This window comes from Jeotgalibacillus malaysiensis, assembly GCF_044789845.1.
Lineage (GTDB): Bacteria > Bacillota > Bacilli > Bacillales > Jeotgalibacillaceae > Jeotgalibacillus > Jeotgalibacillus malaysiensis_A.
Map to the genome: position 1 here is coordinate 1444257 of NZ_CP085252.1, position 230686 is coordinate 1674942.

The window sequence follows — 230686 nt, forward strand, 5'->3', positions numbered from 1 at the left end:
GAAAGAAATGAAATCTTATAAAAATACATTTACTTTTATGCTCTCATATTTTTTTTTAAACGATGCAATTGCTACAACGATTGCAATCATGGCAATCTATGCAACAGCTGTCGTCGGTTTTTCAAGTGGACAATTCATCATTTTATATTTGGGTTCAACCATTTTTGCAGTCATAGGATCATTTATTTTTGGGTACATTACAAAAAAAACCGGTGCAAAAATCGGTGTTATGCTGGTATCCATTATTTTAATCACAGCGCTGACGATTGCAGCACTGGCGACAGCACAGTGGATGTTCTGGATTGCAGGCGCACTGATTGGAATTGCGCTCGGCTCAATGTGGGTAACGTCAAGAACGCTCATTATTGATCTGACACCATATGAAAAAAGAGGACAGTTTTTCGGATTATTTGCTTTTTCAGGAAAAGTTTCATCTATTATAGGACCTGCTGTTTACGGAACCATAACGCTTAACCTGAGAGAATATGGAGAGCTTGCGAGCAGAATTGCCATTTCCTCACTGATCGTGATGGCAGTCATCGGTATGATCCTGCTAATTAAAGTGAAACAGCCGGAACCTCATGCCAATACTTGACTCTGAGGACAGTCATTCCTATAATGAAAATTGTGTTTTTTAATAATGATTTTAAATTAGGGTCCCTATTTATGAATAGGTTCAAGAAAGTTGCCAGGAGGAATTAGACATGAAACTAAGAGCACCAATGCCTGAAATGGACGGCGCGGTAAAATGGTTAAACAATGAAGTAACGAGAGAAGAACTGGTTGGAGAAAAACCAACGCTCATTCATTTCTGGTCAGTCAGCTGTCACCTTTGTAAAGAAGCAATGCCTGACATTAATGAACTGCGTGATGAATATGAAGAAGACCTGAACGTAGTAGCTGTTCATATGCCCCGTTCCGAAGATGACCTTGATATGGAGGTCATTGAGCAGGTTGCAAAGGACCATGATATCTCACAGCCAGTCTATGTGGACAGTGAGCACAAGCTGACTGAAGCATTCGAAAATCAGTACGTACCAGCTTATTACGTATTTGACAAAGAAGGGCAGCTTCGTCATTTCCAGGCTGGCGGCAGCGGAATGAAAATGCTCCGTAAGCGTCTGAACAGAGTGCTTGGCACTGAAGAAAAATAATATGATCACTTAATTAAAAACTTCCTTTACCCGATATACAGGGTGAAGGAAGTTTTTTGTTATGGACGTAAAAGGAGAGATACATATGACAGAACAGAATGGCATCCTGCTTGAAAGCGGGACGAATGAGCTTGAAATCGTTGAATTTGAAGTAAATGGGAGTAAGTACGGGATTAACGTAATTAAGGTAAAAGAAATTATACAGCCAGTGCCGGTTATTCCAATTCCTCATTCTCATCATTATATAAAAGGTATTATCCAGCTGAGAGGAGAAGTGTTACCTGTAATAGATATGAGACAGGTACTTGGCAGCGGAACTGGTGAAACAAATTCACAGGAAAAATATATCGTGTCAGAATTCAATCAGCAAAAAGTAGTTTTTCATGTAGATAATGTTTCGATGATTCACAGAGTTTCGTGGGATCAGATTGAAAAGCCATCTGACATGTATCAGAGTAATCATACGAAAGTGATTGGTGTAATTAAGCGGAATGATGACATGCTGCTTTTGCTCGACTTCGAGAGTATTATCCTTGAGATCAATCCGGAAACGGGCATTAATGTAGGGATGGTAAGGAAGCTGGGAGCGAGAGATAGATCAGAGAAAAAGCTGGTTGTCGCTGAAGACTCACCACTGCTCAGACAACTGCTTTCAGACACCTTGAGAGAAGCAGGATATGACCATGCTGAGTTTTTTGAGAATGGTCAGGATGCGCTGCATTATCTTGAATCACTGACATCTAATCAGACAAAAATTGAAGATCACGTACAACTAGTGATTACTGATATTGAAATGCCGCAGATGGATGGGCATCATTTAACAAAAAGGATTAAAGAACATCAGGATCTGAAAAAGTTACCGGTTGTGATCTTTTCATCATTAATCACGGATGATTTAAAACACAAAGGAAATAGAGTGGGTGCAGATGATCAGATTAGTAAGCCTGAGATCAATCAGCTGATTCATTCAATCGACCGGTTAATCCTGTAAAAAAAAACCGGAGCAGACAAATATTTGAGCTGCTCCGGTTTTTTGTCTATACAGTTAAGGGAAGAGAGTAATATCAACTATTCCCCAAGGCGTTTGAATACAGGGCGCTGATAAGCCGGTTTCTGATGATGTTGATCCTGTACTGGTTTAAGTCCTGTGTATGACTGCAGAATGCTTTTAGCTTCCCTGAGATTCATTCTGGTTTTGGGGTTTCTGACATTGTCTGAAAGCTTTCCGAGATGCGGGAGTTCTTTGAAGTCTGTCTTTTGGGGAGGGATGTGAAACATGTAGTCTGCACATTCTACTAATAAGTCTGAGCGCTGCTGACTTAACCCTGGATTTCTGGAGTATTGGAGCCCGACTTTCTTGGCTTTTCCTTCTTTCAGCATCTGATCAATTGCAGCTTTTTTCATCTGATACAGAAATTTTGAATCCGGCGCTGTTTTTGCATGTTTATTTACAGTAAAAATGGCCTGCGCAATTCTCTCTGAAGAAAGTTCTGAGGGTTCACTCATTTTTTCACTACCTTTTCATTTGATTTGGACAAGTATACCTCAAATAACTGAAATTTTAAAGCTGGAGCGTGATGAAGGTTGAAGAATACCACAGCAGTTATCGATATTGGATCAAATACAATCAGACTCGTGCTTTATGAATATGATCCTGAAAAAGGGATGAAAGAAATTGAGAATATTAAAACAGTAGCGCGGTTAAAATCGTATCTTGATGACGACCAGAACCTGACTGACGAGGGTATAGAAATTCTTGAGGAAGCACTGCTCGCGTTTAACGAGATTATTGATTTTCATAAAATTAGAGATATCCGTGCAGCTGCAACAGCCGCAGTTCGGCAGGCTAAAAACAGTGATGAGATCGTTAAGAAAATGAAAGAGAAAACAGGGATCAGTATAAAGATTCTGACCGAAGAAGAAGAAGCGTTTTTTGGCTTTCTTGCTGTAATCCATTCCACGCCTGTTATGTCTGCTGTAACGATTGATATTGGTGGTGGGAGTACAGAAGTAACTTATTATGAGCATAAACAGCTTCAGCACTCGCACAGCTTTCCTTTTGGAGCGGTTTCCCTGAAAAAAGATTTTATGTCCGGTGAGCAGATGACAAAGAGTGAAAGAAAGAAGCTGATTAAATTTATCAGAGATTCTTTTTTAAGTCTGGACTGGCTGTCAGATAAGAAGGTTCCAATTGTCGCGATTGGCGGAAGTGCACGGAATATTGCGCAGATTCATCAGCAATCCGTTAACTATCCAATTGCCAGTGTTCATCAGTACTGGATGAATGAAAATGATCTGAAAGAGGTGAATGACGAACTGGTTAATATGACAAAGGATGATCTTGAAAAACTTGACGGATTATCAAGTGACCGGACAGATATTATTGCGCCGGCTTCTCAAGTGTTTTGTGAACTGTATGACATTGTTGATGCAAAAGGGTTTATGTTCAGCAGAAAGGGCCTCCGCGATGGCATTGTGTTCAGAGAGCTGATGAAAAAATATGCTGCACCGCTCGATAAGGAAAAGGTCTTTCTATCGAGTATGAACGAGCTCGCTTTTGATTACGCGATTGAAAAGTCTGAAGCGGATCATATGATTTCGCTCGCAACTGAATTGTACTCCCACCTTGGCGCACTCGGAGAGCTGAACGAGTCAGAAAAAGGACTTCAGCTGCTTAAAAGGGCGGCATTCCTTTATTATCTTGGTGAATATATTGATTCAGATTCAAGCAGTCAGCATACTTTTTATATTATTGCTAACCGGTCAATTGATGGTGTATTACATAAAGACCGGATTGCACTTGCTTTGGCAGCTTCTTTTAAAAGTAAATCAATGTTCCAGCAGTTTTTAGAGCCATTTGATGGCTGGTTCAGCGATGAGGAGCTCCATGAAATCAGATTGATCGGTTCTTTAATTAAATTGGCATACAGTTTGAATGGGTCAAAGAGAAACCTGATTAATCAGATCGAAATGAGAAAAAAAGGAGAGAAAATATATTTAAGTCTCTTTGCTGAAGGGCGAACATTAGCAGAAGAATACCAGGCTAATAAGCAAAAAAAGCACTTGGAAAAAACTTTGAAAACCTCACTTGTACTCGACTTTATTCCAATTAAGCAGGAAGCTTAGGAGAGATCATTATGGGACAAACCAATAAAAAATTCAGCAAACCTGAGAATTATAATAATCGTGAACTCAGCTGGCTGGCATTTAATCAGAGAGTGCTTGAAGAGTCATTTGATATGACAAACCCGTTGCTTGAACGTCTTAGATTTCTCGCGATCTTCAGTTCAAATCTTGATGAATTTTATATGGTTCGTGTGGCTGGTCTAAAGGATCAGGTGAAAGCAAACTTTACTAAGCCTGAAAATAAAGCGGGACTTACTCCAAAGCAGCAGCTGAGTGCGATTTCAGAGAAAACACATCACCTTGTTAAACTCCAGTACCAAACGTTTTCCACACTTGAAAAGGAATTAAAAAAAGAAGATATTTTAATTAAGTCAGTCAATGACCTGTCTTCCAAACAGCAGTCGTTCACCGAGCATTTCTTCAAAGAGCAGGTGTTTCCTGTACTCACGCCACTCGCAGTGGATGCTTACCGGCCATTTCCGATTTTATTAAATAAAACTCTGAATATCATTGTTGAATTATCGTGTAAACAACAGGATAAAAAGGTAGCGATTGTTCAGGTACCCTCTGTCCTTCCGCGCTTTATCAGGCTGCCTTCAATCACCGGCTATGAATTTATCATGCTTGAAGATATGATCAAACACTTTATAGACAGATTATTTGTCGGCTATAGCGTGACTTCCAGTCTGCTTTTCAGAATTACACGAAATGCTGATTTAACCATCCATGAAGAAGGGGCCCGTGACCTTCTGCTTGAAATTGAGAAAGAACTGAAAAAGAGAAAATGGGGGGCAGCTATCAGACTTGAAATTGACCATGAGCATGCTCCGCAAAAACTTCTTTCAATATTGACTGAAGAACTCGAAATCGAAGAAATAGATGTCTACTCAATCCGGGGACCACTCGATTTAACGTGTTTATTTGATTTTATCAAAACGTGTTCAAAAGATAAGGATGATCTGATTTTTGAATCGTTCATTCCCCAGCCCCCGGGCGACCTTCAGCCTGCTGAGAATATTTTTGACAAAGCACTGAAAAGAGATCTGTTTTTTCATCATCCATATGAATCCTTTAATCCGATTGTCGATTTTATAGATGAAGCTGCTGAGGATCCTGACGTACTTGCTATTAAACAGACGCTCTATCGTGTAAGTGGCGGTTCACCTATTATCAATGCATTAAAAAAGGCTGCTGAAAATGGTAAACAGGTGACGGTCCTTGTTGAATTAAAAGCGAGATTCGATGAAGAAAACAATGTTCAATGGGCAAAGGAGCTTGAAAAAGCAGGCTGTCACGTCATTTATGGCATGACTTTTTTGAAAACCCACAGCAAGATTACATTGATTGTCCGCAAAAAAGATCAGAAAATTGAACGGTTTGTACACCTTGGAACCGGTAATTATAATGATCAGACAGCGAAAATCTATACAGACATGAGTATTATCACGACGAAAAGAAAATTTGGTACAGATGCGACGAATTTCTTCAATTATTTGAGCGGGTATACAGAAAAACCATCCTATCATCATTTAATTGTAGCGCCATTTTCAATACGTGATGCATTTATTGAAATGATTGATAAGGAAATAGCATTTCATAAAAAACATAAAAATGGGCATATTATTGCAAAGATGAATTCGCTTACTGATAAGCCACTTATAATGAAATTTTACGAAGCATCTGCTGCCGGTGTAAAAGTTGAATTGATTATCCGGGGGATCTGCTGTCTAAAGCCCGGTATTCAAGGAGTAAGCGAGCATATTTCAGTCAGAAGTATTGTTGGCAGATTCCTTGAGCATAGCAGAATTTATTATTTTCATCATAATGGTGAGGAAAAATGTCTTCTATCTTCAGCGGACATGATGACCAGAAATATGGATAAGCGGGTTGAACTGCTGTTTCCGATTACAGAGCAGATCCATAAAACCAGAATTAAGAAAATATTGGACCTTCAGCTCTCAGATAATATGAAAGCCAGGGTTCAGGATCAAAACGGTGTTTATTCATATGTTGATAAAGGCGACAGCTGTGAGATTCATGCACAGAAAATATGTCTGGAGGAGGCATATAGAATCAGTGAAGGGGAAGAATGATGAGCAAATATAACCACTCAACTGATTCTAAAGTTTCATAAACTGATTGACTTTGAAAATGAAATTTGGAATGATTAGAGCAGTACGTCTATCGGAAGGATGGAATCATGGAAACCCCACACACACAGTCAATTGATGATCAAAAAGATTTTCAAACTCAAATGTTTGATATGCTCTCAGTTATTATTACAAAACACATTGCAGATGCAGTTTTCATTATGGAAGAGGTCGGAGAAGAATTTATTTATAAATATGCGAACCTGTCTGCCCTTCGTATCGTTGATAAAAAAAATGATCAGATTATTGGAAAAAGTCTTCAGGAGGTAATGGGAAGAATCAGCTCAAAGCTGATCGAGTTATACAGACATGCAAAAAAGAGCAATAAAGATTTTCGTTATCGTGACCTGATCCATATAGAAGGTCAAACAGTTTATTATGAGACCAATCTGACTACCTTGTCAGATGATCAGAGTCATCGCCATTATATTGTAGCGGTTGTCCGTGATGTAACGGATGAAGAAAACGAGAAGATGAAGCTTAGGAATCTGCATGAGCACTATCAATCAATCGTTCAGCATAACCTGGATGCTGTTTTGACGTTGTCAGAAAATGGTATCATCACTTCCGTCAACCAGGCTGCAGTCAGAACATTTGCTACAGAGGCTGACCGTCTGGTAAATCAGCCCGTTTCAGCTTTGTTCTCAGTTGGAACAGCATTTAATGCAGTGAATTGTATTCAAAAAGCAGTAACAAACGGACCGCATGAACTTCATTTTATTCCTGCTTCAACTGCAGAAGGCACTGCAATCGTCGTACACGCAAAGTTTGTTCCTATTATCGTTCAGGGACATGCCAGAGGCGTATTTATGATCATCCGAGATGCAACCTGTGAGCAGGAAACAAAAGAAAAAATGGATTTTCTCTATCTTCACGACAGGCTGACCGGATTATATAACCGGCAGGCATTCAGCACGCATATCGATGAACTATCAGAGCTGACTGGAGATACTCATTCTATCTTATGTCTGGATCTGGATAACTTTAAGAAACTGAATAATACGCTCGGATTTAACGCCGGAGATGAACTGCTGAAAAAAGTAGCGGGCAGATTAAGGACGTTACTTGCTGAAAAGGATTCATTATACAGGCTTAACGCGGATGAATTTGTTTTTCTTCTGCATCACACAACGCAGGTTCAATCCAAACACTTTGCTGACCAAGTGCTGAGCTTATTCCAGGAGCCGTTTAATATTAACAGCCAGGAGTACTTTGTCACAGCAAGCATCGGGATCAGTGTATTCCCTGCAGATGGCATACATAGCGAAGTACTGATCAATCGGGCGGCACAGGCTTTACAGGCGGTGAAGAAAGCGGGCGGACCAGCTGTAGGCTTTTACCATAATGAAATGACACCGGCTTTTCCTGACCGGATGATCATGGAAACACATCTCAGAAGAGCGATCGAACTGAATGAACTGTCTCTTCATTATCAGCCACAGGTAGATCTGCAAAATGGAGAAATATCAAGTGTTGAAGCACTTCTTAGATGGAATAACAGAAAGTTTGGAGCAGTCCCTCCTTCAGAATTTATTCCTATGGCAGAAGAAAACGGTTTAATTCATACAATCGGAGCCTGGGTAATTGAGCAGGCGTGCCTTCAGCTTCAGTCATGGGGCTTACAGGGAATCAACCATATACGTATTGCTGTTAATATATCTCCAAAGCAATTTGCACAGACTGATTTTGATCAGATCATTATGAATGCACTGAATAAATATCATATTGATGCAAGCCTGCTTGAAATTGAAATTACTGAAAGTGCAATGAGTAATATGAATACAACTTTAGTGATGCTGAAAAAACTGAAGAAAGTTGGTGTCAAAATATCGGTCGACGATTTTGGTACCGGTTATTCATCTTTAAATTATCTCAGGCTTTTTCCGATAGACATTTTAAAAATTGATCAGTCATTCGTTCGGGAAATCCAATCTGAATGTAAGGATGCAGCAATTACAAAAACCATCATTCATCTTGCACACAGCCTGGGTCTTGAAGTTGTCGCAGAGGGAGTGGAGGAAATGGCACAAGTATCATTCTTAAGAAAAGAACACTGTCAGAAGGGACAGGGATACTTTTTCAGTAAGCCGCTGCCTTCAGCGGAAATGGAAAAGAAGCTGCTTGATATCGGATAAAAGATAGATTGACATTTTTCTTTTAGTAGTTTACTGTAAAGCTGTTGTGCAGAATTTAAGTATTTTACTAAAGGAGCTTTTTCAATTGAAAAAAGGGCTGACACTTAATATCCTTCGTATTCCGGTAAACCCAGGTGTGATTACAGTATATATTGAAGGTTTTAATGAAGAAAAATCAAAGGGCACGGTTTATGCGGAACTGAACAAAGAACATGTATCTGCAACTGGCTTTAATAAGAAAAAAACAATTGTACGTGCGATTGCAAAGCTGCACCATAAGAATACAATTCATCAGGATCATCATCAGTAAACTGATTTAGCCTCACGGGCTGGATCAGTTTTTTATTTTCTCCGCTTTCTGAAGAATAAATTGAATATAGGAGGAACAGATAGTATAATGAATGAATAATCATTCATTATATTCAGGAGGGGTTCAGATGGGAAAAGTTTATATTGTAACCGGTGGTTCAAACGGAATGGGGAAGTATATGGCCAAGAGGCTTGCGGGTGATGGACACTCTGTATTAATTACGGGAAGAGATGAAGAAAAGCTGAAAGCAGTAAAAGAAGAGATCGGATCTGACGTACAGTATTTCCAAATGGACGTACGTGAACCTGAAATGGCAGAGAAAATGGTGGAAGCTGCAGTTCATCATTTCGGTACTGTGGATGGTCTCATTAATAATGCTGCCGGAAACTTCATTTGTCCGGTTGAGAAGATGTCTGCCAATGCATGGAGATCAGTGATTGATATCGTGTTAAACGGTACATTCAATTGTACAAAAGCAGTAGGGGATTATTGGATCAAGCATCAGATTAAAGGAGTAATCATTAACATGGTAGCTACCTATGCATGGAATGCAGGTGCAGGTGTTGCGCATTCAGCGGCTGCAAAGGCAGGGGTATTGTCGCTGACAAGAACGATTGCTGTTGAATGGGGGCATAAATACGGCATCAGAGCTAATGCTATTGCCCCGGGTCCGATTGAAAGAACAGGCGGAGCAGAAAAACTGTTTCAGTCTGAAGAAGCCGCACAGAGAACTTTGCAAAGCGTTCCTCTGAAAAGACTCGGAAAGCCGGAGGAAATTGCAGGACTTGCCGCATTTATGCTGTCAGATGACGCTGCCTATATGAACGGTGAATGTGTCACGCTAGATGGTGGACAGTGGCTGAACGCTTTTCCTTTTTAGTTTTTAATTATGTGAGATCATTGTTGTTCCTGCACAGCTGTTGATTCTCGCTGCAGGGGGCGGCACGCAAGAAGGGACGTGTGAGACCATGGCAAAGCCTGCGGGCTCACCCCCCGGCACGGAAAGCGTCCTAATGAAGCGGAAATTGACAGCCAGCTTTAACAAAGTCAAATTTTGAACTTAATACATATAGTGAAGGTATAATTTTATGCGAATCGACCACCTTATAACTAAAGACTAAAGGTGGCGATCGCTTGGTTACAATAATCATCGTTTCAGTGATTGTTTTAATTTGTATGATCGGACTTGCAGGTACACTGCAGGCAGGAGGTAAAAAAAGTGAACGTGATGAGGTTTCTGACGAGGTGCAGAAGCATCCTGTTCTCTTTAACCCGGTTATTATTATTTACAGCCTTGCAGGGATCGCTGGAGTCGGGATTATTTTATATTATATGATGTAAAAAAACCGGCACCATCGCCGGTTTAATCACATGAAATATTCAACTTTTCAGCCAGTGCTTCCAGGTTGTAGCCTCTGACAACATCCTGGTCATTTATTAAAACCGTTGGGGTCGAATAGGACTCCAGCGTTTTAATCATGTACTCCTGAGAAGACGGGTCTTCTTTAATATTTATCTCATTAAATTGAATATCGTTTGCTTTAAAAAAACGTTTTACAATTTCACATGGAGGGCACTGAGGCTGAGTGTACAAAGTTACCTTTTGCACGACGCTCACATCCTTTTAACGTATCTCTACATATAGTTTCCCGTAAATACCATGCTGTGTCAAAGAATTTGCAGTTTGAATGAACTGATCCTGAATTTGCGCTGTTATGAGTTGGAGATGTGTGTTATAGTATTCCTTGTTTTGTTAGAGCCGAATAAGGGAATGATGATGGAGATTTCATCAAAATTAATTCTTTATCATCTGTTACTCCTAATCAAATGTTATAATGAAATGATCAACAAACAGAAGGGAGAATACCACATGTCTCAACTAATGGGTATTATTCAAAGACTTAAAACATTGCAGGAACAGGATCAGTCAGGTGAAGTTCCTTCCCGCTTTTTCGAATTGAACGGCAAAAGAGTGTGTCAGGTTAAGTATTTTGGCACAAATGATACGTTCGAGCTTGAAGTGTATGATAAAGATCAAAAGCCGCAAAAATATCCTTTCGACAACATTGATATGACTGCAATTGAAATTTATGAATTACTTCAGGAAGAAAACAATAACCAGGCATAATGAAGAAACCGGGCTAACCGGTTTTTTTAATGGATTTTTTTAGATAATCCTCGACCTGAATAGTGGGGTCAGAAAGAGATTATGTTATGATATGTAAAGAGAGATTTTGTAAAAGGGGTTTAACTGATGTTAACTACAGAACATAAAGAATTCTTAGAGACGCCAATCAGTCAATATATTATACCATCTGAAAAAATAGCACACGTGCAGGAAATGAATACAGCTGAGCATGCTTTGCTGGTGCTGACTAAAAGTGGTTATTCATCCATTCCAGTACTGGATGCAACGTATCACCTGAAAGGTCTCATCAGCGTTCAGATGATCACAGACTCTATGCTCGGTCTTGAAGAAATTGAGTTTAGCAGATTAAATGAAAAGAAAGTAAAAGATGTGATGCTTTCAGACATCCCATCACTAAAAAAACAGGATCAATTCCAGTTTGCACTCAACCTCCTCGTAGACCATCCGTTTGTGTGTGTTATGAGTCCTGAAGGATATTTTGAAGGGCTGCTGACAAGAAGAGTGATGTTAAAACAGCTGCAACGTCATATCCATAAACAAATTCAGCGTTCGTAACGTCAAGGGAGTTTATCGATGTCGAATTCAGAACATGAGCACCGCGGATTAAAATACCGTCCATTTATATTGGCAGCTGTTATGCTGGCTATGTTTGTTGGGGCAATTGAAGCAACAATTGTTTCTACAGCAATGCCTGCCATTACAGCTGATTTGGGAGGATTCCAGCTATATAGCTGGGTTTTTTCATCTTATCTGTTAATGAGTACAGTGACTGTCCTTTTATATGGAAAACTCTCAGATATCTTCGGCAGAAAGCCAGTACTTACATTGGGCATGTCATTGTTTTTGATCGGTTCAATCCTGTGCGGTTTTGCTGAATCAATGGAATGGCTGATTGTATTCCGTTTTATTCAGGGACTTGGGGCAGGGGCGGTTATGCCGATTGCATCCACAATTGTAGGCGATATCTATTCAAAAGAAGAGCGTGCAAAGATCCAGGGGTATCTCTCGAGTGTATGGGGGATTTCAGCTGTTATGGGTCCTGCGATTGGGGGTCTTCTTGTTGAGACAATCGGCTGGCAGTATGTATTCTGGATCAATGTGCCGCTTGGAATCCTGTCTTTAACAGTGTTATGGTTGTTTTTAAAAGAGAATGTTGAAAAGAATACGTCACCAATTGATTACAAAGGTGCTGTCCTTTTATCAGCTGGACTGACAATTCTTTTATATTTATTAGTGGAAGGCGGTATATCCATCCCGTGGCTTTCACCAACTGCCCTTATCATGGTAGCTGTATCTGCAGTGGTTATTGTGCTGTTTGTCAGACATGAATTAGCAGCTCCTGATCCGATGATGCCATTTTCTATCTGGAGGAACCGCGCAATTTTTATTGCAAATATTGTATCACTGACGACCGGCGTGCTGCTGATCGGTATCTCCAGTTATCTGCCTGCATTTGTGACAGGCGTAATGGGAGAAAGTGCAACAATTGCCGGCTTTACACTGACCGCGATGTCAGTCGGATGGCCGATTGCAGCAACAGTAGCAGGAAGGCTGCTGATTAAAATAGGTTATTACCGGACAAGTCTGATTGGCGGGGTTTCCTTAATTATCGGTTCACTCCTGTTTGTATTGATGGAGCCCGAATATGGACCGCTCTGGCCAACCGTTTCATCATTTTTTGTAGGGGTGGGAATGGGACTGACAACCACTTCATTTATCGTATCCATTCAGAGTTCTGTTCCGTGGAAGCTTCGCGGTGCAGCAACTGCAGCGAATATGTTTATGAGAAACCTCGGAAGCACTGTTGGAGTCGCACTGCTTGGCGGGATTTTAAATTCCTCAATCAGGTCTTCATTTGAAAACAATGAGAATCCGGAAGTTCAGTCTCTCGGAGTAGATGCGGTGAACCGGCTGCTTGAAGCCGAGCAGAGAAGTCAGATTGAACCAGGTGTATTAGAGCAGCTTCAAATCGCAATGACTGACGGATTAAATATCGTTTATTTTATAGTGTTTGCCTTTGCTGTGATCAGCCTGTTACTTATACTGTTTTTACCTCGAAATGAATAGGATGTATGTGTGATGAATCATTCTGATTACCGTATGCTCGATGTACTTGCCGAAGAAATGAATATGAGAAAAGCTGCTGAAAGACTATTCGTATCACAGCCTGCATTGTCTCAGCGGCTGCAGACACTTGAAAAAGAATGGCAGAAACCATTATTTATCCGGTCTAAAAAAGGTTTAACGCTTACTCCTGCAGGAGAAATGATTGTTGGAATGGCAAGAGAGATCATGAAAAAAGAAGAAGCAGTAAAAGAACAGATCCTTGCCATGGACTCAAAAGTGTATGGAACCCTTAAGATTGCGTGTGCATCAATAGTAGGGCAAAACTGGCTGCCTAAAGTATTGAAGGATTTTGTTGAAACAAACCCCCATGCTAGAATCTCACTGATGACCGGCTGGAGCAGTGAAATTCTTCAGGCTGTTTATAACGGGGAAGTTCACGTTGGCATTATCCGCGGAACACCTGACTGGAAAGGTCCGAAAATGCACCTGTTTCAGGATCAGTTATATCTTGTGGATAAAGAAATTAAAAGGGTGGAAGACCTGCACTTAACAGATAGACCATTTATCCAATTTAAAAGTGATTCTACGTATTATCAGGAAATTCAGGAGTGGTGGAGCAGACAATTTCAAATCTCCCCACGTCAGAATATCCTTGTTGATCAGATCGAAACATGTAAGCAGATGGCACTTAACGGGATAGGTTATGCAATTCTCCCATCAATTACACTGACCGGTCAGGAAAGCGTCTATTGCACACCGCTTCATACTGAGGAGCAGACACTAAAAAGAGATACCTGGCTGATCGGTTACCAGTCAGCCTTTGAACTTCCACAGGTAGAGGCCTTTATAGAATCTGTCCAAAAGCATTTGGATTAAGCTTCATGAATTAAATAAAATTTTCTAATATTGATCACTTGTGTTGTGGTACGGTGATCTGATAAAGTAAAAGGCAGTTGTATATTGATACAAAAGATTGAGAGGAGAATTCAGATGAATACAATGGATGCAAATGAAATTATTTCCTATATACAGAACGCGAAAAAATCGACGCCTGTAAAAGTTTATGTAAAAGGTGCTGATCTGCACAAAATCAACTTCGGAGACGGTTCTCAAACATTTCTATCTGAAGGGTCAGGTGTAGTATTCGGTGAGTGGGCTGACATCCAGCCGGCACTTGAAAAGCACACGGATCAGATTTGGGATTATGTCGTTGAAAACGACCGCAGAAACTCTGCTATTCCAATGCTTGATATGAAGAATATTAAAGCACGGATTGAGCCTGGTGCCATTATCCGAGACCAAGTTGAAATCGGTGATAATGCTGTCATCATGATGGGTGCCTCAATCAATATCGGTTCAGTTGTCGGATCAGGTACAATGATTGATATGAACGTAGTTTTAGGCGGACGCGCAACAGTCGGTAAGAACTGTCACATCGGTGCAGGAGCAGTACTTGCAGGCGTAATTGAGCCACCTTCAGCAAAACCTGTCATTGTAGAAGATGATGTAGTAATCGGTGCAAACGCAGTCGTACTAGAAGGCGTAACAGTCGGTAAAGGAGCAGTTGTTGCTGCAGGCGCAATTGTCATTGAAGACGTAGAACCTTACACAGTGGTTGCAGGAACACCTGCAAAAGTACTGAAGAAAATCGACGAAAAAACAAAATCAAAAACAGAAATCAAGCAGGAACTTCGTCAGCTGTAATAGCTGTTTTAAAAAAACGCAGATGACATTCTGCGTTTTTTTTATGAATAAACTTTGTTGAAGATCATCTCGTTTCTGCACAGCTGGTGATTGGAGCATAATGGAGCGGCTCGCATGAAGGTGCGTGTGAGGTCTGGGCGAAGCCTGCGGACTCACCGCCCGGCCGAGGAAAGCGTCCCTCTCTCGCTCCAATTAACAGCCAACATTAATAAAGCTATAAATATAAACTATTGTTTGGAAGGTGTAATGAAATGGTTTCATTTATTCAGGTTCGCAGAGATCTACATAAAATACCGGAAGTCGGCTATCAGGAATTTAAAACCCAGCAGTATTTGCTTAGTTTTATTCACACCCTCCCGCAGGATGCTTTAACAATTAAAACCTGGGAGACAGGCATCTTTGTCTTAGTAAGAGGGAATGGTAAACACCCGAGAACGCTGGCATACAGAACAGATATTGATGGTTTACCAATTACTGAACAAACAGAACTTCCATTTGCATCGGAACACCCGGGGTTTATGCACGCCTGTGGTCATGATATTCATATGAGTGTAGCGCTAGGGGTTCTTTCAGCCTTGGCACATGAGCCTCTAAAAGACAACATGCTTTTCATATTCCAGCCTGCTGAAGAAGGTCCCGGCGGTGCAGAACGTATGCTTCATTCTGAAGAGATGAAAGCGTGGATGCCTGATGAGATTATTGGGCTTCATATCGCGCCTGAATATCAGGCAGGAGAAATCGCTGTTAAAAAAGGTCTCCTTTTTGCCAATACCTCTGAGCTGAAAATTATGTTGAAGGGTAAAGGTGGTCATGCAGCCTATCCGCATAAAACAAAAGATATGATCGTTGCAGGGGCGCACCTGATTACACAGCTGCAGTCTATCGTTGCAAGATCAATTGATCCGCTGAACAGTGCAGTACTAACAGTTGGTAAACTTGAGGCCGGGACTATCGGAAATATCATCGCTGAAACAGCCGAACTGAATGGCACAATGAGAAGCCTGGATCCTGAGGTTATGGAAACGCTCAAAACGAGAGTAAAAGCAGTTTGTGATGGGATTGCTTTAGCGTTTGATTGTGAGGTCAAGGCAGAGTTTAATCAGCCATATTATATGGTTTATAATGACCATCAGTTAACTGATGACTTCATGAAATTCGCCGGAAATTATCAGGGCATAGAGTGTATTGAATGTGAAAAGGCCATGACAGGAGAAGACTTCGGGTATTTTCTAAAAGAAATTCCAGGGTTTATGTTCTGGCTAGGGGTGGGGTCTGAATACGGACTTCATCATTCAAAGCTGAATCCGGATGAAAAAGCGATTGATCCTGCCATTGAATTTATTACTGATTATTTGAGAAGTAAGTGATACATTTATTGATAAATTATAGAAATGAATGTTAACTTTTTAAATGAATCAAACATAGTGAAGCTTCGATCCAAATGGAAACTCCGGGACAAATAAAAGAAAGCTGAGACCCGCGCAACGCGAAGCTTGAGGAGGCTCAGCAACCTCCGTCCGAAAAGTGTCCGCCTGAAGCGCAGCGAAACGATAAAGAGCCTGGAAAACCCAGGCTCTTTAAATTATGCCTCTTTCTGCACGTACACCTGATGAGGAAACGGAATCTCAATACCGTTACGATCAAGTGCTTCCTTCATTTCTTTTCTAAGTTCTCTTTCAACAGCCCACTGTTCCATATTAGCAGTCTGGCCGATTACGCGGATCACTACATCTGAAGACCCGAGCTCCTGTACGCCGACTACATTAGGACCATCAGTAATTGCACTATTAGAAGCAGCTACTTTATCACATACATCCTGCAGCACTTTGATAGCCTTGTCAATATCATCATCATATGAAATACCGATATCAATCATCGCACGCATATTTCCGCGTGAGTGGTTACTCATACTTGTAATTTCACGGTTAGGAACAAAGTGTAGTGTTCCGTCAAAGCCTCTGATCTTTGTTTGCCTTAAGCCAACCTCTTCACAAATACCTGAGAATTCACCGGTTGTAATATAATCCCCTACATCAATCTGCTTCTCAAGCAATATAAAGAACCCTGTAACTACGTCGCTCACAAGGCCCTGTGCCCCAAAACCGATTGCAAGCCCAATTATACCGGCACCGGCGATCAATGCGGTTACATCAATATTTACAAGCTGCAGAATTGTAACGATTAAAATAAAGAGTAGTGCATAGCCAAAAACGTTTTTGGTTAAGCTTTCTAATGTGCGGGCTCTGCCAACGGAGATATTTTCCCTGTTTTCATATTTTGCGAAAACACCTGAAAGCACTCTATTGCCGATCGCTCTAACAATTAAATATACAATCAGTATTCCGATAATTTTCAGAGCTACAATGCCAATGTCAATCAATAGGGCGCCCCATGCATAATCAGCAAGCCTAGCGCCAAGTGCGTTTAAATTCAACAACTGATTCAATGACTTTCATCCTTTCTACTGTGCAATCTATCGTCCTACTATACCCTTATAACAAACAGGAAAACGTATATCAAGGAATCGATAGGGATTTTTAAGTTTATTTGTATTTATTCTTGATAAAATTGACTATTTAAATTCAGTATATTATGATGGGAATCGTGAGTTTAACCGGAAAGAGAATTTTCATTTTCCGGTGTACATTTTTATCTGGAGGGATTTTTGATGGCAGAACGTATGGTAGGCAGGCAGGCGCCACGCTTTGAAATGGACGCAGTCCTTGCTAATAAAGAATTTGGAAAAGTAAGCCTTGAACAAAACATGAAAGAAGATAAATGGACCGTATTATTCTTCTATCCAATGGACTTCACTTTTGTATGTCCAACTGAAATCACTGCAATGTCAGATCGATACGATGAATTCGAAGACCTTGATGCTGAAGTAATTGGGGTTTCTACTGATACAATTCACACTCATCTTGCATGGATTAATACAGAGCGCAAAGACAATGGTCTTGGCGATCTGAACTATCCCCTTGCAGCTGATACAAATCATCAGGTATCACGCGAATACGGCGTACTGATTGAAGATGAAGGTGTTGCACTTCGCGGACTTTACATCATCAGCCCTGAAGGCGAGCTAATGTATCAGACAGTGTTCCACAACAATATTGGCCGTGATGTAGACGAAACACTTCGTGTACTTCAGGCACTTCAGACTGGTGGACTTTGCCCTGCTAATTGGAAGCCAGGTCAAAAAACACTCTAATACAATTGAATGATGAAAGATCAGCCTGCGGGCTGATCTTTTTTTGATGGCAAACCTATAAGCTGGTGAATAGTGAGAAATGAGAAAAAATTCAAATAAAGGTGGAAAAATATTTCGAAAACCGATATATTTAAGAGGTGTCTATTTATATAGAAGGAATTTGAAAAGGAGGGATAAGCGATGGATGTATTTAAAAAATTGAAAGAATTTTACTGGCCTCATAAACGTCACTTTATACTATCGATTATTTTCTTATTTGTGATGACGCTGATTACAATTGTTTATCCGATCATTTTGCAGATTACTATTGATGATGTAGTGGGAGAAGGCAGGTATAACCTGATACCTTATCTGGCATTTGGCTTTATCGGCATCATGGCTGTGAAAGGGATCGCTACGTTTATATCCCAGTATAACGGTGACTTGTTCGGTATTATTGCAGTCTATGACCTGCGCGAAAGGCTGTATGATAAGCTGCAAAGCCTGCCGTTTCAGTATTATGATAATGCAAAAACCGGTGATATCATGTCCAGATTGACTGCGGATGTGGAAGGGTTTCGTTTCTTCTTATCATTTGGGTTCGCAGAATTAATCAGACTGATCCTGCTACTTATTGTTACGACAGGGGTTATGCTTTATTATTCTGTTCCGCTTACTATCGTAACGATGCTGTCTATACCATTTCTGGCAATCGCAGTATATAAGTTTGATAAAAAGGTACACCCTGCTTTTCGTGGTGTAAGAAAGTCTTTTGGTAAGCTGAATACGAATGTGCAGGAAAATATCAGTGGGATTAACACAGTAAAGTCTTTATCAAGAGAAGAGCATCAGATTGATAAATTCAACAGCTCAAATCAGGATTATAAAGAAAAATACTTATTTACATCAGATGTATGGGCGAAGTACTTCCCGCTGATGGAATTTCTGGGGAACATTAGTGTTGTCATGCTACTCGGCTACGGGGGCTACCTTGTTGTTAACGGAAATTTGACTGCCGGGGAACTGACGGCCTTTTACAGTCTGGTGGGCTTTATTATCTGGCCGATTATGAACCTTGGATTTACCATTAATCAATTCTCACAGTCAAAAGCTTCAGGTGAACGATTACTTGAAATTCTTGAAGCAGAAGAAACGATTCATGAAAAGCCAGATGCAATCGAACTTACTCGTTCTTCAGGAGAAGTGGAGTTTAAAAATGTTTCATTAAACTACACTGCTGATGATGAGAAAGCCATTAACAATGTATCTTTTAAAGTGAACAGTGGAAAAACAGTCGGTCTGATCGGTGCAACAGGGTCAGGAAAAACGAGTGTTACCCAGCTGATGACCAGATTTTATGAACCAACAGAGGGTTCTGTCTTAATTGATGGCAAAGAGGTAAGTGACTACACAATCAGATCTCTTCGTAAGAATGTGGGATTTGTTCTTCAGGAGTCTTTCCTGTTTTCATCAACGATTAAAGCCAATATTGCTTTCGGAAGACCTGAAGCAACAATGGATGAGATTATTGATGCAGCGAAGAAAGCTGAAGCACATGATTTTATTATGGAGATGCCCGATGGCTACGATACGATGCTTGGAGAAAGAGGGCTTGGATTATCAGGAGGTCAGAAGCAGCGTATTGCCATTGCGCGCGCGATCTGTCTGGACCCAAGTATTTTAATTCTTGATGATGCGACAAGTGCTGTAGATATGCAGACAGAGTTCAAAATTCAAAAAGCATTGAAGGAAGTCATGAAGGGGCGAACAACATTTATTATTGCCCACCGGATTTCTTCTTTAAAACATGCAGATGAAATCTTTGTGTTTGATAACGGCGAAATCACTCACCGGGGCACACATGACGAACTCATTCATCTCGAAGGGCAATACAAGAGAATTTACGATATTCAATACAAGGATCAAAAATCACTTTCTGCAACGGGAACGAGGTGAAAAAATGAGTAGTGAGCAACGAATACAAAACAGATATAAATATTCTACAGATCAGGTGATTGAAAAACCGTTTAACTGGCTGCAGCTCTGGAGGCTGTTCAGGTACTTAAAGCCTTATTCAAAAAAACTCCTTCCATTATCTATTATCATGGTACTGGTTACAACAGCAGTCAGATTGGTTATCCCAATCCTGATCGGTATGTATGTCATTGATGAAGCAATTGCCGGAAGGGATGGCAACCTGCTGATGCAGCTTGTGGGGGTAATCGCAGGATTATATATCATCAATTACATTGCTAACATCTTCAGAATTAAATGGATGAATATTCTGGGTCAAAGTGTAATTTATGATTTGCGTAAACATTTATTTACGCACGTACAGTGGCTCAGTAACCGCTTTTTCGATCAAAGATCAGCCGGTTCAATCCTTGTACGGATCATGAATGATATCAATTCACTGCAGGAATTGTTTACAAATGGTGTTATTAATCTGCTGATGGATATTCTCATGCTAATTGGTATTTTTATTGTATTATTTACGATAAGCCCTGAGCTAGCGATGGCGGTTATGATTGTGCTGCCTGCAATGTTCTTTATCTCAACGAAGCTTCGTAAAAAAATCAGAAGATCATGGCAGACGGTGCGATTAAAACAGTCGAAGCTGAACTCTCATTTAAATGAAAGTCTTCAGGGGATGAGAATTACACAGTCATTTACACAGGAAAGAGAGAATGCACAGTATTTTGAAGGGGTAAATAATGAAACCTTCGAAAGCTGGAGAGATGCAACAAAGAAAAATGCGACATTCAGACCGCTCGTTGAAATGACGAATGCAGTCGGTTCAGCCATTCTGATCTGGTACGGTGCATCACTCATACAGAGTGGAAGCCTTCAGATTGGTGAGTTCGTTACATTCGCATTTTTAATCGGTATGTTCTGGGAGCCGATTTCAAGACTTGGTATGGTGTATAACCAGCTGCTGATGGGGATGGCTTCATCTGAAAGAATTTTTGAATTCCTGGATGAACAGCCGAATGTAGCGGAAAAGAAAAATCCGGTTGAGCTGGACGAAATTAAAGGTGATGTTCAGTTTAATCAGGTTGATTTTGCCTATTCAGGAGACAGAAAAGCGCTTAATGGCATTAACCTTGATATTAAAGCTGGTGAAACCATTGCGCTTGTTGGGCACACAGGGTCAGGAAAAACGACAATTGCCAATATGGTTACACGTTTTTATGATCCAACTGCTGGTTCAATTAAAATGGATGGACATGACCTGCGGGATGTCTCCCTAAGAAGTCTTCGTTCACAGATCTCAATTGTTCTTCAGGATACATTTATTTTTTCTGGGACAATAAAGGATAATATCCGCTTTGGATTCCCGCATGCAACAGATGAGCAGCTGATTGATGCAGCAAAGGCGGTTGGTGCACATAATTTTATTCAAAAGCTGCCAAAAGGTTATGACACTGAAGTAGAAGAAAGAGGCAATATTCTCTCTGTCGGCGAACGACAGTTAATTTCCTTTGCAAGAGCATTACTTGCAGATCCGCGAATTATTATCTTAGATGAAGCAACAGCTTCGATTGATACGGAAACAGAGGTTGTCATTCAAAAAGCACTTGCAACATTATTAAAAGGAAGAACAGCAATTATTATTGCACACAGACTATCTACAATTCGTGATGCAGACAGAATTTACGTTCTCGACCATGGAAATCTGATGGAGAGCGGAAATCATGATGAGCTGATGAAGCATAAGGGTATTTATCAGGGACTTGTTCATTCTCAGTTTACAATGCAGCAGAATACAGGATGATGGAAAGCTGATCAGGCAAATGTCTGATCAGCTTTTTTGACTATAATTTGAACAACTTATTACGGTGATGTGAATCTTAAGCATTGAGAATTGAAATTAGTTAAGAAGGCAGATATACTAAATTTAAGTCTTTGTGAAGGATGTCACAAATTGTTCATGTTCAACATATCACATATACAGTTAATGTTGTAATAGGTTTGAGAAACAGTGGTATAGTAAATTTACTAGTATGAAGTTTTTTAGGAGGGGAATCATGTTGGAATTAGATGGCGTCACGCTCAGCAGGCTCTTAACAGCTACTACCCTTATATTCCATGTAATTTTTGCTACAATCGGTGTTGGAATTCCAGTAATGATTGCAATAGCAGAATTTATGGGATTAAAGAAAAAAGACCCTCATTATTTAATTCTTGCCAGACGGTGGGCAAGAGGGTTCACGATTACGGTGGCTGTTGGGGTTGTGACCGGTACGGCAATTGGTCTTCAGCTTTCATTATTGTGGCCAAGCTTTATGCAGGTTGCCGGTCAGATTATTGCGCTTCCTCTATTTATGGAAACATTCGCATTCTTCTTTGAAGCCATTTTCCTTGGTATTTATTTGTATACGTGGGACAGATTTAAAAACCGCTGGTTACACTGGCTGCTGAATATCCCGATTGTGATCGGGGCAACATTATCAGCATTCTTTATTACTACCGTAAACGCATTTATGAACACGCCTCAGGGATTTGATATCATTGATGGTGAAACGGTTAATATCAGCCCGCTGGCTGCAATGTTTAACCCGGCAACTCCTACAAAGGTATTTCACGTTGTTACATCAGCATATATGACATCAGCATTGATTCTGGCTGCTATAACTGCTTTTATCATCCTGATGAAAAAAGGAACAGATTATCATAAAAAAGCACTTAGACTTACGATGACTGCAGGACTGATCTTTGCAGTAGGAACTGCGCTTGCAGGAGACCTTTCTGCAAAGTTTCTTGCAAAAGAGCAGCCTGAAAAACTTGCTGCAGCAGAATGGCATTTTGAAACAGAGTCTAATGCAGACCTCATATTATTCGGGACCATAGATGAAAATAATGAAATCAGTAATGAAATCCGGATACCTGGTATGCTAAGCTTTCTGGCTGGTAATTCATTCGATACAGAGGTTGTCGGTCTGAATGAATTCCCCGAAGAAGAAAGACCACCGCTTTGGGTTCACTATATGTTCGATATGATGGTTGTTATCGGTATGTATTCGTTATTTATTGCGGGATTGTTTGTGATGTTTATGTTGATCAAACGGTTTAATGAATGGAATAAGCTGCTGCTGATGGGAATCGTGGCGAGTGGCCCACTTGCAATGATGGCAATTGAATTCGGCTGGATTTACGCTGAAGTCGGCAGACAGCCATGGATTTTACGGGGGATTATGACAGTGGATGAAGCTGCTACGACATCCGGAGCTGTAGGTATTGCATTTGGTATGTTCCTCGCTCTGTATGCAGTCCTCGGGTTCTTCTGTGTTAAAGTCTTACTGAGAATGTTTAAGAACAGACCGCCTGAGGCAGAGCTTGAAAAACGCTTCCCTGGAGGCACACTGGACAGTTAATGTGAAGAGCATAAGCAGTGGGCGGGGAATTTTCCCCGTCTGCTGATCCATTTCTTATACTTAACTTAGAAATAAGCCAAAGGGAAGGAGTTACTTAAATGAGTTTAGAAGTATTGGGTATCACTGTACTGTGGTTATTCCTTTATGGGTATTTAATTGTTGCGTCTATTGATTTCGGCGCAGGATTCTTTGCTTACTATGCAAGGGTATCAAAAAGAGAACATATTATGAGTAAGCTGATCAGCAGATATCTTTCACCTGTCTGGGAAGTGACAAATGTATTCTTTGTCTTTTTCTTTGTTGGACTGGTAGGTTTTTTCCCGGATACTGCTTATTATTATGGTACGGCACTTCTGCTGCCGGGCTCAGTCGCAATTATACTGATCGCGATCAGAGGATCATTTTATGCATTCGGTAATTACGGATCAAAAGACAGTACGCTCTATTTATTCCTTTACGGAGCCACAGGACTTCTGATTCCGGCTGCATTATCAACTGCGTTGACGATTTCTGAAGGCGGTTATTTAACAGAGGATGAAAATGGTGTTACATTTCTTGCCGGAGAGTTATTTACGAGTCCTTATTCATGGAGTGTAGTATTACTGGCGATTGTTTCAGTTCTGTTTATCAGCGCGAGCTTTTTGACTTATTACGCTGATAGGGCAGAAGATACGGAATCACGCGAGATTATGAGGAAATTTGCGCTGTGGTGGAGTGCTCCAACAATTGGAGCGAGTCTTTTAGTATTTGCAGGCCTCAGGTCTCACAACAGTGAACACTTTGGTAGAGCAATCGATCTCTGGTGGATGTTTGGCCTATCACTCGTATTTTTCCTGATTGCTGTCTTTTTAATTCAGCAGAAAAAGAAATATGGAACAGCATTCTTAATGGTCATGCTCCAATTTTTCTTTGCGTTTTTCGGTTACGGAGCTTCACATCTGCCTTATATTCTTTACCCGTATATCACGATTGAAGGAAGCGTGGTAAATGAAACGATGGGAACAGCACTTATTGTTGTCTTCGTTCTTGGGTTGTGTTTACTGATTCCATCACTCTATTTGCTGATGAGACTATTCCTGTTTGATGCAGATTACGTAAAAGGTAAAAAATAAGCTCATTTTCCGGAAATTCCTGTGCTAAAATGAAAGTAAGGACATGATAATAGTGGGGGAAAAACCGTGAAAAAAGAATTTGTAGTAATCGGGCTTGGCCGTTTTGGCGGCAGTATTGTTCGCGAACTGGTTGAGCAGGGAATGGAAGTTATGGCGATTGATAAGTTTGAAGACAAAGTAGATGAGTTTTCAACAATTGCTACACATGCGGTGATGGCAGATTCCACAGATGAGGCTGCACTTCGCAGTCTGGGAATCAGAAACTTCGATCACGTGATTGTTGCAATCGGTGATGATATACAGGCGAGTATACTGACAACCCTTATGCTGAAAGAAATTGGTGTGAAGAAAATTACCGTGAAGGCACAGAATGATTATCATGAGAAAGTATTAGAGCGGATTGGTGCGGATAAAGTCGTTCACCCTGAGCGGGATATGGGGAAGCGAATTGCACATAATATCGTTTCAAATAATGTACTTGATTATCTGGAATTATCAGATGAACATTCAATTGTGGAGATCGCAGCAAACAATGTGCTGATTGGTAATTCAATTATTGAGCTTGATATCCGTGCCAAATATGGCATTAATATTGTCGCGATTAAAAGAGGAGACGACATTATTGTATCTCCACAGGCCAATGACGTAATCCGTAAAGGTGATATACTCATTGTTATTGGAGCGGATAACGATATTAACCGTTTTGAAAAGCGTGTCATGCAATAAAGAAAAGTCCGGTCAAAAAGAACCGGACTTTTTTCAATTAGAGGAGAACCGGTCAATACGTGTGTGTGATAAATAAAAAGAGCCTGAGGTTTTTCTCAGGCTCTTATACCATCACGAAACTTCCATAATAATTGGAAGGATCATCGGACGGCGCTTCGTTTTTTCATATAAGAATGGTTCAAGTGTATCTGTAATTTCATTTTTGATTTCTGACCACTGGCTTGTCTTATTCGCAAGCACTTTATTCAAGTGCTTATAAAGAAGATGCTGTGCCTGATTGATTAGCTCCCCGGATTCTCTCATGTAGACAAATCCACGCGAGATTAGATCAGGGCCCGATGCAATCTTATGATCATTCAGGTTCAGACTGACTACGACAACGACAAGGCCTTCTTCAGATAAAATACGGCGGTCTCTTAATACGATGTTGCCGATATCACCGATTCCGCTCCCATCAATATAAACATTACCAGAAGGGATTTTACCCGCGATAGACGCTTCGTTGCTGCCAAGAGCTAGCACATCACCATTATCCATCAGGAAGCAGTTTTCTTCAGGAACGCCGCAATCGACTGCAAGACTTGCGTGCATTTTCTGCATTCTGTACTCACCGTGAATTGGCATAAAGAATTTTGGTTTGATCAGGCGGAGCATCAATTTCTGCTCTTCCTGTGAACCGTGCCCTGACGTATGAATATTGTTAAGTGATCCGTGAATGACGTTAGCGCCCGCACGGTATAGCAGGTTAATCGTGCGGTTTACACTGATTGTATTACCTGGAATTGGTGAAGATGAGAATACAACCGTGTCACCAGGAATGATCTGAATCTGACGGTGTGTACCATTTGCGATTCTTGAAAGGGCAGCCATCGGTTCACCCTGACTTCCTGTACATAAAATGACTACTTTATCTGCAGGCATTCTGTTAAGTGTGTGTGCATCAATAAACGTATCTTTTGGTGCATTAATATAACCAAGCTCATGACCAATATTGATTGCGTTATCCATGCTACGTCCAAACACAGCAACTTTACGGCCGTATTTAACAGCTGATTCAACAACCTGCTGTAAGCGGTAAATGTTTGATGCGAAAGTTGCAAAAATAATTCGTCCATTTACTGTCTGGAAGATATCATCAATACTTTCACCCACTTTACGCTCAGAAAGTGTAAAGTTCGGCACTTCACTGTTTGTGCTGTCTGATAAAAGAGCAAGTACGCCCTCTTTACCGATCTCAGCCATTTTCGTCAGGTTTGCAGGATCTCCAACCGGTGTAAAATCAAATTTAAAATCTCCTGTATGCACGATGTTGCCTGGAGGTGTCTTAACGACAACCCCGAATGAATCAGGGATACTGTGCGTTGTGCGGAAGAAGCTGACTGCAGTCTTACGGAATTTAATCACATCATCCTCATCGATTGGGTGAAGGCGGGTAGATCTTAAAAGACCATGTTCTTCAAGTTTGTTCTTTAGAAGGCCTAATGCAAGCTTCCCGCCATATACAGGAACATTCACCTGTCTAAGTAGATAAGGTATACCGCCAATGTGATCTTCATGGCCGTGTGTAATGAAAAGGCCTTTGATCTTATCAAGATTTTTTTCTAAGTAAGTGTAGTCCGGAATCACATAATCAATTCCAAGAAGTTCGTCTTCAGGAAACTTGATGCCGGCATCAATCAGGATAATTTCATCCTGGAACTGAACGCCATAAGTGTTTTTTCCGATTTCGCCCAGACCGCCGAGGGCAAACACAGCAGTCTGGTCATTCTTAACAAATTTCATCTATTACAACTGTTCCAGTTTATAATTTTGATGATTTTGTTCGTACTCTAAGTATTTGCCCTCTAGCTTTTGTACAAACTCGATATTGTATCCATGACCGCTGAGCTTTTTACGGACTTCCTCTTCAGTCTCAGATTCGATATACATTGCTTTTGTTTTTTCTCTTACTGGTACCTCTGAAGCAACTTCCTGATAATAAACCTTAAAAATCATGTGTATCTCTCCTTCATATAATTACTAAAAAAGCGCAATCTTTGCGCTTTAATTATCATGTTCAACAATTTTTAAATTTATCTAATTGTGTATCAATCATTGTACACAATTATGATAAAAATACTCATTACTTTCCCGGACATAAAGAACAGCCCTCCTGATGATGAAGGGCTTACAGGGGCTCAGGCAATCATCTTTTTACGCAACATGTCTCTCCACTGTCGTGCAAGCTTTTTCTTAAGCTTCTTCAACATCGCGGATCACTCCTTATCATTATCATAACGCGGAATGAGCGATCTGTAAAGATAAGGTTCTTGACATAGCAATTAAAAAACGTTATTAAATTATCTCTCTAATGGCTCAGCATCGGATGGTTCTTTGAACGGATCTTCATGATTAATATGGTCATAAAACATAATTCCGTTCAGATGATCAATCTCATGCTGGGCAGCAATAGCAGCCAATCCTTTTAACCGGTATTTCACTTCAGCTCCGTCAATATCAAGACCACGGATTGTCACCCTCGCATAACGAACGACGTACCCGGGAATATTTTCATCAACTGACAGACATCCCTCACCTGATGTAAGGTAGGCTTTATCAACGGAATGACTGATAATCTTAGGATTGGCAATACAAAAGCTGTACTCCCTGCCATTCTGGTCTTCTAAATGTAGGGCGAATATCTGTTTTGAAATATTAATCTGAGGGGCAGCAAGACCAATCCCCGGACGGAGATCATATGTTTCAGCAGTTTCCGGATCCTGGCTGTTTTTTATATATTCAAGAAGTGAAGTCATCGTTTCTTTATCCGCATCAGATAAAGGGAATTGAACTTTTTCGGCTTTTTGTCTCAGTATAGGGTGGCCATCCCGAACAATGTCTTTCATTGTAATCATCTTTCTTTCCTCCCGATCAAATCATTATAAGCAATATCATATCAGATTATACGGTTGAAAAAAATGTATGAAGCTAAAAGATGCATAGAAATGATATTTTATGACAAAAATAACTCGATTTAGAGGATTTACAGCCTCATCCCGGCTAAAAAAGATTGAAGTTTGTCCTAATCATAGATATGATATTAAGTGTTATTATTCAAGGGGGTTACATTAAGTGAAAACATACATAGCAGGCGCTTTTTGTTTTTCAGCGATTTTACTTTCAGGTTGTGTGTTCGGAACACCTGCAGAAGAAGAAATCAGTGAAAAGCTTGAAGCTGCTGTAGCAGCAGAAGAAGGATACGTAAGCGCTCAAAATGATCTGCGTGAACTCGAAACAGAAGAACAGCAATTATACGATGAAATTATGTCACTGAGTATGGAAGAGTTTGAACAAATTAATTCATTAGCAGATGACGCCCTCAGCAATCTCGATGAGCGTGAAGAAAAGCTTGCAGAAGAAAGATCTGCAATTGAAAGTTCCCAGGAAGAATTCAGCGGTGTAGAAGATCTGACAGGTGATCTTGAATCAGATGAATTAAGAGAGCACGTGGATGTAATGATCGAAACAATGAATAACCGATATGCTTCTCATGAAGAATTAACAGGGGCATACGAAACCGGCATTTCATTAAATAGAGAACTGTATGAGCTGTTAAAGAATGAAGGACTACAATTAGAAGAGCTTGAACAGCAGATTACTTCAGTAAATGACCAGAATGCAGTGATTATTGAAGCGAATACAGCATTTAATGATTTAACAAATGAATATAATGAGCTGAAGGCTGAGTATTATAACTTAGCCGAGCTTGATACAGAAGAGTAGACAATAGTCTGCTCTTTTTTTGTATACAGACATATAACAGTTCAGAATTGAATGAATTAATATAGTACAGAATCACAGATTAGTAATACAGATATAGAAACCTGTGTAAATTTACTCCTTTAAAAAACACGTTAAAACTTTATGATTGACGTTATATGAGCAGTCATGTAAAATTTATTTCGTAAACTGTATTAATATTTTTTTAGCTTAAATTAATACAGACAAAAAGAATTTAACACTTTAGGTTTTTTACCACTGGATTTGTGGAAAAATATAAAGTAATTGTGTTCTGAAGATGAACACGTATGAATTTGACAAAACCGAAAGGATAGGTGGATTACATGGCTTCTAAAAAGAAGACACCATTCGATGCTGTAAAAGTATTAGAACAGATCGAAGACAAGTTTGAAATGTTCCAGATTCTTAACGAAGAAGGAAAAGTAGTAAACGAAGATGCAATGCCGGACCTTAGTGATGAGCAGCTTCAGGAATTAATGAGCCGTATGGTTTATACACGTATTCTTGATCAGCGTTCAATTTCACTGAACCGTCAGGGACGTCTTGGTTTCTATGCACCGACTGCAGGTCAGGAAGCGTCTCAGATCGCTTCACATTACGCTCTTGAAAAAGAGGATTGGGTTGTTCCTGGTTACCGTGATGTACCTCAGATTATCTGGCACGGATTACCTCTTGCTCAGGCATTCCTATTCTCAAGAGGTCACTTCCAGGGGAATCATTCTCCGGAGGGTGTTAATGTACTTCCACCTCAAATCATTATCGGTGCTCAATATGTACAAACTGCCGGAATCGCACTTGGACTTAAAAAGCGCGGTAAAGATACAGTAGCAATTACTTACACAGGTGATGGCGGATCTTCTCAAGGTGACTTCTATGAAGGAATTAACTTTGCAGGCTCATATAATGCACCGGCAATTTTTGTTGTGCAGAACAACCAGTTCGCGATCTCAACACCTCGTGATAAGCAGACTAAGGGTAAAACAATTGCACAGAAAGCTGTATCAGCAGGTATCCCTGGTATCCTTGTAGATGGTATGGACCCTCTTGCAGTATACGCTGTGACAAAAGAAGCGCGTGACCGTGCTGTTGCTGGAGAAGGTCCAACGCTAATCGAAACACTATGCTACCGTTATGGCCCTCATACAATGGCTGGTGACGATCCAACACGCTACCGTACAGATGATATGGATACTGAGTGGGAAAAGAAAGATCCACTAGTACGTTTCCGTAAGTTCCTTGAAGAGAAGGATCTTTGGAATGAAGAGAAAGAAAACGAAGTAATCGAAAAAGCGAAAGAGGAAATCAAAGCTGCTATCAAAGAAGCAGATGATACACCTAAGCAGAAGGTTACTGATCTGATGGAAATCATGTATGAAGAAATGCCATACAACTTAAAAGAACAATATGAAATTTATAAAGAGAAGGAGTCGAAGTAAGCCATGGCACAAATGACGATGATTCAGGCAATTACAGATGCACTCCGGACAGAACTTAAAAACGATGAAAATGTTCTTGTGTTCGGGGAAGACGTTGGTAATAACGGAGGCGTATTCCGTGCAACTGAAGGTCTGCAAAAAGAATTCGGTGAAGAACGCGTATTTGATACTCCGCTTGGGGAATCAGGTATCGGCGGTCTTGCAATCGGCCTTGCACTTGAAGGCTACCGTCCAGTGCCGGAAATTCAGTTCTTCGGCTTCGTTTTTGAAGTAATGGACTCAGTAAGCGGACAGATGGCTCGTATGAGATACCGCAGCGGCGGCAAGTACAGCTCGCCAATTACAATCCGTTCACCATTTGGCGGAGGTGTTCATACACCTGAACTTCACGCCGATTCACTGGAAGGTCTGATGGCACAGCAGCCTGGACTGAAGGTTGTTATTCCTTCAACACCGACGGATGCAAAAGGTCTTCTAATCTCAGCTATCCGTGATAATGATCCGGTTATTTTCCTTGAGCATATGAAACTTTACCGTTCATTCCGTGAAGATGTACCTGAAGAAGAGTACACAATCGAAATCGGTAAAGCTGATGTGAAACGTGAAGGATCTGACCTTACAATTGTTACTTACGGTGCAATGGTTCATGAATCACTTAAAGCTGCTGACCAGCTTGAAAAAGATGGTCATTCTGTTGAAGTGATTGACCTTCGTACAATTCAGCCACTTGATATCGAAACAATTATCAAGTCAGTTGAAAAGACAAACCGTGCCATCGTTGTACAGGAAGCTCAAAAGCAGGCTGGAATCGCAGCAAGCGTTGTAGCTGAAATCAACGACCGTGCGATCCTAAGCCTTGAAGCGCCAGTACTGCGTGTAGCAGCTGCTGATACTGTATTCCCGTTCTCTCAGGCGGAATCAGTATGGCTTCCAAATGCTAAGGATGTAGTGGCAACAGCTAAAAAAGTACTTGAATTTTAATGAGTAAAACGGAGAAAAATTCTCCGTTTTCCCTTTTATAAAAATAAATGCAAGAATAGAAAATTCCTAACCAGGAGGGTGAAAACATTGTCATTCGAATTTAAATTACCTGATATCGGTGAAGGTATTCACGAAGGTGAAATTGTAAAATGGTTTATCAGTGTTGGAGATAAAGTAGAAGAAGATGACGTGCTTTGTGAAGTTCAAAACGATAAAGCAGTCGTTGAAATTCCATCTCCGGTAGCTGGTACTGTAGAAGAAATTCTTGTAGAAGAAGGTACAGTAGCGGTAGTAGGCGACACGCTGATCAAGCTCGATGCACCTGGCTATGAAAATCTTCAGTTCAAGGGTTCTGACAGCAGCGATGAGAAAGAAGAGCCTAAAGAAGCTAAAGAAGAACCAAAAGAAGAAAAGAAAGAAGAAGCGCCGGCAGAAGACACTTCTTCTGAAGAATCAACAGAAGCGAAGCCTCAGGAAGATGTAGACCCTGACCGCCGTGTGATCGCAATGCCATCAGTGCGTAAATACGCGCGTGATAACGATGTCGATATCCGGTATGTATCAGGATCAGGTAAAAACGGACGCGTATCAAAAGAAGATATCGATGCATATCTGAAAGGTGATACTGCTGAAGCTAAAACAGAAACGTCTGAACAGCCTGCTGAACAAAAAGAAGAGAAGTCAGCACCAAAATCAACTCCAGCTCCAGAGGGTGAATTCCCTGAAACACGTGAGAAGATGAGCGGTATGAGAAAAGCGATTGCTAAAGCAATGGTTAACTCTAAGCACACTGCTCCACACGTAACGCTGATGGATGAAGTAGATGTTGAGAAGCTTGTTGCTCACCGTAAGAAGTTCAAGGAAATTGCACTTGAAAAAGATGTCAAGCTGACATTCCTTCCATACGTTGTAAAAGCACTTGTATCAGCACTGCGTGAGTACCCTGTACTGAACACAATGCTTGATGATGAAACGCAGGAAATTGTACAGAAGCACTACTACAATATCGGTATTGCTGCTGACACTGAAAAAGGACTTGTAGTACCAGTCGTGAAACATGCTGACCGCAAATCTGTCTTTGGTATTTCTGATGAAATCAATCAGCTTGCAGGGAAAGCGCGTGACGGTAAACTTTCAGGTGATGAAATGAAGGGTGCTTCATGCACAATCACGAATATCGGTTCAGCTGGTGGACAATGGTTCACACCAGTTATTAACCACCCTGAAGTAGCAATTCTAGGTATTGGCCGTATTGCAGAGAAGCCGGTAGTAAAAAATGGTGAAATTGTAGCGGCTCCTGTGTTAGCATTATCATTGAGCTTCGATCACCGTATGATTGATGGTGCAACTGCACAAAATGCACTAAATCACATCAAACGTTTATTGAACGATCCAGAACTTTTACTAATGGAGGCGTAAAACAATGGTAGTTGGAGATTTCCCAATCGAAACAGATACTCTCGTCATCGGATCAGGTCCTGGAGGCTATGTTGCAGCAATCCGTGCAGCACAGCTTGGACAAAAAGTAACAATCGTTGAGAAAGAAAATCTTGGTGGTGTATGTCTAAACGTCGGCTGTATCCCATCAAAAGCAATGATCTCTATCGGTCACCGCTATGAGCATGCTAAAGGCTCAGATGACATGGGAATCGTAGCTGAAAATGTAAAGATTAACTTTGATAAAGCTCAGGAATGGAAAGCCGGTGTAGTTAAAAAACTTACTGGTGGCGTTGAAGGGCTTCTAAAAGGTAATAAAGTAGAAATTGTTCGCGGAGAAGCATACTTTGTGGACAGCGAAACAGTGAAAGTAATGGATGAAAAGAATTCTCAAACTTATAAGTTTAAGAATGCAATTGTGGCAACCGGTTCACGTCCAATTGAAATTCCATCTTTCAAATTCTCTAAGCGTGTACTTGATTCAACCGGTGCACTTGCACTTAAAGAAATCCCTAATAAACTGGTTGTAATCGGTGGAGGATATATCGGAACTGAGCTTGGAACTGCATATGCGAATATGGGTTCTGAAGTAACAATTCTTGAAGGTGCTGACGATATCCTTGGCGGGTTCGAAAAGCAGATGACTTCTGTTGTTAAAAAAGGTCTGAAGAAAAAAGGCGTTGATGTCATTACAAAAGCAATGGCTAAAGGCGTTGAAGAATCTGAAGACGGCGTAAAAGTATCATACGAAGCTAAAGGTGAAGAAGTAACGATTGATGCTGATTACGTACTAGTAACAGTTGGACGTCGTCCAAACACTGATGAGCTTGGTCTTGATCAGGTTGGAATAGATGTAACTGATAAAGGTATTATCAAGACGGACAAGCAGTGCCGCACAAGTGTTGATAACATCTTTGCAATCGGTGATATCGTTGATGGACCACCACTTGCGCACAAAGCTTCCTATGAAGGTAAAATTGCTGCTGAGGTAATCGCCGGCGAGAAGTCTGAAGTAGACTATCTTGCAATTCCTGCTGTGTGCTTTACAGATCCTGAACTTGCAACTGTTGGATATAACGAAACACAGGCAAAAGAAGAAGGGATTGAAGTGAATGCTTCCAAGTTCCCATTTGGCGCTAACGGACGTGCACTTGCACTTAACCAGACTGAAGGTTTTGTAAAGCTTGTTACACGTAAAGAAGATGGACTGATCATTGGTGCACAGATCGCTGGAGACGGCGCTTCTGACATGATCGCTGAGCTTGGTCTTGCAATCGAAGCTGGAATGACAGCTGAAGATGTAGCAATGACAATTCACGCTCACCCTACATTAGGTGAAATTTCTATGGAAGCTGCAGAAGTAGCACTTGGAACACCTATTCATATCGTGAAGTAATACTTTTTATGAGCTGTGCTTTTAGCACAGCTCTTTTAAATTTGTCATATTTCAGTTAAATCTGGAAAAAAGTTTGTGCTATACTGATCATATACATATGTTGAAAGGTGAGGTTATCCGTTGAAAATTTATGCACCAGTGGCTGTCTCTGCAGCGCTATTACTTGCTGCCTGCAGCTCAGAAGAAGCAGAGCAGCCAAAAGAACACGAGCAGGCAGTATCATCTGAAGAAATTACTGAGGAAACAGTTGAAGAAAATACTGATGTAACAGTAGAAGATGAAGAAGCGGCAACAGATGAAGAGTCAGAGGAAACTGCCGCAGAACCAATAGAGCCGTTATATGAGATCAATGAAGCAAATTGGTCAGTAACGCCAATCAGCGATGCCCCTTCCAATGTAGTTTTACTGACAATAGATGATGCACCTGATCAGCACGCAGTTGAAATGGCTGAAAAATTACATCAAATGGATGCGCCGGCTATCTTTTTTGTGAACGGTCATTTCCTGGACACACCCGAAGAAGAAGAAATGCTAAAAGAAATTCACGCATTAGGCTTTTCAATCGGGAATCATACTTTCTCACATCCAAATTTAAGAGAAATTTCAGAAGAAGAGCAGCGTGAAGAAATCATTTCTCTGAGTGATCGCGTGGAAGAGATCATTGGTGAACGTCCAAAATTCTTCAGAGCGCCATTTGGTGCTAATACTGACTTTACAGAGTCACTTGTAAAAGAAGAAGGAATGATACTGATGAATTGGACTTACGGTTATGATTGGGAGGCAGATTACCAGGATGCTGCAGCTTTGGCTGACATCATGGTAAACACTGAATACCTTTCACCGGGCGCAAACCTGCTAATGCATGACCGTGCATGGACAAATGACGCAATAACAGAAATCGTTGAAGGTCTTAGAGCAAAAGACTACTCAATTGTTGACCCAAAAACAATCAAAGGATACGAATAGAATTAATCCAGGAGCGGGGCATCATTGCCTTGCTCCTTTTCTATATAATCCATAAGTTTTCAGAACATCCAAATATTAATAAGTGATCAATTTGATATTGTATTTTTTATTCTTAAGCGTTAAAATAAGAAACGGAAGCGCTTACAAGCATATGGGGATGGGAGTAAGCCGAACGGGTGAGCAATCAATATATACTCGTCATGAATATTAAGGAATAGAAAAAAGCTGATGCCCGTTGCATCAGCTTTTTTGATTCTAACGATTCACTTATAATTGTTATCCACTACAAACCAGTGCCATCCATTCTGATTTCTACATCGTTCATCTTCTCAGAGAGAATCTCGATCACATGGTTTTTATGAGCATGTAGATCGCACCACCTGAATTCATTTTGTTCAAAGTTACCCAGAGGAACGATCTCATAATTAGTATAATCCTCAGAGAAGGAAGTAAAGGTTGGTACCGCATAAACAGAGTCAAAATAGACCTCTTTGCCTTCTTTTATAAGATCAAAACCGATCATAGAGCCCGTAAGTCTTTCGCAATCAAGATGAGGCACCCGGTCATCATATGGACCTGATATAAAGTTTCCGAGAGAATAAGCAACGAGGGCACGTTTATCATCCGGACCTTCAATCCATTCTATCGGTTGAAGGACGTGGGGGTGGTGCCCGAGGATAATATCTGCTCCATTTTGCACCAGTTCGTGAGCGAGATCCTCCTGTTTTTGAACAGGCTGCTGATATTCATTTCCCCAATGGATGCCAACTGCTACTACATCGGCAATCTCCTCAGCGCGGGCAACATCATTGATAAGCTGATCCTCATTCTCAGTAAAAATATTCACTGATTCAGGGTATTCAACCGGTAGATTAGAGCTGTATGTACTCGAAATCAAAGCAATGGAAATTCCCTGTTTTTCGATTACCGGAATTGCCCGGCGTTCATCAAAAGATTCATACACTCCGCTCAATACGACATCAGGGTAGTGATTCTGCCAAAAGGCAAGATTTCTCTTAAGCCCTTCATAGCCCATATCAAGCGTGTGGTTATTGGCTAGCTGCAGCATATTAAAACCGGCTTCATAGTAATAGTGTCCAAGCGCATAGGGATTATTGAAGACAAAATCTCCATCTCCAAGCCCATATTCTGAACCGGTAATCGGTGTTTCCTGATTAGCATATACAAAGTCACCTTTTTGAATTAAGTGCTCAACCTTTGCGAGCAGGGGATCAAATTTAAAAGTTCCATCTTTTTGCATGGCGTCGAATAAAATTGGCTGTTCAACTAATAAATCGCCTACAGCAGTAAAGTGAGCTTTAATTATGGGGTCGGGCTGACCGGTATTGATCTCTGTTTCAGTTTGGCTGAATTTGTAATCCGGTGCGGTCACATAAATAAGGTCAGCAGAACATGCACTGATCACCAATGAAAGAAGGATAACAGTTAAGAGTTTATAAAACAAAAAGCATGTCTCCCTGTAAGATAATTTTTATCAACGCAATTATTCTATCATGTACTCATACTAAAAACATAGATAATTAGAAAAAATTACTACTTTTATTTATATTAAAAAACGCTGATGCCAATGACACCAGCGTTTCTGTTATTTAATGGCTCTATGTTCTTTGATGACACGAAGCATCGTTAAGGTTTCATCCTGAGGTCCCTGCACCGGTAATCCTGCTTCGATATTCTCATGGATATATCTCAAGTTATCTTCTGTAATAACTTCACCCGGGATAAAAATCGGGATACCGGGAGGATAAACCATAATAAATTCTGCACATACTCTTCCTACTGTTTCATCAAGTGGTAAAAGTTCTGTGTCCGCATAAAATGCTTCACGAGGTGTGACTGCAAGAAGTGGAATGTCAGGCAAAATGACTTCAGGAACTGAATGACTGCTGTCATGTCTGAATTCTTTCGCAAGAGCCTCCATCGCTTTTACAAGTATATCTCCTTCATGCTGAGTATCACCTGGTGTCACAATACACAGGATATTATATAAGTCTGAAAGTTCAACTTCGAGGTTAAATTGCTCTCTCAGCCATACTTCAGCCTGATACCCTGTAATACCTAATTCCTTAATAGAAACAATAATTTTTGTCGGATCATAATCATATGTTGCCGGCGTGCCAAGAATTTCGCTGCCGATACAAGTAATCTGATCAATCTGACTTAATCGTGACCGGATATTTTCAGCCAGATCGATTGATTGACTGATTAATTCTTTCCCATCAATCGCCAGACGTCTTCTTGCGGTGTCTAATGAAGCAAGAAGAGGGTAGGACGTTGAAGTTGTTGTCAGCATACTGAGAATTGACTGAACGCGTTTAGGTGACACAAGTCCTTCTTTTACATTTAACACGGAGCTTTGCGTCAAAGAACCACCCAGTTTGTGAACACTTGTAGCTGCCATATCTGCGCCAGCCTGCATTGCTGAAGCAGGCAGTCTGTCATGGAAATGAATATGAACACCATGCGCTTCATCTACTAATACCGGAACATTGTGATTATGAGCAATTTTTACAATTTCCTTCAGATCCGCAGCGATACCAAAATAGGTCGGGTTGATCACCAGGACTCCTTTTGCATCAGGATGCTGCTCAATTGCATGTGCAACAGAAATCGGTGTAATTCCGTGAGAAATACCAAGTTTTTTATCCACTTCAGGGTGAATGAAAATTGGAATTGCACCACAGAATACAATTGCTGACATAACAGATTTATGAACGTTTCTCGGGACGATGATCTTTTCGCCCGGCCCGCAAACGCTCATGACCATTGTCATAATTGCTCCACTTGTGCCCTGAACCGAGAAAAATGTGTGGTCAGCACCAAAAGCTTTGGCAGCCAGGTCCTGAGCATCCTTAATCAATGATTTCGGCTGATGAAGATCATCAAGCGGTGCAATATTAATCAGGTCAATAGATAATATATTATCACCCGCAAATGCTCTGAACTCTGGATCCATTCCTGCACCTTTTTTGTGCCCGGGAATATGAAACTGAACAGGGTTGCGGTCTGCATGTTTTTTTAAACCTGTAAATAACGGTGTATCATTTTGAGTTAAAGTATGGTCTTTTCTCTCTACATTCAGCAGAGATGAAGGTGTATTGGACAATTGAAAATTCACCTCATTAACGGTATTGTTATCTAAAGAAGGATAACAGAAGAATTATAGCATTTTGTGATAGAAAAAGAAATGTTTTAGATGGAAAGGAAGTTATATGATGGAGTATCAATACCCGCTGTCGATGGACTGGTCAACGGAAGAAATCATTGATGCAGTTAAGTTTTATGAAGCTGTTGAAAAAGCATATGAAAAGTCGATTGAAAGAGAAGAATTTATGAGCCAATATAAGCGTTTTAAAGAGATTGTACCCGGAAAAGCTGAAGAAAAAACAATAGACAAAGAATTTCAGGATATGAGTGGTTATTCAATTTATAGAACGCAGAAAAGAGCCAGAGAAGCAGCACCAGGTGATAAAATTTCAATGAAAAAATAAAATAGCGGGTGTATGCAGTCTTCTGCATACACCCGCTATTTAAATTAAACTGCCTGCTGGACGCGTGTTCCAAGTTTATAAAGAGGAAGCAGCTCTGTCCATGTCTGGATAATCAGCTGCGTAAGCTCATCTTTACTCAGTTTAACAGCTTCAGAAGCTTCAATTTTTCTCCCTGCCAGAAACTCAGCTTTTTTTACATTTTGAAACCTTTCCAGGACATGTAAAATATCCCCTTCATTCATTTCGCTGATTTTCTTAGCTTCTTTTTTTGTATGGTCAGCGCTGATCCACCCATCTTTCGGTAAAACCTTTACAATGTCATCAAGGTTTTCAATCATTGTCTTCGCAATGTTCTCTTTTTCAGGCAGCTCGTAAATAAATGCTGTCCAGATAAAGAGATGATCACCCCATAAACCAAACTGGAAATGCGGCAGTTTCTTGTATCCGCGTTTACTTGGTGCAGCAGCCATCCAGGTATCATTTGGTGGATTAACTGAACGCCTTGCGTGTCTTGCAATGTGGAGGTGCATTTCTTCATCTGTCTGTTCTGACAGTGAAGGAACAGTCAGGTCACCAAGCTCCTGAAACTTCGGCTGAATCCTTGAGCGGATACCTTCCATACGCTCATCTAAGCCTTCAATATTGAACACTTCAAAATCATCTTTACTGAAATACCCGGTCATGAACAACCCTCCGTTGTGTTTTAAACAGTTTAAGGCCTGCTGAATTTGGCTATAATACATGTAACAGGCCGCCTGAAACTGAATTTATTCTAGCATATTTGATCTTTGTGAATAAACTGATTTGAATTGAATACACTGCTTTAAATACATTAATTCAAGAGGAGTGGAAGGGTATGAAGCAAGTAATCCAGGTAACCAGAAAAAGAGATTATATTCAGGAGAGACTCGCTGTACTTAGAATGGAACTTGATTATGAACTGGCAGTATTGTTTGAAGCGATGGAACTTGGCAACAAATCAGATATTGAGAGCACAAAAGAAAGATTGTCACTGATTAGACATGAGCTGAATGAGCTGGATGGATTTGCGAGATGAGACAATTTTTTCTGAATGACAGGAAGCAATGCTAAGACGAACGCTTATCATGTGAGCGTTCGTCTTAGCATTGCTTATGTAGCGGTTTTCTTGATAATAAGAGAAAAATCCACTAAAGTCTTATGTAGGATTGTAAGGTACTGGAGGTAATAGATATGGACAAGCAGTGGCAGGAAATTGATCTTTTTGCTAAACAGGCAATTAAAGAAGCAGGCAGAAAAATTATAGATTCATTCGATGAAGTATTGAAGATACAGACGAAAAGCAATGTGAATGATTTGGTTACGAATATGGACAAGCAGATTGAAAAGTTCTTTGTTGAAAAAATTGCGCTGGAATATCCCGACCATAGAGTGCTTGGTGAAGAAGGCTACGGTGACAATGTGAACGATATGAAAGGCACTGTATGGATTATCGATCCGATTGACGGAACAATGAACTTTGTACACCAGCAGAGAAATTTTGCGGTCTCAATTGGCATTTTTCATGAAGGTGAAGGGATGCTTGGCTATATATATGATGTTGTAGCTGATGAACTATATCATGCAGGAAAAGGCAATGGCGCTTATCTGAATGATAAGAAGCTTCCAGCGCTCAATGATGTACCGCTTGAAGAAGCAATTATGTCATTAAATGCAACCTGGCTTGTGCCAAACAGAAAAGTGGATCATGAAATTTTTGTTTCACTGGTCCACAGAGTCCGCGGAACGAGGTCATATGGTTCAGCAGCCATCGAGCTTGCTTACATTGCTGCAGGCAGACTTGATGGGTATATAACAATGAGACTGTCACCTTGGGACTTTGCCGGTGGAAAAGTACTGATCGAAGAAGTCGGTGGTTTGGTTACAGACTTAAACGGTAATGAGCTTTCAATGGTCAATAACTCACCGGTATTTGCAGGAAACCGGGCTGTTCATGAGAGAGTACTGAATGAATATCTTAAAAAATGATATTAAAAAACGTGCAGAGAATGATTCTGCACGTTTTTTAATGTTCAGCCTGCTCACGGAATTTCTTTTTTGTTTTAAATCCCATTCCAAAAATGGCAACGACGGCTAATATAGATACGATGGCACCGATTGCACTGCGTTCAGCAATGGCGACGCCAATTCCTGACATGGCAATAACTGCGGCGAAAGCAAATAGTAAAAATACTGCATTATTTTTCATCGTCATCCTCCTCTATATAGACATTCTACATAATTCATTTCTATATTTCCACCAATTGTGATACAATAGTACAGTTAGAAAAGATTAGTACGTAAAAACAGGAGTGAAATAATGACGAATCTTAGGCAAGACTTACGAAACATTGCAATTATTGCTCACGTTGACCATGGTAAAACGACTTTAGTAGACCAGCTATTGAAACAATCAGGTATCTTTCGATCAAATGAGCATGTAGACGAACGTGCAATGGATTCGAACGACATTGAAAGAGAACGCGGTATCACGATTCTTGCGAAAAACACTGCGATTCAATATAAAGATACACGTATCAATATTCTCGATACACCGGGACACGCAGACTTCGGTGGAGAAGTAGAACGAATCATGAAAATGGTTGATGGTGTTCTTCTTGTTGTTGATGCATATGAAGGCTGTATGCCTCAGACACGCTTTGTACTGAAAAAAGCGCTTGAACAGAATCTGACACCGATCGTAGTAGTAAATAAAATTGACCGCGATGCTGCACGCCCTGCAGAAGTGATTGATGAAGTACTTGAGCTGTTCATTGAGCTTGATGCAAACGAAGACCAGCTGGAATTCCCGGTTGTCTATGCGTCAGCAATCAACGGAACTGCAAGTATTGATCCTGAGCAGCAGGACGAGACAATGGAATGTCTTTACGACTCAATCGTTGAAAACATCCCTGCACCAGTTGATAACAGCACAGATCCGCTTCAGTTCCAGATCGCCCTTTTAGATTATAACGATTATGTTGGACGTATCGGAATTGGCCGTGTGTTCAGAGGAACAATTGAAGTAGGTCAGCAGGTTTCTCTAATGAAGCTTGATGGTAGTGTGAAGAATTTCCGTGTTACAAAAATATTTGGTTTCTTTGGCCTGAAGCGTGAAGAGATTCAGTCAGCTAAAGCCGGAGATCTGATTGCAGTATCCGGAATGGAAGACATCAACGTAGGGGAAACAGTAACGCCTGTATCCCACCAGGAAGCACTTCCTGTTCTGCGTATCGATGAGCCTACACTACAGATGACTTTCTCTGTAAATAACAGTCCATTTGCAGGACGTGAAGGTAAGTTTGTTACAGCCCGTAAGATTGAAGAGCGACTTGAAGCTCAGCTTGAGACTGATGTAAGTCTTCGTGTTGACCAGACTGACTCTCCGGATGCATGGGTAGTATCAGGACGTGGTGAGCTTCACCTGTCAATCCTGATTGAGAACATGAGACGTGAAGGGTTCGAGCTGCAGGTTTCCAAGCCACAGGTTATTGTACGTGAAATTGATGGTGTTCGCAGTGAGCCTGTTGAGCGCGTCCAAATTGATGTACCTGAAGAAAATACCGGTTCTATTATTGAATCAATGGGTGCCAGAAAAGGCGAAATGCTTGATATGATCAATAACGGGAACGGACAGGTCCGTCTTGTATTCATGGTTCCTGCACGTGGGTTAATTGGATACACGACTGAGTTTATGACAATTACACGTGGATTCGGGATCATCAACCATTCATTTGACAGCTATCAGCCAATGCAGCAGGGCCGCGTAGGCGGACGCCGTGCAGGTGTTCTTGTATCAATGGATAAAGGGCAGGCGTCACAGTATGCGATCCTTGGTGTTGAAGACCGTGGTACGATCTTTATCGAGCCGGGTACAGAAGTGTACGAAGGTATGGTCGTTGGTGAGCATACGCGTGAAAATGACCTGACAGTTAATGTAACGAAAATTAAAGCTGCAAACAACATCCGTTCTGCAAACAAAGAGCAGACGACAACGCTTAAAAAAGCAAGATTAATGACCCTTGAGGAATCTCTTGAGTATCTGAATGATGATGAGCTGTGTGAAATCACACCTGAATCAATCAGAATCCGTAAGAAGATCCTTGATAAGAACGAACGTGAGCGTGCACAAAAGAAACAGAAGTACGCAGAAGCAGGTAAATAATTAAGAGGAGCTGACTGCCTCCATGGTAAATGTAGAAGACCGCTTATCGTTTTTTCCTGCGCTTTACAGAGTAGATGCAAATCCGGATGCAGGAATGTGGTACCTTTACCTCACGATTATTTTTTTATCAATTCTTGTATATAAACTGGGCTTTGCTAAAAAGCTTCCACCATTAAAATCTGCGCTCATTTACCTGTTTCTTATTCTGGGGTGCACAGTTTTGACGTTCCTTGCCGTATTTCTGCCGGTTACTGAAGGACTGATTATCGCCGCGCTCATTCTGATCATTTACAAGATCAGACTGAGAAGAGAACAGGCAAAAGGCACAGTATAACTTCCATACGCTTATAATAAGCGCAGGAAATATAAAGGACATCTGCTTATGCAGGTGTCTTTTTTCTTGTTATCAAACACCTGGAAATGAATGAAGGTACATACCGTTTTAAGTTAAAATTACATTCTCTATAGCGATTCAGTTAAATATGAGTGTATATTCATGAATAATAATTCTGTTTAATGCATATATTGAAATCACATTTAATTTAGCTTCACGAATCTAATTTTCGAACTGTTTAAGGCTGTCAAGACACCTGTGTAAAGCGATTTGCAAAATTTTTTCTCACATCAGTATGTAAAAAATAAAAAAATTTTATTCTGCAAAAAAGTGCATAGTATCAGCAATGTAAACGCATTCATAAAATCATAAAATTCTAATTTGTCTAAAAATTTAATTTTCAGCTGTTGACGGACTTGTATATCCGCGTTATGATTGTCAACAATTCAAGCCTACGGGCAACGATAAAGCGATGGAAGGAGTGAATAAGGTGAGTGAACAATTAATCTTTTTAGATGGAGAATTTGTTTCTAAAGAAAATGCAAAGATCTCTGTTTATGATCATGGTTTCTTGTATGGTGATGGGGTGTTCGAAGGAATTCGTTCTTATAACGGGAATGTATTCCGTCTTGAAGAACATCTGGTCAGACTATACGATTCCGCAAAATCAATTTTGCTGGAAATCCCTTATACTAAAGAGGAGATGCAGCAGATTATTATTGAAACACTTCAAAAAAATGAGCTGAAAGACGGCTATATCCGATTAGTTGTTTCACGGGGTGTTGGCAATCTCGGACTTGATCCATTTACTTGTAAGAGGCCGAGTGTCATTGTCATAGCTGAATCCTTAGCACTGTTTCCAAAAAAGCTTTATGAAACTGGTATAGAAATTGTTACAGTGGCCAGCAGAAGAAACCGCTCCGATGTACTGAGTCCGAAAGTTAAATCACTGAACTATTTAAATAACATCTTAGTAAAAATTGAAGCAGGTCTTGCAGGTGTACCAGAAGCATTGATGTTAAACGATCAGGGCTATGTAGCAGAAGGTTCTGCTGACAATATCTTCATTGTCAGAGGAAATAGAATTTTAACGCCTCCAGGTTACGTTGGCGCACTTGAAGGTATTACAAGAAATGCAATTATTGAATTGGCAAAAGATAAAGGTTATGAAATGGAAGAAGCAGTATTTACAAGACATGATGTATATGTAGCAGATGAGGTGTTCCTGACTGGAACTGCAGCAGAAGTGATCGCAGTTGTAAAAGTAGATGGCCGTACAGTAGGAAACGGTACTCCGGGGCAGGTCACAAATGATTTACTTGAATCTTTTAGAGAATTAGTCATTAAAGACGGTGTAAAGGTATATAATTCAGCATTAAACGCAGGTTAAACATTTATCGCTTGACTTTCGTGAGTTAAAGCACTTATACGTTAAATCATTGATGAGGTTAAAGTACGCAGCAAGCGGCATTTCCAGAGAGCCGGGATTGGTGGAACCCGGTATTGCCAGCTGTGTATGACATCCCCTCGGAGTGGAACACTGAAATCTCTCAGTAGGTGTTCACGGACATTTGTTCGTTAACAAAGAACAGTTTAACTGTTCATGAGGCAGCATTTGCTGCGAAGTAGGGTGGTACCATGAAAAGTCTTTCATCCCTATACAAAGGATCACGTATCTATTTGTATGGGATTGAAAGACTTTTTTATATGTCAATAAAAGGAATTAAAGGAGGCATGTTTCAATGAGTGTGCAAGTTAATACGAAACAGGCAGAAGCACTTGGCGGTGATGTAGAGAAGCAGGCGGTTCAGGGAGCAGATATATTTATCCAGTCACTTCAAAATGAAGGTGTGGAAATGATTTTTGGTTATCCGGGTGGAGCAGTATTGCCGATCTATGATGCACTATATAAAAATCCAATTCCGCATATCCTGGCAAGACATGAGCAGGGAGCGATCCATGCTGCTGAAGGATATGCAAGGGTTTCAGGAAGAACGGGCGTTGTCATTGCAACGTCAGGCCCCGGGGCTACTAACTTAGTAACAGGAATTGCTGATGCCATGATGGATTCACTGCCGCTCGTTGTATTTACAGGACAGGTCGCCAGTGCAGTAATCGGTACAGACGCATTCCAGGAAGCTGACATCGTTGGAATTACACAGCCGATCACAAAACACAATTATCAAGTAAAGGATGTAAATGATCTGCCGAGAATTATCCATGAGGCATTTCATATCGCATCAACTGGGAGACCGGGCCCGGTTTTAGTAGATATTCCAAAAAACGTATCTAATGAGATCTTTACGATGGCTGAAGTGAAACAGACGGAAATAAATCTACCGGGTTATCAGCCGACGACTAAACCAAATTTTCTGCAGATTCAGAAAGTAGTTCAGGCAATTCAAAAAGCAAAAAAGCCACTTGTTCTTGCAGGAGCGGGTGTATTACACGCAAAAGCTGCTCAAGATCTGACGGCTTTTATAGAACAAACAGGTATCCCGGTAACAAATACACTTCTTGGACTGGGAACAATTCATGGGGAACACAAACAGTTCCTTGGAATGGCAGGAATGCACGGAACGTATGCAGCGAACATGGCAATCTGTGAATGCGACTGTCTCATTAATATCGGTGCAAGATTTGATGACAGACTAACAGGTAACCTTGAACACTTTGCACCGAATGCACAGATTATCCATATCGATATCGATCCTGCAGAAATCGGTAAGAATGTTCCGACAGATATCCCGATTGTTGCAGATGCCAAGGAAGCATTGCAGGCGCTTTTAAAGCTTGGTGTAAGCGCAGAGGGAATTGAAGAATGGACAGCCCATTTAGATGGGATGAAGCAGGAGTATCCATTGCAATACAAAAAGCAGGAAGAAGGCATCTTACCACAGGAAGCAATTGAAATGATTCATAAGCACACTGGCGGTGACGCGATCGTAACGACTGATGTCGGACAGCACCAAATGTGGGCGGCACAGTATTATAAATTCAATCATCCTGATCACTGGGTAACTTCCGGAGGCCTTGGCACAATGGGATTCGGATTCCCGGCAGCAATTGGTGCTCAGCTTGCCAAGCCTAAAGAAACAGTGGTTGCCATTACAGGTGACGGCGGATTCCAGATGACACTGCAGGAGCTTTCACTGCTTCAGGAAAGTCAAATTCCCGTAAAAGTAGTGATTCTCAATAATCAGTGTCTCGGAATGGTAAGACAGTGGCAGCAGACGTTCTATCAGGAAAGATACTCAGAATCACTGATGCCATCACAGCCGGACTTTGTTAAGCTGGCTGAAGCATATGATCTTGAAGGCTATAAAGTAACTAGTCTTGAAGAAGCTGATGAAGTATTTGAAAAAGCGCTGAATTCAAACAAACCGGTGCTGATCGATTGCCGGGTAAAACAGCTTGAAAATGTATATCCAATGGTTGCGCCAGGTAAAGGGTTGCATGAAATGATAGGGGTGACACCATGAAGCGAATCATCACAACAACCGTAATCAATCAAAGCGGCGTACTCAACCGGGTCACCGGGCTGCTAATGAAAAGACAGTTCAACATTGAAAGCATCACAGTCGGACACACTGAACAGCCGGGTATTTCAAAAATGACTTTCGTGGTTCATGTAGAAGACCAAAGAAAACTAGAGCAGCTCTTAAAACAGCTGCAAAAACAGATTGACGTTCTGAAGGTGAACGATATTTCAGACAAAGCGATCGTAACCAGAGAGCTGGCACTGATCAAAGTGCTCTCACCACCAGCAGTCAGAAGTGAGATCACAAGCATCATAGAACCATTCAGGGCGACTGTGATTGACATGAGTAAAAATGTCATTACGGTTCAAGTAACAGGCGATCCTGAAAAAGTTGAAGCATTTATCGACCTGGTCAGACCATACGGCATCAAAGAAATGACCAGAACTGGTGCTACAGCTTTCGTCAGAGAAAACCAGAAAACACCATCCCAGCAATTATCGATTTTATAAACAATTGATTAACAATGTATTGATGGAAATTTTTAATCTTTAAATGACCAATCCGGCTGAAGCTCGTAGTGGAGGACGAAGACTCCCGCCCCGGGAAAGGACAGGTGAGATCCCGCAAGGCGAAGCCTGAGGAAGCTCACCGTCCGGGGGCAGGAAAGCGAAGTCCTCCACGGAGAGATTCAGCGTTAATGAAAACCAAAACTCAAACAAACACTGGAGGAATTTATCATGGTAAAAGTTTATTACAATCAGGACATCAACAGTTCACTAGAAGGCAAAAAAGTAGCAGTAATCGGATACGGATCACAAGGTCACGCACACGCACAAAACCTGAAAGATACAGGACATGACGTAGTTGTCGGAGTGAGAAAAGGGAAGTCATGGGAGCAGGCTGAACAGGATGGACTTGAAGTGAAAACAGTTAAAGAAGCTGCAGAAGAAGCAGACATCGTGATGGTACTTCTTCCGGATGAAAGACAAACGCAAGTATATGAAGAAGAAATCAAGCCTGGCCTTCGCGCAGGAAAATCTCTGGTATTTGCACACGGCTTTAACGTTCATTTCAACCAGATCGTACCGCCGTCTGATGTAGATGTTTTTCTTGTAGCACCTAAAGGTCCGGGGCACCTTGTCCGCAGAACATTCGAGTCAGGCGCTGGTGTACCTGCACTATTCGCAGTTTATCAGGATCAATCAGGTCGCGCTTCAGAAACGGCACTTGCTTACGCAAAAGGAATCGGAAGCGCCCGCGCAGGAGTACTTGAAACAACATTTAAAGAAGAAACTGAAACAGATCTTTTCGGAGAACAGGCAGTACTTTGCGGAGGACTTACTTCATTAGTAAAAGCAGGATTTGAAACGCTTGTAGAAGCGGGTTATCAGCCGGAACTGGCATACTTTGAATGTTTACACGAGCTGAAGCTGATCGTTGACTTAATGTATGAAGACGGTATGAGCGGAATGAGATATTCAATCTCTGATACAGCTCAGTGGGGAGATTTCGTATCAGGCCCGCGTGTTGTTGATGCAGATACAAAGAAACGTATGAAAGAGATCCTGACAGATATCCAGGACGGGAAATTTGCTAAAGGATGGCTGCTTGAGAACCAGCTGAACCGCCCTGAATTCACAGCAATTGCAAATCGCGAGAACGAACATCAGATCGAAAAGGTGGGTCGAGAGCTGCGCAGCATGATGCCATTTGTTAAAGCAGGAAAAGAAAAACAGAAGGAAGTGGTTGCGAGTGCGAAAAATTGATGTATTCGATACAACGCTTAGAGATGGTGAACAGTCAGCCGGAATCAATCTGAATACAGCTGAAAAACTTGAGATTGCAAGACAGCTTGAACGATTTAATGCCGATGTGATTGAAGCAGGATTTCCTGCTTCCTCACAGGGTGATTTTGAAGCAGTAAAAAAAATCGCCCAGACGGTTAAAGGTTCTATTGTTACAGGTCTTGCCAGATCAATAAAAAGCGATATTGATACTTCCTGGGAAGCACTTAAATACGGTGAGCAGCCACACATTCATATTTTTCTGGCAACATCACCAATTCACATGACCCACAAATTAAAAAAGACGCCTGATCAGGTCGTTGATATCGCAGTTGAATCTGTGAAATACGCTAAAAAGAATTTCCCGCTCGTACAATGGTCAGCTGAAGATGCATTTAGATCAGACCCTGATTTCCTTGTCAGAGTTGTAAGAGAAGTCATTAAAGCTGGAGCAACTACAATTAACCTTCCGGATACAGTCGGTTATGCAACACCTTCTGAGTACGGAGCGATGTTCAGACATTTAAAAGAAAATGTGCCTGGTATAGACCGTGTAAAACTTTCAGCACATTGTCATAATGACCTTGGAATGGCAGTTGCAAACACGATCGCAGCGATTGAGAACGGCGCAGATCAGGTTGAAGGAACAATTAATGGCCTTGGTGAACGCGCTGGGAATGCAGCACTGGAAGAGCTTGCTGTTGCACTTCATATCAGAAAAGACAAATTTACGTTTGGAACTGATGTGAAGCTCGATGAAATCAAGCGTACGAGCCAGCTTGTCAGTCAACTGACAGGAATGGCGATCCAGGCGAATAAAGCAGTCGTTGGTAAAAACGCCTTCGCACATGAATCAGGTATTCATCAGGACGGTATGCTGAAGGAGCGTACGACCTATGAGATCATCACGCCTGAACTGATCGGTGAAAATTCAACGCAGATCGTACTTGGTAAACACTCAGGGCGTCATGCATTCAAAGACAAAGCCATTGCGCTTGGATTTGAACTGAGTGATGAAAAAATCACTGAAGCATTCAAAGCATTTAAAGCGCTGGCTGATAAGAAAAAAGAGATTTCAGAAGACGATCTGTATGTGCTATTGACAGATCAGCAGATTCAGGAAGAAGAAGTACCTGTTTACGAATTGAAATCAGTTCAGGTTCAATACGGTAATGGAAGTATCCCGACAGCTTCAGTATCAGTCATCTCACCGGATGGCGATCTGCTGCAGGAAGCATCTACCGGCTCAGGAAGTGTTGAAGCAATTTGTAATACGCTTGAACGATTAGTACAGGGGAAAGTTCATCTGCTCGATTACCGTGTTACTTCAATAGGTAAAGGACGCGATGCACTTGGAGAAGCGGTTGTGAATATGACGTATAACGGAAAGTCTACGACAGGCCGTGATGTAGCGCAGGATGTGCTTGAAGCTTCAGCTAAAGCATACCTGAATGCAATTAACCGTCAGCTGGTCAATGAACGTAAAAGATCTTACGCAAAAACTGTATAGCAAAGGGGAGGAATTATCATGAAAAAAACAGTAGCAGTTCTACATGGAGACGGAGTTGGACAGGAAGTAACAGAGGCAGCAGTGAAGGTTCTCCAGTCAGTTGGACGGAGATTTGACCATACATTTGAGGTTAAAAAAGGACTGATAGGTGGAATTGCTATTGATGAAACTGGTGATCCTCTGCCAAAAGAAACACTCGATACTTGTGAAAAAAGCGATGCAGTTCTGCTTGGTGCAGTCGGCGGACCGAAGTGGGATCAGAACCCTTCAACTCTACGTCCGGAAAAGGGTCTTCTTGGCATCAGAAAACACTTTGGATTGTTCGCGAATCTGAGACCTGTAAAAGCAATCAAAGGGATGAGCGAAGCTTCTCCTTTGAAGGATCATCTTTCAAAAGATGTTGATATGATGATTGTCAGAGAATTAACAGGTGGACTATACTTCGGTGAGCCAAAAAGAAAAACCCATAACGGAGCAGTTGATTCCCTTACTTATTCACGCGCGGAAATCGAGCGCATTGTTGAACAGGGATTCGAGCTTGCTCGCCTGAGAAAAGGAAAAGTTACATCTGTTGATAAAGCAAATGTACTTGAAACAAGTAAGCTGTGGAGAGAAGTTGTGGAAGAAAAGAAAGCACACTATCCGGACGTTGAGGTCGAGCATCTGCTGGTAGACGCGGCAGCAATGAAGCTGATCACCCAGCCTGGATCATTTGATGTTGTGGTAACGGAGAATCTGTTCGGAGATATTCTGAGTGACGAAGCCTCCGTACTGACCGGATCACTTGGTATGCTGCCTTCAGCGAGTATCCGTTCTGACGGCTTCGGTTTATACGAACCCGTACACGGTTCAGCGCCGGATATCGCCGGCATGAACATCGCCAACCCGTCAGCAGCAATTCTATCAGTCGCAATGATGCTTAAGTATTCATTTGGAATGGAAACAGAAGCATCAGCAGTCGAAACGGCTGTTTACAGCGTATTCGATGATGGATATTGTACAACTGATGTTCAAAAAGCAGGACACCGTGTTCTTAGCACATCCGCTTTTGCAGATAAAGTAATTGAAGAGCTTGAAAGAGAACTGGTATCAGATCATATCTTGTCTGCTTATGTATAAGTGAGGAGGGAACAGTCTTATGGCGAAGACAATTATTGAAAAAGTTTGGAACGACCACATCGTATATGAAGAAGAAAATAAACCTGACCTTCTCTATATTGACCTGCACCTGATTCATGAAGTTACTTCACCGCAGGCATTTGAAGGATTAAGGCTTAAAGGCAGGAAAGTCAGAAGACCGGATCTGAGCTTCGCCACGATGGACCATAACGTACCGACTAAAAATCGTGAAGTGATTAAAGATCCAGTATCCAAGCAGCAAATGAACACACTTGCCGATAACTGTAAAGAATTCGGCATACCTCTTGCTCACATGCATCATCCTGATCAGGGTATTGTGCACGTGATCGGTCCTGAACTTGGATTGACACAGCCGGGTAAAACCATTGTTTGTGGGGACAGTCATACTTCAACGCACGGCGCATTCGGAGCCTTGGCGTTTGGTATCGGGACAAGTGAGGTTGAGCATGTTCTATCCACCCAGACGCTTTGGCAATCAAAACCAAAGACAATGGAAATCAGGGTCGAAGGTGAACTTGGTTTCGGTGTAACTGCTAAAGACGTGATCCTGGCTATTATTTCAAAATTCGGTGTTGATGCAGGAACTGGCTACGTTGTAGAGTACACTGGTGATGCGATCAGGAAAATGTCTATGGAAGAACGCATGACAGTATGTAATATGTCGATTGAAGCAGGTGCCCGTGCAGGATTAATCAGCCCTGATGAAACAACAGCTGAATTTTTAAAGAACCGTGCTCATGTACCAGCTGAACAATATGAAGCGTTAAAACAGAAATGGCTTAGCTACGCTTCTGATGAAGGTGCAGTATATGATAAAACGCTCACGATTCATACAGATGAGATCGAGCCGTTTGTTACATGGGGTACGAATCCTTCAATGGGGTCAGGTATCTCAGCCACTGTTCCGAGATCTGAAGATTTCACGACCCAATCGAAAAAAGAAGAGCTTAAGCAGGCACTCACTTATATGGATCTTTCAGAGGGAATGCCGATTACTGATATTGAAATCCAGCATGTTTTCATTGGGTCCTGCACAAATTCACGTATTGGGGATCTCAGAGCAGCTGCCAAAGTAATTGAAGGTAAAAAAGTGCATGAAAGTGTAACTGCCATCGTTGTGCCGGGTTCATTTACAGTAAAAATGAAAGCTGAAGAAGAAGGGCTGGATCAGATATTTAAAGATGCAGGCTTTGAGTGGCGTGAATCAGGCTGCAGTATGTGCCTTGCAATGAATGATGACATTGTACCGGCAGGCGAGCGCTGCGCATCTACATCCAACCGGAATTTTGAAGGCAGACAGGGAGCGGGTTCAAGAACACACCTCGTCAGTCCGGCAATGGCAGCTGCAGCAGCAGTTGAGGGTAAATTTACAGATGTAAGAAATCTCGTTCACGCATAAGGAGGGAAGTTGATGGAACCGGTAAAAAAGTTAACTAGCAATATTACACCTCTTGATCGAATCAATGTAGATACCGATCAGATTATACCGAAGCAGTTTTTAAAAAGAATTGAGCGTACCGGATTTGGTCAGTTTCTCTTTTATGGCTGGCGCTTTAATGACGATGGTACACCTAACCAGGATTTTGTACTAAATAATCCTGAATATAAAGGGGCTGAAATTCTGGCAGCCGGAGATAACTTCGGATGTGGCTCTTCACGAGAGCATGCTCCGTGGGCACTTCAGGACTATGGCTTTAAGGTCATCATCGCACCGTCCTACGCAGATATTTTCTATAATAACTGTGTGAAAAACGGGATACTGGCCATTAGGCTTGAGGAAGCAGATCAAGTCATCCAAGCAGGAAAAGATGGAAAGTCGGCTACTGTTGATCTTGAATCACAAACTGTAAACTGTGATGGCAAGACGTGGCACTTTGACATTGATCCCTATTGGAAACAAATGCTTCTGAACGGCTGGGATGAAATTTCGATTACATTCCAGTATGAGGATGCTATCAGTAAATACGAAGAATCGCATGTCTAATTACAATGAGAGGATGATCAACTTGGGAATTTCTATAACACGAGCGCATTATTCGACGCAGCAGAAGAACTAAGCAGTTATGTACACAGAACGCCATGCAAACAGTCTGAAACACTGAATAAAATGACTGGACAGCAGGTATGGATGAAGCTTGAAAACCTTCAGAAAACTGGATCATTCAAAGTCCGCGGGGCCATGAATAAAGTGTCCTCACTGACAGAGCTTGAATGTAAAAGAGGTATTATTGCAGCATCAGCGGGCAACCATGCTCAGGGCGTTGCACTTGCCGGTCAGAAAAAAGGGGTGGAAGTGACAATCTTTATGCCACTTACGACGCCTGAGACAAAGGTAAATGCTACGCGCGAATATGGTGCTGAAGTTGTACTGACTGGCGAATCTTTTGATGAGGCCTATACGGCTGCCTGCAAAAAGCAGGAAGAAACAGGTGCAGTATTCATTCATCCATTTGATGATCTGAAAATCATTGAAGGGCAGGCAACCGCTGCAATTGAAATGATGCAGCAGTGCCCGCACCTTGAAAGAGTGTTTGTACCGGCAGGCGGAGGCGGGTTGCTTGCAGGGACTGCGCTTGCAGTGAAAGCGCTGAAGCCATCTGTAAAAGTGATTGGCGTTCAATCAGCATCAGCCCCTGCCATTGCAGCTTCATTCTTTGGACAGTCCAACAGTGAAGTGCCGTTTTTACCTACAATTGCTGAAGGGATCAAAGTGAAATCACCTGGTAAGCTGACAACTTCTATCATTAACAAGTATGTTGATGATATGGTGACAGTAACTGAAGGTGAGATTGCAAAAGCCATCCTGTTCATGCTTGAAAGAGAAAAGATGATGGTAGAAGGAGCAGGCGCAGCAGGTATTGCAGCGCTTCTCAGCAATACGTTATCTTATTCAGGTCAGACAGGCGTTATTGTAAGCGGCGGAAATTTTGATGCAGCTAAACTCGGTAAGTGTATTGAATTAGCCGGGGAAGTGAAGGAACCTAAGCGCAAGTTGATTATTTAACGGAGGAACCCCCAAAGCTTTCAGAGCTTTGGGGGTTTTGTTTTAAAATTCTTGTTCAATTTTTCTTGAGCTCTTATATTGCTTGAAATTGCCGGTAGCGATACGTTTTTTTGTTTTACTTTCTATACGCGTATTGCATTCTTCGCATAAATAAGTATGGATCGGCCGGTTTCGGAGCTTTTTGGCAAGTGGGCTGAAATCTTCGATTGATTCAATTTTGTCGCATAAAAAACATTTAACTCTCATGTCAAAGCTCCTTTTTTTCTATACTGGTAAAGTCATTATAACATGTAGCAGCCAGGAACTGTTAAGGGAAGAAAATCTGCTGTATAATAAATCAAAAAAGGAGTGATTTCGTGGCAAATAGAGTTGAAGACCACTTAACACCTGGATTATACGAGGAGTTTTTACATGAACGGTTTGTACAGCTTGCAACAGTGGATGCGCAAACCGGTGGCACGAACGTTGCCTCTTTGTCATGGGTTCATGCTAAGGATGAATCAGCACTTATATTCGCTGTGGATCATCGTTCAAGAATCATACAAAATATCGATAAACAGCCACTGTGTTCACTTTCGATTATTGCAGGAGGAAGCACGTATTCTATCAGCGGCAGGGCTCATGTAGTCGGACAATCCTCAGCTGATGTGCCGATTGGCCTTTCAATCATCCGTCTGGATATCGATGAGGTAAGGGATGTTATGTTTTACGGCGCGAAGATTGTAACTGAACCTGCATTTGCAAAAACGTATGATGAACAGGCCGCGAGAAGTCTTGACGACCAGGTAATGGAAGAATTAAAAAAGCACTGATACGATCAGTGCTTGTGTCATCAGGATAATGTAATTTTGCGTACATGTGTAATCGGATTGTCTCTGTTAGATCCATCTTCAAAAAGAATATGAACCGGACCGTCTTCACGAAGCGGCTTACCGTCTTTTGAAAAAGCCATAATCAGTTCTCCAGCCTCTTCTATTGTAAATGAATGAACGCCTTCAGAAGTAGAAATCATTACTTTTTCTGCGTCTTCTTCAGGTTCAGCGTTCTGGAGAAACGGCTTCATTTTGATACCGAAAGTTCCGTTTAAAAGCTTTTCTTTTTCAAAGCGTTTTTTTGATTTTGATGCAGGTTTAGGAATTTCAGCGCCTTCTTTGATTTCTTTGGAAAAATGTTCAGCTACAGCTTTAGAGTATTCCTCAATCTCATCAATTTCCACACGTTCTTCATCAAAATAAGTTGTTAAATCTATTTTTCTTTCATCAAATATCCACACACTCGGGTCTATAGTAAGCTGAAATTTAACCCGGCCGGTGATTGGTATAATGTCGCTCATGATTTTATCCCCCCTTTTTATCTGTCTATTGAGTATACATTGGTTTGCTGAAAGTGTCACATTTGGGAAACGTGCTAATTGGACAAGTCACTGCTTGCAATTTCGTCGATAAAACGCTACACTTTAGGTTAAGCAGATGTGATGTATTGCACGAATAATGAATGGATTGGGGGGATCAGTGTGACATCAGAAATGAAGATTGACCATCGTGAAAAAGCCTATGAGCTTTTACGTAAAGATGCCGAGAAAATAGCGCAGCTAATCAAAGTTCAAATGGATAACTTAACGATGCCCCAGTGTCCATTGTATGAAGAGGTATTAGATACGCAAATGTTTGGGTTATCCCGTGAAATAGAATTTGCCGTCAGGCTCGGGCTTGTGGATGAAGTGGATGGAAAGACATTAATAGACTCACTTGAAAAAGAAATGTCTGTGCTCCATGACGCTTTCACCAATAAATAACTTAACCACTCAAACAAACTTTTCAGATTGTTTGAGTTTTTTTATATCAAAAAAAGAGGATTTTACACATTTCCTGTTGAATAAATATACAGATGGGACTGATAAGGATGTCGATCATTCTGAAAAGAATGTTCAGGTCTTACGATTATTCATTGATGGCTGTATACATACTCTTAGGAATTTTCGGGGTAGTCATGGTCTACAGTGCAGGAATGGTGTACGCAGTAGAAATCCTTGACCAGAGCCCGGATTACTTTTACACCAGACAGCTTAGAAATTTAATCATCGGAGTCGTTCTCTTTACAGTGATGGCGCTGGTACCATATAAGCTCTATCAGGAAGGGTTTATATTAAAATTAATTTTCGGTCTGATGTTTGGTCTCCTAATCGCAGTACATATAATCGGATCTGAAGTCAATAATGCACAAAGCTGGATTATGCTACCCGGATTCCAGCTCCAGCCTGCTGAATTTGCAAAACTCGGAATGATCGTGTATCTTTCAGCAGTTTATGCAAAAAAACAATCGTACATTAACGAGTTCAATAAAGGGGTAATGCCGCCGATCATCATACTTGTATTTGCATGTTTCCTTATTGCAGCTGAACCGGATTTTGGTACAGCAGCAATAGTATTTGCAATCGGTATGAGTGTGATCGTTGCTTCAGGCATGAAAGTGAAAAGTATGCTGAAGCTTGCCGGGCTGGCTGGTGGTGTGATCACATTGTTTTCCGGTATTTTATACTTATTTAACCGCAACACTTTCACAAGTATTTTTTCAGAAGAAAGGCTTGGGAGAATTGCCGCTTATCAGGACCCTTTCGCACACATCAGTGATAATGGCTGGCAGCTTGTCGGTTCATATTATGCGATTGGAAATGGTGGTCTGTGGGGCAGCGGGCTTGGTCAGAGTATCCAGAAGCTTGGATTCCTGCCGGAGCCGCACACTGACTTTATTATGGCGATTATCGCAGAAGAACTGGGGATATTCGGCGTAAGCTTTGTACTGCTTGGGCTTGCATACATCGTATTAAAAGGAATCATGATTGGTCTCAGGTGCAAAAATCAATTCGGAAAAATGCTCGCAATTGGTATTTCAAGCATGATTGGGATTCAGACGTTTATTAATCTTGGCGGAATGTCAGGGTTGATTCCAATAACGGGTGTACCGCTGCCATTTATAAGCTACGGCGGGTCATCACTCATCCTTCTCTCATTATCCATGGGTCTTCTTGTGAATGTATCCATGTTTGTAAAATATGAAGAGAAGTACTTTGCGAAAGAAAAACAAAGTGTGCCACAAAAGAAAAGTAAAACATCTTCAATGAATGAGAAAAACACAGCAAGATTGTATCGCTAGAAGTTTGACATCATGGAGGAGGATCATTATGAAAAAGATTAACAAAGTGTTGGTAGCAAACAGAGGAGAAATTGCAATCAGGGTGTTTCGAGCCTGTACGGAATTAAATATCCGTACAGTCGCTGTTTACTCTAAAGAAGACAGTGGTTCATTCCACCGTTTTAAAGCGGATGAGGCTTACATAGTTGGGGAAGGGAAAAAGCCGATTGATGCATACCTTGATATTGAAGGCATTATCGAGATCGCCAAGCGTGCAAACGTTGATGCGATTCACCCAGGATACGGCTTTCTTTCAGAGAACATTCACTTTGCAAGACGCTGTGAAGAAGAAGGGATTACTTTTGTAGGACCGACTTCTGAGCATCTTGATATGTTCGGGGATAAAGTTAAAGCAAGACAGCAGGCAATTAATGCAGGAATTCCGGTTATTCCGGGTAGTGAAGGGCCGGTTGAAAGCCTTGAAGAAGTAGAACAGTTTGGAGAGCAGTATGGCTTTCCTTTCATTATAAAAGCTTCACTTGGCGGAGGCGGACGCGGAATGAGAATTGTCCGTTCGGCGAGCGATGTAAAAGAATCGTATAACCGTGCAAAATCTGAAGCAAAAGCAGCTTTTGGTAACGATGAAGTTTACGTTGAAAAGTTCATTGAGAACCCTAAACATATTGAAGTTCAAATCCTCGGTGATCATGAAGGTGAAATTATTCACTTATATGAGCGTGACTGCTCGATTCAGAGAAGACACCAGAAAGTTGTAGAGGTTGCACCGTCAGTTTCACTTCCTGAAGGTCTGCGTGATGAAATTTGTGATGCTGCAGTAAAGCTTGCAAATAACGTATCTTATGTGAATGCCGGAACGGTCGAATTCCTTGTAGCAAATAATGAATTTTTCTTTATTGAAGTTAACCCGCGTGTCCAGGTTGAACATACGATCACTGAAATGATTACAGGTGTGGATATTGTACAGTCACAGTTAAAAATTGCTGAAGGGCATACACTGCACAGCCGTGAAGTCGGTATTCCTAAGCAGGATGAGATTCAGTTAAACGGTTTTGCGATTCAGTCACGTGTAACAACAGAAGATCCGTTAAATGGCTTTATGCCTGATTCAGGACGCATTATGGCTTACCGTTCCGGTGGAGGATTCGGGGTTCGTCTTGATGCGGGTAATGGCTATCAGGGTGCAGAAATTTCAGCTCACTATGATTCACTATTAGTGAAGGTTTCCACGTGGGCACTTACATTTGAACAAGCTGCAGCTAAAATGGTCAGAAATTTACAAGAATTCCGTATTCGCGGAATCAAAACAAATATTCCTTTCCTTGAAAACGTAGTAAAGCATGAGAAGTTCTTGAGCGGGGAGTATGATACATCATTTATTGATCATACGCCTGAACTGTTTCTTTTCCCGAAACGAAAAGACAGAGGAACGAAAATGCTCGCTTATATCGGTAATGTAACTGTCAATGGATTCCCTGGTATTGATAAAGGTGAAAAGCCTGACTTTGGCAAGCCGAGAATTCCAAAGGTGAATCTGCTTGAAGAACCGCCTTCAGGAACGAAGCAGATTTTAGATGAAAGAGGCGCAGATGGACTGAAGGACTGGGTGAAAGAACAGAATGACGTACTCGTTACAGATACGACTTTCCGTGATGCGCACCAGTCACTGCTCGCCACACGCGTCAGAACAGTTGATCTTAAAAACATTGCTGATGCATCAGCACGTATGCAAAGTGACCTGTTCTCATTTGAAATGTGGGGAGGTGCTACATTTGATGTGGCCTACCGCTTCCTGAAGGAAGACCCTTGGATGAGACTGCTGACACTGAGAGAGAAAATTCCAAATGTCATGTTCCAGATGCTGCTTCGTGCATCAAATGCAGTTGGCTATAAAAACTATCCGGACAACGTCATTCAGGAATTTGTTAAGCGCTCTGCATATGCAGGGATCGACGTCTTCAGAATTTTCGACAGCCTGAACTGGGTTGAAGGAATGGAAACAGCAATCACAGCTGTCCGTGATTCCGGAAAAGTGGCTGAAGCAGCGATCTGCTATACAGGTGACATTCTGGATCCGACACGTACAAAATATGATACTGACTACTATAAAGCCCTAGCAAAAGAGCTTGAAAATCAGGGTGCTCATATTCTGGCGATTAAGGATATGGCAGGCTTACTTAAGCCGGAAGCTGCCTACCGTCTGATTTCAGAGCTGAAGGACACTGTAGACCTTCCGATTCACCTGCATACGCACGATACGAGCGGAAACGGAATCTTCCAATATGCACGTGCGATTGAAGCGGGTGTGGATATTATCGATACGGCGCTTGGTTCAATGAGCGGGCTGACATCACAGCCAAGTGCAAGCTCACTCGCTTATGCAATGAAAGGGAACACACGACAGCTGAAGCTGGATGTTGATCATTCAGAAACGCTTTCACATTATTGGGAAGATGTACGTAAATATTACGCACCATTTGAGAGCGGCATGAACTCACCGCACTCTGAAATTTATAAGCATGAAATGCCTGGCGGACAATACTCCAACCTCCAGCAGCAGGCAAAAGCTGTAGGGCTGGGCGCACGCTGGGAAGAAGTAAAAGAAATGTACGCACGAGTGAACCAGATGTTCGGTGATATTGTAAAAGTAACGCCTTCATCAAAAGTAGTCGGTGATATGGCACTATTCATGGTTCAAAATGACCTTGATGAGCAGTCAGTCATTGAAAAAGGTTATTCAATCGATTTCCCTGATTCTGTGATCGAACTATTCTCAGGCTATCTTGGACAACCACACGGCGGCTTCCCTGAAGATCTGCAGAAAGTGATTCTGAAAGGAAAAGAGCCAATTACAGTCCGTCCCGGAGAGTTAATGGAGCCGGTAGACTTTGATAAGCTGAAAGAAGAGCTGTTCCATGAGCTTGGAAGACCGGTAACGAGCTTTGATGCACTTGCCCATGCACTATATCCAAAAGTGTTTAAGGAATTTACAGATACAGCTGCTCAATTTGGAGATGTATCAGTGATTGATACACCAACCTTCTTCTACGGTATGAAACTGAACCAGGAAATTGAAGTTGAAATCGAAACAGGTAAAACACTGATCCTGAAGCTTGTATCTATTGGAGAAGCAAGAGCTGATGGAACGCGTGTACTTTACTTCGACTTAAATGGTCAGCAGCGTGAGATTGTGATAAAAGATGAAAGTATCAAATCCACAGTTGCTGTGAAGCAAAAAGTAGATCCGTCAAATCCAGAAGAACTTGGTGCTACAATGCCGGGTACAGTCATTCAAGTAGTCGTTTCAGTCGGAGATCAGGTTGAAAAAGGTGAACACCTGATTATCACTGAAGCCATGAAGATGGAAACAACTGTACAGGCACCATTTGATGGAACAGTTGAAGAAGTCTGCGTGGAAAGCGGAGAATCATTATCTCCTGGAGACCTGATGATTAAGCTGAAAAGAGATAATTAAAAAACAAAAAAAGAAAGTTGAGCTGCGGCTCAACTTTCTTTTTTACTGTTTATTTTGCTTCTTGAAATCAGGAGTATAAAGTAACTGAGTAAACCGAACAGCAGTGAAATAATCAATGCATGTGATAATGCAATCATCAGGTTCAGTCTGGTCACAACGACAAGCGCTCCAGTGATAACCTGACCTGTTACAAGTGCCAGTGCGATGATCCAGCCGTAATACACAATTTTCTGATGTTTATAGTTTTTGATCGCTATGATTGCTACATAGATGATCCAGATAAAGATAAAGGCTGCAGCCATACGATGTCCCATTTGAATCCACTGTATTGAATTCAATGATAAGTTACCGGGGGAGGAATTAACACAAAACGGCCAGTCAGGACAGGCAAGACTTGCTTCAGTATGTCTGACAAATGCCCCGGAATAAACGACTGCAAAAATATAAATCATTAATCCATATGTGTGAAATTTAATTCTTCGGTCAATTACCAGTTTGTAGGCATCGAATTTCTTATCCGCTTCAAAAATAAGCAGTGTTAAAAGCAGTACAGCCGCGAATGATATAAGAGAAATCCCAAAGTGTGCAGCCAGTATGATATCTGAGTGACCCCAGACAACGGCACCTGCACCAAGCAGTGCCTGCAGCATTAAAAAGAAGAAAGCAAGAATCGCAAGGAAGTTTGTCTCTCTGATGTGACCCATCGCACGCCATGACCAGATTGAAAGCGCGAGTACTAAAAATCCTGCTCCTGCTGAGACTACTCTGTGGGAGAGCTCAATAATCGTTTCTATCTCCAATTGATCCGGGATGATCTGACCGTGACAGAGCGGAAAAGACTGGCCGCAACCCTGCCCTGAATCAGTTTTTGTTACGAGTGCTCCGCCTAACAGAACAAGCAGCATGACAAGTGTCGTAACAACCCCTAAAATTTTTAATCCCTTAGATTGCAAAAGTTTCACCTTCTTATTTATTTCTCTTCAAAGTACCTGATGTTGAAAGAAATACTCGTAATGTCTATTATGGTACAGATTAAACGTCAGGTGTACCTTTTTTGTGCAAAAATCTAATATTGTTTACTGTTATAGACAAATAATTTTCACATGACAAAACTATATAAAAATAATTCACATCAGGTGTGAACGTGAAAGATGTGAAGGAATTGTTACATTTATTTAAATGCATCGTTTCAGAAGTTGTCTGAATTTCATTTTAAATATAGAAATCATGTTCGCTATCCTTTATAGTAGATGTAGTATAATGTATTAGCAAGTTTGGAGAGGAGGGGAAAGTGTGTCAAATAGTCGAGTTGTGTCGGCTGTAAAAGAGGCAGATTTTTCTGGAACAACTGCTTGGAAAGATTTCCTCGCTCTGATTAAAATCGGTATTGTGAATTCAAATTTAATAACAGCGTTTACCGGATTATGGCTGGCGCTTTATTTTACCGATACTTATTTTCTTGGTTCTATCGATGTTATGCTTCTTACATTAGTCGGATCGTCACTCGTTGTTGCGGGCTCATGTAGTATTAATAATTACATAGACCGTGATATTGATCCATTAATGGAAAGAACAAAAAATCGTCCGACTGTAACTGGGCGTGTTGCACCTTCAAGAGCACTCGGGCTTGGAATCGGTTTCGTCATTTTTGGTGAAATCATGCTGTTCATGACAACGCCAATGGCCGGTCTGATCGGATTGTTTGGTGTTTTCAGTTATGTCGTCCTGTATTCAATGTGGACGAAAAGAAAATATGCCAGTAATACCATTGTCGGAAGTATTTCAGGAGCCGTTCCTCCACTGATTGGGTGGGCTGCAATCGACCCTGGTCTTGGCGCAATGCCATTTGCTTTATTTCTTATTATGTTTGTCTGGCAGCCACCTCATTTTTATGCAATTGCCATGAGAAGGGTGGAAGAATACCGGGCTGCAGGAGTTCCGATGCTACCTGTAGTAAAAGGGTTTGCGAGAACGAAGCTGTCAATGCTTCTATGGGTTATTGCCTTGTTCCCGCTGCCATTTTTATTGCCTTCACTTGGTACCGCTTTTATCGTACTCGCAACCGTGCTGAATATTGGCTGGCTTGTGCTTGCGCTTAAAGGCTACAAAACTAAAAATGACCACAAATGGGCTACGATGATGTTCGTATATTCATTGAATTACCTGACAATCATGTTTACAGGTATGGTTATTCTTACATTTATTTAGGGAATTCTTTCTTTAGAGAAATCCATATAAACAGTCTCCATCAACAAGAATATTCGAATGAAAGAGGGGTTTAAAAAAGCTATGAAAAATGGGCTTAAGAAATGGCGTTTTCTGCCGCTCGTAGCGGCAATGGCGTTTATTCTTTCCGGCTGTGGAGAGCCGTTTCTGTCAACGCTTCAGCCTGCGGGTGAAGTAGCACAGAAGCAATTCAACCTGATGATGCTGAGTGTGGCGATCATGGTTCTTGTAATCATCGTTGTAGCAATCGTATATGTTATCGCTATTACTAAGTTCCGCCGCTCGAAGCTGGGTGAAGATTTTATTCCGAAACAGGTGGAAGGAAGTCACAGACTGGAAGTAATCTGGACTGTTATTCCAATTATCCTTCTTTTTATCCTTGCAATACCTACTGTTGCACTTACATTTGAACTGGGCGACACATCTGGGATGGAAGTTGAAGATGAAGATGGAAACAGAGAAGCACTTGTAGTAGACGTGCGAGCTAACCTTTACTGGTGGGAGTTCTCTTATCCTGATCAGGGAGTTGTAACAGCACAGGATCTTGTTGTACCAACAGATCAAAATGTTTACTTTAATGTAATCGCTTCTGACGTTAAGCACTCATTCTGGATTCCTGCAGTTGGAGGAAAGATTGATACAAACGTTGACAATATGAACACATTCTACCTGAACTTTGATGGTGAAAAAGCACAGGATGCTAATAACCTGTTCTATGGTAAATGTGCTGAGCTTTGCGGTCCTTCACATGCTTTAATGGACTTCAAGGTACAAACAATGTCTCAGGAAGACTTTGACGGCTGGATCGCAGCGATGCAGGAAGCTGGAGAAGCTGAGCAGGAGTTTGAAAATGATACTGTAGCTGATGGTTTTGAAGTATTTGATGAGCAGGGATGTATTGGGTGTCACGCTATTAATCCAACACAGCAGATCGGAACTTCACAGGGGCCAAACCTGACAACCTTCGGTGAACGTTCATACACAGCAGGTATTCTTGATAACCATGCTGAAGATGTAACAATGGAAGAAAATATCAAAAACTGGATCCGTAATGCAGATGCATTAAAGCCTGGTAATACAATGGGTGCTTATAATGAAGATGATCTGTCAGATGAAGATCTAGATGCACTAACTGAATACTTAATGAGCTTAAAGGTTTACTCTGAATAATTTGATTTTTAAGGGAGGTATACTTAGTGAGTACCGTTGCTGAAAAAAGAGGTTTCTTAGCAGTCCTATGGGACTACCTCACAACGGTCGACCACAAGAAAATCGCTATTCTCTATCTGATTTCCGGCGGATTTTTCTTCCTGGTTGGCGGTATAGAAGCAATGCTGATCCGTATTCAGCTTGCGGTTCCTGATAATGATTTTGTGTCAGCAGGACTATACAATGAATTACTTACCATGCATGGAACGACAATGATTTTCTTAGCAGCCATGCCGCTATTATTTGCTTTTATGAATGCCGTTGTACCTTTACAAATCGGTGCACGTGACGTAGCATTCCCATTCTTGAACTCACTCGGGTTCTGGTTATTCTTCTTCGGTGGAGTCTTCCTTAATCTTTCATGGTTCCTTGGGGGAGCACCGGATGCAGGGTGGACTTCTTATGCTTCGCTGTCACTCGCATCACCTGGTCATGGTATTGACTTTTATGTACTAGGTCTTCAGATATCAGGGGCCGGTACATTGATTGCGGGGATTAACTTCCTTGTAACAATTATTAACATGCGTGCGCCTGGTATGACATACATGCGTATGCCACTATTTACATGGTCTACTTTCGTAGCATCGGCACTAATTCTGTTTGCATTTCCTCCACTGACTGTGGGACTTTTCCTGATGCTGTTTGACAGAATGTTTGGTGCGAACTTCTTTGATGTAACGATGGGAGGAAACACGATTATCTGGGAGCACTTATTCTGGATCTTCGGTCACCCGGAAGTATACATTCTGGTTCTTCCGGCGTTTGGTATATTCTCTGATATTATCTCTACATTCTCTAAAAAGCGTCTGTTCGGTTATGCTGCGATGGTATTTGCAACAGTACTGATCGGTTTCCTTGGATTCATGGTATGGGCGCACCACATGTTCACAACTGGTCTTGGACCAACTGCGAACGCAATCTTTGCGGTAGCGACAATGGCGATCGCCGTTCCTACTGGGGTTAAAATCTTTAACTGGCTTCTTACAATGTGGGGCGGAAGCATTCGTTTTACAACACCGATGCTATACGCTGTAGCTTTCATTCCATCGTTTACAGCCGGTGGTGTTACAGGGGTTATGCTTGCATCAGCTGCAGCTGACTACCAGTATCACGATTCATACTTCGTAGTTGCTCACTTCCACTATGTAATTATTGGTGGGGTTGTATTGGGACTACTTGCAGGTACACATTTCTACTGGCCGAAGATGTTCGGTACGATGCTTAATGAATTCCTTGGAAAAATCACTTTCTGGTTATTCCTGATTGGTTTCCACGGTACATTCTTTATCCAGCATTTCCTTGGATTAATGGGTATGCCAAGACGTATCTGGAAGTTTCTTCCTGGACAGGGTCTTGATCTATTCAACATGATCAGTACAGTAGGTGCATTCTTTATGGCGCTTGGTGTAATTGTACTACTTTACAATATTGTTATTACACAGATTAAAAATGTGCGTGTAGGAAATGACCCTTGGGGAGATGGACGTACGCTTGAATGGGCACTACCATCACCACCGCCATACTATAACTTTAAGCAGCTTCCACTTGTACGTGGTCTTGATCCACTTTGGATTGAAAAGATGGAAGGCCGTAATGAAATGACACCTGCAGAGCCAATAGGTGACATTCATATGCCTAACAACTCATTCATTCCGTTTGTTATGTCTCTTGGTTTATTCATTGCATCATTCGGTGCGATGTATCAGGTAGACTGGAGAGCTTCTGATGGTACAGATTATGTATGGTCAATTCCTGTACTGATCATTGGTATGTTAATCACAATCGGTGCTATGGCAGTCCGCTCATTGAAAGATGACCACGGCTACCATATTCATAAAGAAGAACTGATGGATGATCACGATGATAAAGGGGGTAGGGAGTAATGGATATGAATCAAAAATTCACGGCTCGTACGTGGCCTGAATCTCCTGAAAAAACTACCCTTGAAGGTAAAAATAAATTTTTAGGCTTCTGGCTCTTCCTTGGTGGAGAAACAGTTCTATTTGCTTCATTATTTGCAACATATCTTGCGTTAAAAGATAAAGTGCCGGGTAGTGATCATTATCTGGCAGCAGATATGTTTGCGCTGCCGCTTGTCTTTATCATGACGATGCTTTTATTGACATCATCATTGACAAGTGTGTATGCAATGTATCATATGAAAAACCATAATTACCAGAAGATGCAGACCTGGTTACTGCTTACAGTCCTTCTTGGTCTCGCATTCCTTGGTTTTGAGATCTATGAGTTTTATCATTATATTCATGATTACGGTCATACATTTACAAGTAGTGCATTCGGTTCAGCCTTCTACACACTGGTTGGATTCCACGGAGCGCACGTTGTAGTGGGACTTGGATGGTTTATTCTTCTGCTTGTTCGTAACGCCAAGCGTGGACTGAACCTGTATAACGCACCGAAGTTCTTTACGGCTTCTTTATATTGGCACTTCATTGACGTTGTATGGGTATTCATCTTCACGGTTGTATACTTAATGGGAATGGTGGGATAAACTGATGGCACATGAATCTACTTCAGCGAACCCTAAAGTCAATTATGAATACCGCCGCAGAAAAGCACGTGATGAAATGCGCGGACAGGTAACATCTTTTGCAATGATGATCTTTATGACATTTATTGCATTTATCATTGTCATTGCAGACTTTGATAAGTTTTATGCATTTCCTATCCTTCTTGTATTAGCAGGAGCTCAGGTAGTGCTTCAGCTTTATTACTTCATGCACATGAGTCACAAGGGACATGGAACAGCAGCGCTTTTCCTGTACTCCGGAGCACTCGTTGCATTTATTACCGTACTGACTTTTCTGACGATCGTCTGGTGGTAAGTACATCTGGACCGGCATATGCCGGTCCTTTTTCTATTTCGGGTTTAAGAGGGGGTTCGCGAGCCATAAGCATCTTATGAAATTACGATTTTGTCTTTAGATTGCCGCTTTTAACACTCGACACTACTTTTCTGATGGTATCGTTCATGAACTTGTCATCTGGGTGCATTGAAGTAAATGTAACTGAGGCTTATAATATAAGAGATGAGACAGGAATATTCGGAAAGGAAGGTGCCTGATGTCGATTAGTATATTTGGATTCCAGGCTCTGTGGAGTCCTTACTTTTTTATCAGCCTGACAGTCTTAACCGTCCTCTTCTTTTTAGCAGCAACAAAGTGGAGACATAAAATACAGGATTCAAGGCCAATGACTAGAAAAGAAACGGTTTTGGTACTTAGTGCAGTTATAATCATTTATATAATTAAAGGATCACCTGTAGATCTTTGGGGACATATACTGTTTTCAGTTCATATGATTCAAATGGGTATTTTCTATTTATTAATTCCGCCATTATTAATTGCAGGTGTGCCGAATTATATGTGGAAAGCACTTTTAAATCTTCCGGTAATCAAGCCGGTATTCAGTTTCTTTACTAAGCCTCTAATTGCACTGATCTTATTCAATGGAGCATTTTCTTTTTATCATATTCCTTTAATATTCGATACAATTAAAGTTGATATGATGTTACATTCAATTGTTACGGGTGCAATCTTTGTATTCTCATTCTTTATGTGGTGGCCGCTTGTGAACACACTTGAAGGTGAATATAAGCTGAGCGGAGTAAAGAAAATTGGGTATATTTTTGCTGATGGGATTTTATTAACACCTGCCTGCGCGCTGATCATTTTTGCCAATAATCCGATGTATGAAACATTTTTTAACGGTGGGGCATGGCTTGAGGCGATGGCGCTCTGTGTACCGGCCGGAACACTTCAAAGCTTAGCAGGACTTGGTATAACCGGTCCGGAACTGTTTACAGATATGCAGCCTCTTGAAGATCAGCAGGTAGGCGGCGTAATTATGAAAGTCATTCAGGAGATTATCTACGGCGTGATTTTGGCTCAAGTATTCTTTGAATGGTACAGAAAAGAAAGATCAGAAGAGGATGCACTGAATGCATCATTATATGCAGCGAGAGAACCAAAGACATTATCATGATGATATAGAAAGAGGATCAAGACCATGACATTACCGATCTTACCAACTTTAAGTACGATTTTTATTGTAATTAGCGCAGTACTTGTAGCAATTGGATGGGCGCTTGTTAGAAAAAGAAAAATTGAAGCGCACAAAAAGACGATGTTTGCTGCAGCTATTGCTGCTCTGACATTTTTCATTATTTATATGAGCAGAACGATCTTTGTTGGAAATACTGCTTTTGGTGGTCCGGATGATATGAAGATTTATTATACTGTATTTTTAGTCTTTCATATTATCCTTGCAACAACCGGTGCAGTATTCGGACTTGTAACGATCTGGCTGGGATACAAAAACAGAATTAAAAAACATCGCAAAATCGGACCGGTTACTTCGATTATCTGGTTCGCTACTGCAACAACAGGTGTGATGGTTTATCTGCTGCTGTATGTTTTATACGATGGTGGAGAAACTACTTCAGTCATTAAAGCTATACTTGGAACATAATAAAAACATACAAAAAGCGCGCCGATTCCGGTGCGCTTTTTGTATCCATCTTAAAACTTGAAGTCCATTTTAACTATACCGGCTTCTCTTGCTGAGTTGAAAATGATCAGAATCAGCGGTCCGATGATAAATCCAAGAATTCCAAATAACTTGAGGCCGATAAACATGGCGATCAGTGTAGCAAGAGGGGAGAGGCCAATATGTGTCCCCATCACTTTTGGTTCCACAGTTCTTCTGATAATCAGCAGAATGACAGCTAAAATCGCAAGCTGTGTACCCTGTTCAATATCACCCGTGATCAGCTGGAAGATAGCCCATGGAGCAAGGATGACAATCGAACCGATAATCGGGATCAGATCGATCAGCCAGATAATAATCGCCATAACAAGCGCAACTTCCGGAGCAATCATGTAAAGTCCGATTAAAGAACCTCCAAGTATTAATAAACTCACTAAAAACTGAGCCTTTGCAAATCCCCAGATGACTTTTGACAATCTTGCAGTCATAAAGCGTACCTTTTCAGCCGTCTGGTCTTTGAAATACTTATAAATATTCTTTCTGATTGCCGGCAGATCCAGCATGATTAAAAATAAAGCAATGAGATAGACAAGAAAGCTGACAAGGTAATCAGGTATGTTTGTAATCATGCCAGTGACACTTTCAGCATTAATTGAATTTGTGATGCTTGTTCTGAAGTCATTAATAAAGTTGTTGATTTCCGCACTTGTCTGTTCCATTACCTGCGCGGGAACCTGAGCAAAAGTAATGGCCATATCATTTTCAACTGTTTTCCACCAGACTGCAAGCTCATTGATATAATCCGGTGTGTTTTCAACAAATTGAATCGCCTGACCGATTAATTTCGTTACAGCTATGTACAGAAGAAAGCCGATCGTACCAAGGAACAGAATAAATACTGTACCAACAGACAATTTTCTGTTAAATTTAGTTTTACTTTCAATCAGCTTTACCAGCGGATCCAAAATAAGTGCTGTAATGAGAGCGGCAATCAAAGGAACTGAAACGGGTAAAATAAAGTAGATCAACAGTAATACAGCAATCAAAACGATTGTTGTAATCACATTCTTTTTGGAAAATAACTTGTTCAACGCCGGTCCCCTTTCAAATATCTAGTGGTTATTCAGAGGATGTTCAACTGCTCTGAGGTTTCAAAATAAAGCTATATATAAAAATAAAGAGCCATTATACCATGGCTCCTGCCCATTAGATAGCGATCTTTGCAAGATCCTCATAAATGGCAATTAAGATTTTTTCACACGTTTGTACAAGGTGTTCAGGAAATTCTTCACCTTCACCATATTCAACACCATGCGGGTAATAATGTTTACCAAGCAGTGGTGTAAGTAGCTTTACATCAGCATCACTTGCGCCGATATCTCCATTTTCAGTGTATCCGAAAATACGAAGGTAGAAAGTGCCTTCTCTGATCTCGAACTTTCTGTCATATGTAACACGTTCCCAGTCCCATTGACCTGCACGGACCATGCCATGTTCATTCATTACATCTTCTAATGGATCAAATTCGATTAATAAAGATTCTAATCCAGTATTTTCAAAGCGCATTTGAAAATCTCCTCCTGTAAACCAGTTTTAATAATAAGTCGTCTCATGCTTAATAATAGTCGAAACAGTAAGAAGTTGCAATTATGTCATTCATTAATTTCGCGTTATTTGTGGCAAAAACATGACAGTTGATATACGGTCTCTTGCTATTATTATCAGCTGATCCTATGTATAATATAAATAAGAGATAAAAAGGGGGGACACAGATGAAGGCAATGATCAGAATAGGCGTAGTCATATTAGTCATATTCCTCATTGGCTTTTACAATGGTCCTTCTTTTCAGGAGAACGAAGAGCTTGAGAACGAACCGTTTAATGTAGATTCCAATGAAAATGCTGAAATACCCGCTTCCGAGGGCCTGACAAGACCTAAAACAGGTGTTTCAGTTTATATAGGTGGAAGTGTGGAGAGCCTGACCTCGGAATATGGTGAGCCTGAGAGAATGGATCCGGGCAGGAACGGCCTGACCTGGTTTATTTATATGGTTGAAAATGGCTATATGCAGGCAGCAGTAAAAAATGATGAAGTTAAAGCGTTGTTTGTCATGGGAAATGCCTATGACAGCACGCCTTATTTCTCAGGACAGTCAGTTCAGGAAATTTACCAGTTCACAATGATCAATAGTGAAATTATTGTAGAGGACAATGGCAGGGTATATCAGCTTGAATTAAGTGAGCAGGACCTTCACACACGGCTACTCGTTCAATTTGAAGATATTTATGCACAGTTGATGATTGATTCAGTTTCTAACAGTCTGATGGGTGTATATTATCTGGATAAAGAGACCCTGCTCGATCAGCAACCTTATGAAGGCTCAGTTGAAGGTGGACCGCTTGCTGATCAGGACCAGCTGATTCTTGATGAAGTGAATAAAGCAAATGAGCGTCAAATGTTTGATATTGTGAATTTTATCAGGGAGAAAAACGGGCTGAATGAACTGATCTGGGATGATCAATTAGCAGAAGCAGCAAGAGATTTAAGTCAGACACGCGAACAATTGTCAGCAGAGTCTCCCGATGAAACATCAGGATTATCAGACCGTCTGGATATACTGGACAGGAATTATAAGTCAGCAGCTGAAAATACAGCATCACAGTATTATCTTACACCGGCAGTGGTACATGGCTGGCTGAATTCAGAAAGTCACCGCAATACGATGCTGGATGATACTTTCACTCATACCGGTTCCGGTGTATATGGCAGCTATTATACCCAGGACTTCGTTCAATTTGATGAACCGGATTTGCAAGAAGAAGAGGATCTATCAATACAAAGTGAATAAGATGAAGGGTGAGACTCAGTTGTCTCACCCTTTCATCTATTTTCGGTCAATTATAAAAAATGAACCGGATGCATGCGCGGCCCTTTTACCTTCTGCAGTTTCAACCCACCCTTCAATCACCATGCTCTTGCTCCCGTGATGAATGACTTTGGCGAATGCCTGGATCGTACCTTCCTGAATAGGAGCAGTATAATGCAGATTAAGCTGGCTTGTGACGGCAGCTTTAGTGGGCGGGGTGATTTTATTGGCAAGTGTGCCCATTGCAGTATCAATTGCAGTAGCTGTAATACCGCCATGCATGATGCCAAGTGAGTTGTGTACAATCGGTGAAACTGGCATCGTAATCGTTAATACTTCACCGTTGAATTGATGTTCCATTGCATACATTGCACTTACATAAGAAGTGCTAATCCCCTGTCTTTTTGCTTCAAAACCTTTTAAAACCTGTTCAATGATTCTCTTTTCATCTTCATTTAACTGATCAATATGCAGTTCATTAAGTGTATTCATCGTGTGCCTCCTTTAACCATTCAATTCATTTTACCATAAAATATAAGATGAATATGAAGAGGGGGAGTCACATGAGTAATAACGAGCGCTTAGATGCATTTAAGCTTTATTTAAAAAAACATCCTGATCTTGTCAGGAAAGTCAGGAGGCAGGAAAGCTCGTGGCAGGAATTATATGAGGAGTGGCTGTTACTGGGAGATGACAAGGCTTCCGGTATTGAATTTGACCAGCTTTTTTCAAGTGTGAAAGAAAAGATACAGCATTTTGATCCATCACAAATCGAAGAATATTCAAAGAAACTTCAGTCAGGACTGGATTTTTTTCAGGAAATGCTGAATCATTTTAATCGTGAAAAAGATCAGGAAGATGATATATTAATGAAACAGTGGAAACAATAAGGGATTCATTTTCGGTATTTCATGTTATGATAAAAGTGGAGGTGCGAATATGTTAGCGACAATGGAAAGAATCCAGCTGCTTGATGCATCAGATGAGCTGTCTGAAGTCATCCTGCACTCAGAAACATTAGATAATTATTATGAGAAGTACCGCACTTTAAAATCGTCCACCACGTCGATGGATAAAATATATAAGTTTAATTCACTTAAGGAATTATATGAAGAGGTTCAGCGCTTCGGCAGATATCATCCGGATTACAACAGAGTCATGAAGGAGATCCGTGAAACAAAAAGGGATATGGATATGGACCCGAACGTTGCACAATTCAGAGTGGCTGAAAACGAATTACAGCAATTACTTGACGAGGTAAGTGCTCTGATTGGCCATGCAGTATCTGAAAACGTGAAAATTCCTACCGGGAACCCATTCTTTGATTCTCAATCCGGCTGCAGCGGTGGCTGTGGTTCAGGCGGGGGCTGCTCATGCTCAGCATAAAAAAATGACGGAATGCGATTAAGCATTCCGTCATTTTTTTAATCATTTTTCAGTAGTTGCATTGCAATGTCAGGACGGTCAGTAATGATGCCATCTGCACCAAGACCAATCAAACGGTCCATTGTTTCAACATCATTTACTGTCCAGTACTCGACTTTGATGTTCAGAGAAGTCAAAAATTCAATAAACCCTTTTGAATCGAGTGGAATTGATTTATGTTTAGTCGGGATCTGGATCGCATCAGTATTTGGGTGATATAAATGTCCAAAGCCGCTGCGATATAAGGAGAATGCTTTTCTTGCTTCATTTTCACCGGCACCGATCGCAACGCGGTCCTGGGAATAAAGTGAGAAGCGGTCAATCTGCTCGTCATAAAAGCTTGTAACAAGCACTCTGTCTTCTACGCCAAGCTTCTCAATCAGTCGCCAAAGTTTTGAGGGCATCAGACTGCCTTCATAAGTATCTGGATCTTCTTTCATATCAATATTAAAAAGCATGTCAGGGAACTCTTCAAGCGCTTCTTTCAGACTGAGTACAACTTCGCCTTTGCCTCTGTATGTCTGTTCACCCTGAAGGTCTCTGAAATGATAGCCAAGGTCAAAATCTTTCAGTTCTGCAAGCGTGTAATCAGCTACCCTGCCGGCACCATTTGTTGTTCGGTCGATAAACTGATCGTGGAAAATGACCAATTCTTCATCTTTAGTCATACGGATATCAATTTCAAATCCGTTTACACCGAGTTCAGCAGCCTGTTTGAATGCTGCAAGTGAGCTTTCCGGTGCTAATGCCGCTCCGCCTCTATGCGCAAATACTCTTGGTTTTTCACCTTCAAAAAACGTTTTTGTTTGTCTTTTAGCCGGTTTTGATGTCATTTTGGTTCCTGCCCAGATCGCTGCACCGGAAGCAGCAAGAGCAAGTCCGATATTTGTTTTCTTTCCCATTACGAATCCTCCCTTATACTAATATTTCACATTTTAATGTTAGCACGCAGCCGTTTGGTTCACAAACATTAGCTTACCTGAAACGGATACAATCACTACAAAGGTTTCCGCAGCAGAACATTTTTTCCTGAGGAACATAAAAGCGGTGCCGGTAAACCCATTCACCGTCCGTCGCTCTCACAAAAATTGTCTCAGCATTGAGTCTTTTGCCTCTCATGGCACGGACTGCACATCTCTTAATTTTTTGTTCCACTTCCTGCCGGTCAGCTTTTACCGTGTAAATATATAAAAATGGGATGCCGGCTGATTTTTTCCATCTAGCATCCACAATTCCGGGTTCTTCACTTAAAAGAGAGATAAACCGCTGCCAAATTTCATTCACATCCATATAAGCGCTTCCTTTCGTTGCCGGAAAGGCATACTATATGCTACAATTTTGTGTAAGAAAAACGAGTGAGGTAATGACTATGCTGACAGAGCGTCAAGGATTAATCGTATGGCTGCACAGCTTAAAGCACGCGAAAACGCTAAGGCGCTTTGGGAACGTGCATTACGTATCGAGAAAAATGAAGTATGTATTATTATACTGTAATCAGAGTGAAATTGAAAAATTAACAGAAAAACTTTCAAATTACTCCTACGTTAAAAAAGTTGATGTATCTCTAAGACCATATATCAAAACAGAATATGAGAATGCAAGACCGGATAAAGCAAAAGAGTACGATTACAAAATGGGTCTTTGACAATTAAAAAAGGCGGGCATATGCTCCGCCTTTTCGTGTATTAATAGGATGATGAAAGTGGTGCGATGTAATGGTTCATTCTTAAAATACCAACAAGGTGCTGAAAATACAGCTCTTTTTCGCCGAATGCGACAGATGGTTGTACCTCCAGATGAACGATTGGAATACCAGCCTGATCAGCAGCTGATTCAATCAGCCTCAAACGTTCAGAGGGCTTTTCAAGATCCGGTATACCTTCAGTGGAAATATAGATCGCTTGAAAATTGCCCATTTCAGTTTTCTTCATAATTAGCGCCGGAGAAACAACTTTTTTATCATTCAGCTTTGTATGAAATACAGCAAGCCTCATCGCCCGCTCTTTATTATATTTAATTAAATCAAGTAATTCATATACATCAGCATAACCTTCACCAAGTTCAATAAAACGTTGAATCATCAATTTCACCTGCTTCATTCAATTTAATCACTAGCCCTTAATGTATCATATGTTTCACAAATATGCTTTCAGTAAAAGAATATAAAACCGGGGTGATCGCCATGCATATTGCAGCAATCGTCATTGTACTATTACTGGTCATCATTTATTTTCTTCCTGGCAGTAAAAATGAAACAAAAATAAATGAAGAAGGCTGTCTTGTGGCAGCAATAGTCACAGCATTAGTGACCTATGGATTCATCGAGCTTGCCAGGGAAGAAGAAATGAAAGAGATGTCACTGCAAGAGCTTAAAGACATGTTAGCAGAAAACGGGGACTTACCTGACCTTGATCAGATGATTCATGAATTGGGAACAGGAGACTTTGCAGCGGATCTGCCTGACTCAGGATAAGTATCTTATTTAAGTTTTGATTTAGATGATTTAAAGCTTTCCTTCGTAAGCGTTAATAAGCATTTATAGAGCCTGAGGCAAATGTGTCTCAGGCTCTTTTTTGAATACTTTTTTAAAAGGTTATTATTTTTATTGCACAGCTGGTGATTGGAGCGTAAGGGGGCGACTCCTGCGGCAGGAAGGGACGTGTGAGACCGAGCATGGCGAAGCCTGCGGGCTCACCGCCCGGCCGCGGAAAGCGTCCCCCTGAAGCGGAAATCACCAGCCAACTTTAACAATGACTTTCAAAAAATAACGGTTCGCATGGCGGTTCAAAGTTAATTATGGTAGCATAGGTACGAAAAGCGTCACACCTTATCAGAAATTGACAAATCGACATGAAAGATTGTGGTGAGTATATGAGAATCATTTCAGGGGATAAAAGAGGGATTCACCTTCAGGCAGTCCCTGGCACAAATACTAGACCAACGACTGACAAAGTAAAAGAGGCGATTTTTAATATGATCGGTCCATACTTTAATGGCGGTAACGGGCTTGATTTATTTGCTGGCAGCGGAAACCTTGGTCTTGAAGCGTTAAGCAGGGGTCTTGATTATATGATATTTGTGGATAAAGACCGCAAAGCATTTCAGACGATCAAAGAAAATATACAGAAATGTTCGTATGAAGATCACTCGGAGCTATACCGGAATGATGCAGAGAGAGCTTTGAAAGCGGTTGCGAAGAGAGAGCTGAAGTTTGAATGCATCTTTTTAGATCCTCCTTATAAAAACAAACAGCTGGAATTATACCTGGCATTTATAGATGAACACCAGATGCTGACTGCTACAGGGGTTGTCATGTGCGAGCATGATGCAAACACTAAAGTACCTGAAACAAGAGGAGCGCTAGTACTCGTTAAACACGAACTATACGGCACTACAGGTATTTCTATTTATAAAAGAGAGGAAGAAGCTCATGAAGCGTAAAGCAGTATGTCCGGGCAGCTTTGACCCGATTACACTTGGACATTTAGATATTATTTCACGCGGTGCGAAAAATTTTGATGAATTACATATAGTTGTACTGAATAATTCTTCAAAAAAGCCGGCGTTCTCAGTTGAAGAGAGAATGGATCTGATCAGATCAGTCACAAAAGATATTCCAAATATTAAAGTGGACTCTTATCAGGGGTTACTGGTAGATTATGCGAGAGAAGTCGGGGCAAATGTTATCATCCGCGGCTTACGTGCAGTATCCGATTTTGAATATGAAATGCAGATCACATCCATGAACAGAGTATTACATAACGATCTTGAGACCTTTTTTATTATGACTAATAATCAGTACTCATTCTTAAGCTCAAGCATTGTAAAAGAAGTGGCACGCTACGGTGGAAATATTTCAGAACTTGTCCCGCCGGAAGTAGAAGAAGCACTGAAACAAAAATATCTGGTGAAATAAAGCCCCGGCTAATAACGGGGCTTTTCTTTGTATCGAAGTTGTATTAATATCACTACGCATATGAACAACACAATTACTGTTAAACATTGCGACAGATTAACCCCTATATGAACTGGTGACATGACATCCACTGCAGGAAGTTTGTCTGTTTTGAACGGAAAGAAAAATTGATGAATCATAAAAATAACCGGTGAGAGAATCATATGAAAGAGCCTGGAAATTAAATAGGATTGATAAGAAATCGGCAGCTGATCTATAAAAGTGATGACCTGCATATGTATACATAAACCGCTGAAAGACATCATCGCAAGAACAATGACAGAGGCTGTGTAAGGATCTGAAAAACGGACCGCTGCCTCAACCCCGTTAGAGAGCTCCAGGACCCCCGCGATCAAAATCTGCATCTTCTCGGTTTTAAGGCCGTCTGAAAAAGAGCTTAGAAGCTGTTCAAACAGTTCTATACATACAGAAAAAAAAGTAATTAATCCACCAATGATGATCAGCTGTTTAACTGAAACGGTGACGGATTCTCTGAAAAGAGTCAGATAATCACCCTTTGAATGGTCAATCGGATTTCTTTCTAATGAAGGTCCTTTAATCAGTCTTCCGGCTGCAATTCCAATGATCACATTTCCGCAGAGATGACACAAAAACAGAATGATTCCGAGTGAAGGCTGATTCATCAGTCCGCCTGCAACTGCACCAATAACAAACATGGGACTTGCGCCATTTGTATAGCAAATCAGACGCCTGGCATCTGGTATACTGATTTTATGGTTTTTAAGTAAATCAGCGGTCATTTTTGCTCCAATTGGAAACCCTGATAAGGATCCGGCAATAAAAACAAGTGCACCCTGACCGGATACATTAAATAACGGTTTCATCACTGGTCCGAATAAGCGGGCTAACAGACTTACCCATGATATAGCGGGCAGCATAGCGGTTAATACAAAGAATGGAAAAAGTGATGGGAAGATAATATCAGCAAATAATGTCATACCATTTAAGGCAGCGTCAATTGTCGATGATGGTGAGGAGAGCATAAATATAAAAAATAGTAAAAACATAAATGACACAATATGCTCTTTAAATTTCATTGAATCGGCTCCATTGCAGTGTGATTAGTTCTTTTCAAAGTTCAGCAGTGCTAAAATTAACTGTAAGAGAATTGTATGAGGTTGCAGACTGATTAGAACTGCTGGTTAGGGGTGGTTTAGATGGATCCGAAAATAGGTCTTGCGCTTGGATCGGGTGGTTCAAGGGGATTTGCTCATCTTGGCGTTTTAAAAGTACTGGAGCGTGAAAATATCTCAATTGATTATATCTCCGGCAGCAGTATGGGTTCTCTAGTCGGAGCATTATATAGTGCAGGACAATCCGTTGCTGATATGGAAAGAGTGGCAGAAACATTTAGAAGTAAATACTTTATGGATCTGACGGTTCCTAAAATGGGATTTATCTCAGGGGAAAAATTCCGGCAGTTTATCAGACTATTTACTCATCATAAAAATATAGAAGAGTTAAATATACCGCTCTCAATTATAGCGACTGATCTGATTAAAGCTGAAAAAGTGATTTTCACAAGTGGTCCGGTTGACCGTGCAGTGAGAGCAAGTACAGCGATACCGGGTATTTTTGTTCCTGAAAAGATTGACGGAAAACTGCTCGTTGATGGCGGGGTCATTGACAGAGTGCCTGCTTCTGTTGCAAAAGAGATGGGAGCAGACATTGTGATTGGCGTGGACGTTTCCCAGGTGAAGAAAAATGCTGAAATCACGACGATTTATGATGTGATTATTCAGAGTATTGATATTCTGCAAACCGAAATTGTTCACCTGAAAATGACGGGAGCAGATGTGTTAATTTCTCCACGTGTTGAAAAATTCAGCAGTAAATCCTTTCAACATGCCAAAGAAATCATACAGCTGGGTGAAGGGGCAGCTGAAGCGGCTCTACCAAAAATATTTGAGGAAATTGAACGCTGGAAGGAGCTTCACAAACATGAATAAAAAAACGATGCTGACACTGACTATTATTATGCTCGTTTCAGTGTTTCTCAGTTTTTATTCGCTGCCTTATTATATACAAAAGCCGGGCAGCGCCTTTGCACTTGATGATATCGTTGAGGTGACAGATGGGACTGACAGTGAAGGAGATTTCTCTTTAATGACTGTTTCACAGGTGCAGGCAAACGTATTTGCCTATGCATGGGCATATTTTAGCGAATATCAGGAAATTTACCGAGTTGAAGAGGTCAGAAACCCGCATGAAAGCGAGGAAGAGTATTCAGTCAGACAGCTTTATTTGATGGATAACTCAGCTGCTCAGGCGATTGAAGTGGCGTTCCGTGAAGCCGGTGCAGAATTTGAATACCTTTATAACGGCATTTATATTCTTAATGTATTCCCGGGTATGCCAGCAGAAGATATTTTACAGGCCGGTGACAGGATCACACAGGTGGATGAAACAGCATTGGAATCATCAGAGCAATTTATTGATTATGTATCTGAAATGGAAGCTGGAGATACTGTGACGATTGTCTATGAAAGAGATGGAGAAGAAAGGTCAGATGACATTACACTCGAGACATTTCCTGAGAATGACAACCAGGTAGGAATGGGGATTTCCCTTGTAGATGATATCGAGCTCAAAACAGATCCGGCAGTTAAAATTGACTCAGGAGGCATCGGGGGTCCTTCAGCCGGACTGATGTACGCACTTGAAATTTACGATCAGCTGTTAGAAGAAGATCTGACATCAGGTAAGATGGTTGCCGGAACAGGCACGATCTCTTCAGAAGGCACTGTAGGAAGAATCGGTGGCATTGAACAGAAGGTAGTGGCAGCGGACAGACAAGGAATTGAAATATTCTTTGCACCTGACGATGAGCTGCCTGAGGATGTGCTGAATGATAACCCTGATCTTCAGACAAACTATGAAGCGGCTTTACAGACTGCTGAAAGTATAGGAACTGATATGGAAATCATTCCTGTAAGAGAGTTTGAAGATGCACTTGAATACTTAAATTCGTTATAGAATAAAGAGCCGGGGAGAAATCTCCGGCTCTTTATTCTAGTAATTTTTATTGTATGATCACCGGAGGAGCAGTGAAATCCTTTGCCAGCATTTCTTTGCGTTTAGCAGAGTCAGAAAAGCCCATAGCATAGGCTTTTGAAGCTCTGATATCAATCGCACACAGGTCCTTGTGCTGCTGATTCAGGTTGCTGATAATCGGGAGAGGAAAATCTTTTTTATATTTATTAAGATATTCTCTTCCTTTTGCTGTCATACCAAGCATTCTTAAATACGTGGGGTGAGTGTTTTGCTGAATGTCTTCCTTCGTTGTTTTAGTGATCAGATGAGTAAGCATTCGCTGGATTCTGGTCCAAGTATATCTTTTCGTTTTTACCTGCTGCATAAAGGATTCAAAGCATGTACTTGTCATAGCAGCATCGATTAACCTGTATTCAATGCCTTCCTCTACCTCATAATAGGCTCTTAGTGCTAATGGGGATGATGTAGTCAGCATATGCTGCAGGTAAGGCCAGAAGTGATTCCAGTTTAGAAACTGCCCGTCTTTAGTGAAATCTTCCATCACGGCATACGATGATTCCGGAACGTGGTGGACAATTTCCTGCAGTCCGTCTTCAAAAATCTTTTTTCTGATAGAAGTAGCGCTTGAAATGAAAGACTTATGCAGTGATTCATCATGATAATCTGAAGCAGTTCTTTGAATCGTATAAGGTATCATGTTTGAAAACCGGTCTACTGCTGTTATGTATTGATAACCAAGCATGTTATTTGGCTTGGACAGATCAAGATCGGATGAATGACTAAATAATAATCTGTAACTTTCAGCAGCAGCTGCCGGATAGCTTTTACCAAGCTTCGTCTGTTCACGAATCGTATGCTGTAAATCTTCCTGATGTTCAGTTTCAAGCTTTAATTGATGAGTAAAGGGTTCGATTTTCCCATTTTCGCTTCCAAAACAAATTGAATCGCACCCTGCACCATCAAGTAATTTCACCGCACCTTCTGCAAAAATAGAAGCATGTTGAACAGCAAAATGGTATGGCAGTTCAAAAACGATATCAACGCCTGAACGCAGTGCCATTTCAGCCCGCTCCTGTTTCGGGCAGAGTGCAGGCTCACCTCTTTGAAGAAAATTCCCGCTCATCACAGCAATGATTACGTCACAATCAGTCACTTTCCGTGATTGCGTGACATGGAGATGATGCCCGTTGTGAAAAGGGTTATATTCCACTACCACTCCACAAGCCTTCATTTATCTCACTCCTTCAATAAAGTCGTTTCATAAAATGAACAATCCCTTTATATTTTAACTCATTTAGGTTATAATAGGGTGTAGTTTCGACCGGACTTAGTAACCGGTCTTTTATTGTGCAGCCTAAAGCGTAAATACTTTCAGGTCAGTACTTTTAGTTGTAAAGAAAAAATCTTGACATTCCTTTATACAGGGAATATAATCTACTTTGTGCCTTGAGGTGATGACAGATGAAATGGTCAATCATTCAGCTGCAGAAATATCGCAATGAAGACTTCAAGATCGATGAAACGGCAGAAATGAATGAACTGACAGAACGGCACCGTGATATCAGACAGGTAGAACCTGTAAGAGTCACTGGACGCGGTGATATCAGCTCTTCAAAGATTACGTTTCACCTTCATATTGAAACAACACTGACTTTACCATGTGCAAGAACACTTGCAGATGTTCAGTACCCGGTTTCTCTTGATACTGTGGAAACTTTTATTTTGAATTCATCTTATATAGATGAGGAATTAAATGAAGAAGTCCATGAGCCGGAAGGTGAGGTTGTAAACCTTCGACCGGTAATCGAAGAGATCCTGCTGCTTCAGGTACCACTTCAGGTCTTTAGTGATAAAGCGCTTGAAGAAGAAGGTATGGACAGCGGAAACGGCTGGGAAGTGTTATCAGAAGAGGAACTTGAAGAAACAAGAATAGAGGAGCAGCAGGAAGAACCTGCCGCAGATCCAAGGCTTGCTGATCTTGCGAAATTTTTCGACGAAAAAAAATAAACGTAAAAACTGGACCTCTGGTTCATTTTACAATCACTCTCTTTAAGGAGGTGGGAAACATGGCAGTACCATTTAGAAGAACATCGAAGACCGCTAAAAGAAAGCGTCGTACGCATTTCAAGCTATCTGTACCAGGTATGGTAGAGTGCTCTAACTGTGGAGAAATGAAGCTTTCTCACCGCGTGTGTAAAGCGTGCGGAACTTATAAAGGCAAAGAAGTAGTAGGGAAATAATACCTTCTGCTGAAAACCTGCAACAGGGACCATGGCCCTTTGCAGGTTTTTTTGTGTAGAAATGTAAGTAAACCATTCAGCTCCTGAAAATCTCATGTTACAATTATTTGCAGACTTAAGGGGAAAGGGGACTGTCATGTATGGGGTATCAAATACATCAAAAGAATAACGTACTGGTTTTTACAATCACCAGACCCGATCGCAGAAACGCAGTTAACTATGAAGTGATGGATGGACTGGATAAAGCAGTCACAAAAGCTGAACATGATGACAGCGTTAAGATCTTAATGATTACAGGAGAAGGATCACAGGCCTTTTGTGCCGGAGGAGACCTTCAGGAATTCCATAGCTTAAAAACTCAGGCAGAATCCTACGTCATGCTGTCGAGGATGGGCGGCATTTTATACAGGCTGGCAACACTTGACAAAGTCACTGTTGCTTTTATCAATGGCACGGCTGTTGGAGGAGGCTGCGAAATAGCTTCAGCCTGTGATTACAGATTTGCAAGGCCGGGAGTTAAAATGGGATTTGTGCAGGGCAATCTTGCCATTACAACAGGCTGGGGAGGCGGGACACTGCTTTATGAACGACTTCCTGCAAACCAGGCATTCCGTTTATTAACGGAAGCGAATATTCTCACAGCTGATACATTATGTGAATTAGGATTTATCGATCAGCTGCTAAACGCAGAGTCTGCTGACGAATTAATTGATATGTTTGAACCTGTAATTAAAAAGACAGGACCAGTGTTATCAGCATATAAAAAAATGCTCACAAGAAAATGGGTGGCAAGTGATCTTAAAGAGCGGATGGAAAGTGAAATGTATGAGTGTTCTGTTTTATGGGAATCAGAAGACCATCATGAAGCAGTAGGCAGGTTTTTGAATAAATAAATTGACTAAAATAAAAAAATAGACATAAAAAATACGATTATCGTATTTTTTATGTCTATTTTTTTATATTCAAGCATAAGATATCAATAGATTCAGAAACTGCAGGTTAAAAGTTTACTATGAGGACTGGGGGAGTCAGTATGAAATTAAGACAGGATGGCTGGACATCGCGTGAGGATCAGTTATTAAAAGAAAAAGTGTTAAGCCACATTGAGCAGGGAAGTACGCAGCTGAATGCATTCGAAGAAGTAGCGATTGAGCTGAACAGAACACCGGCAGCATGCGGATTTCGCTGGAATTCATCTTTAAGGAAAGAGTGCCAGAAGCAGATTTCTGAAGCGAAACGGTTAAGGTATGCGAAAAGAAGAGAAGAAGAAAAAAAATCTGTTGAAAAAGTGAGTGACTGGAATGCTGACCAGCTGATTCAGAAGATGAATCAATGGATTTCAAGACTTGAACAAAACCAGCCGGCAGTTGATATGATACAAAAAGCAGAGGAAGCAGAAAAAGAACGGGAACGTCTGGAAAAAGATAACCAGTTTTTAAAAGAGCAGATTACAGAGTTAAAAGAAGACTACCATGCACTGTTATATTTAATTGAAAAAGCGAGAAAGCTTGGAACAGATGATCATGACCGTTCTTCGAGCGTCTTTAAAATGGAACCAAATGGAAACCTTTTCAGAATGGATAAAAAAGCCGTTAATGAATCGACGGATCAGTTTTAATCAATAAAGAGGCTGGATTATATCCAGCCTCTTTAACTGTTTCGCTGCGCGATCAGTATGATATTAAATGATAGATATTAATAATTAAATCTCAACTGCGAGCGATTCACTTACTCATGAATCTGTTCAGTTACACCCTCCGGATACCATACCATCGGATTTTCACCTAAATCTCTTTCTAAATCGTACGTTACGCGTTCAAAGCCCTTCTTCTCCCAGAACTCAGTTGAATTCACTCTTGGATTCGTTTTGATTGGCAGGCCGAAGCTTTTTGCGAACTCTACCATTGCCGAGCCGTAGCCCTTTTTCTGATAGCCTGGAAGGACTTCAACTTTCCAGAGCTCAAGATAGTTCTGAGGCGGCTCAAAATACTGATCAAATCTTGCATCTCTTTTATACAGGTTCATTCGTGCGACAAGCTTGTTTCCTAGATAGATCCCATAAAAAGGTGAATCACTGTCGTTTTCAACCATATTCGTTTCGAGCTCTTCTTTCATTGACAGCTCCTGCACGCCAACTTCCCGAAATTTATTAAACTCTTCAAGAGTTTTGTAATTAATTTTTAAATTCTCCACTTTAAAAGACATTCCGGACACTCCCTGTTTATATGATGGATTTCTCTTGTAACCGCTTTAAACGGTATTTACATATATTATAGCGCAACAGGTCAAAAAATTCTGCACATTTACTTAGAAAGCGTTTACAATAGAAGGTGGGGATGGAAAGTATATTATGAAGAAGGGGGATTTTTGTGAGAAAAATACTCATAGCAAATCGCGGGGAAATTGCCCTCCGTATTATCAAAACGTGTAAAAAAATGAATATACACACAGTCGCAGTTTATTCTGAAGCTGATCAGGACCTGCCTTATGTGAAAGAAGCGGACATTGCCAAGCTGATTGGTCCGCCACCTGTAGCGCAGTCCTACTTACATATTGACCGGCTCCTTGAGATTGCTTCTGAAGAAAACGTAGATGCGATTCATCCGGGATACGGTCTCCTGTCAGAGAACGCTGACTTTGCAGAGCGTGTAGAGAAAGAAGGCTTCATCTTTATTGGACCAACGTCTTTGGTGATGCGCAAAATGGGAGACAAAATAGAAGCCAGAAAAACAATGGTTGATGCAGGTGTTCCTGTTGTGCCGGGTTATGAGAGTGAAAATATGACACTTGAGGAAGCTCACAAAGAAGCTGCAAAAATCGGCTATCCCGTTATGCTGAAGGCGAGCAGCGGTGGTGGCGGCGTCGGAATGGTACTTTGTGAAGATGAACAAGCGCTCACTCAGCATTTCGAACCAACCATCAAACGCTCTCAGACTTATTTTGGGTCAGGGAAATTGTTTATTGAGAAATATATTTCTAAAGCCCGGCATATTGAGGTACAGATTTTCGGAAACTCATCAGGTGAGGTGTTCCATCTGTTTGAACGGAACTGCTCGATCCAGAGAAGAAATCAAAAAGTCATTGAAGAGTCTCCATCTCCATCGCTTTCTGAACCGGCTAAAAATAAGCTGTATCATTTAGCTGTTCAGGCAGCAAAAGCAGTAGGCTATCAAAATGCAGGGACAATTGAATGTATTCTCGACATCGATGAAAATCCATATTTTCTTGAAATGAATACAAGACTCCAGGTGGAGCATCCCGTTACTGAACAGATAACCGGTTTTGACCTGGTTGAGTGGCAGATTAAAACAGCATTTAATGAAGAACTGCCTGTAAAAACGCAGGAAGAGATCCGGTCATCCGGACACTCAATTGAGTTCAGGATCTACGCAGAAGATCCGAAAACATTTTATCCTTCACCGGGAACACTGAAAGAAGTTCAATTTCCTGAAGGAGAAGGGATCAGGGTTGATATCGGGTATGAGGCAGAGAACAAAGTAACCCCTTATTATGATCCAATGATCGCTAAATTTATTGTGACGGCTGATTCGAGACAGTCCTGTATTCAGGCAGCAAGACAGGCATTTGATTCAGTACATGTAGAAGGTGTAAAGACAAATATACCGCTTCATAAAATCGTCCTGGATTCAGCTGAATTTATGGACGGGAAATACCACACTCAAACTTTAATGAACATAAAAGGAGAATGATGAATATGACACAAATCACTTCAACAATGGCAGGAACAGTGCTGCAGGTACTCGTAAATACTGGTGACGAAATTGAAAATGGCCAGGCAGTCATGATGCTTGAATCAATGAAAATGGAGATCCCGGTTGAAGCGGAAACATCAGGTAAAGTAAGTGAGGTAAAAGTAAACGCAGGAGATTTTGTAAACGAAGGAGATACACTTCTGATTCTTGAATAATTTTTTTAGAAAGGAGATCTGAACATGCAATCTGAAACAATCCAGAGCAGGCTGAGAGAAGCCCGTGAAGAGATAAAAAAAGGCGGTAAGCCGAAATATCATGAAAAGCTGAAAGAGCAGGGTAAAATGTTTGCCCGCACTAGAATTAATCTGCTGGTTGATGAGGGTTCATTTAAAGAAGATGCGATGTTTGCGAATTTCAATGCAGGTGACCTGCCGGCTGACGGTGTTGTCACAGGCACCGGTCTTGTGGATGGCAGACCGGTATGCATTATGGCGAATGATTCTACGATCAAAGCAGGGTCCTGGGGTGCGAGAACGGTTGAAAAAATTATCAGAATTCAGGAAACAGCTGAAAAGCTTCGGGTTCCGCTTTTATATTTAGTCGATTCTGCAGGCGCACGTATTACAGATCAGCTTGATATGTTTCCAAATCGCCGCGGAGCGGGAAGGATCTTTCATAATCAGGTCAGAATGTCAGGATTTATCCCGCAGATCTGTTTATTATTTGGTCCTTCTGCTGCAGGTGGTGCCTATATTCCTGCATTTTGCGATATTGTGATCATGGTTGAAGGAAATGCTTCCATGTATCTTGGTTCACCAAGAATGGCAGAGAAGGTAATCGGTGAAAAGGTAACACTCGAGGAAATGGGTGGTGCGAGAATGCACTGTTCAGTGAGCGGATGCGGCGATGTACTCGCTCAAAATGAAGAGGAAGCAATTCAGCACGCAATTAAATACTTAAGTTATTTTCCTCTGAACTTTGAGGGAGAGGTGCCTGTCAAAGAACCAGCACCTGTACAGAGCAGCGAAGCATTATCCGGACTTATTCCGCAAAACCAGAATGCGCCGTTCAATATGTATGATGCAATCAATACATTAATCGACCAGGACAGCTTTTTTGAAATGAAAAAATTGTTTGCTCCTGAATTGATTACAGGATTTGCACGGATGAACGGAAAGCCGGTTGGAATCATTGCGAATCAGCCCAAGGCGAAGGGTGGCGTCTTATTTGTAGATTCAGCTGACAAAGGTGCAAAGTTTATTCAGCTTTGTGACGCTTTTAATATTCCGTTATTGTTCCTTGCTGACGTTCCGGGCTTTATGATTGGTACAAAGGTGGAGCGCGCAGGTATTATCCGCCACGGTGCCAAACTGATTTCTGCCATGAGCTCAGCAACGGTCCCTAAAATTTCAGTTGTTGTCAGAAAAGCTTATGGAGCAGGCCTTTATGCTATGGCTGGCCCTGCATTTGAGCCGGATTGCTGCATTGCACTTCCCTCTGCTCAAATTGCAGTTATGGGACCTGAAGCAGCCGTCAATGCAGTTTACTCCAATAAAATTCAGGAGATTGAAGATCCAAAAGAAAAACTTGCATTTGTTCAGGCAAAGCATAAGGAATATCAGGAAGAAATCGATCTGTACAGACTGGCATCTGAATTAATTATTGATGACATCGTGGAGCCTGATGAACTGAGAGAAGTGTTAATCAGCCGCTTTGACTACTATTCAACAAAGCATATTCCGATGCCGCCTAAAAAGCACCCGGTATATCCGGTATAAACATTTACCGCCAGAATAAACGCTGGCGGTATTTTTTTGAGAAAACATACGTTTTTCAACCCTTAATTTTGATAAACTAGTTAAAAAGGGGTGATCATGATACACATTCATATTATTGGAGCGGGATCGATAGGCCTTCTTTTTGCTCACCGCCTCAGCATGTGCGGTCATTCAATACATATTATCACGCGAACAGCAGAACAGGCAGAGGCACTGGGTCAGCATGGAATCGTTAATCAGTCAGTTCAAAAAGTAACTGCAAGCCCACTTGAATATACACAATTTAACCAGGCAGATGCGGTATTAATCGCAGTAAAACAATATCATCTTGAAACGATCTTACCTGTTATCACACAAATTCCTGCCTCCACACCACTTATATTTTTGCAAAACGGCATGTCACACCTCGAACATTTATCACGATTACCTCATGAGCATATTTTCGTGAGCACAGTTGAACATGGAGCTAAAAAGGTGAATGCGTATACAGTTGAGCATAACGGCGTAGGCTGGTGGCGTATAGCGTCTTATAAAGGGCAGCAGGAATATATAAAGTCAATTCTGGCATGTCATCATCATGATTTTCCAATATCATATGAAGAAAATTATCAAAGACTGTTAAGAGTTAAATTGATTAAAAACCTGATGATCAACCCTTTAACAGCACTATTCCAGGTGAAAAATGGTGTGCTGGCTGAAAACCTGTACTTAAAGGAAATGATGGCGGCATTGTATGAAGAACTTGCGATTGTATTCCCTGATGAAATTACTTATTGCAGCTTTAATGACATATTGGATCTATGCAAAAAAACTTCTGAAAATGAGTCTTCTATGCTGTCAGATATTAAGGCCGGCCGTAAAACAGAGATTGAATCATTAACTGGTTATGCAATAAAGGTTGCCATACAGAAAAAAGTGAAGCCGGTGATTCTCCCATTTTTAGAGCGTGGCATACTTGCGATTCAGATTGAAAGGGGATCAAATTAGTGGAGGCTGCAGCGATACTGTTCAGCATACTATTGTATGCGCCGTACCTGATATACCTGATTGTATTTATGACAGTAAAAAAAATAACTTTAAGGCACAGGACAGCGGTTTCGACCGGTATACATGCGACAAACCCATTCCTGATCGGTTCAGTCTACTTTTTGATTCTGTTTATCTGGGATTTCTCTGTATTTTGGTTACTATGTCTGATCATTGCAATCATCGGCATTTTATCAGCATTTTACATAAGAAGTAAGAAAGATGATTTCACCTTTGCACATATCCTTAAAAGTACGTGGAGACTGTCATTTTTAGTGTTTATATTGTTGCACATCACATTAGTTGTAGTGGGGACAGTACTTGCCATTTACAAATCAGTCGTTTGACGAGCAATTTCCTTTCGGCTTTCGAAAGTCAGATGGTATACTGACAATGGACTAATGCGGATCAAAGGAGATTTTAACAATGCTCGTAAAACAAATGGACCTTCCGGCTATTCAGCCTTTTGCGTCAGCATATATAAATGAATTAAATCAGGCGATGAAACACTTTCATTATTCTTATCGCGGGGACTTTGAAAAAAGGCTGCATGACATTGATCAAAGAGCGTTTATGAGAAATGAACTCACTGCCTGTATTGAACAATATATGGATGGGTTACCCTCCTCGGGTCAGACACGTGCTTCACTTTCTGCGCTGAAGGAAGATGCGGTTGCAGTTGTTGGAGGACAGCAGGCGGGACTTCTGACAGGACCACTTTATTCAATACATAAGGTTATCTCTATTATTAAACTTGCCGAACAGCAGTCATCTGTATTAGACAGAAAGGTGATCCCGATTTTCTGGATTGCAGGAGAAGATCATGATTTCCTTGAGATTAATCATATCTATACTGAATATGATGGGAAGTTAAAAAAGAAGGGTTATCCTGAAAGAGTACTTACTAAAAAAATGGCTTCTGATATTCAGTATGACCCTTCTCAGATGAAGCGCTGGATTGATGAGATTCTGGCTGAATTTGGTGAAACTCATTATACTGCCGGCTTAAGAGAAAAGCTGTTTCAGGCTGCTGAAAAAAACACAAATATTTCAAAAATGTTTGCATGGCTTGTCATGGACCTGTTCAAGGAATCAGGTTTACTGGTACTTGATGCGGCAGATCCCAATTTAAGAAAGCTTGAATCTGCATTTTTCAAGCAGCTGATTGAACAGCATGACGTTATTAATCAGTCAGTGTTGGCTGAGCAGGAAGTACTTAAAAGTGACGGCTTCAAACCAATGATTGAGCTTGAGCGGGACGCAGCAAATCTATTTATCAGAGTAGATGAAGAAAGGCAGCTCCTTTTTTATAAAGGTGACGCCTTTTATGACAAAGCCGGCCGGACTTATTCATTGAATGACTTATTGAAAGAAGCTGAAACTCATCCTGAAAACCTCAGTAATAATGTGGTGACGCGCCCATTAATGCAGGAATGGCTGATTCCAACGCTTGCCTTCATTGGTGGGCCAGGGGAAATCGCTTACTGGGCTGAACTGAAAACCGGTTTTGAAAAAGCAGGTTTCAGCATGCCGCCGGTTGTGCCAAGACTGACCTGCACAATTGTTGAAAGAAACATTGAGCAGGATGCGAAAGAACTTGATCTTAGTATTAACAAGGTCATTGCTGAAGGGGTAGAAAACGAAAGGACTACTTTTTGGGAAGCGGTAAAGGACCAGTCTCTTAAATCAGTCATTGAAGAAACAGAAAAACAAATTACAAGACAATATGATGAAATTAAGCATCTCACTGACAAATATGACCCGAACTTTAATCAGATCGTTGAAAAAAACCTGAGCTTTCATCTAAAGCAGCTTTCGTACCTGCAGATGAAGTCAGATGATGCACTTCAACTGAAGCATCAAAATGTTTTGAGAAAATACGACCGGGTGGAGAATGCACTCAGACCCGGAGGACCCCAGGAAAGAATCTGGAACATCTATTATTATATGAACCGCTATGGGGAGTCTTTTATCAAGGACTTACTTGATGCAGAAATAGAATTTAATCACCAGCATAATATCGTTTATGTCTAACCAAAAAAAGTCCGTTCAGATGCAAATCTGATCGGACTTTTTTATTTTGAAATAAGTAAAACACAAAGTTAATCGATTGTTTTTAGAAAATTCCTTCACTTTGAACTTATTATTATTACAGTTGTGTTAGAATGTGAAAAACGAGTGGTACAAAGTGGGGGACTGTGGTACATTTATTTTGAGAGGTGGGAAACCGGATGTTCATGGGGGAGTATCAGCATTCGATCGATACAAAAGGGAGAATTATTGTCCCTGCAAAATACCGTGAACATGTGAAAGATCTTTTTGTCATTACAAGAGGTCTTGATCAGTGTTTATTTGGTTATCCTTTGGATGAATGGCGACGCCTTGAAGAAAAAGTACGTTCACTTCCTGTCACGAAAAAAGATGCCAGAGCATTTGCGAGATTCTTCTTCTCAGGTGCAGTTGAATGTGAAATTGACAAGCAGGGAAGAATCAATCTTCCGAAAAACCTGATTGACTATGCGAAAATTGAAAAAGAGTGCATGATTATTGGTGTATCGTCAAGAATTGAAATCTGGGATAAAGCAGTGTGGAGCGACTATCTTAATGAGTCAGAAGAGTCATTCGCAGAAATAGCTGAAAACCTGATAGATTTCGACTTATAGAATTTAAAGTGTTGAGGTGGCAAGGATGTTTGATCATACTACTGTCCTTCTTAAAGAAACAGTTGATGGACTAAATATAAAAAAGGACGGTATTTATGTAGACTGTACCCTTGGCGGTGCAGGACACAGTGAGTACTTATTATCCCAGTTATCTCATGCTGGTCATCTTTATTGCTTTGACCAGGATGAAACGGCAATTGAACATGCAAGAAAAAAATTGAAGCCTTATGATGGACAGGTTACCTTTATCCAGTCAAATTTCAGGCATTTGAAAAGTGAATTAAACGACCTTGGTGTGGAAAAAGTTGATGGCATTTTATATGACCTTGGCGTTTCATCACCACAGCTTGATACACCTGAAAGAGGGTTTAGTTATCACCACGACGCACCGCTTGATATGAGAATGGATCAATCGGCTGAATTGTCGGCAAGAGAAGTTGTAAATGAATGGGCATATGAAGATCTGGTCAGAATCTTTTTCAGATATGGGGAAGAAAAATTTTCAAAGCAGATTGCCCGGAAAATTGAAGCAGCAAGAGAAAAAAATCCGATTGAAACGACTGCTGAACTTGTGGAGCTGATCAAAGACGGAATTCCGGCGCCCGCAAGAAGAAAAGGTGGTCATCCTGCAAAGCGTATTTTTCAGGCAATCCGGATTGCTGTAAACGATGAACTTGGTGTAATTGAGGAATCTATAGAGCAGGCAATTGACATGCTGAAGCCTGGGGGAAGGATCAGCGTCATTACATTTCATTCTTTAGAAGACAGAATTTGCAAGACGATGTTTAAAGAAGCTTCTAAAGGCCCGGAATTGCCACCGGGGATGCCGGTTATTCCTGAAGGATATGAACCAGTATTAAAGCTCGTTACGAGAAAGCCGATTACAGCAAGTGAAGAAGAATTAGAACATAATAACAGATCACGCTCTGCTAAGCTTAGAATTGCGGAGAAAAACAAATAAAAATAGATAAATGTGAAATGGGGGAAATAGAATGATGAACACTGCAAGGAAGGTCGAGCATAAGCCGTCCATTCAAGCCGCGCCTAAAAAAGTACTGAGAAAGAGATCTTCTGCATTTACGCTAGGTGAAAAAGTTATCGCTGCTGTATTTGCTGCATTTGTTTGCTTTGCGAGTCTTCATATTATTACAGCACAGGCTGAGATCTACAGTACGAACAAAGAAATTCAACAGTTGGAATCGACTGTACTGGCCCAGGAAAATGTTAATAACGATCTGACGATTCAGGTAAGCCAGATGAGTACATACGAGCGTGTATGGGAAAAGGCAAAAGAACTTGGACTCACGCTAAATGATTCAAATGTTAAGGTTGTGCAGCAGCCATGAGGAAATTGAAAAAGAATTGGGGAGCCTACCTGCTGTTTACAGTATTTAGCGCTCTCTTTTTTTTATTAATCACAAGGTTTTTGACGTTGCAGATCACAGGCGAAGCAGAAGGAAGAGACTTAGCTGCCCAGGCGCAGGCACAGTATGCAAGAAGTCAGATCCTCGAAGCTGAAAGAGGCAAGATTCTTGATCGGAACGGAGAAGTCATTGCTGAAGACACACAGACCTATAAAATAGTTGCCGTTTTGGATGAGAATCTGACAACGAATGAAGAAAGCCCGAGACACGTGCTTGATCCTGAGGATACGGCTTCAACGCTTGCACAGTATCTTGACCTAAGCGAAGCTGAAATTCTGGATATTTTAACGCAGGAACGGAAACAGGTTGAATTCGGATCAGAAGGTAAGGATATTCCGCTTGAAATTAAACAGCAGATTGAAGATGCTGAACTGCCGGGCATCTTTTTCCTCCAGGATTTGAAGCGGTTTTATCCAAATGGCATTTTTTCTTCACACCTGATCGGTTACGCACAGCCTGAAGAAAATGAAGATGGCATTGTAAAAACAGTTGGTCAGATGGGTGTGGAAAGAAACCTGAATCAGTATCTTGAAGGTCAGAATGGCAAGCTTTCATTTGAAACGGATGCAAGAGGTTTTCTGCTTCCGGGTGGAGAAGAAGCGATTCAAAAAGCTCAGGATGGTCACAATGTATATCTGACGATCGATAAAAAAATCCAGACATTTCTTGAAGATGCACTGAGCCAGGTGTCAGATGAGTATAACCCGGAGAAAATGTTTGGTGTGGTGGCAGATGCCAAAACAGGTGAAATTCTCGCAATGAGCCAACGCCCTACATTCGATCCTGATACAAGGGTCGGGTTAAGTGATAACTGGTATAACCAGATTGTTGAGAGTACTTTCGAGCCAGGCTCTACATTTAAAACATTTTCACTTGCAGCTGCTGTGGAAGAAGGAGTTTTTAATCCGAATGCGACTTACCAGTCAGGGTCATATGACGTGCTTGGACAAAAAATTAACGATCATAACGTCAGCGGCTGGGGAACCATCAGTTACTTAGAAGGTGTACAGCGTTCATCAAATACTGCATTTGCAAAGCTGCTTGAGCAGATGGGTGACGATGTATATAAAAATTACCTGAATGAGTTCGGCTTTGGGCAGCCTACTGAGATCGATTTACCAAATGAGGCTCCGGGTAATATTCTATATAATTATCCGATCGAAAAAGTAACGACGATCTTCGGACAGGGAACTACGGTTACACCTCTGCAGATGATTCAGGCTGAAACTGCAATTGCAGGTGATGGGAAGATGAAAAGGCCTTATGTCCTGTCTAAAGTTGTAAATCCTGAAACAGGGGAAGCTGTATATGAAGGTGAAGCAGAAGTCAGCGGACAGCCGATTTCAGCTGATACTGCGGCTAAAGTAAGAGAGTATCTTGCGTCAACTGTCACGAGTGAAGTCGGAACGGGACAGCCGTTTAGTATACCGGGTTATGAAGTGTCTGGGAAATCGGGTACTGCACAGATTCCTGATCCGGAAACTGGCCGATATATGACAGGAAGATCTAATTATCTCTTCTCATTTATCGGTATGGCGCCTGCTGATGACCCGGAACTCATCGTTTATATCGGAATCCAGCAGCCTGATCTGCCGGAAGATGAAATCAGTTCAATTCCGGTTTCCAAGGTATTTAATCCTGTTATGTTAAACAGTCTGAAGTACCGGAATATCCAGCCTGTTGAAGCACCTATGAAAGAAAGTGTAGTGGTTGAAGATTATACCGGACAATCTGTTGCTGCTGTAAAAGAACAGCTCGAAGATAAAGGGCTGAAGATTGAAGTGCTTGGTAAAGGTGAGACGATCCGGGATCAGTCTACAAAAAACAATGAATTAATTGCAGGTGAAAGAATGATTCTGGTTGCTGATGGAGAGCTGACGATTCCTGATTTCACCGGCTGGTCCTACCGGGATGTCGTTCGTGCGGCTGCTGCCGCAGACCTAGAGTTGAACGCGACAGGAACTGGTTTCGCTGTTTCTCAGAATCTGACCGCTGACACAGTCATCAACGCAGATCAGCCATTAACTGTTAAATTTGAAACACCTGAAGAAACCAGAAACAGATTAAGTCAGCCGGAAGAAGATAGCGAGCTTCCGCAGGACTAAAACAAAAAGCCTTTTCTGATGATTGATCAGAAAAGGCTTTTTGCATACGTTTATACTTACTGCATACGATGAATTATATAGGCTAAAGACAGGAGGAGCAGTGTGCAGCATTTTTCTGAGAGGCTGTTGAAAAAAAGGCTAGTCATTGTATTTTTTTTATTTCTGCTGATCTTGTTCATCGTAGTGATCAGACTTTTTTATGTTCAGGTAGTTGCCCATGAGCAGCTTTATGAAAAAGCGATTGAAAGCTGGACAAGGGAATTGCCGCTTGAACCTAAAAGGGGAACGATCTATGACCGTAACGGTAAGCCGATTGTTTCAAATGAATCAGCGCCAAGTCTTTTTATTATTCCAAAACAAATTGAAGACAGGGATCATACCGCCACTCAGTTAAGTGACATTTTAAAAGTGTCTCAGGAAAAAGCTAAAGAGTTTGTGTCCAGGAAAGGGTCTATTGAAAAACTTCATCCTGAAGGAAGAAAGCTTAATTTTGAACAGGTTCGTGCCCTTGAGGAAGCAGCACTGCCGGGTGTGTATATAGCTGACGATTATAAGCGATCTTATCCTCAGGGCAGGATGCTATCTCATGTGCTTGGATTCATCGGGGTGGATAATAGAGGATTATCCGGTCTAGAATTGCTGTATGATGAGCAGCTATATGGTGTTAAGGGAGCAGAGGGATTATTTACGGATGCCAAAGGTAAAGAGATGGATCAGGGGTCGTACCATAAAGAACCAACTCATGGAATGGATCTGCATTTAACCATTGACCTGGATGTGCAGAATGTACTTGAACGGGAGCTGACGAATGCACAGGAAAAATATGATGCAGATCAGATTCTGGCGATCGCAATGAGCCCTAAAACCGGTGAAATTCTCGGTATGGCCTCAAGACCTGACTTTGACCCGTCTCATTATCAGAAGTTTTCTCCGGATATTTATAATCGGGTACTGCCGATCTGGAGAACGTATGAACCTGGCTCAACATTTAAAATTATCACGCTGGCTGCTGCTCTTGAAGAAGGTCTGGTTGATCTGGAGAAAGAAAGCTTTTACGACAGCGGGCATGTTGAAGTAGGTGGTGTTCACCTTCACTGCTGGCAGCGGGAAGGACACGGCAGTCAGACATTTCTTGAGGTTGTCCAGAACTCATGTAACCCGGGGTTCATTGAACTTGGCAACAGACTCGGTAAAGACAGGCTTTTATCTTATATACATGATTTTGGATTTGGACAAAAAACAGGAATTGATTTAACCGGTGAAGCGAGCGGGATCTTATTCAAGCCTGAAAATATGGGGCCCGTGGAACAGGCAACAACTGCTTTTGGTCAAGGTGTTTCAGTAACACCAATCCAGCAGGCTGCAGCGGTTTCTGCGGTCATCAATGGAGGTACACTGCCAACACCTGTCATCACTAAAAAGTGGACTGATCCAATATCAGGGGAGACTTTACAGGAAATACCCGTAAAAATGAAGAAAAAAGTAATCTCAGAAGATGTGTCAGCAGAAATGAGGGAAGCGCTTGAATCCGTTGTGGCACAGGGAACCGGACGCGGGGCTTTTGTAGAAGGCTACAGAGTAGGAGGAAAAACAGGGACCGCGCAAAAAGTGGAAAATGGCCAATACATGAAAGACAGCTATATTGTTTCCTTTATCGGCTTTGCACCAAGTGATGATCCGGAAATCCTTGTTTATCTTGCAGTTGATCATCCCAAAAATACTATACAATTTGGTGGAGTAGTCGCCGCGCCAATAGTCGGGAACATCATTGAAGAATCTTTAAATGTATTGGGCGTGGAAAAAAGGAAAGATCAGATTGAAAAAGAAGTCAGGTGGACAGATCCTCCGGAAATAAAAGTACCGGATTTAATAGGAAAGACGAAAAGCGAATTATTAGATATGCATCTACACGTAAACCTTGAAATTAAAGGAGAAGGAAAAAAAGTGATCAGGCAGTCACCAGAAGCCGGTACTGTAATTCCAGAAGGGGAGACACTTCGAATATTTATTGGTCAATAGCATTCTTTCGACCTATCAGGTAAGATAACAATATAAGAAATGTTCGAGGAGTTGGGTTTATGAGACTTTCAGATCTGACAGGCTGCCTACCTTTTTATGAGATAAAAGGCCCTGAATCAGACCCTGAGATCCTGAAGGTATGCCATCATCATCAGGATGTGGAGCCTGGATCACTTTTTGCTGCTATTAAAGGTGAAAAAGCTGATGGCAGGTTTTATATTGAAAAAGCAATTGAAAAAGGTGCGGCAGCTATTTTATCTGACACTGAACATCACCTGAATGTTCCGGTGGTCATCGTAAAGCATCCAAGGCACGCGCTGGCCTACATTGCGAATCAGTTTTATGATTATCCCAGTTTTGATCTGAATGTGATCGGTGTAACTGGTACGAACGGCAAAACAACAGTAACACATATGGTTCAGGCGATTTTAGAGGCAAGTGAAACAAAAACCGGGATTATCGGCACGCTGTATGTAAAACAGGGGAATGTGGTGAAAAAAGCGGAAAATACAACACCTGACAGTCTGCTGCTTCAACAGACATTAGCGGAATTCAGGTCTGAAGGAGTGGAGGTAGCTATCCTTGAAGCGTCTTCACATGGGCTATCTCAGGGGAGGATGTTTGGCTGTGATGTTGATATTGCCATTTTTACAAATCTGACGCAGGATCATCTTGACTATCATGAAACAATGGAACATTATAAGTGGTCAAAAACGCTTTTGTTTTCACAGCTTGGACATTCCCATGTGAATAATGCACCAAAATTTGCTGTATTAAACCATGATGATCCGTTTACAGAAGAAATTACAGCCGCAACCTCTGCGCATATTATCACATATGGCTTAACGGCAGAATCGGATATTTACGCTGAAAATCTGATTCAATCTAAAGAAACGACATCTTTTACACTTTGTACACCATCTGGAAAAGCGGATATTCAACTGAATTTTGCAGGTTTATTTAATGTATATAATGCACTGGCATCAGCAGCCGCTGCTTTTGTGAAGAGGATACCAATAGAAATCATTGTTAAAGGGCTTGAGAGCATCATAGGCGTTCCGGGACGCTTTGAGATCGTCAAACATGACAGCCCATTTACTGTTATTGTCGATTATGCACATACACCTGATAGTTTAAAGAACATACTGAGTGCTGCACGGAAAATGAACCCCCGTAAGCTGATTACTGTTATTGGGTGTGGGGGTGACAGGGATAGAGCAAAAAGACCTGTTATGGCGAGAATCGCCTGCGAACAAGCTGATCACGCAATCTTTACATCAGACAATCCGAGAACTGAGGATCCAAAGAAGATCCTGAGAGATATGGAAAAAGGCGTTCACGGAAGAGCCTACAAAACAATTGAAGACAGACGTGAAGCAATTAAATATGCAATTGCCAAAGCGTCAGAAGGAGATATCATTATTATAGCGGGTAAGGGTCATGAAAAATTCCAGCTGATTAAAAACGATAAAATTCCATTTGATGATAAATCGGTGGCAGAGGATTTTTTAAATAAATTTCAGCTCGAAGATGTGTAACTGTAGTGTGCAACAAATATTAAAGAGTCTGTGACATAATATGTCACAGACTCTTTTTCATTTATGCACAGATCATCCTGCGCTGAAATTAAATTGTAAAAAACTTTAGCGCTATAATCATTGCAATTATGGTAAAATGAGAGATTGTCAGCATACAACATTAAAAGTACAATAAACTGGAATGATTTGTTAGGAGGAAGCAGGATGTCAGTATTAGCTGTAGTGTTAGCAGCGATATTTGGATTTGGAATCTCAGCAGCGGCAGCACCGCTATTTATTCCTTATTTAAGAAGATTAAAGTTTGGACAAAGTATCAGGGAAGAAGGTCCTCAGTCCCACCAGAAAAAATCAGGGACACCAACGATGGGCGGTCTGATCATTTTAAGTGCGATCACATTTGCGACTGTTATCGTCAGTGCGATTTATGGCGTGCTCTCTGTCACCACACTATTATTACTAATGGTCACAATTACTTTTGGGGTTCTCGGATTTTTAGATGATTTCATCAAAGTGGTTAAAAAGAGAAACCTCGGATTGACTTCAAAGCAAAAGCTGCTAGGTCAGATTGTGATTGCAATTATATTTTATATTATTTTCAGTGCAAATGATTTTTCATCCATTATTTCTATTCCTTTTACTTCAATTGAATTGAACCTCGGAATTGTTTATGTGGCGTTTGTTATTTTCTGGCTGGTTGGATTCTCTAATGCTGTTAACTTAACGGACGGACTTGATGGTCTTGTATCAGGTACAGCAGTCATTGCTTTTGGTGCATTCGCACTGATCGCCTGGCAGCAGGACCAGCTGGCGCTTGCAATATTCTGTATGGCAGCTGTAGGCGCATTGCTTGGATTCCTGTTATTTAATGCGCACCCTGCAAAAGTCTTTATGGGTGATACCGGTTCTCTTGCACTTGGTGGCGCAATCGGTACAGTATCATTATTGGCTAAACAGGAAGTATTGCTATTGTTAATTGGAATTGTCTTTGTACTTGAAACATTATCTGTCATGATACAGGTAACTTCTTTTAAAACTACTGGAAAACGAGTGTTCAAAATGAGCCCGCTTCATCACCACTTTGAATTGACTGGCTGGTCAGAATGGAAAGTAGTTACTGTCTTCTGGACAGTTGGTCTTGCTGCGGGGATATTGGGCGTTCTGATAGGAGTGTACGGCTGATGATTGATTATAAAGGATATCAAAATAAAAAAGTGTTAGTAGTCGGACTTGCCAAAAGTGGGGTCGCTGCATCATTGCTACTTCACAGACTTGGCGCTTTTGTTACTGTGAATGACTGGAAGCCTCTATCTGAGAACAAGGATGCTCAGCAGCTGCTGGATCAGGGGATTAAAGTGATCTGCGGGAGTCACCCGGTTGAACTGCTTGATGAAGGGTTTGAACTGATCGTAAAAAACCCTGGTATTCCATATTCCAACCCTCTTATTAAAGGGGCGATTGCCAAGGGGCTTCCTGTTCTGACTGAAGTAGAGCTTGCTTACAATATCAGTGAAGCGGCTATCATTGGTGTAACCGGAACAAACGGTAAAACAACAACAACTACTTTGATCCATGAAATGATTTCAAAAGACAATAAGAAATCTTATGCGGCAGGTAACATTGGTACTGTGGCAAGTGAAGTCGCTCAGATTGCAAAACCTGATGAAGCAATGGTTGTTGAATTATCATCATTCCAGCTGATGGGCATCAGACAATTTGCACCTTCCATTTCAATCATCACAAACATATATGATGCGCACCTTGATTATCATTCTTCTAAAGAGGAGTATGTTGAGGCTAAAGCAGCTATTACAAGAAATCAGACAGCTGATGATTATTTAATCGTGAATGCTGATCAGGAAGAGCTGATGGCTGCAGTCGATCATACAAAAGCTCAAGTTGTTCCATTCTCTACTAAGAGATTTTTGCAAGATGGCATTTCAAGTGATGGTGAAAAGATTTATATGAATGGGGAAGCAGTCGTTTCATTAAAAGATATTGTTCTTCCCGGCAGACATAACCTGGAGAATATTATGGCAGCAATTGGTGCAGCCAGGCTGTATGGTGTCGCTGATGAAAGTATAAGAAAAGTGCTGGCAGAATTCTCCGGGGTGAAGCACCGTACTCAGTTTGTAAGGGAATGGAAAGATATTAAGTTCTATAATGATTCAAAAGCAACTAACATCCTTGCTACTCAAAGTGCACTCGATGCATTTGATTCGCCCACAATTCTTTTATGTGGAGGTCTGGACAGAGGAAACAGCTTTGATGAATTAGCCGGATCCATGTCACATGTGAAAACGGCCGTCGTTTTTGGTGAAACTGCAAATAAAATGGCAGAGACAGCTAAAAGCGCAGGTGTTAGCAACGTCATTCATGTATTAGATATTAATGAAGCAGTTATTGCAGCAGCAGAGGTTGCAGAACGTGGAGATGTTGTGCTGCTGTCACCTGCATGTGCAAGCTGGGATCAGTATCCAACATTTGAAGTTCGCGGAGACATATTTATTGAAGCGGTGAATAAGCTGAAGTAAATACGTTGAAGGGACGAGTTGCATGGATCGTCTACTCTTTATTTTCGTACTGATCTGTTCAGTATTTGGTGTTTTGTTAATCGATAGCGCAAGCAGTGTATGGGCATTAGACCGTTTCGGTAATGCCCATTTTTTTTCGGCAAGACAGGCTGTTTATTTAGCTGCAGGACTCGTTGTCATGCTGATTGTATCAAAGGTTGATTATCTTTTTTGGTATAGACATGCCAAATCTATTTATTTTGTTACGGTCATTTTGCTTGTGATTGTTTTAATTCCGGGTATCGGTCTTGAAAGAAACGGATCGCAAAGCTGGATCGGTGTCGGGCCTTTGTCAATCCAGCCTGCTGAACTGGCAAAGGCTGGTGTCCTGATGCTGACCGCAGGATTGATCAGCAGGCAAAGCAAAAAACTTTCAATTAAACAGACTGTATTTCTGATGCTTGTCGTTTTATTCCCCTTTGGCATTATTATGCTTCAGCCTGATTTGGGAACAGGGACGGTGTTAGCTGGAAGTGGTTTATCTTTGTTATTCTTAGCTGGTGTAAGTATCCGGTTTTTTTTATGTTTGTTCGGGGCCGGAATGGCAGGGTTTGCGGGTCTGGTTATTGCTGCACCATATAGAATGCAGAGGATCTATTCTTTTATAGACCCTTGGCAGGATCCGCTCGGGGCAGGGTTTCAGATTATCCAGTCACTGTATGCGGCAGGTCCTGGCGGGCTTTTTGGTGCAGGTTTCTTTGAGAGCAGGCAAAAGCATTTTTATCTGCCTGAACCTCAAAATGATTTTATATTTGCCATTGCTGCTGAGGAGCTGGGGCTTGCAGGGAGCATTCTGATCGTTTGTTTATTTTCAGCTGTCATCTGGCGCGGGATACTGATTGCCATCCATGCACCGGACAGCTTCAGTAAACTGCTCGCAGGAGGGATTACCATCTCGCTTGGCCTGCAGGCTGTCATGAATATTTCAGTTGTGATCGGACTGATTCCTGTAACCGGTATTACACTGCCATTTTTCAGCTATGGCGGGTCTTCCCTGATGGTTGTACTGAGTATGAGCGGAATATTACTGAATATTAGCAGGCATACAGGAAAGTAGGTATTTTACATTTTCATGACGATCAACAAGTTTCTGTATGTTCTAAGCGTACAATAGTGTAGTATTAAGGTAGATTTATAAAGAGTAATGTGATTGCGGGTAACCGCATGACAGGAGTGAAATGAATGAATCGCAAGCCGGTTGTCTCACTTGAAGACAGAGTGCCGCAATTAAGACAGCGCCGGCGTAAAAGAGCAAACAGGCGCTTAGTTGGAGTGGTATTGCTATTCGTCTTCATGATTATTATTGTCCTGTACTTTCAATCACCTTACAGTAAAGTGCAGAACATTCAAATAACAGGTAATAGCGGGATCTCTAAAGATCAGGCAGTACAATTGAGTGGTATTTCAACCGGAGATCCGTATTGGACATTAAATACTGAAGAAGCTGAAAACAGACTGAAAGATAATAAGATGATTAAAGATGCGGAAATTAAAAGGGATTTGCCTTTAAATGTAGAAGTGATCATTGAAGAATTTGACAAAGTAGCACTCAGCAGGGAAGGGCAGCTTTATAGAGCTGTATATGAAAATGGCTTTATTGGTGAACCGCTGCCTGTGCAGGATATTGATTTCAGTGCGCCGGTACTGAATGGCTTTCAGCAGGGACAAATCGTAAATGATCTTGCATCCGCTCTGTCAGACCTTCCGGGAAATGTATTAAACTCCATTTCTGAAGTGCATTATTCTCCATCTGAAGTTGACTCCAATAGAATCATAATATATATGAACGACGGTTTTGAAGTTCATGCAGTCATTCCCACACTTGTTGAAAAAATGACTCATTATCCTTCAATTGTGAGTCAGCTGGATCCTGAAGTCAGAGGGATCATTGATCTGGAAGTTGGTTCTTATTTCCGTGCTTATAATGCGGGTGAAGCTGCGGAAGGGAATACAGATGATGCGCTTGAAGAGCAGATTGAAGAAGCTGCTGAAGGATTACCTGATAACGATGTCCCAACCATTGAGGAAAACTCAGAGGGGTAAATCCTGTTAAAGTATGAATTTGTCAGTCATATCGGTCATTTATTACTTTTCTGAGTATCTCAATTGGTGTAGACTATACCTATTGAGGTTTCAAAGGTGAAACTTGTAAAAAAGCTTTTATAAATAGCAGATAAAATGAACATTTAAATGATTAAAATGAATGGGAACAAGGTTCGAAGGAGGTGCCACACGTGAGCAATAACGAATATTATGTCAGTCTTGACATAGGATCATCTTCTGTGAAAGTAGTCATTGCAGAATTGGTCCATGATTCAGTTAATATTATTGGGGTCGGAAACGTAAAATCCGAGGGAATCCGTAAAGGATCAATTGTAGATATTGATGAAACCGTACAGTCAATCCAAAAAGCAGTCGATCAGGCTGAACGGATGACGGGTCTTTCAATACATAACGTAATTGTCGGAATACCAGCAAACCATGTAGCCCTGCAGCCATGCCATGGAGTAGTGGCAGTTTCTACAGATGATAAAGAAATCCGTGACGAGGACATCGCGCGTGTACTGGATGCAGCGCAGGTTATGCCAATGTCACCGGACAGAGAATTAATTAACGTCGTACCACGTCAGTTTATCGTGGATGGACTTGATGAAATTAAAGACCCACGCGGGATGATCGGCGTGAGACTTGAACTTGAAGGTACTGTTGTAACAGGCTCAAAAACGATGCTTCATAACATTTTACGCTGTGTGGAAAAGGCAGGTCTTGAAGTCGCAGACATTTTCCTGCAGCCATTAGCTGCAGGTACAATTGCACTGTCAAAAGATGAACAGGATCTCGGCACTGCTATCATTGATATCGGTGGAGGATCTACCAGTATTGCAGTATTTGAACATGGTCACCTGATCGCAGCATCTACAGTGCCTGCGGGTGGTGAACATATCACAAAAGATCTTTCAATCGGGCTAAGAACGACAACGGATGATGCTGAAAAGATCAAGCGCAAACATGGCCATGCGTTTTATGACTATGCATCAGAAGATGAAGTATTCAGTGTACCGATTATTGGAAGTGACCAGCATCAGCAATTTAATCAGCTGGAAATCTCTGATATTATAGAAGTTCGAATGGAAGAAATGTTTGAACTGGTATTGAATGAACTAAAGAGGCTTAACATCCATGATTTGCCTGGCGGATTTGTTCTGACTGGCGGATCAGCTGCGATGCCTGGTGTGCTGGAACTTGGACAGGCAGTATTGCAAAACCAGGTTCGTGTAGCTGTACCGGATTATATCGGGGTAAGAGAACCTCAATATACAACAGCAGTAGGATTAATTAAATATGCATATAAACATGCCAAACTTCAGGGGCAGGCTGATAAGCAGCCTTCAGCTTCAGAGTATGATCAGCATGAATATGCTCAGAAAAAACCTAGAAACACTGAATCAGGTACAAAGCAGCAAAAGCCAAAGCAGAAAAATGAAGAGGGAAGATTTAAAAAACTGTTTGGATACTTCTTTGAATAAGGGGATCCGGAAAGTAATTTGAATTAGGAGGATTTGCGATGTTAGATTTCGATACGAATGTTGATTCCCTGGCAACGATTAAAGTCATCGGTGTAGGCGGCGGCGGAAACAATGCTGTTAACCGTATGATCGAGCACGGTGTGCAGGGAGTAGAATTTATAGCAGTAAATACAGACGCACAGGCACTGAATCTTTCAAAAGCTGAAATTAAAATGCAGATCGGTGGTAAACTTACGCGCGGTCTTGGTGCAGGTGCAAATCCTGAAGTCGGTAAAAAAGCAGCTGAAGAAAGCCGCGAACAGATTGAAGAAGCAATCAAAGGCGCAGACATGGTATTCGTTACAGCAGGTATGGGTGGCGGAACCGGAACAGGTGCTGCACCTGTCATTGCCCAGATTGCCAGAGAACTTGGAAGTCTGACAGTCGGAGTTGTAACACGTCCATTTACATTTGAAGGACGTAAGCGTGCAACGCAGGCAGCAGGCGGAATCAGTTCGATGAAAGAAGCGGTAGATACACTGATCGTTATTCCAAATGACAGACTTCTTGAAATTGTAGATAAGAGCACTCCAATGCTTGAAGCATTCCGTGAAGCGGATAATGTACTGCGTCAGGGTGTTCAGGGTATCTCTGACTTAATCGCCGTACCTGGACTGATCAACCTCGACTTCGCAGATGTGAAGACAATTATGTCTAACAAAGGTTCTGCATTAATGGGTATTGGTATTGCTTCAGGCGAGAACCGTGCTTCAGAGGCTGCTAAAAAAGCAATCTCAAGTCCATTACTTGAGACGTCAATTGACGGGGCACAAGGTGTGCTGATGAACATTACCGGCGGAACGAACTTAAGCCTGTATGAAGTTCAGGAAGCTGCTGATATTGTTGCGAGTGCTTCTGACCAGGAAGTAAATATGATTTTCGGGTCAGTGATTGATGAAGATCTGAAAGATGAAATTCTGGTTACAGTGATTGCAACAGGGTTTAACGAACAGCTGAACCAGGCGAAGCCTGCACGTCCGCAAATGGGGGGTCAGGTAAGACAGCAGCCTCAGCCACCTAAGCGTGAAAGAGAAAGAGAGCCTGTGCGTGAGCAGCATCACCGTGAGCGCGAAGAAGCGCCTCAGACAGAACAGCGCAACCAGCAGCCTGTCGAAGATACACTTGATATACCGACCTTCCTGCGCAACCGTAACAGACGCAGAGGATAATTGATTTTAAAGAACCTGAGACAATTTGTCCCAGGTTCTTTTTTTTGTGGCTTGATGGCGTAATTTATCCAACGATTTATTAAAACTGCTATAGAAATTGACAAGTTTCGTTCTTGGTTGTTTGTAGAATGTGGTTATTGGGAGGACGGGATGAATGACATTGTATTTCGAGTATTTACTGCTTGTAAATATTTGTGGGGGACTGCTTGTATTGTTCGCTGTCAGCAGATGTCTGAAGACCGGAATTAATATCCGTCTGGCGAGTGGCATATTAATGCTCTATACGTTGACGGAAAGTCTTGTAGTAACTTATCATCCTCAATTGTCAGGTTTTTTAGCCGCAATGTCTGTTCTTGTGATCAGTAAATATACTGTTAAAAGACAAATGGTATTACATGCAGCACTTATTTTATTATTTATTTTTTCTTCAGGCTCCATGACGCTTTATACAGTTAGTTTACTGAATTTTCAGGTATTTTATCTATGTGTGATTTTATTATTTATTTTTTTGATTGGTCATCTGATCTTTTCAATTAAGGCTGTTGACTGGATCAGTTTTTCATCTGTACAAGCTTCTTTTATCTGTGAGGTTAAGCTTAAGCAGGGGCAAGCAATTTGGGTTGGAAAAGGGTACCTTGATTCAGGCAATGCACTTTCTGCCCCTTTTAGCGGTAAGCCTGTGATGTTTGCTGATGCCAATGTCTCCTCAGAATTGTTACCTGAGGAAGTAGTTGCCTATCTGAATGGCATTTCAGAATGTCCCGATCAGTGGAAAGAGAGAATTTCGTTTATCCCTTCAAAATCAGTACATTCAGCATGTGAAATTCTGCTTGGAGTTGAATGTGAAAAAGTAGAAGTTACGTCAAACGGAAAGACATTTGTATTTGAAAACATCCCGGTGGTGTTCAGCAAAGAACAATATTATGTAGAGCAGTCGTGTCATTGTCTGTTGAGTCCTATGCAAATGCTGCAATGCTATCAAAAATAAGGAGTGCTGTGAATTGAATTTACTGGATGCGAAAAAGAAAGTTCAATTATGGCTTGTACAGGTTGCCGGCAAAATAAAAGCGAAAGAAATTCATTATATTGGAGGTAGTGAAGCACTCCCATCTCCGCTTGAAAGGCCTGAAGAAGCCAAAGTGTTGGCAAGGCTGGCGCAAGGAGACGAGCAGGCGAGATCTTTATTGATCGAAAGAAACCTCAGACTTGTTGTCTATATATCGAGAAAATTTGAGAATACCGGTATTAATTTAGAAGATCTGATCAGTATAGGTACGATCGGACTGATTAAGGCAATTAATACATTTAACATTGAGAAGAATATTAAACTTGCCACTTATGCATCCAGATGTATCGAAAATGAAATTCTTATGTACCTGAGAAGAACAAGTAAATTAAGATCTGAAGTATCATTTGATGAGCCGCTTAACACGGATTGGGATGGAAATGAGCTTTTGTTGTCTGATGTGATGGGGACAGAAAACGATCTAATCGTCAAAGGAATCGAAGAGAAGATGGATCGGGTTCTTCTTTATCAGGCATTAAATATTTTAGATGAAAAAGAATCATTTATTATAGAATCAAGGTTCGGATTGAATGGCAGAAAAGAGCATACCCAAAAAGATGTAGCAGATATGATGGGAATCTCCCAGTCCTACATATCAAGACTGGAAAAACGGATTATAAAAAGGCTGCAAAGAGAAGTAGCAAAACTGGTTTAAAAGCCATTCTTTTCCTGCAGTGTTTGCCCGCATATTTTTTACCAGCAGGGACATACTGAACGAGAACAATTACTCCCGACTGGAGGAAAATCTCATGTCCCGGAAAGTTGAAATTTGCGGTGTCGATACGTCTTCACTTCCAATTTATAAAAACGAAGAAATGAGAGCTTATTTCTCTGCTTTTCAAAGCGGTGATCGTGATGCGAGAGAAAAACTTGTTTACGGCAACCTGAGACTTGTACTGAGTGTGATTCAGCGCTTTAGTCACAGGAGCGAGAATCCTGATGATCTGTTTCAGGTGGGCTGTATCGGCCTGTTAAAATCAATTGATAATTTTGACCTGAGCCAGAATGTGCGCTTTTCAACTTATGCTGTTCCGATGATTATCGGAGAGATCAGAAGGCATCTGAGAGATAACAACCCGATTAGAGTATCAAGATCGCTTCGAGACATTGCTTATAAATCTTTAAAAGCGAAAGAAGAACTCATATCTGAAACTTCAAAGGAACCTACAATTAGTGAAATTGCTAAGCGCGCTGATATCCCTGAAGAAGATATTGTTTTTGCACTTGATGCGATTCAGGAACCGGTATCGTTATTTGAACCGGTTTATCAGGATGGAGGAGACCCGGTCTATGTTATGGACCAGGTAAAGGATAACCGCGTCAGCGATGATCGCTGGATTGAGGAGCTGTCAATCAGAGAAGGGATGCTTGATCTTGAAGAAAGAGAACGTCTGATTGTTAAAAATCGCTTTTTTAATGGTAAGACGCAAATGGAGGTCGCTGAAGAGATCGGAATCTCCCAGGCACAAGTCTCCCGTCTTGAAAAGGGAGCAATTAAGCAGATGAATAAATACTTTTCTTAAAGTGAAAGTATATCAATTTTCAAATACTGCTTTAGTAAAACTAAGCGGAGAGATTGAAGAACCTGAGACTATATTGTCACAGGTTCTTTTTCATTGCATCGTAAAACATGCCTCCTTGCATAGAATAGTGTAAGGGGGAGATAATGATGAGAATTTCAGATCTTCAATCTAAAGATGTGGTCTCGATTACAGATGGAAAGAAGCTTGGCCTGATTGCAGATATCGATTTAAACGTGTATACAGGGATGATTGATTCGTTTGTGCTGCAGTCCTCCGGAGGCTGGTTCAACCGTGGTGAAGAAGTCAGAATCAAATGGAAGGATGTTGCAAAGATCGGTAATGATGTAATTCTGGTGAAAAATATTGATAAAGCTGACGGGCTAATCAATTAAAGAGATTTTCGCAGTTTTATGATACACTTTTAGAGAATCTCTGTGTGCACAGAAAGGTTTTGATCTTAATGAACATCGACCAGACAAATACATTTCTGGAATCATCTAATTGGAAAAAACAATTTCCGGATTTGACTGCGATCTTTACTACAAAGAACGGCGGAGTCAGCAAAGGGGAATTTTCAACATTAAATACCGGTTTGCATGTAAATGATATAGGTCAAGATGTAATCAATAATCGTAATATTGTAGCCAAAAACAGCGGTTGGGAATTAAAAAAATGGATTTATGCAGACCAGGTGCATGGCACCCGTGTGGTTCAGGTAACATCACGTCATGCAGGAATGGGTATAGAATCATATGATGGAGCCGTTAAAGCTGCAGACGGCCTCTGGACATTTGACCGGGGGATCGGTTTATCTCTCGGATTTGCAGATTGTGTTCCAATCTATTTTGCTGAGCCGGAAACCGGATATGCCGGTGTGGCTCATGCAGGATGGAAAGGTTCAGTCGGCAATATTGCAGGCGAAATGATCAGACAGGCTGCTGACGCGGGAGTCTGTGCAGATAAAGTACATGTAATGATTGGACCATCAATAGGCGACTGCTGCTATCAGGTTGACCAGCGGGTGATTGATCAGATCCCTTTACATGTCTCAAAGGATCTTGTCTGTGAAGTGCTTGGACAAGGGCAATTCAGATTGAATTTGCAGGAACTTAACAGGCAGCTGCTGATCGCAGCCGGTGTAAAAGAGCAGAACATTGAAGTAAGTGGAATGTGTACAGCCTGTTTTGATGATTTATTCTTTTCACATAGAAGAGACCAGGGGAAAACAGGCCGGATGTCTGCAGTCATTGGATGGAGGGAATTGTAAGTGAAGGTATCTGAGAAGCTAGATTTAATTAATAAAGAAATCTATTCAGCCTGTGAACGGGCAGGAAGACAGGCTGATTCAGTGAAAATTGTAGCTGTAACGAAATACGTCAGTAATGAGCGTACACAGGAAGCTGTTGATGCAGGGCTCATTCATCTTGGTGAAAACCGCCCTGAAGGCTTCAGTGAGAAAAGTGAGGCTGTATCCGGAAATGTGAAATGGCACTATATCGGTTCTCTCCAGTCAAGAAAAGTGAAAAACGTCATTAATGAAATTGACTTTCTGCATTCGCTGGACAGACTGTCACTGGCAAAAGAAATTCAAAAGCGTGCTGAACATAAAATCGATTGTTTTCTGCAGGTAAATGTGTCAGGAGAAGAACAAAAACATGGACTTTCTCCAGAAAATGCAGGACAATTTGTCGAAGAACTCGCAAACTATGATAAAATAAATGTAATTGGATTAATGACAATGGCGCCGCTGACTGAAGATGAAGAGGTGATCCGCAGCTGTTTCAAACAGCTGGCAGTGCTGAGAGACTCAATTGCTGCAAAAAACCTGCAGCATGCACCCTGCACTGAGCTGTCAATGGGAATGTCAAATGACTTCACCATTGCCATTGAAGAAGGAGCTACCTACATAAGAATCGGATCTTCGCTCGTCGGAGAATAAAGGAGGAAATCCGTTTTATGGGGATGAAAACGAAATTCAAAGATTTTTTCTTTGGTGAAGAAGAGGAATACATGGAAGAAGTATCTGAAGAAACACCTGAGGAAGTAAGAAGCGTCAGAAAGCCTGCGCAAAAGCATAATGTAGTCAGTCTCCAAAGCGTTCAGCAGTCGTCTAAAATGGTATTAATGGAACCAAGAATGTATGCTGAGGCGCAGGAAATTGCAGATCATCTGAAAAGCCACCGTGCAGTTGTAGTGAATCTGCAGAGAATCAGCAAGGATCAGGCAAAACGGATCGTGGATTTCCTTAGCGGAACTGTATATGCAATTGGCGGAGATATTCAGCGTGTGGGTACAGATATCTTTTTATGTACACCTGATAATATAGAGGTCAGCGGAAATATTACTGACCTGATTCAAGAAGATTAAAATGATGGGTGGTTAAAAGCAGCATGCAAAGTGTTTTAGGTTTAGTCTTTTCAGTGTTGGATACATTATTAACTTTTTTCAGTTTTGCACTGATTATTTATATCCTTCTTTCCTGGTTTCCTAATGCCAGAGAAAGCAGCTTCGGACAGATTCTTGCAAAAATTTGTGAGCCTTATCTGGAGCCCTTCAGAAAAATCATACCGCCTCTTGGGATGATCGATATCTCACCACTTGTTGCAATTATTGCACTTAACCTTGCGAGGTCAGGGCTGCAGCAATTATACTTTATGATTACTTAAAGCACTAACCCGGTGGCAATCACCGGGTTTTCTTTTATAAAAGGATGTGAAATCATGTCAGTGTATCAGCATTTTCGTGAAGAAGAAAGAGGATTTATAGATCAGGTAATGGACTGGAAGCAGGATGTTGAAATCAAATATGCCCCGAGGCTCACGGCTTTTCTCGATCCGCGCCAGCAGCATATTATGCAGGCAATTATCGGATCAGCAGGTGACATAAAAGTGGCTTTTGAAGGTGGATCAGAAGAGGGCGAAAGGAAAAGAGGGCTCATCTACCCCGATTATCTGTCTCCCGAAAGAAATGACTTTGAGCTAGTACTGCTCGATATCGGATTTCCATCCAAGTTTGTTCAGCTTTCACACGGTGATATTTTAGGATCACTCATGGGACTTGGAATCAAGCGGGAAGCACTTGGAGATATTCTGACTTCAAGGGATCGTATTCAGCTTGTAACTACGAAAGACATGAAGGATTTTCTCCTCATGAACCTGGTTCAGGCAGGGAAAGCGAAAGTCAATGTAACAGAAGAGAAATGGGAAAACAGGATCCTGCCGGAGAACAAATGGACAGAGAAAAATGTACTTGTCTCTTCAATGAGGCTTGATACAGTGCTTGCCGGAGCGGTGAATATCTCAAGACAAAAGGCACAGCTGCTGATTCAGGGAGGTAAGGTGAAAGTAAACTTCAGACAGGAAGAAAAAATATCTTTTGAGCTTGATCAGGGTGATATGATCTCTGTCAGAGGCTATGGCAGAATGCGTGTTGGTGAGCGCAGCGGAGTGACAAAGAAAGATAAAATCAGACTGAATTTTTATTTTCTGCAATCTTAGTGAAGGAATTAGAAGGATTTTTACACAAAACGTCGAATCATCAGTATAATGGAGTATAGATTAAAAAGACACGGAGGTGCACATTATGCCACTATCGCCACTCGATATACATAATAAAGATTTCAGCCGCGGATTCAGAGGCTACGATGAAGATGAAGTGAATGAATTTCTTGATCACGTGATGAGAGATTATGAACTTGTCCTGCGTGAAAAGAAAGAGCTTGAAGAAAAGCTGAATAATCATACTGAACGACTCGGTCATTTTACAACAATTGAAGAAACGCTAAATAAATCAATTGTCGTCGCCCAGGAAGCAGCAGAAGAAGTAAAGCGCAGTGCATCAAAAGAAGCAAAGCTTATTGTAAAAGAAGCGGAAAAGAATGCAGACCGTATTGTGAATGAATCATTAACGAAAGCACGTAAAATTGCGCTTGAAATTGAAGACCTGAAAAAACAGTCCAAGGTTTTCCGTACACGATTCAAAATGCTGATTGAAGCTCAGCTGGACCTGATCAGTCATGATGACTGGGATGAACTGATGGAATATGACCTTGATACAGAAGAGCTAAAAAGCCTGACACCTGAGCACGAATAAGAAATATTGACGTATCATACTTATGTTACTATAATTAAACTGTTAAATTGTAATTCAATCTGCACTTATATATTGAACCAACTTTGAAGGGAACAGTACACTGACTTAAATACCGGCGATAGCGATTCGGGGATGGTGAAAGCCCGAAACGGAATGTCAGAGGAAAATCATCCCTGAGTTTTCAGACTGAACGAAGTAAGTCTGAACGTGTGACAGCGTTAACCGTTACTTAAGTGGAAAAAGTCTGATCTTTTTCTATAAGGGTGGTACCGCGTGAAGCACAAGCTCTCTCGTCCCTTTACCAGGGATGGGGGAGCTTTTTTGATTTTTAGTTATGTTAAAGGCTATTGAGGTACCTGCACAGCTGTTGATTGAAGGGGAAGGGGGCGACTCCTGCTTAAAAAACGATCATGAAAGACCCCGGAAGGCAGTGGTTTTCTGCCTGAAGAGGCTAGAGCGTTCGTCCGCGGAAAGCGTCCCCCCTGAAACGGAAATCAACTGCCAGCTTTAACAAGGCCTTATTTTTTATGAACACAGGAGGAGAAAAAGATGGAATACAAAAATACTTTATTAATGCCAAAGACGGCATTTCCAATGCGTGGCAACTTGCCAAACCGCGAACCTGAAATGCAGGAAAAGTGGGCAGAAATGGATATCTATAAAAAAGTACAGGAAAGAACAGCCGGAAGACCTTTATTTGTTCTTCACGACGGTCCTCCATATGCAAACGGAGACCTTCACATGGGTCATGCGCTGAACAAAGTACTGAAAGACTTCATTGTCCGCTACAAATCAATGAGTGGATTCCAGGCGCCATACGTTCCGGGCTGGGATACTCATGGTCTTCCGATTGAACAGGCGCTTACAAATAAAGGTGTAAAGCGTAAAGAGATGACCGTCGCTGAATTCCGTGAAAAGTGTGCTGAGTATGCGCTGCAGCAGATCGATAATCAGCGCACGCAATTCAAGCGTATCGGGGTACGCGGTGACTGGGATAATCCTTACATCACACTAAATCCTGAATATGAAGCGGAACAAATCCGTGTATTCGGTGAAATGGCGAAAAAAGGTTATATTTATAAAGGCAAAAAGCCTGTTTACTGGTCTCCTTCAAGTGAATCTGCACTTGCTGAGGCAGAAATCGAGTATCAGGATAAGCGTTCACCATCTATTTATGTATCTTTTGATGTAAAAGATGGCAAAGGTAAGCTGGATCAGGATGCTGCATTTGTGATCTGGACAACAACACCATGGACAATTCCTGCAAACCTTGCAATTGCTCTGCATCCGGAACTTGAATACGTTGTTGCTGACACTGGCAGCAAAAAATTCGTTGTTGCTAAAGAGCTGCTTGAAAGCGTTCAGGAAACAATGGGCTGGGACAAAGCTGATATCACTGCGACTTATAAAGGGTCAGAGCTTGAGCATGTAACAGCTGTACATCCTTTATATGACCGTGAATCACTTGTTGTACTCGGAGAACATGTAACAACTGATGCGGGAACCGGTTGTGTTCATACAGCACCAGGACACGGTGAAGATGACTTTATCGTCGGAAAACAATATGGACTTGATGTGCTTTGCCCGGTTGATGACCGCGGTGTGTTCACTGATGAAGCACCTGGATTTGAAGGGTTGTTCTATGATAAAGCCAATAAGCCGATCACTGAAAAACTTGAAGAAGCAGGTGCTTTATTAAAGCTTGAGTTCTTCACGCACAGCTATCCACATGACTGGAGAACGAAAAAGCCGATTATCTTCCGTGCAACGGCACAGTGGTTTGCTTCAATCGACAAATTCAGAGAAGAGCTTATGCAGGCAGTACAGGATACAAAGTGGGTCCCGGCATGGGGTGAAACTAGACTATTCAATATGGTACGTGACCGCGGCGACTGGTGTATTTCAAGACAGCGTGCATGGGGTGTGCCAATCCCTGTATTCTACGCTGAAAATGGGGATGCGATCATCACGGAAGAAACGATTGATCATGTTTCAAATCTTTTCGCGGAACACGGGTCAAATATCTGGTTTGAGCGGGAGGCAAAAGATCTTCTTCCGGACGGCTATGCGCATGAAGGCAGTCCGAATGGCCGTTTCACGAAGGAACAGGATATTATGGACGTCTGGTTCGACAGCGGCTCATCCCATCAATCTGTGCTGAAAGTTCGCGATGAGCTGCAGCGTCCAGCTGACCTGTATCTTGAAGGAAGTGACCAGTATCGAGGCTGGTTTAACTCATCACTGACAACAGGTGTTGCCGTAACAGGTAAAGCACCATACAAAGGCGTATTGAGCCACGGATTTGCACTTGATGGAAATGGCCGTAAGATGAGTAAATCTCTTGGTAACGTTGTTTTGCCTTCTAAGGTGATGAATCAGCTTGGAGCAGATATTCTCCGCCTGTGGGTTGCTTCAGTGGATTACCAGGCAGATGTCCGTGTATCTGATCCGATTTTAAAACAGGTTGCTGAAGTTTACCGTAAGATGCGTAATACACTTCGTTTCCTATTAGCGAATCTGGCTGATTTTGACCCGTCAAAAGATGCTGTATCGTTTGATGACTTAAGAGAAGTTGACCAGTTTATGATGGTGAGATTGAATCAGGTAGTAAAATCAGTGACAAATGCATATGAAAATTATGAATTTGCATCGATCTACCATACAATTAATAATTTCTGTACGACAGATTTGAGTTCGTTCTACCTCGATTTTGCAAAAGACATTTTGTATATCGAAGCTGAAGGCCATCAGGATCGCCGTGCTATGCAGACAGTTATGTATGAGTCACTTGTGTCATTGGTTAAGCTGTTATCTCCAATTCTTTCTCACACTGCTGATGAAGTATGGACGTTCATCCCTGGTGTCGAAGAAGAAAGTGTACAGCTGACTGATATGCCTGAGACAAAAACGTATGACAAGGAAAAAGCACTGCTTGAAAAGTGGAATGCGTTCCTTGATATAAGAGATGATGTATTAAAAGCGCTTGAGGAAGCAAGAAGCAGTAAGCTGATTGGTAAGTCTCTTGCAGCGAAAGTAACACTTTATGCGGATGAAAAGACGTATGAATTACTTTCTTCTGTCAATGAGGACCTGAAGCAGCTGTTTATCGTTTCTGATTTTGAACTTGCAACTTCAACTGATAATGTACCGGAACAGGCAATTAAGTTTGAAGGCCACACGGTATCTGTTGAAAAAGCTGAAGGTGAAACGTGTGAAAGATGCTGGACTGTGACAACTGACGTTGGAAAAGACAGCGACCACCCGACACTTTGCACTAGATGTGCGACAGTTGTAAAAGAAAACTACGCAGACGTTGCTGCAGAATAAATTACTAAGAGCTGCCGGTTATTGTGATATGCTCCCTTCAAAGTAGACAGAGAAATAATAAAAATTCTCTACTACTATGAAGGGGGCATTTTTATGTCTAAACGAGTAACTAATCATATGTTAGATGAAAGATTGAAAGTGGTGTTATGTGTCTTAGATGAGAAGAAGCCGACGAATGTGGTCTCTAAGGAATTCAGTGTTGCCCAGACGACCATCCGAGAGTGGGTCCGTAGATATCAATCTGATGGAATCGACGGATTAAAGGAATCGAAGACCTGGAAAGAGTACTCCCAAGAATTGAAACGACAGGCAGTGGACTATTATCTGGCGGGTCACGGTAGCCTCAGTGAGACCTGTGCTCGTTTCAACATCTCAACCTCCTCTGTTTTACGAAGGTGGATAAAGCGTTACACTAGTGGAAAAGATATAAAATCCACTAGTAAAGGAAGTAGAGAGATGAACAGAGGACGAAAGACGACATTTGAGGAACGGATAGAGATCGTCCAATTCGCAATCGCCCACGACCTTGACTATCACGGGGCTGCGGAGAGATATCAGGTTTCGTATCAACAGGTCTATGGATGGGTACGGAAATATCAGGCTGACGGAGAGACGGCACTTCACGATCGCCGCGGGAAATCCCTGGAGTCTAAGCCGGACCTGACAGAAGTAGAGAAACTGAAGCTCCGCATCAAAGAACTGGACCATCGCAATCAATACCTTGAGGCGGAGAACGGCCTCTTAAAAAAGCTGAAGGAGATCGAAAGGAGGGACAGAATGCGCGAATAGGCAGTCATCTACATCGGTTCCAGGCGATCCATGATTACCATGAGGAGACGAAGACACCGATTCAACTGCTTTGCCAGCTGGTCGGCGTGTCGCGATCCGGTTACTACAAATGGCTGAACCATACACCGACTGACCAAGAGGAAGAAAATGAATGGCTACTCGGGGAGATCAAGAAGATGTTCAACAAACATCAAGGGATCCTAGGCTACCGACGGATCACCTTGTTCATCAACCGTCAGTTCAAGAAGCAGTACAATCGCAAACGGATCCGTCGTCTGATGATCAAGCTCGACCTGAAATCCTTTATCCGCCGGTCGAACGGCTACTGTACGAAGACCAGCTACGTCAACATCGAGGACAACATCTTGAATCGCGCGTTCACAGCGAGCCAGCCCAATCAGAAATGGGTGACGGACATCACACACCTCCATTACGGTCTTGGGCACAAGGCTTATTTAAGTGTGATCAAGGACTTGTACGACGGGTCTGTCGTAGCCTATAAGATCGGTCACTTCAACAACAACCCTTTGGTGATGGATACGCTGAAGGCGGCCATCGAAGCGAACCCAGACGCAATGCCTCTACTCCATAGTGACCGAGGGTCGCAGTATACATCGAAAGAATATCGCTACATCACGACAGAGGCAGGGATCACGCGGAGTATGTCCCGTGTCGGGAAGTGTATCGACAACGCGCCGATAGAGAGCTTCTTCGGTCACTTCAAATGCGAGAAATATGCATTGAAACCGTACAAGAGCTATGAAGAATTAGTCAACGACATCGATCAATATATGCGATTTTACAACGAGGGACGTTATCAAGAAAAATTAAACAACCTGGCACCGATGGAGTATCGATACCAGGCCGTAGCGTAGTTCTAACCTTTTTTCTTTTTTACTGTCTACTTGACAGGGCGCAGTTCAATTGATACCGGCAGCTTTTTATTTTGTGAGTGCAGAGATTTTAGCTCATTCCATGCCTGCTTGCAGGCATGGCTTTTCAAGCAGAGCTTGAAAAGTACAGAATAAGAAAAGAAAGCTAAAATTCAAGCTAGCTTGATTTCAGCTTTCTTTTCTTATTCTGTAAATGAGCCAAAATCGAACGAGGTTATAAACAAATCATTGTCATTGTTCATATTCGGCCAAACTATTTGCAAAACATCTGCTGTAATCATGTCTGCGGTGCTGAATTATGCTACAATACTTTAAGGGTTTGCAACGAGATAACGGAGGTAGACAAGTGATCTATTATTTGCTGGCTTTATTTATTATTGCAGTGGATCAGCTGACAAAGTGGCTGGTGGTCCGGAATATGGAAGTGGGGGAATCAATCAATGTGATTGATGGTTTCTTCTACCTGACCTCGCATCGTAATACAGGTGCAGCATGGGGGATGCTTGAAGGACAGATGTGGCTGTTTTATATTGTCACACTGGTAGTCATTGCAGGAATTCTTTATTATTATCACAAACATGCTAAAGGGAATAAATTATTCAGTGCAAGTCTGATGGTGTTACTCGGTGGAGCAGTCGGGAACTTTATTGACCGTATTTTCAGGCAGGAAGTTGTAGACTTTCTACAGTTTACGTTCTTCAACTTTATTTTTAATATTGCTGATGCGGCACTGACAATTGGAGTAATCATGTTATTTCTTCAAATGATTTTAGAAGAAGTGCAAGAAAAGAGGAAGAAAAATGGAAAACATTCAACACTCAATACAGGAAAATGAAAAAGGAAAACGCCTTGATGCAGTACTCGCAGGGCTTGAGTATAACTGGTCAAGATCGCAGGTACAGCAGTGGATTAAAGAAGGAAACGTAACAGTAAACGGTTCAACAACAAAACCGAATTACAAATGCGTACCTGGTGTTGAAGTACAGGTTGAGATTCCTGATCCGGAACCACTTGACGTGGAAGCTGAAGAAATGAACCTGGATGTTTACTATGAGGATTCAGATGTACTCGTAGTAAATAAGCCAAAAGGGATGGTCGTTCACCCTGCTCCCGGTCATTTGACAGGTACGCTCGTCAATGGACTCATGGCACATTGTAAAGACCTTTCAGGCATCAACGGCGTCCTGCGTCCAGGCATTGTTCACCGGATTGATAAGGACACCTCAGGCCTTTTGATGGTAGCAAAAAACGATTCAGCTCACGAAAAGCTCGTACAGCAGCTAGTGGATAAAAGTGTAACAAGAAAATATACAGCGGTTGTTCACGGTGTCATTACACATGATGCGGGTACAATTGATGCGCCGATCGGTCGCGATAAAAAAGACCGTCAGAGCATGACGGTAGTAGATGGCGGTAAACAGGCAATTACACACTTTAATGTACTTGAACGTTTTAAAGATTTTACGCTTGTTGAGTGCATTCTTGAAACAGGACGTACCCATCAGATCCGTGTTCATATGAAACATATCGGCTTTCCGTTAGCTGGTGATCCAAAATACGGCCCGCGTAAAACACCTGATCTGAATGGTCAGGCACTACATGCAGGTGTACTTGGGTTTGTTCATCCATCAACGGAAGAATATATGGAATTTCAAGCACCGGCACCTGAGAGCTTTAAAGAATTTGTTGAAAAACTTAAGAACGAACATTGACATTGTTCGCATGAAAGTTTAAACTGAGAACAACTCAATAACTGAAACCTTTAATCCGGTCCAGAGAGACAGGGAAGGCTTAGCGAATGTACCAGGTATATTACTGCTCTTCCGTCTGTCTTCAGCCGGGAGGGTTTTTTATATATCGAAAGGAATGATCAGATGTCTGCAACTGTCGTGATGGATGAGCAGATGATGAAACGGGCGCTAACCAGAATTGCCCACGAAATCATTGAGCGTAACAAAGGCGTTGAAGATTGCGTGCTGGTAGGTATTAAAACCAGAGGCATTTATTTAGCAGAACGCCTGAAAGAAAGAATTGAGGCGATCGAACAGGTTAGTGTACCAGTCGGTGAGCTGGACATTACGATGTATCGTGATGACCTTGAAAAAAAACATATTTCCGGCGAGCCGGTTGTGCACAGTAAAAACATTTCACTTGAAATTAATAATAAAAAAGTAATTGTAGTTGACGATGTGCTCTACACCGGAAGAACGGTCAGAGCAGCAATGGATGCCATTATGGACACTGGCAGGCCGACTCAGATCCAGCTTGCAGTACTGATCGACCGCGGGCACAGAGAGCTTCCGATCAGAGCTGATTTTGTCGGAAAAAATATCCCGACATCCAGTACTGAAAAAATCAGTGTGGAATTAAACGAAACAGATCAAAATGAACAGGTAACCATACACAAATAAATCCTTTAATGCAGTCCCGAGAGGCTGGCAAAGGAGACGACGGGGGATATGTATATCCTCATGAACCTCTTTGCCATGCTTTTCGGCAAAGAGGTTTTTTATTAGGAGGAAACGTCGATGACAAACACACAAACAGCAAAACCGCTTCTTGATGTTGAAGAAAAACCAAAGTTAAATCAGTGGCTGACGCTCAGCCTTCAGCACCTTTTCGCTATGTTCGGAGCAACAGTTCTTGTGCCGATGCTGGTGGGCTTAAGCCCGGGTACAGCTCTTCTTTCAAGCGGACTTGGAACAATCGCCTACCTGATCATTACAAAAGGTCAGATTCCTGCATATCTGGGATCATCATTCGCTTTCATCGCCCCGATTATCGCCGCTACTGAACTAGGAGGACCACAGGCAGCCATGCTCGGCGCATTTTTTGCGGGACTTGCTTACGGTGCAGTCGCGATGCTGATCTATAAATTCGGAGTGAACTGGTTAATGAGAATACTCCCACCTGTTGTGGTAGGACCGGTCATTATCGTGATCGGGCTAAGCCTGGCAGGTACGGCTGTCAATATGGCAATGTATGAAAATCCATTGGCAGACCCAACTGAGTTTGTATACAGCGGAACTCATATCACAGTTGCACTGATTACACTCGCTATTACGATTATTGCTTCTATTTACTTCAAAGGTTTTTTCGGACTGATCCCGGTTCTTGTAGGAATTACAGGGGGTTACATTGCAGCAATGTTTGCAGGGCTCGTTAATTTCCAGCAAGTGATTGATGCACCATGGTTTGCAGTACCGGATCTTTACATGCCGTTTGTGGATTATACGCCAAGCTTCTCATGGACAGCCATTGCAATTATGGTTCCGGTGGCAATTGTTACACTGTCAGAGCATACAGGTCATCAGATGGTGGTCAGTAAAGTAGTAGGAAGAAACTTCCTGGAAAAGCCGGGATTACACAGATCACTGCTAGGTGACGGGGTTGCCACAATGATCGCATCAATGATCGGTGGACCGCCAAACACAACTTACGGTGAAAACATCGGAGTACTTGCAATCACAAGAATCTTCAGTGTGTTTGTTATTGGAGGCGCAGCAGTCCTTGCAATCTTCTTCGGATTTGTCGGTAAAGTATCTGCGCTGATCAGCTCAATCCCGACACCTGTGATGGGCGGGGTATCAATTCTGCTGTTTGGCATCATTGCTTCAAGCGGGCTCAGAATGCTGATTGAAGCGAAAGTGGACTTTTCTTATAAACGTAACCTGATCATCGCTTCAGTCATCATGATCATTGGAGTTGGCGGTGCATATGTACAATTTACAGAGTCTTTCGTACTGCCGGGTATGGCACTTGCAGCGATTATCGGCATTGCACTGAACCTGATTTTACCTGGACGAAAGCCGGAAGAAGAAACACTGTTTAATGAAAATAAAGCCGCATAACAATCCTTTTAAATGAAGTCCAGAGAGGCTTTCAAAAGGGTTTATGACAGCATCAGTCTGTCTAAAACCGCTTTTTGAGACTCCTCTCAAAAAGCGGTTTTTTTATAGAGAAGCAGAATATTAAAGTGACATTTACAAGGAGGTTCAACCATGCATTTTCTTACACTTGATGAACTGACAGTTGATGATATTTATGAGGTACTTCACCAGGCAGAAGCACTGAAAAATCATAAGCCGCTCCCAAGACCGGATCTATATGCAGTTAATCTGTTTTTTGAAAACAGCACAAGAACGAAGTGCAGCTTTGAAATGGCACAGAGAAAGCTTGGCATGAACGTCCTTTCATTTGATGCCGGCACGGCTTCAATCAGTAAGGGTGAGTCACTGTATGACACAGTTAAAACGCTTGAAGCAATTGGTGTGGATGTTGCAGTGATCCGTCACAGTGAGGAGAGATACTTTGATGCGCTGAAAGACAAAGTGTCAATTTCACTTATCAATGGGGGCGATGGGATGGGACATCATCCATCGCAGTGTATGCTTGACCTGCTTACAATCTATCAAGAATTTGGAAGCTTCAAAGACCTGAATGTGACAATTGCAGGTGATATCAGACATAGCAGGGTGGCGCGCTCAAACACATACGCACTGAAGAGGCTCGGAGCAAACGTGAGTTTTTCAGGTCCGGCAGCCTGGCGTGATCCTGAAATGGAAGATGTCTCATTTATTGAAATGGATCAGGCTGTAAAAGAAAGTGATGTCCTGATGCTTTTGCGTGTGCAGCATGAAAGGCATGCATTCGGAGAAAACTTCACAAAGCAGGAATATCATAATCAGTATGGACTGACCTTAGAAAGAGAAAAAAAGATGAAAAAAAACAGCATTATCATGCATCCTGCTCCGGTCAACAGAGGAGTGGAAATTGCAGATGATCTGGTTGAATGCGGAAGATCACGCATTTTTAAACAAATGAAAAATGGTGTGTTCACCAGAATGGCCATGCTTCAATTCGTGCTTGCAAAAAGAGAGGAGACAAAACATGAACTTATTAATTAAAGGTGCAAATGTATTTGGATATGGGACGGCGGATGTCAGAATCTCTGAAGACAGTATTCAGTCAATTGGTGATTTAAACCCTTTACATAACGAGGAGGTCATTGAGGCTTCAGGAAAGACACTCGCCCCTGGATTTGTTGATGTACACATTCATTTAAGAGAGCCGGGCGGGGAACATAAAGAAACAATTAAAACGGGCACAGAGGCTGCAGCACGTGGAGGATATACGCTTGTTTGTGCAATGCCTAACACCAGACCGGTTCCGGATGACGTTGAAACCCTTAAATACATCCAGAACAAAATAACTGATGATGCACTGATTCCTGTTTTGCCTTATGCCTCCATTACGAAAAACCTTATAGGTAAAGAGATCAATGACTTAGAAGCACTTGCAGCACAGGGTGCTTTTGCTTTCACAGATGACGGAGTCGGTATTCAAAGTGCTGATCAGATGCTTCAGGTCATGAAAAGAGCTGCAATATTAGGTAAAGCAGTCGTAGCCCACTGTGAAGATAACAGTCTGATCCATGGCGGATGTATGCATGATGGACAACGCTCAAGAGAACTCGGACTGCCGGGTATTCCGTCAGTATGTGAATCTGTTCAGATCGCACGTGATGTCCTGCTCGCTGAAGCAGCTGACTGCCACTACCACGTTTGCCACGTGTCTACAAAAGAATCTGTCAGAGTAATTCGTGATGCAAAAAAAGCAGGTATTAAAGTAACAGCTGAAGTTACACCACACCATCTGTTACTAAATGAAGAAGCGATTTCAGCTGACGATGCGAACTTTAAAATGAATCCTCCGCTCCGGTCAAAGGAAGATCAGCAGGCACTGATCGATGGACTCGAAGATGGAACCATCGATTTTATTGCTACAGATCATGCGCCTCATGCGAAAGAGGAAAAAGATGAAGGGATGCTGAGAGCGCCTTTTGGTATAACAGGACTTGAAACAGCATTTCAGCTGTTGAATACAGCATTTGTAGAAACCGGACGCTGGGATATTGACCAGCTGATTGAATGGCTGGCAGTAAAACCGGCAGCTGTTTTCGGACTGGATGCAGGAAAACTGGAAGAACAGGCAAGTGCGGATCTGGTATTACTTGATCTGACTGAAGAGAGTGAGATAACGGCTGAAAGCTTCCGTTCAAAAGGAAAAAACACACCATTTAACAATCAGCAGGTAAGCGGAAAAGTTGTGCTGACAATCAGTAAAGGGAAAATTGTATTTCAGGAGGAGCTCGTATGACAAACAAACTGCTAATTTTAGAAGATGGTTCAGTATTTAAAGGGGAAGGATTCGGCTGGATGGGAGATGCTGAGGGAGAAGTTGTATTCAATACAGGTATGACAGGCTATCAGGAAATTCTCTCGGATCCATCCTATTGTGCGCAGATGGTTGTCCTGACTTATCCACTGATCGGGAATTATGGTATTAACAGAGATGATTTCGAATCAATTCATCCATATATTAAAGCACTGATCGTTCGTGAAGCATGTGATCTGCCATCGAACTTCAGAAGCGAAGCAAGCATTGACGACCTGCTGAAGGAGAAGAAAATCCCGGGACTTTCAGGCATTGATACGAGAAGGTTGACGAAGCTGATCAGAAGCTACGGGACGATGAAAGGAAGAATCTGTGCTGATACGGCTGATATCGCTCAGGTGGTATCTGAGCTGAAATCATCAGAGCTTGCTACAGACCAGGTGAGCCGCGTATCGACAAAATCATCTTATCCAAGTCCGGGCCGGGGAAAACGCGTTGTAGTAGTTGATTACGGTATGAAACACGGCATTTTAAGGGAATTAAATCGCAGACAGTGTGATGTGATAGTTGTTCCATATCATACGTCAGCTAAAGAAATTCTGAGACTTCATCCGGATGGAGTTGTTCTCTCAAATGGCCCTGGTGATCCTAAGTCAGTACCTGAATCAGTAGAGGCAGTTAAAGAACTTGTCGGAGCTGTACCGGTCTTTGGTATTTGCCTGGGTCATCAGCTGCTCGCACTTGCCGGAGGTGCAGATACATTCAAGTTGAAATTCGGACACCGGGGATCGAATCACCCTGTAAAAGAACTTGAGTCAGGTAAAGTTGCTATTACAGCGCAGAACCACGGATATGCAGTTGATGAAAACTCACTGCTCACAACAGATTTTATTGTGACACATAAAGCATTAAACGATGGGACAGTTGAAGGGATTGCACACAGAGAACATCCAGCATTTTCTGTGCAGTATCACCCTGAAGCTTCACCGGGTCCTGAGGATGCAAATGAATTATTTGATCGTTTTATTCAACTGATGGAAGAGGAGGAAATTCAATATGCCTAAGCGTACAGATATTAAAACCATTTTAGTGATCGGGTCAGGTCCAATTATCATCGGACAGGCAGCTGAATTTGATTATGCAGGCACACAGGCCTGTCTTGCCTTAAAAGAAGAAGGCTATCGCGTCGTGCTGGTTAATTCAAATCCTGCAACGATTATGACTGATACTGAAATTGCAGATAAAGTATATATGGAACCTCTTACAGTTGAATTTATCAGCAGAATTATCAGAATGGAAAGACCTGATGCGCTGCTGCCGACACTTGGCGGTCAGACTGCGCTGAACCTGGCAGTTGAACTGTCAGAAAGTGGTATCCTTGATGAGTGTAACGTTGAAATTCTTGGAACCAAGTTAGATGCCATTCAGCAGGCAGAAGACAGAGACCTTTTTAGAAAGCTGATGAATGAACTGAATGAGCCGGTACCGGATAGTGAAATTATTCATAATCTTGATGAAGCATTTACTTTCGTCCAGGAAATCGGCTACCCGGTTATCGTCCGCCCTGCTTTTACGCTTGGCGGAACGGGCGGAGGAATCTGTCATAACGAAGAAGAACTGATTGAAGTTGTCACATCAGGACTTAAATACAGTCCTGTTACACAATGTCTGCTTGAGAAGAGCATCGCCGGATTCAAGGAAATTGAATATGAAGTGATGCGTGATAAAGATGATCATGCCATCGTCGTATGTAATATGGAAAATATCGATCCGGTCGGCATTCATACAGGAGATTCAATTGTAGTTGCGCCTTCGCAGACATTGAGTGACAGAGAATATCAGATGCTTAGAAACTGTTCTCTTAAAATTATTCGCGCACTTGGCATCGAAGGAGGCTGTAACGTTCAGCTGGCTCTGGACCCTGACAGCTTTCAATACTACATCATAGAAGTAAATCCACGTGTCAGCAGATCGTCAGCGCTTGCTTCAAAAGCAACAGGTTATCCGATTGCAAAGCTCGCAGCTAAAATTGCAACAGGCCTGACGCTTGATGAAATGATTAACCCGGTGACAGGTACATCTTATGCCTGCTTTGAGCCTGCACTTGACTACGTTGTGACAAAGATTCCGAGATGGCCATTTGATAAGTTTGAATCAGCGAAACGTAATCTTGGCACACAGATGAAAGCAACAGGAGAAGTCATGGCGATCGGGCGTACACTTGAAGAATCGCTGCTAAAAGCAGTGCGCTCACTTGAGAACAATGTATATCATTTAGAGATTGAACAAAATGATGCCGAATGGGTAGAGCGCCGTATTAGAAAAGCAGGTGATGAGCGTTTGTTTTATATCGGTGAAGCACTGAGAATGGGTGTATCAATAGAAGAGATCCATGAATGGAGTAAAATTGATTACTTCTTCTTAAATAAAATGAATAACATCGTCCAGTATGAAAAAACACTGCTTGAAGATCAATCATATGAGAGTTTATATAAAGCTAAAAGAATGGGATTCAGTGATAAAACAATCGCAAAGCTCTGGAACGTGACAGAAGAGGACGTTTATAACAGAAGAAAATCGGAAGGCCTAATGCCTGTATATAAAATGGTTGATACATGTGCTGCAGAGTTCGAATCTGAAACGCCTTACTTTTACGGAACATATGAAGATGAAAATGAGTCGATCGTAAGCAGCCGTAAAAAAGTTGTTGTGCTCGGATCAGGTCCTATCAGAATCGGTCAAGGTGTTGAGTTTGATTATGCGACTGTTCATTCAGTGTGGGCTATTAAAGAAGCGGGTTACGAGGCGATTGTGATTAACAGTAATCCAGAGACGGTTTCTACAGACTTCTCAATTTCAGACAAGCTCTACTTTGAACCCTTAACACTCGAAGATGTGATGCATGTCATTGATCTCGAAAAGCCAGAGGGAGTAGTCGTTCAGTTCGGGGGACAGACGGCGATCAACTTAGCTGACGGCCTTTCAAAGAGAGGGGTAAAAATACTTGGTACATCACTTGAGGATGTTGACCGTGCAGAAAACAGAGATGAGTTTGAAAAAGCTTTGAAAAACCTTGGTATTCCGCAGCCTGAAGGGAAAACGGCAGTATCGGAAGAGCAGGCAGTTGCGATCGCGGGAGAAATCGGATATCCGGTGCTCGTACGACCATCATACGTGCTTGGCGGACGCGCGATGGAAATTGTCTATCATGAAGCGGAGCTTCGTCAGTATATGAATACAGCAGTGAAAGCAAGTCCTGAGCACCCTGTGTTAATCGACCGTTATCTGACTGGTAAAGAAATTGAGGTTGATGCAATCAGTGATGGTGAAACTGTATGTATCCCGGGAATTATGGAGCATATTGAACGTGCAGGTGTTCACTCAGGGGATTCAATCGCAGTTTATCCACCTCAGACGCTGACACCAGAGCATATTGCAACGCTTGAAGATTATACGATCCGTCTTGCGAAAGGGTTAAATATTAGAGGCTTGATCAATATTCAATACGTAATCTCAAAAGGCGAAATCTTTGTGCTTGAGGTCAATCCAAGATCAAGCAGGACTGTGCCTTTTATGAGTAAAATTACAGGCATCCCAATGGCAAATATGGCGATGAAAGCAATTCTAGGAGAAAAAACCAGCTCATTCGGATTCGATACCGGGCTTGTCCCGCAAAAAGACGGTGTGTTCGTTAAAGTTCCGGTCTTCTCTTTTGCAAAACTGAAGCGTGTAGATATCACACTTGGACCTGAGATGAAGTCTACAGGAGAAGTCATCGGTAAAGATGAAACGTTAGAGAAGGCGCTATATAAAGGGCTCACTGCAGCCGGTATGAATATTAAGCATCACGGTTCTGTGCTGTTAACTGTAGCGGATAAGGATAAAGAAGCCGGTACGATGCTTGCTGAGAGATTCCACCGTCTTGGCTATCATATTCTTGCAACTGAAGGGACTGCACAGACATTTAAAGAAGCGGGCATTCCTGCAGAACCGATCAACAAAATCGGTGAACAGGGCAAAACACTGATTGATGGCATTCAGTCAGGAGAAATCCAGCTAGTAGTCAACACGCTGACAAAAGGCAAGCAGCCTGCAAGAGACGGTTTCAGAATCCGCCGAGAATCAGTAGAAAATGGCGTGCCGTGTCTGACATCGCTTGATACAGCAGAAGCTATGCTGCGCGTGCTAGAGTCAATGAACTTTACGATGGCACCTATGAGCCCGATTAAAAAGGCGGCATTAGTATGATCAAAGTCGAAAAAATGAAGATTGAAAATCAGACTGAGATTGCTAAAAACATCTTTGAGCTGAAGCTCAAAGGTGAACTGGTTAATGAAATATCGATGCCGGGTCAATTTGTCCATATTAAAGTCAATACAGCGAATGATCCTTTATTAAGAAGACCGATCAGTATCTCGTCTTATGACAAACGCGAACAGACTATGACACTGATCTACAGAGCGTCAGGACTTGGTACTAGGGAACTGGCAAATCAGACAGATGAAATTGATGTGATGGGACCGCTCGGGAGCGGATTTCCGGTTGAAAGCGCAGAAGGCAAAACAGCCCTATTGATTGGAGGCGGGATTGGTGTCCCGCCTCTCTATGAATGTTCAAAGCAATTAAAGGCTAAAGGATTTAATGTGATTCACGTACTTGGGTTTGAAACTAAAGAAACTGTATTCTATGAGTCTGCGTTTAAAGAACTCGGTCCGGTATATATCACAACAGCTGACGGCACATATGAAACCAAAGGGTTTGTAACTGATGCCATTACTTCATTTAACCTGCAGGCGGATCTATTTTTCGCATGCGGACCTGTACCTATGCTTTGGGCAGTTGAAGAGCAGCTTGAACACACGCCCGGCTTTATTTCCATGGAGCAGCGAATGGGCTGCGGCATCGGTGCCTGCCTTGCATGTGTATGTCAGGTGAATGGTCCTGAGCCTTACAAAAAAGTATGTACAGATGGACCAGTCTTCAGAAAGGGGGAGTTAGTGTATGGATAAGCTGAGCGTCAGCCTGCCGGGTCTTGAATTAAAAAATCCGATTATGCCAGCATCCGGCTGCTTCGGTTTCGGCAGGGAATATAGCCAATTTTATGATTTAAGCCTGCTCGGATCAATTATGGTAAAAGCAACAACACTTGAACAACGATCCGGTAACCCGGTACCTCGAGTGGCAGAAACATCATCAGGTATGTTAAATGCAATCGGTCTGCAAAATCCCGGTCTGGAAAAAGTGATCAGTACTGAACTCCCCTGGCTGGAACAGTTTGACCTGCCGGTGATTGCAAACGTTGCAGGATCAATGACTGAAGATTATGTTGCTGTAGCTGAAAAGATATCACAGTCGAAAAACGTAAAAGCACTAGAGCTCAATATCTCGTGCCCGAATGTAAAAGAAGGCGGAATTGCGTTTGGTACAGACCCTCAAACGGCAAGGGAGCTGACTGAAAAAGTGAAAGCTGTCTCTTCAGTTCCTGTGTATGTAAAACTATCACCGAATGTTGCAAATATCACAGAGATGGCACTTGCTGTTGAAGAGGGAGGGGCAGATGGACTGACGATGATTAATACGCTTGTTGGTATGCGCCTTGATCACAAAACCGGGAAGCCGGTCATTGCGAATAAAACCGGCGGACTCTCAGGCCCTGCGATCAAACCGGTTGCGCTCCGGATGGTTTATGAAGTGAGTCAGGTTTCATCGCTGCCTATTATTGCGATGGGCGGCATCAGTTCAGCGTGGGATGTGATTGATTTTATTTCTGCTGGCGCAAGCGCTGCTGCAGTTGGTACGGCAAACTTCGTTAACCCATTTGTCTGTAAGGAAATTATTGATGAGCTGCCGGAGATTTTAAACGAACTTGGAGCATCACATATACATGATCTGAAAGGGAGGTCCTGGAAAGTTGGAGAAACTGCCAATTATCGCGCTTGATTTCACCGGAGAAGAAGCTATTCATTTTCTGAAACAGTTTGACGAACAGCTTTTTGTCAAAGTGGGAATGGAACTCTTTTATGAAAGCGGGCCTTCAATTATTAATGAAATAAAAGGTATGGGACATAAGATATTTCTCGATCTGAAACTGCACGATATTCCAACGACTGTTCAAAAAGCGATGAAACAGCTTGCGGCACTTGAAGTAGATCTTGTAAATGTTCACGCAGCAGGCGGCCTTCAAATGATGAAGGCTGCAGTAAGCGGACTCAATGAAGGTGCAAAAGGGAAAAGGCCGGCGATCATCGCGGTTACCCAGCTGACTTCTACTTCAGAAGTGCAGATGCAAAAAGAACAGCAAATCCATGGCGATCTCATCCAGTCAGTTCAGCATTATGCAGCACTTGCGAAAGAGGCGGGGCTTGACGGGGTTGTGTGTGCAGCAACGGATTGTGAGCACCTGGTCAATAAACTCGGGACAGATTTTAAATATATAACACCCGGTATCCGTCCAACAGGAACTGCAGCAAACGATCAGGTCAGAACAGCAACACCAGCAGAAGCTGCAAAGCTCGGCGCTTATTCAATTGTTGTAGGCAGAGCCATCACAGGAAGTAGTGATCCGGTAGCAAGTTATCATCAAATTAAAAAGGAATGGAGCGGTAATGATGAATAAAAAAATGGCAGCGTATCTGCTTGAAATTAAAGCTGTGGAATTAAATCCGGAAAATCCATTCACGTGGGCATCCGGAATCAAATCACCAATCTATTGTGATAACCGGTTAATCATGTCATATCCGGAAATCAGATCATTCGCTGCAGACCAGCTGACAGAACTGATCAAAACAAATTTTGCTGAAGCAGACATTATTGCAGGAACTGCTACAGCTGGCATTCCTCATGCTGCATGGGTAAGTGAAAGATTGAATCTGCCGATGAATTACGTGCGCTCTTCAGCCAAAAAGCACGGTAAAACGAACCAGATCGAAGGTGAAGTTACTCCGGGTAAAAAAGCAGTTGTAATAGAAGATTTAATCTCAACAGGCGGAAGCAGTATCGAAGCAGTCAAAGCGCTTGAAGAGCAGGGAATCGAAGTATTAGGCGTCGCTGCATTATTTACATACGGCTTCAAAAAAGCAGAGCAGCAATTCAAAGAAGCGGGTGTCCCGTATCACACCGTCACAAACTTCGACACACTGATCGAAAAAGCTGAGGAGATGAACGTCATCAGCAAAGATCAGTTAACAGAACTTGCAAAATGGAAGAGTGAGTTTTAAAGGAATAAAAAATTACTTAAAATCCGCTGCATCTCTCCGTGTGGGACTACGCTTTCCTGCCCCCGGACGGTGAGCTTCCTCGAGCTAAAGCTCTGCGGGATCTCACCTGTCCTTTCCTGGGGCGGGAGTCTCCGTCCCACACTCCGAGATGCAGCTGGTATTGGCTAGGAATTTTTAATGGTTCGATTCTTAAAGACATATAAATTTGTTGCACAGCTGATGATTGAAGCGTAAGTCGGCGACTCCGGGACGATTAGAGGGAAGCTGAGACCCCACAGCCGAAGGCGAGGAGGCTCAGCAACCTCCGTCCGGAAAGCGTCCGACTGAAGCGGAAATCAACAGCCAAATTACTAAATGCAAATAAATTTATTAAATTATTTTTTCAAACGTCTGATCAATTCATCATCAGGCGTCACATACACAGTCTCCTGCTGTTCATAAATCACATAACCAGGCTTAGACCCGCTCGGCTTTTTCACATGCCGGATCTTTGTGAAATCAACAGGAACTGAACTTGAAGCCCTCGCCTTACTGAAATACGCAGCAATTTTAGCTGCTTCTAAAATCGTCTCCTCATCAGGTTCCTTATCGCGGATTACAACATGTGAACCCGGAATATCCTTCGTATGAAGCCAGATCTCATCTTTACCGGCAGCCTTATTTGTCAGATAGTCATTCTGCTTATTATTTTTCCCGACAAGAATGAGTGTGCCGTTACTTGCAACGTACTCCTCTAAAACCGGCTTTTGTGATTTTGATTTTTTCTTCTTCTGCTTTTTCGCTTTCATATAACCTTCTTCAGCAAGTTCTTCCCTGATCTCCTCAAGGTCAGAAGGTGACGCGGAATCAAGCTGCTGCATCAGCTGATCAAAGTACTGGATTTCTTTTTCCGCAATTTTGATCTGCTCTTTGACAACATCAACTGCATTTTTTGCTTTCTGGTATTTAGTAAAATACCATTGTGCATTCTCAGACGGCGTTTTGCGTGGATCGAGCATAATTGTAACTGATGGAGAATCCTCTTCATAATAGTTCAGGACCTCCACTTCAGACATACCGCGTTCAACTGCGTAGATATTAGCAGTTAGCAGCTCACCACTCAGCTGATATTTTCCTGCTTCAGCTGCCTGATCAAGTGTTTTATTGAGTTTCTTTATTTTTAATACATTTTTATCTTTTTCATTTTTTATAAATCGTTCAAGATCATGACCCTGCTGCCTGACGCGGTCACGTTCAGCTTTTCCGAAGTAATAGCGGTCTAAAAGCTGGCTGATCGACGGATACGATTCGATTTGCGCATTTTTAAGCTGCTGCAAGGGATAAAGGTAAAAGTAATCTTTATTGTCCGACTGCATAAATGAAGCTTCATAATCATGGGACTTCATCCGCTCCAGTAGCTCACTGAAAGCTTCATACACGCGTTTTTTCTCAGGTAAGCCGGCCCGTTCGATCACTTCTTTGGCAAATAAAGGAGAGAACCCGGCAAAATGCTCCACAAGCTGTTTATCAAGCTTCCCGCTGTTCCAGTCCATCGTTCTCAAAAAGACATCTTCGTTCACTTCAAATGGGTTCAGCTTATTCTGTTCAGGCGGCCATTCAAAGTCAGCACCCGGGAGAATTGTTCTGGCACGGTTCACAGAAGGATTCAAATGTTTGATACTATCTAAAATCATACTGCGTTCTTTATCAACTAATATAATATTCGAGTGTCTGCCCATGATTTCTATGATTAACTGCTTATATGAAACGTCACCGATTTCATTTCGGCCTTTCACTTCAAACACGATGATCCGTTCCATATCTTTTTGAGTGATGGATTCAATGATCGCACCTTCTAAATGCTTACGGAGAAGCATACAGAACATCGGCGGTTCTGAAGGGTTGTCGTACTGCTCTTCAGTTAACTGAATTCTCGAGTAGGAAGGGTGGGCTGAGAGAAGCAGTTTATGATTTTTACCCTGTGCCCGGATGACCATGATCAACTCATTCTGATAGGGCTGATGGATCCTGCTGATCCGGCCGCCATCTAATTGATCAGTTAATTCTTTTGTGATGGCTCTGGTGAATAATCCATCGAATGACATACAAATCCCTCTTTCTGTCTTTCTTTTTCTTCTGTCCCATCTTACCATCTTTTTGACTGGTCTGTATGCTATAATGAAGTACATTGAAAGAGATAAGCAGGTGATTTGCGAGATGACAAAAAGCATGACCGGATTTGGAAGAGGAACAGCAAGGCAGGAACTTCTGGCTGTAACGGTAGAGATCAAATCAGTTAATCACCGTTTTCATGAGTGTTCAGTCAAGATGCCAAGAATGTATGCCGAAACTGAAGACAAAGTAAAAAAAATCATCTCTTCATACATAAAGCGTGGTAAAGTAGACGTTTATATATCAGTAGAAAGTGAAAAGCCGAACAGTCATAAGCTGCTTGTTGACTGGGAGCTGCTTGATGCCTACGCACAATTTGTAAAAGATGCTTCTGACAGATACGGCTTAGACGAGGATCTGCGCGTCAGAGATCTGCTGAAGCAGACAGATGCATTCACAGCTATTGAAATAAAAGAAGAACATTCTGCAGATGATGTCATTTTGTCCGCATTAAATGAAGCATGCAGAAAGCTTTCAGATATGCGGGCAAATGAAGGAAAAGAGCTTGAAAACGAGCTGCTTTATCAAGTACAATCATTAAAGCAAAATGTCGAGTATGCAATGGAGATATCTCCGGAAGTTTCAAAGAAATACAGAGATCGTCTGGAAAAAACGATCAGGGAACATACAAGCGGCATTGATGAAAGCAGACTGTTAACAGAGGTTGCGATATTTGCTGAAAAGGCAGACGTAACTGAAGAGTTCACACGTCTGCTCAGTCATATCAAGCAATTTGTAAATGCACTCAAAAAAAATGAGCCGATCGGCAGAAGACTTGATTTTCTCACGCAGGAGATGCACCGTGAAGTAAACACGGTTGGATCAAAAGCAGGAGATGAGCGGGTAGCAGCAGCGGTCATTGATATGAAATCTATTCTCGAGAAAATCCGGGAGCAGGTTCAAAATATTGAGTGAAATCGATTAAGGGGTGTCGGGGATGTCAATAAAGTTAATAAACATCGGATTTGGGAATATTGTGTCTGCTAACCGCATTATCACAATCATCAGTCCTGAATCTGCACCTGTAAAAAGGCTGGTACAGGATGCGCGCGAAAGAGGAACGCTGATCGATGCAACATACGGACGCAGAACCAGAGCGGTCATGATCATGGATAGTGATCACGTGATACTTGTTGCGGTGCAGCCGGAAACTGTGGCATCCCGATTTACAGATAAAGATGATAGTCAGGAAGAAGGGTAAAAATGATAGAAAAAGGCGTACTGATTGTTCTTTCCGGACCATCAGGAGTAGGTAAAGGTACAGTTAGAAAAGAGTTATTTTCAGCAGAAAATACAGCATATGAATATTCTGTTTCGATGACCACACGACTTCCACGTGAAGGGGAAGTTAATGGGAAAGACTATTTCTTTAAAACAAGAGAAGAGTTTGAAGCGTTAATCGAACGTGACAAACTCCTTGAGTACGCAGAATATGTCGGTAATTATTACGGTACACCGGTTGATTATGTGAGAGAAACACTTGATAATGGTAAGGATGTATTTCTTGAAATAGAAGTAGAAGGTGCCAAACAGGTAAGAGAGAAGTTCCCTGAAGGACTTTTTATTTTCCTTGCACCCCCTAGTCTATCAGAGCTTGAAACGCGACTGGTTACACGCGGAACTGAAAGCGATGATGTGATCAGAACCCGTGTGGAAGCTGCAAGAAGAGAATTATCCATGATGAACCTGTATGATTACGTTGTTGAAAATGACCACGTTGCACATGCATGTGAGCGGATCAATGCGATCGTCATGGCAGAACATCTTAAAAGAGAGCGGGTAGAAGCCCGCTATAAAAAAATGCTGGAGGTAGAATAATATGTTATATCCATCATCTGATTCGTTAAGAAAGAATATCGATTCAAAATATTCACTTGTGAGTGTGGCTGCAAAGCGTGCCCGCAATATGCAGGAGAAAGGTGATAAAGGTTCACTTGAGTCTTATCACTCAGTAAAATTCGTCGGTCAGGCACTTGAAGAAATCGCAGCAGGGCAGCTTGTCATGAAGAAGCCTCAGGAAGGCATCCTTTACGAAGACGAAAAATAATAGGAACAGAAAAAAACAGCCGCTGCCGGTTGTTTTTTCTTTTTTAACAGATTCATGCCTGTTGAGTGAAAAATGTTGTTTTTTCGTTCATAATGGAAGTATCTATTTAATGGGGAGATGGCTGCATTGGTGAATAAAAATATACTCCTTTGTGTATCAGGGGGAATCGCAGTATATAAAGCTGTCGCACTGACGAGTAAATTAAGTCAGGCGGGCTTCAATGTGAAAGTAATCATGACAGAAAGCGCGATGGAATTTGTTACACCACTTACATTCCAGGCGATGTCGAGAAACGACGTGTACTACGATACATTTGATGAAAAGGATTCATCTAAAATTGCACATATTGATCTTGCAGACTGGGCAGATCTGGTCGTCATCGCACCGGCAACAGCAAACGTACTCGGTAAACTTGCAAATGGGATTGCAGATGACATGATCACAACAACATTACTTGCAACCACTGCACCAGTATGGGCAGCGCCTGCAATGAATGTTCATATGTACAGTCATCCTGCAGTATTAAAAAATATCGATACGCTCCATGAACGTGGTGTGCGTTTCATTGAACCTTCTGAAGGGTTTTTGGCATGTGGATATGTCGGAAAGGGCCGCCTTGAGGAGCCTGAAAAAATTACTGAAATCATTGCGCGACATTTTAATAAAAAACAGTCTCAGCCGCTGAAAGGTAAAAAGCTGTTAATTACAGCTGGACCGACAAGAGAAAAAATTGATCCTGTCCGCTTTTTTACAAATCATTCAAGCGGGAAGATGGGCTATGCAATCGCGAAAGTGGCTGCTGAAGCAGGAGCGGAAGTGACCCTTGTCTCAGGACCGGTTTCAATTGCCCCGCCATCAGGTGTGACAATCATTAACGTGGAAACAGCTGAAGAAATGTTTGACCAGGTAATCAGACATTTTGATCAGGCTGATATTGTGATCAAAAGTGCAGCAGTTGCAGACTATCGCCCTGCTGAGATCAGTGATCAGAAGATGAAAAAGAAAGACGGCACGCTGACAGTGGAATTTGAACGAACAAAAGACATATTAAAAACTTTAGGTGAGCAGAAAAAGCACCAGATTCTGATCGGCTTTGCAGCTGAAACAGAGCTGCTTGAAACGTATGCGAAGCGAAAGCTTGAAACGAAAAATGCAGATATCATTGTCGGGAATAACATTCTCACTGCAGGTGCAGGGTTCGGTACAGATACAAATGCAGTGACATTTTTCAGAAAAGACGGCTCAGTTACTGAACTGCCACTGCAGACAAAAAATCAGGTGGCAGAAGCGCTGTTGAATGAAATTGAAGAGTTGATGAAGGAAAGATCAGTATGATCGCTTCAGTCATTGTGGATGTGCCTGCAAAACAAATCGACAGGACATTTGATTATACAGTTCCTGATCATTTGCAGGCAGTCGTTCAAAGAGGAATCAGAGTCATAGTGCCTTTTGGACCAAGAAAAATTCAGGGGTTTATTTTGGCAATTAAAGATGAATCACCGGTTAAAAAACTGAAACCGATTGAAGAGGTCGTAGATATAGAGCCTGTCCTGAATGAAGAATTAATGTCTTTATCTGAGTGGTTGACTGACCAGACGCTCTGCTACAGAATCTCAGCATTGCAGGTCATGCTTCCCGCTGCAATGAAGGCAAAGTACACTAAATTTTTTCATTTGCTTAAAAGTGATATTCCGGATCATATCAGCAGTCTGTTTGAAAAAGAATCACCACTGTCCTGGAAAACAGCTGATGAGCACCACGCGCTGAAAGATCTGCAGGAGCTGATCAAGCAGCGAAAGGTCGAAATGAAATACGTGGTGAAGCAATCTGGCAATGTCAAGAAAAAAAGGTTTGTTGAATTGAACGGGCAGTATAAAAAGGATGACATTCCTACAAACGCCATAAAGCAGAAAATGATTATGGAACACCTTGAACAGAATGAAGGTAAAATGTCTGTTGCTGAACTCAAAGTGGCTGCTAATACGACAAGTGCAGTGATCAAAACGATGATCGACAAGGGATACTTAAAAGAAACTTTCAGCGAGCAATACAGAGATCCTTTTGCTGAGAGAACATTTGAAAAAACAGAACACTTTACGCTGACAGACGATCAAAAAACAGCCATTACACCAATCCTTGAAAAAGTAAATCAGTATGAGCATCAGACCTTTCTTTTACACGGTGTTACAGGGAGCGGAAAAACGGAGATTTATCTTCAGACAATTGATCAGGTCCTCAAGCAAAATAGGCAGGCGATCATGCTTGTACCGGAGATCTCGCTTACACCGCAAATGGTCCAGCGCTTTAAAGGCCGCTTTGGTGATCAGGTGGCTGTGATGCACAGTGGATTATCTGCAGGGGAAAAATATGATGAGTGGAGAAGAATTCACAGGGGGGAAGTGAACGTCGTTGTAGGCGCGCGTTCAGCTATTTTTGCCCCGTTTAAAACACTCGGTGTGATCATTATAGATGAGGAGCATGAGACGAGTTATAAGCAGGAGGATTCTCCAAGGTATCACGCCAGAGATGTTGCCATTGAAAGAAGTAAAAGACACGGCTGTCCGGTTATCCTGGGGAGTGCAACGCCGTCACTTGAAAGCTTTGCACGGGCAAAGAAAGGTAACTATCAGCTGCTTGAGCTTGAGTACAGAATGAATCAGCAGGATTTGCCTGAAGTGAAAGTGATCGATATGCGTGAAGAACTACGTGATGGGAACAGATCCATGTTTTCACGAGATTTATTAGCAGAGATTGAAAAGCGTATTGAGAGAAAAGAACAAATCGTTCTCTTTTTGAACAGAAGAGGTTACTCATCTTTTATCATGTGCAGAGATTGTGGAACTGTGATGCAATGCCCGCATTGTGAAGTTTCGCTAACATACCACAGATCTAAAGAGAGTATGAAATGTCATTATTGCGGTCATGAAGAATATGTGCCTAATACATGCCCTGAATGCGAAAGTGAGCATATCAGATATTTCGGAACCGGTACGCAAAAAGTAGAGGAAGAGCTGTTCAAACTGATGCCTCAAGTCAGAACGATCCGAATGGATGTGGATACGACATCTAAAAAAGGTTCGCATGAAAGACTGTTGAATGCGTTTGGTCGGGGAGAAGCAGATATTTTACTTGGAACACAGATGATTGCAAAAGGTCTTGATTTCCCGAATATCACGCTTGTCGGTGTACTCAGTGCTGATACCATGCTTCATCTGCCTGACTTCAGAGCCTCAGAAAAAACGTTTCAGCTTTTAACACAGGTAAGCGGCAGAGCCGGTAGACATGAAAAACCCGGTGAAGTGATTATTCAGACTTATACACCTGAGCACTTTTCGATTGAACTTGCAAAAAGCCAGAATTATGAATGGTTTTATCAAAAAGAAATGATGATGCGTAAAACTGCTCAGTACCCGCCTTTTTACTATATTTCACTGATCACACTCAGTCATGAAAATGTCAATAAAGCGGCCGGGGTATGCAATGAAATTGCTAATATACTAAAAGCCAGACTGTCTGAGAAGTCCATTATCCTCGGTCCGGTTGCATCACCAATTGCAAGGATACAGGATAAATACAGATATCAGTGTATCATTAAGTATAAGTATGAGCCTGACCTTAAGAAACTGCTCAAAAAAATACTCGATCAGTACAGCGATACAGGTAAAGACGCTGTATCCATTAATATTGACGTTCAACCATATATTATGATGTAAAATGGAGGATAACATGAAGAAACTTGAAATTTTGACTCATCCCGATGAAAGACTCGAACAAACATGCGCTGAAGTAAAAACATTCGACAAGCAATTACACGATACATTAGACGAGCTTTTTGATCTGATGATGGATCAGGACGGTATTGGAATCGCTGCACCGCAGGCAGGGATACTCAAAAGAGTTGCGATTGTCTATCTCGACGATGAAACAGGTGTCATTGAGATGATCAATCCTGAAATCAAATATATATCCGGTGAAGACACAGATGTGGAAGGATGTCTGAGCTTTCCCGGAATTTTTGGTGAAGTCACAAGAACGGATCAGATTGTTTTATCAGCACAGGACCGTAACGGAAAGACTTTTGTCATGGAAGCTGACGGGTATCTTTCAAGAGCGATACAGCATGAAGCTGACCATTTAGACGGGGTGTTGTTCACTTCAAAAGTATCCCGCTATGTAACAGAAGAAGAACTTAAAGCAATGGAGGAGGAAGCAGAATGACTTCAGTAATTTTTATGGGTACACCGGACTTTTCAGTTCCCGTCCTGCAAAGAGTCATTGCTGACGGTTATGAAGTAAAAGCGGTTGTTACTCAGCCGGACAGACCCGTTGGCAGAAAAAAAGTGCTGACACCTCCTCCTGTTAAAAGAGAAGCATTAAATCATAATCTGAGAGTCATTCAGCCGGAAAAACTTTCAGGATCTCCTGAGCTTGAAGAAATCATTGCCCTTGAAGCTGATTTAATTATTACTGCGGCTTTTGGACAGCTGCTTCCAAAGAAATTGCTTGATGCACCGAAGCTTGGCTGTATCAATGTACATGCATCACTGCTTCCGGAACTGCGGGGTGGTGCACCGATTCACCATGCCATTATCAGAGGCTATGACAAGTCAGGCATTACCATTATGTATATGGCTGAAAAACTTGATGCAGGTGATATTATCAGTCAGCGGGAAGTAGCGATCACAGATGAAGATCATGTAGGTACACTGCACGATAAATTAAGTGAAGCTGGAGCAGACCTGCTTTCAGAGACGCTACCCCTGTTAATTGACGGTAAAGCAAAGCGCACTGAACAGGATCACAAAAAGGCTACTTATGCATGGAATATAAAAAGAGAAGAAGAAAAAATCCACTGGAACCGTCCCGGCAGAGAAGTATTCAACCAGATCAGAGGACTCTATCCGTGGCCAACAGCTTATACGATTTTCAGAGATAAGCCGCTAAAAATCCAGCAGGTTAAGCTTACAGAAGGCAGCGGAACGCCAGGAGAAGTTATTCAGGTTTCTGATGAAGGGATCGTATTTGCAACGGCTGATGATGACGCTGTGCTTGTAACTGAGCTCCAGCCTTCCGGTAAAAAGAAAATGTCTGCATCTGATTTTCTGAGAGGATCTGCTATACAGATTGGAGAGAAGGCGCAATATGAGTAAATTTTCATTAAGGGAAGCTGCACTTCATATTCTGGATCAGATTGATAAGAATCAGTCATACAGTAACCTTCTCCTGAATCACGCCATTAAAAAATTTGATATCAGTAAAAAAGATACAGGACTGCTGACTGAGATCACGTATGGCACAATCCAGCGTAAAATGACGCTGGATTATTACCTTGAACCTTTTTTGAAAAAAAAGGTCGAAGGCTGGGTGCGGAATCTATTAAGGCTCAGCCTTTATCAGATGCTGTATCTCGACCGCGTACCTGAGCGTGCGGCAATCCATGAAGCGGTAGAAATTGCTAAGAAAAAAGGTCATAAAGGTATCTCGGGTATGGTGAACGGCGTACTGCGTTCAATCCAGCGTGAAGGTGTCAGATCAACTGAAGACATAAAGGACCCAATTCAGAAAATCTCAATTGAAACAAGTCACCCGGAGTGGCTGGTGAAAAGATGGGCAGCGCACTTTGGACTTGAGAAAACAAAGGCAATGTGCGAAAGAAATCTGATTGCACCTGTTCAGACAGCAAGAGTAAATACAAGCAGAATCAGCCGTGAAGAAGCGCTGAAACTGCTTGAAGAAGAGGGGGTAGAAGCATCCGAAAGCCCGATTGTACCATCAGGTATACGTGTCAAAAAAGGCAATATTGCACATACTTCAGCATATAAAGAAGGTTTTATTACTGTTCAGGATGAAAGCTCCATGCTTGTGGCATATGCGCTGGCCCCTGTACCTGGTGAAACAATTCTCGATATGTGTGCGGCACCGGGAGGAAAAACCACACATATTGCCGAATGTTTAAACAATGAAGGTGAAGTCTATGCGCTTGATCTTCATGAACACAAAATTAAACTGATTAAAGAAAATGCAGATCGTCTGAAGCTGAAGAACATTAAAGGCGAAGCACTTGATGGACGAAAGCTGAAAGAACGCTTCCCTGAAACGTCATTTGACAGAATCCTTGTTGACGCCCCTTGCAGCGGCTTTGGTGTACTGCGAAGAAAGCCTGATATCAAATATGCAAAAAGAGAGCAGGACCTTGAGTCGCTTTCAAGAATTCAACAGGAGCTGCTGGACTCAGCTGTTCAAAACCTTAAAAGAGATGGCGTGCTTGTATACAGTACATGCACTGTGGATAAGGAAGAAAATGAAGGAACTGTGAAACAATTTTTAGCGGACCATGCTGAAATGACATTGGTTGCTCCTGATCACCTTCCTGAGAAGATTGCAGTTCTGGCAGAAAATAACCTGCTGCAGATTTTTCCGCAGGATTTTGATGGAGATGGATTCTTTATTGCAGTTTTCAAGAAAAACGCGTAATTCAGATTATGAACGAGGTGGATAGATGGAAGCCGTTTTTAAAAGCGATCGTGGGAAAATACGAAAGCTGAATGAAGATGCTGGTGGCATTTTTAGAAACCATTATGCCGTTCTGGCTGTTGTAGCAGATGGCATGGGGGGCCACCGTGCAGGCGATGTAGCAAGTGAAATGACAGTAAAGCTTGTTGAAAAGAAATGGCAGGAACTAAACAATGAACTTAGAGCCGGAGCTGCTGAAGATTGGCTACGGCAAACAGTTGAAGAAGTGAATGCTGAGCTTTACCAGTATGCTGAACGAAATCCTGAGTGCACTGGGATGGGAACGACACTTGTAGCGGCAATATGCACACATGACTTCATTTCAATTGCACATATTGGTGACAGCAGAGGATACTTAATTGATCAGTCACGCGTGATTCAGATGACTGAAGATGATTCTTTTGTAAATGCACTTGTTCAGTCAGGCGAAATCTCAAAAGAAGATGCAGAGCAGCATCCGAAAAAGAACCTTCTGTTAAAAGCTCTGGGTACAAAGGGTAAGGCAGACCCATCGATTAAAACGATTATTCCGGAGCATGGGACACTCCTCCTTTTATGCTCAGACGGTCTTTCCAATAAAGTATCAGAAGATGAGATTGCTGCAGCTGCAGCGCAAAAACTGCCACTTGATGAAATGGCCGAAAGCCTGATCCGGCTAGCAAATCATCATGGTGGTGAAGATAATATTACCCTTGCAGCCGTGAAGGTTTTATTGCCTGATGAGGGTGGTGAAGCCTTATGATCGGTAAAAGGTTAAGCGGCCGGTACAAGGTTCTGAAATCAATCGGAAGCGGTGGTATGGCGAACGTTTATCTTGCGAGGGATATGATCCTTGATAGAGACGTTGCTGTAAAGGTGCTCCGTATGGATTATGTCAGCGAAGCCAATATGCTGAAGCGGTTTCAGCGGGAAGCTCAATCTGCAACCAGTTTGACACATCCGAACATTGTCAGCATGTATGATGTCGGAGATGAAGGTGACTATTATTTTCTGGTGATGGAATTCGTAGAAGGTATGACATTAAAGCAGTACATTCAGGAGCACTCACCACTGGATCTGGGTGATGCAATCAATATTATGCTTCAGCTGACATCAGCGATCGCCCATGCGCATCATAATGGAATCATTCACAGAGATATTAAGCCGCAAAACATTCTGATTGATCAGGAAGGCAATATTAAAATAACAGACTTTGGAATTGCGATGGCATTAAGTGCGACTGCCATTACGCAGACTAATTCTGTGATGGGGACCGTTCATTACCTTTCGCCCGAGCAGGCAAGAGGAGGAACCGCCTCAAAGAAATCGGATATTTATTCTCTTGGAATCGTCATGTATGAACTGATCACAGGCACGCTCCCATATGAAGGTGAATCACCAATTTCGATCGCTTTAAAGCATCTACAGAGTGATTTACCAAGACCGTCAGAAGTCGTTAAAGATCTGCCGCAGAGTCTTGAAAATGTTATTTTAAAAGCTGCTGCAAAGGATCCTCATTACCGTTACGCAAGTGCCGATGAGATGACAGAAGATTTGAAAACAGTGTTAAACCCTGAGCGCGCTTCAGAACCATTGTTTGCCCCTGCTCCTGATCTTGAGGCAACAAAAGCAATTCCAATCATCAGGGACCGGATGAATGTCGTTCAGGCAGAAGATACAAAAGTGCATGAGCCTGAAAAGAAAGAAGAGAAGCCGGTCAAGAAGAAGAAAAAGAAGTGGCCATGGATCCTCGCGCTCGTATTGGTACTGCTTTTAAGCGGGGGCGTTATGGCTGCGATGGGCATGTTTGGGCCTACCCAGATTCAGGTCCCGGATGTAGTTGGAGAGAACATAGAAGATGCTGAAGAGATCATTACAGAAGCAGGGCTGACTGTTGGAGATATTGTCTATGAACCGAATGAACAGGTTGATGAGGATATTGTACTTAGAAGTTCACCGAAAGCGACCAGATCAATTGATGAGGGTGAACCTGTCAATCTTGTGGTCAGCAGTGGAAAAGAAACGATTGAAGTGGATGGGTATGTCGGAAGAAACTTTAATAACACAGAAGAATTGATCCGTGAAGCCGGTTTCAGTGACATTGACATTACTGAACAGTTTGATGATTCAGCGGAAGGAACCATACTTGAACAGGACCCTCGTGAAGGCGAAGAAGTTGTGCCGGGCGATACAGTTATGGGACTTGTTATCAGCCAGGGACCAGAACAGTCTGAAGTACCTGACCTGACAGGCTACACTGCTGAAGAAATTGCTGCTTATGAACAGGAAACAGGGATCACCGTATCCATTACAAGAGAAGAATACTCAAATGATTACGCTGCAGGTGCCGTTATTTCACAAAACCCTGAAGCAGGCACAATGGTGGAAGTAGGTGGAAATATTAATGTCGTAACTTCCCTTGGTGCACCGCCTGTGCCGGTTAATAACGTAGTCATTCCTGTAACGATTGAATACCTTCAGGAGGAAGAACAGCCTGAAGAAGGAGAAGATCCTCCTGAATTGCCGGAGCAGGTGATTACGATCTATATTGATGATAAGAATAATTCGATGGATGAGCCGGTTGAAGAATTTACGATTACAGAAGATACAGAACGAAATATCAGGCTGACCATTGAAGAGGGTAGCAGCGGTTCATACAGAATCGAAAGAGATGGGGAAGTTTATCTCGAAGATACAATTTCTTATCAGGAAAATGAATAGAGGAGCGTGTGTATGCCCGAAGGAAAAATCATGAAAGCCCTGAGTGGTTTTTATTATGTAAAAGATCAGGATGAAGTTATCCAGTGCAGAGGACGCGGTATATTCCGTAAGAATAAAATTACACCTCTGGTAGGGGATTACGTAGAGTACCAGGCTGAAAACGCCAAGGAAGGGTATATTCTTGATATCCAATCCAGAAAAAATGAGCTGGTGCGTCCTCCGATTGCAAATGTCGATCAGGCTGTACTTGTCTTTTCAGCGGTTGAGCCGGATTTCAGTACATCTTTACTGGACAGGTTTCTCGTGCTCGTTGAAAGTCACCATATCAGACCTGTCATCTGTATCTCAAAAATTGATCTTTTGAATGAAGAGCAGGAGCAAACCATTCAGCATTATACTGATGATTACAGAAAGATCGGCTATGAGGTTATTTTGACTTCAGCCAAATGGGAAGAAAGCATGGCCCTTTTAAAGCCGGTTTTAGACGACACGGTCACTGTATTTGCCGGTCAGTCAGGTGTTGGTAAATCTTCGATACTAAATGCACTCAGACCTGACCTTGAACTGAAAACTGATGCAATATCAAGCTCTCTTGGCAGAGGGAAGCACACAACCCGTCACGTTGAGCTGATTGAAATCGGAGAAGGTTTTGTAGCCGATACACCGGGTTTCAGTGCACTGGAATTCACAGAGCTCGAACTCGAAGAACTGTCAGACTGTTTTCCTGAAATGGCAGCAGCTTCAGAGCAATGTAAGTTCAGGGGATGTCTCCATATGAATGAACCTAAATGTGCGGTCAAATCAGCAGTTGAAACCGGTGATATAAAACGCTATCGATATGAGCATTATCAGCAGTTTTATGAAGAAATCAAATCCAGAAAGCCGAGGTATTAAATCTATGGTTAAAATTGCACCATCTATTTTATCAGCAGACTTTTCGAAGCTTGGCGATGAAGTACGTGAAGTTGAAAAAGGAGGCGCTGATTATATTCACATTGATGTAATGGATGGCATGTTCGTACCTAACATTACAATGGGGGCGTTGGTTGTAGAAGCAATTCGTCCTGTCACGTCTCTTACACTCGACGTCCATTTAATGATCGAACAGCCGGAGCGGTACGTAGAATCATTTGCAAAAGCAGGTGCTGATATTATTTCCGTTCATGTCGAGGCTACAAAACACCTTCATAGAACAATTCAGTTAATCAAAGCATCAGGTGTTAAAGCAGGTATCGTACTTAATCCCCATACGCCTGTTGAAGCAGTCAGGCATTGCCTGAGTGAAGCTGATCTTGTTCTTGTGATGACAGTCAACCCGGGATTTGGCGGGCAGACTTTCATTAAAGAAACAGTCACGAAAATCAAAGAGCTTAATGATCTGAGAACAAATGAACGCTACAGCTTTGAAATAGAAGTTGATGGCGGAGTGACAGATGAAACGATCGCTCTTTGTACGAATGCCGGAGCGGATGTAGCAGTTGCAGGTTCATTTGTTTATGGCAAACAGGATCGTGAAGCTGCGATTGAATCATTAAAAAAGGCAGCGAATTAGTCATAGAGACGTACAGGGAGGCGCGGAATTCCCTGTACGTTTATTATTTATCTTTTGGTTTATTATATTTTTATTATGTCAACTAAAGAGGTGATACAATGATTCATTTAGTGGGTGGAGGTCCAATTGATGAGGAATGGTTTAATCAGCTTGATAAGAGTGGTCAATGGGTTGGAGTAGATCGCGGCGCTGCTTTCTTACTTCACAAGGGAATGGATGTTTCACATGCTTTTGGTGATTTTGATTCTGTTTCAGCAGCTGAATTAGATCTGATTAAAAAGCAGATCGGTCACTTACATAAAGAACCTCCTGAAAAAGATATGACGGACATGGAAATGGCGTTAAACTGGGCACTGCAACAGAATCAGCCAATAAGAATGATCGGTGTTACCGGCGGAAGGCAGGATCATTTTTTTGGAAATATACAGCTGCTTTTATCAGAATCAGCTTTAAACCACAGCTTCTCAATTGCGATTGAAGATGGAAATAACCTGATCACATGTCACTTGCCAGGCAGTTTTTCTGTACCGGTAAATGAAAAATATCCTTACCTTTCGTTTATCCCTTTCACAAAACATGTAAAGGGGCTGACGCTTTCAGGGGTTAAATATCCTCTTATGGAGCACCTTATTACATATGGAATGACACTAACTCTCAGCAATGAAATTATTGATGACTTTGCTTCTATTTCATTTGAAGACGGCATATTAATGATGATAAGAAGCAGAGATTAGCAGGGAGGGAGTCATATGCGCTTCTATTCAATCAAACTGCCGAGAATGCTCGGGGGCATGGTAAGAGGTGTCTTAAGCCTTTTTAGAAGAAGAACAGCATAGTATATAGATCAAAAAGACCTTAAGATCAAAATTGATCTTAAGGTCTTTTTACTTTAATCATTTATTACACGCGTTCTACTTTGCCTGATTTCAGAGCACGAGCAGAAACCCAAACACGCTTTGGCTTACCATCAACAAGAATACGAACTTTTTGAAGGTTAGCGCCCCATGTACGCTTGTTAGCGTTCATTGCGTGGGAACGAGCGTTACCAGAACGTGTTTTACGACCTGTTACAACACATTGTTTTGCCATTCTATTCCCCTCCTAACAAATGAAGCTGAAAACATCGTTTCAATCTTTCACTTAGTCAATCACACTTTATCTAATTTATCACAAGGGTTTATATTATGCAATAAAAATAATTAGTTCTATCAAGTTTTTTTGCTTTACACTGCCATGATTGCGATAAATACTGTTTATCTTTCATTCGCAGCTGTAGTATAGTAAAATATCTGTAGCCAAAACAGTATTCAAAGGGGGAGCACTACATGTCGATTGAGTTAACTACCAAATATGGTCAGATCGATATTTCAAATGACGTCATTGCAATGGTTGCCGGTGGAGCAGCGATCGAATGTTACGGGATCGTCGGGATGGCATCTAAGCATCAGGTCCGCGATGGGCTCACCGATATTTTAAGACGTGAAAATTTTACCCGCGGCGTCATTGTACGTCAGGATGGCGATAAAGTAACGATAGATATGTATATAATCGTGGGATATGGTACGAAAATTTCAGAAGTAGCTCACAACGTTCAGTCATCAGTAAAATATACACTTGATAAAACTGTTGGGCTTTCAGTAGAAGCAGTCAATATTTTTGTTCAGGGAGTCAGGGTGACGAACCTGTGATAGGAGGAAAGTTTTGTGATTAGAAAAGAGATAGACGGCAATGTGTTTGCCGGAATGGTACTTCAGGGGGCAGCGTGCCTCTCAAATAATGCAGATACAGTAGATGCACTAAACGTGTTTCCTGTGCCGGATGGAGATACGGGCACGAATATGAACCTGTCAATGACTTCAGGTTCAAAGGAAGTAAAAAACAATACAGTTGATCATGTCGGAAAAGTTTCAACCGCATTATCCAAGGGTCTGCTGATGGGGGCCCGCGGGAACTCGGGTGTGATTCTATCCCAGCTTTTCAGAGGGTTTGGAAAGTCTATTGAGACAAAAGCAGTTTTAACTGCAAAAGATTTTGCAGAAGCACTTGATGCAGGAGTTACTTCAGCTTATAAAGCTGTTATGAAACCTGTTGAAGGTACAATTTTAACGGTGGCAAAGGATGCTGCTAAAAAAGCAGTTGAAGCAGCTGAGACAGAAGAAGACATCACAAAGCTGATGGAGTTAACGCTTAAAGAAGCAAAGGCTTCGCTTAAAAGAACGCCGGATCTGCTACCTGTCTTAAAAGAGGTTGGCGTTGTTGACAGCGGCGGTCAGGGACTTGTTCATGTATACGAAGGTTTCCTTGCAGAACTCAAAGGTGAGAAGATTTCAGATTCTCCTGTAGCTCCTTCAATGGACGAGCTTGTAAATGCAGAGCACCATGTGGGTGTTCAGGGCTTCATGAATACAGAAGATATCGAATTCGGATACTGTACGGAATTTATGGTGAAGTTTGAGGAGAAGAAATTAGCCGATCATCCTTACGATGAAATGAAGTTCCGTGAAGATTTAAGTGAACTTGGTGACTCACTGCTTGTAATCTCTGATGATGAGGTCGCTAAGGTACATATACACACTGAGGAGCCTGGGAAAGCACTTTCGCAGGGACAGTTGTATGGCAGCCTGATCAAGATGAAAATTGAAAACATGCGTGAACAGCACACTGAAATCGTAGGAAAAGACCATCGTGCTGCTGAAAAGCAAGCCAGGCCAGCAGAAAAGCAGCCTTTTGCAATCATTACAGTAGCAATGGGTGAAGGAGTGTCAGAGCTCTTCAGAAGTATCGGTGCAACAGGTGTGATCGAAGGCGGGCAGACAATGAACCCGAGTACAGAAGACATCGTAAAAGCGATTGAAGAATCACATGCTGAACGCGTGATTATCCTGCCCAACAACAAAAATATCATTATGGCTGCTGAGCAGGCAGCTGAGGTTGTTGAAATGGAAGCGGTAGTTATACCGACGAAAACCGTACCTCAGGGCATGGCGTCCATTTTAGCTTTCAATCCTTCAGCAGACCTTACTGAAAACGCTGAAACAATGACTGAAGCGCTGCAGCACGTTAAAACTGGTCAGGTAACATTCGCTGTTCGTGATACATCTATTGACGGAATTGCAATCAAAAAAGATGACCATATGGGAATCGCTGAGAGCAAAATCGTTACTTCCGGCAGCAGCCGATTTGAAACAGTTAAAAAACTTCTTGAGCACATGATTGATGATGAGTCTGAAATCGTAACTGTACTTTATGGAGAAGATCCACCTGAAGAGGAAGTTTCAGAAATTGAAGCATTGATCGAAGAGAACTATCCTGACGTAGAGGTAGAAATTCACAACGGTAAACAGCCGCTGTATTCATATATTTTGTCAGTCGAATAAGAACATTGAAAAATATGGTGAAACAAGAGAAAATAGAGGGGCGCGGCCCTTCTATTTTTTTGAAGTGCCAAAATAGTCTGTATGAAAGAGGGAACTTCAATGAAATACAAAAGTGTATTTGATATTATCGGTCCGGTTATGATTGGACCTTCATCTTCTCATACTGCGGGAGCAGCAAGAATCGGGAAAATGGCAAGAGAGCTCTTTGGCAGGGAGCCTGAATGGGCAAACGTTTCATTTTACGGATCTTTTGCTAAAACATATAAAGGTCACGGTACAGATGTAGCGATCATCGGAGGCATTATGGATTTTGAAACAGATGATGAGCGCATTATTGAAGCAAAAAAAATAGCAAGAGAAAAAGGTATGCGTATTAAAATCCGTGAAGAAGAAGCGCTGACAGACCATCCGAATACAGCGAGAATTAAGCTTGGTGACCAAGATGGCGAGATAGAACTTGTAGGCATTTCAATCGGGGGCGGAAAGATTGAGATCATCGAATTAAACGGATTTGAACTTAGTCTGACAGGCCACCACCCGGCAATCCTGGTCGTTCACGAAGACAAATTTGGTGCCGTAGCAGCAGTTTCTACTGTCTTAGCCAAGCATAAAATGAACATAGGAAAGATGGATGTATCAAGACAGGAAGTCGGTAAAATGGCTTTAATGACGATCGAAGTGGATCAGCATATAGAAGATGCATTACTTGATGAATTAAAAGCACTGCCTGAAGTGTCACAAGTCACAAAAATAACTGATTAATAAAGTGATAGCGCTTACAAAATAGGAGGGTTAACATGTTTAGAAATGTTGCAGAGCTGGTTGAACTGGCTGAAACACATAACAAAAAAATCTCAGATATTATGATTGAACAGGAAATGGAAGTACGCAACAAGACACGTGAAGAAGTGTTCGATACAATGGATCGAAACCTGACTGTCATGGAAGAGGCTGTGGAACGCGGACTGAAAGGGGTCAAATCACACTCTGGTTTAACCGGCGGTGATGCGGTACTGATTCAGAATTATATCGCATCCGGTAAATCTCTTTCAGGAGAACTGCTGCTTGATGCTGTCAGTAAAGCGGTTGCGACAAATGAAGTAAATGCGGCGATGGGTACGATCTGTGCGACACCGACTGCCGGTTCTGCCGGTGTAGTTCCGGGAACACTTTTTGCAGTGCAGAATAAATTGAATCCAACACGTGAAGAAAAGCTCAGATTTCTTTTCACTTCAGGTGCGTTCGGGTTTGTCGTTGCGAACAATGCTTCGATTTCCGGTGCAGCAGGCGGCTGTCAGGCAGAAGTAGGGTCTGCAGCGGGTATGGCTGCAGCAGCGATTACTGAAATGGCTGGCGGAACCCCGGCACAAAGTGCTGAGGCAATGGCGATTACGCTTAAAAATATGCTGGGGCTTGTATGTGATCCTGTTGCAGGACTTGTTGAAGTGCCATGCGTAAAAAGAAATGCGATGGGCGCTGCAAACGCAATGGTAGCAGCTGATATGGCGCTTGCAGGCGTTACAAGCAGAATTCCGTGCGATGAAGTGATTGATGCAATGTATAAAATCGGCCAGACAATGCCGGTAGCCTTACGTGAAACAGCTCAGGGCGGATTGGCAGCAACACCTACCGGCCGGGAGCTGGAGGCGAAAATTTTTGGATTCTCTCTTGATAAAAAATCCTGATCATCCATTGTTAAAACCCGTTTCTGTCCTTCAGGGAGTCGGGGAAGAAACAGCTTTACAGCTTGGGGATATGGGTATTCATACAGTCTCAGATCTGATTAATTATTTGCCGTACAGATACGATGATTTCAGATTAAAAGACTTATCAGAAGCCGCTCACGAGGAGCGTGTAACCGTTGAAGGCAGTGTTCACAGTGAACCTGCCCTTCAATTTTATGGGCGTAAAAAATCCCGGCTGACGTTCAGGCTTTTAACAGGTCCCCATAGTGTAAAGGTGACTTTTTTTAATCAGCCTTATCTGAAAAAGAAAATCAATCTGCATGACAAAGTAACGATTACTGGTAAATGGGATAGACAGCGCCAGCTGATTACAGCTCAGACCTATAAGCTCGGAGAAGGGACCGGGGAGGAATTGTTCGCCCCTGTTTATCCTTTAAAAGGCAGCGTGACAAACAAAACACTGCGAAAGTTTATTAAACAGGCGCTTGAATTATACAGTAACGATCTTACAGAAACGCTGCCACAGGCGTTAATGGTGAAGTACAAATTGGTTGATCGCAAAGAAGCACTTCAGGCGATGCACTTTCCATCATCACCTGAAAGTATGAAACAGGCCAGAAGAAGGTTCGTCTATGAAGAATTCTTTTATTTCCAGCTTAAAATGCAGGGCTTAAGAAAAATTGAAAGAGAACAGTCAGAAGGCGTCCATTTTAAATATGATCCTGAAAAACTGAGGGAATTCACAGATCAGCTCCCTTTCCCATTAACGAACGCTCAAAAGAGAGTGCTGAAGGAAATTTTTGCAGATTTGTCGACACCATTCAGAATGAATCGCCTTCTGCAGGGAGATGTCGGGTCCGGAAAAACTGTGGTTGCTGCAATAGCGTTATATGCTGTTATAACAGCAGGTTATCAGGGTGCGCTAATGGTACCTACAGAAATTCTTGCTGAACAGCATGCTGAGTCACTTTCAGTATTATTTGCGCATACTGACGTGAATGTAGCTTTGCTGACAAGTTCAGTTAAAGGGAAAAGAAGAAAGCTTTTACTGGAGCAGCTGAAGCAGGGGGAGATTGATCTGCTCGTAGGAACACATGCGCTGATTCAGAATGAAGTTGATTTTCAAAATCTTGGACTTGTCATTACAGATGAGCAGCACCGCTTCGGCGTACAGCAAAGACGGGTACTGCGAGAAAAAGGTGAAAGTCCTGACGTGTTGTTTATGACAGCAACCCCCATTCCGAGAACGCTGGCCATTACAGTGTTCGGTGAGATGGACGTCTCGATCATTGATGAAATGCCGGCCGGAAGGAAGCCGATTGAAACGTACTGGGTCAAAGATAACATGATGAACCGGATCTTAAGCTTTATCGAAAAAGAGCTTGATCAGGGCAGGCAGGCTTATGTGATCTGTCCGCTGATTGAGGAATCTGACAAGCTTGATGTTCAAAATGCAATCGATGTACACGCGCAGCTTACCCAATATTACGCTGGCAGGTATGAAGCCGGGTTGATGCACGGCAGGCTTCATCCTGAAGAAAAAGAAGCAATTATGAAACAATTTGCTGAAAATAAAACGCATATCCTTGTTTCTACTACCGTTGTGGAAGTAGGGGTAAACGTGCCGAACGCTTCAGTCATGCTGATCTATGATGCTGAGCGTTTTGGCCTATCACAATTGCATCAGCTCAGAGGTCGAGTAGGACGGGGCAGTGATCAGTCGTACTGTATCCTCATGGCTGACCCTAAAAATGAAGTCGGCAAAGAGCGCATGAAAATCATGACAGAAACAAACGACGGTTTTGTGCTCAGTGAAAAAGATCTTGAACTCAGAGGTCCAGGGGATTTCTTCGGCCGAAAACAAAGCGGGATGCCTGAGTTCAGGGTAGCTGATATGGTACATGATTACAGAGCGCTCGAAACAGCAAGAGACGATGCCCACCAGCTCATCGAAAGCGATGCATTCTGGCACAACAGAGAATACGAATCTTTAAGAATCTACCTCCAGACAGAAGGTGTTATCAGCGGTGGGAAACTGGATTGACTTAAAGCGTTCTGAAAACGGCCGTCTGAAACGGTTAAAGAACCCCAGGCTGATCAGCCCGGGGTTCTTTTTAATGATTTTCCCACTCAAAAATCCCGTCTCTCCAATATCCTTTGCAAAAAGGACTATTTATTTATATACTACTATTAGTACCAAGTGTTAGTATCGGACGGTGAGGAAATGAAAAGGACGAAAAAAGAACGTCAGTCAGAGTTGACGGACAAAATTGATGAGAATCCATTTGTAACTGATGATGAGCTTGCCAGATTTTTTGATGTCAGCGTTCAGACAATCCGGCTTGACCGGATGGAGCTATCCATACCGGAGCTGAGAGAGCGTATTAAGCATGTAGCTGAACAGACATTTGAGGATGAAGTAAGATCTCTTCCGATCGATGAAGTGATTGGGGAAATTATAGATGTGGAGCTTGATGACCACGCTATTTCTATTCTGGATGTTCAAAAAGAGCATGTCTTCCAGCGGAACAATATCGCCAGAGGCCACCACTTATTTGCCCAGGCGAACTCGCTGGCTGTTGCCCTGATCAATGACGATCTTGCGCTGACTGCTAAAGCGACCATTGAGTTTACAAAACCTGTACGATCAGGAGAACGTGTTGTGTCAAAAGCAAGAGCTGTTAAAAACGATGGGCGCAGAACGATCGTAGAAGTAAAATCCTCAGTAGGAAAAGAAGTTGTATTTAAAGGTGAATTTGAGATGTACCGTTCATCTGCTGAAAAGGAGGAAGATTAAATTGATTATTGCGGTAGATGCAATGGGTGGCGATCATGCACCTGGAGAAATTGTAAAAGGTGCAGTAAAAGCTGCTGCTGAAAACCCTTCTCTGACAATTAAACTTTACGGAGATGAAAAACAGATACAGCCATTACTTAATCAGGAAAAAAATATTGAAGTGATACATACCGACGAGGTCATTCTTTCGACTGATGAACCTGTCAGAGCAGTCAGAAGAAAGAAGAACGCTTCGATGGTGCTCATGGCGCAGGCAGTAAAGGATCAGGAGGCTGATGCATGCGTGTCTGCAGGGAACACAGGTGCTCTGATGGCAGCGGGTCTTTTTGTAGTGGGGCGTATAAAGGGAATTGACAGACCTGCACTTTCTCCGACCCTTCCGACGATCGACGGACAGGGCTTTGTTATGCTTGACCTTGGTGCGAACGCAGATGCGAAGCCTGAACATATTCTTCAGTACGCGCTGATGGGCAGTATATACGCCGAGCAGGTGAGAGGGATCAAAAATCCGACAGTAGGACTGCTGAATATCGGTACAGAAGAAGGGAAAGGAAATGACTTGACAAAGCAGGCATACACGTTACTGGAACAATCAGGCCTGAACTTTGTCGGCAACGTTGAATCGCGTGATTTACTGAACGGTGTCAGTGATGTTGTTGTAACGGATGGCTTTACTGGAAATATGGTTTTAAAAACGATTGAAGGAACAGCACAGGCACTTTTTGGCATGCTAAAAGAAACGTTCACTTCTTCAGTCAAAACAAAACTTGCAGCGGGTCTTGTGAAAAGTGATTTGAGAGCGCTTAAGGATAAGCTTGATTACACTGAATACGGCGGTGCAGGGCTATTCGGTCTGAATGCGCCTGTTATTAAGGCGCACGGGTCATCAAATGAGACTGCAGTATACAATGCGATCAAACAGGCACATACAATGGCTGAAAATGATGTCAGTGGTAAGATATCGGCTTCACTAAATCAATAAAGAGAGGTTTTTTAGATGGCTAAAATAGCGGTTTTATTTCCAGGGCAGGGTGCTCAGTCAGTTGGAATGGGACAGGAAATTGCACAAAATTACGACTCGGCAAAAGAAATTTTTACTGAAGCCTCAAATATACTTGGGGAAGATTTCGTCACGCTGATGCAGGAAGGACCGCAGGAAGAGCTGACAAAAACAACAAATGCGCAGCCTGCACTTCTTACTGCAAGTATTGCGATTTTAAGTGTGTTAAAAGAAAAAGGTATTCATATGGATTACGTTGCAGGTCACAGCCTGGGTGAATATTCAGCCCTCGTAGCAGCAGAATCACTATCTTTTACAGATGCACTGAAGACTGTAAGAAAACGTGGGGAACTGATGGAAGAGGCAGTGCCTAATGGTGAAGGTGCGATGGCGGCTGTCCTTGGACTGGACCGCGACGTACTTAAGAGTGTCACTGATGAAATAACTGAAGCCGGTCACTCAGTCCAGCTTGCTAACCTGAACTGTCCCGGTCAGATTGTCATTTCAGGTACAGCGAAGGGGGTTGAAGAAGCTTCAGCACTTGCAAAAGAGCGCGGTGCAAAAAGATGTCTTCCGCTAAACGTAAGTGGTCCTTTCCACTCATCACTGATGAAACCTGCCGCAGATAAATTTCAAAGTGAACTGCAAAACATTTCAATCTCAGACGCTTCAATACCGGTTATCGCAAATGTAACGGCTGATGCGGTATTTGAAGCAGGGAAGATCGAAAAGCTGCTGGTGACGCAGCTATACTCTCCGGTTTTGTGGGAGGATACAGTTGAAAAGCTGATTGACCTTGGTGTTGATACATTCATTGAAGCTGGTCCAGGAAAAGTATTGTCCGGTCTTGTAAAGAAAATTAATCGCAGAGCTGCAGTGTATCCGGTATATGATCAGGAAACACTTGAAAAAGCAATGCTTGAGCTTGGAGGAAAATAACATGAAATTAGAAGGAAAAAATGCTATCGTTACTGGTGCATCGCGCGGTATTGGCCGCTCGATCGCGATTGAGCTGGCTAAGAACGGCGCAAATGTAGTGGTTAATTACAGTGGTAATGAAGAAAAAGCGAAAGAAACAGCTAAAGAAGTAGAAGCAGCCGGTACAAAGGCACTTGTATTCAAAGCGGATGTGTCAAACGCTGATGATGTTCAGGCAATGCTGAAGGAAACAATCAGTACATTCGGCAGCATTGACATTCTAGTAAACAACGCAGGTATTACTAAAGACAATCTGCTGATGAGAATGAAAGAGGCGGACTGGGACCAGGTAATGGACATCAACCTGAAAAGTGTCTTCCTGACAACTAAAGCAGCCGCGCGTCCAATGATGAAACAGCGCAGGGGCAAAATTATTAATGTGTCTTCGATCGTTGGCGTAATGGGTAACGCAGGGCAGGCCAATTATGTTGCTTCTAAAGCAGGTGTAATCGGGTTGACGAAAACATCTGCTAAAGAGCTTGCGCCGAGAGGGATCACTGTAAACGCAGTTGCGCCTGGTTTTATCGAAACAGATATGACAGGGGAGCTGTCTGAAGATGTGCAGGCAGCTATGAAGCAGATGATTCCGCTTGAACGTTTTGGACAGCCTGAAGATATCGCAAAAGCCGTTGTCTTTTTAGCGTCAGATGACGCTGATTACATTACAGGTCAGACGATTCATATAGATGGTGGAATGGTGATGTAAAAAGCCTGTTTTAATCAGCGCTGTTTTCCACTATAATACTTGAAGGGAGGTGAACGAACATGGCAGAAGTATTAGACCGCGTAACGAAAATCATCGTTGACCGTTTAGGTGTGGATGAATCTGAAGTTAAGCTTGAAGCTTCTTTCAAGGATGACCTTGGTGCTGATTCACTTGATGTAGTAGAATTAGTAATGGAGCTTGAAGATGAATTTGATATGGAAATTTCTGATGAAGATGCAGAAAAGATTGGTACAGTTGGAGATGCAGTGAGTTACATAGAAAGCAAAATGTAATCAGCCGGCACGAACCATTCTACACGCTTGGCATGATCCCTTCATGCCAAGCTTTTGTATTTAAAAACACAAGAGGAATGTTTCGCAGAACGACTGTCTTATTAAAAGTTGAATCGAAAATGAATATGAATGGCAAGGTGAAGTCGGAGTGGGTAAATATAAAAGAGAGCAATACTCAAAAGGATTAGAACAAAAGTTTAAAGAGTTTCAGGAAAAGCATCAAATCCAGTTTCAAAATCAAAAGTTAATCATGACGGCATTTACTCATTCATCGTATGTGAATGAACACCGTAAAAAGCCTTATGAAGATAATGAAAGACTTGAATTCCTTGGTGATGCTGTTCTTGAATTATCAGTATCTCATTACCTGTTTAACAAATTTCCTTCTATGAGTGAAGGTGAGATGACAAAATTACGGGCAGCCATCGTATGCGAACCTTCATTGGTCATTTTTGCGAACGAAATGGACTTTGGTAATTTAATTCTGCTTGGTAAAGGTGAAGAACAAACCGGAGGCAGAATGCGACCCGCATTGCTGGCAGACGTGTTTGAAGCATTTATTGGTGCGTTATATCTTGATCAGGGAATGGAGCCTGTAAGGCAGATCCTTGAAAAAGTTGTCTTCCCGAAAGTAGATACCGGTGCTTTTTCGCATGTGATGGATTATAAGAGTCAGCTCCAGGAGTTTATTCAAAGGAACCACTCAGGTACACTCCAGTATGAGATTTTAAAAGAAAAAGGCCCTGCTCATAACCGTGAGTTTGTCTCAAGAGTAATGCTTGGTGATGAAGAGCTTGGAACGGGTACGGGACGTTCTAAAAAAGAAGCAGAGCAGCATGCTGCCGAGCAGGCGCTTGTCTATTTAAAAAAGTCAGGAAGCCGGGAGAATAAATAATGTATGTAAAACAGCTTGAAGTACTCGGTTTTAAATCATTTGCCGAGAAAGTGCAAATTGACTTTGTGCCAGGTGTAACAGCTGTCGTTGGACCAAACGGCAGCGGGAAAAGTAATATTACTGAAGCAATCAGGTGGGTGCTGGGTGAGCAGTCTGCAAAATCCCTGCGGGGCGGAAAAATGGAAGATGTCATTTTCTCCGGCAGTGACTCAAGAAAACAGCTCAATTTTGCTGAAGTATCACTGGTGCTTGATAACACAGATGGTGCGCTGCCACTTGATTATGCTGAAGTCAGCGTAACGCGCCGCGTGTTCCGTTCAGGTGACAGTGAATATCTTTTAAATGGTGTTGCATGCCGTTTAAAAGACATAACAGAGTTGTTTATTGATTCGGGACTTGGGAAAGAAGCCTTTTCGATTATCGGACAGGGAAGGGTTGACCAGATCCTGAACAGTAAACCCGAAGAAAGAAGAGTAATATTAGAAGAGGCTGCAGGTGTTTTAAAATATAAAGGCCGCAGAAAAAAAGCAGATCAGCGCTTGGATGAAACCCAGGACAATTTATACCGCGTACAGGACATACTTCATGAATTAAGCGCGCAGGTTGAGCCGCTGAAACAGCAGGCTTCTTTGGCGCGCGAATATCTGGAGTACAAAGACGACCTGAAAAAGACAGAATCAGGGCTTCTAGCTTATGAAGCAGAAGAAATGACAGCTGATTGGGAATCAAAAAAGTCTGAACTGGTACGTGTAAAGGACCACGAAGAAAAACTCAGGTTCCAGCTTGATCAGGATGATGAGGCACTGAATGTAAAGCAGAAAGAGCGCTCTGTCTGCGAAAAAAATATTGAAGTACTTCAATCTGACCTGCTGACAGTGACCAAAGAGGCTGAGCAACTTGAGGGGCGCCGCCAGGTATTAATTGAGAGACAGAAGAATGCGGATCAGAACGAAGATCAGCTAAAGCAAAAGGTCAGTGATTTAGACAGTCAGCTTGAGAAGCTGACTGAAAAAATCAGTGAAAAAAGTAAAATCGCTGAAGCTGTAAAAAAAGATATCTTACTCATTAAAAATCAGATTGCTGAGACTGAACAGGTTCTTGGCACCTCTGTAGATCAGATTGAACAGCAACTAGAAAAAGCAAAGAATGATTATTTTGAAACGCTGAATCAAAAAACAACCGTACAAAATGAGTTGAACTATCTGAACCAGCAGCGTGACCAGGAGCATAAAAGAGCTGAAAAGCTGACCGGTACAAATGCCAGATACATTGAAGAACGTGAGAAATGGAATGTTAGGCACAAGGAACTTCATGCATCAGCAGCTAAAATTTCTGATGAGCTTCATGTGACTGCTGAGGCATATAAAACGGCTGTGAAAGAAAGAGACGGGATCCGGACAGAACTGTCTGATCTGGAGAATAAACTGTATAAAGCCTACCAGTTTGTCAGTGAGGCAAAGTCCAGAAAATCAATGCTTGAGTCTATGGAAGAAGAATTTTCAGGGTTTTATCAGGGTGTAAAAGAAGTGCTGAAAAACCGTGGAGGTAAGCTTGGCGGAATTGAAGGTGCAGTAGCTGAGCTGATTGATGTGCGTAAAGAGTATGAAACGGCAGTCGAAACAGCATTAGGCGCTTCTATGCAAAGCATTGTAACCGGCAATGAAGCTGACGCCAGACAGGCGATTCAGTTTTTAAAGCAAAGCCGGGCAGGACGTGCTACCTTCCTGCCAATGTCAGTTATCAAGTCAAGAACTTTACCGGACTCACTTCTCTCAAGAGCGGGAGAACATGAAGATTTTATCAGTGCTGCATCTGAACTCGTTCAATTTGACAGTCAGTACAGACAGGTGATTGAAAATCTCCTCGGTTCGGTTGTAGTTGTGAAGTCGTTAAAGGGAGCAAATGAGCTCGCAAAAATTTTACAATACAGATACCGAATTGTGACGCTTGATGGGGATATCGTAAATCCTGGAGGGTCCATGAGCGGTGGATCACAGGCGAAAAAGACTTCTTCAATCTTTTCCAGAAAAAATGAACTTGATCAGCTCAGCAGCCAGATCCCGACCTATGAAGAAACAGCGGTTAAGCTTGAGCAAAAGGTTCAAAGTCTGAAAAATCAGGCTGCTGAATTTGAGCGGGAGATGGATACGCATAGAGCAAAAGGTGAGCAGCTCAGGGTGAAAGAAGCTGAACTGAAAGCTGACCTTCGTGAAGTGGAAACGGCGATCAGACAGGCTGACGAGCAATTGAAGCTGTATGATCTGGAAATGGCTGAGTTTACTCATTCAAAAGGGTCATTTGAAGATAAAGCAGTCAGCCTTCAGCAACAGGCATTAAAAGCTGAAAAACAGCTTTCTGAACTGGACCTGATGATAAAAAATCTTGCGCAGCAAAAAGAAACTCAGCAATCTTCAAGAGATGAAATGGTAGAGATCAAATCAGGTCTTCAGGCGAAGCTTGCTGTTGCGGAAGAAAAAGCATCTCAAATCAGGCGTGAGCTGAAGGAATCTGAACAATTAAAAGGTGAGCTCAGGGAAAAACATGATCTGGCTGTTGAAGACCTTAGCTGGCTGACAGAAGAGATGTCATCAGGAGAAGGGCAGGCAGATCAGCTGGATAGTCAGATTCAGCTGAAACAGGATGAAAGCATCCGTCTGTCTAAAAATCTCAGTGAAATCAAACTGCAGCGGGAGGCTCTTGAGGATGAACTGCAGCGATTAACAGCATCGTATAAAGAATCAAGCAGGATTCATCACGGTCTTCTTGAGCAGATCAATGAATTGAAGCTTGCAGCAGGTAAGTTATCATCTGATATAGACTACAGACTGAACAAGCTGCAGGAAGAATATGAATTGTCATTCCAGGCTGCAAAAGCAGAGTACCCGCTTCAGATGAATCCGGATGACGCAAGGTCAAAAGTTAAATTAATCAAACTGTCAATTTCAGAGCTGGGTCATGTTAATATTGGCGCCATCGAAGAATATGATCGTGTTTCTGAAAGGTATGAGTTCCTGCTTGATCAGCAAAATGACCTGCAGGAAGCCAAGGATAATCTGCTTTCAGTGATCAAGGAGATGGATGCTGAAATGTCCCGAAGGTTCAGTGAAACCTTCTATCAGGTAAAAGAGCATTTCTCGAGTGTGTTTCAGAAGCTGTTTGGCGGTGGTCATGCAGAGCTCAAGCTGACAAATCCTGATCAAATGCTCACGACAGGGATTGATATCGTCGCACAGCCGCCCGGTAAAAAGCTTCAGAATCTGAGTCTTCTGTCAGGTGGAGAGCGTGCGTTAACGGCAATTGCTTTGCTGTTTTCAATCCTTCATGTCAGACCTGTTCCGTTTTGTATTCTTGATGAAGTTGAAGCGGCACTCGATGAAGCGAATGTGCAGCGTTTCAGTGATTACCTTCATCAATTCAGTGAGCAGTCACAGTTTATTGTGATTACTCACCGCAAGGGAACGATGGAGGGCGCTGATGTGCTTTATGGCGTTACGATGCAGGAGTCAGGTGTATCAAAGCTTGTTTCTGTTAAGCTTGAAGAACAAATAAAACTGAATTAAAGGGGATTTGGCATGAGCTTTTTCAAAAAGTTAAAAGAAAAATTTACAGCGCAGGATACTGCTACAGATAAATATAAAGACGGGCTTTCAAAGACACGTAACACCTTTACATCCCGATTGAATGACCTTGTAGCCAGCTACAGAACGGTTGATGAGGATTTTTTCGAAGAGCTTGAGGAAATCATGATCCAGGCTGATGTCGGCTTCGATACAGTGATGGAACTTGTAGAAGAGCTGAAAATGGAAGTGAAACGTCAGAACATTAAAGACACTGAAGGGATCCGCAGTGTCATTTCACAGAAGCTCGTTGAAATTTACTATAACGGTGAAGAACCGGATGAACTGCTGAATATACAAGAGGACGAGCTGACTGTCATTTTATTTGTCGGCGTAAATGGTGTTGGAAAAACGACCACGATCGGAAAGCTTGCGCACCAGTTCAAGTCAGAAGACAAAAAAGTCGTTCTTGCTGCCGGAGATACGTTCCGTGCTGGTGCGATTGAACAGCTTGAAGTCTGGGGCGAACGGGTTGGCGTTGATGTCATCAAACACAGCGAAGGGTCTGATCCCGCTGCTGTTATGTATGACGCTGTTCATTCAGCGCGTGCAAAGAAGGCTGACGTATTAATCTGTGATACAGCAGGCCGTCTGCAAAACAAAGTCAACCTGATGAAAGAGCTTGAGAAGGTAAAGCGTGTCATTGAACGTGAGATCCCCGGTGCACCTCATGAAGTTTTATTAGCGCTTGATGCAACAACGGGTCAGAATGCCATGACACAGGCAAAGATCTTTAAAGAAGCGACAAATGTATCCGGAATCGTTTTAACCAAGCTTGACGGTACAGCGAAAGGCGGAATTGTTCTTGCGATTAAAAAAGAACTTGGCATTCCGGTTAAGTTTGTAGGTCTTGGTGAAAAAATGGATGATCTTCAGCCGTTTAATGCAGAGAAGTATGTGTATGGACTTTTTTCTGATCTGGTAGATAAAGAAGAATTGATAGACGAAGATGAAGAGTAAGAGCCTTTCGGGTTGACACCAATCAGCTAAATCTGTATGATTTCTGTGTAAAGGCTTTTCACTTAACAAAGGGGGATATGTGATGCTCGAAAAAACAACGAGAGTGAACTTTCTCTATGATTTTTATCAGATGTTGTTGACGCCTAAACAGCGGAGCTACATGTCTCTATATTATCTCGATGATTACTCACTTGGTGAAATTGCTGAAGAGTATGATGTCAGCCGCCAGGCGGTATATGACAATATCAGAAGAACTGAAGCAATGCTTGAGGAGTATGAATCTAAACTATTGTTATTTCAAAAGTTCCAGGAGCGCACAAAAGTAATAGGAGAACTTAAGACGGCAGCGGGTCATCAGCCGGAACTTCTTTCTATTATCAAATCGCTCGAGGAATTGGAATAGGAGGCTTTGCATTTATGGCATTTGAAGGATTAGCCGAACGTCTGCAGGGTTCCATCCAGAAAATCCGCGGAAAAGGCAAAGTTAGCGAAGCTGATGTCAAGGAAATGATGCGTGAGGTACGTCTTGCGCTATTAGAAGCCGACGTTAACTTTAAAGTAGTTAAAAGCTTTGTAAAGCAGGTTAGCGAGCGTGCTGTCGGTCAGGAAGTCATGCGGAGTCTGACACCCGGCCAGCAGGTTATAAAAGTTGTTAAAGAAGAGCTTACAGAACTGATGGGCGGGGAACAAAGTCAGATCGCTGTTGCTAAAAAGGCGCCAACCGTTATTATGATGGTTGGTTTGCAGGGTGCCGGTAAAACGACAACTGCAGGTAAGCTCGCAAGTCTGCTGCGTAAAAAGCATAACCGCAAGCCGCTTTTAGTAGCAGCGGATATTTATCGTCCGGCTGCAATCAAACAGCTTGAAACAATCGGAAAGCAGCTGAGTCTGCCTGTCTTCTCAATGGGAGATCAGGTAAGTCCTGTTGAGATTGCAAAAGCAGGTATTGAAAAAGCGAAAGAAGAACACCATGATTATGTGCTGATTGATACAGCCGGACGTCTGCATGTGGACGAAGATCTGATGGATGAACTGAAGCAGATCAAAGAGCTTTCGACGCCCGATGAGATCTTCCTGGTTGTCGACTCAATGACTGGTCAGGATGCTGTAACAGTCGCACAGAACTTTGATGACGCATTAGGTGTCACTGGAGTTGTTCTGACAAAGCTTGATGGCGATACACGAGGCGGGGCGGCACTATCGATCCGTTCAGTCACAGGAAAGCCGATTAAATTTGCCGGTATGGGTGAAAAGATGGACGCACTTGAACCATTTCATCCTGAAAGAATGGCATCAAGAATTCTCGGCATGGGAGATATGTTATCCCTGATCGAAAAAGCTCAGACAAATGTAGATGAAGATAAAGCAAAAGAAATGGAGCAAAAGCTTCGTACAGCTTCATTTACACTCGATGACTTCCTTGAACAGCTCGGGCAAGTGAAACAGATGGGCCCGCTCGATGAATTACTCAAAATGATTCCGGGTGCCAATAAGATGAAGGGGCTTGATAACATCGATGTAGATGGTAAACAGCTCAGTCATGTTGAGGCAATTATTCAGTCGATGACGGCTAAAGAAAAAGAACAGCCCGAAATCATTAATGCAAGCAGAAGAAAAAGAATTGCCCGGGGAAGCGGCAGACCGATCCAGGAAATAAACCGTCTGCTGAAGCAATTTGAAGAAATGAAAAAAATGATGAAGCAGATGACAAATGCCCAGGGTAAGGGTAAAAAACGCGGCGGATTCAACTTCCCGTTTATGCAATAACAGATTTTTTTAAGAAAAAATTAGTGTGTTAAGAAAAAAGACTTTACAAAGGCAAAATCACTTGGTATTATACTATCTTGTGTGAAACTATTCGGAGGTGCAATAACATGGCAGTAAAAATTCGTTTAAAGCGTATGGGAGCTAACAAGTCTCCTTTCTATCGTATTGTAGTAGCAGATTCTCGTTCACCACGTGATGGACGTTTCATCGAAACAGTAGGAACTTACAACCCGGTTGCAAACCCTGCTGTTGTAGATATCAATGAAGAAGCAGTCCTTAAGTGGATGGGCAATGGCGCTAAGCCATCTGACACAGTACGTAACCTTCTTTCAAACGAAGGTATTATGGAGAAATTCCATAACTCAAAGAGCGGTAAATAAGAGTCGTGAAAGAGCTTATCGAAACGATTGTCAAGCCTCTCGTTGATCACCCTGAAGCTGTAAGGATCGAAACGCAGGAAACTGACAGAACGATCACTTTTAAGCTTTCCGTCCATCCGGACGATATGGGTAAAGTCATTGGCAAACAAGGCAGAGTTGCGAAAGCTATACGAACTGTTTCTTTTGCAGGTGAAAGCCAGCAGAAGAAAAAGACCGTCATTGAAATAGTTGATAAGTAAAAGGGAGGCCAATGTCCTCCCTTTTGCTGTATCATGAAATTAAAAAGGGGTGCAGATCATGCAAGTAACTCAAAAGGTCGTTGTGAAAGAAATTATGACGAATTCTTCTAAAAAACGTCTGAAGGATTCTCTTACACAAAAATCTGAGCGTGCGCAAAAAGAAATTGAACAGCTGATCTTTCAGCAGAAGAAGCTCGAAAAACAGTTTGAACAATCTTCAGATGCTGTAAAAAACCGGATTAATCAGGAAATCAACAAAAGAAAACAATTAATGGCCCAGACAGAAGCTCAACAAAAAACAATTGAAGAGATGCCAATGGGTACTGAATATACATTAAGAGAAACTGACATGCTTGTTGAGCTGGACCAGGGAAGCATCTGGCACCCGGATCAGAAGCCAGTTATCGTGCTTGAAGACGGTATGGTCAAAGAGATCCGTCAGGGGTGGTAGAAATGGAATGGTTTGACGTGGGAAAGATCGTAAACACCCATGGTATTAAAGGGGAAGTCAGAGTCATCTCAAGCACTGATTTTCCTGAAGAGAGATATCAAAAAAGCAGCACGCTTTATCTTTTTCAATCAGGTAGAGAACCGCTTGAATTAACCGTTTCCGGCTACAGAAGGCATAAGAACTTTGACCTGCTGACGTTTGAAGGCTATGACAATGTAAACCTTGTAGAAGCTTTCAGAGACGCTCAGCTTAAGATATCAGCTGATCAGCAGAATGAGCTGCATGAGGATGAGTACTACTACCATGAAATCATCGGCTGTGAGGTCTTTTCGGAAGAAGGAGAACAGATCGGACGTATTACTGAAATACTTTCACCCGGTGCGAATGATGTGTGGGTCATCAAGCCTGAAAGCGGAAAAGACGTCCTCATACCGTATATTGATTCCGTTGTAAAAGAAGTGAATGTAACAGATAAAAAAGTCATTATTCATGTGATGGAAGGCCTGCTGTAATGAAGATTGATATTCTGTCATTATTCCCGGCAATGTTTGAAGGGGTTTTTGGAGAGTCAATCTTAAAAAAAGCAGCTGAAAAAGGAGCGGTAACCTATACTGTTACAGACTTTCGTCAGTTCTCAAATAACAAGCATAACTCAGTTGATGATTATCCATACGGTGGCGGAGCCGGAATGGTTCTTAAACCTGAACCGATTTTCCGTGCTGTTCAGCATCTGACTGAACAAACAGTCTCATCACCCCGTGTCATATTAATGTGTCCTCAGGGTGAGAGGTTTACTCAGAAGAAAGCTGAAGAGCTCTCAAAGGAAGATCATTTAATTTTCATCTGTGGACATTATGAGGGCTATGATGAACGCATCAGAGAAAACCTGATTACAGATGAAATCTCTATTGGGGACTTTGTTTTAACTGGTGGAGAGCTTGGCGCAATGGTTGTAACAGACAGCGTGGTCAGGCTGCTTCCTGAAGTGCTGGGAAATGATGAGTCTGCAGTGAAGGATTCTTTTTCAAGCGGTCTGCTTGAACATCCCCATTATACAAGGCCTGCAGATTATGAAGGAATGAAAGTTCCTGAGGTTCTACTATCTGGTAATCATGCTAAGATTGATGACTGGAGAATGAAGGAGTCTCTCCGAAGAACTTATATGAGGCGGCCTGACCTGCTGGATGAAATAGAACTCAGCGATCAGCAGCTTAAATGGCTGAAAGAATTTAAAAATAACATTGAATAGCTTGTTTCTATGTGGTATTATAGTTTTTGTGCTTAGTTCACAAAAGTGGATAAGCCTTGAACACAATGTTCCGCTGCAATAGAAGCAAGAGCATTTGTTGGAAGGAGTTGAAAATGATGCATAACCTGATTCAGGAAATTACTAAAGAACAGCTTCGTTCTGATCTTCCTACATTCAAGCCTGGTGATACTGTAAAAGTACACGTTAAGGTTGTTGAGGGAACTCGCGAACGTATTCAGGTGTTTGAAGGTGTTGTAATTAAGCGCCGCGGTGGTGGTGTAAGTGAAACTTTCACAGTACGTAAGATTTCTTACGGCGTTGGAGTTGAGCGTACATTCCCTGTAAACACACCTAAAATTGCGAAACTTGAAGTTGTGCGTCGCGGTAAAGTTCGTCGTGCGAAACTTTACTACCTGCGTAACCTACGCGGTAAAGCGGCTAGAATTAAAGAAATTCGCTAATTGTAAAAAAAGAGCCTGCGGGCTCTTTTTTTATGTTCAGATGTCTGAATAGGTGTGGCTGTTCTATGTTACAATATGTTCATCTGAGCCGGATTGGGGGCATTGGGATGGAGATTAAAAACGAATGGTGGGAATGGGCAAAAACACTTTTTGCAGCTGTCATTATTGCAGGTGTAATACGTTTGTTTTTCTTTTCACCGGTTGTCGTGGATGGCAGTTCAATGGTGCCGACACTGCAGGATGGTGACCGCATGATCGTCAATAAATTTCATTATAAAGTAACCACCCCCGAACGTTTTGATATTGTTGTTTTTCATGTTTCCGATAAAGAGGATTATATAAAAAGAGTCATTGGCCTTCCAGGTGAGTCGGTCTCATTTACAAATGACCAGCTATACATAGACGGGGAACCAATTGACGAAGGTTTCCGCGGAACTGATACATTTACTGAGGATTTTAACCTGTACGATCTGACAGGCTATGAAGAGGTTCCTGAAGGGCATCTCTTTGTGATGGGTGATAACCGTCAGTTCAGTAAAGACAGCCGCCATATAGGCCCTGTGCCGATTGAAGAGGTAGTTGGCGAAACGCCTCTGATCTATTGGCCTTTTGAAGATATACAACTGTTTAATAAGGAGTGATAATATGAGTATCCAGTGGTTTCCAGGACATATGGCGAAAGCTAGGAGACAGGTGACAGAAAAGCTGAAGCTTGTAGACATTGTATTTGAACTTGTAGATGCAAGAATTCCGCTTTCATCAAGAAACCCGATGATTGAAGAAATTATCGGACAAAAGCCTAGACTGATTTTAATTAATAAATCAGATATGGCAGATCCGAATAAAACAAAAGAGTGGATCCGGTACTTTGAAAATAAAGGGGTACGAGCTGTAGCAATCAATTCAGACAAAGGTTCAGGTCTTCAGCAGATTCAAAAAGAGACGATGAACATTTTAAGTGAAAAATGGGATCGGATGAGATCGCGTGGAATCAGACCGCGGGCTGTAAGAGCCATGATTGTAGGGATTCCGAACGTTGGTAAATCCACACTCATTAACCGTCTGGCGAAAAAAAACATTGCTCAGACCGGTAACCGCCCAGGTGTGACGAAAGCCCAGCAGTGGATCAAAGCAGGTAAAGAAATGGAACTGCTTGATACACCTGGTATTCTATGGCCGAAGTTTGAGGATCCGGAAGTTGGTTTCAGGCTGGCGCTTACAGGAGCGATCAAGGATAATATCTTAAATCTCCAGGATATCGCATTATATGCGTTGCGTTTCCTTGAAACGTATTACCCTGAGCGCTTAAAAGAAAGATACAGTATGGGTGAAATTCCGCAGGATCCCGCAGCCCTTTTTGATCATATTGGACGCAAGCGCGGCTGTCTGATGGCAGGCGGGGAAATTGACTATGATAAAACAGCTGACCTGATCGTAAGAGATGTCAGAAACGTACAGTTTGGACCTCTTACATTTGACCTTGAACATTTAGACGAATAACAATTAGACTTCCGCTTATGTGGAAGTCTTTAATTTTCTTAAATATTACCGATATAAGGGACAGGTGAACGTATGCTGACGATTAATCAGATCAAAGAAATCCTTTCAGGTTCACCGGATGAAAATCTTGTGAACCAATTAAAAGCGGATGAACGAAAAGGCGTGCAAAAGCTTCTTCAGAACTATTATAAAAAAGCAGAAAGAGACTTAGAATTGTCTGATCAGTATGCTAATATGCAGTCTTTCGAAAGAGCTGCAGTGACAAGAGGATACCGGTTTATTGCAGGTACTGATGAAGCCGGCAGAGGACCGCTTGCAGGGCCTGTAGTAGCAGCTGCGGTTGTTCTGCCTGAAGGATTTTATCTGCCGGGACTGAATGATTCAAAAAAACTAAGTGAAAAGAAAAGAGAAAGTTTCTATGAAAAAATAATGAATACTGCGGATGTAGGTGTAGGCATCATTGAGGCAGAGGAAATTGACCGGATTAATATATTGAATGCATCCAAAAAAGCAATGATATATGCAATCGGGCAATTAAACAGGGAGCCTGATTATGTGCTCGCAGATGCGGTCACGCTTGATATACAAATTTCTCAGGAGTCTATTATTAAAGGGGATGCAAAAAGTGTCAGTATTGCAGCTGCTTCAGTCATTGCAAAGGTAACCCGCGATAGACTGATGAAGCAGGCCGCCGAAAAATATCCGGGATACGGTCTTGAGAAAAACGCCGGATACGGAACAAAAGAACATGTCGAAGCCATTAAAGTGCTTGGTATAACGAGTGAGCACAGGCTGTCATTTGAACCTGTTAAATCAATCATTCAGCCATAACTGGAGGTGGTAAGGGTGTCATCATACATATCAGGACAGCATCGCCCGGTCGGCTCCCCACAGCCTGACCGTCAGCTCACACTGAAAGCAGGTCAGATGCTTCATGGAAAAGTGATAAAAAATCTGGGTAACCAGCAGATGGAACTGCAGATTGTCGGGAGAACCCTTACAGCGATCGTTGCCGGTGGATTAACAGAAGGTGAATCAAGGTGGTTTCAGGTAGAAAGTACAGGACAACCGCCAGTCATCAAGCCGGTTAAAACTGACGGATCAGGAAAACCGGATGTACAGCAGCTTTTGCAAACCATGGGACTGAGCGGAAATCGGGAAATGAGAGAGTTACTTACTTCTATGATCCGTCAGCAGCAGCCTGTTTCAGCTGAGAAATTAACTGCAGCAGCAGCTCTGTTAAGCGGTGCAGCTGATAAAAATGAGGGGCTGTCTGTACTCAAATGGATGATTTCAAAAGATCTGCCGCTGAAAGAAGCACTTTTTCAGCCGATTCTTACTGCAAATAAGAGCATGTCAAATCCACTATCCGGCCTGTTAAATCAGTTACAAAGTCAATTAAACGCTGCAGAAGAAGTTCCGCTCAGACAGATGATGCAATCTTTGCAGGATCCTTATACAAAAGTCATGCAGGATCAAGCCATTCAGCGACTTTTTGAAAAAGTGACTACAGGCACGTCCGCTGAAAAGAATCAGGCACTTGAAGCACTTAAAACAATGCAGCTGCTGCCGAAAGAAGCAACTTTGTCCAACTGGACTCAGGGAATGAACGCAGGAAATGCAGTGAAAGGAATTGAAAATCTGATCAAATCACTAGGAACACTGCCTCAAAACCAGGGTGTACAGACTCAGATCCTTGAACTGCAGCAATCGTTAAAATCCATACAGCAGCCGGGCGGCTTACAGCAGGCTGCTGAAGCTGTAATAAGAGGACAGCAAATGCTTCTGCAGGTAAAACCCCAGTCCCAGCTTAACAGCCTGCAGACATTGCAAATCCCATCACCTAACACGATGCAGCCGCAATTTTTTATTCAGATGTTAAATGAAGTGCAGCAAATGACCGGTCAGCAGAACAGTCCGGCATCCCTGCAGCTGATCTTGAAGGAGATCATTCACAAAATGGGAACTGACTACGAGGCGCGTTTATTAAATTCGGCCAGTCCCGCTGCTCAAGCCCAGACCGTTAAAGCGCAGCTTGTATCACTGATTGAAACAGCCGGTCTGAATACGCAGACAAGGGACACAGCTGAACAGCTTTTAAACCGGTTGAATGGCATGCAGCTATTATCAGCAGACAACGGACCGCAGCAGCAATTAATCATGCAATTCCCGCTTCAGCTTGGAGCAGATCAGACAGACGTCATGATGAAGATGAACGGGAGAAAGAAAAGTGATGGCACGATTGATCCCGATCATGTAAGAGTATTGTTTTATATTACACTTTCATCTTTGAATGAAAGCATTGTAGATATGAATGTACAAAACCGTATCGTGTCACTTGATATTTATAATGAGAATGATCACCTTGACAAGCTAGCGAAGCCTTTTATCCCTGCTCTGCAAACGGCACTTGAACAGGCAGGATACAGTTTTTCAGCGGTTAAATTTCACAGTACAAAAGAAGTGGACCCTCCGATACTCAATCCTGCAGAGGATGCGCTGTCGTCTGCTTATCATAAGGTGGATTTAAAAATATGAAGCAGCATAAAAGACTTGAAGCGGTAGCATTAACTTATAAATCAGAGACTGAACACGCTCCGGTTGTTTCAGCTAAAGGAAAAGGGAAGATAGCAGAATCGATTATTGAAAAAGCAAAGGCGCATAACGTACCGATTCAGCAGGATGAATCTCTTGTAGAGCTCCTCAGTCAGCTGGAATTAAATGAAACGATTCCGGATGAACTGTATCAGGCTGTAGCGGAAGTCTTTGCATTTTTATACAGGCTTGATCAGCAGAAAAAATAAGAGTATTCAGATAATGATCGATTTTTCACAATATCGCCTCAAATAGTAGACAGCACCACTTTCATTCTATACAATGAAAGCGCAGTCTATTTTCAAAAGAGTTTGATAGGAGGATGGAACATGAATATCCATGAGTATCAGGGAAAGGAACTCCTTAGAAAATATGGAGTAACTGTACCCCGCGGTTATGTGGCTTTCACGCCAAAAGAAGCTGTAGAAGCAGCAAAAGAACTCGGATCAGCAGTAACAGTTGTTAAAGCGCAGATCCATGCGGGTGGCCGCGGTAAAGCGGGCGGTGTAAAAATCGCAAAGAGTCTTGATGAAGTCCGTACATATGCAAAAGAATTACTTGGAAAAACACTTGTGACGCATCAGACAGGTCCGGAAGGTAAGGAAATTAAGCGCTTACTTATCGAAGAGGGCTGTGACATCAAAAAAGAATATTACATTGGACTTGTACTTGACCGTGCAACTTCACGCATTACTTTGATGGCATCTGAAGAAGGCGGAACAGAAATTGAAGAGGTTGCAGAAGCAACTCCTGAAAAAATCTTCCGTGAGACAATCGATCCTGTTGTAGGCCTGACAGCATTCCAGGCCCGCCGAATTGCTTTTAATATCAACATTCCTAAAGAAATGGTAAATAAAGCTGTACGCTTTATGCTTGGACTTTACAAAATGTTTGTTGAAAAAGATTGTTCAATTGCTGAGATCAACCCGCTTGTTACGACTGGAGACGGTAATGTAATGGCGCTTGATGCGAAATTGAACTTTGATGCAAATGCATTATACCGTCAGAAAGATGTGATGGAATTCCGTGACCTTGATGAAGAGGATGCGAAGGAAATCGAAGCATCTAAATATGACTTGAGCTACATTTCACTTGATGGAAACATCGGTTGTATGGTTAATGGTGCCGGACTTGCAATGGCAACGATGGATATTATTAAGCATTACGGCGGAGATCCCGCTAACTTCCTTGACGTTGGGGGCGGCGCGACAGCTGAAAAAGTAACTGAAGCATTCAAAATCATTCTTTCAGATGAAAATGTAAAAGGAATTTTTGTTAACATTTTCGGTGGAATTATGAAGTGCGATATTATTGCTGAAGGTGTTGTAGAAGCAGCTAAACAGGTTGGTCTTAAAGTACCGCTTGTTGTTCGCCTTGAAGGAACGAACGTAGAACTTGGCAAGAAAATTCTAAATGAGTCAGATCTTGATATCGTGGCAGCCGGCACAATGGCTGACGGAGCTCAAAAGATCGTCGAACTTGTAGGCTGAGAAAGGCAGGGAGCATAAATGAGTGTTTTTATTGATAAGAATACAAAAGTATTAGTTCAGGGAATCACAGGCTCTACGGCCCTATTCCATACAAAGCAGATGCTTGAATACGGTACACAGATCGTAGCAGGTGTTACACCTGGTAAAGGCGGCACGGAAGCTGAAGGCGTTCCAGTATTCAATACTGTAGAAGAAGCAGTTAAAGCGACTGGTGCTAACGTTTCAGTTATTTATGTACCGGCACCGTTTGCTGCTGATGCAATTCTTGAATGTGTAGATGCAGAGCTTGATATGGCAATCTGTATTACTGAGCACATTCCTGTTGTTGATATGGTAAAGGTTAAGCGTTACATGGAAGGCAGAAAGACACGCCTTGTCGGCCCTAACTGCCCGGGTGTGATTACGCCTGATGAGTGCAAAATCGGTATCATGCCTGGATATATTCATACAAAAGGGCATGTAGGTGTCGTTTCACGTTCAGGTACACTGACATATGAAGCTGTTCATCAGCTTTCTCAGGAAGGTATCGGACAGTCAACGGCTGTTGGTATCGGAGGAGACCCTGTAAATGGAACGAACTTCATCGATGCACTTGAAGCGTTTAACAATGACCCTGACACGGAAGCTGTCATCATGATTGGTGAAATCGGCGGGACTGCTGAAGAAGAAGCTGCAGAATGGGTTAAAGCCAATATGAAAAAACCTGTAGTCGGTTTCATCGGCGGCGCTACTGCACCTCCAGGGAAACGCATGGGTCACGCAGGTGCAATCATCTCAGGTGGTAAAGGTACAGCTGAAGAGAAGATCCGTGTGATGAATGAGTGTGGAATCGCTGTAGCAGAGACACCATCTGTTATGGGAGAAACACTGATCAAAGTGCTTAAAGAAAAAGGTTTATTCGATAAGTGTAAAACTCACTAATCGGCTATATTGAGCTGTCTGTATACAGGCAGCTCTTTTTCATATTTTAAATTAGAAGGAGATAAAAGATGACAGTTGAACAATTAAATAAGAAACTGCTCTATTTGCACTATATGAACGTTCTAACAAATAAACAACTTCTACTATGGCTGCAGGCAGATCCGGGTCTTGAAAGGCCTCTAAATAGCCCTCCGCAATCTATTAATCTCACACCTCACCAAAATCACAAGCTCACTTCATACACCACTTCAACCACTTTCAACGAAATTACCTCTCACATGACAGCTGCTCATACATCGTTTATTACGCTTTTTGATGAAATTTATCCAGAACGTTTATTAGAAATATATGACCCTCCAGTAGTTTTGTATACGAAGGGCAAAACTGACTACCTCGCTGATCTGAATCAGCTGGCGGTTATCGGATCAAGAAAAGCGGACAATTATACGAAAAAAGTACTGCAATCAATCATTCCTGACCTTATCAGCGCCGGAGTAGGCATCATCAGCGGAATGGCTAAAGGTGCAGACGGCATTGCGCATGAACTCGCTTTAAACGGACGAACGATTGGTATCACCGGAAGCGGCTTTCAACATCAATATCCTGCATCGAATCATTCGCTATATCAGAAAATGGAGCAATCGCAGCTTCTTCTTTCAGAGTATCCCCCATACGTAAAACCTCAAAAACATCATTTTCCTATGCGTAACAGAATTATTGCAGGCTGCTCTAAAGGGCTTTTAATTACACAGGCTGAAGCGAAAAGCGGCACGATGATCACAGTGGACAGAGCACTTGAGGAAGGCAGAGATGTCTTTGCTGTTCCAGGTCCGGCTGGGCATCCATTAAGTGAGGGAACTAACATGCTGATTGCCCAGGGTGCAAAGTGCACTGTATGCGCGGGGGACATATTAAATGAATGGTATCTATGATCATTTCTTTGGTCAGAGTGATGGCGAAACGGTGAAAAAATAGCATCAGGAACCTGTTTAACGTATTTCAGAATAGAGAAAATGAAAATAAAAAAGTTGCATTTTAAAAAAATATGGTTTACATTGTGTCTCAGACCGTAAAATGCACATAAGAAGAGATTTTTTCGATTTCTAAAGCTGAAACCGTTAACAAAACGAGTACAGCGCGCATTTAAGTAAAATAGCTTCAAAACCTGTTTGAAATAGATTTTACTGATAGAATAAGCACTCGTATGGAACCAAATTGATTTAAAAAGTAATTGACAAATGGAAAAACTTACACATATAGTTACGCATAAGAAGGTTAAGTAGACCTCCAGGGAGGATTAAGAATGGCAGATTTTTTAGTAATTGTTGAATCACCCGCCAAAGCAAAAACAATTGAGCGGTATTTAGGAAAGAAGTATAAAGTTAAAGCGTCTATGGGACATGTAAGAGACCTCCCGAAAAGCCAAATGGGTGTAGATGTTGAAAAGGAATTTGAACCAAAATATATTACAATCAGAGGTAAAGGCCCTGTCTTAAAAGAGCTTAAAACCGCAGCTAAAAAAGCGAAACGCGTATTTCTCGCAGCTGACCCCGACAGAGAAGGGGAGGCAATTGCGTGGCATTTAGCGCATAGCCTTGACCTTGATCTTGATTCGGAATGCCGGGTAGTGTTCAATGAAATTACCAAAGATGCGATTAAAGAATCCTTTAAGCATCCCCGTAAGATTGATATGGACAGAGTGGACGCGCAGCAGGCAAGACGAATTCTGGACCGTCTGGTAGGCTATAACATCAGCCCGATTTTATGGAAGAAAGTAAAAAAAGGTCTGAGTGCCGGCCGGGTTCAATCAGTTGCTGTACGTCTGATTATTGACCGTGAGAATGAAATCAAAAATTTTCAGCCTGAAGAGTACTGGACGATTGATGGCCAGTTCAAAAAAGGCAGTAAAGATTTCCAGGCTTCATTTTACGGGGTAAACGGTAAAAAGAAAAAGCTTGAAAATGAAGCGGATGTAAAAGAAGTATTAAATCAGATGAAGGGTAAAAAGTTTGAAGTTCAGAATGTAACAAAAAAAGAACGGAAACGAAACCCTGCTCCATCATTTATTACTTCATCACTGCAACAGGAAGCAGCGAGAAAACTGAATTACAGAGCACGTAAAACAATGATGCTTGCCCAGCAGCTTTACGAAGGAATTGACCTTGGTAAAAAAGAGGGTACGGTTGGTCTGATCACGTATATGAGAACAGACTCGACGCGCGTATCTGATGTGGCAAAAGCGGAAGCAGCAGGTTTGATTGAAGAGCAGTATGGAAAGGAATTCCTGACTTCTGAAAAACCAAAAGCTGCGAAAAAAAGCAATTCACAGGATGCGCACGAGGCAATTCGTCCGACAAGTGCTCTTAGAACACCACTTTCAGTTAAACAATATCTGAGCAGAGATCAGTACAGACTTTACAAGTTAATCTGGGAAAGATTTGTAGCAAGCCTGATGGCGCCTGCAGTTATGGATACGATGAGTGTAGATCTGATGAATGGTAATGTTCAATTCAGAGCAAGCGGCTCAAAAGTAAAGTTCTCAGGATTTATGAAAGTGTATATTGAAGGCAGTGATGACAAGTCAGATGATAAAGAAAACTATTTACCTGACCTGAAAGAAGGTGAAACGGTATCGTCTGATGATATCGAACCGAAACAGCACTATACGCAGCCGCCACCGAGATACACGGAGGCCAGACTTGTAAAAACGCTTGAGGAACTTGGTATAGGAAGACCTTCCACATATGCCCCAACGCTCGATACGATTCAAAAGAGAGGCTACGTTTCACTGGACAATAAACGATTTGTTCCCACTGAACTTGGTGAAATTGTGCTTGAACTAATTGTAGAATTTTTCCCTGAAATTATTGATGTGGAATTCACAGCAAAAATGGAGAAAGAGCTTGATGATGTAGAAGAAGGTCAGATACAATGGGTAAAGATTATAGATGAATTTTATAAAGACTTTGAAGGACACCTTGAAAAAGCCGAGCAGGAAATGGAAAAGGTGGAGATCAAAGACGAGTACGCCGGTGAAGATTGTGAAGAGTGCGGGAATGCAATGGTCATTAAAATGGGTCGCTACGGCCGTTTTATGGCATGCAGTAATTTCCCGGACTGCAGAAACACAAAGCCGATCGTAAAAGAAATCGGTGTGAAGTGTCCGACTTGTAAAGAAGGAAATGTCATTGAGCGTAAGAGTAAGAAAAACCGTATATTCTTTGGGTGTGACCGTTATCCTGAATGTGAGTACCTCTCATGGGATAAACCAGTCGACAGACAATGCCCGAAATGTGATACAACATTAATTGAAAAGAAACTGAAAAAGGGCAATCAAATTCAGTGTCCGACTTGTGATTATAAAGAAGAGCAACAGGTATAAATGGTCCTGGCGGTTTCTCCGCCAGGCTCTTTCTTGTGATTTTCAGAATGGAGGAAATAAAATGACACAAAGCGTGAATGTAATTGGAGCTGGACTTGCTGGAAGTGAAGCAGCCTGGCAAATTGCTGAAAGAGGAATTCCGGTTAATCTTTATGAAATGAGACCGGTCAGACAGACACCGGCACACCATACAGATAAATTTGCAGAGCTTGTTTGCAGTAACTCTCTTCGTGCCAACAGCCTGACAAATGCAGTGGGTGTATTAAAAGAAGAGATGCGTACACTTGATTCAGTCATCATTTCTGCAGCAGATGCAAGCTCGGTTCCAGCCGGTGGCGCACTGGCGGTTGACCGTCATGAATTTGCGGGATATGTAACTGAAAAAGTGAAAAACCACCCGAATGTAACAGTATATTCAGAAGAGATCACTGAGATTCCGGAAGGACCAACGATTATTGCAACTGGTCCGCTTACGACTGAAGGACTTGCTGAAAGCATTAAAAAAATGACAGGTGAAGAATACCTGTATTTCTACGATGCTGCTGCTCCAATTTTAGAAAAAGACAGCATCGATATGGATAAAGTGTATCTGAAATCCCGTTATGATAAAGGGGAAGCTGCTTACCTGAATTGCCCGATGACTGAAGAAGAGTTCAATCGATTTTATGATGCTTTAATAGAAGCTGAAGTCGTTCCGTTGAAAGAATTTGAAAAAGAAATTTACTTCGAAGGCTGTATGCCGGTTGAAGTAATGGCTGCGCGCGGACGAAAAACACTGCTTTTTGGTCCAATGAAGCCAGTCGGACTGGAAGATCCTAAAACAGGTAAGCGCCCTTATGCTGTGGTTCAATTGAGACAGGATGACGCAGCAGGGACTCTATATAATATCGTAGGCTTCCAGACTCACCTGAAGTGGGGGCCGCAAAAAGATGTGGTCAGATTGATTCCAGGACTTGAAAATGCTGAAATTGTGAGGTATGGTGTCATGCACCGCAATACTTTTATCAATTCACCCAGCGTTCTTAAATCAACTTATCAGCTGAAAGCAAGAGAGGACCTTTTCTTCGCAGGACAGATGACTGGTGTTGAAGGGTACGTTGAATCAGCTGCGAGCGGACTAGTTGCAGGTATAAATGCTGCGCGTCTTGTGAAAGGGGAAGAGCCATTGTTATTCCCAGCAGAAACTGCAATGGGAAGTATGGCGCGCTACATTACTCAGGCTGACACGAAAAATTTCCAGCCGATGAATGCTAATTTTGGTTTATTCCCAGACCTTGGAGAAAGAATCAAAAATAAGAAGGAACGTGCTGAGAAACACGCTGAACGCGCAATCGAAACAATTCAGAACTTTGTGAAAAAAGTGTAATATTAATTGCAATAGCCTCTAAATCATGATAAGATTTAGAGGCTTTTGTGAGGTGAAAAAATGATTCAATATTCTGATGAAGCAAAACATTCTTTTATTCAATTTTTACAAACTGAAAAGAATTACTCTTCATTAACTGTAGAACACTATATACATGATCTGGATCATTTTTTTGAATTCCTGAACCGGGAAGGTGTGGGACATCTTAATGAAACGGATGATCTGCTCGCAAGGGGCTACCTTGTCAGCCTCCATGAACAATCTTATTCGCGTGCATCTGTATCGCGAAAGATCTCGAGCCTGAAAACTTTTTTCAGCTATTTAAATAGAGAGAACCCGGAATTTATTAACCCTATGTCCTATGTGATCCATCCGAAAAAAGAAGGCAGGCTGCCTCATTTTTTTTATGAGAATGAAATGGAGCAGCTTTTTTTAGCGTGCAATGGAGATGATCCGCTGTCAAAAAGGAATAAAGCTTTACTTGAATTACTGTATGGCACTGGTATTCGTGTGGCAGAATGTACGGGTATTCAATTGAAAGATCTGGATCTTTCAATCGGAACAGTACTGATTAAAGGTAAGGGCAGTAAAGAAAGGTACGTTCCTTTTGGACATTTTGCTGAAAAGGCACTGCGGGACTACATTGATCATGCCAGAAATGAGCTCATGAAAGATCAGCACAACTTTCTGTTTGTGAATCATAGAGGGAGCCCGCTAACACCAAGAGGGGTCCGGCATATTTTAACTAAACTTGTGGAGCAGACTGCCTTAACACATTCTATTCATCCCCACATGCTCAGGCACACATTTGCTACACATATGTTAAACAGCGGAGCGGATCTCAGAACTGTACAGGAGCTGCTTGGACATGCGCATTTATCATCAACACAATTATATACGCATGTCACAAAAGAACATTTAAAAAATACTTATCAATCATTTCATCCAAGAGCCTAAACAAGAGAGAAGGGTGTTTATGGAACAATTTCACGCAACAACGATCTTTGCGATTAAACATAAAGATGGTGCAGCAATGGCTGGCGACGGTCAGGTGACAGTTGGAAATGCAGTAATCATGAAGAATACTGCGAGAAAGGTAAGGAAAATTTTCAATGGTCAGGTAGTTGCCGGGTTCGCCGGTTCAGTGGCAGATGCATTTACATTGTTTGAAATGTTTGAAGGGAAACTTCAGGAATATAACGGTAACCTGCAAAGAGCAGCAGTTGAAGTAGCTAAGCAGTGGAGAAGTGATAAAGTACTCAGGCGGCTTGAGGCCTTATTGATTGTGATGAATAAAGATGGTTTGCTGCTGATCTCAGGAACAGGTGAAGTAATAGAACCTGATGATGGGATTCTTGCGATCGGATCAGGCGGTAACTATGCACTTTCAGCAGGCAGAGCACTTAAACAGCATGCCGGAGAGCATATGACGGCGCGCGAGATTGCAAGTGCTTCACTACAGACAGCAGCTGACATTTGTGTATATACGAATCATAATATCATTGTGGAAGAGCTTTAAGGAGGCGGTCATATGAGACAGTCAACAGAGTTAACACCAAAGCAGATTGTTGAGAAGCTTGACCAGTATATCGTTGGTCAGCGTGAAGCAAAAAGAGCGGTTGCTGTAGCACTCAGAAACCGCTATAGAAGAAACCTGCTTGATGAATCAATGAGAAATGAAGTCATCCCTAAAAACATTCTGATGATGGGTCCTACAGGTGTAGGTAAAACTGAGATTGCAAGAAGAATTGCAAAGCTTGTCGGAGCACCTTTTATCAAAGTGGAAGCAACAAAGTTTACAGAGGTCGGTTATGTTGGACGGGACGTTGAATCCATGGTCCGTGACCTGATGGAAACTGCAGTCAGAATCGTTAAAGAAGAAAAGGTGGAATCAGTGCAGGGCAAAGCGGAAGAAAATGCGAATAAAAGGCTGGTAAAGCTGATTGTTCCTTCTGCTAAAAAGACTCAGAACTTTAAAAATCCTTTTGAAATGATGTTCGGAGGAAATGAGCAGAACCAGGATACTCAGTCTGATACTCAGGAAGAGGAGTCCTCTCTCAAAGAAAAGCGTAGAGAAATTGCCCGGAAACTCGATGCTGGGGAGCTTGAAGAGCGCATTGTCACAGTAGAAGTGGATGAGAATCAGTCAGCTTCCATGTATGACATGCTTCAGGGATCCGGTATGGAACAGATGGGTATGAATTTTCAGGATGCCCTAAGCAGCATGATGCCTAAAAAGAAGAAAAAACGTAAGCTGTCAGTAAAAGATGCCCGGAAGGTACTCACTCATGATGAAGCACATAAGCTGATTGATATGGATGAAGTATCCCAGCAAGCTCTTTACCGCGCAGAACAGACCGGGATTATATTTATAGATGAAATTGATAAAATTGCTTCAAAATCATCAGGTTCTAGCTCTCAGGATGTTTCAAGAGAAGGCGTTCAGCGTGATATTCTGCCGATTGTTGAAGGTTCAACTGTAAATACGAAGTATGGTCCGGTTAAAACCGATCACGTACTTTTTGTAGCTGCTGGTGCTTTCCATACTGCAAAGCCGTCAGATTTAATTCCTGAGCTTCAGGGCCGATTCCCAATCCGTGTAGAATTACAAAAGCTTGCTGTTGAAGACTTTGTAAGAATTCTCGTTGAACCGGATCATGCACTGTTAAAGCAGTATACAGCACTGATGGCCACTGAAGGAATTGAAGTTGACTTCACTGAGGATGCCGTAAGAAGACTTGCAGAGATTGCTTATCAGGTTAATCAGGAAACTGATAACATTGGTGCGAGAAGACTTCATACAATCATGGAAAAGCTGCTCGAGGATTTATCATTTGAGGCTTCTGACATCGCTCAGGGTACAATTTCAATCACACCTGCCTATGTCGATGAAAAGCTCGGTAAAATTGCCGGGAACAGAGATTTAAGTGAGTTCATTTTATAAATGTTTTGGGATTTTTGATTCAGGGAAAGATGATAAGAAAAAATAGATAATCGCAGGAGGAATTCAGGATATGAATTTACTAGGAAAAACAAGAGAAATTAACTCAATGCTGCAACAATCAGCCGGTAAACCGGTAAACTTTAAAGAGATGGCAGAAACATTGAGCAGCGTAATTGAAGCAAACGTATTTATCTTAAGCAGAAAAGGTAAACTGTTAGGGTTTGCTGTTAATCAGCAGATTGAAAATGAGCGTATGAAGCAAATGCTTGAAGATCGCCAATTCCCTGAGCAGTACACAAAAAATCTTTTCAATATTACAGAAACATCACCAAACCTTGATATCGACAGCGAATATACAGCGTTCCCTGTTGAAAATAAAGACCTTTTTGCTAAAGGTCTTACAACCATCGTGCCGATCATCGGCGGGGGAGACCGTCTGGGTACTTTAATTCTTGCCCGTGTTGAGCAGACATTCGAAGATGATGATCTGATTCTTGGTGAATACGGTGCAACAGTTGTAGGTATGGAAATTCTTCGTGAAAAAGCGGATGAAATCGAAGAGGAAGCAAGAAGTAAAGCAGTCGTTCAAATGGCGATCAGCTCACTTTCATACAGTGAACTTGAAGCGATTGAACACATCTTCGAAGAGCTTGACGGTAAAGAAGGCTTACTCGTAGCATCTAAGATTGCAGATCGGGTTGGAATTACACGCTCAGTCATCGTAAATGCACTCAGAAAGCTTGAAAGTGCAGGAGTAATTGAATCACGTTCACTTGGAATGAAAGGTACTTATATTAAGGTGCTGAATGATAAATTCCTATTTGAACTTGAAAACTTAAAGAAGTAACAATTCCTGAGCCGGTGTGAAATCCGGCTTTATTTAATGAAAAATATAATCTTTAACATAAAGATCTCAGATAAATTTACATTTCTTCATATTGAAAAGACAGCGAAATTCGCTGTCTTTTTTTGCTGTAATTCGTCAGAAAATAAATGTGTCCAAAATGTGGATTTAAACATACGAGTTCGACCAATACAAATGGATAATAGTGGATATTTGATTTCATTAAAATGACGACGGAAAGTGCTTTGTAATAGACTTTCCATTATTTGCACAACAGAATTATAAAACATGTGTTCTAAACTTTAAACTGATATAAAAGTATTGATTTTTTAAAATGCATCTTTAGACCTATAAAACTTTAGGGAGAAAGTATAGACTATATATGGTCCTACCATTAAAATGATGTATAAGTGATTTTTTATATCGGTTGAAATTAAGATATTTAGTCGATATATAAGGAAATGAGGTGTTTTGATGAATTTATTTTCAGGCACAATTACTTCTCTTGAAAGAGGACTGGATTATTCGGCAGTTAAGCAAAAAGTCATTGCAAACAATGTCGCAAATGTAGATACACCAGATTATAAGTCTAAAGATGTAAGCTTTAAAGCAATGTTACAGGATGAAATGAAATTGTCATCAGGTAGCGCTAACCCCAGACATTTTAACCTTACGTCTGACCAGGATGGTTCTCCTTCTGTTACCCAGCGACCTTATAGTATTCGCGAAAACGGAAATGGAGTCGACATGGATAAAGAAATGGCAGACCTTGCAACGAATCAGATTTATTATAACTCTCTTATTGAAAGAATTAGCGGGAAGTTCGGTTCGCTTAAAAGTGTGATTAAAGGAGGAGGCCAGTAATGACAATGTTTCATTCGATGAATACGACTGCTTCAGCGTTAACTTCACAACGTCTCCGAATGGATGTCATTTCATCTAATATGGCAAATGTCGATACGACAAGAGCAACATTTGAAAATGGTGAATGGCAGCCTTATAAAAGAAAATCAGTTGTTTTAAAACCACAGGGTGAGAACTTCTCATCATTTTTAAACACAGCGATGAATAAACCATCCAATGCAGGACAGGGAGTTACCGTCTCAAGAATTATCGAGGACAACAATACACCTGGCGAACTGCTTTATGATCCGGAGCATCCGGATGCGAATGAAGAAGGATATGTTGAAATGCCAAATGTGGATCCACTCAGAGAGATGGTTGACCTTATGTCAGCCACCCGTTCATATGAAGGTAACGTAACAGTATTTAATGCTAACAAGTCAATGATGATGCAGGCCCTGCAGATTGGGCGATCTTAATATCCGAAGGGAAGATAGCTAAGTGTCCATACAACAAATTAGTACGGCAGGTTTGAACCTTTTAAGTCCGTCAACTGAACAACATTCAACTAAAATTTCACCATATAATGCACAGCAGAATTTCGCAGCGATGTTAAAAGACTCTATTAATGAAGTAAACGCTGCCCAAATTGAAAGTGACAAGATGACAACCCGAATGATCAATGGTGAGAATGTAGAACTTCATGACGTGATGATCGCTTCCCAAAAGGCGTCTGTGTCCCTCAACCTGACAATGGAAATGAGAAATAAAGCTGTTGAAGCGTATCAGGAAATTATGAGGATGCCTGTATAACAACATTTTTAAATGGGAGACCGGAGGATTGTCATGAACGAAAGATTTAATCGGATATTTACTAGCGCAAAGACATTCGCCGGCACGAGATCTAAAAAACAGTGGGGTTTAATTGGCGGCATCGCAGTATTAGCCATTTTTCTAATTGTGCTTATAACTTTTTTTTCAACCAGACAGACAATGGTGCCGTTATACAGTAATTTAACGCCTTCAGAAACAGGGATGATTAAAGAAACACTTGATGGCAGAGGAATACCTTCTGAAATAACTGAAGGCGGAACTGCGATCCTTGTGCCTGATGTGCAGGCTGAAACCTTAATGGTGGAGCTTGCCGCTGAAGGAATTCCGAACACTGGTAATATTGATTACTCATTTTTTAGTGAAAATGCCGGTTTTGGTATGACTGACAATGAATTTAAAGTCATGCATGTAGATGCGATGCAAACGGAGATCGCGACATTACTTAAAGGAATTGATGGGGTGCAGGACGCCAGAGTCATGATCACGATTCCGGAGCAGGGCGTATTCTTAAATGATAACCCGGAACAGTCTTCTGCATCTGTCGTGCTGAACACACAACCGGGTTATCAGTTTGATGAGGGTCAGGTGCAGTCACTTTATCACCTTGTTTCTAAAAGTGTACCTGATCTGCCTACTGAGAATATCGTCATTATGAATCAGTTCTTTGAGTACTTTGATATGCAAGATCAAAATTCGTCTCTTGCAGGAGTGAATTTGACAGACCAGATGGCCCTGAAACAGACGGTGGAAAGAGATCTCCAGCGTCAGGTGCAAATGCTTCTCGGCACACTGGTAGGACAGGAGAAAGTCGTTGTCAGTGTGACGACAGATATTGATTTTGATCAGGAAAATCGCGAAGTAAATGAAGTAACGCCTGTTGATGAAGAGAATATGGAAGGGATTGAAGTCAGCGCCAGAAGAATTACAGAAACGTTTGAAGGTACTGATGAAGCAGGAGGGGTCCCGGAAGGACAGGACCCTGCTGATAACCTAACAGGATTTGTAGAAGGTGCAAATGGTTCAGGAGATTATGAGCGTGAAGAAGAAACGGTTAATTACGAAGTAAATCGGATCAGAAGAGAGATTGTTGAGAGTCCCTACCGGATCCGTGATATTGGATTCCAGGTGATGGTTGAACCGCCTGACCCTGATAATCCTGCTTCACTGCCGGCTCAAAGTATTGCTGACATTGAAAATATGCTCGAAACCATTATCAGTACCTCTTTAGATGCTGATGTTGCTGCTGAAATAACACCTGAAGAGATCGCGGATAAAGTCGTTGTATCTGCACAGGTGTTCAATGGAAGAGCAGACTTTGGTGAAACTGAAACATCACCGGCTATTCCATTATGGGCATATATCGTTGGAGGCGTATTAATACTTGTCATTATTGGTTTAGTATTCTTCATCATCCGTTCACGCAGACAGGTTGAAGAGGAAGAAGAATTCTTTATTGAAACCGAAGAACCAATAGATGTGCCGGATGTTAACAATGAAAAAGAAACAGAAGGCACCCTGAAGAGAAAACAGCTGGAAAAAATGGCGAAAGAAAAGCCGGAAGAATTCGCAAAACTTCTTAGGTCCTGGATTGCTGATGAATAGGAGTGTTATAGGTGGCTAGAAGAGAAAAAGAATTAAGCGGGAAGCAAAAGGCAGCAATATTGCTCATCTCACTTGGACCTGATGTAGCATCTTCTGTTTATAAGCATTTGGATGAAGAAGAGATCGAGCGTCTGACACTTGAAATCTCAGGTGTGAAAAAAGTTGAATCTGAAGTGAAAGAAGAAATTCTAGAGGAATTTCATCATATCGCACTGGCTCAGGATTACATTTCTCAGGGCGGTATTGGTTATGCAAAATCAGTTCTTGAAAAAGCTTTAGGAGCTGAGCAGGCAAGCGCGGTCATTAACAGGCTGACATCTTCACTGCAGGTGAGACCTTTTGACTTTGCAAAGCGGGCTGATCCGATGCAGATTTTCAACTTTATTCAAAATGAACATCCACAGACGATCGCACTGATACTTTCATATTTGAATCCTCAGCAGGCTGGCCAGATTTTATCAAGCCTGCCACAGGATGTACAGGCAGATATTGCGAAAAGAATCGCCGTCATGGACAGTACAAGCCCTGAAGTAATCAGTGAAATTGAATCGGTGCTTGAACGAAAGCTTTCAAGTACTGTACAGCAGGATCATACAGAAACCGGTGGAATAGAATCTGTAGTTGAGGTATTAAATGGTGTGGACAGAGCGACTGAAAAGACGATACTGGATTCACTTGAAATACAGGATCCTGAACTTGCTGAAGAGATTAAAAAGAGAATGTTTGTATTTGAAGATATTGTCACACTTGATAATCGCTCAATACAGCGTGTGATCAGGGATTGTGAAAATGAAGACCTGCTCCTTTCAATGAAAGTGTCAGCTGATGATGTGAAAAATGTATTGTTTAAAAACATGTCACAGCGGATGGCTGAAAACTTTAAAGAAGAGATGGAATACATGGGTCCAGTCAGATTGCGTGATGTGGAAGAAGCTCAAAGCAGAATTGTAGCCGTGATCAGAAGACTCGAAGAAGCAGGGGAAATCATCGTAGCGCGCGGTGGAGGAGATGATGTAATTGTCTAGAGTGATTAAATCAGGCTTTGTAGGACATGGTGAATCATCCGGCAAATCCATTCCATTCAGACAAATCATGCATGGTGCAGATCATTCAGATGATAGCCTGTCCTGGACTGTTGAACAGGCAAGAAGAGAATCGAACAGGCTTGTTCTTGATGCGAATGAACAGGCACAAAAGCTACTTGAGGATGCTCAGCGAGAGACTGAACAGCTTCTCTTACAAATTGATGAAAAGAAAAGTCAGTGGCTAAGTGAAAAAGAAGAGCTGCAAAAACAAGCATATGAAGAAGCTTTTGCTCAAGGGTATGAAGAAGGCCGTAACAAAGGCTATCAGGATGTCACGCATCTCGTTACTGAAGCACAGGAGATCGTTGCTGCTTCAAAAGCTACACTTCAGGCGCACATTGAGGAAAATGAAATGGTCATTCTTGATCTTGCAATGAAGTCAGCCGAGAAAATCATGTCACAGCAGCTTGAAGATTCGCCTGAAAAATATCTTCCTATCGTAAAGAAGGGGATAAAAGAGGCCAGAGAGATGAAGGAAGTTAAAATCTATATAGCTGTTCAGCAATTTACTTTTCTGCAAAATGAGAGAGATGAGCTGCTTGCGATTTTTCCTACAGATGTCAGACTTTATATTTATCCTGAAGAAGAATTAGAGCCTTATAAATGCTTTATTGAAACGGCTAATGGAAGAATCGATATCAGCATTGACACACAGCTTACAGAATTAAAAGCTGGTCTTGCTGAAATTCTGAGGAGTTCAATATGAAGGCAGCAGAATTAATCCAGCACATTCAATCGATTAAAACAGTCCGTCACTACGGAAAAGTAAAAAGAGTGATCGGTCTGATGATTGAATCTCAAGGTCCGGAAAGCTCGATTGGGGAAGTATGTTACATACATGTACATTCCAGTTCAAGAAAGCGAACGGTTCAGATAAAAGCTGAGGTAGTTGGTTTTAAGGATGAAATGGTTGTTTTGATGCCGTTTACTCACGTTCAGGATATCGCACCGGGCAGCATTGTCGAAGCCAGCGGTTCACCTCTTGAAATCCGTGTAGGTGAAGCACTCATCGGGAAAATCGTGGATCCGCTTGGTCATCCGATAGATGACAGCGTTCTTCCGGCGGGTATGAAGCACGTCACTACCGAACAGGAGCCGCCGAATCCATTAACGAGGCCGCCGATCAATGAAGTGATGGAGGTTGGCGTCAAAGCCATTGATGGAATGCTGACAGTCGGTAAAGGACAACGGATCGGCATTTTTGCCGGAAGTGGTGTCGGAAAAAGTACGCTGCTTGGCATGATTGCAAGGAACACAGAAGCAGATTTGAATATTATTGCTCTGATTGGTGAACGGGGACGGGAAGTCCGGGAGTTTATCGAACGTGACCTGGGACCTGAAGGCGTTAAGAAAAGTATTATTATTGCGGCTACGTCTGATCAGCCTGCTCTGATGAGAATCAAGGGTGCTCTGACTGCTACAGCCATCGCAGAGTATTTTAGAGACCGTGGCTTGAATGTCATGCTCATGATGGATTCTGTCACACGTGTTGCAATGGCTCAGCGTGAAATCGGTCTGGCTGTAGGTGAACCTCCTGCTACTAAAGGATATACACCGTCAGTATTCGGGTTATTACCAAAGCTTCTTGAACGTACAGGGACAAATGAGAATGGCAGTATTACCGCATTTTATACGGTGTTAGTAGATGGTGATGATATGAATGAACCGATTGCTGATACTGTGCGTGGAATACTTGACGGTCACATCGTGTTAGACCGCTCTATTGCAAATAAAGGACACTATCCAGCCATCAATGTGTTAAAAAGTGTCAGCCGTCTGATGAATCATCTGGTTGACAAAGGACATCTGAGAGCTGCGGAAAAAATGAGAGAAATGATGAGTACATATGATCAGGCAGAAGATCTGATCAATATAGGTGCTTATAAAAAAGGTTCATCAAAAGAGATTGATCAGGCGATTCAATATCAGCCGATGATCAAACAGTTTTTAAAACAGTCCACTGATTTGAAAGTGCCTTTAGCTGAAAGTGCAAGACAGCTGGTCCAGTTATCTGAAAAGGGTGAGGGATAATAAATGGCTTATCAATATCGATTTGACCGCGTGCTGACAGTAAGAGAACGGGAACAAAAAGAAGCGGAAGACCGTTATAGAGATTCTGTTAATTCCTTTGAAAAAATGGCTCAGAAATTATATGAGCTATTAAAGAAAAAAGAGTTGATGGAGGATTCACAGGCTGATCAGATGAAAACCGGTATTCCGGTACAGCTGCTTAGACACGGTCAACAGTTCTTAACCAATATTGAACAAAGCATTTCTTATCAGCAAAAGCTGGTAATGGACGCCAGGTCAAATATGCAGCGTCATGAGCACCGGCTGATGGAACGTAATATCGAAGTCAGGAAATATGAAAAAATACGTGAACATGATAAAAAGCGGTATGTTGCAGAGCAGGAGCAGGCTGACAGAGAGCAGATGAATGAGTTGTCAATTGCGCAGTTTATGAACCGCAGAAACAGGTGATACAGATGAAACAAAAACAGCAAAAGCAGTCTATCCGCACTGAGGCTGAAGAAGAGAAGTCTCCAGGGAAATTACAGGTATTCTTTCTCCTGATTTTTGTGCCGGTGCTCTTCCTGATTTTTATTGTGCTGATTGTTACAACCATTCTTGATATCAATGTGATCGAAAAAGCTGAGGAAATCGGCATTGATGTTCCATTCCTTGGTGAAGAAGCAGAACCTGAGGATACACCTGTAAACCCTGAGGACAGGATTGTCAGCCTGCAGGCTCAGATTGAAGAAAAAGATGTATATATCGGTCAGATGGAACAGGAGTTAATCAGTCTTGAAGACGAGAACGACCTTTTAATAGAAGAACAGGAAAGATTACAGGCTGACATAGAGAGGCTGCAAACTGAGCGGGATGCTGCAGGAAGAGAATTTGCAGAAATCGTTTCAGTGTATGAGGATATGAAAGGAAAAGAAGCGGCACCGATCATTTTAGATCTGAATGATGAGGATGCGATTCGACTGCTATCAAATCTTTCAGCTGAAATGGTGTCAGAAATCTTTTCTGCAATGCCCCCTGCAGATGCAGCACGCTACACAGAATTAATCTCTACTCGTTCACAATAAAAACTGGCATTTGAAAGGAGGTGAAAAAGAATTGATCGGACAAATTGTAATGCAGGTAGTGCAGCCCGCGCAACAGCTTGGTAGTGTGAAGGAAGGCATGACCAGCCCAAATGAATTATTTGGTGCGATGCTTTTAAATGCAGGCAGGGAATCTCTTCTAACTGATGAAGCGGTGCTTTCTGAGTTGGAAGTTCTCTTTGAAAAGCTGATGTCAGCAGTTGAATCTGAAGACATGGCGTCGTTTTTAAAAGCTGCTGGTGAAACAGATCCGGCAATCAAGCAAATGTTTATGCTTTTCGATGAAACAGAAATGAAGGATTTGACGATGCCTGAACTTTTACTTGCCGCTGGTGTAAATGAAGAACTTGTTGAAAAAGCACACAATGAGGAAATATCTGCGCCTGAAGAGTTGTTACGACAGATTTTAAAGCTTGAGGAAGAAGAACTGCCTGAAAATAAGGAGTTCACGCTGCCAAACCTTGCTGAATTACAGCGGACCATTATGTATCAAAATGTCAAAACTGACCTTCAGCATGCTAAGCAGCTTACAGTTCATGAAGACCTTGCAAAATTAGTCTTACTCACAAAAGGCCTTTCTTTAATGGATCAGAAAAATTCAGTGAATCCTGAGAAAAATCATCTGGTGCAGAAAATGTCTGAAGTAATGGAGGCAATTCAAACTTTTTTCAAAAATACCATCAGGGAACTGAATGTCCCTAAGCAAAATGATGTACTAAAGCAGACAACATTGCCCGAAGTGATGAAAAACGATCATGGAATGCTGAATTTGCAGACATTGCAGCTTCAATCAGGTCCTGTTAAATGGTCATTAGCTCAGCCACTAAGACAGCCCGATACGGCACATCAGCTTATGGAACAATTTCAGCAGGTTATGCAAAAAGCAGGCTTTGGAAAAGTGAATGGAACTGAAAAACTGATGATCCGTCTACAACCGGAACATCTGGGAACGTTGAAAATTGAACTGCTTCAAAAAGACGGAATGATGACAGCGAGAATTATCGCATCATCAGCGGTCGCCAAAGAAATGATAGACTCTCAGTTAAATCAACTAAGACAGTCATTTGCAGCACAGAACCTGCAGGTGGAAAAAATAGAAATTGCCCATACAGAAACTACTGAAAACAAACTAAACAAAGATAGTGACAATCAGCAGCATCAGGGGCAGGACCGACAAAAACATGAGCAGGAAGACGATGAACAGGTTTCATTTCACGACATATTCCTGAATATTGAGGTGTAAGGATTGAATCCAACAAGTATCAACGAAAGCTTATATTTATCTTCACTCGACAAGAAAAAGCTTGAACCGAAAGATCAGGCAATGGGAAAAGATCAGTTTTTAAAACTGTTGATTGCCCAGCTGCAGAACCAGGATCCAACACAGCCAATGGAAGACAAAGAATTCATCTCACAGATGGCAAACTTCTCAAGCCTTGAGCAAATGACCAATATGGCTAGTTCATTTGAAAAATTTGCGACGATGCAGGAACAGACATCACTCATTCAATATAACGAGTTTGTCGGTAAAGAAGTAAAGTGGGACAAGATGGAAATGCTTGATGGTGAACAGGTTGCGACAGATGGAAAAGGAATTGTTGAAACCGTTAAATTCAAAGGCGGCTCTGTTGAGTTCACACTTGAAGATGGTACCACGCTGACACCGGGTAATATTTCAGAAGTAAATAAAGGTGAGCTCCAGGATTCACTTCAGCAGGCAAGTATGATGATTGGAAAGAAAGTAAGCTTTATGAAGGATGACAAAGAAATTGAAAGTACAATTGTATCAGTTTCAAGAAAAGAAGGAGCAATCTGGCTGCATACAGCAGACGAGCAGCGGATTAAAGCCGATGAGCTGATCAAAATCGCACAGTAAAGGATTTGAAGTATATGGAGCATATCCGATTCAACCCGATTCACACACCACCGGCTGCTCCAGTAAAGAAACAAACGAAGCAAACCGGTTTTGCTGACAAACTTCAGCAGGTGCTCGGGGAAGAGTTAAAATTCAGCAGGCATGCGAATGAAAGACTCACATCACGAAATATCAATATCACCCCTGACCAGTGGCAAAGAGTGTCAGATAAAGTGAATGAAGCTGATAGTAAAGGTGTAAAAGATTCGCTTGTCCTATTGGATCAGGCAGCACTGATTGTCAGTATTCAAAATCGCACAGTTGTAACAGCAATGGATAAGAAAGACTTAAAAGATCAGATATTCACAGGCATTGATGGCACTATCATTTTAGAATAGGTGGACCTGAAAAAGGAGCCTAAGAGCCAGCTGACCGACAGAAGCGGCTCACGAAAGGGGAAAACATAATGATTCGTTCAATGTATTCAGGTATTGCAGGACTTAAAAACTTTCAGACAAAGCTTGATGTAATTGGTAATAACATCGCAAACGTAAACACATTCGGCTTTAAAAAAGGCCGTGTGACATTCCAGGAGGCAATGAACCAGACAATTTCCGGCGCAACTGCTGCTGTAGAAGGCCGTGGAGGTAAGAATCCGTTGCAGGTTGGTTTAGGATCTGTAACAGCCACAATTGACAGTGTTCAAACTCAGGCGTCATTACAAACTACGGGTCGTTCGTTAGACCTTTCGATTAATGGAGACGGATTCTTCGTAGTCCAGGGGCCGGGTGGTCAAAACCTATATACACGTGGAGGGAACTTCTACCTTGATCAGGCGGGTACTCTTGTGAATGGTGATGGATATAGAGTTCAACAATTTGATAATGGGGTTCTAGAAGATATTACAATTAATGCAAGTGGAGTATTGCCTGCACAAACATCCTCTAATATAACGTTTAGTGGTAATTTATCATCATCAATCGCAGATTTAACGTCAGAATTTTCTCAACAAGTGAAATTGGTTAATGATCTAGGACAGGAATCAACCTATACAGCTACGTTCAGTCCTGGAGCAAATGCTAATGCCTGGGGTTACACTTTAACAGATTATTCATCAGGGACAGCTAATGTGGTTGGTTCAGGAAATGTAAATGTTGGTGGTACAAACAATGTTACTCTACCTGGTATTGCTGCTCCTGTAACGTTTGATTTTACAAATGTTACCAATGATGCTGGTGAAATCTCAATTCAAGGAGTCGCAGATGGAAATAGAGAAGGATCGATAGAAAGCTTTTCGGTATCACAAACAGGAGTTGTTAATGCTGTATATTCTAATGGTCTTGTAATGCCAATGGCTTCAATCAGCCTTGCGAGTTTCAATAATCCATCAGGTCTTGTGAAAGCAGGTAATAACCTGTTTCAAGAGTCAGTTAACTCAGGTGTAGCAAATATCGGGAACGTCGAAACAATTGGTGGATCGATCTCTGCGGGTACACTTGAAATGTCCAACGTTGACCTGTCAGAGGAATTCACAGAAATGATCACAGCACAGCGTGGATTCCAGGCCAATACGCGAATTATTACAACGTCTGATCAAATTTTAGAAGAGTTAGTTAATCTGAAGCGATAATCCGGTGAGGGGGTGACGGCGTCTTCAGACCGATGAAGACGCCGGCTTTAATGATCCAGTTAAAAAGATTAAATGGTAAAGAGTTTATGATTAACGCAATTTACATCGAAACAGTAGAAGCGTTTCCTGACACGACTATTACACTGACGAATGGAAAGAAATATATAGTGAAAGATTCCATGAGTGATGTGAGAGGGAAAATTACTGACTTTTATCGTGCGATCCATGTGTTGAACATGACGCACCTGAAGGAGGAAACAGATGAAGAGTAAAAATAAATTACTGGTCACCATGCTCGTCATTCTTGTATCCATTACGCTTGTCGGCGTGATTGTACTGGTTGTATCTGATCAGCTTGCTGAAGGCGGAGAGAAAGAAGAAGTCAGGTTATCAGCTGCAGAAATTGTAGAAGCAACAGTTGAAGTGCCGGAAGTAACCACAAACATTGGCAGTAACAATTTTGCCAGAGTCTCTATGTCAATTCAGACAGACAGCAAAGAAGCAGCAGAAGAATTAACACAGCTTGAGTTTCAGGTGAAAGATATCTTAATAGATGAATTGCTGGAAATGGATAAATCAGATCTTGAGGGGAGTGCAGGGAAAGACGCACTTGAAGAGATTGTTGCAAACCGGGTGAATGATTTACTTCAGGAAGGTGAAGTCATTCAGGTTTATACGACATCAATTGTCGTTCAATAATGAAAGAAGCAGATGGACGGAGGTGAACTTAAGTGGCTGGAGATATTCTCTCGCAAAATGAAATTGATGCACTATTATCAGCCATATCAACTGGTGAAATGTCAGCGGAAGAGATTAAAAAGGAAGAGCAGGAAAAGAAGGTTAAAGTATATGACTTTAAAAGGGCGCTCAGGTTTTCAAAAGATCAGATAAGAAGTATATCAAGGATCCATGAAAACTTTGCCAGACTGCTCACGACATTTTTCTCTGCCCAGCTCCGGACATATGTTCAAATAAATGTAGCATCTGTTGATCAGATCCCGTATGAGGAATTTATACGATCTGTTCCTAAAATGACGATTTTGAATGTTTACGAGGTTCCACCGCTTGATGGAAAAATTCTGATGGAAATTAATCCAAATGTAGCTTATGCAATGATGGACAGAGTTCTTGGTGGTCATGGCTCTAGCGTCAGTAAGATTGATAACTTAACAGAAATTGAAACGAAAATTATGTCAACGCTTTTTGAACGGGCATTTGATAATTTACGAGAAGCATGGGGTAACGTTGCTGATATAGATCCGATATTGACTGATTTTGAGGTGAACCCACAGTTTCTTCAGGTTATTTCACCTAACGAAACGGTAGTGGTGATCTCACTTAATACGGTAGTCGGTGAGACAACAGGGATGATCAATATATGTCTTCCTCATGTTGTGCTTGAACCGATTATGCCAAATCTTTCAATCAAGCACTGGATGCAGTCTGAGAAAAAAGAGTTAAATCCTGAAGAAAAGCTTCAGCTTGAAAAAAGAGTTAAGAAAGCTGATTTGTCAATTACAGCTGAGCTTGGTTCTTCTATGCTAGCGATCGAGGAATTTTTAATGCTTGAAGTCGGTGACGTACTTGAATTAAATCACCGTTACGATGAACCGGTTGTGCTCAAAATCGGTGATATACCAAAATTCATTGTACAGCCTGGACAGCTGGGTAAAAAAATCGGCGTTCAGATTATTGAAGAAGTGAAAGGAGGAGAGGACGATGATGAGTGATGACATGCTCTCCCAGGATGAAATTGATGCTTTGCTAAAGGGCACTGCAGATGAAGTACCGGAAGAAAAAAAACCGGATCCGTCCGAAGAGCTGGATGAGGTGGCAATCGATGCTTTGGGAGAAATTGGAAATATATCATTTGGCAGTTCTGCCACTGCACTATCAACATTGTTAAATCAAAAGGTGGATATTACAACACCATCAGTTAACTTAGTAAACACAAAGGAAATCTCTAAGTCATTTCCTCACCCTTCAGTAGCCATTAATGTTCATTATACTGAGGGCTTAAAGGGGAATAACCTGCTCGTGATAAAGCAGTCGGATGCAGCAGTGATTGCAGATCTGATGCTTGGAGGAGACGGGACGAACCCTTCTCAAGACCTTGGGGAAATTCAGCTGAGTGCTGTACAGGAAGCAATGAATCAGATGATGGGTTCTGCTTCCACTTCAATGTCTACAATCTTTGGGGTGAAGGTGGATATCTCACCGCCGAGTATTGAATTAATGGATCTGGAAAGTGAAGATGGAATGGGGAATCTGCCTGAGGAAGATGAAGTCATTCAGAGCTCGTTTAACTTAAAAATCGGCTCACTGATTGATTCAGATATTATGCAGCTGATCCCGCTTGAATTCGGCAAGTCGCTTGTGAACCAGTTAATGGGCGGCGCTCAGATAGAAGCTCAAAATGAAGCTGCTGCTGCGGCTCCCGCAGCTGAAAGACCAGCACCTGTAGAAGAAAGGGAAGTGCAGCAACCAGTTGAAATTGCTCCTCAGTACACCGAGGACGTTCAGTCAGAAGGCGTTCAATTGAACAGAGACCGTGCAGTTGCTAAAGCAGTAGACGTTCAGCCTGCCCAGTTTTCACAATTTGAAAACCCTGGACTCAGTGCAGGTGAATCTAGAAACCTTAATCTGCTGCTTGATATTCCGCTGCAGGTCACTGTTGAGTTAGGAAGAACGAAACGATCTGTTCAGGAGATTCTGGAAATGACTTCAGGATCAATTATTGAACTTGATAAGCTTGCTGGTGAACCGGTTGATATTCTTGTAAATAACCGCCTGATTGCAAAAGGTGAAGTCGTAGTAATCGAGGAAAACTTCGGAGTAAGACTGACAGATATCATCAGTAAGTCAGACCGATTAAATAAATTACGCTAATAATAGCTGGAGGTTTTTGAACATGGCGAAGAAAATACTGATTGTTGACGATGCTGCTTTCATGCGCATGATGATTAAGGATATCTTAACGAAAAACGGCTTTGAAGTAGTAGGAGAAGCTGCAGACGGTGCTCAGGCAGTAGAAAAATACAAAGAAACTTCACCTGACCTGGTAACGATGGATATTACAATGCCCGAGATGGATGGGATTACTGCTTTAAAAGAAATCAAAAAGATTGATGGCTCTGCCAAAATTATTATGTGCTCAGCGATGGGTCAGCAGGCTATGGTAATCGATGCGATTCAGGCTGGCGCTAAAGACTTTATCGTTAAGCCATTCCAGGCTGACCGTGTAATTGAGGCAATCTCTAAAGCGATAGGTTGATGAAAATGATTTATAAGTTGTTTTTTGTTCTCTTTCTGCTGACATTTGTCACAGGAGGAGAACAGGTTTTGTTTGCAAGTCCCGGTAATGTTTCAGACTGCATGGGAGATAACCCTTCAGAAGAATGTGCGGAGCAGAATGTACCTGCGATCAGTGACTCGGGTGAACCATCTGGCATTAACTTCTGGACATTTGTCAGACTTGTTGGTGCGCTGGCATTTGTCATTATCCTTTTATACGCACTATTAAAATTTGTAAATAGTAAAACGAAAAATTTTCAGCAAAGCAGGCTGATCAAAAATATGGGCGGGACCACTCTTGGTGGAAACCGTTCTGTACAAATTGTGAAGATTGCAGACAGCTATTATATTCTGGGGGTTGGTGAAGATGTCAACCTGATTAAAGAGATACACACACCGGAAGAAATGGAAGAGCTTGAAGAATATTTTGATCAGAGTGAAAACTTTCAGCAGAGTCCTGTATCAGGGTGGGTCGAAAAGCTGAAAGAACGTAAAGCCGGAAGCGTCCAACAGGATGGTCAGTCATTCAGCAATCTATTTAAGGACCAGCTGAAGGAGCATCAGACACAACGGATGAAAATGTTCGAAAAAGCAAAAGGCAAGGAGCGTAATAAAGATGGATGAGTTCATACAGTTTTTTAATGACAGTCCTCCGGATGATGTAGCAACCTCAGTCAGGTTATTGCTACTGTTAACGGTTCTGTCACTCGCACCGGGAATCTTAATCCTGATGACTTCATTTACGCGAATTGTCATTGTCTTGTCATTTGTCAGAACTTCACTTGCAACACAACAGATGCCACCTAACCAGGTGATCGTTGGATTAGCATTATTTTTAACATTTTTTATTATGGCCCCTGTACTGAGTGAAGTAAATGAGAGGGCATTAACCCCGCTATTTAATGAGGAAATAGATTTAGAGACAGCGTATGAAGAAGCTTCTGTGCCATTTAAGGAATTTATGAGTCAGCACACAAGGCAGAAAGACCTTGAATTATTTTTAAGCTATACAGAAGCGGAGCGGCCTGAATCAATTCAGGATATTCCTTTAACCGTAATGGTTCCTGCTTTTGCTTTAAGTGAAATCAAGACAGCTTTTCAAATGGGATTTATGGTATTCATCCCGTTTCTGGTGATCGACATGGTTGTAGCTTCTGTACTGATGTCCATGGGTATGATGATGCTTCCACCGGTTATGATTTCGTTACCGTTTAAAATCCTGCTGTTTATTTTAGTAGACGGCTGGTATCTCGTCATGCAGTCTCTGCTGCAGAGCTTTTAGGTGGGTGAATTGAAATGAATGGAGAAATGGTCATTGCCATAGCAGAACGCGGCGTATGGATTACACTGATTATCAGTCTGCCATTAATGCTCGTGGCATTAATCGTTGGTTTACTAGTCAGTATATTTCAGGCAACAACGCAGATTCAGGAACAGACGCTTGCTTTTATTCCGAAAATCATTGCTGTCATGGTTGCACTGATCTTTTTTGGACCTTGGATGCTGACTCAGCTCGTCAGCTATGCATCGGATATTTTTACGAATCTTACTAGGTATATCGGTTAGTTATGGAGGAATTGTACCCCAGACTGACAATTTTATTGCTGATTATCGTCAGAATCTCGGCATTCTTTGTGACAATGCCCTTATTCTCTCACAGAACGATTCCTGCCACGCACAGAATCGGCATTGCAATCATGCTGTCTTGGATGATGTATTATACGCTTGATGCTGAACCATTTGAGATCAATGGTGAGTATATCTTATTAATTATTAAAGAAGCAGCTGTCGGCCTATTTATTGGACTCATTGCTTATATTATTCTATCTGCTATTCAGATCGGCGGTAACTTTATAGATTTCCAGATGGGTTTTGCAATGGCGAATGTCATTGACCCGCAGACAGGCGCACAAAGCCCGCTGATCGGGCAGTATCTTTACACACTTGCCATTTTGCTGCTGCTTGCCACGAATGGTCACCATTTAATTTTAGATGGGATATTCTTCAGCTATCAATATATACCGCTTGATCAGGTTACGCTCGGATTTGGAGATCCAATGACTGCTGAATTAATTATTAAAGCATTCGCAGCTACATTTGTCATCGCATTCCAGATGGCAGCGCCGGTTGTTGCAGTATTATTTCTGGTTGATATTGCGCTTGGAATTGTTGCAAGAACATCACCGCAGTTTAATATTTTTGTCATAGGATTTCCGATTAAAATTACCGTAGCATTTATTGTTTTATTTATTGTGATGGGTGTAACGTTTCAGGTTATACAAAGACTATTTGATTTAATATTTGTTGTAATGCGGGATTTGATGATCACGCTTGGGGGCGGTTAGAAAATGAAGCTGAGATTAGACCTTCAGTATTTTGCCGGTGAAAAAACGGAAAAGGCGACACCGAAAAAAAGGCTCGACTCAAGAAAAAAAGGTGAAGTTGCAAAGAGTCAGGATATTAACACCGCATTTATCCTGTTCAGCGTGTTTCTGTTTTTATTTTTTGCAGGCGGATGGTTTGAAGAAAGAATGCTGAACCTAGTAGCTGTTCCATTAATGGATTATATTAAGCGTCCTGTTACATCAGATACACTCATACTGGTTTATGGTGAAATGCTCACGCAAGTTGCGTGGATTGTGCTGCCAATCATGGCAGTTGCAGCGCTTGGAGGGATTGTCGGTAATTATCTGCAGATTGGTTTTTTAATCTCTGCAGATCCACTGAAGCCCAAACTGTCAAAGCTTGACCCGATTAAAGGATTAAAAAGAATTTTTTCTGCCAGAGCACTCGTTGAACTGGCAAAATCAGTGTTGAAGATCTCTCTCGTAGGAATGACGACATTCCTGGTGTTATGGTTCAGTATTGAAGACGTATTGGAACTGTCATTATTACCTGTAACATCCACTTTACAGGTGGCAGGAAGCCTGACTGTTCAAATGGGACTTTTTGCTTCAGGGCTGCTGATTATTTTGGCGGTACTTGATTATCTATATCAGAAATATGATTTCGAGAAAAATATACGAATGTCAAAACAGGATCTCAAAGATGAATATAAGAACACGGAAGGTGACCCGCTGATCAAATCAAAAATTAAGCAGCGGCAAAGGGAAATGGCAATGAAAAGAATGATGTCTGAAGTTCCTGATGCAGATGTTGTTATTACTAATCCTACTCACTATGCCATCGTTCTCAAATATAAAGACGGGGAATTCGATGCCCCTGTTGTAGTTGCCAAAGGCGTTGACTTTTTGGCACAGAAGATCAAAACAATTGCAAAAGAAAATGATGTAGTCGCTGTAGAAAACAGGCCATTAGCCAGAGCATTATATGACCAGGCAGAGATCGGTGACCCGATACCTGAAGAGTTTTTTAAAGCGGTTGCTGAAATTCTTGCTTATGTATACAGAATTAAAAACAAAGTGTGACGCTTGAAAGGGGACCAGCATGAAAGGAAAAGATTTAGCCATACTCGCCAGTGTAATATTGATTATCGCCATGTTGGTTATCCCACTTCCATCATGGATGCTGAGTGTATTAATTATTATTAACATTACACTCGGGCTGATCGTATTACTAACATCAATGAATATGAAAGAACCGCTGGAATTTGCTATTTTTCCATCGTTAATTCTGCTGTTAACCTTATTCAGGCTTGGTCTGAACATATCAACAACTAGAGCTATTTTAAGCAGAGGTGAAGCCGGGGGCGTTGTTGAAACGTTCGGAACGTTCGTTACCGGAGGCAATATTCTTGTCGGAATGGTTGTCTTTATCATATTGATCATCATTCAATTCATTGTAATTACAAAAGGTGCAGAAAGAGTATCTGAAGTAGCTGCGCGGTTTACGCTTGATGCGATGCCGGGTAAGCAGATGAGTATTGATGCTGATTTAAATGCAGGTATGATCTCTGAAGTGGAAGCAAGAGAACGCCGTGAAAAAGTAGGCAGAGAAGCAGACTTTTATGGTGCGATGGATGGAGCAACGAAATTTGTTAAAGGTGACGCTATTGCCGGTATCATTATCGTTTTAATTAACTTAACGTTTGGTATGATTATCGGAATTGTACAAATGGGCATGTCACTCGCTGATTCAGCCAATCAATTCTCACTACTAACAGTTGGTGATGGAATTGTATCTCAAATTCCAGCTCTTTTAATTTCAACAGCTACCGGGATTGTTGTAACAAGAGCCGCTTCAGATGGTAATCTTGGTCAGGATATCACATCTCAGCTGTTTTCATTTGGTCCGATTATGTATGTGGCAGGTACTACAATTGCCCTGCTTGGTATTTTCACACCGATCAGTAATCTGCTGACACTGCCGATTGCATTAATTCTGGTAATTGGCGGGTACACGCTGTCAAAAGCAAAAAAACTTGAAACAGAAGAGTTTACTGATACTGAAGAAGATACCGCAACAGATGAGATGAAAAGTCCGGAAAGTGTTGTCAGCCTGTTAAATGTCGATCAGATTGAATTTGAATTTGGCTATGGTCTTATCCCGCTTGCTGATGCGAATCAGGGTGGAGATCTGCTTGATAGAATCGTTATGATTAGAAGACAGCTGGCGCTTGAGCTTGGATTAGTGATTCCGGTTGTAAGGATCCGTGACAATATTCAGCTCCAGCCGAATGAGTACCGGCTGAAAATTAAAGGGAATGAGGTAGCGAAAGGTGAACTGCTGCTTGATCATTACCTTGCGATGAGCCCTGGTGATGATGACTCAATTGAAGGAATTGATACAATTGAACCTTCATTCGGCCTGCCTGCGAAGTGGATTGATGAATCCGTAAAAGATCAGGCGGAAATGCTCGGGTATACAGTTGTCGATCCGCCTTCAGTCGTGTCTACTCATATTACAGAAATGATAAAAGGGCACGCACACGAATTACTTGGCAGGCAGGAAACAAAACAGCTGATTGATCACCTCCAGGAATCATACCCGATTCTTGTGGAAGAAGTGACACCTTCACCACTTAGTGTGGGGGATGTACAGAAGGTATTATCAAAACTGCTTCGTGAAAATGTATCAATCCGTAACCTGCCGATTATTTTTGAAACACTTGCAGATTATGCACGTATGACCTCAGATACTGATGTGCTTGCAGAGTACGTCAGACAATCTCTTGCAAAACAGATAACGAGTCAATTTGCAGAGCCTGGCGATACCTTAAGGGTGATTACGCTCTCTGGAAGGGTTGAAAAAATGACTGCAGATAATGTGCAGCAGACAGAACACGGGAACTATTTATCGCTGGACCCGAATGATTCCCAGCGGATTCTGGAAGCGATGGCACAACAGATTGAGCAGCTGTCTATGACTGAGCAGACACCGATTGTTTTATGCTCTCCTGCAGTCAGAATGTATATCCGTCAATTAACAGAGAGGTATTTTCCGCAAATACCGATTTTGTCCTATAACGAATTAGAAGCGAATGTGGAAGTTCAAAGTGTTGGGGTGGTGAATGTAGATTGAAAATGAAAAAAATTACGGCACCTACAATGCCAGAGGCGATGAAAAAAGTGCGTAAAGAACTGGGTAATGATGCTGTCATTATGAATTCAAAAGTCATTTACACTGGTGGCATCCTCGGGTTGTTTAAAACAAAACAGATCGAAGTAGTAGCTGGTATTGATTCAGCGGAGCCGCCTACTGAGCAATTGACAGTGGCAGCACTGGACAAACCTGAAATAAAAGCACCGGAAGCAAAAAGTGATCATAAACTTGAGAATGAAATCAAAGAACTGAAGCAAATGGTTCATGCTCTTTCGGCCAGACAAACCGGCTATCAGGACTTCCCCGCACCAATCCGGACCATGCTGGAAAAACTTAAGGAACAGGACTTTAAAGAAAGCTGGATCCTTGAGACAGGCAGTATACTGCATCAAAAGTGGGAGAATCAATCTGATGATTCAGAAATACTGAACTGGACAAAAGAGCATATTTATACTTCTTTACAGCCACTGGCTCATGGAGGTATTGACGCTTCAAAGAAATATATCTGTTTAATCGGACCAACGGGTGTTGGTAAAACAACAACAATTGCAAAGGTAGCAGCAAAGCTCGTGATGGAAGATAAGAAAAAAATCGGTTTTATCACTTCTGACACTTACAGAATCGGTGCCATTGAGCAGCTGAAAACATACGCCGAGCTTCTTAATGTACCTGTTGAGGTCATTTACAACCGTGAGGATTTTCAGGCTGCTGCTGAGAAATTCAGTGATTATGATCATATCTTAATCGATACAGCCGGCAGAAATTACCGGGAGCTTCAGTATGTTGAAGACTTAATGAATACGATTGACTTTCAATCAGATATGCAGACGTTTCTAGTATTATCTATGACTTCCAAGTTCAAAGAAATGAAAGCCATTTATGACAGGTTTAGTGATATGAAGATGCATGGACTAATTTTTACAAAGTGCGATGAGAGTATAACGGTGGGTCCTGCATTTCATATGATGATTGAGAGTCATACAGGTATTGCCTATTTAACAAACGGCCAGGCTGTTCCGGAGGATATCAGTGAAGGTTCATTGAAAGAAGTAAATGAAATGATGATCAGAGGTGTGAAAAGCTAATGGACCAGGCTGAAACATTAAGACAGAAAATGCTCTATATGAATAAACCACTGGCAAAAGCGATTGCTGTAGTCAGCGGTAAAGGCGGCGTCGGAAAGTCCAACTTCTCGATCAACTTTGCTTCAGAACTCGCAACAAAAGGTCATAAAGTATTGCTGATGGATATGGACATCGGTATGGGCAATGTCCATATCCTGCTTGGTGCATCTTCTGATCAGAATATTCTCCATTATCTTGAAGGAGACGGATCGATAGAAGATGTTATTGTCGAGGTTGAAGGTGGCTTTTCATACATATCAGGAGGCTCAGGGTTAAATAAGATGGTTGAGTGGAAAGACCTCGAAATTACCAGGCTGATGGACGGGTTTAATGTACTTCAGCAAAACTATGATTATCTGATTTTTGATATGGGAGCCGGCGCATCAGAAAATGGACTTGAGCTCATTATGGCAGCAGATGAAGTCATCGTCATTACAACAGGTGAGCCCACTTCAATTATGGATGCTTATTCAATGATGAAGTTTATTCATATGAGGGATCATGATAAATCCTTCGCTTTGCTTTGTAATCGTGTGATGAATCCGGAAGAGGGAAAAGTGGCGTTAAGCAGACTATCATCTGCTATGAACAAGTTTTTAAATAAAGATGTGCGTATTCTTGGAAGTCTTCCTGAAGATCCTTATGTAAGAAGGTCCGTCATCAGCCAGACTCCGTTTACAAAGCTGTATCCGGACTCGCCGGCATCTAAGACACTAAAAAATATGGTTCAAGCATATGTAGCACACAATAATGAAGAAGTTCACTCAGTGAAACCCCGCTTTACAGAGCGGCTGTCTGCATTTTTCCGAAGAAAGTGAGGCGATGTCATGCATCGTAAAATAATCAAGGTTCTGGTAGTAGATGATTCTGCTTTTATGCGGAAGCTCGTCCAGGAGTTTTTATCAGAAAATGAAAGAATCGCTGTTATTGGGACTGCCCGCAATGGCAAGGACGCGCTTGCGAAAATACGCTTGTTGAAGCCGGATGTTATTACAATGGATGTGGAAATGCCAATCATGACCGGCCTGGAGGCGCTCAAATTAATTATGAAAGAAAATCCACTGCCAGTGATCATGTTATCCAGTACGACAAGAGAGGGCGCTGAAAATGCTCTTTTAGCCATGGATTACGGGGCAGTGGATTTTATCGCCAAACCATCCGGGACTATTTCACTAGATCTACATTTAATTAAACAAGAACTGATTGGAAAAGTATTGAATGCAGCAGAAGCTACTCTCCTTCCTCAGCAATTTCACCCTGTTAAAGAAAAACAAATGAATATTAGTAAAAAAGAACCCATCTTAACCGATAGTAAATATGACAGGTTTAATCAGACACTCATTTTAATCGGCACATCAACCGGCGGCCCGCGTGCATTGCAAAAAGTACTCTCAGACCTTCCGGGTAATCTGAAAGCGCCGGTCTTGGTCGTTCAGCATATGCCGCCCGGTTTTACAAAATCACTGGCCCAGAGGCTGGATCAGCTGTCAGAACTGAGTGTAAAAGAAGCTGAAGAAGGTGATGTCTGCTTAAATGGTCACGCATATGTAGCACCTGGAGATTTTCATTTAAATATAATTCAGGGCTCAAGGTTGACTTTATCGTTAAGTAAAGAGCCACCTGTCAGTGGACACAGACCATCTGTGGATTTTATGTTCGAATCTGCCTCAGGATTAAAAAATGTAAAAAAAATTGCGGTCATTATGACTGGAATGGGTGCAGATGGGTCTAAAGGTCTGGTAAAATTAAACCATAACGGTCATACTGTATCCATTGCAGAGTCTAAAGATACATGTGTGGTTTTCGGAATGCCAAAAGCTGCAGCTGCAACAGGTCTTGTTACATATACAGAGCCATTACATGAAATTGCAAATAGAATTGTTAAACTAGCAGAAGGGTGAGTTCAATATGGAGATGAACCAATACTTAGAAGTTTTCATAGAAGAAAGTAAAGACCACTTACAAAATTGTAATACACAAATGCTTGAACTTGAAAAGAATCCGTCGGATCTCAGCATCGTAAATGAGATTTTCAGATCAGCTCATACACTAAAAGGAATGTCTGCAACGATGGGTTATGAGGATTTAGCAAGCCTGACCCACCACATGGAAAATGTGCTAGACGATATTAGAAATGAAAAATTAAGTGTTTCAACATCTGTTATGGATGCACTTTTCTCTGCTGTGGACGATCTTGAGGAAATGATCGCTTCAATCGCCTCAGGTGGTGATGGCAAAAAAGATGTAAGCCAGTCAGTGTCAATGCTTGAAGGGATTTTATCAGGAGAATTATCAAAGCCTGCTTTAGAAGAAAGTCAGTCAAGTGTTCAATATGATGAGTTTGAGAGAACGGTCATCCTGCAGTCATTGGAGCAGGGATATCATGCACTTGAGCTGACAGTCAGTCTGAGGGATGACTGTCTTTTAAAAGCTGCGAGAGTATTTATGGTTTTTGAAGTGCTTGAAAAATCAGGAGAAGTCATTAAGTCATCTCCATCAGTTGATCAACTTGAAGAAGAAAACTTTGATCAGCAATTTTGCGTGACAATTGCAACAAAGGAAAATGCAGATTTTATTGAAAAAAGTGTAATGAAAGTTTCAGAGGTGGAATCAGCTGTTGCTACAGAGGTAAAACTTGATTATGAAGAGATGTCTGTATCTGACAAAGCCACAGAAGAAGCAGCAGTTACGCAAGAAACAGCTGCAGAAGCACCTGAAGAGCTTAAAGAAACTCAGAAAGCTGTGTCTAATAAAACGATCCGTGTGAATATTGACAGACTGGATGTGTTGATGAACCTTTTTGAAGAGCTGGTCATTGACAGAGGACGTCTTGAACAAATATCAAAAGAGCTGAACCATGGGGAACTGAATGAAACGGTTGAACGGATGTCCCGCATTTCAGGAGATCTGCAATCTATCATTTTGACGATGAGAATGGTTCCTGTAGAGACTGTATTTAACCGCTTCCCAAGAATGATCCGTCAGCTTGCAAGAGACCTGAATAAACAGATCAACCTAGAAATCAGTGGTCAGGATACTGAACTGGATCGTACAGTGATCGATGAAATTGGCGATCCGCTAGTACACCTACTTAGAAATGCGATTGATCATGGCGTGGAGTCCCCGGCTGTGAGGAAAGAAAAAGGTAAGTCTGAGACAGGTACCATTCAGCTGAGAGCTTATCACAGTGGTAATCATGTTTTCATTGAAATTGAAGATGATGGGGCAGGTATCAGTAAGGATAAGGTTTTGTCTAAAGCTTTATCTAAAGGGATTGTTACGCAGGAACAGTCAAAAACCATGACTGATTCTCAAATTTATGAGCTGATCATGGCATCTGGTTTCTCTACAGCCGAAACAATATCAGATATATCCGGTAGAGGCGTAGGGCTCGATGTAGTTAAAACGACCATTGAATCTCTCGGAGGATCAATTACCATTCATTCTGCAGAAGGTCAGGGCTCGGTGTTTTCGGTACAGCTTCCACTGACGCTGTCAATTATCTCAGTCATGCTAGTAGAAGTGGAATTCGAAAAATTTGCTATTCCTTTATCTTCAATTATCGAAACTGCTATTGTGAAAAATGATGATATCCTGCATGCTCATAACCAGCGAGTCATTGATTTCAGAGGGAAAGTTGTACCTCTTGTCTTCTTAAATGAAGTTTTTGAAGTTGAAAAAGATAGTGAAGACGATATTCACTCAGTTATTATCGTCCGTAAAGGTGAAAAAATGGCAGGTCTGGTTGTTGATTCATTTATTGGTCAGCAGGAGGTTGTCTTAAAATCGCTGGGTGACTACCTTGGTGACGTGTTTGCAATATCAGGCGCGACAATTCTCGGAGACGGTCAGGTAGCGCTTATTGTAGATTGCAATGCGCTGATCCAGTAATGAATAACTGTGAATTTAACTTAAAGCAGTGAGGAGTGCAACGATATGTCAAATCAGGAACACGATTTAAAGGTAATTGTATTTCAGCTAGTGAATAAAGAGTATGCAGTGCCTGTTCAAAATGTTCAGTCCATTGAAAAAGTTATGCATATTACCAGGGTGCCCGGGGTGCCTGCTTACGTAAGAGGTGTCATTAATCTTCGCGGAGTCGTCACACCGATCATAGATCTAAGGAAACGCTTTTCCCTTGAAGAAACTGTTGAAAGCGAACACACAAGAATTATCATCATTACGATTGACGGTCTTAATGTCGGATTGATTGTAGATTCGGCCAATGACGTGCTGGATCTGTCTAAAGATTCGATTGAGCCGCAGCCACAGGTAGTTGGCAGCATTGAAACTGATTTTATCAGTGGGGTAGCTAAAATCGGTCGCAGATTATTAATTCTGCTACAGCTCGATAAAGTGCTGGAGAATGCTGCATGAGCTATGACGAGGAAATTACTGAATACCAGCTTGATCTATTAAGAGAGATAGGCAATATTGGTGCAGGTAATGCTGCTACTGCTCTTTCCTCTCTCCTGGGCAACAAAGTCGACATGGCTGTACCCCATGTGAAAGTAGTATCCTTTGATGAAATGATGGATATTGCTGGAGGGCCTGAAAATGTTGTAGTCAGTGTGTTCCTGAGGATTGAAGGGGAAATGACAGGGAGCATGTTCTTTATCCTTTCAACAAATCAGGCAGAAAGTTTTATCAGAACGCTGACTAAAGATCCTGAATTTAACTTTGGAAATATAGGTGAATCAGAAATAGGTTTGTCAGCTCTTCAGGAAATGGGTAATATTTTATCAGGCTCCTACTTATCGTCGCTTTCAGATTTTACCCATTTAAACCTTTACCCTACCGTGCCGGCAATTGCCATTGATATGGCAGGGGCAATCATCAGCTTTGGACTGGTCGAACTGTCCCAGGCGGGAGACAAAGTAATTGTTATTGATACAGAACTGATGGATGAAGGGAAACGTCGGGAAAACGGGCAGTTTTTTCTCCTTCCGGACCCTGAGTCATTTAAAGTGCTGTTTCGATCTTTAGGAGTAGATTGATGTGATAAGTACAGGAAATACAATTAAGGTAGGTATTGCTGATGCTAAAATCGTAACCGGACAGGACACGATCAGAACATCAGGTCTAGGTTCCTGTGTAGGGCTTGTCCTGTACGATGAGCGAAGTAAAATAGCCGGACTCGTACATGTCATGCTGCCGGATTCTTCGCTAGCAAGAACAGGAGTAATTAATCCCGCTAAATTTGCTGACACGGGTATTCCATATTTAATCGGATTATTAAAATGCCCGCCATCAAGGTTAAAGGCTAAGCTCGCCGGCGGAGCGCAAATGTTCCAGTTTGCCGGTCAGAAAGACACGATGAGAATAGGACCACGTAATATAGAAGCTGTCAAAAAAGCACTGAGCAGCTACCAGATTAGAGTGATCAGTGAAGACACAGGAGGAAGCAGCGGAAGAACAATTGAATTCGATCCCTCTACCAGCCTGCTGTCAATCAGAACAGTAAACATCGGAGAAAAAGTAATTTAATCTATTTATATAACAAATCCTAATGTGAGTGATCTATGCATCAGTTTTAAGAGCCCTGAATATCAGCGGCTCTTTTTTAATTGCAAAACACAAAAGCCCCTCCTTTTGATATAATAAGAGTTATATATAATCAGTCTAAAGGTTCATGCGATTTTTCAGGTGACGCAGAGCTGAACAGAAAGGAGGCACCATGCCATGGATGAATCAAAAGATCAGGAAAAATATTACTGGCAGATGTGGACTGCCTCCAGGGATTCTCATGCAGGAGACATGCTTGTGCAACGCTATATGCCACTTGTACAATATCATGTCCAGAGAATCAGTGCCGGATTGCCAAAAAATGTTTCGCGTGATGATATTAAGAGTCTTGGATTAATGGGACTCCTCGATGCCTTGCAGAAGTTTGATCCTGAAAGAGATTTGAAATTTGATACATATGCTTCTTTCAGAGTACGGGGAGCCATTATTGATGGACTGAGAAAAGAAGATTGGATGCCCCGGTCAGCCAGGGAAAAAGCCAAAAAAGTTGATGCGGCTATTGAGGAACTTGAACAAAAGTCCCTGAGACACGTGGAAGCACATGAAGTGGCGGCAGCTTTGGATATGCCGGTTGAGGAAGTGTACCAGATTACACAGGAATATTTATTTGCAAATGTTCTTTCAATGGATGACCAGTCAAGTGATCATGATGAAGGTGAAGGCGCAGCTTTTACATTGAGAGATCATCACGCAATAATGCCTGAAGATCAACTCGTGAAAGGCGAGCTTCATCAGGACCTCGCATCAGTTATTTCCCAGCTGAACGAGAAAGAGCAGCTGGTGCTCAGTTTGTTTTATACAGAAGAATTAACGCTCACGGAAATTGGGGAAGTCATGAACTTATCAACCTCCCGTATTTCCCAGATCCATTCAAAATGTCTGTTTAAGCTTCGCAAACTGCTGGCTTCGGAATACAGCCAGACATAAAGGAGAAGGTCAGATGAGTCTTAAACTTGTGGAATTGCAGGTAGCCATCCCTAAAACAGTCGATGCAGGTAAAATGGCAGATCAATTTCAGCAGCAAAATGCAATTAATCAGAGTCAGATGGCGGCACTTGCAGAAAAAGAGCGTCTAAAAAAACTCGGAACAGTCAACCGCTTTGGGGAAAGTGAAAAGACCAATAACAAACGTCAAAGGAAACACGATGCAAATTCTGAAAATAAAAACGCTGATGAGGTTCAGTCATCTATAGCCGGGGAGACACACCCTTTTAAAGGTAGAAGAGTGGATTATTCAGGTTAATAAGGAGTTAACATGATATTATTTTTACTTATCTTATCCATCATTTTTAATATAGCTGCCTTTTTGTCAATTTACCTGTTGTTCCTCAGACAGAACAGATTAATCAGCAAAGAAGTCCAGCATGAAAAAACACTGAATGAAATTGAACAGACATTTACCGGCTACCTGCTTGAAATGAAAGAAGAAAATGAACAGTTTTTAAATCAGTTTGAAAAACTCAGTAAAACAAAGCCTGATGAAGAGGAGGCTGAAAAACCACCACAGGAACCCGTGGTATCATTAAAGACTGCCAGAAACCTTGCTTCAGCAGCCTACAAAAAACCTCAGACGTCAAGACAGCTGTCTGTCAAAGAACAGGCTATTAGCATGATTGATCAGGGCTATTCAATTGAAGAAATTGCTAAAGAACTGAAAAAAGGGAAAACTGAAGTCGAATTAATGCTGAAATTTAACCAATTATAATCCGGGTAAAAGTGTCATCAATAACCACTTGATGACTTTTTTTTTATATGGTATAGTAGTTAACGGTGTTAATACACACGCTTCGTGATTGGGCGGATGGTGCTGCTTACAAGATAAGCAGTTTCCGACCTGTAAATGACCGGAGCGGAGGAGAATAACCACAAGGAGGAAATAACACTATGTCAGTAATTTCAATGAAACAATTGCTAGAAGCAGGTGTTCACTTCGGCCACCAGACACGCCGCTGGAACCCAAAAATGAAGAAGTATATTTTCACGGAGCGTAACGGAATCTACATCATTGACCTTCAAAAGACGGTTAAAAAAGTAGAAGAAGCTTACAAGTTCGTGAAAGAAGTTGCAGCTGACGGAGGAGAAGTTCTTTTCGTTGGTACTAAAAAGCAGGCTCAGGAGTCTGTTAAAGATGAAGCAGAACGTGCAGGTATGCACTTCATCAACCAGCGCTGGTTAGGTGGAACGCTAACAAACTTTGACACAATCCAGCTTCGTATCAACCGTCTTAAGAAAATCGAAAAGATGGAAGAAGACGGCACTTTTGAAGTACTTCCGAAGAAAGAAGTAGTTCAGCTAAGAAAAGAATATGAGCGTCTTGTTAAATTCCTAGGCGGAATCAGAGACATGAAGAAGCTTCCTGATGCTTTATTCATCATCGACCCTCGTAAAGAGCGTATCGCTGTGGCTGAAGCAATCAAGCTGAATATTCCAATCGTAGGAATTGTTGACACAAACTGTGATCCTGACGAAATCGACTATGTAATTCCTGCAAATGATGACGCAATCCGCGCCGTTAAACTTCTGACTTCAAAAATGGCTGACGCTATTTTAGAGTCTAAGCAGGTTGAAGAAGAGGAAGAAGAAGCAGTAGCAGCTGAGTAATAATTTTAAAAGGTGATAAGCGGGAAAATCCCTTATCACCTTTTTTAAAGGATAAAAATGAAATTTTAACAGATATAAGGAGGAATTTTCATGGCTATTACAGCTCAAATGGTTAAAGAACTTCGTGAAAAAACTGGTGCAGGTATGATGGACTGCAAAAAAGCACTACAGGAAACAAATGGAGATATGGATCAGGCAATTGACTTCCTTCGTGAAAAAGGTATTGCTAAAGCTGCTAAAAAAGCTGACCGTATCGCTGCTGAAGGTCTTACATTCATCAAGAGCAATGGAAATGACGCAGTCATTCTTGAGCTTAACTCAGAAACTGACTTCGTTGCGAAAAACGAAGGTTTCCAAAATCTTGGCAATGAATTAGCAGAGCATCTTCTTGCTACTAAGCCTGAGTCTGTTGACGCTGCACTTGAAACAGAAATGAGCAACGGCCAGAAAGTAGGAGACTACATTACTGCCAATGTTGGTAAGATTGGTGAAAAGATCAGCCTTCGCCGCTTTGCTGTCCGCACAAAAGAAGATAACGCTGTATTCGGCGAATACCTTCACATGGGCGGAAGAATCGGTGTTCTTTCAGTAGTAGAAGGTACAACTGAAGAGCAGGTAGCAAAAGATGTAGCGATGCACGCTGCAGCACTTAACCCTAAATTCATATCTCGTGACCAGGTTTCCCAGGAAGAAGCTGACAGAGAGCGTGAAATTCTTACAAAGCAAGCACTAGAAGAAGGCAAGCCTGAAAATATTGTTGCTAAAATGGTAGAAGGCCGCCTGAACAAATACTTCGAGGAAATCTGCATTGTTGATCAGCCATTCGTTAAGAACCCTGATCAGAAAGTGAAAGAATTCCTTGCTTCTAACAGCGCTCAGCTGACTGACTTCGTACGTTATGAAGTTGGAGAAGGTATTGAAAAGCGCCAGGACAACTTCGCTGATGAAGTTATGAGCCAGGTGAAAAAATAATCGTTGATTAAAACGACAAGCGGGGACACTTTGTGTTCCCTCTTTTTTGGAAAAAATGAACCATACGGGAGGACTCTATGAGTAAATCAAGATACAATCGAGTGGTATTGAAACTAAGCGGTGAAGCACTTGCAGGAGAAGCAGGATTTGGTATTCATCCTCCGATTATAAAGTCAGTAGCTGAACAGATTAAAGAACTTTCTGATCTAGGTGTTGAAGTAGCTGTTGTTGTAGGCGGCGGTAACATCTGGCGCGGGAAGATCGGCAGTGAAATGGGAATGGACCGGGCATCTGCTGATTATATGGGCATGCTTGCCACAGTGATGAATTCACTTGCCCTGCAGGACAGTCTTGAAAATGCAGGGGTACAAACCCGCGTGCAGACTTCAATTGAAATGCGTCAGGTTGCAGAACCATATATCAGAAGAAAAGCCATTCGACATCTTGAAAAGAAGCGCGTCGTAATCTTTGCAGCAGGAACAGGAAATCCTTATTTCTCTACAGATACAACTGCTGCACTGAGAGCTGCTGAAATTGAAGCTGAAGTCATTTTAATGGCTAAAAACAATGTGGATGGCGTTTATTCTGCAGATCCTAAAATAGACACAGATGCAGTAAAATATGATGAACTGTCATTTTTAGACGTATTAAAAGATGGTTTGGCTGTAATGGATTCAACAGCTTCATCCTTATGTATGGACAACGATATCCCGCTCATAGTATTCTCAATTATGGAGAATGGAAATATTAAACGTGCCGCTCTTGGTGAACCAATCGGTACAGTTGTCAGGGGGAAAAAATAATGGCTCAACAGACAATGAATGAAACAAAAGACAAAATGTCTAAAGCAATTCAATCTTTTTCACGTGATCTTGCAAGCATTAGAGCAGGTCGTGCGAGTGCTTCTTTACTTGATAAGATTCAGGTGGAGTACTATGGTGCGCCGACACCGCTTAACCAGGTAGCATCAATCTCTGTTCCGGAAGCAAGATTGCTCCAGATCACACCTTATGATAAGACTGCACTTGGAGATATTGAAAAAGCGATTCAAAAATCAGATCTTGGATTAAATCCTTCTAATGATGGCTCGCTGATCCGTATCACAATCCCGGCACTTACTGAAGAACGCCGCCGTGAGCTTGCAAAACAGGTGAAAAAAGAAGCTGAAGAAGCGAAGGTGAATATTCGTAACATCCGCCGTGATGCAAACGATGATCTTAAAAAGCAGGAGAAAGCGGGAAACATCACTGAAGATGATCTGCGAGGCTACAGCGATGATGTTCAGAAGATGACTGACGAGCATATTGCAAAGATTGATGAGCTGGCAAAAGCTAAAGAACAGGAAATCCTTGAGGTTTAATCAAATCTTATTAGAAAACCCTCTACAGTGTAGGGGGTTTTCTTCGTTAAAGCCCCTTTTCAAAACAAGGCAACATTTTCAAGTATATATTTGATATGATAGGACTAGCATAAAATATGCAATTACCTGATGGGGGAAATACAATGCTCGAAAAAATGAAAAGATGGACATCCTTGAAAGAACCGGAGTCCCTTTCACAACGAATCAATAATTGTAAAAACTATAAAATACCTGATCATATTGCGATCATTATGGATGGTAATGGCAGATGGGCAAATAAAAGAGCGTTGCCACGGGTTGCAGGACATCATGAAGGCATGAAAACTGTAAAACCGATTACCAGACTTGCTAATGACCTTGGCGTAAAAGCACTGACGCTATACGCATTTTCAACTGAAAATTGGGTCAGACCAAAAATGGAAGTAGAGTTCCTGATGAAGCTGCCGGAAGAGTTCCTTGGCACATTTCTACCGGAGCTGATTGAAGAAAACGTACAGGTACAAATGATGGGGGACAGAGAACAAGTCCCTGCCCATACGCTCCGGGCCGTCGATCAGGCAATAGAAAAAACATCAAATAACGATGGACTTGTCTTAAACTTTGCTTTGAACTATGGCAGCAGAAATGAAATTATTCAGGCAGTGAAAGACTTTGCGACGGATGTAAAATCCGGTAAAGCAGATCCGGATGCGCTAACGGATGATCTGTTCAGCTCTTATCTGATGACGCCGCACCTTGGTGATCCTGACCTGCTGATCAGAACGAGCGGTGAAATCAGATTAAGTAACTTTATGCTGTGGCAGCTTGCTTATACTGAGTTCTGGTTCACAGATGTGTTATGGCCTGATTTTAAGGAAGAAAATTTAATTGAAGCGATTGAAGGCTTTCAAAAGCGTTCGAGAAGATATGGCGGTTTAAAAAGCGAGGATCTGACATGAAACAACGAATTATAACAGGTGTGCTCGCGGCAGCACTATTTATTCCGGTCGTCTGGGTTGGAGGATTGCTGTTTGTAATCGGGACTTATTTTATTGCAACAGTTGCATTGTATGAGGTGCTCAGAATGCGCTCAATCCAGTTCCGTTCCATTCCCGGTGCGATCTCAATGATTACACTCTGGATATTTCTGCTGCCAAACGAATATTATGAATTACTTAATCAGCTGAACTATTCAAAAATAGAAACTGCACTATTATCAGTATTATTGTTACTTGTTTATACTGTTTTGAAAAAGAACCGTTTCACATTTGATGATGCAGCATTTGCTGTATTTGCAATGCTGTATGTCGGGATTGGTTTTTTCTATTTTATCGAAACTAGAGATGCAGATATTTTATGGGTTGTCTATGCACTAATTATTATCTGGACGACTGATTCCGGTGCATATTTTATCGGAAAATCAATGGGTAAAAGAAAGCTTTGGCCTGATATTAGTCCAAATAAGACAGTTGAAGGATTTGTTGGCGGGATTTTAAGTGCACTGGTTGCTGTAGTTATTTTTTATTTTCTCGCGCCTCTTGATGCAATACTGTGGTATCTGATCCCGGCAACAGTTGTACTATCGGCTTTCGGACAAATTGGAGATCTGGTTGAATCTGCACTGAAGAGACATTACGGGGTGAAGGATTCAGGTAATATCCTCCCTGGACACGGCGGTTTGTTAGACCGTTTTGACAGTCTGCTATTTGTATTACCGCTCATGCACATTCTGCAATTAATCTGATGAAGGAGCTAAATGATTTATGAAAAAGATTTCATTACTTGGAGCTTCGGGATCAATTGGACTCCAAACGCTTGATGTATTACGTGCCCATCAGGATTCATTTAAGCTGGTCGCTTTTTCTGTGGGGCGTAATATCGATCAAGCCAGAAAAATTATTGAAGAATTTAATCCTTCTTTAGTATCTGTACAATCAAAAGATGATGCAGAGATGCTGTCAGGAGAATACATAGGGAAAACGGTTGTTTTGCATGGCGCTGAAGGTCTGATAGAAACCGCTGTTCATCCTGAAGCAGAGCTGCTTGTAAATGCAGTGCTTGGCAGTGTAGGACTCGAGCCGACATTACAGGCTATTAGTGCAGGAAAAACAATCGCCATAGCAAATAAAGAAACGCTTGTTACTGCAGGACATCTGGTAATGGAAGCGGCTCGGAACAATAACGTAACCATTCTTCCTGTTGACAGTGAACATTCAGCAATTTTCCAGGCACTTCAGGGAGAAAATCAAAAAAATATTGAAAGATTAGTTATTACAGCTTCAGGCGGAAGCTTCAGAGATCTGTCCCGTTCAGAGCTTGAAGGTGTGACTGTAAAAGATGCGCTCAATCACCCGAACTGGTCAATGGGCGCAAAAATTACAATTGATTCAGCCAGTATGATGAATAAAGGTCTTGAAGTAATCGAGGCAAAGTGGCTGTTTGATTTACCATATGACAAAATTGATGTACTTCAGCACAGGGAGAGTATCATACATTCTATGGTAGAGTTTCATGACAGCTCAGTGATGGCTCAGCTCGGCACGCCTGACATGAGAGTCCCGATTCAGTATGCACTGAGTTACCCGGATCGCTTTGTCCATAAAACGGACCACAGACTGCGACTTGAGGAGATCGGAAAGCTTCATTTTGAAAAGATGCACCTTGAACGCTTCAGATGTCTTGATTTTGCTTATCGCGCTGGCCGGACAGGCGGTACAATGCCAACTGTTTTAAATGCAGCAAATGAAGCAGCAGTTGCATTGTTTTTGAAAGAGCAAATCAGCTTCCTCGATATTGAACATGTAATAGAACAAGCGATGTCATCTCATCATCCGGTACCGAACCCTGATCTTGAAACCATTACGTCAGTTGATCAGGAAACACGTTCAAAAATTCTTGCGGAATTTAAACGCTGATTGTACACCAGTAATTTTGGAACGTGCTACAATAGGTTAAAGTCTGTGCATTCAGACACAACTATGTTAAAGGTGGTATGACGATGAACTCAGTCATCGCATTTATAATCATTTTCGGTGCGCTCGTATTCTTCCATGAGCTGGGACACTTTGTCTTTGCTAAAAGAGCGGGTATCCTATGCCGTGAATTTGCAATCGGAATGGGTCCGAAAGTGCTTGCTTTCAAGAAAAATGAAACACAGTATACCCTTCGCCTGCTGCCGATTGGCGGGTATGTCAGAATGGCCGGTGAAGATGCAGAACTGATGGAATTAAAGCCAGGATTCAGAGCAGGTTTAATATTGGGTCAGGATGAAAAGGTTGAAAAAGTCGTACTGAATAATAAAGACCGTTACCCTGATCTTCGTGTCATCGAAGTAGCTGAAGCAGAACTTGAAAAAGAACTGTATATTAAAGGTTATGAAGAGGGCGAAGAGACTCTGAAACGGTTCGATCTTTCTGAAAAAGCTGTATTTGTCGAGGATGGCGTGGAAACGCAGCTTGCTCCGTGGAACAGACAATTTAATTCAAAAAAGCTGCACCAGCGCTTTTTAACGATTTTTGCAGGTCCTGCCATGAATTTCGTGCTCGCATTTATTGTTCTATCAATTATTGGTATGTCTGCTGGAATTCCTGTTGACCGCGCAGTGCTTGGAGATATTGTGCCAGGTGATCCTGCTGATGAAGCAGGACTTGAAAAAGGTGATGAGGTCACTGCGATTTCAGGAGAAGAAATTTCTACATGGGCAGATCTGACAGGCATTGTCAGTGAGTCACCCGGTGAGGAAATCACAATTGATGTTCAAAGAGGAGAAGAATCTCTTTCATTCAATGTAACCCCTGAAGAGAGAACGTTTGAACAGGGTGACCGAACAATTTCGCAAGGGATTATCGGCGTTTATAATCCCAGAATAGAATCGCCAAGTATTTTCCAAAGTGTTCAATACGGTGCTGAACAGACCTATTTCTGGACAGTAACAATTTTTGATTTGCTGGGAGATTTAATTACAGGTCAGTTTTCGATTGATGCATTAGCAGGACCGGTTGGTATATATAAGAGCACTGAAGAAGTTGCAAAAGCAGGGATTTACCAGCTGATGCAGTGGGGTGCGATTTTAAGTATTAACCTTGGTATAATGAACCTTCTGCCACTTCCGGCATTGGACGGCGGCAGACTGCTGTTCTTCGGTTTTGAAGCCTTGCGCGGAAAACCGATCGACAGGCAAAAAGAAGGTATGGTTCATTTTGTAGGATTCGCATTATTAATGCTGCTCATGATCGTTGTAACCTGGAACGACATCCAGCGATATTTCTTATAAGCAGAGAGAAAATAGAGGTGCTATAGATGAAACAGAGTCAAACGTTAATTCCAACATTAAAAGAAACTCCTTCAGAAGCTGATGTAAAAAGTCATCAGCTGCTGCTTAGAGCGGGATATATCAGACAAAATGCAAGCGGCATTTATTCATTTCTGCCACTTGGTTTGAAAGTGCTTCAGAAAGTAGAAAACATTATTCGTGAAGAAATGAATGCTGCGGGTGGAGTTGAAATGCTGATGCCTGCACTTCAGCCGGCTGAACTATGGGAAGAATCGGGGAGATGGTTCACATACGGACCTGAGCTGATGAGAATGAAGGACCGTCATGAGCGTGAATTCGCTCTGGGGGCAACACATGAAGAAATGATTACAAGTCTGCTTCGCGATGAAGTAAAGTCGTATAAACGCCTCCCGCTGACAGTTTATCAGATTCAGACAAAATACCGTGACGAGAAGCGTCCGAGATTTGGCTTACTCAGAGGCCGTGAATTCTTAATGAAGGATGCTTATTCATTTCATGCCTCAACGGAAAGTCTGGATGAAGCTTATGACAGACTGTTCGAAGCCTATCAGAACATCTTTCGCAGATGCGGTTTGAATTTCCGGGCTGTACTGGCTGATTCCGGTGCAATCGGGGGGAAAGACAATCATGAATTTATGGTTCTTTCTGAGATTGGTGAAGACACAATTGCATACTCTGATTCATCTGATTATGCTGCGAACCTTGAAATGGCAGCTGTGAATAAGCAGTACGAAAAGAAAGCCCACAGTGGAAAAGAAAAAGAAGAAGTATCTACTCCTGACCAGAAGTCAATTGACGCTGTAGCGGATTTCCTTGGTGCAGGTAAAGAAGACACAGTTAAGTCAATGCTGTTCATCGTAGACGAAAAGCCGGTGCTTGTGCTTGTACGCGGAGATCATGAAGTGAATGATGTGAAAGTTAAAAATGCAGTGAATGGACGTGTGGCAGAACTTGCAACCGAAGAAGAGGCAGTCCAGTATACAGGTGTCAAGCCGGGTTCAATCGGACCTGTCGGACTTTCAGAAGAAGTGACGATTATCGCTGACAATGCTGTCGAGGCTATGGGAGACATGATCGCCGGAGCTAACCGGGAAGGTGTTCACTACAAGCATCTCCAGGCCGGAAGAGATTTCGAAGTGTCCCAGTACGCAGATATCCGTGTTGTTGTTGAGGGAGACCCTTCACCGGATGGAAATGGTACGATTCAATTTGCGCGTGGAATTGAAGTTGGTCACGTATTTAAGCTTGGTACAGTATACAGTGAGCCAATGAATGCAAATATTCTGGATGAAAATGGACGCTCCAATCCAATGATTATGGGTTGCTATGGTATTGGTGTATCACGTACACTTGCAGCAATGGCTGAGCAGTTTAATGATGAGAATGGATTGATCTGGCCAACAAATATTGCGCCATATGATATTCATCTCCTCGCTGTGAATATGAAAGATGAAACGCAGGCTCAGACCTCAGAAGAGCTCTACAAACTCTTAACAGATTATCGTTATGACGTGTTACTTGATGATAGAAAAGAGCGTGCGGGTGTTAAGTTTGCAGATTCAGACTTAATGGGGCTGCCAGTCAGAATTACGGTTGGTAAGCGCGCATCAGAAGGAATTGTTGAAGTTAAAATTAGAAAAAATGGCGAGTCTTATGAAGTACAGAAGGAAGAATTAACTGACAAACTGCAGGAGATTTTTCGCCAGGCTAACGCTTAACCATTAAGCTATGTTAAAGGTTAGTGTTGTTTTTGCACAGCTGGTGATTGGAGCGTAAGGGGGCGACTCCTGCGGAAAATGATCGTGAAAGACCCCGGAAGGCAGTGGTCTTCTGCCTGGCCTGAGCGTTCGTCCGCGGAAAGCGTCCCCCTGGAGCTGCAATCAACAGCCAACTTTAACAAAGCCTACTATTTAAAAACCTGAGGCTGGTGCTTGCACCAGCCTTTGCTGTCTGAATAAGGAGGAACTATGAGTACAGATTTGTCAAAAAGAGAAAAGTTCCGGCTGTTATTGACTCAATTGAATATGACTGGAGATATGTATGCTGATCATTTCGAAGAAGCTGAAATTGAAAGGCTTGCAGTCCATAAAAAAGAAAAAAAGTGGCACTTTGTTTTCAATCTGAGGTCGGTTGTCCCCTGTCAGATTATGAAGGACTTTACTGCAAGGCTTAATCAGTCATTTCAGCATATCGCTCAGGTTTCTTTTTCTATAAAGCTTGCTGAAGCAGATATATCAGCAGACACAGTGCTAGATTACTGGGAAACATGTCTTGAGGAGCTGCAGGGAATAGCCCCTCCATTACTTAATCTGTTAACTGTCCAAAAGCCTGAGATTAATGGCAATAAGATTACTATTAAAGTGTCAAATGAAACTGAAGGAATGCAGATCAAAAATAAATATACTGAGGTTCTGAACAGTGCATTTGAAAAATGGGGTTTTGGTCCATTTGTTCTTCATACAGAGGTATCAACAGAAGGATCTAATGAAGAATACGAAGCTTTTGTTGAATCCAAGAAAAAAGAAGAAGAAGAATGGGCAAAACAGGCACTGGTTGAAATGCAAAAGCTTGAAGATCAGAAAAATGCAGCTGACACACATACAGGTCCTGTTGCAATCGGTTATTCAATTAAACCGGATGAGCCAGTGGCAATTAAAACGATTCAGGAAGAAGAGCGGAAAATTGCGGTTCAGGGGCTTGTATTTGATGCTGAAGTGAAAGAACTCAGAAGCGGAAGATCACTACTCACGTTTAAGGTCACTGATTACACTGATTCAATTCTTGTAAAAATGTTTTCCCGTGATAAAGAAGATGCGGCGATTATGCAGCAGCTTAAAAAAGGCATGTGGGTCAGAGCTAAAGGATCAATACAAAATGATACATTTGTAAGGGACCTTGTGATGATTGCACAGGATGTGATGGAAATTCAGCCGTTTCTCAGACAGGATACATCTGATGAAAAGCGTGTGGAGCTTCATCTGCATACACCAATGAGTCAAATGGATGCTGTTTCATCTGTTTCTTCATTGGTATCACAGGCAAAAAAATGGGGACATAAAGCCGTGGCAATTACTGATCACGCAGTTGCTCAATCTTATCCGGAAGCACACGCGGCAGGAGCCAAAAATGATATCAAAATCTTATATGGCTTAGAAGCAAATCTTGTAGATGATGGTGTTCCGATTGCCTACAATACTGCTGACAGAGAGCTTGAAACTGAATCATATATTGTATTTGACGTTGAAACGACCGGCTTATCAGCTGTTTACGATAAAATCATTGAACTTGCTGCAGTAAAGGTGAAAGAAGGGGAGATAATCGACCGCTTTGAGCGTTTCGCAAACCCTCATCACCCGCTTTCAGCAACAACAATTAACCTAACGGGCATCACCGATGATATGGTCAGGGATGCGCCTGAAATAGAAGATGTGCTGGCTGATTTTAAAAAGTGGTGTGGGGATAATACCCTCGTTGCGCACAACGCATCCTTCGATATGGGCTTTTTAAATGTGGGTTATAAGCGTGCAGGTATGGATAAAGCTGCAAATCCTGTCATAGATACGCTTGAACTTGCGAGATTTCTGCATCCTGAATTTAAAAACCATCGCTTAAATACACTCGCAAAGAGATTTGATGTAGAACTTACGCAGCATCACCGGGCGATTTTTGATGCGGAGGCAACAGGGTACATTCTGGCAAGGCTGTTAAAAGAAGCGAAGGATAAAGGGATTACAAACCACAATCAGCTGAACGACTACATGGGGGAAGGTGATGCGTTTAAACGGGCAAGACCGAATCATATTACGATTCTGGCTCAGACACAGGCTGGTCTGAAGAACCTGTTTAAGCTTGTATCCATCTCCCACCTTGAGTACTTCTACCGTGTGCCGCGTATTCCGAGATCGCTGCTTAATAAACATCGGGAAGGTCTCTTAATCGGTTCAGCATGTGATAAAGGGGAAATCTTTGAAGGGATGATGCAGAAATCCCCTGAAGAAGTTGAAGAGCTTGCTGACTTCTATGACTATATTGAAGTTCAGCCCCCGGCAGCTTATCAGCATTTAATAGATTTAGAGTTAGTAAGAGATGAGGATAACCTTCGGGAGATTATCAAAAAGGTTGTCGACTTTGCAGACAAAATGAACATTCCGGCCGTTGCAACCGGTAATGTCCATTACGTAAATGAGGAAGATAAAATTTACCGTGAGATTCTCATTGCTTCACAGGGCGGTGCTAACCCGCTGAACAGGCATAAACTGCCTGATGTTCATTTCAGAACAACAAATGAAATGCTCGATGCATTTTCATTTATCGGAAAAGAAAAGGCCAAGGAGATTGTCATTGATAACACAAATAAAGTCGCTGATATGATTGAAGATGTGACACCAATCAAAGATGAACTCTATACACCTAAAATTGAAGGTGCCGATGAGGAAATGCGCGAAATGAGTTATGGGATGGCGAGACGTATTTATGGGAATGAGCTTCCTGAGATTGTAGAAGCAAGACTTGAAAAAGAACTGAAAAGTATTATCGGGCACGGGTTTGCTGTTATTTACCTGATCTCACATAAGCTTGTAAAAAAGTCACTGATTGATGGCTACCTCGTAGGGTCACGTGGATCAGTAGGTTCATCCTTCGTTGCAACGATGACTGAGATCACGGAGGTTAATCCGCTGCCGCCGCATTATGTATGCCCGAACTGTAAGCAGTCTGAGTTCTTCAATGACGGGTCGGTCGGTTCAGGGTTTGACCTTGATGATAAAGATTGTCCAGCATGTAAGGTGCCATACATTAAAGACGGTCAGGATATTCCGTTTGAAACCTTCCTAGGATTTAAGGGGGATAAAGTACCGGATATCGACTTGAACTTCAGTGGTGAATATCAGCCGATTGCGCATAATTACACAAAAGTACTGTTCGGTGAAGACTATGTGTATCGTGCCGGAACAATCGGTACTGTAGCAGATAAAACAGCCTTTGGGTATGTTAAGGGATATGCAGGTGATCATAACCTGCACTTCAGAGGTGCAGAGGTTGAAAGACTCGCAGGAGGATGTACGGGAGTGAAACGGACAACTGGTCAGCACCCGGGCGGTATTATTGTTGTTCCTGATTATATGGATATTTATGATTTCACACCAATCCAGTTCCCGGCTAACGCGAGTGAGTCTGAATGGAAAACAACGCATTTTGATTTCCATTCTATACATGATAATCTGCTTAAGCTTGATATACTCGGGCACGATGATCCGACCGTTATCAGAATGCTTCAGGATTTATCCGGTATTGACCCTAAAACCATTCCGACTGATGACCCTGAAGTGATGAAAATTTTCAGCGGAACAGAATCACTCGGTGTAACGCAGGAGCAGATCATGTGTAAAACCGGGACACTTGGGATTCCGGAGTTCGGAACCAGATTCGTCAGACAAATGCTTGAAGATACTAAGCCGACGACATTTTCTGAATTAGTTCAGATATCCGGTCTGTCTCACGGAACTGATGTATGGCTTGGTAACGCGCAGGAGCTCATTCATAACGGTATTTGTGAGCTGTCTGATGTAATCGGCTGCCGTGATGATATTATGGTTTATCTGATCTATCAGGGGCTTGAACCTTCACTTGCATTTAAAATTATGGAGTTTGTCCGTAAAGGAAAAGGCCTTTCACCTGAATGGGAAGAAGAAATGAAAAAGAATGGTGTGCCTGACTGGTATATTGACTCATGTAAGAAAATCAAATACATGTTCCCGAAAGCACACGCTGCAGCCTACGTTCTCATGGCTGTCAGAATCGCTTATTTCAAAGTTCATCATCCGATTCTCTATTATGCTGCATACTTTACGGTGCGTGCAGAAGACTTTGACCTTGAAGCAATGGCTGCCGGCTCTCAGTCAATTAAAGCTAAGATCGAAGGCATTAATGCGAAAGGACTCGATGCAGCACCGAAGGAGAAAAGCTTACTGACAGTACTTGAATTATGTCTTGAAATGGTGGAGAGAGGTTATACTTTCAAGCAGGTGGACCTTTATAAGTCAGATGCAAAAGAGTTTAAGATTGAAGGAAATTCATTAATACCGCCATTTAACGCGATTCCGGGGCTTGGTACGAATGCAGCAATCAATATTGTTGAAGCCAGAAAGAATGGTGAATTTCTTTCGAAGGAAGATCTCCAGAAGCGAGGTAAGGTTTCAAAGACAATTATTGAATACCTGGATTCACAGGGATGTCTTGCCGGACTGCCTGATCAGAACCAGCTATCCCTATTCTAGGCGATTTGCACGGGTTCGCAATATATGGTATTATATTCACGGAAATGTTTTAGATAACTCTGACGTCAAAAGAGTGGGTGCCGCCCGCTCTTTTGTGTTGTTTCAGGCATTTTTCAGAGATGATGGAGGAAACAGATGAGTAAAATTACAGAACTAACTGAAGAACTTGTAAACCCAATTCTAGATGATATGAATCTTGAACTAGTAGATGTGGAGTTTGTGAAGGAAGGGTCTAATTGGTTTCTTCGCGTGTTTATTGATAAAGATGCCGGTGTTGATATTGAAGAATGCGGGATTGTCAGTGAACGTCTGAGCGAAAAACTTGATGAGCTTGATCCAATTCAGCAGAACTATTTTCTTGAAGTCTCGTCTCCAGGTGCTGAGCGCCCTCTGAAAAAGGAAAAAGACTTTCACAATGCAATTGGCAAACAGGTATATGTAAAAACATATGAGCCAATCGATGGCATGAAAGAAATAGAAGGCGTACTGGACAATTATGATGGAGAAACACTGAATATAACGGTTACCATCAAAACGAGAAAAAAAGAAATGGCAATTCCAAAAGAAAAAGTAGCGAAAGCAAGGTTAGCTGTTACATTCTAACCGGTGAAAGGAGAGAAAAGAATGAGTACTGAATTACTCGATGCGCTCACATACCTTGAAAAGGAAAAAGGTATTGACCGTGATGTTCTGATTGATGCGATTGAAGCAGCACTTGTCTCTGCTTACAAACGCAACTTCAACCAGGCACAAAATGTACGCGTGGATCTGAACCTTGATACCGGATCAATGCGTGTATTTGCCAGAAAAGAAGTTGTTGATGAAGTTTTTGATTCGCGTCTTGAGATCTCAATTGAAGATGCGCAGGAAATCGACCCGGCTTATGAAGTGGGCGATATTGTGGAACTTGAAGTAACGCCACGCGACTTTGGCCGTATTGCAGCTCAAACAGCAAAACAGGTCGTTACACAGCGTGTAAGAGAAGCTGAAAGAGGCATTATATATACTGAATTTGTTGACCGTGAAGATGACATTATGACTGGAATTGTCCAGCGTCAGGATCACCGTTTTATATATGTCGCTTTAGGTAAGATCGAAGCACTTCTACCTTTAAATGAGCAAATGCCTAATGAATCTTATAAGCCGCACGACCGGATTAAGGTTTATATTACAAAGGTTGAAAGAACAACAAAAGGTCCACAGATCTTTGTTTCAAGAACTCATCCTGGACTGCTGAAGCGTCTGTTTGAAATCGAAGTGCCTGAAATCTTTGATGGCACTGTAGAAATTAAATCAGTGTCACGTGAAGCTGGAGACCGTTCTAAGATTTCTGTGCACTCAGATAATGAAGAAGTCGATGCAGTTGGTGCTTGTGTTGGTGCCAAGGGCGGCCGTGTACAGGCAATCGTTAACGAGCTGAAGGGTGAAAAGATTGACATTGTAGAGTGGTCAGAAGATCCTACAGTATTTGTTGCCAATGCACTCAGCCCATCAAAGGTAGTAGATGTGCAGGTAAATGAAGAAGACAAAGCTACAACTGTTGTTGTACCCGATTACCAGCTGTCACTGGCAATTGGTAAGCGCGGACAGAATGCAAGACTTGCTGCAAAGCTTACCGGCTGGAAAATCGATATCAAGAGTGAAACGGATGCACGTGAAATGGGCATATTCCCACGTGATGATCAGCCGCTTTTCTCAGACGAAGATATGGAAAATCCATTCACATATCCAGAAGACGATATCGAGTAAAGGAGTTTATTCCAGTGACGAAAAAACGCAAAATACCTTTACGCAAATGTGTTGCAACGCATGAAATGAAAGAGAAGAAAGAAATGATCCGCATCGTCCGTTCCAAAGAGGGTGTTGTTTCTATTGACCCTTCTGGAAAGAAATCAGGACGCGGTGCATATCTATCTAAAGATAAAGATGCAATTTTAAAAGCAAAAAAGAAAAATGTATTAGCAAGCCACTTAGAAGCTGAAGTACCGGAAGAACTGTATGATGAGCTTCTTGAATATGTGGAAGCGGGGCACAAATGAAACAGCCGAAATGGATGTCATTATTGGGTCTTGCGACTCGGGCAGGAAAAGTTATATCAGGCGAAGAATTAGTTGTGAAAGAGATCAGAAACAGTAAAGCAAAATTAGTTTTACTGTCAGAAGATGCTTCACCCAACACAAGGAAAAAAGTGACGGACAAAGCATCATTCTATCAGGTTCCGGTCAGAACGGTAAAAGACCGGTATGTACTTGGACAATTGATCGGTAAGGACGCAAGAGTTACAGTTGCTGTCCTTGACAAAGGCTTCGCGGATAAACTGATCTCACTGCTCGACGAATCTTAACGGGGGTGAACGAATGAGTAAGGTACGTGTATATGAATACGCAAAAAAGCAAAATGTCACCAGTAAAGAAGTAATTGATAAACTAAAAACGTTTAATATTGAAGTGAAGAACCATATGGCAACACTAGAAGGTGATGCTGTAACTAAGCTCGATAAAGCTTACACAAAAGGCCAGGATCAATCAGCCAAGCCTCAAGCACAGAATAAGCCACAAAATCAAAACCGCGGCGGCGGTCAGCAAAATCGTGGTGGCCAGGGTGGCGGACCACAAAATCGCGGAAAAGGCGGTCAGGGTGCTCAGGGCGGCCAGGGCGGCAAAGGACGCGGAGGACAGCAGCGTCCGGGACAAAACAGAGGCGGTAAAAATAATCGCAATCAGAAGAACAAACAACCGTTTACACCAACGCCAATGAAGCCAAGAGAGCTTCCTGAAAAAATTACATTTACAGAATCCCTGACAGTTGCAGAGCTTGCCAAAAAGCTGCACAGAGAGCCATCTGAAGTGGTTAAAAAGCTATTTATGGTCGGCGTAATGGCGACAGTTAATCAGGAACTTGATAAAGATGCAATTGAGTTGATCTGTGAAGATTATGGTGTTGAAGTTGAGGAAGAAATTCTTGTAGATTCAACTGACCTTGAAACTTATTTCGATGAAGAATCTGATGCGGACAAGCTTGTTGAACGTCCTTCAGTTGTTACAATCATGGGACACGTAGACCATGGTAAAACGACACTGCTTGATTCAATCCGGAAAACAAAGGTAACAGAAGGTGAAGCAGGCGGTATCACTCAGCATATCGGCGCTTACCAGATTGATCATGAAGATAAGAAAATTACTTTCCTTGATACACCAGGACACGCAGCTTTCACAACAATGCGTGCACGTGGTGCGAAGGTAACAGATATTACGATCCTAGTTGTGGCAGCAGATGACGGTGTTATGCCTCAGACAGTTGAAGCAATTAATCATGCGAAAGCTGCTGAAGTACCAATTATTATTGCAGTGAATAAAATGGACAAACCTGCAGCCAATCCTGATCGCGTGATGCAGGAGCTAACAGAACATGGTCTTGTACCTGAAGCATGGGGCGGAGATACAATTTTCGTACCTGTATCAGCATTAACTGGTGAAGGTATTGACAGCCTGCTTGAGATGATCGGTCTTGTATCTGAAGTTGAAGAATTAAAAGCAGACCCTACGCGCCGCGCAATGGGAACTGTTATTGAAGCTGAGCTTGATAAGGGCCGTGGTTCAGTAGCTACGCTTCTTGTTCAGGATGGTACGCTTAGAGTAGGTGACCCAATTGTTGTCGGTACAACATTTGGCCGCGTGCGTGCTATGGTTAATGATGTTGGCCGCCGCGTGAAAGAAGCTGGCCCGTCAACACCTGTAGAAATTACAGGCCTGAACGATGTGCCGCTTGCAGGTGACCGTTTCGTTGTATTTGAAGATGAAAAAACGGCACGTTCTATTGGAGAAACACGTGCTCAGCAGGCACTTCAGGCTCAGCGTGGGGAAAAGACCCGCGTATCGCTTGATAACCTGTTTGAACAAATGAAACAGGGTGAAATGAAGGACCTGAATGTCATTGTTAAAGGTGATGTTCAGGGTTCTGTAGAAGCTGTTGCTGCTTCTCTTCTTAAAATTGAAGTTGAAGGTGTAAATGTAAAAATCATTCACACTGCAGTAGGTGCAATTACTGAATCTGACATTACACTTGCAGCTGCATCAAATGCAATCGTGATCGGCTTTAACGTGCGTCCTGATGCAAATGCAAAACGTGCAGCAGATGCAGAACAGGTTGATGTGAGACTTCATAGAATTATCTATAAGGTAATTGAAGAAATCGAATCAGCAATGACTGGTCTCCTTGACCCTGAATTCGAAGAAAAAGTGATTGGTCAGGCAGAAGTACGCCAGACGTTTAAAGTATCTAAAGTTGGAACAATTGCTGGAAGCTACGTAACGGAAGGTAAGATTACGCGCGACAGCGGCGTAAGATTAATCCGTGATGGCATTGTTGTATTTGAAGGCGAGCTTGATACGCTTAAGCGTTACAAAGATGATGCAAAGGAAGTAGCAAAAGGTTACGAATGTGGTATTACATTAAAGAACTATAATGATGTAAGAGAAGGGGACATTTTTGAAGCGTTTGTCATGGAAGAAATTAAACGCAAATGATTGTCCGGGCTGAATGTGAATTTCACTTACCTCTTTCACACTCATTAAAAGATAAGAGATCTGTGTTAAAGCGGGTCCTTACAAGGGTAAAGCAAAAGTATAATGTTTCCGCTGCTGAGACAGACTATCAGGATAAGTGGCAGCGTACCATCATTGAACTCGTTTCGGCAGCATCAGATTATGCAGCTGCTGAAATTGAAATCAAACGGGCAATCTCGCTGATGGAATCATTTCCGGAGTGGGAACCTGTAGCTGCCGAGATAGAAAGACTTTAACGGAAACAAATCTTCTTGATAAGAGGTGGCATGTTATGTCATTGCGCTCAAACAGAGTCGGAGAACAAATGAAAAAAGAGCTTGGCGATATCATTGGCCGAAAGATTAAAGATCCAAGAATCGGTTTTGTTACAGTCACTGATGTGGATGTTACAGGTGATCTTCAGCAGGCGACTGTGTATATTACAGTCCTTGGCGATGAAGAACAACGTGAAAATACACTTCGCGGCCTCGCTAAAGCAAAAGGATTTATCCGTTCTGAAATTGGACAGAGAATCAGGCTGAGAAAAACACCTGAACTGTTATTTGAATTTGATGAATCAATTGAAACGGGTAACCGTATTGAGTCATTAATTCGTGATTTGAAGGAACGAGAATAAAACGGAGGCAGGCAGAATTCATTCTGCCTGCCTTTTTTAAGTTTATTGCTATATGATTAAGTCTGTTAATGTATTCTCACATTAAAAAAGCCAAACATTTAAACCGAACAGGAGTTATGAAAATGAACGGTATACTACCACTCTGGAAAGAACCGGGGATGACCTCCCATGATTGTGTATTCAAAGTCAGAAAAATACTGAAAACAAAAAAGGTCGGGCATACCGGTACATTAGATCCTGATGTTGATGGTGTACTGCCGATCTGTATTGGAAGAGCCACGAAAATTGCTGAGTACATAACAGAAGCAGGGAAATCTTACAGAGCACAGTTCGTTATCGGGGAATCTACCGAAACAGAAGACGCCTCAGGTGAGATCGTTGAGAAAGTAGAGGTTGTAGAGCCCTTTTCAATTGAGCAGCTGCTTGAAACGGCAGAGAAGCTTACCGGCAGCATCGAACAGACTCCACCAATGTATTCAGCAGTAAAAGTGGACGGTAAAAGGCTGTATGAATACGCAAGAGTAGGTAAAATGGTTGATCGTCCTTCGCGTATAGTGAAGATCCATCATATTGAAATAGATGAACGTTCTTTAAATTATGATGAAGTAAGTCATACATTTAAATTTGAAGCTGATATCGCATGCGGGAAAGGGACCTATATTCGTACGCTCGCTGTCATGTTTGCTGAAAAGTTAGGGTATCCCGGTCATATGGCAAGACTGACACGTACATCATCTGCGAGGTTCACAGCTGAAGATTGTATCACGCTTGAAGAACTCGCAGTTCTTGAGGATCAGCAGTCAGTGTTAAAACCGCTTGAACTCGGTTTATCCGGATTGAAGAACATCACAGTTAGTGATACAGTTGCTAGTAAAGTGAAGCATGGTGCTGTATTGCCTGTACCTTCCGACTGGACAGGCGAAATGGGAGAGCCGGTCGCAGTATATGATGAGCAAAACGTTTTGGCTATTTATCACCTACATCCGGAAAAAGCTGGAATGATAAAGCCAGTAAAAGTGATTTGGACAGGATGAGAAAGGAATTGTCATGAAAGTATATACGCTTCGTCACCCGCATGAAATGAATCAGGAAGACTTTCCACCGCTATCCATAGCACTTGGTTTTTTTGACGGTGTCCACCTGGGTCACCAGAAAGTGATCGGTGCTGCACTTGATTATGCCAGAGAGAATGGGGTTAAAAGTGCAGTGATGACTTTTGATCCTCATCCCTCAGTCGTGCTGAGTGCGAAAAAAAGCAATGTGCAATATTTATCAACACTCGAACAGAAGATTAAAAAGATCGAAGCATTAGGGATTGATTATGTACTGGTTGTGCGGTTCACTTCAGCTTTTGCATCTTTAGAACCTCAGGAATTTGTTGATCAATACTTAATCGGACTGAATGCTGTGCATATCACAGCAGGCTTTGATTATTCATACGGAAAATTCGGTCGGGGTAAGATGGAAACACTACCTTTTCACGCCCGTGGCAAATTCACATCGACTACAGTTGAAAAACAGACAGATGATAACGAAAAAATCAGTTCCACAAGAATCCGTGAACTCTTATCAGCTGGTAATACTAATAAAGCTGCAGCATTACTCGGCTCAAGTTACGAGACAGAAGGGCTGGTTGTCCACGGTGAAAAAAGAGGACGGAAAATCGGATTTCCCACAGCAAATATTGAAACATTGAACAATCTACTCATACCGTCACCGGGCGTATATGCGGTGAAGTTAAAAGTAAATGATATATGGCATGACGGAATATGTAACGTCGGTTATAAGCCGACATTTAATGACCCTGATCATGCGCAGCTGAGCGTAGAAGTGCATCTATTTGAATTCGATGAAAGCATTTACGGTGAAAATGTACTCGTACAGTGG

At 42.0% G+C, this 230686-nt stretch carries 233 protein-coding genes, 1 pseudogene and 2 other annotated features (2 of these 236 only partly in view); of the genes and pseudogenes, 210 read left to right on the plus strand and 24 right to left on the minus strand.

Annotated features, from left to right (window positions below; translation table 11 throughout):
- The 3 genes from LG330_RS07895 to LG330_RS07905 form a co-directional block, all read left to right on the plus strand.
- Positions 1–595, plus strand: the final stretch of a protein-coding gene (locus LG330_RS07895; RefSeq protein ID WP_404408859.1) for an MFS transporter. It extends 716 nt beyond the left edge of the window; 595 of the gene's 1311 nt are visible here — the last part of the coding sequence; its start codon lies beyond the left edge, outside the window; its stop codon occupies positions 593–595.
- A gap of 109 nt (positions 596–704) precedes the next feature.
- Positions 705–1154: a TlpA disulfide reductase family protein gene (locus LG330_RS07900; RefSeq protein ID WP_404408861.1), complete on the plus strand. Its 450-nt coding sequence runs from the start codon at positions 705–707 to the stop codon at positions 1152–1154.
- 85 nt (positions 1155–1239) lie between these two features.
- A complete protein-coding gene (locus LG330_RS07905) occupies positions 1240–2145 on the plus strand; it encodes a chemotaxis protein (RefSeq protein WP_404408863.1) in 906 nt (301 codons plus the stop codon).
- Positions 2146–2222: 77 nt separating this feature from the next.
- Here the strand turns inward: LG330_RS07905 and LG330_RS07910 are convergent, their stop codons facing one another.
- Complete coding sequence (locus LG330_RS07910; RefSeq protein WP_404408865.1) at positions 2223–2660, minus strand: YkyB family protein; 438 nt, start codon at positions 2658–2660, stop codon at positions 2223–2225.
- A 78-nt stretch (positions 2661–2738) separates the two neighbouring features.
- Between LG330_RS07910 and LG330_RS07915 the strand changes: the two genes are divergently transcribed.
- From LG330_RS07915 to LG330_RS07940, 6 genes are all read left to right on the plus strand, one after another.
- Entirely contained in the window at positions 2739–4280 is a 1542-nt protein-coding gene (locus LG330_RS07915; protein ID WP_404408866.1) for a Ppx/GppA family phosphatase, read from the plus strand.
- Between the two features lie 11 nt (positions 4281–4291).
- Positions 4292–6373 (plus strand): RNA degradosome polyphosphate kinase, encoded by a 2082-nt coding sequence (locus LG330_RS07920; protein ID WP_404408868.1) that lies wholly within the window; start codon positions 4292–4294, stop codon positions 6371–6373.
- Between the two features lie 107 nt (positions 6374–6480).
- Positions 6481–8565, plus strand: coding sequence for an EAL domain-containing protein (locus LG330_RS07925; protein WP_404408869.1), 2085 nt, complete (start codon positions 6481–6483; stop codon positions 8563–8565).
- 85 nt (positions 8566–8650) lie between these two features.
- The gene (locus LG330_RS07930) at positions 8651–8875 is read left to right on the plus strand and encodes a hypothetical protein (RefSeq protein WP_404408870.1); all 225 of its coding nucleotides are present in this window, start codon (positions 8651–8653) and stop codon (positions 8873–8875) included.
- A gap of 127 nt (positions 8876–9002) precedes the next feature.
- Entirely contained in the window at positions 9003–9755 is a 753-nt protein-coding gene (gene fadH, locus LG330_RS07935) for a 2,4-dienoyl-CoA reductase (RefSeq protein ID WP_404408872.1), read from the plus strand.
- Between the two features lie 254 nt (positions 9756–10009).
- Positions 10010–10216, plus strand: a complete 207-nt coding sequence (locus LG330_RS07940; protein WP_404408873.1) for a hypothetical protein — start codon at positions 10010–10012, stop codon at positions 10214–10216.
- A 22-nt stretch (positions 10217–10238) separates the two neighbouring features.
- On the opposite strand, the gene LG330_RS07945 is transcribed toward LG330_RS07940, so the two are convergent.
- Entirely contained in the window at positions 10239–10484 is a 246-nt protein-coding gene (locus tag LG330_RS07945) for a glutaredoxin family protein (RefSeq protein WP_404408874.1), read from the minus strand.
- A 261-nt stretch (positions 10485–10745) separates the two neighbouring features.
- Here LG330_RS07945 and LG330_RS07950 point away from each other — a divergent pair, with 261 nt between their 5' ends.
- From LG330_RS07950 to LG330_RS07975, 6 genes are all read left to right on the plus strand, one after another.
- The gene (locus LG330_RS07950; RefSeq protein WP_039808582.1) at positions 10746–11003 is read left to right on the plus strand and encodes a YkuJ family protein; all 258 of its coding nucleotides are present in this window, start codon (positions 10746–10748) and stop codon (positions 11001–11003) included.
- Positions 11004–11129: 126 nt separating this feature from the next.
- Positions 11130–11579, plus strand: a complete 450-nt coding sequence (gene cbpB / locus LG330_RS07955) for a cyclic-di-AMP-binding protein CbpB (RefSeq protein WP_404408876.1) — start codon at positions 11130–11132, stop codon at positions 11577–11579.
- Positions 11580–11597: 18 nt separating this feature from the next.
- Entirely contained in the window at positions 11598–13091 is a 1494-nt protein-coding gene (locus LG330_RS07960) for an MDR family MFS transporter (protein WP_404408878.1), read from the plus strand.
- 12 nt (positions 13092–13103) lie between these two features.
- Positions 13104–13967, plus strand: a complete 864-nt coding sequence (locus tag LG330_RS07965) for a LysR family transcriptional regulator (protein WP_404408880.1) — start codon at positions 13104–13106, stop codon at positions 13965–13967.
- A 114-nt stretch (positions 13968–14081) separates the two neighbouring features.
- Positions 14082–14795: a 2,3,4,5-tetrahydropyridine-2,6-dicarboxylate N-acetyltransferase gene (gene dapD, locus LG330_RS07970; protein WP_404408881.1), complete on the plus strand. Its 714-nt coding sequence runs from the start codon at positions 14082–14084 to the stop codon at positions 14793–14795.
- Between the two features lie 251 nt (positions 14796–15046).
- On the plus strand, positions 15047–16162 hold the full coding sequence (locus LG330_RS07975) for an N-acetyldiaminopimelate deacetylase (protein ID WP_404408883.1): 1116 nt from the start codon (positions 15047–15049) through the stop codon (positions 16160–16162).
- 215 nt (positions 16163–16377) lie between these two features.
- On the opposite strand, the gene LG330_RS07980 is transcribed toward LG330_RS07975, so the two are convergent.
- Positions 16378–17232, minus strand: coding sequence for a mechanosensitive ion channel family protein (locus LG330_RS07980; protein ID WP_404409536.1), 855 nt, complete (start codon positions 17230–17232; stop codon positions 16378–16380).
- 231 nt (positions 17233–17463) lie between these two features.
- Here LG330_RS07980 and LG330_RS07985 point away from each other — a divergent pair, with 231 nt between their 5' ends.
- The 6 genes from LG330_RS07985 to LG330_RS08010 all read left to right on the plus strand — a co-directional run bounded on the left by LG330_RS07985 (position 17464) and on the right by LG330_RS08010 (position 25198).
- Positions 17464–18006, plus strand: coding sequence for a peroxiredoxin (locus tag LG330_RS07985; RefSeq protein ID WP_404408884.1), 543 nt, complete (start codon positions 17464–17466; stop codon positions 18004–18006).
- A 180-nt stretch (positions 18007–18186) separates the two neighbouring features.
- Positions 18187–19941 carry an ABC transporter ATP-binding protein gene (locus LG330_RS07990; protein WP_404408886.1) on the plus strand — a complete coding sequence of 585 codons (1755 nt, stop codon included), beginning with the start codon at positions 18187–18189 and terminating at the stop codon, positions 19939–19941.
- A gap of 4 nt (positions 19942–19945) precedes the next feature.
- Positions 19946–21760, plus strand: coding sequence for an ABC transporter ATP-binding protein (locus LG330_RS07995; RefSeq protein WP_404408888.1), 1815 nt, complete (start codon positions 19946–19948; stop codon positions 21758–21760).
- A 253-nt stretch (positions 21761–22013) separates the two neighbouring features.
- The gene (locus tag LG330_RS08000) at positions 22014–23360 is read left to right on the plus strand and encodes a cytochrome ubiquinol oxidase subunit I (RefSeq protein WP_404408889.1); all 1347 of its coding nucleotides are present in this window, start codon (positions 22014–22016) and stop codon (positions 23358–23360) included.
- 98 nt (positions 23361–23458) lie between these two features.
- Entirely contained in the window at positions 23459–24472 is a 1014-nt protein-coding gene (locus tag LG330_RS08005) for a cytochrome d ubiquinol oxidase subunit II (RefSeq protein WP_404408891.1), read from the plus strand.
- Between the two features lie 66 nt (positions 24473–24538).
- Positions 24539–25198 (plus strand): TrkA family potassium uptake protein, encoded by a 660-nt coding sequence (locus tag LG330_RS08010; protein ID WP_374096265.1) that lies wholly within the window; start codon positions 24539–24541, stop codon positions 25196–25198.
- Positions 25199–25309: 111 nt separating this feature from the next.
- Here the strand turns inward: LG330_RS08010 and rnjA are convergent, their stop codons facing one another.
- From rnjA to def (LG330_RS08025), 3 genes are all read right to left on the minus strand, one after another.
- On the minus strand, positions 25310–26980 hold the full coding sequence (gene rnjA / locus LG330_RS08015) for a ribonuclease J1 (RefSeq protein WP_404408893.1): 1671 nt from the start codon (positions 26978–26980) through the stop codon (positions 25310–25312).
- Positions 26981–26983: 3 nt separating this feature from the next.
- Entirely contained in the window at positions 26984–27193 is a 210-nt protein-coding gene (locus LG330_RS08020; protein ID WP_404408895.1) for a DNA-dependent RNA polymerase subunit epsilon, read from the minus strand.
- 344 nt (positions 27194–27537) lie between these two features.
- The gene (gene def / locus LG330_RS08025) at positions 27538–28092 is read right to left on the minus strand and encodes a peptide deformylase (protein WP_404408897.1); all 555 of its coding nucleotides are present in this window, start codon (positions 28090–28092) and stop codon (positions 27538–27540) included.
- Positions 28093–28309: 217 nt separating this feature from the next.
- Between def (LG330_RS08025) and LG330_RS08030 the strand changes: the two genes are divergently transcribed.
- The 6 genes from LG330_RS08030 to LG330_RS08055 all read left to right on the plus strand — a co-directional run bounded on the left by LG330_RS08030 (position 28310) and on the right by LG330_RS08055 (position 35194).
- Complete coding sequence (locus LG330_RS08030; protein ID WP_404408899.1) at positions 28310–28960, plus strand: YkyA family protein; 651 nt, start codon at positions 28310–28312, stop codon at positions 28958–28960.
- 341 nt (positions 28961–29301) lie between these two features.
- Positions 29302–30414, plus strand: a complete 1113-nt coding sequence (gene pdhA / locus LG330_RS08035; protein ID WP_404408900.1) for a pyruvate dehydrogenase (acetyl-transferring) E1 component subunit alpha — start codon at positions 29302–29304, stop codon at positions 30412–30414.
- 3 nt (positions 30415–30417) lie between these two features.
- On the plus strand, positions 30418–31395 hold the full coding sequence (locus LG330_RS08040; RefSeq protein ID WP_404408902.1) for an alpha-ketoacid dehydrogenase subunit beta: 978 nt from the start codon (positions 30418–30420) through the stop codon (positions 31393–31395).
- A gap of 87 nt (positions 31396–31482) precedes the next feature.
- Positions 31483–32814: a dihydrolipoamide acetyltransferase family protein gene (locus LG330_RS08045; protein ID WP_404408904.1), complete on the plus strand. Its 1332-nt coding sequence runs from the start codon at positions 31483–31485 to the stop codon at positions 32812–32814.
- Positions 32815–32818: 4 nt separating this feature from the next.
- Entirely contained in the window at positions 32819–34228 is a 1410-nt protein-coding gene (gene lpdA, locus LG330_RS08050) for a dihydrolipoyl dehydrogenase (protein ID WP_404408906.1), read from the plus strand.
- A 120-nt stretch (positions 34229–34348) separates the two neighbouring features.
- On the plus strand, positions 34349–35194 hold the full coding sequence (locus LG330_RS08055) for a polysaccharide deacetylase family protein (RefSeq protein ID WP_404408907.1): 846 nt from the start codon (positions 34349–34351) through the stop codon (positions 35192–35194).
- Positions 35195–35477: 283 nt separating this feature from the next.
- Here LG330_RS08055 and LG330_RS08060 read toward each other — a convergent pair whose 3' ends face one another.
- Entirely contained in the window at positions 35478–36659 is a 1182-nt protein-coding gene (locus LG330_RS08060) for a CapA family protein (RefSeq protein ID WP_404408909.1), read from the minus strand.
- 141 nt (positions 36660–36800) lie between these two features.
- Entirely contained in the window at positions 36801–38321 is a 1521-nt protein-coding gene (locus LG330_RS08065; RefSeq protein WP_404408911.1) for an aminotransferase class I/II-fold pyridoxal phosphate-dependent enzyme, read from the minus strand.
- A 109-nt stretch (positions 38322–38430) separates the two neighbouring features.
- Between LG330_RS08065 and LG330_RS08070 the strand changes: the two genes are divergently transcribed.
- Complete coding sequence (locus tag LG330_RS08070; RefSeq protein ID WP_404408913.1) at positions 38431–38706, plus strand: UPF0223 family protein; 276 nt, start codon at positions 38431–38433, stop codon at positions 38704–38706.
- 44 nt (positions 38707–38750) lie between these two features.
- On the opposite strand, the gene LG330_RS08075 is transcribed toward LG330_RS08070, so the two are convergent.
- Positions 38751–39389 carry a YktB family protein gene (locus LG330_RS08075; RefSeq protein ID WP_404408915.1) on the minus strand — a complete coding sequence of 213 codons (639 nt, stop codon included), beginning with the start codon at positions 39387–39389 and terminating at the stop codon, positions 38751–38753.
- Positions 39390–39562: 173 nt separating this feature from the next.
- Between LG330_RS08075 and LG330_RS08080 the strand changes: the two genes are divergently transcribed.
- Both LG330_RS08080 and LG330_RS08085 read left to right on the plus strand, forming a co-directional pair.
- Complete coding sequence (locus LG330_RS08080; protein ID WP_404408917.1) at positions 39563–39763, plus strand: hypothetical protein; 201 nt, start codon at positions 39563–39565, stop codon at positions 39761–39763.
- 155 nt (positions 39764–39918) lie between these two features.
- Positions 39919–40713 (plus strand): inositol monophosphatase family protein, encoded by a 795-nt coding sequence (locus LG330_RS08085; RefSeq protein ID WP_404408918.1) that lies wholly within the window; start codon positions 39919–39921, stop codon positions 40711–40713.
- A 37-nt stretch (positions 40714–40750) separates the two neighbouring features.
- Here the strand turns inward: LG330_RS08085 and LG330_RS08090 are convergent, their stop codons facing one another.
- The gene (locus tag LG330_RS08090; RefSeq protein ID WP_404408920.1) at positions 40751–40933 is read right to left on the minus strand and encodes a YlaF family protein; all 183 of its coding nucleotides are present in this window, start codon (positions 40931–40933) and stop codon (positions 40751–40753) included.
- A gap of 111 nt (positions 40934–41044) precedes the next feature.
- Here LG330_RS08090 and typA point away from each other — a divergent pair, with 111 nt between their 5' ends.
- The 11 genes and pseudogenes from typA to LG330_RS08145 all read left to right on the plus strand — a co-directional run.
- A complete protein-coding gene (typA, locus tag LG330_RS08095; protein WP_404408922.1) occupies positions 41045–42889 on the plus strand; it encodes a translational GTPase TypA in 1845 nt (614 codons plus the stop codon).
- 22 nt (positions 42890–42911) lie between these two features.
- A complete protein-coding gene (locus LG330_RS08100; RefSeq protein WP_404408924.1) occupies positions 42912–43223 on the plus strand; it encodes a YlaH-like family protein in 312 nt (103 codons plus the stop codon).
- A 490-nt stretch (positions 43224–43713) separates the two neighbouring features.
- Positions 43714–44613 carry a branched-chain-amino-acid transaminase gene (gene ilvE, locus LG330_RS08105; RefSeq protein WP_404408926.1) on the plus strand — a complete coding sequence of 300 codons (900 nt, stop codon included), beginning with the start codon at positions 43714–43716 and terminating at the stop codon, positions 44611–44613.
- 40 nt (positions 44614–44653) lie between these two features.
- Positions 44654–44884, plus strand: a binding site (T-box leader).
- 81 nt (positions 44885–44965) lie between these two features.
- Positions 44966–46705: an acetolactate synthase large subunit gene (ilvB, locus tag LG330_RS08110; protein WP_404408928.1), complete on the plus strand. Its 1740-nt coding sequence runs from the start codon at positions 44966–44968 to the stop codon at positions 46703–46705.
- Positions 46702–47214: an acetolactate synthase small subunit gene (gene ilvN / locus LG330_RS08115; RefSeq protein ID WP_039808635.1), complete on the plus strand. Its 513-nt coding sequence runs from the start codon at positions 46702–46704 to the stop codon at positions 47212–47214. Before ilvB ends, ilvN begins: the two co-directional genes overlap by 4 nt.
- A gap of 228 nt (positions 47215–47442) precedes the next feature.
- On the plus strand, positions 47443–48471 hold the full coding sequence (gene ilvC / locus LG330_RS08120) for a ketol-acid reductoisomerase (protein WP_404408930.1): 1029 nt from the start codon (positions 47443–47445) through the stop codon (positions 48469–48471).
- Positions 48458–49999 carry a 2-isopropylmalate synthase gene (locus tag LG330_RS08125; protein WP_404408932.1) on the plus strand — a complete coding sequence of 514 codons (1542 nt, stop codon included), beginning with the start codon at positions 48458–48460 and terminating at the stop codon, positions 49997–49999. Before ilvC ends, LG330_RS08125 begins: the two co-directional genes overlap by 14 nt.
- Positions 50000–50017: 18 nt before the next feature.
- Positions 50018–51118: a 3-isopropylmalate dehydrogenase gene (gene leuB / locus LG330_RS08130; RefSeq protein WP_404408934.1), complete on the plus strand. Its 1101-nt coding sequence runs from the start codon at positions 50018–50020 to the stop codon at positions 51116–51118.
- Between the two features lie 19 nt (positions 51119–51137).
- Entirely contained in the window at positions 51138–52538 is a 1401-nt protein-coding gene (gene leuC, locus LG330_RS08135) for a 3-isopropylmalate dehydratase large subunit (RefSeq protein ID WP_404408936.1), read from the plus strand.
- A gap of 12 nt (positions 52539–52550) precedes the next feature.
- Positions 52551–53123: a 3-isopropylmalate dehydratase small subunit gene (leuD, locus tag LG330_RS08140; protein ID WP_404408938.1), complete on the plus strand. Its 573-nt coding sequence runs from the start codon at positions 52551–52553 to the stop codon at positions 53121–53123.
- An 81-nt stretch (positions 53124–53204) separates the two neighbouring features.
- Positions 53205–54143, plus strand: a pseudogene (locus tag LG330_RS08145) (threonine/serine dehydratase); the annotation flags it as partial.
- Positions 54144–54185: 42 nt separating this feature from the next.
- Here the strand turns inward: LG330_RS08145 and LG330_RS08150 are convergent.
- The gene (locus LG330_RS08150) at positions 54186–54389 is read right to left on the minus strand and encodes a YlaI family protein (RefSeq protein WP_404408940.1); all 204 of its coding nucleotides are present in this window, start codon (positions 54387–54389) and stop codon (positions 54186–54188) included.
- Between the two features lie 110 nt (positions 54390–54499).
- Between LG330_RS08150 and LG330_RS08155 the strand changes: the two genes are divergently transcribed.
- Positions 54500–54955 (plus strand): pyridoxamine 5'-phosphate oxidase family protein, encoded by a 456-nt coding sequence (locus tag LG330_RS08155; protein ID WP_404408942.1) that lies wholly within the window; start codon positions 54500–54502, stop codon positions 54953–54955.
- A gap of 20 nt (positions 54956–54975) precedes the next feature.
- Here the strand turns inward: LG330_RS08155 and LG330_RS08160 are convergent, their stop codons facing one another.
- Positions 54976–55476 carry a peptidyl-prolyl cis-trans isomerase gene (locus LG330_RS08160; protein ID WP_404408944.1) on the minus strand — a complete coding sequence of 167 codons (501 nt, stop codon included), beginning with the start codon at positions 55474–55476 and terminating at the stop codon, positions 54976–54978.
- 180 nt (positions 55477–55656) lie between these two features.
- Between LG330_RS08160 and LG330_RS08165 the strand changes: the two genes are divergently transcribed.
- The 3 genes from LG330_RS08165 to pyc all read left to right on the plus strand — a co-directional run bounded on the left by LG330_RS08165 (position 55657) and on the right by pyc (position 60768).
- On the plus strand, positions 55657–55938 hold the full coding sequence (locus tag LG330_RS08165; RefSeq protein WP_404408945.1) for a YlaN family protein: 282 nt from the start codon (positions 55657–55659) through the stop codon (positions 55936–55938).
- 116 nt (positions 55939–56054) lie between these two features.
- Positions 56055–57296, plus strand: a complete 1242-nt coding sequence (locus LG330_RS08170; protein ID WP_404409538.1) for an FtsW/RodA/SpoVE family cell cycle protein — start codon at positions 56055–56057, stop codon at positions 57294–57296.
- Positions 57297–57324: 28 nt separating this feature from the next.
- Complete coding sequence (gene pyc / locus LG330_RS08175; protein ID WP_404408947.1) at positions 57325–60768, plus strand: pyruvate carboxylase; 3444 nt, start codon at positions 57325–57327, stop codon at positions 60766–60768.
- 29 nt (positions 60769–60797) lie between these two features.
- Here the strand turns inward: pyc and LG330_RS08180 are convergent, their stop codons facing one another.
- On the minus strand, positions 60798–61721 hold the full coding sequence (locus tag LG330_RS08180) for a heme A synthase (RefSeq protein ID WP_404408948.1): 924 nt from the start codon (positions 61719–61721) through the stop codon (positions 60798–60800).
- Positions 61722–62061: 340 nt separating this feature from the next.
- Here LG330_RS08180 and cyoE point away from each other — a divergent pair, with 340 nt between their 5' ends.
- The 7 genes from cyoE to LG330_RS08215 all read left to right on the plus strand — a co-directional run bounded on the left by cyoE (position 62062) and on the right by LG330_RS08215 (position 68694).
- Positions 62062–62976 (plus strand): heme o synthase, encoded by a 915-nt coding sequence (gene cyoE, locus LG330_RS08185; RefSeq protein WP_404408949.1) that lies wholly within the window; start codon positions 62062–62064, stop codon positions 62974–62976.
- Positions 62977–63057: 81 nt separating this feature from the next.
- Positions 63058–64164, plus strand: coding sequence for a cytochrome c oxidase subunit II (coxB, locus tag LG330_RS08190; protein WP_404408950.1), 1107 nt, complete (start codon positions 63058–63060; stop codon positions 64162–64164).
- Between the two features lie 26 nt (positions 64165–64190).
- Positions 64191–66086 carry a cytochrome c oxidase subunit I gene (gene ctaD / locus LG330_RS08195; protein WP_404408952.1) on the plus strand — a complete coding sequence of 632 codons (1896 nt, stop codon included), beginning with the start codon at positions 64191–64193 and terminating at the stop codon, positions 66084–66086.
- Positions 66086–66715 carry a cytochrome c oxidase subunit 3 gene (locus LG330_RS08200; protein WP_404408954.1) on the plus strand — a complete coding sequence of 210 codons (630 nt, stop codon included), beginning with the start codon at positions 66086–66088 and terminating at the stop codon, positions 66713–66715. Before ctaD ends, LG330_RS08200 begins: the two co-directional genes overlap by 1 nt.
- A gap of 4 nt (positions 66716–66719) precedes the next feature.
- The gene (gene ctaF / locus LG330_RS08205) at positions 66720–67049 is read left to right on the plus strand and encodes a cytochrome c oxidase subunit IVB (protein ID WP_404408956.1); all 330 of its coding nucleotides are present in this window, start codon (positions 66720–66722) and stop codon (positions 67047–67049) included.
- Between the two features lie 238 nt (positions 67050–67287).
- On the plus strand, positions 67288–68208 hold the full coding sequence (ctaG, locus tag LG330_RS08210) for a cytochrome c oxidase assembly factor CtaG (protein ID WP_404408957.1): 921 nt from the start codon (positions 67288–67290) through the stop codon (positions 68206–68208).
- Positions 68209–68232: 24 nt separating this feature from the next.
- Positions 68233–68694 (plus strand): DUF420 domain-containing protein, encoded by a 462-nt coding sequence (locus LG330_RS08215; protein ID WP_404408959.1) that lies wholly within the window; start codon positions 68233–68235, stop codon positions 68692–68694.
- A 50-nt stretch (positions 68695–68744) separates the two neighbouring features.
- On the opposite strand, the gene ytvI is transcribed toward LG330_RS08215, so the two are convergent.
- Both ytvI and LG330_RS08225 read right to left on the minus strand, forming a co-directional pair.
- Positions 68745–69803 carry a sporulation integral membrane protein YtvI gene (gene ytvI / locus LG330_RS08220; RefSeq protein WP_404408961.1) on the minus strand — a complete coding sequence of 353 codons (1059 nt, stop codon included), beginning with the start codon at positions 69801–69803 and terminating at the stop codon, positions 68745–68747.
- A gap of 115 nt (positions 69804–69918) precedes the next feature.
- Positions 69919–70278, minus strand: a complete 360-nt coding sequence (locus tag LG330_RS08225) for a YugN family protein (protein ID WP_322420556.1) — start codon at positions 70276–70278, stop codon at positions 69919–69921.
- 206 nt (positions 70279–70484) lie between these two features.
- Here LG330_RS08225 and LG330_RS08230 point away from each other — a divergent pair, with 206 nt between their 5' ends.
- Positions 70485–71561: a CAP domain-containing protein gene (locus tag LG330_RS08230; RefSeq protein ID WP_404408963.1), complete on the plus strand. Its 1077-nt coding sequence runs from the start codon at positions 70485–70487 to the stop codon at positions 71559–71561.
- 36 nt (positions 71562–71597) lie between these two features.
- Here the strand turns inward: LG330_RS08230 and LG330_RS08235 are convergent, their stop codons facing one another.
- A complete protein-coding gene (locus LG330_RS08235) occupies positions 71598–72071 on the minus strand; it encodes a PaaI family thioesterase (protein ID WP_404408965.1) in 474 nt (157 codons plus the stop codon).
- A 71-nt stretch (positions 72072–72142) separates the two neighbouring features.
- On the opposite strand from LG330_RS08235, the gene ylbD reads away from it, so the two are divergent.
- Both ylbD and LG330_RS08245 read left to right on the plus strand, forming a co-directional pair.
- Positions 72143–72469, plus strand: coding sequence for a spore coat protein YlbD (gene ylbD / locus LG330_RS08240; RefSeq protein ID WP_404408967.1), 327 nt, complete (start codon positions 72143–72145; stop codon positions 72467–72469).
- Between the two features lie 49 nt (positions 72470–72518).
- Positions 72519–72965 carry a YlbF family regulator gene (locus LG330_RS08245; protein ID WP_404408969.1) on the plus strand — a complete coding sequence of 149 codons (447 nt, stop codon included), beginning with the start codon at positions 72519–72521 and terminating at the stop codon, positions 72963–72965.
- A 38-nt stretch (positions 72966–73003) separates the two neighbouring features.
- On the opposite strand, the gene LG330_RS08250 is transcribed toward LG330_RS08245, so the two are convergent.
- Both LG330_RS08250 and LG330_RS08255 read right to left on the minus strand, forming a co-directional pair.
- The gene (locus LG330_RS08250) at positions 73004–73906 is read right to left on the minus strand and encodes a glycerophosphodiester phosphodiesterase (RefSeq protein WP_404408971.1); all 903 of its coding nucleotides are present in this window, start codon (positions 73904–73906) and stop codon (positions 73004–73006) included.
- 73 nt (positions 73907–73979) lie between these two features.
- On the minus strand, positions 73980–74294 hold the full coding sequence (locus LG330_RS08255) for a hypothetical protein (protein WP_404408973.1): 315 nt from the start codon (positions 74292–74294) through the stop codon (positions 73980–73982).
- A 79-nt stretch (positions 74295–74373) separates the two neighbouring features.
- Between LG330_RS08255 and LG330_RS08260 the strand changes: the two genes are divergently transcribed.
- A complete protein-coding gene (locus LG330_RS08260; protein ID WP_404409540.1) occupies positions 74374–74649 on the plus strand; it encodes a YlbG family protein in 276 nt (91 codons plus the stop codon).
- Between the two features lie 40 nt (positions 74650–74689).
- Here LG330_RS08260 and LG330_RS08265 read toward each other — a convergent pair whose 3' ends face one another.
- On the minus strand, positions 74690–75085 hold the full coding sequence (locus LG330_RS08265) for a methylthioribose kinase (protein ID WP_404408975.1): 396 nt from the start codon (positions 75083–75085) through the stop codon (positions 74690–74692).
- Between the two features lie 62 nt (positions 75086–75147).
- Here LG330_RS08265 and LG330_RS08270 point away from each other — a divergent pair, with 62 nt between their 5' ends.
- From LG330_RS08270 to coaD, 3 genes are all read left to right on the plus strand, one after another.
- Positions 75148–75477 carry a hypothetical protein gene (locus LG330_RS08270; protein ID WP_404408977.1) on the plus strand — a complete coding sequence of 110 codons (330 nt, stop codon included), beginning with the start codon at positions 75148–75150 and terminating at the stop codon, positions 75475–75477.
- A 398-nt stretch (positions 75478–75875) separates the two neighbouring features.
- Positions 75876–76445, plus strand: a complete 570-nt coding sequence (rsmD, locus tag LG330_RS08275) for a 16S rRNA (guanine(966)-N(2))-methyltransferase RsmD (RefSeq protein WP_404408979.1) — start codon at positions 75876–75878, stop codon at positions 76443–76445.
- Positions 76435–76920, plus strand: coding sequence for a pantetheine-phosphate adenylyltransferase (gene coaD, locus LG330_RS08280; protein ID WP_404408980.1), 486 nt, complete (start codon positions 76435–76437; stop codon positions 76918–76920). The genes rsmD and coaD overlap by 11 nt, the downstream gene beginning before the upstream one ends.
- 8 nt (positions 76921–76928) lie before the next feature.
- Here the strand turns inward: coaD and LG330_RS08285 are convergent, their stop codons facing one another.
- Entirely contained in the window at positions 76929–78017 is a 1089-nt protein-coding gene (locus LG330_RS08285; protein WP_404408982.1) for a nucleoside recognition domain-containing protein, read from the minus strand.
- A 120-nt stretch (positions 78018–78137) separates the two neighbouring features.
- Here LG330_RS08285 and LG330_RS08290 point away from each other — a divergent pair, with 120 nt between their 5' ends.
- Both LG330_RS08290 and LG330_RS08295 read left to right on the plus strand, forming a co-directional pair.
- The gene (locus tag LG330_RS08290; RefSeq protein ID WP_404408984.1) at positions 78138–78929 is read left to right on the plus strand and encodes a patatin-like phospholipase family protein; all 792 of its coding nucleotides are present in this window, start codon (positions 78138–78140) and stop codon (positions 78927–78929) included.
- Positions 78922–79956 carry a SepM family pheromone-processing serine protease gene (locus LG330_RS08295; protein ID WP_404408986.1) on the plus strand — a complete coding sequence of 345 codons (1035 nt, stop codon included), beginning with the start codon at positions 78922–78924 and terminating at the stop codon, positions 79954–79956. The genes LG330_RS08290 and LG330_RS08295 overlap by 8 nt, the downstream gene beginning before the upstream one ends.
- Positions 79957–80002: 46 nt before the next feature.
- On the opposite strand, the gene LG330_RS08300 is transcribed toward LG330_RS08295, so the two are convergent.
- Positions 80003–81205 carry a nucleotidyltransferase gene (locus LG330_RS08300; RefSeq protein ID WP_404408988.1) on the minus strand — a complete coding sequence of 401 codons (1203 nt, stop codon included), beginning with the start codon at positions 81203–81205 and terminating at the stop codon, positions 80003–80005.
- Between the two features lie 230 nt (positions 81206–81435).
- Between LG330_RS08300 and LG330_RS08305 the strand changes: the two genes are divergently transcribed.
- From LG330_RS08305 to LG330_RS08320, 4 genes are all read left to right on the plus strand, one after another.
- On the plus strand, positions 81436–81981 hold the full coding sequence (locus LG330_RS08305; protein ID WP_404408989.1) for a YceD family protein: 546 nt from the start codon (positions 81436–81438) through the stop codon (positions 81979–81981).
- Between the two features lie 59 nt (positions 81982–82040).
- The gene (gene rpmF / locus LG330_RS08310; RefSeq protein ID WP_039808711.1) at positions 82041–82214 is read left to right on the plus strand and encodes a 50S ribosomal protein L32; all 174 of its coding nucleotides are present in this window, start codon (positions 82041–82043) and stop codon (positions 82212–82214) included.
- A gap of 140 nt (positions 82215–82354) precedes the next feature.
- Positions 82355–83107, plus strand: a complete 753-nt coding sequence (locus tag LG330_RS08315) for an enoyl-CoA hydratase/isomerase family protein (protein ID WP_404408991.1) — start codon at positions 82355–82357, stop codon at positions 83105–83107.
- Positions 83108–83247: 140 nt separating this feature from the next.
- Positions 83248–83832, plus strand: coding sequence for an RsfA family transcriptional regulator (locus LG330_RS08320; protein WP_404408993.1), 585 nt, complete (start codon positions 83248–83250; stop codon positions 83830–83832).
- A 110-nt stretch (positions 83833–83942) separates the two neighbouring features.
- Here the strand turns inward: LG330_RS08320 and LG330_RS08325 are convergent, their stop codons facing one another.
- Positions 83943–84419 (minus strand): N-acetyltransferase, encoded by a 477-nt coding sequence (locus LG330_RS08325; protein WP_404408995.1) that lies wholly within the window; start codon positions 84417–84419, stop codon positions 83943–83945.
- 164 nt (positions 84420–84583) lie between these two features.
- Here LG330_RS08325 and LG330_RS08330 point away from each other — a divergent pair, with 164 nt between their 5' ends.
- From LG330_RS08330 to pyrE, 42 genes are all read left to right on the plus strand, one after another.
- Complete coding sequence (locus tag LG330_RS08330) at positions 84584–85924, plus strand: acetyl/propionyl/methylcrotonyl-CoA carboxylase subunit alpha (protein ID WP_404408997.1); 1341 nt, start codon at positions 84584–84586, stop codon at positions 85922–85924.
- Positions 85925–85929: 5 nt separating this feature from the next.
- Complete coding sequence (locus LG330_RS08335; protein ID WP_404408999.1) at positions 85930–86142, plus strand: acetyl-CoA carboxylase biotin carboxyl carrier protein subunit; 213 nt, start codon at positions 85930–85932, stop codon at positions 86140–86142.
- Between the two features lie 24 nt (positions 86143–86166).
- Positions 86167–87705, plus strand: a complete 1539-nt coding sequence (locus LG330_RS08340) for an acyl-CoA carboxylase subunit beta (protein WP_404409001.1) — start codon at positions 86167–86169, stop codon at positions 87703–87705.
- A gap of 96 nt (positions 87706–87801) precedes the next feature.
- Positions 87802–88692, plus strand: a complete 891-nt coding sequence (locus tag LG330_RS08345; RefSeq protein WP_404409003.1) for a ketopantoate reductase family protein — start codon at positions 87802–87804, stop codon at positions 88690–88692.
- Complete coding sequence (locus LG330_RS08350) at positions 88692–89078, plus strand: DUF3397 domain-containing protein (RefSeq protein ID WP_404409005.1); 387 nt, start codon at positions 88692–88694, stop codon at positions 89076–89078. Before LG330_RS08345 ends, LG330_RS08350 begins: the two co-directional genes overlap by 1 nt.
- A gap of 79 nt (positions 89079–89157) precedes the next feature.
- A complete protein-coding gene (bshC, locus tag LG330_RS08355; protein WP_404409007.1) occupies positions 89158–90765 on the plus strand; it encodes a bacillithiol biosynthesis cysteine-adding enzyme BshC in 1608 nt (535 codons plus the stop codon).
- Between the two features lie 197 nt (positions 90766–90962).
- Positions 90963–91394: a division/cell wall cluster transcriptional repressor MraZ gene (gene mraZ, locus LG330_RS08360; protein ID WP_404409009.1), complete on the plus strand. Its 432-nt coding sequence runs from the start codon at positions 90963–90965 to the stop codon at positions 91392–91394.
- A 25-nt stretch (positions 91395–91419) separates the two neighbouring features.
- Entirely contained in the window at positions 91420–92355 is a 936-nt protein-coding gene (gene rsmH / locus LG330_RS08365) for a 16S rRNA (cytosine(1402)-N(4))-methyltransferase RsmH (RefSeq protein WP_404409011.1), read from the plus strand.
- Between the two features lie 31 nt (positions 92356–92386).
- On the plus strand, positions 92387–92740 hold the full coding sequence (gene ftsL / locus LG330_RS08370) for a cell division protein FtsL (protein WP_404409013.1): 354 nt from the start codon (positions 92387–92389) through the stop codon (positions 92738–92740).
- A complete protein-coding gene (locus tag LG330_RS08375) occupies positions 92737–94923 on the plus strand; it encodes a penicillin-binding transpeptidase domain-containing protein (RefSeq protein WP_404409015.1) in 2187 nt (728 codons plus the stop codon). The genes ftsL and LG330_RS08375 overlap by 4 nt, the downstream gene beginning before the upstream one ends.
- 102 nt (positions 94924–95025) lie before the next feature.
- Entirely contained in the window at positions 95026–96942 is a 1917-nt protein-coding gene (locus LG330_RS08380; RefSeq protein WP_404409017.1) for a stage V sporulation protein D, read from the plus strand.
- A 59-nt stretch (positions 96943–97001) separates the two neighbouring features.
- On the plus strand, positions 97002–98480 hold the full coding sequence (locus LG330_RS08385) for a UDP-N-acetylmuramoyl-L-alanyl-D-glutamate--2,6-diaminopimelate ligase (RefSeq protein WP_404409019.1): 1479 nt from the start codon (positions 97002–97004) through the stop codon (positions 98478–98480).
- Between the two features lie 204 nt (positions 98481–98684).
- Positions 98685–99659, plus strand: a complete 975-nt coding sequence (gene mraY / locus LG330_RS08390; protein WP_404409021.1) for a phospho-N-acetylmuramoyl-pentapeptide-transferase — start codon at positions 98685–98687, stop codon at positions 99657–99659.
- Positions 99659–101011: a UDP-N-acetylmuramoyl-L-alanine--D-glutamate ligase gene (murD, locus tag LG330_RS08395; RefSeq protein WP_404409023.1), complete on the plus strand. Its 1353-nt coding sequence runs from the start codon at positions 99659–99661 to the stop codon at positions 101009–101011. The genes mraY and murD overlap by 1 nt, the downstream gene beginning before the upstream one ends.
- Before the next feature lie 22 nt (positions 101012–101033).
- Positions 101034–102107 carry a putative lipid II flippase FtsW gene (gene ftsW / locus LG330_RS08400; protein WP_404409025.1) on the plus strand — a complete coding sequence of 358 codons (1074 nt, stop codon included), beginning with the start codon at positions 101034–101036 and terminating at the stop codon, positions 102105–102107.
- A 125-nt stretch (positions 102108–102232) separates the two neighbouring features.
- Positions 102233–103093, plus strand: a complete 861-nt coding sequence (locus tag LG330_RS08405; RefSeq protein WP_404409027.1) for a cell division protein FtsQ/DivIB — start codon at positions 102233–102235, stop codon at positions 103091–103093.
- A 191-nt stretch (positions 103094–103284) separates the two neighbouring features.
- Positions 103285–104577, plus strand: a complete 1293-nt coding sequence (gene ftsA / locus LG330_RS08410) for a cell division protein FtsA (protein ID WP_404409029.1) — start codon at positions 103285–103287, stop codon at positions 104575–104577.
- A 38-nt stretch (positions 104578–104615) separates the two neighbouring features.
- Positions 104616–105785, plus strand: a complete 1170-nt coding sequence (ftsZ, locus tag LG330_RS08415) for a cell division protein FtsZ (protein ID WP_404409030.1) — start codon at positions 104616–104618, stop codon at positions 105783–105785.
- 154 nt (positions 105786–105939) lie between these two features.
- Positions 105940–106773 carry a sigma-E processing peptidase SpoIIGA gene (locus LG330_RS08420; protein WP_404409032.1) on the plus strand — a complete coding sequence of 278 codons (834 nt, stop codon included), beginning with the start codon at positions 105940–105942 and terminating at the stop codon, positions 106771–106773.
- A gap of 22 nt (positions 106774–106795) precedes the next feature.
- Complete coding sequence (sigE, locus tag LG330_RS08425; protein WP_404409541.1) at positions 106796–107506, plus strand: RNA polymerase sporulation sigma factor SigE; 711 nt, start codon at positions 106796–106798, stop codon at positions 107504–107506.
- Positions 107507–107600: 94 nt separating this feature from the next.
- The gene (sigG, locus tag LG330_RS08430; protein ID WP_404409033.1) at positions 107601–108374 is read left to right on the plus strand and encodes an RNA polymerase sporulation sigma factor SigG; all 774 of its coding nucleotides are present in this window, start codon (positions 107601–107603) and stop codon (positions 108372–108374) included.
- A 146-nt stretch (positions 108375–108520) separates the two neighbouring features.
- Complete coding sequence (locus LG330_RS08435) at positions 108521–108766, plus strand: YlmC/YmxH family sporulation protein (RefSeq protein WP_322420595.1); 246 nt, start codon at positions 108521–108523, stop codon at positions 108764–108766.
- Between the two features lie 68 nt (positions 108767–108834).
- Complete coding sequence (pgeF, locus tag LG330_RS08440; protein WP_404409035.1) at positions 108835–109641, plus strand: peptidoglycan editing factor PgeF; 807 nt, start codon at positions 108835–108837, stop codon at positions 109639–109641.
- Positions 109642–110313 carry a YggS family pyridoxal phosphate-dependent enzyme gene (locus tag LG330_RS08445; protein WP_404409036.1) on the plus strand — a complete coding sequence of 224 codons (672 nt, stop codon included), beginning with the start codon at positions 109642–109644 and terminating at the stop codon, positions 110311–110313.
- A gap of 71 nt (positions 110314–110384) precedes the next feature.
- Positions 110385–110741 carry a cell division protein SepF gene (locus LG330_RS08450; protein WP_404409543.1) on the plus strand — a complete coding sequence of 119 codons (357 nt, stop codon included), beginning with the start codon at positions 110385–110387 and terminating at the stop codon, positions 110739–110741.
- A 23-nt stretch (positions 110742–110764) separates the two neighbouring features.
- Complete coding sequence (locus LG330_RS08455) at positions 110765–111040, plus strand: YggT family protein (RefSeq protein ID WP_404409038.1); 276 nt, start codon at positions 110765–110767, stop codon at positions 111038–111040.
- Between the two features lie 54 nt (positions 111041–111094).
- Positions 111095–111871 (plus strand): RNA-binding protein, encoded by a 777-nt coding sequence (locus tag LG330_RS08460; protein ID WP_404409040.1) that lies wholly within the window; start codon positions 111095–111097, stop codon positions 111869–111871.
- An 85-nt stretch (positions 111872–111956) separates the two neighbouring features.
- Positions 111957–112466, plus strand: a complete 510-nt coding sequence (locus tag LG330_RS08465; protein WP_404409042.1) for a DivIVA domain-containing protein — start codon at positions 111957–111959, stop codon at positions 112464–112466.
- A gap of 74 nt (positions 112467–112540) precedes the next feature.
- Positions 112541–112767, plus strand: a binding site (T-box leader).
- Between the two features lie 248 nt (positions 112768–113015).
- A complete protein-coding gene (gene ileS / locus LG330_RS08470) occupies positions 113016–115793 on the plus strand; it encodes an isoleucine--tRNA ligase (protein WP_404409044.1) in 2778 nt (925 codons plus the stop codon).
- A gap of 93 nt (positions 115794–115886) precedes the next feature.
- Positions 115887–117457 (plus strand): IS3 family transposase gene (locus LG330_RS08475; protein ID WP_404403530.1). Its coding sequence is split into 2 segments (ribosomal slippage): positions 115887–116550 and positions 116550–117457, totalling 1572 coding nucleotides; the frame shifts between segments, so codons are not numbered across the junction.
- A gap of 364 nt (positions 117458–117821) precedes the next feature.
- Entirely contained in the window at positions 117822–118310 is a 489-nt protein-coding gene (gene lspA, locus LG330_RS08480) for a signal peptidase II (RefSeq protein ID WP_404409046.1), read from the plus strand.
- Positions 118276–119187 (plus strand): RluA family pseudouridine synthase, encoded by a 912-nt coding sequence (locus LG330_RS08485; RefSeq protein WP_404409048.1) that lies wholly within the window; start codon positions 118276–118278, stop codon positions 119185–119187. The genes lspA and LG330_RS08485 overlap by 35 nt, the downstream gene beginning before the upstream one ends.
- Before the next feature lie 162 nt (positions 119188–119349).
- Complete coding sequence (gene pyrR, locus LG330_RS08490; protein ID WP_404409050.1) at positions 119350–119886, plus strand: bifunctional pyr operon transcriptional regulator/uracil phosphoribosyltransferase PyrR; 537 nt, start codon at positions 119350–119352, stop codon at positions 119884–119886.
- Between the two features lie 117 nt (positions 119887–120003).
- Positions 120004–121326, plus strand: coding sequence for a uracil permease (gene uraA, locus LG330_RS08495; RefSeq protein WP_404409052.1), 1323 nt, complete (start codon positions 120004–120006; stop codon positions 121324–121326).
- A 150-nt stretch (positions 121327–121476) separates the two neighbouring features.
- Positions 121477–122382 carry an aspartate carbamoyltransferase catalytic subunit gene (locus LG330_RS08500; protein ID WP_404409053.1) on the plus strand — a complete coding sequence of 302 codons (906 nt, stop codon included), beginning with the start codon at positions 121477–121479 and terminating at the stop codon, positions 122380–122382.
- Positions 122366–123634: a dihydroorotase gene (locus LG330_RS08505; protein WP_404409055.1), complete on the plus strand. Its 1269-nt coding sequence runs from the start codon at positions 122366–122368 to the stop codon at positions 123632–123634. Before LG330_RS08500 ends, LG330_RS08505 begins: the two co-directional genes overlap by 17 nt.
- On the plus strand, positions 123631–124716 hold the full coding sequence (locus LG330_RS08510) for a carbamoyl phosphate synthase small subunit (RefSeq protein WP_404409056.1): 1086 nt from the start codon (positions 123631–123633) through the stop codon (positions 124714–124716). The genes LG330_RS08505 and LG330_RS08510 overlap by 4 nt, the downstream gene beginning before the upstream one ends.
- Complete coding sequence (gene carB, locus LG330_RS08515; protein ID WP_404409058.1) at positions 124709–127900, plus strand: carbamoyl-phosphate synthase large subunit; 3192 nt, start codon at positions 124709–124711, stop codon at positions 127898–127900. The genes LG330_RS08510 and carB overlap by 8 nt, the downstream gene beginning before the upstream one ends.
- Complete coding sequence (locus LG330_RS08520) at positions 127897–128661, plus strand: dihydroorotate dehydrogenase electron transfer subunit (protein ID WP_404409060.1); 765 nt, start codon at positions 127897–127899, stop codon at positions 128659–128661. Before carB ends, LG330_RS08520 begins: the two co-directional genes overlap by 4 nt.
- Positions 128654–129592 (plus strand): dihydroorotate dehydrogenase, encoded by a 939-nt coding sequence (locus LG330_RS08525; protein WP_404409062.1) that lies wholly within the window; start codon positions 128654–128656, stop codon positions 129590–129592. Before LG330_RS08520 ends, LG330_RS08525 begins: the two co-directional genes overlap by 8 nt.
- Entirely contained in the window at positions 129564–130268 is a 705-nt protein-coding gene (gene pyrF / locus LG330_RS08530) for an orotidine-5'-phosphate decarboxylase (protein ID WP_404409064.1), read from the plus strand. The genes LG330_RS08525 and pyrF overlap by 29 nt, the downstream gene beginning before the upstream one ends.
- Positions 130261–130869 carry an orotate phosphoribosyltransferase gene (pyrE, locus tag LG330_RS08535; protein WP_404409066.1) on the plus strand — a complete coding sequence of 203 codons (609 nt, stop codon included), beginning with the start codon at positions 130261–130263 and terminating at the stop codon, positions 130867–130869. Before pyrF ends, pyrE begins: the two co-directional genes overlap by 8 nt.
- A gap of 374 nt (positions 130870–131243) precedes the next feature.
- Here the strand turns inward: pyrE and LG330_RS08540 are convergent, their stop codons facing one another.
- A complete protein-coding gene (locus LG330_RS08540) occupies positions 131244–132953 on the minus strand; it encodes an NFACT family protein (protein WP_404409068.1) in 1710 nt (569 codons plus the stop codon).
- Positions 132954–133065: 112 nt separating this feature from the next.
- Here LG330_RS08540 and LG330_RS08545 point away from each other — a divergent pair, with 112 nt between their 5' ends.
- The 15 genes from LG330_RS08545 (at position 133066) to spoVM (ending at position 146668) form a co-directional block, all read left to right on the plus strand.
- Positions 133066–133935: a YicC/YloC family endoribonuclease gene (locus LG330_RS08545; RefSeq protein ID WP_404409069.1), complete on the plus strand. Its 870-nt coding sequence runs from the start codon at positions 133066–133068 to the stop codon at positions 133933–133935.
- Positions 133936–133957: 22 nt separating this feature from the next.
- Positions 133958–134221 carry an extracellular matrix/biofilm regulator RemA gene (gene remA, locus LG330_RS08550; protein WP_039808784.1) on the plus strand — a complete coding sequence of 88 codons (264 nt, stop codon included), beginning with the start codon at positions 133958–133960 and terminating at the stop codon, positions 134219–134221.
- A gap of 2 nt (positions 134222–134223) precedes the next feature.
- The gene (gene gmk, locus LG330_RS08555; RefSeq protein ID WP_404409071.1) at positions 134224–134838 is read left to right on the plus strand and encodes a guanylate kinase; all 615 of its coding nucleotides are present in this window, start codon (positions 134224–134226) and stop codon (positions 134836–134838) included.
- A gap of 1 nt (position 134839) precedes the next feature.
- Positions 134840–135067, plus strand: a complete 228-nt coding sequence (gene rpoZ, locus LG330_RS08560; protein WP_204728645.1) for a DNA-directed RNA polymerase subunit omega — start codon at positions 134840–134842, stop codon at positions 135065–135067.
- A gap of 126 nt (positions 135068–135193) precedes the next feature.
- Positions 135194–136402 carry a bifunctional phosphopantothenoylcysteine decarboxylase/phosphopantothenate--cysteine ligase CoaBC gene (gene coaBC, locus LG330_RS08565; RefSeq protein WP_404409073.1) on the plus strand — a complete coding sequence of 403 codons (1209 nt, stop codon included), beginning with the start codon at positions 135194–135196 and terminating at the stop codon, positions 136400–136402.
- Positions 136399–138780, plus strand: a complete 2382-nt coding sequence (gene priA / locus LG330_RS08570) for a primosomal protein N' (protein ID WP_404409075.1) — start codon at positions 136399–136401, stop codon at positions 138778–138780. Before coaBC ends, priA begins: the two co-directional genes overlap by 4 nt.
- A 13-nt stretch (positions 138781–138793) precedes the next feature.
- Positions 138794–139285, plus strand: a complete 492-nt coding sequence (gene def / locus LG330_RS08575) for a peptide deformylase (RefSeq protein ID WP_404409077.1) — start codon at positions 138794–138796, stop codon at positions 139283–139285.
- Positions 139282–140217, plus strand: coding sequence for a methionyl-tRNA formyltransferase (gene fmt, locus LG330_RS08580; RefSeq protein WP_404409079.1), 936 nt, complete (start codon positions 139282–139284; stop codon positions 140215–140217). Before def (LG330_RS08575) ends, fmt begins: the two co-directional genes overlap by 4 nt.
- Complete coding sequence (gene rsmB / locus LG330_RS08585; RefSeq protein ID WP_404409081.1) at positions 140210–141541, plus strand: 16S rRNA (cytosine(967)-C(5))-methyltransferase RsmB; 1332 nt, start codon at positions 140210–140212, stop codon at positions 141539–141541. The genes fmt and rsmB overlap by 8 nt, the downstream gene beginning before the upstream one ends.
- A gap of 25 nt (positions 141542–141566) precedes the next feature.
- A complete protein-coding gene (locus LG330_RS08590) occupies positions 141567–142322 on the plus strand; it encodes a Stp1/IreP family PP2C-type Ser/Thr phosphatase (RefSeq protein WP_404409083.1) in 756 nt (251 codons plus the stop codon).
- Positions 142319–144280 (plus strand): Stk1 family PASTA domain-containing Ser/Thr kinase, encoded by a 1962-nt coding sequence (gene pknB, locus LG330_RS08595; protein WP_404409085.1) that lies wholly within the window; start codon positions 142319–142321, stop codon positions 144278–144280. The genes LG330_RS08590 and pknB overlap by 4 nt, the downstream gene beginning before the upstream one ends.
- A 12-nt stretch (positions 144281–144292) precedes the next feature.
- On the plus strand, positions 144293–145174 hold the full coding sequence (rsgA, locus tag LG330_RS08600; RefSeq protein ID WP_404409087.1) for a ribosome small subunit-dependent GTPase A: 882 nt from the start codon (positions 144293–144295) through the stop codon (positions 145172–145174).
- 4 nt (positions 145175–145178) lie between these two features.
- On the plus strand, positions 145179–145832 hold the full coding sequence (gene rpe / locus LG330_RS08605; protein WP_404409089.1) for a ribulose-phosphate 3-epimerase: 654 nt from the start codon (positions 145179–145181) through the stop codon (positions 145830–145832).
- A 98-nt stretch (positions 145833–145930) separates the two neighbouring features.
- Positions 145931–146566: a thiamine diphosphokinase gene (locus LG330_RS08610; RefSeq protein WP_404409091.1), complete on the plus strand. Its 636-nt coding sequence runs from the start codon at positions 145931–145933 to the stop codon at positions 146564–146566.
- Positions 146567–146581: 15 nt separating this feature from the next.
- Positions 146582–146668: a stage V sporulation protein SpoVM gene (gene spoVM, locus LG330_RS08615; protein ID WP_039808808.1), complete on the plus strand. Its 87-nt coding sequence runs from the start codon at positions 146582–146584 to the stop codon at positions 146666–146668.
- A gap of 64 nt (positions 146669–146732) precedes the next feature.
- Here spoVM and rpmB read toward each other — a convergent pair whose 3' ends face one another.
- Positions 146733–146921 carry a 50S ribosomal protein L28 gene (gene rpmB, locus LG330_RS08620; protein WP_039808810.1) on the minus strand — a complete coding sequence of 63 codons (189 nt, stop codon included), beginning with the start codon at positions 146919–146921 and terminating at the stop codon, positions 146733–146735.
- A 236-nt stretch (positions 146922–147157) separates the two neighbouring features.
- On the opposite strand from rpmB, the gene LG330_RS08625 reads away from it, so the two are divergent.
- From LG330_RS08625 to ribF, 88 genes are all read left to right on the plus strand, one after another.
- Positions 147158–147520, plus strand: a complete 363-nt coding sequence (locus LG330_RS08625; protein WP_404409093.1) for an Asp23/Gls24 family envelope stress response protein — start codon at positions 147158–147160, stop codon at positions 147518–147520.
- A 54-nt stretch (positions 147521–147574) separates the two neighbouring features.
- Positions 147575–149209: a DAK2 domain-containing protein gene (locus LG330_RS08630; RefSeq protein WP_404409545.1), complete on the plus strand. Its 1635-nt coding sequence runs from the start codon at positions 147575–147577 to the stop codon at positions 149207–149209.
- A gap of 99 nt (positions 149210–149308) precedes the next feature.
- Positions 149309–149971: an L-serine ammonia-lyase, iron-sulfur-dependent subunit beta gene (sdaAB, locus tag LG330_RS08635; RefSeq protein ID WP_404409095.1), complete on the plus strand. Its 663-nt coding sequence runs from the start codon at positions 149309–149311 to the stop codon at positions 149969–149971.
- Between the two features lie 35 nt (positions 149972–150006).
- Positions 150007–150894: an L-serine ammonia-lyase, iron-sulfur-dependent, subunit alpha gene (sdaAA, locus tag LG330_RS08640; protein ID WP_404409097.1), complete on the plus strand. Its 888-nt coding sequence runs from the start codon at positions 150007–150009 to the stop codon at positions 150892–150894.
- Positions 150866–152938, plus strand: a complete 2073-nt coding sequence (gene recG / locus LG330_RS08645) for an ATP-dependent DNA helicase RecG (RefSeq protein ID WP_404409099.1) — start codon at positions 150866–150868, stop codon at positions 152936–152938. The genes sdaAA and recG overlap by 29 nt, the downstream gene beginning before the upstream one ends.
- 180 nt (positions 152939–153118) lie before the next feature.
- Positions 153119–153691 (plus strand): transcription factor FapR, encoded by a 573-nt coding sequence (gene fapR, locus LG330_RS08650; RefSeq protein ID WP_404409101.1) that lies wholly within the window; start codon positions 153119–153121, stop codon positions 153689–153691.
- Between the two features lies 1 nt (position 153692).
- A complete protein-coding gene (gene plsX, locus LG330_RS08655) occupies positions 153693–154673 on the plus strand; it encodes a phosphate acyltransferase PlsX (RefSeq protein ID WP_404409103.1) in 981 nt (326 codons plus the stop codon).
- A 15-nt stretch (positions 154674–154688) separates the two neighbouring features.
- A complete protein-coding gene (gene fabD / locus LG330_RS08660; protein WP_404409105.1) occupies positions 154689–155630 on the plus strand; it encodes an ACP S-malonyltransferase in 942 nt (313 codons plus the stop codon).
- Between the two features lies 1 nt (position 155631).
- A complete protein-coding gene (fabG, locus tag LG330_RS08665) occupies positions 155632–156375 on the plus strand; it encodes a 3-oxoacyl-[acyl-carrier-protein] reductase (RefSeq protein ID WP_404409107.1) in 744 nt (247 codons plus the stop codon).
- 59 nt (positions 156376–156434) lie between these two features.
- The gene (locus LG330_RS08670; RefSeq protein ID WP_404409109.1) at positions 156435–156668 is read left to right on the plus strand and encodes an acyl carrier protein; all 234 of its coding nucleotides are present in this window, start codon (positions 156435–156437) and stop codon (positions 156666–156668) included.
- A 148-nt stretch (positions 156669–156816) separates the two neighbouring features.
- Entirely contained in the window at positions 156817–157563 is a 747-nt protein-coding gene (gene rnc / locus LG330_RS08675; protein ID WP_404409111.1) for a ribonuclease III, read from the plus strand.
- Positions 157563–161123, plus strand: a complete 3561-nt coding sequence (gene smc / locus LG330_RS08680) for a chromosome segregation protein SMC (protein ID WP_404409113.1) — start codon at positions 157563–157565, stop codon at positions 161121–161123. The genes rnc and smc overlap by 1 nt, the downstream gene beginning before the upstream one ends.
- 12 nt (positions 161124–161135) lie before the next feature.
- Complete coding sequence (gene ftsY / locus LG330_RS08685; RefSeq protein WP_404409115.1) at positions 161136–162140, plus strand: signal recognition particle-docking protein FtsY; 1005 nt, start codon at positions 161136–161138, stop codon at positions 162138–162140.
- Between the two features lie 82 nt (positions 162141–162222).
- Positions 162223–162543, plus strand: a complete 321-nt coding sequence (locus tag LG330_RS08690; RefSeq protein WP_404409117.1) for a putative DNA-binding protein — start codon at positions 162223–162225, stop codon at positions 162541–162543.
- 14 nt (positions 162544–162557) lie between these two features.
- Positions 162558–163907 (plus strand): signal recognition particle protein, encoded by a 1350-nt coding sequence (ffh, locus tag LG330_RS08695; RefSeq protein ID WP_404409119.1) that lies wholly within the window; start codon positions 162558–162560, stop codon positions 163905–163907.
- A gap of 107 nt (positions 163908–164014) precedes the next feature.
- Positions 164015–164287 (plus strand): 30S ribosomal protein S16, encoded by a 273-nt coding sequence (rpsP, locus tag LG330_RS08700; RefSeq protein ID WP_039808841.1) that lies wholly within the window; start codon positions 164015–164017, stop codon positions 164285–164287.
- A 5-nt stretch (positions 164288–164292) separates the two neighbouring features.
- Entirely contained in the window at positions 164293–164526 is a 234-nt protein-coding gene (locus LG330_RS08705) for a KH domain-containing protein (RefSeq protein ID WP_039808844.1), read from the plus strand.
- A 58-nt stretch (positions 164527–164584) separates the two neighbouring features.
- Positions 164585–164977 (plus strand): YlqD family protein, encoded by a 393-nt coding sequence (locus tag LG330_RS08710; RefSeq protein ID WP_404409122.1) that lies wholly within the window; start codon positions 164585–164587, stop codon positions 164975–164977.
- Between the two features lie 2 nt (positions 164978–164979).
- Positions 164980–165489: a ribosome maturation factor RimM gene (gene rimM, locus LG330_RS08715; RefSeq protein ID WP_404409124.1), complete on the plus strand. Its 510-nt coding sequence runs from the start codon at positions 164980–164982 to the stop codon at positions 165487–165489.
- Positions 165489–166226: a tRNA (guanosine(37)-N1)-methyltransferase TrmD gene (gene trmD, locus LG330_RS08720; protein WP_404409126.1), complete on the plus strand. Its 738-nt coding sequence runs from the start codon at positions 165489–165491 to the stop codon at positions 166224–166226. The genes rimM and trmD overlap by 1 nt, the downstream gene beginning before the upstream one ends.
- Positions 166227–166342: 116 nt before the next feature.
- Positions 166343–166687, plus strand: a complete 345-nt coding sequence (gene rplS / locus LG330_RS08725) for a 50S ribosomal protein L19 (RefSeq protein WP_039808852.1) — start codon at positions 166343–166345, stop codon at positions 166685–166687.
- A gap of 65 nt (positions 166688–166752) precedes the next feature.
- Entirely contained in the window at positions 166753–167328 is a 576-nt protein-coding gene (gene lepB / locus LG330_RS08730) for a signal peptidase I (RefSeq protein WP_404409128.1), read from the plus strand.
- A 4-nt stretch (positions 167329–167332) separates the two neighbouring features.
- Positions 167333–168187, plus strand: a complete 855-nt coding sequence (gene ylqF / locus LG330_RS08735; protein WP_404409130.1) for a ribosome biogenesis GTPase YlqF — start codon at positions 167333–167335, stop codon at positions 168185–168187.
- Between the two features lie 72 nt (positions 168188–168259).
- Positions 168260–169018, plus strand: a complete 759-nt coding sequence (locus tag LG330_RS08740; RefSeq protein ID WP_404409132.1) for a ribonuclease HII — start codon at positions 168260–168262, stop codon at positions 169016–169018.
- A 15-nt stretch (positions 169019–169033) separates the two neighbouring features.
- Positions 169034–170725, plus strand: coding sequence for a hypothetical protein (locus LG330_RS08745; RefSeq protein WP_404409133.1), 1692 nt, complete (start codon positions 169034–169036; stop codon positions 170723–170725).
- The gene (locus LG330_RS08750) at positions 170722–170991 is read left to right on the plus strand and encodes an EscU/YscU/HrcU family type III secretion system export apparatus switch protein (protein ID WP_404409135.1); all 270 of its coding nucleotides are present in this window, start codon (positions 170722–170724) and stop codon (positions 170989–170991) included. Before LG330_RS08745 ends, LG330_RS08750 begins: the two co-directional genes overlap by 4 nt.
- Positions 170992–171111: 120 nt before the next feature.
- On the plus strand, positions 171112–172272 hold the full coding sequence (gene sucC / locus LG330_RS08755) for an ADP-forming succinate--CoA ligase subunit beta (protein ID WP_404409137.1): 1161 nt from the start codon (positions 171112–171114) through the stop codon (positions 172270–172272).
- Positions 172273–172290: 18 nt separating this feature from the next.
- The gene (sucD, locus tag LG330_RS08760) at positions 172291–173193 is read left to right on the plus strand and encodes a succinate--CoA ligase subunit alpha (protein ID WP_404409139.1); all 903 of its coding nucleotides are present in this window, start codon (positions 172291–172293) and stop codon (positions 173191–173193) included.
- A gap of 68 nt (positions 173194–173261) precedes the next feature.
- Positions 173262–174125 carry a DNA-processing protein DprA gene (dprA, locus tag LG330_RS08765; RefSeq protein ID WP_404409141.1) on the plus strand — a complete coding sequence of 288 codons (864 nt, stop codon included), beginning with the start codon at positions 173262–173264 and terminating at the stop codon, positions 174123–174125.
- Positions 174126–174496: 371 nt separating this feature from the next.
- Positions 174497–176575 (plus strand): type I DNA topoisomerase, encoded by a 2079-nt coding sequence (topA, locus tag LG330_RS08770; RefSeq protein ID WP_404409143.1) that lies wholly within the window; start codon positions 174497–174499, stop codon positions 176573–176575.
- A 61-nt stretch (positions 176576–176636) separates the two neighbouring features.
- Positions 176637–177941 (plus strand): FADH(2)-oxidizing methylenetetrahydrofolate--tRNA-(uracil(54)-C(5))-methyltransferase TrmFO, encoded by a 1305-nt coding sequence (trmFO, locus tag LG330_RS08775; RefSeq protein WP_404409145.1) that lies wholly within the window; start codon positions 176637–176639, stop codon positions 177939–177941.
- A 60-nt stretch (positions 177942–178001) separates the two neighbouring features.
- Positions 178002–178898, plus strand: a complete 897-nt coding sequence (gene xerC / locus LG330_RS08780; protein WP_404409147.1) for a tyrosine recombinase XerC — start codon at positions 178002–178004, stop codon at positions 178896–178898.
- Between the two features lie 19 nt (positions 178899–178917).
- The gene (gene hslV / locus LG330_RS08785) at positions 178918–179460 is read left to right on the plus strand and encodes an ATP-dependent protease subunit HslV (protein WP_404409149.1); all 543 of its coding nucleotides are present in this window, start codon (positions 178918–178920) and stop codon (positions 179458–179460) included.
- A gap of 12 nt (positions 179461–179472) precedes the next feature.
- On the plus strand, positions 179473–180885 hold the full coding sequence (gene hslU / locus LG330_RS08790) for an HslU--HslV peptidase ATPase subunit (protein WP_404409151.1): 1413 nt from the start codon (positions 179473–179475) through the stop codon (positions 180883–180885).
- Between the two features lie 70 nt (positions 180886–180955).
- Positions 180956–181732, plus strand: a complete 777-nt coding sequence (gene codY, locus LG330_RS08795; RefSeq protein ID WP_404409153.1) for a GTP-sensing pleiotropic transcriptional regulator CodY — start codon at positions 180956–180958, stop codon at positions 181730–181732.
- 471 nt (positions 181733–182203) lie between these two features.
- A complete protein-coding gene (gene flgB, locus LG330_RS08800; protein WP_404409155.1) occupies positions 182204–182593 on the plus strand; it encodes a flagellar basal body rod protein FlgB in 390 nt (129 codons plus the stop codon).
- Positions 182593–183051 (plus strand): flagellar basal body rod protein FlgC, encoded by a 459-nt coding sequence (flgC, locus tag LG330_RS08805; protein ID WP_404409157.1) that lies wholly within the window; start codon positions 182593–182595, stop codon positions 183049–183051. The genes flgB and flgC overlap by 1 nt, the downstream gene beginning before the upstream one ends.
- A gap of 52 nt (positions 183052–183103) precedes the next feature.
- Positions 183104–183385, plus strand: coding sequence for a flagellar hook-basal body complex protein FliE (gene fliE, locus LG330_RS08810; RefSeq protein ID WP_404409547.1), 282 nt, complete (start codon positions 183104–183106; stop codon positions 183383–183385).
- Positions 183386–183418: 33 nt separating this feature from the next.
- Positions 183419–185008 carry a flagellar basal-body MS-ring/collar protein FliF gene (fliF, locus tag LG330_RS08815; RefSeq protein ID WP_404409159.1) on the plus strand — a complete coding sequence of 530 codons (1590 nt, stop codon included), beginning with the start codon at positions 183419–183421 and terminating at the stop codon, positions 185006–185008.
- Positions 185009–185019: 11 nt separating this feature from the next.
- Positions 185020–186033 (plus strand): flagellar motor switch protein FliG, encoded by a 1014-nt coding sequence (fliG, locus tag LG330_RS08820; RefSeq protein WP_404409161.1) that lies wholly within the window; start codon positions 185020–185022, stop codon positions 186031–186033.
- A 1-nt stretch (position 186034) separates the two neighbouring features.
- Positions 186035–186799: a flagellar assembly protein FliH gene (gene fliH, locus LG330_RS08825; protein ID WP_404409549.1), complete on the plus strand. Its 765-nt coding sequence runs from the start codon at positions 186035–186037 to the stop codon at positions 186797–186799.
- Positions 186796–188124: a flagellar protein export ATPase FliI gene (gene fliI, locus LG330_RS08830; protein ID WP_404409162.1), complete on the plus strand. Its 1329-nt coding sequence runs from the start codon at positions 186796–186798 to the stop codon at positions 188122–188124. The genes fliH and fliI overlap by 4 nt, the downstream gene beginning before the upstream one ends.
- 3 nt (positions 188125–188127) lie before the next feature.
- On the plus strand, positions 188128–188574 hold the full coding sequence (gene fliJ, locus LG330_RS08835; RefSeq protein WP_404409164.1) for a flagellar export protein FliJ: 447 nt from the start codon (positions 188128–188130) through the stop codon (positions 188572–188574).
- Between the two features lie 5 nt (positions 188575–188579).
- Complete coding sequence (locus LG330_RS08840) at positions 188580–189188, plus strand: MotE family protein (protein ID WP_404409166.1); 609 nt, start codon at positions 188580–188582, stop codon at positions 189186–189188.
- A gap of 31 nt (positions 189189–189219) precedes the next feature.
- Positions 189220–190449, plus strand: a complete 1230-nt coding sequence (locus tag LG330_RS08845) for a flagellar hook-length control protein FliK (protein WP_404409168.1) — start codon at positions 189220–189222, stop codon at positions 190447–190449.
- Between the two features lie 3 nt (positions 190450–190452).
- The gene (gene flgD / locus LG330_RS08850) at positions 190453–191082 is read left to right on the plus strand and encodes a flagellar hook assembly protein FlgD (RefSeq protein ID WP_404409170.1); all 630 of its coding nucleotides are present in this window, start codon (positions 190453–190455) and stop codon (positions 191080–191082) included.
- A 14-nt stretch (positions 191083–191096) separates the two neighbouring features.
- Positions 191097–191459: a TIGR02530 family flagellar biosynthesis protein gene (locus LG330_RS08855; RefSeq protein WP_404409172.1), complete on the plus strand. Its 363-nt coding sequence runs from the start codon at positions 191097–191099 to the stop codon at positions 191457–191459.
- Positions 191460–191527: 68 nt separating this feature from the next.
- Positions 191528–192691 carry a flagellar hook protein FlgE gene (locus LG330_RS08860; RefSeq protein WP_404409174.1) on the plus strand — a complete coding sequence of 388 codons (1164 nt, stop codon included), beginning with the start codon at positions 191528–191530 and terminating at the stop codon, positions 192689–192691.
- Positions 192692–192741: 50 nt separating this feature from the next.
- The gene (locus tag LG330_RS08865; RefSeq protein ID WP_404409176.1) at positions 192742–192963 is read left to right on the plus strand and encodes a flagellar FlbD family protein; all 222 of its coding nucleotides are present in this window, start codon (positions 192742–192744) and stop codon (positions 192961–192963) included.
- Entirely contained in the window at positions 192953–193390 is a 438-nt protein-coding gene (gene fliL, locus LG330_RS08870) for a flagellar basal body-associated protein FliL (protein ID WP_404409178.1), read from the plus strand. The genes LG330_RS08865 and fliL overlap by 11 nt, the downstream gene beginning before the upstream one ends.
- 32 nt (positions 193391–193422) lie before the next feature.
- Positions 193423–194421: a flagellar motor switch protein FliM gene (gene fliM, locus LG330_RS08875; protein ID WP_404409180.1), complete on the plus strand. Its 999-nt coding sequence runs from the start codon at positions 193423–193425 to the stop codon at positions 194419–194421.
- Positions 194411–195580, plus strand: coding sequence for a flagellar motor switch phosphatase FliY (gene fliY / locus LG330_RS08880; protein WP_404409182.1), 1170 nt, complete (start codon positions 194411–194413; stop codon positions 195578–195580). Before fliM ends, fliY begins: the two co-directional genes overlap by 11 nt.
- Positions 195581–195602: 22 nt before the next feature.
- Positions 195603–195965 (plus strand): response regulator, encoded by a 363-nt coding sequence (locus LG330_RS08885; RefSeq protein WP_134379496.1) that lies wholly within the window; start codon positions 195603–195605, stop codon positions 195963–195965.
- 5 nt (positions 195966–195970) lie between these two features.
- A complete protein-coding gene (locus LG330_RS08890) occupies positions 195971–196609 on the plus strand; it encodes a flagellar biosynthetic protein FliO (protein ID WP_404409183.1) in 639 nt (212 codons plus the stop codon).
- Positions 196602–197267: a flagellar type III secretion system pore protein FliP gene (gene fliP, locus LG330_RS08895; RefSeq protein WP_404409185.1), complete on the plus strand. Its 666-nt coding sequence runs from the start codon at positions 196602–196604 to the stop codon at positions 197265–197267. The genes LG330_RS08890 and fliP overlap by 8 nt, the downstream gene beginning before the upstream one ends.
- 14 nt (positions 197268–197281) lie before the next feature.
- The gene (gene fliQ, locus LG330_RS08900; protein ID WP_039808906.1) at positions 197282–197551 is read left to right on the plus strand and encodes a flagellar biosynthesis protein FliQ; all 270 of its coding nucleotides are present in this window, start codon (positions 197282–197284) and stop codon (positions 197549–197551) included.
- Positions 197552–197553: 2 nt separating this feature from the next.
- On the plus strand, positions 197554–198330 hold the full coding sequence (fliR, locus tag LG330_RS08905; protein WP_404409187.1) for a flagellar biosynthetic protein FliR: 777 nt from the start codon (positions 197554–197556) through the stop codon (positions 198328–198330).
- A gap of 3 nt (positions 198331–198333) precedes the next feature.
- Complete coding sequence (gene flhB / locus LG330_RS08910; RefSeq protein ID WP_404409189.1) at positions 198334–199413, plus strand: flagellar biosynthesis protein FlhB; 1080 nt, start codon at positions 198334–198336, stop codon at positions 199411–199413.
- 19 nt (positions 199414–199432) lie between these two features.
- Complete coding sequence (gene flhA, locus LG330_RS08915; RefSeq protein WP_404409191.1) at positions 199433–201466, plus strand: flagellar biosynthesis protein FlhA; 2034 nt, start codon at positions 199433–199435, stop codon at positions 201464–201466.
- Positions 201467–201468: 2 nt separating this feature from the next.
- Positions 201469–202572 (plus strand): flagellar biosynthesis protein FlhF, encoded by a 1104-nt coding sequence (gene flhF, locus LG330_RS08920; protein ID WP_404409551.1) that lies wholly within the window; start codon positions 201469–201471, stop codon positions 202570–202572.
- A complete protein-coding gene (locus LG330_RS08925; RefSeq protein WP_404409193.1) occupies positions 202572–203429 on the plus strand; it encodes a MinD/ParA family protein in 858 nt (285 codons plus the stop codon). The genes flhF and LG330_RS08925 overlap by 1 nt, the downstream gene beginning before the upstream one ends.
- 9 nt (positions 203430–203438) lie before the next feature.
- Positions 203439–204512, plus strand: coding sequence for a chemotaxis response regulator protein-glutamate methylesterase (locus LG330_RS08930; RefSeq protein ID WP_404409195.1), 1074 nt, complete (start codon positions 203439–203441; stop codon positions 204510–204512).
- 7 nt (positions 204513–204519) lie between these two features.
- Positions 204520–206502 carry a chemotaxis protein CheA gene (locus tag LG330_RS08935; RefSeq protein ID WP_404409197.1) on the plus strand — a complete coding sequence of 661 codons (1983 nt, stop codon included), beginning with the start codon at positions 204520–204522 and terminating at the stop codon, positions 206500–206502.
- 45 nt (positions 206503–206547) lie between these two features.
- Positions 206548–206988: a chemotaxis protein CheW gene (locus LG330_RS08940; RefSeq protein ID WP_404409199.1), complete on the plus strand. Its 441-nt coding sequence runs from the start codon at positions 206548–206550 to the stop codon at positions 206986–206988.
- Positions 206985–207608: a chemotaxis protein CheC gene (locus LG330_RS08945; RefSeq protein WP_404409200.1), complete on the plus strand. Its 624-nt coding sequence runs from the start codon at positions 206985–206987 to the stop codon at positions 207606–207608. The genes LG330_RS08940 and LG330_RS08945 overlap by 4 nt, the downstream gene beginning before the upstream one ends.
- Position 207609: 1 nt before the next feature.
- The gene (locus LG330_RS08950; protein ID WP_404409202.1) at positions 207610–208098 is read left to right on the plus strand and encodes a chemotaxis protein CheD; all 489 of its coding nucleotides are present in this window, start codon (positions 207610–207612) and stop codon (positions 208096–208098) included.
- A 195-nt stretch (positions 208099–208293) separates the two neighbouring features.
- On the plus strand, positions 208294–209064 hold the full coding sequence (locus tag LG330_RS08955; protein ID WP_404409204.1) for a FliA/WhiG family RNA polymerase sigma factor: 771 nt from the start codon (positions 208294–208296) through the stop codon (positions 209062–209064).
- 13 nt (positions 209065–209077) lie between these two features.
- Positions 209078–209380, plus strand: a complete 303-nt coding sequence (locus LG330_RS08960) for a hypothetical protein (RefSeq protein ID WP_404409206.1) — start codon at positions 209078–209080, stop codon at positions 209378–209380.
- Positions 209381–209392: 12 nt separating this feature from the next.
- Positions 209393–209842, plus strand: coding sequence for a DUF6115 domain-containing protein (locus LG330_RS08965; protein WP_404409208.1), 450 nt, complete (start codon positions 209393–209395; stop codon positions 209840–209842).
- Between the two features lie 179 nt (positions 209843–210021).
- Positions 210022–210738, plus strand: a complete 717-nt coding sequence (gene rpsB / locus LG330_RS08970) for a 30S ribosomal protein S2 (RefSeq protein WP_404409210.1) — start codon at positions 210022–210024, stop codon at positions 210736–210738.
- 90 nt (positions 210739–210828) lie between these two features.
- Positions 210829–211710 carry a translation elongation factor Ts gene (gene tsf / locus LG330_RS08975; protein ID WP_404409212.1) on the plus strand — a complete coding sequence of 294 codons (882 nt, stop codon included), beginning with the start codon at positions 210829–210831 and terminating at the stop codon, positions 211708–211710.
- A gap of 77 nt (positions 211711–211787) precedes the next feature.
- Positions 211788–212513 carry a UMP kinase gene (pyrH, locus tag LG330_RS08980; RefSeq protein WP_404409214.1) on the plus strand — a complete coding sequence of 242 codons (726 nt, stop codon included), beginning with the start codon at positions 211788–211790 and terminating at the stop codon, positions 212511–212513.
- Entirely contained in the window at positions 212513–213070 is a 558-nt protein-coding gene (frr, locus tag LG330_RS08985; RefSeq protein ID WP_404409216.1) for a ribosome recycling factor, read from the plus strand. Before pyrH ends, frr begins: the two co-directional genes overlap by 1 nt.
- 143 nt (positions 213071–213213) lie before the next feature.
- On the plus strand, positions 213214–214008 hold the full coding sequence (locus LG330_RS08990; RefSeq protein WP_404409218.1) for an isoprenyl transferase: 795 nt from the start codon (positions 213214–213216) through the stop codon (positions 214006–214008).
- Complete coding sequence (locus LG330_RS08995; RefSeq protein WP_404409219.1) at positions 214005–214793, plus strand: phosphatidate cytidylyltransferase; 789 nt, start codon at positions 214005–214007, stop codon at positions 214791–214793. The genes LG330_RS08990 and LG330_RS08995 overlap by 4 nt, the downstream gene beginning before the upstream one ends.
- A 19-nt stretch (positions 214794–214812) precedes the next feature.
- Entirely contained in the window at positions 214813–215964 is a 1152-nt protein-coding gene (dxr, locus tag LG330_RS09000) for a 1-deoxy-D-xylulose-5-phosphate reductoisomerase (RefSeq protein WP_404409222.1), read from the plus strand.
- Positions 215965–216047: 83 nt separating this feature from the next.
- Positions 216048–217322 (plus strand): RIP metalloprotease RseP, encoded by a 1275-nt coding sequence (gene rseP, locus LG330_RS09005; protein ID WP_404409224.1) that lies wholly within the window; start codon positions 216048–216050, stop codon positions 217320–217322.
- Positions 217323–217348: 26 nt separating this feature from the next.
- Positions 217349–219061, plus strand: coding sequence for a proline--tRNA ligase (locus LG330_RS09010; protein WP_404409226.1), 1713 nt, complete (start codon positions 217349–217351; stop codon positions 219059–219061).
- A 249-nt stretch (positions 219062–219310) separates the two neighbouring features.
- Positions 219311–223618, plus strand: a complete 4308-nt coding sequence (locus LG330_RS09015) for a PolC-type DNA polymerase III (protein ID WP_404409228.1) — start codon at positions 219311–219313, stop codon at positions 223616–223618.
- A 135-nt stretch (positions 223619–223753) separates the two neighbouring features.
- Positions 223754–224221: a ribosome maturation factor RimP gene (gene rimP / locus LG330_RS09020; protein WP_404409230.1), complete on the plus strand. Its 468-nt coding sequence runs from the start codon at positions 223754–223756 to the stop codon at positions 224219–224221.
- Positions 224222–224242: 21 nt separating this feature from the next.
- Positions 224243–225367, plus strand: coding sequence for a transcription termination factor NusA (nusA, locus tag LG330_RS09025; protein WP_404409232.1), 1125 nt, complete (start codon positions 224243–224245; stop codon positions 225365–225367).
- Positions 225368–225381: 14 nt separating this feature from the next.
- Entirely contained in the window at positions 225382–225657 is a 276-nt protein-coding gene (gene rnpM / locus LG330_RS09030; RefSeq protein WP_404409234.1) for an RNase P modulator RnpM, read from the plus strand.
- Complete coding sequence (locus LG330_RS09035; RefSeq protein WP_404409236.1) at positions 225654–225962, plus strand: YlxQ family RNA-binding protein; 309 nt, start codon at positions 225654–225656, stop codon at positions 225960–225962. The genes rnpM and LG330_RS09035 overlap by 4 nt, the downstream gene beginning before the upstream one ends.
- Before the next feature lie 13 nt (positions 225963–225975).
- Positions 225976–228144, plus strand: a complete 2169-nt coding sequence (gene infB, locus LG330_RS09040; RefSeq protein WP_404409238.1) for a translation initiation factor IF-2 — start codon at positions 225976–225978, stop codon at positions 228142–228144.
- A complete protein-coding gene (locus LG330_RS09045; RefSeq protein ID WP_404409239.1) occupies positions 228141–228419 on the plus strand; it encodes a DUF503 domain-containing protein in 279 nt (92 codons plus the stop codon). Before infB ends, LG330_RS09045 begins: the two co-directional genes overlap by 4 nt.
- A 35-nt stretch (positions 228420–228454) precedes the next feature.
- Complete coding sequence (gene rbfA, locus LG330_RS09050; protein WP_404409241.1) at positions 228455–228799, plus strand: 30S ribosome-binding factor RbfA; 345 nt, start codon at positions 228455–228457, stop codon at positions 228797–228799.
- 122 nt (positions 228800–228921) lie between these two features.
- Positions 228922–229833 (plus strand): tRNA pseudouridine(55) synthase TruB, encoded by a 912-nt coding sequence (truB, locus tag LG330_RS09055; protein WP_404409242.1) that lies wholly within the window; start codon positions 228922–228924, stop codon positions 229831–229833.
- Positions 229834–229846: 13 nt separating this feature from the next.
- Positions 229847–230686, plus strand: the 5' portion of a protein-coding gene (ribF, locus tag LG330_RS09060; RefSeq protein WP_404409244.1) for a bifunctional riboflavin kinase/FAD synthetase. The gene runs 102 nt beyond the window's last position; the window shows 840 of its 942 coding nt (coding positions 1–840); its start codon is at positions 229847–229849; its stop codon lies off the right edge, out of view.

Excerpts from the sequence above, each read along its gene's own strand:
- LG330_RS08990 (WP_404409218.1), top strand. The coding sequence starts at position 213,214 with ATGCTCGAAAAAATGAAAAGATGGACATCCTTGAAAGAACCGGAGTCC.
- LG330_RS08375 (WP_404409015.1), top strand. The coding sequence starts at position 92,737 with ATGAGGAAATTGAAAAAGAATTGGGGAGCCTACCTGCTGTTTACAGTA.
- spoVM (WP_039808808.1), top strand. The coding sequence starts at position 146,582 with ATGCGCTTCTATTCAATCAAACTGCCGAGAATGCTCGGGGGCATGGTA.
- LG330_RS08215 (WP_404408959.1), top strand. The coding sequence starts at position 68,233 with ATGACATTACCGATCTTACCAACTTTAAGTACGATTTTTATTGTAATT.
- LG330_RS08420 (WP_404409032.1), top strand. The coding sequence starts at position 105,940 with ATGACATTGTATTTCGAGTATTTACTGCTTGTAAATATTTGTGGGGGA.
- LG330_RS08070 (WP_404408913.1), top strand. The coding sequence starts at position 38,431 with ATGGAGTATCAATACCCGCTGTCGATGGACTGGTCAACGGAAGAAATC.
- LG330_RS08290 (WP_404408984.1), top strand. The coding sequence starts at position 78,138 with ATGGATCCGAAAATAGGTCTTGCGCTTGGATCGGGTGGTTCAAGGGGA.
- LG330_RS09010 (WP_404409226.1), top strand. The coding sequence starts at position 217,349 with ATGAAACAGAGTCAAACGTTAATTCCAACATTAAAAGAAACTCCTTCA.
- ilvC (WP_404408930.1), top strand. The coding sequence starts at position 47,443 with ATGGTAAAAGTTTATTACAATCAGGACATCAACAGTTCACTAGAAGGC.
- LG330_RS08610 (WP_404409091.1), top strand. The coding sequence starts at position 145,931 with ATGATTCATTTAGTGGGTGGAGGTCCAATTGATGAGGAATGGTTTAAT.
- fliP (WP_404409185.1), top strand. The coding sequence starts at position 196,602 with ATGGATGAGTTCATACAGTTTTTTAATGACAGTCCTCCGGATGATGTA.
- coaD (WP_404408980.1), top strand. The coding sequence starts at position 76,435 with ATGAAGCGTAAAGCAGTATGTCCGGGCAGCTTTGACCCGATTACACTT.
- LG330_RS07900 (WP_404408861.1), top strand. The coding sequence starts at position 705 with ATGAAACTAAGAGCACCAATGCCTGAAATGGACGGCGCGGTAAAATGG.
- pyc (WP_404408947.1), top strand. The coding sequence starts at position 57,325 with ATGAAAAAGATTAACAAAGTGTTGGTAGCAAACAGAGGAGAAATTGCA.
- rpsB (WP_404409210.1), top strand. The coding sequence starts at position 210,022 with ATGTCAGTAATTTCAATGAAACAATTGCTAGAAGCAGGTGTTCACTTC.
- ftsL (WP_404409013.1), top strand. The coding sequence starts at position 92,387 with ATGATGAACACTGCAAGGAAGGTCGAGCATAAGCCGTCCATTCAAGCC.
- LG330_RS08690 (WP_404409117.1), top strand. The coding sequence starts at position 162,223 with ATGCTCGAAAAAACAACGAGAGTGAACTTTCTCTATGATTTTTATCAG.
- LG330_RS07920 (WP_404408868.1), top strand. The coding sequence starts at position 4,292 with ATGGGACAAACCAATAAAAAATTCAGCAAACCTGAGAATTATAATAAT.
- LG330_RS08625 (WP_404409093.1), top strand. The coding sequence starts at position 147,158 with ATGTCGATTGAGTTAACTACCAAATATGGTCAGATCGATATTTCAAAT.
- LG330_RS08100 (WP_404408924.1), top strand. The coding sequence starts at position 42,912 with ATGGTAAATGTAGAAGACCGCTTATCGTTTTTTCCTGCGCTTTACAGA.
- flgB (WP_404409155.1), top strand. The coding sequence starts at position 182,204 with ATGAATTTATTTTCAGGCACAATTACTTCTCTTGAAAGAGGACTGGAT.
- xerC (WP_404409147.1), top strand. The coding sequence starts at position 178,002 with ATGATTCAATATTCTGATGAAGCAAAACATTCTTTTATTCAATTTTTA.
- fliJ (WP_404409164.1), top strand. The coding sequence starts at position 188,128 with ATGGCTTATCAATATCGATTTGACCGCGTGCTGACAGTAAGAGAACGG.
- LG330_RS08925 (WP_404409193.1), top strand. The coding sequence starts at position 202,572 with ATGGACCAGGCTGAAACATTAAGACAGAAAATGCTCTATATGAATAAA.
- LG330_RS08260 (WP_404409540.1), top strand. The coding sequence starts at position 74,374 with ATGCTGACAGAGCGTCAAGGATTAATCGTATGGCTGCACAGCTTAAAG.
- LG330_RS08935 (WP_404409197.1), top strand. The coding sequence starts at position 204,520 with ATGGAGATGAACCAATACTTAGAAGTTTTCATAGAAGAAAGTAAAGAC.
- LG330_RS08200 (WP_404408954.1), top strand. The coding sequence starts at position 66,086 with ATGGATATGAATCAAAAATTCACGGCTCGTACGTGGCCTGAATCTCCT.
- LG330_RS08930 (WP_404409195.1), top strand. The coding sequence starts at position 203,439 with ATGCATCGTAAAATAATCAAGGTTCTGGTAGTAGATGATTCTGCTTTT.
- LG330_RS08080 (WP_404408917.1), top strand. The coding sequence starts at position 39,563 with ATGAAGCAAGTAATCCAGGTAACCAGAAAAAGAGATTATATTCAGGAG.
- bshC (WP_404409007.1), top strand. The coding sequence starts at position 89,158 with ATGCTCGTAAAACAAATGGACCTTCCGGCTATTCAGCCTTTTGCGTCA.
- pgeF (WP_404409035.1), top strand. The coding sequence starts at position 108,835 with ATGAACATCGACCAGACAAATACATTTCTGGAATCATCTAATTGGAAA.
- LG330_RS08955 (WP_404409204.1), top strand. The coding sequence starts at position 208,294 with ATGGATGAATCAAAAGATCAGGAAAAATATTACTGGCAGATGTGGACT.
- typA (WP_404408922.1), top strand. The coding sequence starts at position 41,045 with ATGACGAATCTTAGGCAAGACTTACGAAACATTGCAATTATTGCTCAC.
- LG330_RS08265 (WP_404408975.1), bottom strand. The coding sequence starts at position 75,085 with ATGATTCAACGTTTTATTGAACTTGGTGAAGGTTATGCTGATGTATAT.
- LG330_RS08295 (WP_404408986.1), top strand. The coding sequence starts at position 78,922 with ATGAATAAAAAAACGATGCTGACACTGACTATTATTATGCTCGTTTCA.
- frr (WP_404409216.1), top strand. The coding sequence starts at position 212,513 with ATGGCTCAACAGACAATGAATGAAACAAAAGACAAAATGTCTAAAGCA.
- pyrH (WP_404409214.1), top strand. The coding sequence starts at position 211,788 with ATGAGTAAATCAAGATACAATCGAGTGGTATTGAAACTAAGCGGTGAA.
- LG330_RS08235 (WP_404408965.1), bottom strand. The coding sequence starts at position 72,071 with ATGAATACACTTAATGAACTGCATATTGATCAGTTAAATGAAGATGAA.
- LG330_RS08405 (WP_404409027.1), top strand. The coding sequence starts at position 102,233 with ATGAATCGCAAGCCGGTTGTCTCACTTGAAGACAGAGTGCCGCAATTA.
- LG330_RS08885 (WP_134379496.1), top strand. The coding sequence starts at position 195,603 with ATGGCGAAGAAAATACTGATTGTTGACGATGCTGCTTTCATGCGCATG.
- LG330_RS08250 (WP_404408971.1), bottom strand. The coding sequence starts at position 73,906 with ATGGGAAAGAAAACAAATATCGGACTTGCTCTTGCTGCTTCCGGTGCA.
- LG330_RS08860 (WP_404409174.1), top strand. The coding sequence starts at position 191,528 with ATGATTCGTTCAATGTATTCAGGTATTGCAGGACTTAAAAACTTTCAG.
- ftsZ (WP_404409030.1), top strand. The coding sequence starts at position 104,616 with ATGTTAGATTTCGATACGAATGTTGATTCCCTGGCAACGATTAAAGTC.
- sucD (WP_404409139.1), top strand. The coding sequence starts at position 172,291 with ATGAGTGTTTTTATTGATAAGAATACAAAAGTATTAGTTCAGGGAATC.
- lpdA (WP_404408906.1), top strand. The coding sequence starts at position 32,819 with ATGGTAGTTGGAGATTTCCCAATCGAAACAGATACTCTCGTCATCGGA.
- LG330_RS08525 (WP_404409062.1), top strand. The coding sequence starts at position 128,654 with ATGGATAAGCTGAGCGTCAGCCTGCCGGGTCTTGAATTAAAAAATCCG.
- LG330_RS07950 (WP_039808582.1), top strand. The coding sequence starts at position 10,746 with ATGTCTCAACTAATGGGTATTATTCAAAGACTTAAAACATTGCAGGAA.
- LG330_RS08325 (WP_404408995.1), bottom strand. The coding sequence starts at position 84,419 with ATGTCTTTTAAAGTGGAGAATTTAAAAATTAATTACAAAACTCTTGAA.
- uraA (WP_404409052.1), top strand. The coding sequence starts at position 120,004 with ATGACAAACACACAAACAGCAAAACCGCTTCTTGATGTTGAAGAAAAA.
- LG330_RS08855 (WP_404409172.1), top strand. The coding sequence starts at position 191,097 with ATGGAGCATATCCGATTCAACCCGATTCACACACCACCGGCTGCTCCA.
- LG330_RS07910 (WP_404408865.1), bottom strand. The coding sequence starts at position 2,660 with ATGAGTGAACCCTCAGAACTTTCTTCAGAGAGAATTGCGCAGGCCATT.
- rimM (WP_404409124.1), top strand. The coding sequence starts at position 164,980 with ATGGAATGGTTTGACGTGGGAAAGATCGTAAACACCCATGGTATTAAA.
- LG330_RS08040 (WP_404408902.1), top strand. The coding sequence starts at position 30,418 with ATGGCACAAATGACGATGATTCAGGCAATTACAGATGCACTCCGGACA.
- LG330_RS08940 (WP_404409199.1), top strand. The coding sequence starts at position 206,548 with ATGTCAAATCAGGAACACGATTTAAAGGTAATTGTATTTCAGCTAGTG.
- LG330_RS08750 (WP_404409135.1), top strand. The coding sequence starts at position 170,722 with ATGAAGCAGCATAAAAGACTTGAAGCGGTAGCATTAACTTATAAATCA.
- dapD (WP_404408881.1), top strand. The coding sequence starts at position 14,082 with ATGAATACAATGGATGCAAATGAAATTATTTCCTATATACAGAACGCG.
- sdaAB (WP_404409095.1), top strand. The coding sequence starts at position 149,309 with ATGAAATACAAAAGTGTATTTGATATTATCGGTCCGGTTATGATTGGA.
- LG330_RS08160 (WP_404408944.1), bottom strand. The coding sequence starts at position 55,476 with ATGAGCGACATTATACCAATCACCGGCCGGGTTAAATTTCAGCTTACT.
- LG330_RS08075 (WP_404408915.1), bottom strand. The coding sequence starts at position 39,389 with ATGACCGGGTATTTCAGTAAAGATGATTTTGAAGTGTTCAATATTGAA.
- LG330_RS08270 (WP_404408977.1), top strand. The coding sequence starts at position 75,148 with ATGCTTTCAGTAAAAGAATATAAAACCGGGGTGATCGCCATGCATATT.
- sdaAA (WP_404409097.1), top strand. The coding sequence starts at position 150,007 with ATGTTTAGAAATGTTGCAGAGCTGGTTGAACTGGCTGAAACACATAAC.
- LG330_RS08460 (WP_404409040.1), top strand. The coding sequence starts at position 111,095 with ATGTCAGTGTATCAGCATTTTCGTGAAGAAGAAAGAGGATTTATAGAT.
- fliQ (WP_039808906.1), top strand. The coding sequence starts at position 197,282 with ATGAATGGAGAAATGGTCATTGCCATAGCAGAACGCGGCGTATGGATT.
- fmt (WP_404409079.1), top strand. The coding sequence starts at position 139,282 with ATGACTTCAGTAATTTTTATGGGTACACCGGACTTTTCAGTTCCCGTC.
- pknB (WP_404409085.1), top strand. The coding sequence starts at position 142,319 with ATGATCGGTAAAAGGTTAAGCGGCCGGTACAAGGTTCTGAAATCAATC.
- rpoZ (WP_204728645.1), top strand. The coding sequence starts at position 134,840 with ATGTTATATCCATCATCTGATTCGTTAAGAAAGAATATCGATTCAAAA.
- LG330_RS08150 (WP_404408940.1), bottom strand. The coding sequence starts at position 54,389 with ATGAGAGTTAAATGTTTTTTATGCGACAAAATTGAATCAATCGAAGAT.
- fliI (WP_404409162.1), top strand. The coding sequence starts at position 186,796 with ATGAAGGCAGCAGAATTAATCCAGCACATTCAATCGATTAAAACAGTC.
- LG330_RS07995 (WP_404408888.1), top strand. The coding sequence starts at position 19,946 with ATGAGTAGTGAGCAACGAATACAAAACAGATATAAATATTCTACAGAT.
- leuB (WP_404408934.1), top strand. The coding sequence starts at position 50,018 with ATGAAAAAAACAGTAGCAGTTCTACATGGAGACGGAGTTGGACAGGAA.
- dxr (WP_404409222.1), top strand. The coding sequence starts at position 214,813 with ATGAAAAAGATTTCATTACTTGGAGCTTCGGGATCAATTGGACTCCAA.
- LG330_RS08995 (WP_404409219.1), top strand. The coding sequence starts at position 214,005 with ATGAAACAACGAATTATAACAGGTGTGCTCGCGGCAGCACTATTTATT.
- LG330_RS08670 (WP_404409109.1), top strand. The coding sequence starts at position 156,435 with ATGGCAGAAGTATTAGACCGCGTAACGAAAATCATCGTTGACCGTTTA.
- ylbD (WP_404408967.1), top strand. The coding sequence starts at position 72,143 with ATGAGTAATAACGAGCGCTTAGATGCATTTAAGCTTTATTTAAAAAAA.
- pyrE (WP_404409066.1), top strand. The coding sequence starts at position 130,261 with ATGAATAAAAAAATGGCAGCGTATCTGCTTGAAATTAAAGCTGTGGAA.
- lepB (WP_404409128.1), top strand. The coding sequence starts at position 166,753 with ATGTTACAATATGTTCATCTGAGCCGGATTGGGGGCATTGGGATGGAG.
- LG330_RS08225 (WP_322420556.1), bottom strand. The coding sequence starts at position 70,278 with ATGCGCTTTGAAAATACTGGATTAGAATCTTTATTAATCGAATTTGAT.
- LG330_RS08020 (WP_404408895.1), bottom strand. The coding sequence starts at position 27,193 with ATGATTTTTAAGGTTTATTATCAGGAAGTTGCTTCAGAGGTACCAGTA.
- LG330_RS08385 (WP_404409019.1), top strand. The coding sequence starts at position 97,002 with ATGAGACTTTCAGATCTGACAGGCTGCCTACCTTTTTATGAGATAAAA.
- smc (WP_404409113.1), top strand. The coding sequence starts at position 157,563 with ATGTATGTAAAACAGCTTGAAGTACTCGGTTTTAAATCATTTGCCGAG.
- LG330_RS08245 (WP_404408969.1), top strand. The coding sequence starts at position 72,519 with ATGTTAGCGACAATGGAAAGAATCCAGCTGCTTGATGCATCAGATGAG.
- LG330_RS08315 (WP_404408991.1), top strand. The coding sequence starts at position 82,355 with ATGGGGTATCAAATACATCAAAAGAATAACGTACTGGTTTTTACAATC.
- LG330_RS08465 (WP_404409042.1), top strand. The coding sequence starts at position 111,957 with ATGCCACTATCGCCACTCGATATACATAATAAAGATTTCAGCCGCGGA.
- LG330_RS08085 (WP_404408918.1), top strand. The coding sequence starts at position 39,919 with ATGGACAAGCAGTGGCAGGAAATTGATCTTTTTGCTAAACAGGCAATT.
- fapR (WP_404409101.1), top strand. The coding sequence starts at position 153,119 with ATGAAAAGGACGAAAAAAGAACGTCAGTCAGAGTTGACGGACAAAATT.
- LG330_RS08710 (WP_404409122.1), top strand. The coding sequence starts at position 164,585 with ATGCAAGTAACTCAAAAGGTCGTTGTGAAAGAAATTATGACGAATTCT.
- rseP (WP_404409224.1), top strand. The coding sequence starts at position 216,048 with ATGAACTCAGTCATCGCATTTATAATCATTTTCGGTGCGCTCGTATTC.
- LG330_RS07975 (WP_404408883.1), top strand. The coding sequence starts at position 15,047 with ATGGTTTCATTTATTCAGGTTCGCAGAGATCTACATAAAATACCGGAA.
- gmk (WP_404409071.1), top strand. The coding sequence starts at position 134,224 with ATGATAGAAAAAGGCGTACTGATTGTTCTTTCCGGACCATCAGGAGTA.
- LG330_RS08435 (WP_322420595.1), top strand. The coding sequence starts at position 108,521 with ATGAGAATTTCAGATCTTCAATCTAAAGATGTGGTCTCGATTACAGAT.
- LG330_RS07960 (WP_404408878.1), top strand. The coding sequence starts at position 11,598 with ATGTCGAATTCAGAACATGAGCACCGCGGATTAAAATACCGTCCATTT.
- ctaG (WP_404408957.1), top strand. The coding sequence starts at position 67,288 with ATGTCGATTAGTATATTTGGATTCCAGGCTCTGTGGAGTCCTTACTTT.
- rpe (WP_404409089.1), top strand. The coding sequence starts at position 145,179 with ATGGTTAAAATTGCACCATCTATTTTATCAGCAGACTTTTCGAAGCTT.
- LG330_RS08285 (WP_404408982.1), bottom strand. The coding sequence starts at position 78,017 with ATGAAATTTAAAGAGCATATTGTGTCATTTATGTTTTTACTATTTTTT.
- fliL (WP_404409178.1), top strand. The coding sequence starts at position 192,953 with ATGAAGAGTAAAAATAAATTACTGGTCACCATGCTCGTCATTCTTGTA.
- rbfA (WP_404409241.1), top strand. The coding sequence starts at position 228,455 with ATGTCATTGCGCTCAAACAGAGTCGGAGAACAAATGAAAAAAGAGCTT.
- infB (WP_404409238.1), top strand. The coding sequence starts at position 225,976 with ATGAGTAAGGTACGTGTATATGAATACGCAAAAAAGCAAAATGTCACC.
- ylqF (WP_404409130.1), top strand. The coding sequence starts at position 167,333 with ATGAGTATCCAGTGGTTTCCAGGACATATGGCGAAAGCTAGGAGACAG.
- LG330_RS07985 (WP_404408884.1), top strand. The coding sequence starts at position 17,464 with ATGGCAGAACGTATGGTAGGCAGGCAGGCGCCACGCTTTGAAATGGAC.
- sucC (WP_404409137.1), top strand. The coding sequence starts at position 171,112 with ATGAATATCCATGAGTATCAGGGAAAGGAACTCCTTAGAAAATATGGA.
- LG330_RS08540 (WP_404409068.1), bottom strand. The coding sequence starts at position 132,953 with ATGTCATTCGATGGATTATTCACCAGAGCCATCACAAAAGAATTAACT.
- trmD (WP_404409126.1), top strand. The coding sequence starts at position 165,489 with ATGAAGATTGATATTCTGTCATTATTCCCGGCAATGTTTGAAGGGGTT.
- LG330_RS08455 (WP_404409038.1), top strand. The coding sequence starts at position 110,765 with ATGCAAAGTGTTTTAGGTTTAGTCTTTTCAGTGTTGGATACATTATTA.
- LG330_RS08485 (WP_404409048.1), top strand. The coding sequence starts at position 118,276 with ATGGAAAACATTCAACACTCAATACAGGAAAATGAAAAAGGAAAACGC.
- mraY (WP_404409021.1), top strand. The coding sequence starts at position 98,685 with ATGTCAGTATTAGCTGTAGTGTTAGCAGCGATATTTGGATTTGGAATC.
- LG330_RS08320 (WP_404408993.1), top strand. The coding sequence starts at position 83,248 with ATGAAATTAAGACAGGATGGCTGGACATCGCGTGAGGATCAGTTATTA.
- ftsW (WP_404409025.1), top strand. The coding sequence starts at position 101,034 with ATGGATCGTCTACTCTTTATTTTCGTACTGATCTGTTCAGTATTTGGT.
- murD (WP_404409023.1), top strand. The coding sequence starts at position 99,659 with ATGATTGATTATAAAGGATATCAAAATAAAAAAGTGTTAGTAGTCGGA.
- LG330_RS08090 (WP_404408920.1), bottom strand. The coding sequence starts at position 40,933 with ATGAAAAATAATGCAGTATTTTTACTATTTGCTTTCGCCGCAGTTATT.
- hslU (WP_404409151.1), top strand. The coding sequence starts at position 179,473 with ATGAGACAGTCAACAGAGTTAACACCAAAGCAGATTGTTGAGAAGCTT.
- LG330_RS09015 (WP_404409228.1), top strand. The coding sequence starts at position 219,311 with ATGAGTACAGATTTGTCAAAAAGAGAAAAGTTCCGGCTGTTATTGACT.
- ileS (WP_404409044.1), top strand. The coding sequence starts at position 113,016 with ATGGAATACAAAAATACTTTATTAATGCCAAAGACGGCATTTCCAATG.
- flhF (WP_404409551.1), top strand. The coding sequence starts at position 201,469 with ATGAAAAAAATTACGGCACCTACAATGCCAGAGGCGATGAAAAAAGTG.
- LG330_RS07925 (WP_404408869.1), top strand. The coding sequence starts at position 6,481 with ATGGAAACCCCACACACACAGTCAATTGATGATCAAAAAGATTTTCAA.
- def (WP_404409077.1), top strand. The coding sequence starts at position 138,794 with ATGAAGAAACTTGAAATTTTGACTCATCCCGATGAAAGACTCGAACAA.
- LG330_RS08230 (WP_404408963.1), top strand. The coding sequence starts at position 70,485 with ATGAAGGCAATGATCAGAATAGGCGTAGTCATATTAGTCATATTCCTC.
- LG330_RS08000 (WP_404408889.1), top strand. The coding sequence starts at position 22,014 with ATGTTGGAATTAGATGGCGTCACGCTCAGCAGGCTCTTAACAGCTACT.
- LG330_RS08890 (WP_404409183.1), top strand. The coding sequence starts at position 195,971 with ATGATTTATAAGTTGTTTTTTGTTCTCTTTCTGCTGACATTTGTCACA.
- codY (WP_404409153.1), top strand. The coding sequence starts at position 180,956 with ATGAATTTACTAGGAAAAACAAGAGAAATTAACTCAATGCTGCAACAA.
- LG330_RS07905 (WP_404408863.1), top strand. The coding sequence starts at position 1,240 with ATGACAGAACAGAATGGCATCCTGCTTGAAAGCGGGACGAATGAGCTT.
- LG330_RS08965 (WP_404409208.1), top strand. The coding sequence starts at position 209,393 with ATGATATTATTTTTACTTATCTTATCCATCATTTTTAATATAGCTGCC.
- cbpB (WP_404408876.1), top strand. The coding sequence starts at position 11,130 with ATGTTAACTACAGAACATAAAGAATTCTTAGAGACGCCAATCAGTCAA.
- leuD (WP_404408938.1), top strand. The coding sequence starts at position 52,551 with ATGGAACCGGTAAAAAAGTTAACTAGCAATATTACACCTCTTGATCGA.
- mraZ (WP_404409009.1), top strand. The coding sequence starts at position 90,963 with ATGTTCATGGGGGAGTATCAGCATTCGATCGATACAAAAGGGAGAATT.
- ffh (WP_404409119.1), top strand. The coding sequence starts at position 162,558 with ATGGCATTTGAAGGATTAGCCGAACGTCTGCAGGGTTCCATCCAGAAA.
- rnjA (WP_404408893.1), bottom strand. The coding sequence starts at position 26,980 with ATGAAATTTGTTAAGAATGACCAGACTGCTGTGTTTGCCCTCGGCGGT.
- LG330_RS08740 (WP_404409132.1), top strand. The coding sequence starts at position 168,260 with ATGCTGACGATTAATCAGATCAAAGAAATCCTTTCAGGTTCACCGGAT.
- LG330_RS08505 (WP_404409055.1), top strand. The coding sequence starts at position 122,366 with ATGAACTTATTAATTAAAGGTGCAAATGTATTTGGATATGGGACGGCG.
- ftsY (WP_404409115.1), top strand. The coding sequence starts at position 161,136 with ATGAGCTTTTTCAAAAAGTTAAAAGAAAAATTTACAGCGCAGGATACT.
- flhA (WP_404409191.1), top strand. The coding sequence starts at position 199,433 with ATGAAAGGAAAAGATTTAGCCATACTCGCCAGTGTAATATTGATTATC.
- LG330_RS07965 (WP_404408880.1), top strand. The coding sequence starts at position 13,104 with ATGAATCATTCTGATTACCGTATGCTCGATGTACTTGCCGAAGAAATG.
- ctaF (WP_404408956.1), top strand. The coding sequence starts at position 66,720 with ATGGCACATGAATCTACTTCAGCGAACCCTAAAGTCAATTATGAATAC.
- ilvB (WP_404408928.1), top strand. The coding sequence starts at position 44,966 with ATGAGTGTGCAAGTTAATACGAAACAGGCAGAAGCACTTGGCGGTGAT.
- LG330_RS08255 (WP_404408973.1), bottom strand. The coding sequence starts at position 74,294 with ATGGATGTGAATGAAATTTGGCAGCGGTTTATCTCTCTTTTAAGTGAA.
- LG330_RS08335 (WP_404408999.1), top strand. The coding sequence starts at position 85,930 with ATGACACAAATCACTTCAACAATGGCAGGAACAGTGCTGCAGGTACTC.
- LG330_RS09035 (WP_404409236.1), top strand. The coding sequence starts at position 225,654 with ATGAAACAGCCGAAATGGATGTCATTATTGGGTCTTGCGACTCGGGCA.
- rplS (WP_039808852.1), top strand. The coding sequence starts at position 166,343 with ATGCATAACCTGATTCAGGAAATTACTAAAGAACAGCTTCGTTCTGAT.
- leuC (WP_404408936.1), top strand. The coding sequence starts at position 51,138 with ATGGCGAAGACAATTATTGAAAAAGTTTGGAACGACCACATCGTATAT.
- LG330_RS08520 (WP_404409060.1), top strand. The coding sequence starts at position 127,897 with ATGATCAAAGTCGAAAAAATGAAGATTGAAAATCAGACTGAGATTGCT.
- LG330_RS08945 (WP_404409200.1), top strand. The coding sequence starts at position 206,985 with ATGAGCTATGACGAGGAAATTACTGAATACCAGCTTGATCTATTAAGA.
- LG330_RS08300 (WP_404408988.1), bottom strand. The coding sequence starts at position 81,205 with ATGAAGGCTTGTGGAGTGGTAGTGGAATATAACCCTTTTCACAACGGG.
- LG330_RS07990 (WP_404408886.1), top strand. The coding sequence starts at position 18,187 with ATGGATGTATTTAAAAAATTGAAAGAATTTTACTGGCCTCATAAACGT.
- fliR (WP_404409187.1), top strand. The coding sequence starts at position 197,554 with ATGGAGGAATTGTACCCCAGACTGACAATTTTATTGCTGATTATCGTC.
- pdhA (WP_404408900.1), top strand. The coding sequence starts at position 29,302 with ATGGCTTCTAAAAAGAAGACACCATTCGATGCTGTAAAAGTATTAGAA.
- flhB (WP_404409189.1), top strand. The coding sequence starts at position 198,334 with ATGAAGCTGAGATTAGACCTTCAGTATTTTGCCGGTGAAAAAACGGAA.
- fadH (WP_404408872.1), top strand. The coding sequence starts at position 9,003 with ATGGGAAAAGTTTATATTGTAACCGGTGGTTCAAACGGAATGGGGAAG.
- LG330_RS08345 (WP_404409003.1), top strand. The coding sequence starts at position 87,802 with ATGATACACATTCATATTATTGGAGCGGGATCGATAGGCCTTCTTTTT.
- LG330_RS09045 (WP_404409239.1), top strand. The coding sequence starts at position 228,141 with ATGATTGTCCGGGCTGAATGTGAATTTCACTTACCTCTTTCACACTCA.
- LG330_RS08545 (WP_404409069.1), top strand. The coding sequence starts at position 133,066 with ATGACAAAAAGCATGACCGGATTTGGAAGAGGAACAGCAAGGCAGGAA.
- LG330_RS08005 (WP_404408891.1), top strand. The coding sequence starts at position 23,459 with ATGAGTTTAGAAGTATTGGGTATCACTGTACTGTGGTTATTCCTTTAT.
- trmFO (WP_404409145.1), top strand. The coding sequence starts at position 176,637 with ATGACACAAAGCGTGAATGTAATTGGAGCTGGACTTGCTGGAAGTGAA.
- LG330_RS08500 (WP_404409053.1), top strand. The coding sequence starts at position 121,477 with ATGCATTTTCTTACACTTGATGAACTGACAGTTGATGATATTTATGAG.
- rsmH (WP_404409011.1), top strand. The coding sequence starts at position 91,420 with ATGTTTGATCATACTACTGTCCTTCTTAAAGAAACAGTTGATGGACTA.
- dprA (WP_404409141.1), top strand. The coding sequence starts at position 173,262 with ATGACAGTTGAACAATTAAATAAGAAACTGCTCTATTTGCACTATATG.
- LG330_RS08630 (WP_404409545.1), top strand. The coding sequence starts at position 147,575 with ATGGTACTTCAGGGGGCAGCGTGCCTCTCAAATAATGCAGATACAGTA.
- LG330_RS08590 (WP_404409083.1), top strand. The coding sequence starts at position 141,567 with ATGGAAGCCGTTTTTAAAAGCGATCGTGGGAAAATACGAAAGCTGAAT.
- fabG (WP_404409107.1), top strand. The coding sequence starts at position 155,632 with ATGAAATTAGAAGGAAAAAATGCTATCGTTACTGGTGCATCGCGCGGT.
- topA (WP_404409143.1), top strand. The coding sequence starts at position 174,497 with ATGGCAGATTTTTTAGTAATTGTTGAATCACCCGCCAAAGCAAAAACA.
- remA (WP_039808784.1), top strand. The coding sequence starts at position 133,958 with ATGTCAATAAAGTTAATAAACATCGGATTTGGGAATATTGTGTCTGCT.
- sigG (WP_404409033.1), top strand. The coding sequence starts at position 107,601 with ATGTCCCGGAAAGTTGAAATTTGCGGTGTCGATACGTCTTCACTTCCA.
- LG330_RS08840 (WP_404409166.1), top strand. The coding sequence starts at position 188,580 with ATGAAACAAAAACAGCAAAAGCAGTCTATCCGCACTGAGGCTGAAGAA.
- fliY (WP_404409182.1), top strand. The coding sequence starts at position 194,411 with ATGATGAGTGATGACATGCTCTCCCAGGATGAAATTGATGCTTTGCTA.
- rsgA (WP_404409087.1), top strand. The coding sequence starts at position 144,293 with ATGCCCGAAGGAAAAATCATGAAAGCCCTGAGTGGTTTTTATTATGTA.
- LG330_RS08865 (WP_404409176.1), top strand. The coding sequence starts at position 192,742 with ATGATCCAGTTAAAAAGATTAAATGGTAAAGAGTTTATGATTAACGCA.
- ilvN (WP_039808635.1), top strand. The coding sequence starts at position 46,702 with ATGAAGCGAATCATCACAACAACCGTAATCAATCAAAGCGGCGTACTC.
- rsmD (WP_404408979.1), top strand. The coding sequence starts at position 75,876 with ATGAGAATCATTTCAGGGGATAAAAGAGGGATTCACCTTCAGGCAGTC.
- pyrR (WP_404409050.1), top strand. The coding sequence starts at position 119,350 with ATGTCTGCAACTGTCGTGATGGATGAGCAGATGATGAAACGGGCGCTA.
- fliF (WP_404409159.1), top strand. The coding sequence starts at position 183,419 with ATGAACGAAAGATTTAATCGGATATTTACTAGCGCAAAGACATTCGCC.
- hslV (WP_404409149.1), top strand. The coding sequence starts at position 178,918 with ATGGAACAATTTCACGCAACAACGATCTTTGCGATTAAACATAAAGAT.
- rsmB (WP_404409081.1), top strand. The coding sequence starts at position 140,210 with ATGAGTAAATTTTCATTAAGGGAAGCTGCACTTCATATTCTGGATCAG.
- LG330_RS08960 (WP_404409206.1), top strand. The coding sequence starts at position 209,078 with ATGAGTCTTAAACTTGTGGAATTGCAGGTAGCCATCCCTAAAACAGTC.
- rimP (WP_404409230.1), top strand. The coding sequence starts at position 223,754 with ATGAGTAAAATTACAGAACTAACTGAAGAACTTGTAAACCCAATTCTA.
- carB (WP_404409058.1), top strand. The coding sequence starts at position 124,709 with ATGCCTAAGCGTACAGATATTAAAACCATTTTAGTGATCGGGTCAGGT.
- fabD (WP_404409105.1), top strand. The coding sequence starts at position 154,689 with ATGGCTAAAATAGCGGTTTTATTTCCAGGGCAGGGTGCTCAGTCAGTT.
- rpsP (WP_039808841.1), top strand. The coding sequence starts at position 164,015 with ATGGCAGTAAAAATTCGTTTAAAGCGTATGGGAGCTAACAAGTCTCCT.
- priA (WP_404409075.1), top strand. The coding sequence starts at position 136,399 with ATGATCGCTTCAGTCATTGTGGATGTGCCTGCAAAACAAATCGACAGG.
- nusA (WP_404409232.1), top strand. The coding sequence starts at position 224,243 with ATGAGTACTGAATTACTCGATGCGCTCACATACCTTGAAAAGGAAAAA.
- rpmB (WP_039808810.1), bottom strand. The coding sequence starts at position 146,921 with ATGGCAAAACAATGTGTTGTAACAGGTCGTAAAACACGTTCTGGTAAC.
- coxB (WP_404408950.1), top strand. The coding sequence starts at position 63,058 with ATGAAAAATGGGCTTAAGAAATGGCGTTTTCTGCCGCTCGTAGCGGCA.
- LG330_RS08340 (WP_404409001.1), top strand. The coding sequence starts at position 86,167 with ATGCAATCTGAAACAATCCAGAGCAGGCTGAGAGAAGCCCGTGAAGAG.
- tsf (WP_404409212.1), top strand. The coding sequence starts at position 210,829 with ATGGCTATTACAGCTCAAATGGTTAAAGAACTTCGTGAAAAAACTGGT.
- flgC (WP_404409157.1), top strand. The coding sequence starts at position 182,593 with ATGACAATGTTTCATTCGATGAATACGACTGCTTCAGCGTTAACTTCA.
- LG330_RS08450 (WP_404409543.1), top strand. The coding sequence starts at position 110,385 with ATGGAAGAAGTATCTGAAGAAACACCTGAGGAAGTAAGAAGCGTCAGA.
- rpmF (WP_039808711.1), top strand. The coding sequence starts at position 82,041 with ATGGCAGTACCATTTAGAAGAACATCGAAGACCGCTAAAAGAAAGCGT.
- LG330_RS08510 (WP_404409056.1), top strand. The coding sequence starts at position 123,631 with ATGACAAACAAACTGCTAATTTTAGAAGATGGTTCAGTATTTAAAGGG.
- truB (WP_404409242.1), top strand. The coding sequence starts at position 228,922 with ATGAACGGTATACTACCACTCTGGAAAGAACCGGGGATGACCTCCCAT.
- LG330_RS08305 (WP_404408989.1), top strand. The coding sequence starts at position 81,436 with ATGAAATGGTCAATCATTCAGCTGCAGAAATATCGCAATGAAGACTTC.
- def (WP_404408897.1), bottom strand. The coding sequence starts at position 28,092 with ATGATTACAATGAAAGACATTGTTCGGGATGGCCACCCTATACTGAGA.